The organism is Armatimonadota bacterium, assembly GCA_016869025.1.
GTDB lineage: Bacteria > Sysuimicrobiota > Sysuimicrobiia > Sysuimicrobiales > Humicultoraceae > VGFA01.
In genome coordinates this window covers 1-228,563 of sequence record VGFA01000001.1, presented here as the reverse complement: position 1 = coordinate 228,563, position 228,563 = coordinate 1, and the positions used below count along the sequence as shown (strand labels likewise).

Annotated in this window: 221 protein-coding genes, 3 tRNA genes, 1 other RNA gene and 1 pseudogene (1 of these 226 running past the window's edge); 35 read left to right on the top strand and 191 right to left on the bottom strand. The window is 67.8% G+C overall.

The features are described from left to right. The 3 genes in view from FJX73_01130 to FJX73_01120 are tightly spaced (at most 6 nt apart) and all read right to left on the bottom strand, a layout consistent with a single transcriptional unit that may run on beyond the window. Window positions 1-602, bottom strand: the 5' portion of a protein-coding gene (locus tag FJX73_01130; GenBank protein ID MBM3469387.1) for a VWA domain-containing protein. The gene continues 358 nt to the left of window position 1, outside the view; only the first 602 of its 960 coding nucleotides appear in the window; its start codon is at window positions 600-602; the stop codon falls past the left edge of the window. Beyond that, entirely contained in the window at window positions 581-1,528 is a 948-nt protein-coding gene (locus FJX73_01125) for a DUF58 domain-containing protein (protein ID MBM3469386.1), read from the bottom strand. Before FJX73_01125 ends, FJX73_01130 begins: the two co-directional genes overlap by 22 nt. Before the next feature lie 6 nt (window positions 1,529-1,534). Continuing rightward, window positions 1,535-2,539, bottom strand: a complete 1,005-nt coding sequence (locus tag FJX73_01120; GenBank protein ID MBM3469385.1) for an AAA family ATPase — start codon at window positions 2,537-2,539, stop codon at window positions 1,535-1,537. A 136-nt stretch (window positions 2,540-2,675) separates the two neighbouring features. Between FJX73_01120 and FJX73_01115 the strand changes: the two genes are divergently transcribed. Beyond that, the gene (locus FJX73_01115) at window positions 2,676-3,563 is read left to right on the top strand and encodes a DUF4352 domain-containing protein (GenBank protein MBM3469384.1); all 888 of its coding nucleotides are present in this window, start codon (window positions 2,676-2,678) and stop codon (window positions 3,561-3,563) included. A 30-nt stretch (window positions 3,564-3,593) separates the two neighbouring features. Here FJX73_01115 and FJX73_01110 read toward each other — a convergent pair. From FJX73_01110 to FJX73_01090, 5 genes are all read right to left on the bottom strand, one after another. After that, window positions 3,594-3,670 (bottom strand) — tRNA-Pro (locus tag FJX73_01110). Window positions 3,671-3,757: 87 nt separating this feature from the next. After that, a complete protein-coding gene (locus tag FJX73_01105; protein ID MBM3469383.1) occupies window positions 3,758-5,122 on the bottom strand; it encodes a M20/M25/M40 family metallo-hydrolase in 1,365 nt (454 codons plus the stop codon). Between the two features lie 46 nt (window positions 5,123-5,168). Beyond that, entirely contained in the window at window positions 5,169-5,462 is a 294-nt protein-coding gene (locus FJX73_01100) for a cupin domain-containing protein (GenBank protein MBM3469382.1), read from the bottom strand. 86 nt (window positions 5,463-5,548) lie between these two features. Continuing rightward, complete coding sequence (gene feoB, locus FJX73_01095; GenBank protein ID MBM3469381.1) at window positions 5,549-7,537, bottom strand: ferrous iron transport protein B; 1,989 nt, start codon at window positions 7,535-7,537, stop codon at window positions 5,549-5,551. Further along, the gene (locus FJX73_01090) at window positions 7,528-7,770 is read right to left on the bottom strand and encodes a ferrous iron transport protein A (GenBank protein ID MBM3469380.1); all 243 of its coding nucleotides are present in this window, start codon (window positions 7,768-7,770) and stop codon (window positions 7,528-7,530) included. The genes feoB and FJX73_01090 overlap by 10 nt, the downstream gene beginning before the upstream one ends. A 342-nt stretch (window positions 7,771-8,112) precedes the next feature. Between FJX73_01090 and FJX73_01085 the strand changes: the two genes are divergently transcribed. Continuing rightward, window positions 8,113-9,546 (top strand): DUF885 domain-containing protein, encoded by a 1,434-nt coding sequence (locus FJX73_01085; GenBank protein ID MBM3469379.1) that lies wholly within the window; start codon window positions 8,113-8,115, stop codon window positions 9,544-9,546. Here FJX73_01085 and FJX73_01080 read toward each other — a convergent pair. The 3 genes from FJX73_01080 to FJX73_01070 are packed head-to-tail and all read right to left on the bottom strand — an operon-like array spanning window position 9,543 to window position 12,847. Continuing rightward, window positions 9,543-10,187 (bottom strand): XTP/dITP diphosphatase, encoded by a 645-nt coding sequence (locus tag FJX73_01080; protein MBM3469378.1) that lies wholly within the window; start codon window positions 10,185-10,187, stop codon window positions 9,543-9,545. The two genes, FJX73_01085 and FJX73_01080, sit on opposite strands and share 4 nt — an antisense overlap. Next, window positions 10,184-10,918, bottom strand: coding sequence for a ribonuclease PH (locus FJX73_01075; GenBank protein MBM3469377.1), 735 nt, complete (start codon window positions 10,916-10,918; stop codon window positions 10,184-10,186). The genes FJX73_01080 and FJX73_01075 overlap by 4 nt, the downstream gene beginning before the upstream one ends. Before the next feature lie 24 nt (window positions 10,919-10,942). Continuing rightward, window positions 10,943-12,847 carry an AMIN domain-containing protein gene (locus FJX73_01070; protein MBM3469376.1) on the bottom strand — a complete coding sequence of 635 codons (1,905 nt, stop codon included), beginning with the start codon at window positions 12,845-12,847 and terminating at the stop codon, window positions 10,943-10,945. 77 nt (window positions 12,848-12,924) lie between these two features. Between FJX73_01070 and FJX73_01065 the strand changes: the two genes are divergently transcribed. Beyond that, on the top strand, window positions 12,925-13,944 hold the full coding sequence (locus tag FJX73_01065; GenBank protein ID MBM3469375.1) for a TIGR03617 family F420-dependent LLM class oxidoreductase: 1,020 nt from the start codon (window positions 12,925-12,927) through the stop codon (window positions 13,942-13,944). Between the two features lies 1 nt (window position 13,945). Here the strand turns inward: FJX73_01065 and FJX73_01060 are convergent, their stop codons facing one another. Both FJX73_01060 and pyk read right to left on the bottom strand, forming a co-directional pair. Continuing rightward, window positions 13,946-15,673, bottom strand: coding sequence for a M3 family oligoendopeptidase (locus FJX73_01060; GenBank protein ID MBM3469374.1), 1,728 nt, complete (start codon window positions 15,671-15,673; stop codon window positions 13,946-13,948). 44 nt (window positions 15,674-15,717) lie between these two features. Next, complete coding sequence (pyk, locus tag FJX73_01055; GenBank protein ID MBM3469373.1) at window positions 15,718-17,178, bottom strand: pyruvate kinase; 1,461 nt, start codon at window positions 17,176-17,178, stop codon at window positions 15,718-15,720. Between pyk and FJX73_01050 the strand changes: the two genes are divergently transcribed. Next, on the top strand, window positions 17,085-18,782 hold the full coding sequence (locus FJX73_01050; protein MBM3469372.1) for a spermine synthase: 1,698 nt from the start codon (window positions 17,085-17,087) through the stop codon (window positions 18,780-18,782). The genes pyk and FJX73_01050 overlap by 94 nt on opposite strands. 18 nt (window positions 18,783-18,800) lie before the next feature. Here the strand turns inward: FJX73_01050 and FJX73_01045 are convergent, their stop codons facing one another. The 8 genes from FJX73_01045 to pgsB form a co-directional block, all read right to left on the bottom strand. Then, window positions 18,801-21,077 carry an NADP-dependent malic enzyme gene (locus tag FJX73_01045; protein ID MBM3469371.1) on the bottom strand — a complete coding sequence of 759 codons (2,277 nt, stop codon included), beginning with the start codon at window positions 21,075-21,077 and terminating at the stop codon, window positions 18,801-18,803. Between the two features lie 142 nt (window positions 21,078-21,219). After that, window positions 21,220-22,323, bottom strand: a complete 1,104-nt coding sequence (locus tag FJX73_01040) for a succinylglutamate desuccinylase (protein ID MBM3469370.1) — start codon at window positions 22,321-22,323, stop codon at window positions 21,220-21,222. Window positions 22,324-22,510: 187 nt separating this feature from the next. Next, on the bottom strand, window positions 22,511-23,785 hold the full coding sequence (locus FJX73_01035; GenBank protein ID MBM3469369.1) for a TRAP transporter large permease subunit: 1,275 nt from the start codon (window positions 23,783-23,785) through the stop codon (window positions 22,511-22,513). Window positions 23,786-23,802: 17 nt separating this feature from the next. Next, window positions 23,803-25,485: a gamma-glutamyltransferase gene (gene ggt / locus FJX73_01030; protein ID MBM3469368.1), complete on the bottom strand. Its 1,683-nt coding sequence runs from the start codon at window positions 25,483-25,485 to the stop codon at window positions 23,803-23,805. Window positions 25,486-25,584: 99 nt separating this feature from the next. After that, window positions 25,585-26,199, bottom strand: coding sequence for a hypothetical protein (locus FJX73_01025; protein MBM3469367.1), 615 nt, complete (start codon window positions 26,197-26,199; stop codon window positions 25,585-25,587). 67 nt (window positions 26,200-26,266) lie between these two features. Then, window positions 26,267-27,334, bottom strand: a complete 1,068-nt coding sequence (gene pgsW, locus FJX73_01020; protein ID MBM3469366.1) for a poly-gamma-glutamate system protein — start codon at window positions 27,332-27,334, stop codon at window positions 26,267-26,269. Between the two features lie 13 nt (window positions 27,335-27,347). Then, window positions 27,348-27,779 (bottom strand): poly-gamma-glutamate biosynthesis protein PgsC, encoded by a 432-nt coding sequence (gene pgsC, locus FJX73_01015; GenBank protein ID MBM3469365.1) that lies wholly within the window; start codon window positions 27,777-27,779, stop codon window positions 27,348-27,350. A gap of 61 nt (window positions 27,780-27,840) precedes the next feature. Next, a complete protein-coding gene (gene pgsB / locus FJX73_01010; GenBank protein MBM3469364.1) occupies window positions 27,841-29,040 on the bottom strand; it encodes a poly-gamma-glutamate synthase PgsB in 1,200 nt (399 codons plus the stop codon). A gap of 108 nt (window positions 29,041-29,148) precedes the next feature. Between pgsB and FJX73_01005 the strand changes: the two genes are divergently transcribed. Continuing rightward, window positions 29,149-29,997, top strand: coding sequence for an NAD(P)-dependent oxidoreductase (locus FJX73_01005; GenBank protein ID MBM3469363.1), 849 nt, complete (start codon window positions 29,149-29,151; stop codon window positions 29,995-29,997). A gap of 7 nt (window positions 29,998-30,004) precedes the next feature. Here the strand turns inward: FJX73_01005 and FJX73_01000 are convergent, their stop codons facing one another. The 13 genes from FJX73_01000 to FJX73_00940 form a co-directional block, all read right to left on the bottom strand. Further along, window positions 30,005-30,943, bottom strand: coding sequence for an NAD(P)-dependent oxidoreductase (locus FJX73_01000; GenBank protein MBM3469362.1), 939 nt, complete (start codon window positions 30,941-30,943; stop codon window positions 30,005-30,007). Window positions 30,944-30,971: 28 nt separating this feature from the next. Further along, entirely contained in the window at window positions 30,972-32,309 is a 1,338-nt protein-coding gene (locus tag FJX73_00995; GenBank protein MBM3469361.1) for a M20/M25/M40 family metallo-hydrolase, read from the bottom strand. Window positions 32,310-32,444: 135 nt separating this feature from the next. Then, on the bottom strand, window positions 32,445-33,029 hold the full coding sequence (locus FJX73_00990) for a chromate transporter (protein ID MBM3469360.1): 585 nt from the start codon (window positions 33,027-33,029) through the stop codon (window positions 32,445-32,447). After that, on the bottom strand, window positions 33,026-33,676 hold the full coding sequence (locus FJX73_00985; GenBank protein MBM3469359.1) for a chromate transporter: 651 nt from the start codon (window positions 33,674-33,676) through the stop codon (window positions 33,026-33,028). The genes FJX73_00990 and FJX73_00985 overlap by 4 nt, the downstream gene beginning before the upstream one ends. Further along, entirely contained in the window at window positions 33,619-34,668 is a 1,050-nt protein-coding gene (gene arsB / locus FJX73_00980; protein MBM3469358.1) for an ACR3 family arsenite efflux transporter, read from the bottom strand. Before arsB ends, FJX73_00985 begins: the two co-directional genes overlap by 58 nt. After that, the gene (locus tag FJX73_00975) at window positions 34,655-34,909 is read right to left on the bottom strand and encodes a thioredoxin family protein (GenBank protein ID MBM3469357.1); all 255 of its coding nucleotides are present in this window, start codon (window positions 34,907-34,909) and stop codon (window positions 34,655-34,657) included. Before FJX73_00975 ends, arsB begins: the two co-directional genes overlap by 14 nt. Window positions 34,910-34,925: 16 nt before the next feature. After that, window positions 34,926-35,972 (bottom strand): permease, encoded by a 1,047-nt coding sequence (locus tag FJX73_00970; GenBank protein ID MBM3469356.1) that lies wholly within the window; start codon window positions 35,970-35,972, stop codon window positions 34,926-34,928. Further along, window positions 35,972-36,346, bottom strand: coding sequence for a winged helix-turn-helix transcriptional regulator (locus FJX73_00965; GenBank protein ID MBM3469355.1), 375 nt, complete (start codon window positions 36,344-36,346; stop codon window positions 35,972-35,974). The genes FJX73_00970 and FJX73_00965 overlap by 1 nt, the downstream gene beginning before the upstream one ends. Before the next feature lie 436 nt (window positions 36,347-36,782). Beyond that, window positions 36,783-38,288 carry a PrsW family intramembrane metalloprotease gene (locus FJX73_00960; GenBank protein MBM3469354.1) on the bottom strand — a complete coding sequence of 502 codons (1,506 nt, stop codon included), beginning with the start codon at window positions 38,286-38,288 and terminating at the stop codon, window positions 36,783-36,785. Continuing rightward, window positions 38,279-38,860 carry an RDD family protein gene (locus FJX73_00955; protein MBM3469353.1) on the bottom strand — a complete coding sequence of 194 codons (582 nt, stop codon included), beginning with the start codon at window positions 38,858-38,860 and terminating at the stop codon, window positions 38,279-38,281. The genes FJX73_00960 and FJX73_00955 overlap by 10 nt, the downstream gene beginning before the upstream one ends. Then, entirely contained in the window at window positions 38,851-43,482 is a 4,632-nt protein-coding gene (locus FJX73_00950; GenBank protein MBM3469352.1) for a DUF2157 domain-containing protein, read from the bottom strand. The genes FJX73_00955 and FJX73_00950 overlap by 10 nt, the downstream gene beginning before the upstream one ends. Before the next feature lie 218 nt (window positions 43,483-43,700). Further along, window positions 43,701-44,348: a hypothetical protein gene (locus tag FJX73_00945; protein MBM3469351.1), complete on the bottom strand. Its 648-nt coding sequence runs from the start codon at window positions 44,346-44,348 to the stop codon at window positions 43,701-43,703. Between the two features lie 26 nt (window positions 44,349-44,374). Next, the gene (locus tag FJX73_00940; protein MBM3469350.1) at window positions 44,375-44,725 is read right to left on the bottom strand and encodes a hypothetical protein; all 351 of its coding nucleotides are present in this window, start codon (window positions 44,723-44,725) and stop codon (window positions 44,375-44,377) included. A 222-nt stretch (window positions 44,726-44,947) separates the two neighbouring features. On the opposite strand from FJX73_00940, the gene FJX73_00935 reads away from it, so the two are divergent. The 4 genes from FJX73_00935 to FJX73_00920 all read left to right on the top strand — a co-directional run bounded on the left by FJX73_00935 (window position 44,948) and on the right by FJX73_00920 (window position 48,463). After that, on the top strand, window positions 44,948-45,370 hold the full coding sequence (locus FJX73_00935; protein MBM3469349.1) for a hypothetical protein: 423 nt from the start codon (window positions 44,948-44,950) through the stop codon (window positions 45,368-45,370). An 84-nt stretch (window positions 45,371-45,454) separates the two neighbouring features. Continuing rightward, window positions 45,455-46,534, top strand: a complete 1,080-nt coding sequence (locus FJX73_00930) for a hypothetical protein (protein MBM3469348.1) — start codon at window positions 45,455-45,457, stop codon at window positions 46,532-46,534. A gap of 79 nt (window positions 46,535-46,613) precedes the next feature. After that, window positions 46,614-47,468 carry a cupin domain-containing protein gene (locus FJX73_00925; protein MBM3469347.1) on the top strand — a complete coding sequence of 285 codons (855 nt, stop codon included), beginning with the start codon at window positions 46,614-46,616 and terminating at the stop codon, window positions 47,466-47,468. Window positions 47,469-48,283: 815 nt separating this feature from the next. Next, complete coding sequence (locus FJX73_00920; GenBank protein ID MBM3469346.1) at window positions 48,284-48,463, top strand: hypothetical protein; 180 nt, start codon at window positions 48,284-48,286, stop codon at window positions 48,461-48,463. A 457-nt stretch (window positions 48,464-48,920) separates the two neighbouring features. Here the strand turns inward: FJX73_00920 and ssrA are convergent. From ssrA to FJX73_00610, 62 genes are all read right to left on the bottom strand, one after another. After that, window positions 48,921-49,270: a transfer-messenger RNA gene (gene ssrA, locus FJX73_00915) on the bottom strand. Window positions 49,271-49,322: 52 nt separating this feature from the next. After that, the gene (locus FJX73_00910; protein MBM3469345.1) at window positions 49,323-50,414 is read right to left on the bottom strand and encodes a threonylcarbamoyl-AMP synthase; all 1,092 of its coding nucleotides are present in this window, start codon (window positions 50,412-50,414) and stop codon (window positions 49,323-49,325) included. 5 nt (window positions 50,415-50,419) lie between these two features. Further along, entirely contained in the window at window positions 50,420-51,625 is a 1,206-nt protein-coding gene (locus FJX73_00905) for a 5-(carboxyamino)imidazole ribonucleotide synthase (GenBank protein ID MBM3469344.1), read from the bottom strand. Further along, window positions 51,622-52,122, bottom strand: coding sequence for a 5-(carboxyamino)imidazole ribonucleotide mutase (purE, locus tag FJX73_00900; GenBank protein MBM3469343.1), 501 nt, complete (start codon window positions 52,120-52,122; stop codon window positions 51,622-51,624). Before purE ends, FJX73_00905 begins: the two co-directional genes overlap by 4 nt. After that, on the bottom strand, window positions 52,119-52,619 hold the full coding sequence (gene smpB / locus FJX73_00895; GenBank protein MBM3469342.1) for an SsrA-binding protein SmpB: 501 nt from the start codon (window positions 52,617-52,619) through the stop codon (window positions 52,119-52,121). Before smpB ends, purE begins: the two co-directional genes overlap by 4 nt. After that, window positions 52,612-52,878 carry a hypothetical protein gene (locus FJX73_00890; protein ID MBM3469341.1) on the bottom strand — a complete coding sequence of 89 codons (267 nt, stop codon included), beginning with the start codon at window positions 52,876-52,878 and terminating at the stop codon, window positions 52,612-52,614. Before FJX73_00890 ends, smpB begins: the two co-directional genes overlap by 8 nt. 54 nt (window positions 52,879-52,932) lie before the next feature. Beyond that, a complete protein-coding gene (locus FJX73_00885; protein MBM3469340.1) occupies window positions 52,933-55,377 on the bottom strand; it encodes a DUF4962 domain-containing protein in 2,445 nt (814 codons plus the stop codon). Between the two features lie 23 nt (window positions 55,378-55,400). After that, window positions 55,401-56,273: a GNAT family N-acetyltransferase gene (locus FJX73_00880; protein ID MBM3469339.1), complete on the bottom strand. Its 873-nt coding sequence runs from the start codon at window positions 56,271-56,273 to the stop codon at window positions 55,401-55,403. 7 nt (window positions 56,274-56,280) lie between these two features. Continuing rightward, window positions 56,281-56,595, bottom strand: a complete 315-nt coding sequence (gene rsfS / locus FJX73_00875) for a ribosome silencing factor (protein MBM3469338.1) — start codon at window positions 56,593-56,595, stop codon at window positions 56,281-56,283. A 49-nt stretch (window positions 56,596-56,644) separates the two neighbouring features. After that, window positions 56,645-57,268: a nicotinate-nucleotide adenylyltransferase gene (locus tag FJX73_00870; GenBank protein MBM3469337.1), complete on the bottom strand. Its 624-nt coding sequence runs from the start codon at window positions 57,266-57,268 to the stop codon at window positions 56,645-56,647. 14 nt (window positions 57,269-57,282) lie between these two features. After that, window positions 57,283-58,389: a GTPase ObgE gene (gene obgE / locus FJX73_00865; protein ID MBM3469336.1), complete on the bottom strand. Its 1,107-nt coding sequence runs from the start codon at window positions 58,387-58,389 to the stop codon at window positions 57,283-57,285. 95 nt (window positions 58,390-58,484) lie between these two features. Next, complete coding sequence (locus FJX73_00860; protein MBM3469335.1) at window positions 58,485-58,751, bottom strand: 50S ribosomal protein L27; 267 nt, start codon at window positions 58,749-58,751, stop codon at window positions 58,485-58,487. 21 nt (window positions 58,752-58,772) lie between these two features. Further along, window positions 58,773-59,090: a 50S ribosomal protein L21 gene (gene rplU, locus FJX73_00855; GenBank protein ID MBM3469334.1), complete on the bottom strand. Its 318-nt coding sequence runs from the start codon at window positions 59,088-59,090 to the stop codon at window positions 58,773-58,775. Window positions 59,091-59,140: 50 nt separating this feature from the next. Further along, window positions 59,141-60,820, bottom strand: coding sequence for an Rne/Rng family ribonuclease (locus FJX73_00850; protein ID MBM3469333.1), 1,680 nt, complete (start codon window positions 60,818-60,820; stop codon window positions 59,141-59,143). Window positions 60,821-60,858: 38 nt separating this feature from the next. Next, the gene (gene rodA / locus FJX73_00845) at window positions 60,859-61,953 is read right to left on the bottom strand and encodes a rod shape-determining protein RodA (protein ID MBM3469332.1); all 1,095 of its coding nucleotides are present in this window, start codon (window positions 61,951-61,953) and stop codon (window positions 60,859-60,861) included. After that, the gene (gene mrdA / locus FJX73_00840) at window positions 61,950-63,785 is read right to left on the bottom strand and encodes a penicillin-binding protein 2 (protein MBM3469331.1); all 1,836 of its coding nucleotides are present in this window, start codon (window positions 63,783-63,785) and stop codon (window positions 61,950-61,952) included. Before mrdA ends, rodA begins: the two co-directional genes overlap by 4 nt. Further along, window positions 63,719-64,249 (bottom strand): rod shape-determining protein MreD, encoded by a 531-nt coding sequence (gene mreD / locus FJX73_00835; protein ID MBM3469330.1) that lies wholly within the window; start codon window positions 64,247-64,249, stop codon window positions 63,719-63,721. The genes mrdA and mreD overlap by 67 nt, the downstream gene beginning before the upstream one ends. Continuing rightward, complete coding sequence (mreC, locus tag FJX73_00830) at window positions 64,246-65,061, bottom strand: rod shape-determining protein MreC (protein ID MBM3469329.1); 816 nt, start codon at window positions 65,059-65,061, stop codon at window positions 64,246-64,248. The genes mreD and mreC overlap by 4 nt, the downstream gene beginning before the upstream one ends. A gap of 36 nt (window positions 65,062-65,097) precedes the next feature. After that, window positions 65,098-66,135 (bottom strand): rod shape-determining protein, encoded by a 1,038-nt coding sequence (locus FJX73_00825; protein ID MBM3469328.1) that lies wholly within the window; start codon window positions 66,133-66,135, stop codon window positions 65,098-65,100. Window positions 66,136-66,157: 22 nt separating this feature from the next. Beyond that, on the bottom strand, window positions 66,158-66,856 hold the full coding sequence (locus FJX73_00820; protein ID MBM3469327.1) for a JAB domain-containing protein: 699 nt from the start codon (window positions 66,854-66,856) through the stop codon (window positions 66,158-66,160). 85 nt (window positions 66,857-66,941) lie between these two features. Beyond that, on the bottom strand, window positions 66,942-67,553 hold the full coding sequence (gene maf / locus FJX73_00815; GenBank protein ID MBM3469326.1) for a septum formation protein Maf: 612 nt from the start codon (window positions 67,551-67,553) through the stop codon (window positions 66,942-66,944). Between the two features lie 62 nt (window positions 67,554-67,615). Continuing rightward, window positions 67,616-67,876: a DUF4321 domain-containing protein gene (locus FJX73_00810; protein MBM3469325.1), complete on the bottom strand. Its 261-nt coding sequence runs from the start codon at window positions 67,874-67,876 to the stop codon at window positions 67,616-67,618. Between the two features lie 9 nt (window positions 67,877-67,885). Continuing rightward, window positions 67,886-68,620 carry a twin-arginine translocase subunit TatC gene (tatC, locus tag FJX73_00805; protein MBM3469324.1) on the bottom strand — a complete coding sequence of 245 codons (735 nt, stop codon included), beginning with the start codon at window positions 68,618-68,620 and terminating at the stop codon, window positions 67,886-67,888. 5 nt (window positions 68,621-68,625) lie between these two features. After that, window positions 68,626-68,811, bottom strand: coding sequence for a twin-arginine translocase TatA/TatE family subunit (gene tatA, locus FJX73_00800; GenBank protein MBM3469323.1), 186 nt, complete (start codon window positions 68,809-68,811; stop codon window positions 68,626-68,628). A 46-nt stretch (window positions 68,812-68,857) separates the two neighbouring features. Continuing rightward, on the bottom strand, window positions 68,858-69,097 hold the full coding sequence (locus FJX73_00795) for a hypothetical protein (GenBank protein MBM3469322.1): 240 nt from the start codon (window positions 69,095-69,097) through the stop codon (window positions 68,858-68,860). Then, window positions 69,064-69,465 carry a phage holin family protein gene (locus FJX73_00790; GenBank protein ID MBM3469321.1) on the bottom strand — a complete coding sequence of 134 codons (402 nt, stop codon included), beginning with the start codon at window positions 69,463-69,465 and terminating at the stop codon, window positions 69,064-69,066. Before FJX73_00790 ends, FJX73_00795 begins: the two co-directional genes overlap by 34 nt. A gap of 74 nt (window positions 69,466-69,539) precedes the next feature. Continuing rightward, entirely contained in the window at window positions 69,540-70,232 is a 693-nt protein-coding gene (deoC, locus tag FJX73_00785) for a deoxyribose-phosphate aldolase (protein MBM3469320.1), read from the bottom strand. Beyond that, window positions 70,229-70,915, bottom strand: a complete 687-nt coding sequence (locus FJX73_00780; protein ID MBM3469319.1) for a response regulator transcription factor — start codon at window positions 70,913-70,915, stop codon at window positions 70,229-70,231. Before FJX73_00780 ends, deoC begins: the two co-directional genes overlap by 4 nt. Continuing rightward, window positions 70,912-71,451: a 2-oxoacid:ferredoxin oxidoreductase subunit gamma gene (locus FJX73_00775; protein MBM3469318.1), complete on the bottom strand. Its 540-nt coding sequence runs from the start codon at window positions 71,449-71,451 to the stop codon at window positions 70,912-70,914. The genes FJX73_00780 and FJX73_00775 overlap by 4 nt, the downstream gene beginning before the upstream one ends. A 4-nt stretch (window positions 71,452-71,455) precedes the next feature. Beyond that, window positions 71,456-72,205 carry a 2-oxoglutarate oxidoreductase gene (locus FJX73_00770; protein MBM3469317.1) on the bottom strand — a complete coding sequence of 250 codons (750 nt, stop codon included), beginning with the start codon at window positions 72,203-72,205 and terminating at the stop codon, window positions 71,456-71,458. A gap of 8 nt (window positions 72,206-72,213) precedes the next feature. Then, the gene (gene vorB, locus FJX73_00765) at window positions 72,214-73,266 is read right to left on the bottom strand and encodes a 3-methyl-2-oxobutanoate dehydrogenase subunit VorB (GenBank protein ID MBM3469316.1); all 1,053 of its coding nucleotides are present in this window, start codon (window positions 73,264-73,266) and stop codon (window positions 72,214-72,216) included. Continuing rightward, window positions 73,263-73,490, bottom strand: coding sequence for a 4Fe-4S dicluster domain-containing protein (locus tag FJX73_00760; protein ID MBM3469315.1), 228 nt, complete (start codon window positions 73,488-73,490; stop codon window positions 73,263-73,265). The genes vorB and FJX73_00760 overlap by 4 nt, the downstream gene beginning before the upstream one ends. A 50-nt stretch (window positions 73,491-73,540) precedes the next feature. After that, on the bottom strand, window positions 73,541-74,188 hold the full coding sequence (locus FJX73_00755) for a CBS domain-containing protein (protein ID MBM3469314.1): 648 nt from the start codon (window positions 74,186-74,188) through the stop codon (window positions 73,541-73,543). 10 nt (window positions 74,189-74,198) lie between these two features. Then, a complete protein-coding gene (locus tag FJX73_00750) occupies window positions 74,199-74,819 on the bottom strand; it encodes a GNAT family N-acetyltransferase (GenBank protein ID MBM3469313.1) in 621 nt (206 codons plus the stop codon). A gap of 76 nt (window positions 74,820-74,895) precedes the next feature. After that, the gene (locus tag FJX73_00745; protein ID MBM3469312.1) at window positions 74,896-75,357 is read right to left on the bottom strand and encodes a hydrogenase maturation protease; all 462 of its coding nucleotides are present in this window, start codon (window positions 75,355-75,357) and stop codon (window positions 74,896-74,898) included. A 34-nt stretch (window positions 75,358-75,391) separates the two neighbouring features. After that, the gene (locus FJX73_00740) at window positions 75,392-76,696 is read right to left on the bottom strand and encodes a Ni/Fe hydrogenase subunit alpha (protein ID MBM3469311.1); all 1,305 of its coding nucleotides are present in this window, start codon (window positions 76,694-76,696) and stop codon (window positions 75,392-75,394) included. A 16-nt stretch (window positions 76,697-76,712) separates the two neighbouring features. Continuing rightward, the gene (locus FJX73_00735) at window positions 76,713-77,513 is read right to left on the bottom strand and encodes an oxidoreductase (protein MBM3469310.1); all 801 of its coding nucleotides are present in this window, start codon (window positions 77,511-77,513) and stop codon (window positions 76,713-76,715) included. Beyond that, on the bottom strand, window positions 77,513-78,382 hold the full coding sequence (locus FJX73_00730) for a Ni/Fe hydrogenase subunit gamma (GenBank protein ID MBM3469309.1): 870 nt from the start codon (window positions 78,380-78,382) through the stop codon (window positions 77,513-77,515). Before FJX73_00730 ends, FJX73_00735 begins: the two co-directional genes overlap by 1 nt. Beyond that, window positions 78,379-79,503: a sulfite reductase subunit A gene (locus FJX73_00725; GenBank protein MBM3469308.1), complete on the bottom strand. Its 1,125-nt coding sequence runs from the start codon at window positions 79,501-79,503 to the stop codon at window positions 78,379-78,381. Before FJX73_00725 ends, FJX73_00730 begins: the two co-directional genes overlap by 4 nt. Before the next feature lie 10 nt (window positions 79,504-79,513). Beyond that, complete coding sequence (locus FJX73_00720; GenBank protein ID MBM3469307.1) at window positions 79,514-79,990, bottom strand: Crp/Fnr family transcriptional regulator; 477 nt, start codon at window positions 79,988-79,990, stop codon at window positions 79,514-79,516. Window positions 79,991-80,004: 14 nt separating this feature from the next. Continuing rightward, complete coding sequence (gene hypB / locus FJX73_00715) at window positions 80,005-80,733, bottom strand: hydrogenase nickel incorporation protein HypB (protein MBM3469306.1); 729 nt, start codon at window positions 80,731-80,733, stop codon at window positions 80,005-80,007. 2 nt (window positions 80,734-80,735) lie between these two features. Then, on the bottom strand, window positions 80,736-81,071 hold the full coding sequence (locus tag FJX73_00710) for a hydrogenase maturation nickel metallochaperone HypA (protein ID MBM3469305.1): 336 nt from the start codon (window positions 81,069-81,071) through the stop codon (window positions 80,736-80,738). After that, window positions 80,987-81,766, bottom strand: coding sequence for a hypothetical protein (locus FJX73_00705; GenBank protein MBM3469304.1), 780 nt, complete (start codon window positions 81,764-81,766; stop codon window positions 80,987-80,989). Before FJX73_00705 ends, FJX73_00710 begins: the two co-directional genes overlap by 85 nt. Before the next feature lie 92 nt (window positions 81,767-81,858). After that, window positions 81,859-82,710, bottom strand: coding sequence for an ABC transporter permease (locus FJX73_00700; protein ID MBM3469303.1), 852 nt, complete (start codon window positions 82,708-82,710; stop codon window positions 81,859-81,861). Continuing rightward, window positions 82,707-83,666, bottom strand: a complete 960-nt coding sequence (locus FJX73_00695; protein MBM3469302.1) for an ABC transporter permease — start codon at window positions 83,664-83,666, stop codon at window positions 82,707-82,709. The genes FJX73_00700 and FJX73_00695 overlap by 4 nt, the downstream gene beginning before the upstream one ends. Before the next feature lie 18 nt (window positions 83,667-83,684). Then, a complete protein-coding gene (locus FJX73_00690) occupies window positions 83,685-85,244 on the bottom strand; it encodes an ABC transporter substrate-binding protein (protein ID MBM3469301.1) in 1,560 nt (519 codons plus the stop codon). Continuing rightward, the gene (locus FJX73_00685) at window positions 85,241-85,477 is read right to left on the bottom strand and encodes a HypC/HybG/HupF family hydrogenase formation chaperone (GenBank protein MBM3469300.1); all 237 of its coding nucleotides are present in this window, start codon (window positions 85,475-85,477) and stop codon (window positions 85,241-85,243) included. The genes FJX73_00690 and FJX73_00685 overlap by 4 nt, the downstream gene beginning before the upstream one ends. A gap of 173 nt (window positions 85,478-85,650) precedes the next feature. Further along, window positions 85,651-86,406, bottom strand: coding sequence for a CBS domain-containing protein (locus FJX73_00680; GenBank protein ID MBM3469299.1), 756 nt, complete (start codon window positions 86,404-86,406; stop codon window positions 85,651-85,653). Between the two features lie 71 nt (window positions 86,407-86,477). After that, window positions 86,478-86,939, bottom strand: coding sequence for a vitamin K epoxide reductase family protein (locus FJX73_00675; GenBank protein ID MBM3469298.1), 462 nt, complete (start codon window positions 86,937-86,939; stop codon window positions 86,478-86,480). Continuing rightward, entirely contained in the window at window positions 86,908-87,564 is a 657-nt protein-coding gene (locus FJX73_00670; protein ID MBM3469297.1) for a DsbA family protein, read from the bottom strand. Before FJX73_00670 ends, FJX73_00675 begins: the two co-directional genes overlap by 32 nt. After that, complete coding sequence (locus FJX73_00665; GenBank protein ID MBM3469296.1) at window positions 87,561-88,016, bottom strand: universal stress protein; 456 nt, start codon at window positions 88,014-88,016, stop codon at window positions 87,561-87,563. Before FJX73_00665 ends, FJX73_00670 begins: the two co-directional genes overlap by 4 nt. Window positions 88,017-88,086: 70 nt before the next feature. Further along, entirely contained in the window at window positions 88,087-89,322 is a 1,236-nt protein-coding gene (locus FJX73_00660) for a zinc-binding dehydrogenase (GenBank protein MBM3469295.1), read from the bottom strand. Then, window positions 89,312-89,941, bottom strand: coding sequence for a molybdenum cofactor guanylyltransferase (locus FJX73_00655; protein ID MBM3469294.1), 630 nt, complete (start codon window positions 89,939-89,941; stop codon window positions 89,312-89,314). Before FJX73_00655 ends, FJX73_00660 begins: the two co-directional genes overlap by 11 nt. Next, entirely contained in the window at window positions 89,938-91,698 is a 1,761-nt protein-coding gene (mobB, locus tag FJX73_00650; GenBank protein ID MBM3469293.1) for a molybdopterin-guanine dinucleotide biosynthesis protein B, read from the bottom strand. Before mobB ends, FJX73_00655 begins: the two co-directional genes overlap by 4 nt. Window positions 91,699-91,814: 116 nt before the next feature. After that, complete coding sequence (locus tag FJX73_00645) at window positions 91,815-92,264, bottom strand: rhodanese-like domain-containing protein (protein ID MBM3469292.1); 450 nt, start codon at window positions 92,262-92,264, stop codon at window positions 91,815-91,817. 114 nt (window positions 92,265-92,378) lie between these two features. Beyond that, the gene (locus FJX73_00640; GenBank protein ID MBM3469291.1) at window positions 92,379-93,335 is read right to left on the bottom strand and encodes a hypothetical protein; all 957 of its coding nucleotides are present in this window, start codon (window positions 93,333-93,335) and stop codon (window positions 92,379-92,381) included. Next, window positions 93,314-93,886 (bottom strand): 4Fe-4S dicluster domain-containing protein, encoded by a 573-nt coding sequence (locus tag FJX73_00635; GenBank protein ID MBM3469290.1) that lies wholly within the window; start codon window positions 93,884-93,886, stop codon window positions 93,314-93,316. The genes FJX73_00640 and FJX73_00635 overlap by 22 nt, the downstream gene beginning before the upstream one ends. Before the next feature lie 3 nt (window positions 93,887-93,889). Further along, window positions 93,890-96,142, bottom strand: coding sequence for a thiosulfate reductase (locus FJX73_00630; GenBank protein ID MBM3469289.1), 2,253 nt, complete (start codon window positions 96,140-96,142; stop codon window positions 93,890-93,892). 2 nt (window positions 96,143-96,144) lie between these two features. Then, the gene (locus FJX73_00625) at window positions 96,145-96,606 is read right to left on the bottom strand and encodes a hypothetical protein (protein MBM3469288.1); all 462 of its coding nucleotides are present in this window, start codon (window positions 96,604-96,606) and stop codon (window positions 96,145-96,147) included. Between the two features lie 113 nt (window positions 96,607-96,719). Further along, window positions 96,720-97,382 carry a response regulator transcription factor gene (locus FJX73_00620; GenBank protein MBM3469287.1) on the bottom strand — a complete coding sequence of 221 codons (663 nt, stop codon included), beginning with the start codon at window positions 97,380-97,382 and terminating at the stop codon, window positions 96,720-96,722. Continuing rightward, window positions 97,372-98,385, bottom strand: coding sequence for a sensor histidine kinase (locus FJX73_00615; protein ID MBM3469286.1), 1,014 nt, complete (start codon window positions 98,383-98,385; stop codon window positions 97,372-97,374). Before FJX73_00615 ends, FJX73_00620 begins: the two co-directional genes overlap by 11 nt. Window positions 98,386-98,408: 23 nt before the next feature. Further along, window positions 98,409-100,535: a CoA-binding protein gene (locus FJX73_00610; GenBank protein MBM3469285.1), complete on the bottom strand. Its 2,127-nt coding sequence runs from the start codon at window positions 100,533-100,535 to the stop codon at window positions 98,409-98,411. A 230-nt stretch (window positions 100,536-100,765) separates the two neighbouring features. Between FJX73_00610 and FJX73_00605 the strand changes: the two genes are divergently transcribed. The 14 genes from FJX73_00605 to FJX73_00540 are packed head-to-tail and all read left to right on the top strand — an operon-like array spanning window position 100,766 to window position 116,447. Continuing rightward, window positions 100,766-102,052: a (Fe-S)-binding protein gene (locus FJX73_00605; protein MBM3469284.1), complete on the top strand. Its 1,287-nt coding sequence runs from the start codon at window positions 100,766-100,768 to the stop codon at window positions 102,050-102,052. Next, entirely contained in the window at window positions 102,049-102,819 is a 771-nt protein-coding gene (locus tag FJX73_00600) for an electron transfer flavoprotein subunit beta (protein ID MBM3469283.1), read from the top strand. Before FJX73_00605 ends, FJX73_00600 begins: the two co-directional genes overlap by 4 nt. Continuing rightward, on the top strand, window positions 102,816-103,796 hold the full coding sequence (locus tag FJX73_00595; protein MBM3469282.1) for an electron transfer flavoprotein subunit alpha/FixB family protein: 981 nt from the start codon (window positions 102,816-102,818) through the stop codon (window positions 103,794-103,796). Before FJX73_00600 ends, FJX73_00595 begins: the two co-directional genes overlap by 4 nt. A gap of 9 nt (window positions 103,797-103,805) precedes the next feature. After that, window positions 103,806-105,806 (top strand): 4Fe-4S dicluster domain-containing protein, encoded by a 2,001-nt coding sequence (locus FJX73_00590; GenBank protein MBM3469281.1) that lies wholly within the window; start codon window positions 103,806-103,808, stop codon window positions 105,804-105,806. Further along, window positions 105,799-107,814 (top strand): CoB--CoM heterodisulfide reductase iron-sulfur subunit A family protein, encoded by a 2,016-nt coding sequence (locus tag FJX73_00585; protein MBM3469280.1) that lies wholly within the window; start codon window positions 105,799-105,801, stop codon window positions 107,812-107,814. Before FJX73_00590 ends, FJX73_00585 begins: the two co-directional genes overlap by 8 nt. Before the next feature lie 35 nt (window positions 107,815-107,849). After that, a complete protein-coding gene (locus FJX73_00580; protein MBM3469279.1) occupies window positions 107,850-108,368 on the top strand; it encodes a hydrogenase iron-sulfur subunit in 519 nt (172 codons plus the stop codon). Window positions 108,369-108,373: 5 nt separating this feature from the next. Then, window positions 108,374-109,372 carry an oxidoreductase gene (locus FJX73_00575; GenBank protein ID MBM3469278.1) on the top strand — a complete coding sequence of 333 codons (999 nt, stop codon included), beginning with the start codon at window positions 108,374-108,376 and terminating at the stop codon, window positions 109,370-109,372. 32 nt (window positions 109,373-109,404) lie between these two features. Then, a complete protein-coding gene (locus FJX73_00570; protein ID MBM3469277.1) occupies window positions 109,405-111,399 on the top strand; it encodes a HAMP domain-containing protein in 1,995 nt (664 codons plus the stop codon). A gap of 3 nt (window positions 111,400-111,402) precedes the next feature. After that, the gene (locus FJX73_00565; GenBank protein MBM3469276.1) at window positions 111,403-112,566 is read left to right on the top strand and encodes a hybrid sensor histidine kinase/response regulator; all 1,164 of its coding nucleotides are present in this window, start codon (window positions 111,403-111,405) and stop codon (window positions 112,564-112,566) included. Then, window positions 112,563-112,982, top strand: a complete 420-nt coding sequence (locus FJX73_00560) for a response regulator (GenBank protein MBM3469275.1) — start codon at window positions 112,563-112,565, stop codon at window positions 112,980-112,982. The genes FJX73_00565 and FJX73_00560 overlap by 4 nt, the downstream gene beginning before the upstream one ends. A gap of 26 nt (window positions 112,983-113,008) precedes the next feature. Further along, window positions 113,009-113,572 carry a hypothetical protein gene (locus FJX73_00555; GenBank protein ID MBM3469274.1) on the top strand — a complete coding sequence of 188 codons (564 nt, stop codon included), beginning with the start codon at window positions 113,009-113,011 and terminating at the stop codon, window positions 113,570-113,572. Further along, window positions 113,569-114,432, top strand: a complete 864-nt coding sequence (locus tag FJX73_00550; protein MBM3469273.1) for a disulfide reductase — start codon at window positions 113,569-113,571, stop codon at window positions 114,430-114,432. Before FJX73_00555 ends, FJX73_00550 begins: the two co-directional genes overlap by 4 nt. A gap of 30 nt (window positions 114,433-114,462) precedes the next feature. Further along, window positions 114,463-115,998: a Ni/Fe hydrogenase subunit alpha gene (locus FJX73_00545; GenBank protein MBM3469272.1), complete on the top strand. Its 1,536-nt coding sequence runs from the start codon at window positions 114,463-114,465 to the stop codon at window positions 115,996-115,998. After that, complete coding sequence (locus tag FJX73_00540) at window positions 115,995-116,447, top strand: hydrogenase maturation protease (protein MBM3469271.1); 453 nt, start codon at window positions 115,995-115,997, stop codon at window positions 116,445-116,447. Before FJX73_00545 ends, FJX73_00540 begins: the two co-directional genes overlap by 4 nt. Here the strand turns inward: FJX73_00540 and FJX73_00535 are convergent. The 36 genes and pseudogenes from FJX73_00535 to FJX73_00360 all read right to left on the bottom strand — a co-directional run bounded on the left by FJX73_00535 (window position 116,425) and on the right by FJX73_00360 (window position 158,319). Next, window positions 116,425-116,988, bottom strand: a complete 564-nt coding sequence (locus FJX73_00535) for a Fe-S-containing hydro-lyase (GenBank protein ID MBM3469270.1) — start codon at window positions 116,986-116,988, stop codon at window positions 116,425-116,427. The two genes, FJX73_00540 and FJX73_00535, sit on opposite strands and share 23 nt — an antisense overlap. Before the next feature lie 19 nt (window positions 116,989-117,007). Continuing rightward, window positions 117,008-117,850, bottom strand: coding sequence for a fumarate hydratase (locus FJX73_00530; protein MBM3469269.1), 843 nt, complete (start codon window positions 117,848-117,850; stop codon window positions 117,008-117,010). A gap of 29 nt (window positions 117,851-117,879) precedes the next feature. After that, window positions 117,880-118,545, bottom strand: a complete 666-nt coding sequence (locus FJX73_00525; protein ID MBM3469268.1) for a response regulator transcription factor — start codon at window positions 118,543-118,545, stop codon at window positions 117,880-117,882. After that, on the bottom strand, window positions 118,542-120,422 hold the full coding sequence (locus FJX73_00520; protein MBM3469267.1) for a HAMP domain-containing protein: 1,881 nt from the start codon (window positions 120,420-120,422) through the stop codon (window positions 118,542-118,544). The genes FJX73_00525 and FJX73_00520 overlap by 4 nt, the downstream gene beginning before the upstream one ends. A 9-nt stretch (window positions 120,423-120,431) precedes the next feature. Then, on the bottom strand, window positions 120,432-122,150 hold the full coding sequence (locus FJX73_00515; GenBank protein MBM3469266.1) for a formate dehydrogenase subunit alpha: 1,719 nt from the start codon (window positions 122,148-122,150) through the stop codon (window positions 120,432-120,434). A 48-nt stretch (window positions 122,151-122,198) separates the two neighbouring features. Beyond that, complete coding sequence (locus tag FJX73_00510; GenBank protein MBM3469265.1) at window positions 122,199-123,332, bottom strand: 2Fe-2S iron-sulfur cluster binding domain-containing protein; 1,134 nt, start codon at window positions 123,330-123,332, stop codon at window positions 122,199-122,201. A 4-nt stretch (window positions 123,333-123,336) separates the two neighbouring features. Then, on the bottom strand, window positions 123,337-124,938 hold the full coding sequence (locus FJX73_00505) for an NADH-quinone oxidoreductase subunit F (GenBank protein ID MBM3469264.1): 1,602 nt from the start codon (window positions 124,936-124,938) through the stop codon (window positions 123,337-123,339). After that, on the bottom strand, window positions 124,935-125,480 hold the full coding sequence (locus tag FJX73_00500; GenBank protein ID MBM3469263.1) for an NAD(P)H-dependent oxidoreductase subunit E: 546 nt from the start codon (window positions 125,478-125,480) through the stop codon (window positions 124,935-124,937). Before FJX73_00500 ends, FJX73_00505 begins: the two co-directional genes overlap by 4 nt. 2 nt (window positions 125,481-125,482) lie before the next feature. Beyond that, window positions 125,483-126,406 carry a bifunctional 5,10-methylenetetrahydrofolate dehydrogenase/5,10-methenyltetrahydrofolate cyclohydrolase gene (locus tag FJX73_00495; protein MBM3469262.1) on the bottom strand — a complete coding sequence of 308 codons (924 nt, stop codon included), beginning with the start codon at window positions 126,404-126,406 and terminating at the stop codon, window positions 125,483-125,485. A gap of 6 nt (window positions 126,407-126,412) precedes the next feature. Further along, window positions 126,413-127,039, bottom strand: coding sequence for a cyclodeaminase/cyclohydrolase family protein (locus FJX73_00490; GenBank protein MBM3469261.1), 627 nt, complete (start codon window positions 127,037-127,039; stop codon window positions 126,413-126,415). A gap of 16 nt (window positions 127,040-127,055) precedes the next feature. Further along, complete coding sequence (locus FJX73_00485; protein ID MBM3469260.1) at window positions 127,056-128,435, bottom strand: hypothetical protein; 1,380 nt, start codon at window positions 128,433-128,435, stop codon at window positions 127,056-127,058. Then, a complete protein-coding gene (locus tag FJX73_00480; protein MBM3469259.1) occupies window positions 128,432-128,848 on the bottom strand; it encodes a hydrogenase iron-sulfur subunit in 417 nt (138 codons plus the stop codon). The genes FJX73_00485 and FJX73_00480 overlap by 4 nt, the downstream gene beginning before the upstream one ends. Before the next feature lie 43 nt (window positions 128,849-128,891). Then, window positions 128,892-134,063, bottom strand: a complete 5,172-nt coding sequence (locus FJX73_00475) for an FAD-dependent oxidoreductase (protein MBM3469258.1) — start codon at window positions 134,061-134,063, stop codon at window positions 128,892-128,894. 1 nt (window position 134,064) lies between these two features. Beyond that, window positions 134,065-135,246 carry a HAMP domain-containing histidine kinase gene (locus FJX73_00470; GenBank protein ID MBM3469257.1) on the bottom strand — a complete coding sequence of 394 codons (1,182 nt, stop codon included), beginning with the start codon at window positions 135,244-135,246 and terminating at the stop codon, window positions 134,065-134,067. A 1-nt stretch (window position 135,247) separates the two neighbouring features. Beyond that, window positions 135,248-136,132: a 5,10-methylenetetrahydrofolate reductase gene (locus tag FJX73_00465; GenBank protein MBM3469256.1), complete on the bottom strand. Its 885-nt coding sequence runs from the start codon at window positions 136,130-136,132 to the stop codon at window positions 135,248-135,250. Then, the gene (locus FJX73_00460) at window positions 136,129-136,554 is read right to left on the bottom strand and encodes a response regulator (protein MBM3469255.1); all 426 of its coding nucleotides are present in this window, start codon (window positions 136,552-136,554) and stop codon (window positions 136,129-136,131) included. Before FJX73_00460 ends, FJX73_00465 begins: the two co-directional genes overlap by 4 nt. Window positions 136,555-136,558: 4 nt before the next feature. Further along, entirely contained in the window at window positions 136,559-136,975 is a 417-nt protein-coding gene (locus tag FJX73_00455) for a response regulator (GenBank protein MBM3469254.1), read from the bottom strand. A 38-nt stretch (window positions 136,976-137,013) separates the two neighbouring features. Beyond that, window positions 137,014-137,931 carry a methylenetetrahydrofolate reductase gene (locus tag FJX73_00450; GenBank protein MBM3469253.1) on the bottom strand — a complete coding sequence of 306 codons (918 nt, stop codon included), beginning with the start codon at window positions 137,929-137,931 and terminating at the stop codon, window positions 137,014-137,016. Between the two features lie 5 nt (window positions 137,932-137,936). Further along, window positions 137,937-138,614 (bottom strand): hypothetical protein, encoded by a 678-nt coding sequence (locus FJX73_00445; GenBank protein ID MBM3469252.1) that lies wholly within the window; start codon window positions 138,612-138,614, stop codon window positions 137,937-137,939. Window positions 138,615-138,630: 16 nt separating this feature from the next. Continuing rightward, window positions 138,631-139,503 (bottom strand): heterodisulfide reductase subunit B, encoded by an 873-nt coding sequence (locus FJX73_00440; protein ID MBM3469251.1) that lies wholly within the window; start codon window positions 139,501-139,503, stop codon window positions 138,631-138,633. Then, window positions 139,500-140,072 carry a heterodisulfide reductase gene (locus FJX73_00435; protein ID MBM3469250.1) on the bottom strand — a complete coding sequence of 191 codons (573 nt, stop codon included), beginning with the start codon at window positions 140,070-140,072 and terminating at the stop codon, window positions 139,500-139,502. Before FJX73_00435 ends, FJX73_00440 begins: the two co-directional genes overlap by 4 nt. After that, window positions 140,059-141,903 carry a hydrogenase iron-sulfur subunit gene (locus tag FJX73_00430; protein MBM3469249.1) on the bottom strand — a complete coding sequence of 615 codons (1,845 nt, stop codon included), beginning with the start codon at window positions 141,901-141,903 and terminating at the stop codon, window positions 140,059-140,061. The genes FJX73_00435 and FJX73_00430 overlap by 14 nt, the downstream gene beginning before the upstream one ends. Continuing rightward, the gene (locus tag FJX73_00425) at window positions 141,900-142,898 is read right to left on the bottom strand and encodes a CoB--CoM heterodisulfide reductase iron-sulfur subunit A family protein (GenBank protein ID MBM3469248.1); all 999 of its coding nucleotides are present in this window, start codon (window positions 142,896-142,898) and stop codon (window positions 141,900-141,902) included. Before FJX73_00425 ends, FJX73_00430 begins: the two co-directional genes overlap by 4 nt. A 63-nt stretch (window positions 142,899-142,961) precedes the next feature. Beyond that, a pseudogene (locus tag FJX73_00420) lies at window positions 142,962-143,213 on the bottom strand (FAD-binding protein). Beyond that, on the bottom strand, window positions 143,099-144,808 hold the full coding sequence (locus FJX73_00415) for a formate--tetrahydrofolate ligase (protein MBM3469247.1): 1,710 nt from the start codon (window positions 144,806-144,808) through the stop codon (window positions 143,099-143,101). Before FJX73_00415 ends, FJX73_00420 begins: the two are co-directional and overlap by 115 nt. Continuing rightward, window positions 144,805-145,494 (bottom strand): hypothetical protein, encoded by a 690-nt coding sequence (locus FJX73_00410; protein MBM3469246.1) that lies wholly within the window; start codon window positions 145,492-145,494, stop codon window positions 144,805-144,807. The genes FJX73_00415 and FJX73_00410 overlap by 4 nt, the downstream gene beginning before the upstream one ends. A gap of 9 nt (window positions 145,495-145,503) precedes the next feature. Then, a complete protein-coding gene (locus FJX73_00405) occupies window positions 145,504-146,838 on the bottom strand; it encodes a bifunctional folylpolyglutamate synthase/dihydrofolate synthase (GenBank protein MBM3469245.1) in 1,335 nt (444 codons plus the stop codon). A gap of 15 nt (window positions 146,839-146,853) precedes the next feature. Then, the gene (locus tag FJX73_00400) at window positions 146,854-147,639 is read right to left on the bottom strand and encodes a hypothetical protein (protein MBM3469244.1); all 786 of its coding nucleotides are present in this window, start codon (window positions 147,637-147,639) and stop codon (window positions 146,854-146,856) included. A 10-nt stretch (window positions 147,640-147,649) separates the two neighbouring features. Beyond that, window positions 147,650-148,627 carry an acetyl-CoA decarbonylase/synthase complex subunit delta gene (locus FJX73_00395; protein MBM3469243.1) on the bottom strand — a complete coding sequence of 326 codons (978 nt, stop codon included), beginning with the start codon at window positions 148,625-148,627 and terminating at the stop codon, window positions 147,650-147,652. A 4-nt stretch (window positions 148,628-148,631) separates the two neighbouring features. Then, window positions 148,632-149,249 carry a DUF3786 domain-containing protein gene (locus tag FJX73_00390; GenBank protein ID MBM3469242.1) on the bottom strand — a complete coding sequence of 206 codons (618 nt, stop codon included), beginning with the start codon at window positions 149,247-149,249 and terminating at the stop codon, window positions 148,632-148,634. After that, the gene (locus FJX73_00385; protein MBM3469241.1) at window positions 149,246-150,106 is read right to left on the bottom strand and encodes a carbon monoxide dehydrogenase; all 861 of its coding nucleotides are present in this window, start codon (window positions 150,104-150,106) and stop codon (window positions 149,246-149,248) included. Before FJX73_00385 ends, FJX73_00390 begins: the two co-directional genes overlap by 4 nt. Next, window positions 150,027-151,946 (bottom strand): DUF4445 domain-containing protein, encoded by a 1,920-nt coding sequence (locus FJX73_00380; GenBank protein ID MBM3469240.1) that lies wholly within the window; start codon window positions 151,944-151,946, stop codon window positions 150,027-150,029. The genes FJX73_00385 and FJX73_00380 overlap by 80 nt, the downstream gene beginning before the upstream one ends. A gap of 25 nt (window positions 151,947-151,971) precedes the next feature. Beyond that, window positions 151,972-153,330, bottom strand: a complete 1,359-nt coding sequence (locus FJX73_00375; protein MBM3469239.1) for an acetyl-CoA decarbonylase/synthase complex subunit gamma — start codon at window positions 153,328-153,330, stop codon at window positions 151,972-151,974. A gap of 14 nt (window positions 153,331-153,344) precedes the next feature. Next, entirely contained in the window at window positions 153,345-155,531 is a 2,187-nt protein-coding gene (cdhC, locus tag FJX73_00370; protein ID MBM3469238.1) for a CO dehydrogenase/CO-methylating acetyl-CoA synthase complex subunit beta, read from the bottom strand. 56 nt (window positions 155,532-155,587) lie between these two features. After that, window positions 155,588-157,522 carry an anaerobic carbon-monoxide dehydrogenase catalytic subunit gene (gene cooS / locus FJX73_00365; protein ID MBM3469237.1) on the bottom strand — a complete coding sequence of 645 codons (1,935 nt, stop codon included), beginning with the start codon at window positions 157,520-157,522 and terminating at the stop codon, window positions 155,588-155,590. Next, on the bottom strand, window positions 157,519-158,319 hold the full coding sequence (locus FJX73_00360; GenBank protein MBM3469236.1) for a carbon monoxide dehydrogenase: 801 nt from the start codon (window positions 158,317-158,319) through the stop codon (window positions 157,519-157,521). The genes cooS and FJX73_00360 overlap by 4 nt, the downstream gene beginning before the upstream one ends. A 247-nt stretch (window positions 158,320-158,566) precedes the next feature. On the opposite strand from FJX73_00360, the gene FJX73_00355 reads away from it, so the two are divergent. From FJX73_00355 to FJX73_00330, 6 genes are all read left to right on the top strand, one after another. Further along, on the top strand, window positions 158,567-158,887 hold the full coding sequence (locus tag FJX73_00355; GenBank protein MBM3469235.1) for a hypothetical protein: 321 nt from the start codon (window positions 158,567-158,569) through the stop codon (window positions 158,885-158,887). A 176-nt stretch (window positions 158,888-159,063) separates the two neighbouring features. Then, a complete protein-coding gene (locus tag FJX73_00350; protein MBM3469234.1) occupies window positions 159,064-160,122 on the top strand; it encodes a hypothetical protein in 1,059 nt (352 codons plus the stop codon). 72 nt (window positions 160,123-160,194) lie between these two features. Then, on the top strand, window positions 160,195-160,566 hold the full coding sequence (locus tag FJX73_00345; GenBank protein MBM3469233.1) for a hypothetical protein: 372 nt from the start codon (window positions 160,195-160,197) through the stop codon (window positions 160,564-160,566). Between the two features lie 36 nt (window positions 160,567-160,602). Beyond that, window positions 160,603-160,965, top strand: a complete 363-nt coding sequence (locus FJX73_00340; protein ID MBM3469232.1) for a hypothetical protein — start codon at window positions 160,603-160,605, stop codon at window positions 160,963-160,965. Between the two features lie 72 nt (window positions 160,966-161,037). Continuing rightward, window positions 161,038-161,274 carry a hypothetical protein gene (locus tag FJX73_00335; GenBank protein MBM3469231.1) on the top strand — a complete coding sequence of 79 codons (237 nt, stop codon included), beginning with the start codon at window positions 161,038-161,040 and terminating at the stop codon, window positions 161,272-161,274. Between the two features lie 207 nt (window positions 161,275-161,481). After that, a complete protein-coding gene (locus tag FJX73_00330) occupies window positions 161,482-162,159 on the top strand; it encodes a hypothetical protein (protein ID MBM3469230.1) in 678 nt (225 codons plus the stop codon). A gap of 109 nt (window positions 162,160-162,268) precedes the next feature. Here the strand turns inward: FJX73_00330 and FJX73_00325 are convergent, their stop codons facing one another. The 12 genes from FJX73_00325 to FJX73_00270 all read right to left on the bottom strand — a co-directional run bounded on the left by FJX73_00325 (window position 162,269) and on the right by FJX73_00270 (window position 176,693). Continuing rightward, window positions 162,269-163,654 (bottom strand): hypothetical protein, encoded by a 1,386-nt coding sequence (locus FJX73_00325; GenBank protein MBM3469229.1) that lies wholly within the window; start codon window positions 163,652-163,654, stop codon window positions 162,269-162,271. A gap of 74 nt (window positions 163,655-163,728) precedes the next feature. Next, complete coding sequence (locus FJX73_00320; protein MBM3469228.1) at window positions 163,729-165,048, bottom strand: hypothetical protein; 1,320 nt, start codon at window positions 165,046-165,048, stop codon at window positions 163,729-163,731. After that, window positions 165,029-166,081 carry a cytochrome bc complex cytochrome b subunit gene (locus FJX73_00315; protein MBM3469227.1) on the bottom strand — a complete coding sequence of 351 codons (1,053 nt, stop codon included), beginning with the start codon at window positions 166,079-166,081 and terminating at the stop codon, window positions 165,029-165,031. Before FJX73_00315 ends, FJX73_00320 begins: the two co-directional genes overlap by 20 nt. 7 nt (window positions 166,082-166,088) lie before the next feature. Beyond that, complete coding sequence (locus FJX73_00310) at window positions 166,089-166,535, bottom strand: Rieske (2Fe-2S) protein (protein MBM3469226.1); 447 nt, start codon at window positions 166,533-166,535, stop codon at window positions 166,089-166,091. Between the two features lie 113 nt (window positions 166,536-166,648). Then, window positions 166,649-169,840 (bottom strand): molybdopterin oxidoreductase, encoded by a 3,192-nt coding sequence (locus FJX73_00305; GenBank protein ID MBM3469225.1) that lies wholly within the window; start codon window positions 169,838-169,840, stop codon window positions 166,649-166,651. 10 nt (window positions 169,841-169,850) lie between these two features. Then, a complete protein-coding gene (locus FJX73_00300; GenBank protein MBM3469224.1) occupies window positions 169,851-170,609 on the bottom strand; it encodes a 4Fe-4S dicluster domain-containing protein in 759 nt (252 codons plus the stop codon). Window positions 170,610-170,971: 362 nt separating this feature from the next. Beyond that, window positions 170,972-171,745, bottom strand: coding sequence for a cytochrome C (locus tag FJX73_00295; GenBank protein ID MBM3469223.1), 774 nt, complete (start codon window positions 171,743-171,745; stop codon window positions 170,972-170,974). Next, window positions 171,724-172,611 (bottom strand): hypothetical protein, encoded by an 888-nt coding sequence (locus tag FJX73_00290; GenBank protein ID MBM3469222.1) that lies wholly within the window; start codon window positions 172,609-172,611, stop codon window positions 171,724-171,726. The genes FJX73_00295 and FJX73_00290 overlap by 22 nt, the downstream gene beginning before the upstream one ends. Before the next feature lie 79 nt (window positions 172,612-172,690). After that, window positions 172,691-172,900 (bottom strand): hypothetical protein, encoded by a 210-nt coding sequence (locus FJX73_00285; protein MBM3469221.1) that lies wholly within the window; start codon window positions 172,898-172,900, stop codon window positions 172,691-172,693. A 14-nt stretch (window positions 172,901-172,914) separates the two neighbouring features. Next, on the bottom strand, window positions 172,915-173,265 hold the full coding sequence (locus FJX73_00280; GenBank protein MBM3469220.1) for a response regulator transcription factor: 351 nt from the start codon (window positions 173,263-173,265) through the stop codon (window positions 172,915-172,917). A 210-nt stretch (window positions 173,266-173,475) separates the two neighbouring features. Next, on the bottom strand, window positions 173,476-174,123 hold the full coding sequence (locus tag FJX73_00275) for a response regulator transcription factor (protein ID MBM3469219.1): 648 nt from the start codon (window positions 174,121-174,123) through the stop codon (window positions 173,476-173,478). 32 nt (window positions 174,124-174,155) lie between these two features. Then, complete coding sequence (locus tag FJX73_00270; GenBank protein MBM3469218.1) at window positions 174,156-176,693, bottom strand: GAF domain-containing sensor histidine kinase; 2,538 nt, start codon at window positions 176,691-176,693, stop codon at window positions 174,156-174,158. A 155-nt stretch (window positions 176,694-176,848) separates the two neighbouring features. Here FJX73_00270 and FJX73_00265 point away from each other — a divergent pair, with 155 nt between their 5' ends. After that, window positions 176,849-177,706, top strand: a complete 858-nt coding sequence (locus tag FJX73_00265) for a hypothetical protein (GenBank protein MBM3469217.1) — start codon at window positions 176,849-176,851, stop codon at window positions 177,704-177,706. A 19-nt stretch (window positions 177,707-177,725) separates the two neighbouring features. On the opposite strand, the gene FJX73_00260 is transcribed toward FJX73_00265, so the two are convergent. From FJX73_00260 to FJX73_00175, 18 genes are all read right to left on the bottom strand, one after another. Next, window positions 177,726-178,802, bottom strand: coding sequence for a class II aldolase/adducin family protein (locus FJX73_00260; GenBank protein ID MBM3469216.1), 1,077 nt, complete (start codon window positions 178,800-178,802; stop codon window positions 177,726-177,728). A 27-nt stretch (window positions 178,803-178,829) separates the two neighbouring features. Continuing rightward, complete coding sequence (locus FJX73_00255) at window positions 178,830-179,564, bottom strand: response regulator transcription factor (protein MBM3469215.1); 735 nt, start codon at window positions 179,562-179,564, stop codon at window positions 178,830-178,832. Beyond that, complete coding sequence (locus tag FJX73_00250) at window positions 179,483-181,255, bottom strand: GAF domain-containing sensor histidine kinase (GenBank protein MBM3469214.1); 1,773 nt, start codon at window positions 181,253-181,255, stop codon at window positions 179,483-179,485. The genes FJX73_00255 and FJX73_00250 overlap by 82 nt, the downstream gene beginning before the upstream one ends. 21 nt (window positions 181,256-181,276) lie before the next feature. After that, window positions 181,277-182,272 (bottom strand): polyprenyl synthetase family protein, encoded by a 996-nt coding sequence (locus tag FJX73_00245; protein ID MBM3469213.1) that lies wholly within the window; start codon window positions 182,270-182,272, stop codon window positions 181,277-181,279. Next, complete coding sequence (locus FJX73_00240) at window positions 182,272-183,177, bottom strand: carboxypeptidase regulatory-like domain-containing protein (GenBank protein MBM3469212.1); 906 nt, start codon at window positions 183,175-183,177, stop codon at window positions 182,272-182,274. The genes FJX73_00245 and FJX73_00240 overlap by 1 nt, the downstream gene beginning before the upstream one ends. Beyond that, the gene (locus FJX73_00235) at window positions 183,177-183,446 is read right to left on the bottom strand and encodes a hypothetical protein (protein MBM3469211.1); all 270 of its coding nucleotides are present in this window, start codon (window positions 183,444-183,446) and stop codon (window positions 183,177-183,179) included. The genes FJX73_00240 and FJX73_00235 overlap by 1 nt, the downstream gene beginning before the upstream one ends. Then, on the bottom strand, window positions 183,443-185,398 hold the full coding sequence (locus FJX73_00230) for a heme lyase CcmF/NrfE family subunit (protein MBM3469210.1): 1,956 nt from the start codon (window positions 185,396-185,398) through the stop codon (window positions 183,443-183,445). The genes FJX73_00235 and FJX73_00230 overlap by 4 nt, the downstream gene beginning before the upstream one ends. An 8-nt stretch (window positions 185,399-185,406) precedes the next feature. Beyond that, window positions 185,407-185,799, bottom strand: coding sequence for a cytochrome c maturation protein CcmE (locus FJX73_00225; GenBank protein ID MBM3469209.1), 393 nt, complete (start codon window positions 185,797-185,799; stop codon window positions 185,407-185,409). Between the two features lie 130 nt (window positions 185,800-185,929). Then, the gene (locus FJX73_00220) at window positions 185,930-186,589 is read right to left on the bottom strand and encodes a cytochrome C assembly protein (GenBank protein ID MBM3469208.1); all 660 of its coding nucleotides are present in this window, start codon (window positions 186,587-186,589) and stop codon (window positions 185,930-185,932) included. A gap of 3 nt (window positions 186,590-186,592) precedes the next feature. Further along, window positions 186,593-187,291, bottom strand: coding sequence for a cytochrome C biogenesis protein (locus tag FJX73_00215; GenBank protein ID MBM3469207.1), 699 nt, complete (start codon window positions 187,289-187,291; stop codon window positions 186,593-186,595). Beyond that, window positions 187,237-187,950 (bottom strand): heme ABC exporter ATP-binding protein CcmA, encoded by a 714-nt coding sequence (gene ccmA / locus FJX73_00210; protein ID MBM3469206.1) that lies wholly within the window; start codon window positions 187,948-187,950, stop codon window positions 187,237-187,239. The genes FJX73_00215 and ccmA overlap by 55 nt, the downstream gene beginning before the upstream one ends. Next, window positions 187,947-189,557: a hypothetical protein gene (locus tag FJX73_00205; protein MBM3469205.1), complete on the bottom strand. Its 1,611-nt coding sequence runs from the start codon at window positions 189,555-189,557 to the stop codon at window positions 187,947-187,949. Before FJX73_00205 ends, ccmA begins: the two co-directional genes overlap by 4 nt. Continuing rightward, entirely contained in the window at window positions 189,539-190,222 is a 684-nt protein-coding gene (bshB1, locus tag FJX73_00200) for a bacillithiol biosynthesis deacetylase BshB1 (GenBank protein ID MBM3469204.1), read from the bottom strand. Before bshB1 ends, FJX73_00205 begins: the two co-directional genes overlap by 19 nt. Further along, window positions 190,201-190,914 carry a glycosyltransferase family 2 protein gene (locus FJX73_00195; GenBank protein MBM3469203.1) on the bottom strand — a complete coding sequence of 238 codons (714 nt, stop codon included), beginning with the start codon at window positions 190,912-190,914 and terminating at the stop codon, window positions 190,201-190,203. The genes bshB1 and FJX73_00195 overlap by 22 nt, the downstream gene beginning before the upstream one ends. A 6-nt stretch (window positions 190,915-190,920) precedes the next feature. Next, window positions 190,921-191,589, bottom strand: a complete 669-nt coding sequence (locus FJX73_00190) for an HD domain-containing protein (GenBank protein MBM3469202.1) — start codon at window positions 191,587-191,589, stop codon at window positions 190,921-190,923. Window positions 191,590-191,606: 17 nt separating this feature from the next. After that, window positions 191,607-191,900, bottom strand: a complete 294-nt coding sequence (yajC, locus tag FJX73_00185) for a preprotein translocase subunit YajC (GenBank protein MBM3469201.1) — start codon at window positions 191,898-191,900, stop codon at window positions 191,607-191,609. Window positions 191,901-191,967: 67 nt separating this feature from the next. Further along, complete coding sequence (gene tgt / locus FJX73_00180; GenBank protein ID MBM3469200.1) at window positions 191,968-193,080, bottom strand: tRNA guanosine(34) transglycosylase Tgt; 1,113 nt, start codon at window positions 193,078-193,080, stop codon at window positions 191,968-191,970. A 14-nt stretch (window positions 193,081-193,094) separates the two neighbouring features. Then, window positions 193,095-194,399, bottom strand: coding sequence for a Glu/Leu/Phe/Val dehydrogenase (locus tag FJX73_00175; protein ID MBM3469199.1), 1,305 nt, complete (start codon window positions 194,397-194,399; stop codon window positions 193,095-193,097). Between the two features lie 222 nt (window positions 194,400-194,621). On the opposite strand from FJX73_00175, the gene FJX73_00170 reads away from it, so the two are divergent. Further along, a complete protein-coding gene (locus tag FJX73_00170) occupies window positions 194,622-194,813 on the top strand; it encodes a hypothetical protein (protein ID MBM3469198.1) in 192 nt (63 codons plus the stop codon). Here the strand turns inward: FJX73_00170 and queA are convergent. The 10 genes from queA to FJX73_00120 form a co-directional block, all read right to left on the bottom strand. Beyond that, window positions 194,810-195,841 (bottom strand): tRNA preQ1(34) S-adenosylmethionine ribosyltransferase-isomerase QueA, encoded by a 1,032-nt coding sequence (queA, locus tag FJX73_00165; protein MBM3469197.1) that lies wholly within the window; start codon window positions 195,839-195,841, stop codon window positions 194,810-194,812. The two genes, FJX73_00170 and queA, sit on opposite strands and share 4 nt — an antisense overlap. Next, the gene (locus tag FJX73_00160; protein MBM3469196.1) at window positions 195,841-196,998 is read right to left on the bottom strand and encodes a SpoIID/LytB domain-containing protein; all 1,158 of its coding nucleotides are present in this window, start codon (window positions 196,996-196,998) and stop codon (window positions 195,841-195,843) included. The genes queA and FJX73_00160 overlap by 1 nt, the downstream gene beginning before the upstream one ends. After that, window positions 196,986-198,014 carry a Holliday junction branch migration DNA helicase RuvB gene (gene ruvB, locus FJX73_00155; protein MBM3469195.1) on the bottom strand — a complete coding sequence of 343 codons (1,029 nt, stop codon included), beginning with the start codon at window positions 198,012-198,014 and terminating at the stop codon, window positions 196,986-196,988. Before ruvB ends, FJX73_00160 begins: the two co-directional genes overlap by 13 nt. Then, on the bottom strand, window positions 198,011-198,634 hold the full coding sequence (locus FJX73_00150; GenBank protein ID MBM3469194.1) for a Holliday junction DNA helicase RuvA: 624 nt from the start codon (window positions 198,632-198,634) through the stop codon (window positions 198,011-198,013). The genes ruvB and FJX73_00150 overlap by 4 nt, the downstream gene beginning before the upstream one ends. After that, window positions 198,631-199,104 (bottom strand): crossover junction endodeoxyribonuclease RuvC, encoded by a 474-nt coding sequence (locus FJX73_00145; protein MBM3469193.1) that lies wholly within the window; start codon window positions 199,102-199,104, stop codon window positions 198,631-198,633. Before FJX73_00145 ends, FJX73_00150 begins: the two co-directional genes overlap by 4 nt. A gap of 13 nt (window positions 199,105-199,117) precedes the next feature. Continuing rightward, the gene (locus FJX73_00140) at window positions 199,118-199,861 is read right to left on the bottom strand and encodes a YebC/PmpR family DNA-binding transcriptional regulator (protein MBM3469192.1); all 744 of its coding nucleotides are present in this window, start codon (window positions 199,859-199,861) and stop codon (window positions 199,118-199,120) included. 16 nt (window positions 199,862-199,877) lie between these two features. After that, window positions 199,878-202,229, bottom strand: a complete 2,352-nt coding sequence (locus FJX73_00135; protein ID MBM3469191.1) for a penicillin-binding protein 1A — start codon at window positions 202,227-202,229, stop codon at window positions 199,878-199,880. Window positions 202,230-202,317: 88 nt separating this feature from the next. Beyond that, window positions 202,318-202,962: a cobalamin-binding protein gene (locus FJX73_00130; GenBank protein ID MBM3469190.1), complete on the bottom strand. Its 645-nt coding sequence runs from the start codon at window positions 202,960-202,962 to the stop codon at window positions 202,318-202,320. A 26-nt stretch (window positions 202,963-202,988) separates the two neighbouring features. Next, window positions 202,989-204,581: a hypothetical protein gene (locus tag FJX73_00125; protein ID MBM3469189.1), complete on the bottom strand. Its 1,593-nt coding sequence runs from the start codon at window positions 204,579-204,581 to the stop codon at window positions 202,989-202,991. Then, complete coding sequence (locus FJX73_00120; protein MBM3469188.1) at window positions 204,428-205,984, bottom strand: hypothetical protein; 1,557 nt, start codon at window positions 205,982-205,984, stop codon at window positions 204,428-204,430. Before FJX73_00120 ends, FJX73_00125 begins: the two co-directional genes overlap by 154 nt. A 218-nt stretch (window positions 205,985-206,202) precedes the next feature. On the opposite strand from FJX73_00120, the gene FJX73_00115 reads away from it, so the two are divergent. After that, window positions 206,203-207,279 (top strand): radical SAM protein, encoded by a 1,077-nt coding sequence (locus FJX73_00115; GenBank protein ID MBM3469187.1) that lies wholly within the window; start codon window positions 206,203-206,205, stop codon window positions 207,277-207,279. 104 nt (window positions 207,280-207,383) lie between these two features. Here FJX73_00115 and FJX73_00110 read toward each other — a convergent pair. Continuing rightward, window positions 207,384-207,459 (bottom strand) — tRNA-Ala (locus FJX73_00110). Window positions 207,460-207,481: 22 nt separating this feature from the next. Then, window positions 207,482-207,823 (bottom strand): hypothetical protein, encoded by a 342-nt coding sequence (locus FJX73_00105; GenBank protein MBM3469186.1) that lies wholly within the window; start codon window positions 207,821-207,823, stop codon window positions 207,482-207,484. 123 nt (window positions 207,824-207,946) lie between these two features. Here FJX73_00105 and FJX73_00100 point away from each other — a divergent pair, with 123 nt between their 5' ends. From FJX73_00100 to FJX73_00090, 3 genes are all read left to right on the top strand, one after another. Further along, the gene (locus FJX73_00100) at window positions 207,947-208,795 is read left to right on the top strand and encodes an acyl-[acyl-carrier-protein] thioesterase (protein ID MBM3469185.1); all 849 of its coding nucleotides are present in this window, start codon (window positions 207,947-207,949) and stop codon (window positions 208,793-208,795) included. Continuing rightward, window positions 208,528-210,384, top strand: coding sequence for an alkaline phosphatase family protein (locus FJX73_00095; protein MBM3469184.1), 1,857 nt, complete (start codon window positions 208,528-208,530; stop codon window positions 210,382-210,384). Before FJX73_00100 ends, FJX73_00095 begins: the two co-directional genes overlap by 268 nt. Window positions 210,385-210,499: 115 nt before the next feature. Continuing rightward, window positions 210,500-210,988, top strand: a complete 489-nt coding sequence (locus tag FJX73_00090; GenBank protein MBM3469183.1) for a hypothetical protein — start codon at window positions 210,500-210,502, stop codon at window positions 210,986-210,988. Between the two features lie 37 nt (window positions 210,989-211,025). Here FJX73_00090 and FJX73_00085 read toward each other — a convergent pair whose 3' ends face one another. From FJX73_00085 to FJX73_00005, 17 genes are all read right to left on the bottom strand, one after another. Next, a complete protein-coding gene (locus tag FJX73_00085; protein ID MBM3469182.1) occupies window positions 211,026-211,799 on the bottom strand; it encodes an arginase in 774 nt (257 codons plus the stop codon). A 45-nt stretch (window positions 211,800-211,844) separates the two neighbouring features. Continuing rightward, window positions 211,845-211,921: transfer RNA gene (locus FJX73_00080), tRNA-Ile, on the bottom strand. A gap of 34 nt (window positions 211,922-211,955) precedes the next feature. Next, a complete protein-coding gene (locus FJX73_00075) occupies window positions 211,956-213,128 on the bottom strand; it encodes a M20 family metallopeptidase (GenBank protein MBM3469181.1) in 1,173 nt (390 codons plus the stop codon). A gap of 91 nt (window positions 213,129-213,219) precedes the next feature. After that, window positions 213,220-214,437 (bottom strand): tyrosine--tRNA ligase, encoded by a 1,218-nt coding sequence (locus FJX73_00070; protein ID MBM3469180.1) that lies wholly within the window; start codon window positions 214,435-214,437, stop codon window positions 213,220-213,222. Between the two features lie 37 nt (window positions 214,438-214,474). After that, entirely contained in the window at window positions 214,475-216,844 is a 2,370-nt protein-coding gene (locus FJX73_00065; protein ID MBM3469179.1) for an endonuclease MutS2, read from the bottom strand. Further along, entirely contained in the window at window positions 216,841-217,944 is a 1,104-nt protein-coding gene (locus FJX73_00060) for a metalloenzyme (GenBank protein ID MBM3469178.1), read from the bottom strand. Before FJX73_00060 ends, FJX73_00065 begins: the two co-directional genes overlap by 4 nt. Beyond that, window positions 217,814-218,356, bottom strand: coding sequence for a DNA-3-methyladenine glycosylase (locus FJX73_00055; protein MBM3469177.1), 543 nt, complete (start codon window positions 218,354-218,356; stop codon window positions 217,814-217,816). The genes FJX73_00060 and FJX73_00055 overlap by 131 nt, the downstream gene beginning before the upstream one ends. A gap of 1 nt (window position 218,357) precedes the next feature. Next, window positions 218,358-220,112, bottom strand: coding sequence for a DNA polymerase/3'-5' exonuclease PolX (polX, locus tag FJX73_00050; GenBank protein MBM3469176.1), 1,755 nt, complete (start codon window positions 220,110-220,112; stop codon window positions 218,358-218,360). A gap of 13 nt (window positions 220,113-220,125) precedes the next feature. Then, window positions 220,126-220,635 (bottom strand): hypothetical protein, encoded by a 510-nt coding sequence (locus FJX73_00045; protein MBM3469175.1) that lies wholly within the window; start codon window positions 220,633-220,635, stop codon window positions 220,126-220,128. A gap of 62 nt (window positions 220,636-220,697) precedes the next feature. Next, on the bottom strand, window positions 220,698-222,761 hold the full coding sequence (locus tag FJX73_00040) for a phenylalanine--tRNA ligase subunit beta (protein MBM3469174.1): 2,064 nt from the start codon (window positions 222,759-222,761) through the stop codon (window positions 220,698-220,700). Then, a complete protein-coding gene (gene pheS, locus FJX73_00035) occupies window positions 222,762-223,745 on the bottom strand; it encodes a phenylalanine--tRNA ligase subunit alpha (GenBank protein MBM3469173.1) in 984 nt (327 codons plus the stop codon). A gap of 438 nt (window positions 223,746-224,183) precedes the next feature. Further along, window positions 224,184-224,948: an RNA methyltransferase gene (locus FJX73_00030; protein MBM3469172.1), complete on the bottom strand. Its 765-nt coding sequence runs from the start codon at window positions 224,946-224,948 to the stop codon at window positions 224,184-224,186. A gap of 48 nt (window positions 224,949-224,996) precedes the next feature. Beyond that, entirely contained in the window at window positions 224,997-225,647 is a 651-nt protein-coding gene (locus FJX73_00025) for a TrkA family potassium uptake protein (GenBank protein MBM3469171.1), read from the bottom strand. A gap of 51 nt (window positions 225,648-225,698) precedes the next feature. Beyond that, entirely contained in the window at window positions 225,699-227,051 is a 1,353-nt protein-coding gene (locus FJX73_00020) for a Trk family potassium uptake protein (protein MBM3469170.1), read from the bottom strand. A 72-nt stretch (window positions 227,052-227,123) separates the two neighbouring features. Continuing rightward, window positions 227,124-227,483, bottom strand: a complete 360-nt coding sequence (gene rplT / locus FJX73_00015) for a 50S ribosomal protein L20 (protein MBM3469169.1) — start codon at window positions 227,481-227,483, stop codon at window positions 227,124-227,126. Window positions 227,484-227,531: 48 nt separating this feature from the next. Further along, the gene (gene rpmI / locus FJX73_00010; GenBank protein ID MBM3469168.1) at window positions 227,532-227,729 is read right to left on the bottom strand and encodes a 50S ribosomal protein L35; all 198 of its coding nucleotides are present in this window, start codon (window positions 227,727-227,729) and stop codon (window positions 227,532-227,534) included. Between the two features lie 18 nt (window positions 227,730-227,747). Continuing rightward, complete coding sequence (locus FJX73_00005; protein MBM3469167.1) at window positions 227,748-228,347, bottom strand: translation initiation factor IF-3; 600 nt, start codon at window positions 228,345-228,347, stop codon at window positions 227,748-227,750. Between the last annotated feature and the right edge of the window lie 216 nt (window positions 228,348-228,563).

Genomic DNA, 228,563 nt, shown 5'->3' with positions numbered 1-228,563 from the left:
CCGTCCGAGAAGATCACGATGGACCCGGGGACCAAGCGACTTGGACGGTCGCCCGTCGCCCCTGCACGACCCGGCAGCACGCGCACCGCCTCCAGGATACCGCCGCCCATAGAGGTGGCCGACTGCGGCTGGAGACGGTCGAGCGCCTCGACAAGAGCGCTCCTGTCGGTACCGGGCGGCAGCAACACCGTGCCGTACTCGCTGAACGCCACGAGCCCAAGTCGTGTCGAGCGGGGCAGCATATCAGCCAGAGCCCGGGCGGCCTTCCGGGCGGCATCCAGGCGAGTGGGCTGCGCGTCGGTGGCGATCATGCTCCTGCTGGTGTCAACCGCGATCACCACCGCGGCGCGGTTGACCGGCATGGGCAGCGCGGCCACCGGTCGCGCCATTGCCACGGCCAGCAGCAGCAGGGCGATCAGGTAGCACACGTTGGGGAGGGAACGCTGCCAGCCCGGGGGGCGCACCACCAGCTGATCGAACAGCCGCGGCTCGGCGAACTGCAGGGCGGCGCGCTGCTGCCGCCGGCCCAAGAGGCGATGCCCCCACCACAGGAGCGGGGCCAGGGCCAGCGCCCAGAGCATCAGCGGCCAGACGAACTCCACAGACGCCTCCGCCGCCGCAGCACGAAATCCACAAGGGGATCCACCAGCGTCGTGGCCGTGGACAGCACAAGGTGGTCAACGCGGGCCCGCCGAAACGCCGCCTCAACACTTGCCCGGCGCGCGCCTACCAGCGCCTCGTGAGCAGAACGCACCCGCGCGTCGGACGTGTCAATCCAGCAGTGCTGTCCGGTCTCAGGGTCCCGCACCGGGATCACGCCCACGTCAGGCAAGACCTCTTCCGCCGGATCGCGGATCCAAGCCGCAATGACGTCGTGCCGGCGCCCCAGCTCGCAGAGCGGCCTCTCCCAGCCATCAGGAGCGATGAAGTCCGAGATCACGAAGACAAGGTGGCGGCGGCGCAGCATTCCGACAGCGGCATGGAGCACGCCGGCGAGATCGGTCATCCCCGGTGGATGGGTCATCTCAGGTGGATCGGTTATCCCCGCCTCGGAGGACCCATGCTGCGACAGGGAATGCAGTATGCGCAGGGCATGGCGCCGGCCTGCGCGTGGCGGGACGAGCGGCCGGCCGCGGCCAGGAAAGGCGACCGCTCCAACCTTGTCGCCGTGCCGCGCGACGATGTAGGCGGCGGTCCCGGCGAACTCCACTGCCAGCTCGCGCTTGAGGCGGCGTCGCGTGCCGAATGCCATCGAGGGCGAGAGATCCAAGAGCAGCCAGGCGGTGAGCTCGCGCTCCTCGTGATATTGCCGGACGAAGATGCGGCGCATGCGCGCGGTGACGTTCCAGTCTATGCGCCGGACCTCGTCTCCCGGCTGGTACTCCCTGACCTCCGCCAGATCCAGACTGGGCCCGTAGAAGATCCCGCGGTAGTCGCCGAACAGGAAACCGTCCAGCCGGCGCACGACGGTGAACTCCAGCCGCCTCAGCAGCTGCTCAGGGGTTTCCAGCAACTCAACTGCCGGCATGGCCGGCTATTCCCCCCTGGAGATCCCGCCCCCGGCTGCCGTGGCGCTCTGGGCCTCGTATGGATCCCCCAGCGCCAGGCGCGGCGCCGGTACGGCCGCGATCACCTGCTCCACCAGGGAGTCGGGTCCCACTCCATCGGCCAGTGCCTCGTAGGAAAGGACCAAGCGGTGGCGCAGCACCTCGGGCGCTATGTCCCGTATGTCCTCCGGCATCACGTACTCCCGCCCCCGCAGTAGCGCCAGAGCGCGCGCGCCCAACACCATGTTGAGCGAGGCCCGCGGGCTGGCTCCGTAGGCGATGTAGCGACGCAGTTGAGCCAGTCCAACCTCATCCGGCCAGCGTGTCGCGGTCGCCAACGCCACGGAGTACTCGCGGATTCGCGCGTCCACGTAGACCGCGTCGGTGATGGCCTGCAGTTGGAGCAGCTCGGCCGCGCTGATTGCCGGAACCACTTCCGGAGGAGCGCCGCTCATCCGTTCAACGATCGTGATCTCCTCATGCCGGCTGGGGTAGGTGATTACCACTTTGAACATGAACCGGTCGACCTGCGCTTCGGGCAGAGGGTACGTCCCCTCGCTCTCGATCGGGTTCTGGGTGGCCATCACGAGAAACGGGTGCGGAAGAGGGAAGGTCTGCTTGCCGATCGTCACCTGCCCCTCCTGCATTGCCTCGAGCAGCGCCGACTGCACCTTGGCCGGGGCGCGGTTGATCTCGTCGGCCAGGACGAAGTTGGCAAAGACCGGACCCAGTTCCACGTCGAAGGTGCCGGTCTGCCGATTGTAGATCCGGGTCCCCACCAGGTCTGCCGGCACCAGGTCGGGCGTGAACTGGATCCGCTTGAACTCGCAGTCTATCGCCCTGGCCGCGCTCTTGATCGCCAGGGTCTTGGCGAGGCCGGGAACGCCCTCGAGCAGTACGTGTCCCCGCGCGAGCAGCGCCACCAGCAGCCGCTCCAGCATCAGGTCCTGACCAACGATTACGCGCCTGACCTCATATAGCACCTTCCGCATCGTCGCGGAGGCCTGTTGGAACAGTTCCAGCGGCTTTGTCACCTGGCTCCTCCTTGTTGATCGCGCACGCGCTACCGCCACGGTAGCACCGCCCCAAAAGGGGGTCAAGGCGAGTTGCGGCGAATCACACAGCAGTATGCGACTGTCGCTCCGTCACGCTGCGAAGCGCACGATCACCGGAATCCGTTTGCTCGCCGGAATCCGCCTGATCGCCGGGATCTGCGTGCTCGCCGTGTTCTGCCTCATCGCCGCTGCGCCGGCGTCGACGGCCGCCGCGCCATCCGATGCGTGGCTGATAGTCCCGGGGCAGTCCATGGGCGCGCTGCGATTGGGCGTCCCGACCCGAACTCTTTATCAGGCCCCCGGATGGGGACAGCCCGACCGCACGCACGCCGCGGGCTCCGTTTCGTACCTCTACTACGACCGCCAGCGCACCGCCGCCGGGGTGCGCGACGATCAGGTCGTACTGATCCTCACCACCAACGACCGGTACCGCACCGAGCGGGGAGTCGGCGTGGGCCAGCCCGCTTCGGCCGCGGTGGCGGCCTACGGCGCGCCCTCGTCAGGAGGCGGCGACGAGCGGGTGCTTTGGTACGACGCCATAGGGCTCGTGCTGGGAACGGGAAGCGGCACGGTGATTCGGATCGGGGTGTTTGATCCGAAGGCCTTCGTGCGCGCGCTGCTGGCGGACGAGCGGCCTGCCCGCGACGTCGTCCTGACCGCGCGCCCGCCGAAGTACGGCGACGCGCAGGCGCGCTCGGCCCTGGTGAGCATCACCTTGAAGAACCTGAGCCGGGGCGCGAAGGTCCTCAACCCCAACTTCTTCACGCTCGCTGACCGCGAGGGCGAAACCTATCGCTACGATCCGTCCTCGTTCCGGCAGGCCGACGCCTGCCGCTCAACGGTCGCGGTACGACCCGGAGAAACCGGAACCTGCTCGCTGGTCTTCGTGATTCCCGCCGGCCACAGCGCCCGCACCATCGTCTTCAACGACGGCGCGAGCACCGACGAGTACTATTTCTAGCCCTGCGGGGGAGCCGCGCGAGAAAGGGACTGGTCGGGGCGGCCCGATTCGAACGGGCGACCTTCTGGTCCCAAACCAGACGCGCTGCCAAGCTGCGCCACGCCCCGACGGGGCGATCGTAGCAGAGGCGTTACGGCACCGTCAACGAGCCCGCGAGCCCGCGCCGCCGGCCCCCCGACGCCCCTCCCCCTACCTCACCGCACCTTAGCATCGGCCAGCGCCTGGAAGACCTCGGCGCTCACGTGGATGCCGTCGTAGAACCGCTCCAGATTCAGGTTCTCGTTTGGGCCGTGGTTGTTCTCGTCGGCGTTGGCGTAGGGCACGCCGATGTGGTCCACGCCGAGCACCCCAGGCCAGACCGCGTTGGGCAAACTGCCGCCGGAGCACAGGTTGACGAACGGCTCGGCTCCACGCACCGCCCGGATCGCGCGGGCCACGACCGCCACCGCCGGATGGTCAGCAGCGGTGCGGCTGGCTTCCATCGCCCCAAAGCCACGGGCCAGCACCTGAACCCTGGGATCCACGCGGGCGACGTGCGCCTTCACCTTCTCGAAGATCTCTCCGGTCTTCTGGTCCACCACCAGCCGGACGTCAATCCGGCACTCGGCCTTCGATGGGATGATGGTCTTGGACCCGGGCCCGACGTAGCCGCTCGCGAAGCCGCTGATGTTGAAGTAGGGCTCCAGCATGATCCGCTTCCAGTAGGTGGGGCCGTCCATGGGAAGCGTATCGAGCCCCATCGTGGCGGCAAACGCCCGGGGATCGTACTCCATCCCGGCCAGGAGCCGCTCCTCCACCGAGCCGATCGGCCTCACGTTGTCGTAGAACCCCTCGATGAGCACACGGCCCCCGGGATCCACCATCGTGGAGAGCAGGTGGACAAGCATCCACACAGGGTTGGGGGCAACACCGCCCTTGTTGCCCGAGTGGTTGTCGCGATCGGCGCCCTGGGCGATCAGCGTGATTCCCACGATCCCCCGGTTTCCCAGAGAGATGACCGGTGCTCCGGTGGGGTGCAGTCCACCATCGGAGATGTAGACCAGATCAGCGGCCAATCGCGACCTGTGCTTTCGCACGAACTCGGCCAGGCCGCCTGATCCCGATTCCTCCTCTCCCTCGAAGACGAACTTGAGGTTGATCGGAGGCCCGCCTGCGGCTTCCATCCAGGCCTTCGCCGCCAGCACGTGGGTGATCAACTGCCCCTTGTTGTCGCCGGTCCCTCGACCGTAGAGCCGGCCGTCGCGCACGGTGGGCTCAAACGGCGGGCTGTGCCACAGATCCAGCGGCTCAGGCGGCTGCACGTCGTAGTGCCCGTAGAGCAGCAGCGTGTAGGCACTTGGGTCGCGTCTGATCTCGCCGCAGACAACCGGCTGCGTCGGCGTCTCGATCGCCTCGGATGGAATCCCAAGGTCCCTCATGATCCCGGCCAGCAGCCGAGCACATTCCTTGACGCCCAGATCCTGCGCGCTGATGCTGGGCTGCCTGACCAGGGTCTTGAGGATCTCCAGCGACTCGTCGCGGTGCTCGTCAACGTAGCGGTGCACGCGCTCAGTAGACATGCGCAACGCCTCCTGGATGAATCAGTTGTCCTTGGGTGGTCACCTGTCAGGACTTCGGCAGCAACAAGAGCAGCATCAAGACCGGGGTGCGGGCGTAGAGACTGTGAGGCAACTGCGGCGGCATGTGAATCCATGCACCGGCCGAGGCGTCGAGTTCATCGGCGCCGAGCTTGAGCCGGGCCTCCCCCCGCAGGATGTGGACAATCGCAGCGGTCGAAGCCGTATGCTCAGAGAGCTCCTGGCCTGCGGCAAAGTCGAACAACACTGCCTTGATCTGGGCATCCTTGTAGATCGTACGGCTGAGGATGCTATCGGGCACCGCCTCCGCGAGGGCGGCCAGGTCTGGGACTAGAGTGTATCTCCGTTCCTCTTCGTTCATGATTTCGGCCTCCAGCAATCGGGACCCCGCGACCGGGCCTCCCGCGGCTAGCCGAAACCCAGAAGAGCCAGCAGCCGCGTGGCCAATCCTCCAACGGCAAGTGCCAGTGCGATTGTGAACCCGGAGATCGCGGCGGAGCGCCGCCAGCCAAGAACCTTCGCGAGCACGGCCATCGTCGCGATGCACGGGATGTATATCGTGTTCACCAGGGCATAGGTGAATACCTGGTTGGGGGTCATGAACGCCGACAGACTGGACGCGCCGCTGCCATACTGCATTACGGCCAGCGCCACAAGCAACTGCAGCGCGAGCTCCTTGCGCAGGACCGCGAAGATCAGCGTGAGCCCGGCAACCGCGGGCAGGCCGAGCCATCCCTCCACGATAGGTGCCAGCGGCCGCTCGGCGAGACGTACCAGGCCGGTCTCGTACAGCGCGCCCAGGACGAAGCTCCCGACAAGAACAACCGGCACCGCCACGGTGACGAACTCGCGGGCCCGCGCCCACGCCTTTCGCAGCACGCCGGGGGGGGTCGGCCATCGAAACGGGAAGATCTCCATGATGAGATCCGGCGCCCGGCCCGGCAGCAGGCGGTTCAATCCCCAGCCCGTGGCCAGGATGACGGCTGCAACCGTGAGGTAGAGGAGCACTGCCGCGCGCCATCCGCCCAGGTAGGCAACCGCGCCCACGATGACCGCGGTGCGGGCGCTGCACGGCACGAGGGCTACGAGGGTCCCACCGATGAGCCGTTCGCGCTCGGTGCGCAGCACCCGCAGCCCCAGGATCGCGGGCACGCTGCATCCGGCACCGGCCACCAGCGGGATCGCCGCCCTGCCGTTGAGCCCGAGCCGGCCCATCAGACGGTCGGTCAGCACCGCGGCCACGTTGAGATAGCCGCTGTCCTCCAGAATCGAGAGCAGCAGATAGAACGTGAGCACGTAGGGGATGCCCACGGTGAGTACCGCGAGCAGGCCGGCGTCGAGTCCCCACTTCAGGATCCGCGTAATGACTCCGTCACCGAATGCCCACACCGACACCGCGGCGATGGCTGGCGAGGCGGTTCTCGCCCACAGGGTCTCGACCAGGCCGGCTAGCAGGCTGCCACCCCAGAACAGGCCGGCGAACGTCGCGGCCAGCACTGCGAGGAGCATGGGCACACCGGTGGAAGGCCGAGTTGCCAGGCGCCAGAGGTGCAGATGCTGCGGCGTCCCGGGGCGCAGGGTCACCTCGCGCGCGATGCGGTCCGCCTCCAGGTGTCGCTCCCGAGCGATGGCAAGCGGCAGCGGCTCAGCACCCCGTTCTGAGGCCTCCCGGGCGATCGCAGCGGCCTCGGCCGCTGCTTCCTCGTTGGCCATACCCGAAGGCAGACGGTCAAGGGTCCCCTCCTCCAGCAGCAGCAGCGCGCGGCCTCTCGCGGGCACCTCGTGGTCGTCCAGGAGGGCCTCGACCCGCGCGGCCATCCCCTCGACCTCAGCGCTGTACCTGCACATGCTCCCCATCGGGCGTCTGACCACGCCCATCGCCTCGGTCAGCAGCTCGGCCGTCCCACGGCGTCGCGTGGCAATGGTGGGCACCACGGGCACGCCCAGCAGAGCACCGAGATGTCCCGCGTCAATGTGAATCCCTCGCCGCGCGGCCTCGTCCGTGAGATTCAGCGCGACCACCACCCGGAATCCAAGGTCCAGCAGTTGCAGAACCAAGTAGAGGTTGCGCGCCAGGTTGGTGGCGTCCAGGATCGCCGCGACGGCATCGGGACGCTCCTCGAGAAGGGCGCGCCGTGCGGCCTGCTGGTCCTCGGTATGGCCGGAGAGCGCATACGTGCCCGGCAGGTCCAGGATTGTGACTCGACTGCCGTTCACCCGCGCCGTGGCCACGGACACCTCGACGGTGGTGCCCGGGTAGTTCGCCGTGGAAGAACCCAAGCCGGTCAGTGAGTTGAAGACCGTGGACTTCCCGACATTGGGATTGCCGGCAAGGGCAACCTGCAGATCCCCGGAAATCGGGATGCGCGGCTGGGCGTCGTGGCAGCCTACGGGCACGGCACCAGACTCTCGACAGCCAGGTGAGCGGCGAGGCTACGACCCAGGGCAAAGACGCCTCCGGCTCCCTGGACCAGGAGGGGTCCATCGCCCCCGACCTCTGCCAGGACCGTCACCACCTCGCCCGGCAGCAGCCGCATGGCGGCAAGTTCCCGGGCCAGGCCGATGTCTACAGCCGGGATCTGGCCCAGGCGGGCGGTCTCACCAGGCCGTAGCGTTGATAGAGATCGCATCGTCACCACCTGGCACGTGCAGGTGTCCTGCTGCGTGTAGGTTGCGGTCCAAGGGTGCCTGTGTCCATCAGGTCCCCGCTGGATTCTTAGGGTACCTGAAATGCCGCCTTTAGGCAAGCCAAAAGGTGCTTGGAGGGATTGTCCTCCTTTCGGAAGAAGAGGGCGTCAGCCCCTCGCGAGCCGATACCAAGGAGCTTCCATGACACTGGATGTGGCGTTTGAGCGCGTTGCGCAGGGATTCCTGACCGCCTACTTCGAGTTCTACCCCACAACCGCAGCCGGCCTGGGATTGCACACCTACGACGGGAGGGCAGGCGACTACTCTGGGCCTGCGCTTGATGACTGGCTGCCCACGATGCGACCCTGATCACCCAGGCGATCGCCCAGGAGCGGCTGCGGTTCCAGATTCTACGCGATCACCAGAGGAATCCCGTCCTGTGGAGCTTTCCCCTGGACATCACCACGTACCTGAAGCGCAACTACGCACCGCTGCAAGAACGGCTGCGGTCGCTCACCAGCCACCTCGAGGAGATACCCCGCTTTCTGGACGAAGCACGAGGACACCTGCGCGAGCCTCTGGCCTTGCCCATTGTTGAGACCGCGCTTGAGATCTACGGCGGGTATCGGTCGTTCTATGGCAGCGACCTGGCGCGGGCAGCCGCGGGAGCAGCCGGCACACCGCTACACGACCGGTTCGAGATCGCCCGTACTGCGGCGACGGCCGCCGTCGGGAGCTTCGAGGCATTTCTCGCCGGGGAGAAACACCGCGCCACCGGTGAGTTCGCAATCGGCGAAGCGGGCTTCGCGGCGTTGCTGCGATGCGGTGAGATGGTGGACCTGCCTCTCGACCGCCTGGTTGCCCTGGGTGAGGCCGAGCTGGACCGGCTGACAGAAAGCGTGCGAGAGGTGGCTGGCCGCGTCGCTCCTGGCGCGCACCCGCGCGAGGTCATGGCGATGATCGCCGGAGAGCATCCTGCAGAGGAGGCGCTGATCCCGGAGACGCGGGCAATGCTGGAGGATCTCCGGCGTTTCCTGATCGAGGAAGAGATCGTGACGGTGCCTGGCGACGTGCGGCCTCTGGTCGAGGAAACACCACCGTTTGCACGCTGGGCCTTTGCCATGATGGACTCCGCCGGGCCATTCGAGGAAACGGCCAACGAATCATACTACTACGTCACCCCCCCGGAACCGGGCTGGTCCAAAGAGAAGCGTGAGGAGTGGCTGACGAAGTTCGACTACGCAACGCTGAAAGACGTCAGCATCCACGAGGCCTACCCCGGCCACTTCGTGCACTTCCTCCACGTCAGACGCGCGCCCTCGATGGCCGCCAAGGTGCTGACCTCATACTCGTTCGTAGAGGGATGGGCCCACTACTGCGAGGAGATGATGCTCGACGCCGGTGTGGACCGGAGTCCCAGGTTCCACCTGGCCCAGCTCGCCGAAGCCCTGGTGCGGCAGGTCAGGTATCTGGCCGCGATCAGGATGCACGCCGGGGAGATGACCGTGGATCAGGCGACCGGGCTGTTCGTGGACCGCGCCTACATGGAGCCGCTCACCGCCGGCCGGGAGGCCGTGCGCGGAACATTCGATCCGGGATACCTCAACTACACGCTGGGCAAGTTCCTCATCCGGAAGTTGCGGGACGACTACAGGGCCGAGCGCGGGGCGGCCTTTTCGCTGCGGGAGTTCCACGACCGGCTGATCGGGCTTGGGGCGCCGCCGGTGCCCCTGGCGCGTCGGGCGCTGCTGGCGCGGGACTCCGGGACGATACTCTAGGAGCCGATTCCCAGGGACCACTTCCCTAGGGAGCCCCCTCCGGCCCCAACCAGGGACGCTATGTGGTCGCGCGCGGCCCAGAACGCCCGCGCACGGTGGCTGATCGCGTTCTTGGACTCCACCGGGAGCTCTGCCATGGTGCAGCCGTACTCCCGAACGAAGAAGATCGGGTCGTATCCGAATCCACCGGCGCCTCTGGGAGCGTCGGCTATCAGGCCCTCGCATGTCCCCTCGAATGTCCGGACCGCGCCGTCAGGAGCGGCCACGGCCACCACCGCCCGGAATCGCGCGGCGCGGGCGTCCTCTGCGACGCCCCTGAGACGCTCCAGCACCCAGGCGTTCCGGTCTGCCGCGGTGGCGTGCGGCCCCAGAAAGGTCGCGGAGTGAACCCCGGGCGCGCCGCCCAGCGCGTCCACCTCAAGGCCCGAGTCGTCGGCCAGGGCGATCCGGCCGGTCAGCCGGGCAACGAGAGTCGCCTTCGAGGTCGCGTTGGCCTCGAAGGTCTCGCCGGTTTCCGGCAGCGGCGGGATCTCAGGGTAGTCGTCGAGGGTTAGCACGCGCACCGGAAGGCCAGAGAGCAAAGCCCGCAGTTCGCGGATCTTCCCGCGGTTGCGCGTGGCCAGCACGATCTCGGCTGTCAGCGCGGCCGCCCCGCAAGAACTTCGCCGAGCGCGGCCTTCTGCGCCGCGATCAGCGTGCGTATCCCCTTCTCTCCCAGCGCCAGCATCGCCAGGAGCTCGCCCCGGCTGTAGGGCAGACCCTCAGCCGTCCCCTGCACCTCAACCATGTTGCCCGAGTCGGTCATTACCAGGTTGAGGTCCACGCGGGCCCGAGAGTCCTCGGCGTAGGCCAGGTCCAGCCGGACCTCGTTCTCCACGATGCCCACGCTCGTGGCTGCCACGAGTTCGCGCAACGGCCACCAGCCCAGCGCGCCGCTGCGCCGCAGCACGGCCAGCGCGTCCACCAGCGCCACCATGGCGCCGGTGATAGCGGCGGTCCGCGTGCCGCCGTCGGCCTGGATCACGTCGCAGTCCACCGTGATAGTCCGATCCCCCAGCTTCTGCAGCTCCACGGCCGAACGCAGCGACCTCCCGATCAGTCTCTGGATCTCCTGCGCCCTTCCGCCCTGGCGTCCAGGATCGCGCGGGGTCCGCTCGTGCGTCGAGCGGGGCAACATGCCGTACTCCGCGGTGATCCAACCCTGGCCTGCACCGCGCAGCCACGGCGGCAGGCGTTCCTCGACGGTGGCGGTGCACACGACGCGCGTCTGGCCAAGCGTGATGAGCACCGATCCCTCGGCGTGAGGGATGAAGTTCCGCGCTATCTCAATCGGCCGCAACTCGTCGGCGGCGCGGCCATCAGGTCGCGGCATGGGTCGCTCCTTGGGGTGTCCTGATCAGCTTGCCGGCACCGGGTATATCACGAGGAATCGGTGCACGGCACGCGCGACCGCCTCGGCCAGGCGCTGCCTGAAGGCAGCGGCGCGCAGCCTGGCTTCCTCGTCAACGTTGGACAGGTACGCGACCTCAACCAGAACCGCGGGCACGTCGTTCTCGCGCAGCACCTGGAAGTTCGCCGTGCGCACACCGCGGTTGGCCAGTCCCGGTATCTTCCCCAGCTCTTCCTGCATCATCTGCGCCAGCACCAGACTCTGAGGGGTCAGATAGTATGTCTCTGACCCGCTGGCCGACGGCCGGGTCGAGGCGTTGGCGTGAATGCTCACGAACGCGGTCGCGCCCTGGGCCTTGGCAAGGCGCGACCGATCGGCCAGCTCGACGAAGGTATCGGTCTCCCGTGTCATTATGACGCGCACGCCGCTGCGCACCAGCAGCTCGCGGACGCGCAGCGCCACGTCGAGCACCACTTCCTTCTCGTACAGGCCGGTGGGGCCGATCGCCCCTGGATCACGGCCGCCATGCCCGGCGTCAATGGCCACGACATGCGCGCGCAACGCCGGCTCGAGGATCTCCACGACGAGCACGCTGCCGTCTGCGGAGGCGGAGGTAACGGTGTATGCCGTCTTGCGCCGGAGCTCCACGACCACCCGGGTGACATTCGGATCCACCTGAAACTGCGCGGCCCGCACCTCTGCCACGACGGGTCCGGCCACGGGGATCTCCTGCTTGACCGGCACGAAGACCGCGCCGGCCACGTCAACCACCAGGCGGTCTGGCTCCAGGAGCTCCCGCACGGCGTACTCCAGAGGCATGGTTCCCTCGATGAACACGCGAAACCGCCCGGACATCTGCTCAACACGCACCTGAAGCACCCGCGGGATGCCGTCATCGGGCAACGGCTCAGGAGGTAGCAGGACCGGGTTCTCTGGCTGCTCGGGCAGCGCCTCAGGCGCAGGGACAGGCGAGGGAGCGGCGGCTGGAGGTGGGACCGGAGCAGGGACAGGCGAGGGAGCAGCGGCCGGCGGAGGAACTGGAACGGTTACGGGCGGCGGGCTGGCGGCCGGCTGGGGAACCGGGGCCTGCACCGTCGGGGCCTGTCCGCGCGGCCGTACCTCTATCGCGAACTCAAACGAGTCCGCGGCGGCAACCGTCCGCGCCTCCACTGGCTCGCGCAGATCGAAGACGACGCGCGTGATGTACGGTTTGATCTGGAACTGCGCGGCGCGGACGCGCACTACACCCGCCTCTCCCACCGGAAGGTCCTGATCCGGCGGCCTGAACGCACCGCCGTGCAGGTCCACCACCAGGCGGTCCGGCTCCAGGAGCGTGCGCATCTGGGCCTGCAGCGGGCCGGTGGCATCCAGAACAACCCTGATCGCGCCGCCGCCACGTTTGACGGCGATCGCCATGATCTGGGAGGCGACGTGGAGCGTGCGATCGGCCTCGTCAAATCGGACCCATGCGCCGAGAGCCGCGAAGGTGAACTGCGCCGGTACGAAAGGGTGCCCTCCGATGAGCACGGGGGCCACGGGCAGGGGCCTGGCCTGGCCGTCCACGAGCGCCACCGGATCACCGACCCGCATCTGAACGATGCGGCCCGTGCGGTTGGTTACCAGAACCGTCTTTTCCGCGGGCTGCCAGACCGCCGCGGCTCCGAAGGCCTCAAATGCGCGCGTCGCCGGGATCATCACCTGACCGGCCTGCATCATCGCAGGCGCGGTCAGCGAGACCGGCGACCCGTTGACAACAACCCGTATTGCGGGCTGCCCTGCGGCGGGCGATGCCGCTGCCAGAACAGCCACCAGGATCCACAGCGCGCTCACGCGCATGCAGCACCGTGTTGAGTGCGCCGACCACCCTCCCCTATGCGTTCCTGCCCTCCGGCCTCTCCCGTAAGACCTCATGTTTCGTCGTCGGCAGGGGAACTCCTGCCCGGGCGGTGAATGCTGCTGGGTCGGGATTCACGCATCAGGAGGCTCCCATGCTGGTTGACACGCGCCTGGTCTACAAGTCACTGACCGAGATCCCAGCCATCACCCAGGAGGCGGAGCGTCTGGGGTTCGATGGACTGTGGACGGCCGAGACCGACCACGATCCATTCGTCGGGCTGGGCGTAGCGGCCGCATCGTCATCCAGGATCACGTTGGGCACAGCCATAGCGCTTGCCTTCACCCGCAGCCCTACCACCCTGGCGTACACCTCGTGGGATCTGGCCCAGTTTTCCGGCGGCCGGTTCGTGCTGGGCCTGGGCACTCAGGTCAAGGCGCACATCACGCGGCGGTTTGGGATGCCCTGGGATCCGCCCGCGCCCAAGCTGCGAGAGGTGGTTGCAGCCATTCGCGAAGTGTGGGCGGCCTGGAGCGAACGGCGGCCGTTGAACTACCGCGGCAGGTACTTCGCTCTCTCGCTCATGACGCCGTTCTTTACGCCCCCGGGTCCTGCGCCATCCGGGCTGCGGATCGAAGTCGCGGGCGTCGGTCCTCGGATGTGCCGCCTGGCCGGCGAGGTGGCCGACGGTTTCCATGTGCACCCATTCCACACACGCCGCTATCTCAGCGAGGTGGTCGTGCCCGCGATCGAGGCAGGCCTGTCGCGCCGCGGCCGCCCGCGCCAGGAGTTCAGCATCGCCAGCAGCGTCCTCGTCGCCACCGGTACTGCGGCCGAGGTATCCACCGGCCTCGCGGAGATCCGCCAGCACCTCTCCTTCTATGCCTCCACGCCCGCCTACCGGCCCGTGCTCGACCTGCACGGCTGGGGTGAGGCCGGAGAGCAGTTGAGCCGGCTCGCGGCGCAGGGCAGATGGCAGGAGATGCCCGGGCAGATTCCGGACGAGATGCTCGAGGCGTGTGCGCTCTGGGGCCCTCCGGACGAGGTGGCAGCCCGGTTGAGACAGGAGTACGGCGGGCTCATAGACCGGATCGCCTCCTACGAGCCGCTGATCCCGGGAAGGCGCGCCGATGCCTGGCGCGCCCTCCTGAATGGGCTCAAGCAGGACGAATAGCTCAACCGGCCTGGCGGCTTTCGTCGAGCGCTTCGGCAAGTGCCGCCATCAGCGGCGCCATCACGCGGGCGGAGAAGCCGAACTCGGCGCCGGCCGCCTGAAAGAGCGCGGGCAGGGGCTGGCTGCCGCCCAAGGCCAGCGCTTCGCGGTACCTGCGAATCGCACCGACCCGGTCGGCCCGCGCCCGCAGCCACACCTGCAGGGCACCCATCTGCGCGATCCCGTACTCGATGTAGTAGAACGGGACCTGGAACAGGTGCAACTGCCTGTGCCACAGGTAGTCCGCCACCTCCTGGTACCCGCCGAAGTCCACCTCGGGAGCGAATCGCACAAGGAGGCGCGTCCACTCCGCTCGCCGCTCCTCGCGCGAGTGCTGCGGGTGCGTGTAGATCCAGTGCTGGAAGGCGTCAATCGTGGCCACCCAGGGAAAGATGAGCACGGTGCGCTCCAGCTGCTCGCGGAAAGCGCGCCGCGCCTCTTCCGGTGCCGTGTAGAACACACCCAGGTACGGGCTGGCCAGCATCTCCATCCCCATCGAGGCGACCTCGGCGAACTCCAGGGGAGCGTCCCTGTAGTCCATGATCGGATCGGTACGGGCGGCCAGCATGTGAAACGCGTGTCCGCCCTCGTGGAGCAGGGTGCGCAGGTCGCCGTCCATCCCCACGGCGTTCATGAAGATGAACGGCACGCGCCGTTCGTGCAGCGTGCTCTGGTACCCTCCGGGTGCCTTGCCCTTCCGGCTGTCCAGGTCCAGCAGGGACGCGTTCCGCAGAAAGCGGAACTGCTCCCCCAGCTCGGGGGCCACGGCCGCGAAGATCTGCTCCACACCAGAGGTCAGTTGCTCGGATGTCTCAAACGGCCGAAGCGGCGGCCGGCCCAGCGGATCCACCTCGAGATCCCACGGCCTCAGCGCGGCGAGCCCCAGCGTCTGCCTCCGCTCGGAGCGCAATCGCCGGACGAGTGGTAGCACGGTCTCCTCGACGGCCTCGTGGAATCGCAAACAGTCCGCCGGGGTGTAGTCGAAACGCTCACGCTGCCGGAACGCAAACTCCCGGTAGTCGGCGCACCCGGCGTTCTGTGCGATCTGGACGCGCAGCGCCAGGAGCTGGTCGAAGAGGTCCTCCAGCCGGTCGCGGTCCTCCAGGCGGCGCCGGGCTACGAGCTCCCAGGCCTCCTGGCGCACCGACCTGTCGGTCTCCTCCAGGTAGCGCGCCATCTGCTGCAGGGTGTGTTCCTTTCCCTGGAAGACGACCGTCATTGCACCCATGACCTTCTGGTATTGCTGCTTGTGCTTCGCCTCCTCGGTCTCAAGCGGCACGTTCTCGGTTCGGAACAGCGACACGCGGTTGGTAATCAGGCGATCCAGCAGCGCGTACCGGGCCGGCAGCGCCGCACGGTGTGGCGATTGCAGATAGGCCTCGTCTAGGGCGTGTGAAAGCGGCTTCACCCGTGGCACGATCTGCTCGATGAAGAAGAGATATGCCTGCTCGCGGACCGGATCGTCGGTCTGGCAGGTCATCGCCACGTACCGGCGGGTCCCCTCCTCGTGGATGACGGAACCGAGCTCACTGGCATCCTCCAACCATCGCTCGAGCGACCCGGGTGAGTCGGGACTTGCATCAAGCAGGCGCCGGAACAAGGGTTCGATCTGCGCCCAGTCCCCGATGTCCGCGCCTGCCGGCACGGAGCGCCGGGGGAAGGTTTGCTCCAGGTCCACCACAAATGCCATCGTGCTACCTCCTGTTGGCCTTCAACCTGCTAGCCCTCAACCTGTTAGCCCTCAACTTTCACGACCTTGAGGAAGTTGGTCGTCCCTGGCTGGCCTATCGGAACCCCGGCCGTCACCACCACCTGATCGCCGGGCCGCGCGATGCCGAGCTCGACCGCCGCCCTTACGCCGCGCGCGATCAGCGTGTCAATGTCGCCGATCTGCTCAACCAGCACCGGCCAAACACCCCAAGTGAGCGAGAGCTGCCGCAGCGTCTCAGCGGTGTGCGTTACCGCGACGATCGGACGTCGCGGACGCAACCGCGATACCCGACGCGCGGTGCTGCCGGAGCCGGTCGCAGCGACGATGGCGGCGGCACCGATCGCCTCCGCGGCCTGGCAGGCGGCCAGCGCGATGGCCTCGCCCGACTCGCCCACCCGTTCGCGCGTGTGCCTGAACAAGAGATGCTCGTATGGCAGCGCTTCCTCGGCCCGGGCCGCGATGGTGGCCATCGTCGCGACGGACCCGACCGGATGCCGTCCGATGGCCGTCTCACCCGAGAGCATCAGCGCGTCGGTGCCGTCGAACACCGCGTTGGCGACATCCGCGGCCTCGGCCCGCGTTGGCCGCGGGCGGACCACCATGCTCTCCAGCATCTGCGTGGCGGTGATGACCGGCTTCCCGTGCCTGTTGCATAGACCGATGATCGCCTTCTGGACCACCGGGACCTCCTCAATCGAGGTCTCCACAGCCAGGTCGCCCCGGGCGATCATTATCCCGTCGGAGGCGAGGACGATCTCCTCGAGCTTGTCCAAGGCGCGGCGCCGCTCGATCTTGGCCACGAGCCGAATGGCCCCACCACGATCCTCGATCCACCGCCGGACCTGCTCGACGTCGTCCGCGCTTTCGATGAACGACAGGCCGGCGAAGTCCACGCCGTGGGCCATTCCCCAGCCAAGGGCAATCAGGTCGTCCTCGGTGACGACCGGCATGCTGAGCCGGGCGCCGGGCAGGTTCACGCCAGCGTGCTCGCGCAGCCGCCCCCCGAACTCGACGGTGCAGTGCACCCGGCCCGCGACCACGCGGCCAACCACCAGGTCCAGCTCCCCATCCTGCATGAAGATGTGCTGGCCGGGGCGCACGTCGTCTGCCAGGTGCGCGTAGTCCACGGGAATCGTACCCTCGTCCGCCGTGGTGCCCGCGCACAGAACGACCTCGTCGCCCGCGGCCAGGTCAACCGCTCCACCGGGCAGGTCCCCGACGCGGATCTTGGCTCCTGGCAGGTCCACCAGCACGCCAAGCGGCGCTCCTATCTCGCCGGCGGCACGGCGTGCCGACTTGAGGCGGTGCGCGTGCTCGTCGGGCGTGTCGTGGGAGAAGTTCAGGCGCACCACGTTCACACCGGCCGCAAGCATGCCTCGGAGGACCTCGGGTGACTGCGATGCAGGCCCGAGTGTGGCCACGATCTTCGTTCGGCGGGGTAGACTCATCGGTTGGAATCCTCCCGAAGTATAGCAACCCTGCATCCGCGGCAGAAGGCCCGCTCGCAGATCAGCGCGAAGAAAAGGACCATCTCCACAAGACAGGAGGCGTCTCGGTGGTACTCCGCATCGTCGTGTTCGGCAGCGGCGCAGTGCTGATGGGTCTCGAGATCGTGGGCAGCCGGCTGATCGCACCTTTCTTTGGCAGCTCCGTGTTCGTATGGGGCGGATTGATAAGCATCTTCCTGGGCGCGTTGAGTCTGGGCTACTACCTTGGCGGCACGATGGCCGACAGGTGGCCCAGGCCGGCTGTGCTAGCCGGCCTGCTCATGCTTGCGGGCCTGACCATACTGGCGCTTACGGTGGCGGCACGCCCAATTCTGCTGGCGTTCGACGCGTGGGACCTGGGGCCGCGGCTGAACCCCATGCTTGCCTCGATCGTGCTCTTCGCGATGCCCAGCGTACTGATGGGGATGACGTCACCGTTTGCGATCAAACTGGTCGCGAGAGACCTCAGCACCGTCGGCTCCAAAGCGGGAGTGCTCTACGCGCTCTCGACCGCCGGCAGCATCGCCGGGACCGTAGGCACCGCCTTCTTCCTGATCCCAGCCATGGGAGTACGGGCAATCCTCTACCTGTTGGGAGGCACGCTGCTGGCACTGGCGGGCATGCTGGTCGCAGCGCACGAGCGGCTGATCCGCCCTGCCCTGGGGGTCGCGGTGTTGATCCTGGCCCTCTCTGCCACATCCCCGCTACAGGGAGCGCCGATCAAGCTCCCGGTCTCGCGCGTGCTCTACGAGAAGGACAGCGTCTACCATCAGATCAGCGTCACGGAGGACGGCCTCAACCGCTACCTCCGGTTCAACCGATCGTTCCAGGGTGGGATGGTCCTGCGCGACCCATTCGAGAGCCCGTTTCTGTACACGTCGTACGCGCACCTGGCCCACGCCTTCCACCCGGCAATGAGGCGTGTGCTGATCATCGGGCTGGGCGCCGGCTCTATTCCAAAGCGGTTCACACGCGACTACGCCGACGTCAGCGTGGACAGCATCGAGCTCGACCCAGCGGTGGCTGAGGTGGCCAAACGGTTCTTTGAGGTCAAGGAGGACGGGCGCCACCGCATCGTCATCCAGGACGGCCGCGTGTTCCTCCGCCGCAGCGAGGCGAAGTACGACCTGATCATCCTGGACGCCTACTTTGCCGAGGGCATCCCTTTTCACCTGGCCACCCGGGAGTTCCTAGAGATGGTCCGCACCCGGCTCGCGCCAGGCGGCATAGTCGTCTCCAACATCATCGGCGCGCTGGATGGCCCCCAGAGCCGGCTATTTCGCGCGCTATACAAGACCTACGGCAGGGTCTTCCCAGGGCTGTACCCGTTCCCCACCGCGTTCGGCCTGGACCGCAACCCTACCGAGATCCGTACGATCATCCTGGTGGCGAGCGCGCGGGCAGGGATGACCAGCGGAGAGATCACGGCGATCGCGCGGCGCCTGCGCGCGGAGGGGCGGGTGCGCCTTCCCCTCGACCGTTACGCGAGAGACCTCTATGAAAACAAGGTGTCCACCGACGATGTCCCGGTTCTCACCGATGACTACGCGCCGGTAGACATCCTTCCCGTTTACGGCTGGGAGCCGGAGCGCACCAGGTAGCGGCGCGCGGCCGGCGGCTCAGCTCGCCGCGTGGCGCGAGTTCCTCCGCTCGATTGCCTGGGCGTCCACCACGGCCACCGCGGCCATGTCAATGATGCTGCTGACCTCCGCACCCCGCGGCAGCACGTGGACCGACTTGGCCATCCCCATGAGGATGGGGCCGATGACGGTGGCGCCGCCCAGGTGCTGCATCAGCTTGTACGCAATGTTGGCCGCCTCCAGGCTGGGGAAGACCAGTATGTTGGCTTCCCCGCGCAGCGTCGAGAACGGGTAGTCGGCCTCGCGCAGGGCGGGAACCAGCGCGGTGTCCACCATCATCTCGCCGTCAACCGCGAGGTCCGGACGCCGCGCGCGCACGAACTCCACCGCCTGGCGGACCTTCTCCGAGAGCGGGTGGCGCGTGGAGCCGAAGCTGGAGAACGAGAGCATGGCCACGCGCGGGGTGATGCCCAGGTCAACCGCGCGCTCCGCGGCCATGATGGCGATGTCGGCCAGATCCTCGGACGTGCTCACGATGTTCACCGTCGGATCGGCAAACAAGTATACCTTCCCTTCCTTGAGGACAATGTAGAGCCCTGAGGCCCTGGACACACCCGGCGCCACCCCGATGATCTGGAGCGCGGGCCGGATCACGTCCGGGTAGTTGTAGGTGACGCCCGCCACGAACGCGTCCGCGTCGCCATTGCGGACCATCATAGTGCCGAAGATGTTGGGACGGACGATCTCCTCGAAGGCCTCGCGGCAGGTAACGCCCTTGCGCTGGCGCAGACGGAACAGCGCGTCGGCATACGACTCGCGCAGCGGCGACCGCTCGGGGTCCACGATCTCCAGGGGAACGGTCACGCGTATCTCCTCCATGCGCGCACGGATCACATCCTCGCGCCCCAGGAGGATCGGGTGCCCGATTCCGTCCTTCTTGACCACGGCCGCGGCCCGGACGATGCGCGGGTCTTCGCCTTCGGAAAAGACGATCCGGCGCGGGGAGACCTGCGCCTGCCGCACAACCGATCCCATAACCTCATAGCCCGGCACGAGCCGGCAGGCCAGCTCATCGCGATACTTCGCCAGGTCCACCGTGACACGGGCCACCCCGGTCCTCATGGCCGCCTCGGCCACCGCCGGGGCCACCCAGAGCGCAACGCGCGGATCGTTGGGCTTCGGTATGACGTACTCCTGCCCGAACTGGAGGGTGGTGAGCCCGTAGGAGCGTAGCACGCTGTCGGGCACCTCCTCCTTGGCCAGGGCAGCCAGCGCCCGCGCCGCGGCCAGCTTCATCTCCTCGTTGATCTTGCTGGCCCGCACGTCCAGCGCGCCGCGGAAGATGAACGGGAAGCCCAGCACGTTGTTGACCTGATTGGGGAAGTCGGACCGGCCGGTGCCCACAATGGCGTCGGGCCGCTCCGCGCGCGCCTCGTCGTAGGGGATCTCTGGGTCGGGGTTGGCCATGGGGAAGATGATGGGGTTGGGAGCCATGCTCTTGACCATCTCGCGCGTGACGAGCCCCTTCGCCGAAAGGCCGAAGAACATGTCGGCGCCCACCATGGCATCGGCCAGGGTACGGGCCTTGGTCTTGACGGCGAACCGTTCCTTGTAGGGGTTCATCCCCTCGGTCCGGCCCTTGTAGACAACCCCCTTGGTGTCCACCAAGGTGATGTGCTCCCGCCTCATTCCCAGAAGCACGAAAAACTCACCGGAGGCGATCGCCGAAGCGCCGGCTCCACTGATCACGCACCGGATCTCCTCGATCCGCTTGCCTGTGATCTCCAGGCTGTTGAGCACCGCCGCCCCGGTGATGATGGCGGTGCCGTGCTGGTCGTCGTGGAAGACCGGGATATCCAACTCCTCAATGAGCCGCCGTTCGACCTCAAAGCACTCGGGGGCCTTGATGTCCTCCAGGTTGATGCCCCCCAGCGTCGGGGCCAGCGCGCGCGAGACGGCAATGATCTCCTCCGCGCTCGTGGCATCGATCTCGATGTCGAAGGCGTCCACGTCCGCGAACCGCTTGAACAGCAGCGCCTTCCCTTCCATGACCGGCTTGCTGGCCAAAGGACCCAGGTTGCCCAGACCCAGAATCGCGGTGCCGTTGCTGATGACGGCGACCAGGTTGCCCCTGTTGGTGTACTTGAACGCGTCGAGCGGCTCGGCGTGGATCGCGCGTACCGGCTCGGCCACGCCCGGGGTGTAGGCGAGCGTCAGGTCACGCTGCGTGGCGCAAGGCTTGGTGAGGGTGATCGCTATCTTGCCTGGACGGCCTTGGGAGTGGTACTCAAGTGCTTCCTCTCGGGTGAACTTCACGGATCCCACAGAGATCGCCTCCTTGGGTCATAGGTGCCTGCGGGTCTAGACGGGGCACTCATCCAGCTTGACGGTACCAGCCGGCCGCACCGGCTGCATCGGTTCCGGACCCTAGAAGCCCTAGGGCGTCGCGGCTCGCCGGCTACCTGGGCGGCTGCAGATATGCTCCCAGGCCGTCGCGCCGGAGCGACGCGACCTCTGGAACGCCCTCGACGACCACACCGCGGCCCGGCCTGGCATCACCCAGCAGGCGGGCAAAGAGCACGACTCCCACCGCGTGCCGGCCGACGCGCGCCTCAATCGGCCACCCGGTCGCGTCGAAGGGCACGAAGAGCCGCCTGGCGCGGGCGGCGCGCTCGTAGACGGCATCACGTCCCCCCACGACCAGTGCAGAGCTCGTCCGGCCCCTGATGCGGCCCTGGGCAGGATTAGGGGTCTCCAGCAGGACCGCCAGCGTCGGCGTATGGTCGCCCAGCTCGCGGGTGCTGAGGCCGCGCAGGGTGGCAGGCGATGCCTCCAGCGAGATCTGGATTCCCGCCATCTGCATCTCGAGCAACACCCCTGCGGCCAGCGGCATCGCCCGCTCGTGCGCAACAATGGCATTGATAACCGGGTATTCCGGTGAAGCCTCGTGGAGATCAATGACCAGATCCACCTGCTCCTGCCGGACGAGCGTGGCAATGGCCAGTGCTATCCGCTCGGTGAAGGTGCCGTCCGCCCGCCCTGGGAAGGCCCGGTTGAGGTTGCGCACCTCGGTGCCCGAGAGGCGCTGTCCGGATGAGGCATGGACGTACACGTCGGGATCAGGCCACTGGTCCACGGGGTTGGTGTTGCGGGAGCCGAACCGGAAGGAGCGTGGGCCGCCCCGCGTTGCGATCTCGAACGTCTGAGGAGCGCCCTCCTGGGGATCGTTGTGCGTGAACCCGCTGCCGTTGGCGCGCGGAACCACGATCAGCCGGCCTGACGCTGCGCGCGCCCGCTCCACCAGAAGCACTGCCGTCAGGAGACCTGCGGGCTCGTTGGGATGCGTCCCGCCAAGCACCAGCACGACGCCGCCGGGCTGGCCGCCGTCCATGAAGAAGACCTCGGTGTCGGCAGAGGTCTGCTCCAGCGAATGCTCGTAGGCGGCCAGCGTGCTCTGCCTGGTCACACCGGACCCGGGGATGATCGGCTCTGTTCGGCGCATGCGCTCGAATGCGGACGCGGCGGTCCCGGCCACGACAAGGCCGGCGAGCGCCAGCCCCATAGCCCACAGGCGCGTCCGGGTATCTGTCAGACCACTTCTTGGGTTCATTTCAGCATCAGCAGCCGCAGCACCAGCGGCACTAGCACGATGACGGCTACCAGTTGCTTGCGGCGGTCGCGCTCACCGAAGAGGTCGAGTGCCACCAGGACCAGCACCAGGAGGACGATCCCGCGATAGACCCAGGTGATCACAACCCCAGCACCTTGGCCAGCGGGTTGGCCCACACCAGGGCCGCGATCCCCACCCCTGCCACTATGACCGCCGGCACCAGGCACCGGCGCAGGACACCGAAATAGCCGGGCAGCCCCACGACCTGCGCGGCGAAGATCCCGGCCAGCGCGGTAGGCGGCATCAGATCGCCGAGACCGGCGATGAGCGAGAGCGCGGAGCCAACCACAATCCCGTTGCGCCCAAGCAGGGCCAGGAAGAACGGCACGCCTAGCACCGACGCCGACCCAAACGCCGAGACGGCGCCGAAAGCGGGCATTGCCACGGCGACGGCAGCGAACAGCAGCACCGATGGCAGCGCCAGGGCCGCGATTACAACGGCTCCCCTTGCGCCGGTAAGCGCCATGATCTGGATGAACATGCCGACGCCCATGAGGATGCCCATCACAGGCAGCGCCTCGTGCACCGCCTCCCGCGCGACCTGCACCGGGCGTATCGGCAGCCCTGTGACCGCGCCGGTTACCGCGCCCAGCAGGAACACGAGCGGAAGCCCCAGATCGGGGACCACCCGCGTGGCCTTTGGTCCGATCATGAAGACCCCCACCACCAGCAGCGGCAGGTAGAGACGCGGGCCGAGCCGCGCGTAGTGCGAACCCGGTAGGCGGTCGGCGGGAACCTGATCCGAGGCCGCAACGTAGCGCCGGCCCAGCAGCAACACGAACAGCACCGCCAGCGGCACGGTCAGCACCAACAGCGGAAGCGTGAAGCCGACGTACGGCATGTCAACCCCACCGCCGATGATCATCGCGGGGATGTTCACCGGAGGGGCCACCATTCCCAGCAGCGCGCCCATGGCGATGATGGCCGCGGTCCGCTCGGATGGGATGCCCATCGCGAGGAGTACCGGAGCAGCGATCGCTCCGGTGGTGAACACGCAGGCGCTCGACGACCCGGTCATCATGCCTGGGAACATGATGAACAGCATCAGCGCGACCAGCAGCAGCGAGGGGCGCCCGCGGAAGGCATCCAGGATCTGCCGGCCCAGGGTCTCCAGCAGCCCGTTGCGCTGGAGGACCTTCATGAAGATCATCGCCGAGGCGATCATTATGGTCACGTCCAGGAAGCCGAAGCTGCCCTCGACAAGGTGCCTTACGGGCACGCCTTCGCCCCCCAGGAGTGTCCCGGCTACCGCCCCCAGGGCCAGCGAAAGACCCACCGGCCACCTGAGGACGAGGGCCGCCACGGCGAACACCCCCGCCATGGCGGCCAGGATCACTGCTGGATGGACGGCCATCCCGAGGCCTGATGCGCCTAGAACCAGAACCCCTTGGCGAAGCCGTCGCGGCGCGGGTCCGCGCCGCCAAACAGGACGCCGTTGGGCGCCATCACGATCCCCTGCGCGCCGCCAAAGTAGAGGTCCATGGGGCCGCGGAGTACAATCGGGTGGCCCATGGCAGCAAGCGCCGCGCGCACGTCTGGAGGGATGCGCCCTTCCACGAACACGTCACGCGTCATGGCGTGAATGCGTGGCGCTTCGATCGCGCTCTGGATGTCCATCTTGTAGTCCACGATGTTCATTATGATCAGCGCCAGGGCGGAGATGATGCGGGTGGCGCCGGGCGAGCCCACCGTCATGAACGGCCGCCCCTCCCTCAGCACCAGGGTGGGCGCCATGCTGGAGAGCGGCCGTTTCCCCGGCTGCACCGAGTTGGCAGAGCCGGGGACGGGCACGAAGTCGTCCATCTCGTTGTTCAGGAGAATCCCGGTACCGGGCACCAACACGCCCGAGCCGAAGAAGTAGTTGATGGTCTGCGTGAGCGCAACCATGTTGCCCTCGCGGTCCACCACCGAGATGTGCGAGGTGTTGGCCGACTTCCCGTAGGGTTCTGGGTTGCCGGGCGCGACGCTGGGCGAGGCCCGATTCAGGTCTATGGTCCTGCGCAGCGCTGCCGCATAGTCCTTCGAGAGCAGACCGGCGACGGGGACCGGGACGAAGTCCGGGTCGGCCATGTAGCGCCCGCGATCGGCGAACGAGCGCTTCAGCGCTTCGATCGTGACGTGCAGGGCCGCCGGGGTCTGAAAACCGAGCCCGGCCATGTCGTAGCCCTCGAGTATGTTGAGCGCCTGGATAACGTGCGTGCCGCCCGAACTGGGTGGCGGGCTTGAGATGATCTCGTATCCGCGGTAGGTCGAGCGCACCGGGACGCGCACCTTCGGGCGGTAGCCGGCCAGGTCGGCCTTCGTGATGATGCCTCCACCGCGCTTCACCTCGGCCACGATGGCGTCTGCGATCTCACCCTCGTAGAACACGGTCGGTCCCGCAGAGGCGATCAGCCGGTAGGTGGCGGCCAGGTCGCTCAGCACGAGGCGGCTGCCCGGGTCGTAGGGCAGGCCTCTCTTCGTGTAGATCGCTGCGGCAGCGGGGAACCGATTGAGCTTGTCCAGGTTGTCCTGCATCATCCCGCTCAGCGTCTTCGTGACGGTGTAGCCGCGTTCCGCGAGGGATATGGACGGCGCCATCACCTGCTTCAGCGACATCGTGCCGTAGCGCGTGAGCGCCATGTGCAGGCCTGCCAGCGTGCCGGGTACGGCCACGGCCAAGTGGCCGACCGTGGTGGAGCCGGGCCTTACGCGCCCATCCGGGTCAAGGTACATGTCCGGCCTGGCGGCACCGGGCGCCACCTCACGGTAGTCTATGTAGACGGTCTCACCTGTGCGGGCAAAACGGATGAGGATAAACCCTCCGCCACCCAGCCCCGAGGCATTCGGCTCGGCCACCCCTAGCGCGAACGCGGCGGCGACCGCTGCGTCTACCGCGTTGCCGCCCTGCTGGAGGATCTCAAGGCCGATCTCGGTGGCCAGCGGGGTGGCCGTGGCCACCATCCCGGCACGGCCGGTCGCAATCGGGTTGACCGGCTGCGCGACCAGCGGGGCTGGCGCGGCGAGCACGCCTGCAACAACCAGAATCACCGCCACGGCGAGGACGCCGCGCAGGCACCGCAGATGCGTCTTCATCAAGCGTTCACCTCCTGTTGGAATCCCACAAGCCCTGCCGTCCTCCTGACGATGTCCACCTGACCACGCCTACCTGGCCTACCTGACGCGGAAGATCCGGCGGAGCACCGCCTCCAGGTCAGAGAGGCGCTCGACGGTCTCCAGTGTGACGCGATGCTGGGAGGTCAGCCGCGTGAACAGCCCATCGGCGTTGCCGTCGGTTGCAACGACCACGTGCCCGCTCCGGGGCACCACCGCGGCTATGAAGCGGTCGGACAGCTCGCCCCGGCGGGCAGTGCCGCCGACGTGCAGCGTGAGGATCTTCACGCCGGCCTCCTGCGCCCGGGTCAGCAGCGCCCCCACCCGCGCTAGTTCCTGGTCGGCGTCAATCCCGGCGGCCCCCAGGCCCTTCGTGCTTCCGCCGACCGCAATCACAAGGGTCTTGACATCGCGCATGTCCTCGACCCGGGCCAGATGCTTTGTGGTGGTGTTCGGCAGCCCCAGCCGCTCAAGCAGGATCTTCACTATTTGCAGATCTGCGCTCTGCCCGCCTGAGGTCAGCAGGACCGGAGGATCAGAGGTGAACGCCGGCCCACCGATCACCGCCGCTGTCACGGTCAGCATCACCACGACGGTCAGGGTCACTACCGGGGCCAACATCGCCGCCACAACCGGCAGCCTGGCCATAACAGGCAGCACCCTGCGACAGACCATCTCCATCACCTCCTAGGTCGGTTCCAGTGTAGCGGGCCGCGGTCCTGCCTGCTATCAGGCACCTGCCCTATGAGCGCCCCCCGGCACGGGCTTGCCGGACGAGTGCCAGCAGGCCTGCCAGGAACACCAGGAGCAGGACTCCGGACGCCCCGCGTGACGGCCGCTCAAACGGCGCTCCGTGCCCGGGCTCAGGCAGCGGCACTGGGTCAACAGGCAGTCCAAATGCCGCCGCGATGCCCTCCACGTGCAGCAGGTGCAAGACCGGAACCCCCTGCGCGCTCATCCGCCACATCACTCCTGGTTCGCCCCTGCAGGGTGGCAGGACACGGTAGACGCCAGGGCGCTGGCCCAGCATGCCAAGGCACGTGCCGGTGTTGGCCGCGGCCCCTCCGATGTTTACGAAGGCGGCGATCTGGCCGCCGGTCGCCGCGTCGTAGGCGGCCATGCGGGCGGCCACCCGCCCGGCCAGCGTCGCGCCGGGAAGAAGTGGCACCCCCGAGCGCGCGATGGCTGCGAGTAGTTGGCGGCGCGCGCCCTGCCCCAGGCCGGCGCCGTCATCATCCTCACCTCCCACCGATGCACCTACCGAACGCGTGGCCAGGCCCGCGCGCTCCAGCTCCGCCTCCATATCCAGCCAGGTGAACTCGGGCTCGTTGGCTCCCCAACTAGAGGCTCCCACCGAAGTGATGCTGATCGCACGACCGCCCAGAGCGTGCACCGCGGTCAGGGTCCCGAGCGCAAGCCCGGGGAACGAGCCCGAGGCGCCGATCGCGACCGCGCTCCCTTCGCGCACGCCTGCCTCGTGCAGCCAGCGTGCCAGGCCGGCAGCCAGGTTGGGGTTGGTGCTGGTGCGCTTGGAGGCCAGCGATCCGAGCGTAGTGGTCACGGAAGACCACTCAAGCCCGATCAGACCTGTCCGGTTGGGATCGGCCCTCGTGTTGATGGCCAGGCCTTGCTCGAGCCTCGCCTGACGCACCGCGACGGTCCCCTGCGCCATCAGGATGGCGGCCCGCTGCATCGCCTCGGAGGAGGCGCGCGGTGCGGAGGTGATCCGGCCGGCGGAGCCCGCGGCCAGCGCCAGGCCGAGCACGAGCGCCAGCACAGCCGGAGGGTAACGGCGCCGTCGCACGTTCACGTCCCGTCCGCGCCTACAGCCCCAGCGCGCGGATCGCCAGCGCCGCGGCCACGGTGGCCGCGGCCAGCATGGCCACGGTCGCCAGGATTCCCTGCCGCTCGAAGTCGTTGGCGATCAACCCGGGCAGGACGTGGCCGATGGTGCCTACCGGCACGGCCAGGGCCACCGCCGCCGCAGGAGCGGCAGCCTGGATGACCCAGTTCGCGGCGACGCCAAGCAGCACCATGGCCACGAACCTCCTCCGGCCATAAAGGATCAGGTGACCGGACAGGCCCTTGTAGGCGCCGAACGCTACGACTGCGGCGGCGAGCGTTCCAACCAGGCGCCACGGCTGATCCAGCAGGAGGGCAAGGTATGCGGGCGTTATCAGCCCACCGGCCGAGAGCCCCACGAACTCGGACAGGAGCAACGACACAACCAGACCGGTGCCCAACGCCTCAGCCATCTGTCATCCCCTCACATTCATGCCCCCACGCTCTGCGATGCCCTCAGTCACCCGTGACCCCTCAGTCACCTGTAACGCTCTCGCCTATCTCGGCCCAGTGGGCGAGCAGCGCCGCTCCAGCACCGGCGACATTGCCCATGCCCACTACCAGAAGAGCGTCGGTTGTGCACTCTGCCGCTGCCCGTGTGACATCTGCGGGGGAGGCGTCGGCGCACGCACTCACGCGCCCGCGGTTCCATCCGCGTTGCGCAAGCAGCCGCGCGGCCGCCCTGGCGTGCGGACCCGTGATGACCAAGCGGTCAACGTGGAACTCATCCGAGAGCAGCGCCCGGCACCACTGCAGCGTCCGCTCGCCCCGGTCGGCCCTGGTGTTCAGGATGCCTGCCGTGGGCGCGCCGGCCAGGTCGAACAGCCGGCGCACGCGGGCGACCAGCTGTCCGGTCGAGTCCGGATCGTTGGCGCCGAATGCACCGACCAGCCAGAGGTCTGAATTGCGGCGGCCGTCCGTATCGTCGGGGGGGCGCAGGTGCCAGATGCGCAGCGCCCCAGGGTCGGGCCTCACCTGGACCATGCCTGCCAGGGCAGTTGCGCGGTCAACGCCCACCTCCTGGCAGACCTCGAGGGCGATTGCAAGGTTCTCGGGCCACTCGAGATAGCCGCACGGCAGCGCAAGGTCGGATTCCAGCTGCGCCGGCAGCACGCGGGTTCCGCGCTGCTCCGCCTGATCTGCCCATGCCTGGGGCACTGGAGAGCCCGGGACGACCAGCGCTCCACCGGCAGGAATCGTGTACGCAAGCGCCTCCATGATCTCGCCCAGCGAGTCGCCCATCACGCCGAGGTGGTCAAGCCCGGCGCCGGTGAGCACGCCTATCGTCGAGCGCATCAACCGGCGCTCGGCAACCCGCTGCAGTTCAGGGCGCACCGCCATGCACTCCACAACCAGCGCGTCGGCGCCGGCGCTTGCCGCAAGCGCGGCCACGCGATGGTACTCGCGCAGCGAAGGACGCCGGCCTCCGCGGAGGTCAACCTCGCCACCGTCGGGCAGCAGGACGCGGGCCGCTGAACCCGTGGTCTTGCCGACGACGCAGAGCCCGCCGGCCCGCAGGCCCGCAACGACAAGGCGCACGACGCTTGACTTGCCGCGCGTGCCGTTGACGTGAATGCGGTGGGGAATGCTCTCGAGATGCCGCCGGTGGCGCCGGGCTTCGATGAGGGCGGCGCCGAACGCCACGAGCGCGGGCACCGCGCCTAGGAGTTCCATGCGTCATGGATTCCGGTGCGATGAGTTCTCTTCCTCCGCCCGGCACTGTGGCGCTGCGGCGCCTGAGGCGCTACAGTGGTCGAGGATCGCACAAGGAGTTGATGCGCCATGCTTCCCACCATCTCGATCCTGGGCCTGGGCCTAATGGGCCGGCCGATGGCCCGGCGGCTGATCGCGAAGGGGTTCGATGTGCGCGGCTGGAATCGGTCGCGCCTTCCCGAGGACCTGGTCGCTGGCATACCTCTCTGCCAGGAGCTTCGAGACGCGGCAGCCGCGGACATCTCGCTCTTCATGCTGGAGGACTCGAGCGCGACCAACGCCGTGCTCGAACGGCTCGAGCCCCACCTGCGCCCTCCACATCTCGTCCTCGACATGGGCTCTTCCGACCCGGCACCGTCCAGGGTCCACGCCGCGCGGCTGGCAGCGCGAGGCGTCGGCTGGGTGGATGCTCCGGTATCAGGCGGTCCGGAGGGTGCCGCCGACGGCTCACTGGCCATCATGGCCGGAGGATCGGTGGAGGATGTGGCCCGCGCCCGGCCCGTGCTCGAGGCGCTCGGCGGCAACATCGTGCACGTGGGCCCGCCCGGCGCCGGTCACACGACCAAGGTCATCAACCAGATCATCGTCGGACTGGCCATCGAGGCCGTGGCAGAAGCACTGACGCTGGCCGAGAAGTGCGGCCTCGATCCCTGCGCCGTGCAGCAGGCGCTGCGCGGTGGGTTCGCGGACTCAAGGGTGTTGCAGGTTCACGGCACGCGGATGGTCAACCGGGCCTACACGCCAGGCGGCAAGGCCCGGACGCATCTCAAGGACCTGCGGCTGGCCCTGGACCTGGCCGCGTCCGTGGGCGCGCGGCTGCCCCACCTGGAGTGCGCGGCCGCGCGCTTCCAGACCCTGGTTGATGAGGGCGGTGGCGACCTGGACCACTCCGCGTTGCACAGGCTGCTCTGGAGCTAACCTGCCTCTAGGCCGCCCCGACGGGCTTGGCCACAGCGATCGCCGCGACGTCAAGATCCCCCATCCCCGCGTCGCAGGCGCGATCGTAGGCGGCGCGGGCCGCGGTCGCAACTTCCAGACGCACGCCTAAGGCCTCGGCCAATGCCTCGGCCAGGCGCAGGTCCTTGCGGGCCAGCGCCAGCTTGAAGCCTGGACTGAAGCGCTCCTCCCGAAGCCGAGCAGCCACGCCCCGGAGAGTGATGCTGTTGGCGGATCCATGCTCGAGGACCTCGAGAACCACCGACCGCGCGACGCCCGAGCGCTCGGCGAGCGTCAGCGCCTCGGCAATCAACGCGGTCGTTGAGATCGATATCATGTTGTTCAACAGCTTGACCACATGGCCGGAGCCGGCCTCGCCGACGTACGCCACGACGCCTCCCATGGCCGCCAGCGCGGGCCGAATCCGTTCAACAACCGCGAACGGCCCGCCGGCCATGATGGTCAGGGTTCCGGCCTCCGCGCCCCCCACCCCGCCGGTGACCGGCGCGTCAATGAACGCTATGTCACGGGTGGCAAGCGCCGCGGCGATGCGGCGCGTGGATGCCGGGTCGCTCGTCCCCATGTCCACGACCACCTGGCCCGGACGCAGGATGTCTGCCAGCCCGCCGTCGCCGAGGATCACTTCCTCCACCTCGCGCGAGGTCGGCAGCATCAGGATCACAATCTGGGCGTGATCGCGCAGTTCGGCGGGCGAGGCCACGATCCCGGCGCCCAGCGCGGCGAGCGTCGCCGGTGCAGCTGGATCGCGGTGGCGCACCACGGTAACAGGGAACCCTTTTCGCAGGAGGTTGCGAGCCATGGGCATCCCCATGAGGCCTAGCCCGATGAAGCCGATCGTCGGCAGGGCGATCATTCCCCCACCTCCGTTTCCACCGAGTGACTCAGCCGCCTCGCCTCCATCAAGCATCCCTCCCTGCGAACCGCGGCCTTGTGAACTACAGATCGCCAAACCCCTCCAGTATCCGTGCGATGTGCTGGGATGCGTTCAGGAAGTCGCCCAGGCGCACGTGCTCGTCGGGCGCGTGCGTGCGATTGCGCCCGTAACCCACGCCAGCGGTGACCACAGGGATGCCCAGAGGACGGGCAAAGGCGTAGAAGGGGCTGCTCCCTCCACCCAGGGGCAGGAGCAGGCTGGGCTTCCCGTAGACCTCTTCGCCGGTGCGCGCGGTGAGCCCGACGAGCGGATCGTCCACCGAGACCCGGGACGGCCACATCGCGCCGATCCATGTCACCTCTACATCGCCGAATCCCTCGTGCGAGAGGTGCTTCTTCAGGAGCGTGAACACCTCGTCCGGATCCTGGTCGGGCAACAGCCTGAAATCGAGCTTCGCAGCAGCGCGCGCGGGTATGACCGTCTTGGCGCCCGCGCCCTGGTACCCCGCGGTCAGGCCCTGGATGTTGCAGGTCGGCTCGAACACCGCGCGGTTCAGGTCCCGGCCCCGCCGTCCCAGTACGAACTCGCTGACGCCGTAGGTGGCGCGCAGGTGTGGCTCGTAATCGGGCAGGGCGTCGAGCATCTCGATGTCTTTCGCAGACGGCGGCAGGACCGCATCGTAGAAACCGGGTATGCGGATGCGCTCATCAGGCCCCTTGAGGCTCGCGAGCGCGCGCAGGAGCCGCCAGGCCGCATTGGGCAGCATATCAGCCGCCCCGGAGTGAGCATCCACCCGCATGGTCTCCACCCCGAGCTCGACCTCCAGGACCCCGCGCCGGCCCAGCGACACCTGCGGCCGCCCGTCGGCGTCGGTCCCGCCTTCCTCCCAGACCGCGCCATGGCACGAGAGCAGATCCTTGTGGTCCTGAACGAACCGCGCGATGTGCGGGCTCCCTATCTCCTCTTGTCCCTCCACCACGAACAGCACGCCGCAGGGCGGGGTCCCGCCGTGCGCCGCGCGCACCGCGTCCACCGCGGCCAGGCGCGCCACGAACTCGCCCTTGTCGTCCTTGGCGCCCCGGGCGTAGAGCGCGCCATCGCGCAGTGCGGGTTCAAACGGCGGCGTGGTCCACAACTCGAGCGGCTCCGGGGGCTGCACGTCGTAGTGGTTGTAGAAGAGCAGCGTGCGAGCCGAGCGTCCTTCGAGCCGGCCCACCACCACAGGGGCGCCCTCGGTGGGAATGCGCCGAACCTCGAATCCCTTGCGCTTGAGCAGATCCGCCACGAGGCCCGCGCACTCGGGGAGACCTATCGCCTGCGCCGAGATGCTGGGCGCCGCGCAGAGCCGTGCCGTCTCGGCTATGTACTCATCCAGGCGCTCCGACAGGAACGCATCTATCTTGCGCGCTGATTCCGTCACGGTACACCTACCTCATGCGCAAATCTGCCCGGCTGGTCACCGGCCAGCTTGTGTGATGGCTTCGACCCGCTTCGTTGCATTCCTACAAGACCGGCCCGACGCCACGGCGCCGCCTCAGAGCGCGAGCAGCGACACCACCGCGGTCAGCCCGACGAGCGTAAGGAGGCCCACGCCCCCGCGCAGGCCGGCGAACACAACGATCGCCACCGCCCAGGTCCTCCAGTCCGTCAACGCCGCCTGCCCGAACTGATGCAGGATGAAGAGCAGAAGCCCTATGAAGGCGGCCAGCACGCCCCGGATCATCGTCTGCACCGCCTGGAGGCGTCTCAGTTCGTCGAAGTGCGGGACGACTCCCACGAGCACCAGGAACGACGGCAGGAAGACCGCGATCGTGGAGGTCGCGGCCCCGGCCAGCCCGCCGATCTTGTAGCCTATGAACGTAGCGGTGATCAGGATGGGTCCTGGCGTCACCTGCCCCAGGGCGACGCCGTCAATGAACTCGCGCGTGGTCAGCCATCCCAAGCGGCTGACCACTTCCTGCTGGATCAGCGGTATCAGGGTGAACCCTCCGCCGAAGGCCATTATCCCCAGCTTCATGAGCACCAGATTCAGATGCCCCAGCACGGGGTTCCAGATCCGGGGGCCCAGTACAAGAGCCATCCCCAGCATGAAGGCGATCGCCCACCCTCGGGGCCTCATGAGGGACCGGGAGGCCTCCTTCCGGGCACGGCCTGGGTCCGGTACAGCCCCAAAGCCAGCACTGCAGCGCCGGCGGCGACGACCGGGAATCCCACTCCTAGGACGAGCGCCACCAGGGCCAGGCAGGCCAGTACCACCCCCTGCCAATCGCACAGCGCGGACCGGCCGAGATTGATCGCGGCATTGAGAACGACGACCACGACCAGGGCACCCAGCCCGCGGAAGACGGCGCGGACCGCCGGCAGTGCGCCGGAGTGCGCGTACAGCGCCGAGAGGACAAGCATCACCACGAAGGCAGGCAGCACGAACCCAATCGCTGCGGCTGCGGCCCCAGGAATCCTTGCGACACGGTATCCGGCGTAGGTTGAGAGCATCACCATGGTGGCGCCTGGGATGATCTGGCAGAGCGCCAGGCCGTCTGCGAAGTCCGCTTCGGTCAACCAGCGCCGCCTGCCTACCAGCTCGGCCTTCAGGTGCGCCACGATCGCCGGACCGCCGAAGGCGGTCGCACCCAGGCGGACGAAGGCTGTGAACACGCGCCACGCCGGGACTTGCTGCACGGCATTCCTCGCTGGATCCAAGCCTTCTCCTAACCGGCCCCCTCGGCCGCGGGGAACCAGTGTCGGGTGCGGTTGCAGACCGAGCACACCGAGAGCATCACCGGCACCTCGATCAGAACCCCCACCACGGTAGCCAGCGCGGCGCCGGACCCGGGACCGAACAGGGCGATGGCGGTGGCGACCGCGAGCTCGAAGAAGTTGCTGGCCCCTATCAGCGCGCCTGGGGCGGCGACTGCGTGCCTGACCCGGAACAGCCGCATCAGCAGGTAGGCGAGCGACGAGTTGAAGTAGACCTGGATGAGTATCGGCACCGCGATCAGGAGCACGTGCAGGCTCCTGCCGGTGATGTTGTCAGCCTGGAAGGCAAAGATGAGCACGAGCGTAGCCAGCAGCGCTCCCATGCTTACCGGCGCGAAGCGCGGAAGCAGGGCGCCGACGAACCACGCGAGACCCCTGCGCCTGACGAACCAGCCCCTCAAGACGACCCCAATGGTCAGGGGCACCACGATGAAGACGGCGACCGAGTAGAGCAGCACGCGAAAAGGGATCTCGAGCGAGGCGGCGCCGCTGACGAGGAAGCGCACGATTGGGGCAAACAGGAAGAGCATGATCAGGTCGTTCACCGACACCTGCATGAGGGTGTAGGCCGGATCGCCGTCGGTGAGGTAGCTCCACACGAAGACCATAGCGGTGCAAGGGGCCGCGGCCAGGATGATCGCGCCGGCGATGTACTGGTCGGCCTCGCCCGGCGCGATCCACGCCGCGAAGGCATGGCGGAAGAAGAACCAGGCGATCAGGGCCATCGAGAACGGCTTGACCAGCCAGTTGACGAACAGCGTCACGAACAGCCCGCGGGGGCGCTTCCCCACATTCCGAATGGAGGCAAGGTCGACCTTCATCATCATGGGGGTTATCATCAGCCAGATGAGCACGGCGATGGGCACGTTGATCTGGCTGCCCTGCCCGAACTCCAGGCGCCGCATCAGGTCGGTCAGACCCGGCAGCGCCTTCCCGATCAGCACGCCGACCGCCATGCAGGCGGCCACCCACAGGCTCAGGTAGCGCTCAAACAGGCCCATCAGCAGCAGCCGTTGTGAGCCAGGTTGTGATCTCGGCCACCTCGGGCACGCGCCCGGCGCACTTCAGCTCGCCGTTTATCCGTACCGCCGGCGTGAACATCACGCGCTGAGCAGCCATCTCCTTTGGGTCACGCACATGCGTTATCGCAGCCTGCAGTCCCAGCATCTGCACCGCCTTGTGCACCGCGGCCTCGGTGGCCCTGCACTTCTGGCACCCCGGGCCGAAGATCTCGATGGTGATCACGCTATCGCCCCCTTCACTTGAATACGAACGTCCCGGCGAACCAGCCTCCGATGGTGCCCAGAACGATGATCGTGCCTACATAGACGGCGGCCTTCCGCGCGCCGAAGACGCGGCCGATCGCCAGCCAGTTGGGCAGGCTGAGCCCGGGCCCGGTCAGCAGCAGGGCCAGGGCAGGCCCCTTGCCCATGCCCAGCCCGAGCAGCGTGTGCACGAACGGCGCCTCGGTCATCGTGGCGAAGTAACTGACGCTCCCGAGCAGCGTGGCCAGAAACGACGCCAGGAGCCCAGACCCTCCAAGGTACGACTCGATCCACGCCCGAGGGATCGACGCACCAACCATGCCAACAATGAAGACGCCCAGCAACAGCAAGGGGAAGATCATGCGGGCGAACCACCACGTCTCGCCTAACCAGCGCCGGATCTCCTCGCCGGTCTTTCGCCGCCTGGCATAGGCGGCCACCAGCGCGGTCGCCGCCGCCCATACCAGCAACTTCTGGACGTAGGGGCCGCCCCGAACCAGATAGTTGGGAGCCAGCAGCGAGGCGACGAGCAGCCCCAGAAGCGTGAGGTCGTCTTGGCCCAGGATCCGGGTCCCGGAGCCACCGGATGCAGTGCTCATCCGCCCTGCCTCCTCCCGCCGGAAGGCCAGCGTCATCACCCACCCGACGATGAAGGCCATTGCCAGCGCCGCCAGGACGCGCACCCAGACCATCTGGGCGCCCAGGATGCTCCCGGTGTAGACCAGGGAGAGCAGGTTCGATGCCGGGGCCACCCACAGCAGGATGAAGGCCGCGCCGATCCCGGCGCCGCCGTAGTAGAGCCCGCTGGAGACCGGAATGACGGTGCACGAGCAGGCGGCGAGTAAGAAGCTGGCGCCGGCGGCGGTCGTGAAGCTGGCCGTCTTGGAGACGGCGCTCCCCAGGCGCGCCATTACCGCCTCTTTCGAGACGAAGGCCACGATCGCGCCGGCCAGCAGAAACGCCGGAATCAGGCAGGTCAGCACGTGCAGGGCGATGTACTCCCAGAGCGCGCGGAGGCCCGCGATCAACAGATCGCCGATCATCCGCGGGATCCCACCGTGGTCACGGCGTCCTTGCGGCAGCGGGGGCACTCGCATCCCTCGACCCGCCCGCCCGGGGGCAAGGCGCCGACAACCGCGCGCCCGAGGAGCCCGCCGACAAGATCCACGAGCGCCAGCACGCCGCGGTCGCGCAGTCCGTAGTAGACGTACGCCCCCTCCCTCTGCCCTTCGATCAGCCCGCTGCCGCGCAGGACCGCGAGCTGCTGCGAGACGTACGCCTGGGGCCGGCCCAAGGCCCTGGTGAGGTGGCAGACGCAGGCCGGCCTGCGACGCAGGTGCGCCAGGATCGCCAGCCGCACAGGATGGGCTAGCGCTCGCAGCACACCTGCCTCCCTTATGAAGCGCGGCAGCATCCGTCCGGCCCGACCCCGAGGATATTCCAATTCCTGCATCTCGATCCAAACGTACGCGTTGTCCAGGCCGCGAGTCCATCAGGTGACAACCCTATCGAGGCTCGGACGCCTGGATGCGGCACCTGGGAGCGAGTTGCGAAAGGAACCTGACATAACGAACGGGCATGGGGTCATCGACTCCGTGGAACCGGTGGAAGTCGTCGACGTCCTTCTGGGTCGCGCCGGGCAACGATGTGGGAAAATCCGGCTCCAGACTATGCGCGTAATGGGCGCGTACCGGATCACGACCATCCCGCTGTCGCTGAAGGAACCCTGCGTTCCCGCATCGCCGCACCCCGGCACCTGCCGACGCACGGACGCCACTGGCCGCGGCAAGGAACCCCCACAGCGCATCACCGCTGCCGGGGTCGTTCCAGAGACCCTTGCGACCACGAGCCTACGGTGACGGGCCGGACTCCAGGTAGCGCACGACCGCGCGGCTGGCGGCTGCGGCGATGGGCAGCAGCACGCCCATGCAGGCGACGGCCCAGAGACCTAACAGGCGGGCCGGCGGGAGGGCCGGCTGAGGGACCGCATCGGCTGCGAGCGCCTGCGCGATGCGCCGCACCGCCCAGAACATGAACGCGCCCTCAACCAGGAAGAGGGCGAGCAGGCCGATGTCAATGACCCACCCCTGCAGGTCGACCGGTCCGAGGACGTCTCTATGCGCCGACTCCAGGAGATAGAAGATCCCGCAGGCGCCGTTCCAGATCGCGTGAAGACCGACAGCCGCCAAGTAGTTGCGGGCAAGATTGCGCCACCTCCCGGGTTGGCGCTGAAAGACCCCAAACCACCCGAGCGAGACGAGTCCCGCGCCAATGGGGTGCAGCGCCCCGCCGATCGCGCGAACAAATGTGATGCCCGCCCAGATGGAGATCCCTCCGCCCTCGTACATGATGTTTTCGACGATGGCGAACCCTGCCCCACACCCCATGCCGATCAGTAGCGCGTCGCGGGCGCACTGGATGCGGCGCCCCAGGACCATCACGCCGATCGGCTTCACCGCCTCTTCCGCGATGGGTGCGACGACGGCGAGCTGGACCAACGCGAAGATGGCGGCCGGCGACCTGAAGAGGTCGCTGAACCTCCCCTGGTCGATGAGCGCGATGACCTCCCGTATCATGTCGGCCACGGGTTTCACGAAGAGGGCGATAATCCCGGGCAGGAGCATCTCCAACATGACCGCGGCGATCACCGATGCGGTGCCTCCGGCCACCATGGCGACTAGCACACGGCGCGCCGATGCCGGCTGGCCAACACCTTCCGCCGCGACGCTCAGCGCGGCCAGCGGCGGCAGCGCCGCGCCGAGGAACAGCAGCGGCGCGAAACTGAACCCCACGCGCTGGCGCAGGTACAGGGTGACCGTGCCGGCTGCGACCACGAGGACGAACCCGAGGCCCAGCATCAACACGGACGGCAGACGGAATCGCCGTGCCGGTCTCCCGGCGAGCGAGTGACGCACCTGCACGACCGTGATGATCCCGCCGACCAGACAGCCGACGGCCAGCGCAAACGCCAACTCGGAGTGTGTGAGTGCGAGAAGCACGTCGATTCCCGCGAACGCCAGGCCACCGACCACCGCCATCACCGCGCTGATGCCCAGCAGCAGTGCCTTGACCGGCGCCGAGAAGGTCCGGTGCTCGACAACAGTCTCCACGGGAACCAGGGCCGTGCTTGGAGGACGCTGCCGTCCCGCAAGGAGGACCGACAGCAACAGCGCACCAACGCTCAACGCCGCGACCAGCTGCGCGGGACCGCGCAGGTCCGCCCAGGGATGACGGATCCACCCCGCGCCGGATTCTCGCCCGTCCCGCAGTCCCAGCTCGACCCCCAGCACCAAGGCCAGGGAAAGCAGAGCCAGAACGGCGAGACACCAGCGGATGCCCGCGCGCGTCAGAACCATTCGACCTCACCCGTCGGCGTGAGCACTCCCTCCGACAGCGTCACGCCCCGCGCGTGCTTGACGGCGAACCCTCGGAGCGCCGCTTCGCGACTCTCGGGCAAGACCCTGACCAGCCACTCGGCGCGGGCCTCGCCGCGATCGGCGAGCAGGCCGGCGATCTCGCTCTCCCAGGCGGCCGCCCACAGCGTCGTGCTCACGCGCACCGCCCTGGTGTCGGCGATCACGTCGTGCCACCCGCGCTTCTGCGGATCGAACGCGATCCACAGCAGACCGAGCCCGAACGCCACCGCGCCGATCAGCTTTCCGATGACCTCGCGCAGGAACGCGCGGCCAAGACCCACCTTGCCCTCTGGCCCGACCAGTTCGATGCCAAGGACGATCTTGCCGGGCGTTCGCCCCAGGATGCCGGTCAGCAGCCAGAAGTACGCCACCGTGACCAGTCCGGGAGGCAACGCATCGGCCAGTTGGGATTCGAGGAGACCCGCAGCGATGGCATCGAGGCAGAACGCGAGCAGCCGGGGCCAGAAACCGGCGGGGACTTCGACCCGGATCACGCCCTCGGTCACTCCCATGCCTCCAGCCGCGAGCGCCACTCGCGCGTGGTCCGAATGATCGCCTCCCGCTTGCGTTCCGCGGCCACCGCGATGAGCACCAGCAGCACGCCAAGCGATAGGAACAAGATCGTCTTGTCGAGCGCACGCAGGGGATCGATGACCTGGGCGACGACGTTCACCAGCAGCATCCCGATGCCGCTGAAGAAGTAGTGACGCAGGCGCCACGCCGCGCCGGCCCAGGCCACCGCGACCGCCTCGACCGCCAGCAGAACCGCGTACCAGAACCCTCCGCCGGTCACGGACTGCCAGAACGCAGAGCCCAGCAGCAGAATGAGGCCCGCGACCTCGATGAACCGCGCGAGCGTCGGCCGGCGCATCCGTCGCTCCACCACCCCTATGCCGAGGAGATATAGCGATGAGGGAATCGCGTACGCCTGGATCTCGGTCACCTGAAGTCTGCGCAGCAAGAAGAGACCCCAGGCGAGTTCCAGCATGGCGACGGCGAGGTAGCCGAGCCACTCCTGCCGGTCCTTGATGGCGAGCAGCAGGTAGAGCAGGCCCACGATGGCCAGCGTGTAGACCAGACCTTCTCCGGCCTTCGCGTGCACCGCCGCGACGACGCCCAAGAATGCCCACACGAGCGCGCCGGCGGCCAGCACGTGGGCCAGCCCGCGCGCGCCCGTCTGCCACAAGGCTCCCCTGCGCAGGACACCCAGGATCACCGACAGGACGCCGAAGGCCAGCGCAGTGAGCGATGCGGCCGCGAGCCAGGCGGGATACGTCACCTGCAGCCAGCGGAGACCGCCGCCGATGCCCAGCACCACAAGCACCTGCGCCGCAGTCGCGGCGCTCCACTCCCGCCACCGGAACGCGTACGCACACAGGAGCGCCGCGAAGCCCAACGACGTGAGCAGTTGGGCGCGGGCCTCGATCATCCCCACGAGTTCCCACAGCGCCACAGTGGCGAGGGCCGCCACATGCCACGGCTGGGCCCACGTCATTGTGAACAGGGCCTGACGGCTGTGCACCGCCTCCGTGCGCCAGCCAATGAAGGCCAGCGCCCAGGCGACCGGTACGAAGGCGACGGGGATGTATCGAGGCGCAATGGGTGCCTGCAGCAACGCGAACAACGCCGAGGCGAGGGCGGCCAGCAGTGCCGCGTACACCAGCACAGGCCGGCGGAATCGCACGGCCGATAGTCCGTAGAGCACAGCGGCGAGCCCCAGCGATGCAGGGAACAGCCAGCGGTGCGTTGAGGCAAAGACGACTGCCACGAGCATGCCGATCTGCGCCGCCGCGTCCATCGGGGTACTCCACGCGCCCTTCTGGGAGGGCGGCCCTGCGGCAGCGGCGCGTCGATCGAGCGCCCACGCAACGGCGAAGAACACCGCCACCCCGGGTAACAGCGCCACGCCATGGTGCGCAGTGGACGCACCTGTGCCCTTCAGCAGGGTGGTCTGGACGGCGACGTAGGTCGCCGCGGCCAGACCCGCCGCCGGGTATCCCAGCAGCGGCTCACGCAGCCGCCACCCGCACCAGAGGAAGAGCAGCGCGCTGACCGCGTACGCGGCCCAGGCATTCTCGGGTACCCGCAGGGCGGTGAGCAGGATGCCGATCACCACGACCAGGAACGCCACCGCCAGGAGGGCGGCCGATACCGGTGGGACGTCGCGCGTCGCGGTCCGGCGCCAGTTGACCTCGGCAAGACCGACGTACCCAATCCCGAGCAGGATCATCACCCATCCCGCGGGAGCCGAGTGGAAATGCAGGTGGTTGAGCGCCAACCCCAGCCAGCCCGCGCCTCCCAGGGCCGCGGTGTACACCCACACCGTCTGGCCCGACAGGGCGTACAGCGCCACCTGCAGCCCTGCGCCGAGCGCGACCGCCCCAAGGAGCAGCGGGCGGTGCTCGACGGCCAGCAGACCGCCGGCGATGACCAGCGCCTGCGCGGCGATCCTGAACGGTGGCACGTACGCGGGATTCGCCCGCCGTATCCACTGTCCGACCATTAGATAGGCCCACGCCAGCGCTGCGGCAGTGACGCCAAGAAACGCCCGCGTTTCGCGAACCGCAGGGACGCGTGACGCGGCGAGTTCAAACCAGAACGGGAACAGCCAGGCCGACACATAGACGAATATGGCCCGCAGCGGTGGCGCGGCACCCGGGGCCGTCTGCGTGAGACGGTCAATCAGGCTCATCACCGTCGGGTGCCGGCCCTCGTGCACCAGCCGTGCGGACGCGACATAGAACGCGACGGCGATGGCCAGCGTCTGCAGGCCGAGCGGCGGCTCCTGCAGCACCCACACGAGCGAGAACGGGATCAAGAGGTGGCTGACGAGGTGCACGGGTGCTCCGAATCGGGGTTCAGAGCGATCCAGGATCACACCGGCAAGCAGATAGACCGCGCCCAGTGAGGCGATGAGCCAGGTGTAGGCCGCCCTGGACGGGATGAGACCATGTGCCACGGCATCGGGCAGCGCAAGCCCAAACGGCACGAGTAGGAGCCCGGCGGCGACATACGCGAGCCATGGAGACCGAAGCAGCCAGGCCCACAGTGCCGAAGTCACCGTCGCCAGCAGCAGCGTGTAGATGAGCGGTGCGCGAACTTCCACGACCAGGGCGAGCACCGTCGCCAGCGTGCTGAGCACCAGAGCCGAAGCCGCCCACGGACGGAGATAGCGCGGGTCGATGTGCCTCAAGCGCCGGCCGATCAGGACGAATCCCGTGCCGAGCGTCAGCCATGCGGCGGCCAAGCCATGGGGCACCGGACGCCACCACAGCCACGCGACCGCCACCTCAGCGGCGGCCAAAGCGGCGGCCACCCACTGGAAGAGCAGGCCGCCGCCCGCCGGCAGCCGCGCCGCGAGCGCGCTCAGCGCCGGATCGCTGCCCCGGTGCACCAGAACTGCTGAGTAGACCGCGATGGCGAGCGCACCGCCGAGCAAGGTGGTGAGCACCAGCGCAGGTGCCTTCACATCGACGGTGGCGACGATGCCGAGTACCGGGAAGACGTACGCACCGACATACAGGACTCTGGCGAAACCGGGCGCCGCGCGCGCCGCGACGGTGCCCGCGAGACTGACCGCGGCGACCGCGAGACCGGCGAGAGGCCAGTACCCCACGGCGACGCGGGCGACGGCCAGCGCGTACAGCAGTCCCACGAGCGCGGCGATCTGCGCGGCGATGAGCACCACCGGCCGCCGAAACTCGAACGCCCACCAGGCGTAGAGCGCCGACGCCGCGAGTACGACGACCGCGGCGGTGACACGATCCATCAAAGACCAGGCGACGGCGACCAGCGACGCTCCGATGGCCGTCCCGCGCATGGCCGGGGCCAGCGACCCCAGGACGCGGTCCTCGAGGGCGACATACACCGCGGCGAGAATCAGGATGCCGAGGCTCACCCACGGCCGCGTCATCATCGGCAGGAGGGTCATCACCACGGCGACCGCCGGTGTCAGCGCCGCCAGCGTCGCGGCGTCGCCGGAGGGCAGACGCCGGTGGAATGCAAACAGAAACACCGCGCCCATCCACACCGCCGCCGCCACCGGCAGGATCCAGGCGCCCGCGGGGCTTGTGCCGTCAAACAGGGTGCCCCACTTCTCGGCCTGGAGAAGCGCCGGTACCGCCACGCCCAGCACCGCCGCGACGATCGAGACGCCTGTGGCCGCCTGCTCGGACCCCGGCCCGGCCAGGGAGAACCGGGGCCTCAGAACCATCCACACCGTGGCGAGCGCCGCCGCGACCGCTCCCCACCATGCCGGTGGGACGCCCAGCAGGAAGAGCACCGCGAGCGCCAGGCTGTGGGCGGCCAGCAGGAGCAGCACGCAGAAGAACCAGTGGCGCAGCCACCAGGTGGTTGCCGCATAGACAACCCCGCAGCAGATTGACGCCGTGCACCACAGGGCCGCGTAGGCGGACGGTGGGACATCGCGGAAGCGGGCCCACGCGTAGAAGTCCACCGGAACGATGAAAGCTCCGATGCCCACCAGCGCCGGCGCGGACTGCGTCAACCTCCAGCGCGTGCGGAGCAGCCAGCCGCCGACGAAGAACGACGCCGTGCCTACGATCAGGGAGAGCAGTTGCAGCGCCGGGGGGAACCGTCCCCAGTTGAAGTACACGAACGTTCCCGCCGCGGCGATGATCAGCACCGCGCCGGCGAACAGGAGCACCTCGAGCGACCGTTCAGAGAGAAGCCCTCGCCAGACATCCTCCCAGGAGATCCGAGGGATCAGGGGACGCGGGGGGGACGGAGCCACCTCCGGAGGGCCGCCTTCCGGGAGAGCCCCCTCCGGCGGGACGGACGATGCGGGTGCCGCGGGGATCAGCCCATGGGCGACGGTCGGCGCCGGCGGGACAGGCGCAACCGGGACGGGCACCACAAGCGCCTCAGGAACCGGCGGCGCGGCGCGCACGCCGAGCTCTTGCTCGACCCGTTCCAGTTCCCTCAGACAGGGTTCCGCGATTTCAGCACGGGCCGACTCGGAGATCCGCCCGGCGCGCTCCCAATCCGAGACCACGCCGAGCAGGAAGGTCAGACGATCGTATCGTTCGAGGAGTTCGCGCGGGAAGGTTGCAGAGCAGTTGCTGCACCGCAGGTGCGGCGACGTCCGCTCATGACCGCAGGAAGGACACCGCATTGCCGACCCCCGGGGCCACCGCGTGCGGTTCGTGCCCTTCGCTATGCGTGGTCGCGGCGTTCTGGAGCGACGGCCCTGGACATCCGCCGGCCGCTACGTTCAGCAGCAGCCGTGCGGGAACACCTCCCGTGAATCTGCTGCACTGGATTCCGGAGACATATTCGACATGGGCCCCGAAATCCCTGTGTCCAGGGCATTACAGCCATCGCCGGTGGTTCCTAGTCCTCCCAGAGCACCTTCGGACGCACGTCCACCACCCGCAGGCCCACCAGTTCGGCCCCGGCGAGCCCGTGCCGGATCCGGCCTTCGCCGTCCGCGGGTACATCCAGGACCAGTCGCCGGAGGTGGGGCGCGTGATGGCCAGGAACGAGTAGCACGGCCTCAACGGTGACCTGTGCAACAGGCCACCCGCCCGCGTCGCTGCGCACGCTGAGGAGATCGCCATTGACGGCTCCCCGAAGCCGCACGACGGACATGAGCAGCGGCCGGTAGAGCGAGCCGTCGGCACTGCGCCGGACGCTCGCCAGAGGGCGGTTGGGAGCGCTGGCGAGCGCCACCCGCACCACATACTCGCGCACGAGCTGTCCGGTGAGAAACAGGTTGATGGAGAACGCTTCGTCCCTCCCCGGCGCCACACCCCAGGGGATCCCATCGCTCCCGCCGTAGGCGGCGCTTCCGGACGGCGTGAGTCCGGTGGCGTCGATGACAAGGCGTCCCAAGGAAGCGGCCGACCGATTCTCCACCATCCCGTGGATGACCAGCGTCTGGCCTTCGAGCGAGTGGTAGACGTTTGTCAGCGCGATGGGCGCACTGGGCTGGGTGGCCGCACCCACAAGAACGAACAGCATGGCTCCGAGCAAGCGCATGACTGCTCACCTCCCACCCATTCGGATCAGCCGAGCTTGTACAGGAAACGGAGGACAAGGGCCACCACCAATCCGATGGCTCCCCCAACGGCTCCTCCCACGAAATCCCACCAGGGCCGGCCCAGCCAGGCCTGCTGCATCCGACCCAGCATTCCGCCGACCATGCCTCCCAGAGCGACAAGAAACGCGGGCGTGCCGAACAACACAGCATCGGGCATGCCACGCCCTATCAGAGCGGCGCCGACGAGGACGGCCAGCGCCGCAGTGCGCAGGGAGCCGACAAGGATGCTCCCCGCCAATCCAAGAGCCATCCACCCGACGACAGCCGTCAGGCCGGTGCCCACCATCGCCCGGGCGCGGGTCACGATGCGCTGCATCTCCTCAGCAGATGCGGCTGGCGAAGGGGCATCGGGAGCGCGGCTGCTGACTGTGCTGCCGGCGAGCGCCCACACGCCGCCTCGCGCGCCCGGGGCATCGTACCTCCGCAGTGCGTCGAGAATTCGGTCCTACCGAGGCCGCAGCCTTATGATCTCGCCGCCGCAAAGCAGGCGATTGAGAACAGAGGCATCAAGCCCAGTGACGTGCCGGTGAGCTTGTGGGTGAACGAAGGTCTCGCCGGTGCGGACGATTTCGTGAGTGAGCTTCGCGAGCTCGGCTTTCGCGTTACGGTGCGGACCGGTGGTGACGCCAGCGTCGTGCGCTCCTCCGCGATCCACCTCTTCTACGTGGCCTTGTTCACCAACGCCTGTACGGAGGACACAGGGCTGAACATCCTCGTCGTGGGGGTGCGCAGCCTGCTTGAACTTCTCGCCCACTCGAAAGGCTCACTGAACATCTTCGGTTACGCGAATCCCGACGTGGACGCCCTCATCGGTCGGGCTCGAGCGCTGATCGACCGGCCACGATCGGTCGGAGACGTCTACGACGGCATTCGTCTCTTCAGGGACGTAGAGCAGAAGGTGCTCGATGACACGGTCCTCATCCCGATCTGGTGGCGCTGTGAACGTCCCAACTGTCGATAGCGCTCTGTGGGAAAGGGCATGAAGGCGGCATGACGGCTCCGGGGACCTGAACCGGCAAGACGATCGGAGTTGGGAGGTACGGAGATGGCCAGTAACGGTGGCTGCTTAGGTCTTGGAGGGAAGCTGCCAGGGAACCCGCTGAAGGAACGTGGCTGTCGCTCCGGGGGATGGCGCCTGTTTGCGATCAATTTGCTTCTTGCAGCGGTCATCGCCGTCACCCTGTTGGCGCATCCGCTCGCTGGTCAGAGCCCCTTGCCAGAACCAGGGGACGCGACTCTCGTTCTCCAGCGCGATGTGGGCAGTGGATCGCCGGGATCCAGGTACGGATCGGTGAGCTGGTCTCCGGACGGCCAGACCATCACGTTCAGTCGCATTGGTGAAGTTAGCAGGCTCCCTGACCGTCCGGGGCTCAAGTTCCACCCCTCGGACATCTGGGTCGTGGGTATCCAGGGACAATCTCCCAGGCGCCTCACCAGGCAGGCCGCCGGGGAACACAATGACAACCCGTCGTGGTCTCCGGACGGTCGTCGAATCATCTTCAATCGTTCGGTCGGGCTCGACGTCTTGGTCACGGGACCCACCCCGAGGTGGACCCAAGAGATCTGGACGATCAACCCGGACGGAAGCGGTGCCAGGGCACTGACGAACCTGGGTCGCGCGAGGGATCCGTCGTGGTCCCCCGACGGGACGAAGATCGTATTTTCCGGGGCCGGTGCCAGCGGCAACAGTCGTGTCTATGTCATGAACGCGGATGGGTCCGGTGCGTCGTCGGTCTGGGAGGGACCCGGCAACGTTGAGTCCCCACGCTTCGTCGGAGATAGCGGCAAGTTCATTCTTGTCGCCAATGCTCGGGAGGTGATCGATTCGTCATCTACCAACGATCTGCAGGTGTTGGATCCGCGCACGCGTGAACTGCGCACGGTGGCCACCGGCCAAGGCCACATGGCACCTGTGGTGTCCCCCGACGGCAAGTTCATTGTTTACGGCCGCGGCGACGTTCTTTGGATCATGACGAGCGCGGATGCCATCGCTGGCGTCGTGCCGGAGCCGCAGACACGATCCTTGACCGCCGGCCGTGGAGCAGCGTTTTCGCCAGATGGGGCGAGGATTGCCTTTGCGAAGGATCCGTGGCAGATCTGGGTGCTGACTCTGAAGCAACCATGATTGCGATGCGGCCACGCCGGTACCGGCCCCGTACCGAGCGATTCGCCCCACGCAGCGGGCCGGGGCGTCTTGCTGTCTAATGACCGAAACCGAGGAGGCGAGCGCGATGAAGACCACTGCGTATGTCCTGCTTCTGTTCGTTGCCCTCGCCCTGTCGGTGCCCGGCTTTGCGCAGGCTCCTGACGACAACCTCATCGTGCCGGGCCAGCGCATTGAAGAATGGACGCTGGGCGTGACCACTGACGGCTACGTACAAATGACCGGGGCACAGAACGTCCCTGGTGCACTGGCCCCGAGCGATGCTTTGGCTCAACTCATCATCGTCGGCCCTGAAACCAAACTCCTGGGTCAGCAAGAGGCGATTCTGCCGGCCGCCCCCACAAACATCAAGGTCAGTGAACTCGTGGTTGAGCCGGGCGCCTCCGTCCGAACCCACAGCCACGCGATGGGTTGGGAGTACACGGTGGAGGGGCTCAATCTGCTGACGATAGCGGGGCGAACGAGCGACCATGTCAGCGGCGAGGCCGCGTGGATACCGGACGGGGCCGAGCACACGCATGACTGGCATTCGACATTGAGGACCAGACTTTGCCTCATTACGTTGGGTGCTGACGTTGCTTCCGCGCTCCCGTCGGAATATCGGACCTTTGCAGTTGCAGCAGTGGGACTGAGTAGTGGAGCCCACACGGTCTGGCTTTACCGCATTTCCATCGGTCGCTACCCACCAAACTGGGATGTGGGGACATTCATCTCCAGTGACCAGCCCATGGTCATCATTGGGATCTCTGGAAGTGTGCGTGTCGGACTCTCTGGGCATCGCGAACAGACGTTGAGAGGTGGCGAGGTGCGTGTGTTTTCTGACGCGTGGCAGGTGACGAACGCGCCGGATCAGGCTGGCCGTGTTCTACTTCTGCGCTTCGCCCCGAAACGCTAGATGCGTGCTCTCAGCGCCGAAGCTGCTGCGGCGTGTGGCAGGGCTGTCCGGCAAGGGCTGCCACGCCGCGTAGGCTTGCCTTGTCGGGCGGCGCTTCTGTGCTGTGGTACTGTCCTTGGGAGCCTCGCCATGGTCAGCCAACACGCGCACCTCACAAAGGCGGAGGTGTTCGTCAAGTTCCGAAGAGCGAGCACGCTCGACAACCTGTCGGCCGGGCGCCGAGGGGCGTCAACCATGCCGGGAGGGACAGACACGATTGGAGGAGGCGGCAGCCCCTTCTGACGAACGGTCGCCGTAGATAGCCGGTAGCCCGGCCCCCATACCAGACGCCTCGCCGTTCCCGAGGGGCCGGGGCGTCTTATTGTCTGATAACCGAAGAGGCGAGTGCTATGAAGGCGTGGGCGCTCGGGTTCGGCTTGATGGGTGCAGCCTATGCGGCGGTGACAGGAGACTGCCGCTCCTACGACCCGATCTGCGCCTTTGCCGTCCCATTGCATCTGCTGCCTCCAACGATCACAAACCTCCTCGCCGTAGTGCTGGGGTCGTTGGCCATCCGGCATGGGCGAAAAGGCCGGACCCGCGCCAGGGCAGTGTCGCTTTGGGCCTGATTGCGAGTGCCGGCCTGTTCTTGTGCGCAGGTCTGCAGCAACGCTAGGTGTTGGGGCGTCTTGTGACCACACCCGAGGAGGCAAGCGCGCATGAGTGCCGAGATGTGGAGACTGGTCGGTTTCGTCTCAGTGGCGTCTGACGCTACTGGTCTGGTAGCCTCCGTGCGCTGTGTCCGTACCGACCCGTACGCTCTAGGATGCGATCTGATGGGATCCGTGTGGCTCTTCGGAGCGCTCTTCGGCGCCCTTGCGGGGATCGCCGCAATCATCGGCGCGGCTAGAGTGAAGGACTGGACAACGTCTAGGCTTGGGTTTGCCGGTCTCGTGCTTGCGATCCTGGGGTTCGCTCACTGGCTTCTCATCATATGGGCGCGGCTCGTCGCGTAATCTCATGAAGGGTAGCTACCGTCGCGGTGCCTGGCCAGTTGGGGGCGAAGTATACGCCGACGGCTCTCTGGGAAGCGTATCGGCGTATCACCTGATACGCCACTTGATACGCGCCTGAGATCATGGCTCCGGCCGGTACGACGCTAGGCCCCAGGAGTCGTCCCAGAACCTGATGACCTGACCGCATCCGCTGGCGGGGCACTGCCTAGAGTGTCACCGGCTTCTCTTCCGGGATGTCCACCGAGTCGTTGAGTGGAGGCGTCTCACCGAGAACAGGGTCGAGACTCGATCATGGCCGACGATCCTGTGCCGCCCTCGTACCCGAGGAGCCGATTCCCGTGCTGTCAGTCCGTCCACGGGCATTTGCTGCGACCCCGCCACACGTCAAAGTCTGCCACCCAGTTGCCACCAAAACCAATGACGCGGGCGGAAACCCGCGTCCTGGCTAAAGGACGATTGGTGGAGGCGGCGGGAATCGAACCCGCGTCCTGAGTGGATGAGGGCGGAGCGTCTACGAGCGTAGTCTGCGCTTTGGATCTCGCTGCCGGAGCCTCCCGCAGACCGGATGCTCCAGCTGCCAGCCCGTTGGGATTCCCATCGCGCGTCCCGGGCCAGGACGCCCGACGGTAGCCGGCTTGTGGCGCTCAGCCCGGGCCGCCGGCCCTACCAGGTGAGCGTCGACGCTATTTAAGCGGCGAGTGCGTACTGTGTGTTGGCGTTTGTGCGCCTGCCAGTTGATTAACGAGGACCTGACCACCTCGGCTCGCAGCTCTGCTGCTTCCCACCCAGTCGAAACCGATCGCCCCCACATTCTGGCTGCGGCTACGACCAAGCACGCTTATTATACCATGGCAGGGGCTCACCCGGCCTGGCCTGCCGCCCTGCGCAGCCGGTCCATCACCGCCCTGCCCAGTCCCTGCTCAGGAATCCCCTCCACCACGATCGCATCGAGACCTGCGTCGTCGAGCTCGCGCAGGAGGGCGAACAGCCTGGCGGCCACGGCCGCAGGATCGGCGCGCGGTCCCATCACCCGCACGACCGCACCCTCGGGAACTCTGGAAGCGGCCTCGACTGTCACCATGACGCCGACGCGCAGACCCTCGTCCCACAGCCGGCGCACGGCCGCGGACAGCTCGGCGGCGGGCTGCGCGGCACCGGCCTCCTCCGGCGGTACCTCCGGCAGGGCCTCCACCAGCACCACCCTTGCCCGCGGCGCGTAGTGGCGGTACCGCGTGCCAGGCGAGCGCGCCAGCGCGGCCTGCACCTCCGGCGCAGCGGTGCCTGCCGCGGCGGCACCCAGCACGGGAACGGTCACCTGACCGACGATCGCCACAAGTTGTTCCAGCGATACCCCGCCCGGTCGCAGGAGCGCCGGCGGATCGCATGTGAGGTCGAGCACTGTGGACTCTACTCCCACCGGCGTTGGACCGCCGTCGAGCACGAGTTCAACCGACCCACCCACGTCGGCAAGCACGTGCTGCGCCGTGGTCGGGCTGGGTCGGCCCGACCGGTTCGCGCTGGGCGCGGCCACAGGGCACCCGGCTGCGCGGATCAGGGCCAGCGCCACCTGGTGCGCGGGTATGCGCACGGCCACCGTCGGCAGTCCGCCTCGCGTCACGGAAGGCACCACCGGCGCGGCCGGCAGCACAAGGGTAAGCGGACCCGGCCAGCAGCGCGCTATCAGGATCTGCGCGGCCGGGGGCACGTCGCCAACCAGTCCGCCCAGGGCGCCGGGATCGGCGATGTGCACGATGATCGGGTTGTCAACCGGGCGGCCCTTCGCGGCGTAGATGCGCTCCACCGCGCGCGGGTTCAGGGCGTCGGCGCCCAGGCCGTAGACCGTCTCGGTGGGAAAGGCGACCAGGCCGCCCGCAGAGAGAACCGCGGCCGCCTCGCCGATAGCCGCGGCACCGGGCGCCTGGGGGTCGACCGTAAGGATGCGGGCGGGCATGCCCCTCACACGCCGGAGAGGTGCAACCCCCGGGGCGGCTGCGATAACGCGACCGGCTCCCATCGGAGCATCGCCGCCGCGCGCCGCGCGCGGTCCAGCGCCTCCTCGGCGGTCTCCCCTAGCGCGGTGATGTGCCCCATCTTACGCCGGGGCCACGCCTCGCCCTTCCCGTAGAGGTGCAGAGAGACCCCGGCCACGGCCAGGGCCTCCTCGACCCCGGCGAGCCGGACCGGGCCCTGCCGGTCACCCAGCAGGTTCACCATCGCCGCCGAAGCCAGGAGGCCAGCGCCACCCAGCGGCAACCCACAAATCGCGCGTACGTGCTGCTCGAACTGCGACGTGGGGCAGGCGTTGATCGTGTAGTGGCCTGAGTTGTGGGGACGCGGCGCCATTTCGTTCACGAGCACCTCGCCGCGATCCATCACGAACATCTCGACCGCAAGGACGCCGACGAGGTCGAGCGCCGTGGCTATGGACTCGGCGATGCCGGCTGCCCGATCGGCAACCGTGGCAGGAACCTGCGCCGGCACCACCACCTCCACCAGGATTCCGTCGTCGTGTACCGTGCGCACGACCGGGTAGACGCGCCGCCCGCCGTCCATCCCGCGCGCGACAACGACCGCGACCTCGCTCGCGAAAGGAATGTACCGCTCCACGACCAGAGGCCCGCGTTCGAACCCCAGCGTAGCGGCCGCCGGAAGATCGTTTCGCGACGCGACGCGCACCTGCCCGCGCCCATCGTAGCCAAAGAAGGGGATCTTCACCACGCAGGGCAGACCGAGGCCGGCGACCGCCTCTTCGATCTCCTCGGCAGAGCCGGCCTGGCGCCAGGGGGCAGTCGGAAACCCGTGCTCACGCAGGAACTGCTTCTCCCGTATGCGGTGCTGGCAGGCCGCCAGGACCTGGCTCGAAGGCCGAACCGGCCGCCGCGCTGCCGCGGCCAGCGCGCAGTCGAGCGGCACGTGCTCGAGCTCAAACGTCACCACGTCCGAGCGTGCCGCCAGATCGGCGACCGCACCGACGTCGTCAAACTGAGCCTGGACGTGCGCATCGGCCAGCGCCGCAGCCGGGGCCGCCGGGGATGGATCAAGAACTGCCACGCCGTAGCCCATCCGCCGGGCGTCCAACGCCAGCATGCGGCCGAGCTGCCCGCCGCCGACGATGCCGATCGTTGCGCCGGGCAGCAGGGGCACCGCTGCGCCGACTCTCATCCGCCGCCTGCCTCCAGCACGGCGGCTGCCTGCTCCTCCTGGCGGCGCCGCAGCCGCTCGCGGATCGCCTCATCGCAAAGACCCAGGATGCGCGCTGCCAGCAACGCGGCGTTCGCCGCGCCTGCGCGGCCGATCGCCATCGTGCCCACCGGCACGCCGGCGGGCATCTGCACGATCGAGAGCAGCGAGTCCAGCCCGCGCAGGTGCTCGCTGGGCACCGGCACGCCGATCACCGGCAGTACGGTCTTGGCCGCGGTCATACCCGGCAGGTGCGCGGCGCCGCCGGCGCCGGCGATGATCACCTTGATGCCGCGACGTTCAGCGGCGGCCGCGTACTCGAACATCCAGTCGGGCGTCCGGTGCGCGGAGACTACCCTGACCTCGTGCGGTATCTCCATCTCGGTTAGGATCTCGACCGCTGCCTCAAGGACCGGCCGGTCAGAGGTACTGCCCATGATGATGCCAACGAGTGGTCCCTGGCCCCAAGCCTGTGTCATCCGCCCTCTCCCTTTCTCCTGCGAGCGCGCGGCTCGACCGGCTGCTTCACTGCGCGCTGCGCCTGGCGCTGTGCTTCCCTCTGCCCGATCGCCTCGCGCTTGTCGTAGAGCTTCTTCCCGCGTCCCAGCGCCAGCTCGACCCTGGCCCTGCCCCTGCGGAAGTACAGGCGCAGCGGCACGAGTGTGTACCCCTTCCGCGCGGCCGCCTCCGCCAGGCGCCGGATCTCGCGCTGGTGGAGCAGCAGCTTGCGCGGCCGCAGCGGGTCGTGGTTGAAGATGTTACCGGCGTCGTAGGGCGGGATGTGCAGGTGGAGCAGCCACGCCTCGCCGCGCTCCACGCGCGCAAACGCCTCGCCCAGCGTGACGCGACCGCCCCGCAGCGATTTGACCTCGGTGCCGGTGAGCACCAGGCCGGCCTCGACCGTTTCCTCGATGTGGTACTCGTGCCGGGCCTGGCGGTTTGTGGCTATCAGCTTCTCGTCACTGCGCTCAGGCACGGCCGAGGGCCCTCAGCATGGAACGGACCAGGATGCACAGCGCCCCGACGGGCGCCGTGCTGACCCCCAGGATCCACAGATCCGGGCGGAACGCCGTCGCCCCAAAGGCAAGGGTGAGGATAAGCCAGCCGGCGGTCTCCAGGTGGGCGAAGAACCCTCCCTGCCGACGGCCGCCCAGATAGGCCGCGTGCTGGCGCACTGTGGTCGCAAGGGTCACCAGGGAAACAATCAGAACCGCGAGGCGTAGCGCGTCGCTCATGGTTACCACTGGCTTCGCCCACGCGGGAAGCCGCCCCTGCCCGAGCAGCCGGCGTCAAGGCCAGGTGGCCGTGCGGTCCGGGCCCCCCGGCGCCAGATCCCTTTCACCCAGGGTCAGGCGGCGCCCCTGCCCGATAAGCCAGCGCCGCAGGACACCTCCGGGGGCCGTGCCCACCGCGAAGGCCGCGGCATCGGCCTCGATCGCCTCGAGCCTGACGGCCTCGGTACGACCCGGTCTGCGAAAGCCCACCAGATCTCGGCGGCCGTCAGGCCACGCCAGGGCGACGCCCAGCGCGCCCTCCCCCTCAACCCTGGATACGCGCGGGAGCCCGACCGTATCACCGGCCCGGTGCGGCATGAGCACCGCCAGGAAGACCGTGCTGGACTGCGCCGACCGCGTCGAGGCGGTCAGGTGCCACTGGTTGGGCCGCCCGTCCTCGGGCGGCACGGCGAAGCGATCGGTCTGCGCGAACGCAAGGCCGACCGGATCCAGGAAACGCACGACCATCCCTGCCTTCGCCTCGCGTACCCGAATCTCGGCAGAGCCCTCGTCCACCTCCACACGCGAGAGTGTGTGCAGCCACCACTCCCAGGTGACCGGCCCGGGCGCGGCGACCTCGTCATAGATTACGAACACGCCCGGGCGCACGTGCACGATCCGGCGCACCGCGCGCAGCAGCCGGCCCTCGTAGGCAGGAGTGGCGTCGCCGGAGGCGTGGTCGTAGCCGCCGCCGGTGGCGAACGCCTCGATCCTCCCGCGCGCCCGGATGCTGCGTTTCCCCTGCCCCTGACCGCCGTTGATCGTAATCGCGTTCGAGGCCCGGGTCTCGCGCGTCCACATGTCGTGGTGCGGCGACGCGTACCATGGATAGTACCCGGAAGCAATGGCCAGTGCTTCGCCGTAGGCCTCTATGGCAAACGCGTTCTGGTTGGAGTGTCCGTGGCTGTGCGATCCGTAAGGGCTGCTGCGAAAGAGCAGGTAGATGTCGTTGTCCGGGTCGCCCAGCGCGCTGTGCATGGCGACCAGGCCCACCGATGGAAAGACACGGCTCTGGGGTAGCGCGGTCGGAGGCCGACCTGCCAGCGTCGCGTCCGCCAAAACGACCCCCAGAATGTCCTGGCTCGGCCCGCGCTGGCGCGCCTCTGCATACCAGCGCGCCACCGGATCGCGCAGCACCGACGAGAACCAATACATGAGACTGCCCAGCTCGATACGGCTGTGCTGGCCGTCCCCGAACGGTGCCAGCCGGTGGTAGGGCGGGGCCGTGTACACGGCGTACAACGGCGTGGTGGCGAAGAACGGCTTGCCCATTATGTCTGCGCCCGCGCCGGTCCGCAGCGCCACCGCGAAGTGCAGCATGAAGTTCATGTACGAACCCCAGTACGCCGGGCCCTCGGCCCAACCGCCATCGTCACCGCCCCATGCCGGATAGGAGGTCCAATAGGCGGTGGCCACGTAATCCAGCCAGTCGCGCGCCTCGGGCCACTCGTGGACGAACGCGAGCGCAGCCTCGCCCAGGAACCCGATGATACGGCCGGCGTGACTCTCGTAGGGGTTACTCTCGAAAGGCCGGCGTCGCAACACCTGGTGCATCTGCTCGGCGCGGACCCGCATGACGCGCTCGATCGCCTCACGTTCCTCGGGCAGGATCCTGTCGTGTATCCAATCGTAGGCCCTCACCCCGCGCATCATCATCCACATCGCCGGCTCGTCGTTGTGCGCCAGCTCCGTCGGTCCCAGCGGGTCCCAGGAGAAAAAGTGCCGCAGCCGGCGCCGCGCCTCATCGGCGAAGCGCGCATCGCCGGTTAGCAGGTAGGCCAGCGCAGCCCGCTCCATGGCGTCCATCGGCGGCCGCGTGGTGCGGATGATCTCGGCAAAGATGCGGCCCCGGTCTGGCTGGGTGCGCGGCAGGAAATCCGGCTCCGGAGGCAGCGACCCGCCCAGGTCGCGCTCGGCCAAGCGCACGATCCCGGCCGCCAGAGTCCGGAGGTCGCCGTCCCGCGCGCGACCCCGGTAGGCGGCCACCTCCTCGGCGCGCACGAACAGACGCGGCCGGCCCCGTGGTACCCGGCCGGCCATGGCGTCCACGCCTGGATAGGGCCAGGGGCGCGCGTCCGGGCCCACGGTGAAAGCCCGGGCGCGACTCCAGGCGACGGTGCCATCGGAGGACTCGACGCCGTAACGCCAGGCCCAGCGGCCCGGGGCGAGGACCTCGCGCGGGGCGTGCGACGCCATCGTGATCCCGCGGACCGTTCGGCCCCCAGGCCCGGCCGGATCCAGGGCCGGCCCCACCTGCAGGGCATACCGCGCGCCCCGCGCAACCGGAATCCAAACGAAGCCCGGCGGCGTGATAGAGACCACCGCGCCGTCGGCGGGAGAGTACGGCAGCTCGAACTCACCCGGGGGGCGGTCGAGGACAGCAGGAGCAGGAGCCCCGCCCGCGGGAAGCGCCAGGATCAGCAGCAGGGCGGCCAGGGATGCGGTCCTGGCAATCCTCATCGCGCTACGCGGATCGCGCGGCGCTACAGCGGCTTCTCCACATAGAGATACGTTCGCTCTACGACGAATCCTAGAGCGCGCAGGAACGGCCCGGCGATGGGGTCGAGAGCCCAGACGGTCGCGTACGGCGGCGTCCCGCGCGCAGCCATCGCGCCGATGGCCGCGTGCGCCAGCGCGCGCCCCAGCCCGCGGCGTCGGTGCGTCTCGCGCACGCCGACGAACCAGTCAGGCCTGCCCGGCCGCAGCTCGACCGTGGCAACGCCGACGGCCAGGCCGTCCCTGCACGCCACGTAGCCCTTAGCGTCCTTGGCGCGCACCGCCCGCTCGACCTCGTCTATGCGGCCGCGGTCAGCCGTCACCTCGCGCACCAGCCGTCCGACCTCGCGCGCGTCGGCCGGCATCCACCGGCGGACCTCATAGCCCGTAGGAGAGCCGGCACCAGGGCGCTTGGGGCCCCGATACCGGTGGACCAGCAGGGCGTTGGTGAAGGCCGCGTGCAGGCTTCGAACCAGGAGGAGACCGAACGGGTTCGTGTCGGCCACGCGCAGGAGCATCGCGTCCTGACCCGCGCGCTGGAACAGGGCCGTCAGGTGTGCGCTGATCCGGCCCAGAAGCGCCTCCTGCGTCCTGGCCGGGTACCTGGAGAATCCGTCCAGCAGGATCTCCTCCACGAGCCACTGGCCGGCGCTGCGGCCGACCACCAGCATGCCGGAGGGATCTCGGTTGACCTCGATCACACTGATGTCCTTCTCAGACCGGGCCCACCACAGATCGTTGGGCTGAAGAGGACCGTCGCGATCGAACGTGGCCGAGTAGCCGCCGGCATATGCGGCGTCCAGCACGCGGACGAGCGTGGTGCCGTCCTCGATCGTCGCCGGCCGGACGGCCAGGTGCATCGTCCGCCTACCGGTCCACGACCGGCGCGTCGGCCCAAAGCCTTTCGAGCCGGTAGAAGGCCCGGGCCTCAGGGCCGAATACGTGGACCACGACGTCGCCGTAGTCGAGCAGGACCCACTGCCCGGCTTCGGCACCCTCGCGCACACCACGGACCTGGCTGTCCTTGAGGGCGTCGGTAATCGCGTCCGCCACGGCACGGATCTGCACCCGGCTGGCCGCGGTGCACAACACGAAGTAGTCGGTAACGAGGGTCTGCTCACGCAGATCGAGGATGACCACGTCCTCGGCGCGCTTCGCCTCTGCGACCTCAGCAGCCAGCATGGCCTTGGGCAGTGACTCCGGCGCGGCCGCCTTGCGGCGCGGACGGGGCCTAGCCACCCGATGGCTCCCGGAGCGCCGAATCCTCCATGTAGAGGCCATGCTTGACGATGTACGCCTCGACCGCCTCGGGCACCAGGTACTTGATAGGCCGACGAGTGCGCACGCGGGCGCGGATATCCGTGGACGAGATCGCCAGCGCTGGAATAGCCATAACGTGGACGTTCACCAGGGACCTCCCCGTGCAGTTGTGACGCCTGAGCACATCGAGATCCAGGTCGAACCCGGGCCGGGTGGCGGCAATGAACTCGCATAGCCCGAGCAGATCAGGCGACCGCTCCCACTCCCCGCGCATGATCTGCATGATGGCGTCGGCGCCGGTGACATAGAATAGCTCCGCGCCGGCGAACTCTTTCGCCAGCAGACGGATCGTGTCAATCGTGTACGATGGGCCGGCCCGGTCTATCTCCAACCTCGACACGCCGAGGTGCGGGTTGGAGACCGTGGCCAGAAAAGTCATCAGGTACCGGTGTTCGGACGGAGTAACGTCGGCAGGATCCTTGTGGGGCGGCTGCCCGCTGGGGATGAAGATCACGCGGTCGAGATCGAACTGAACCCGGGCCTCCTCGGCGGTAACCAGGTGCCCGTGGTGAATCGGGTCAAAGGTCCCGCCCATGACGCCGACCCTGGTCACGCCGTCGCCTCGCGCCCGCCTCGGCTGCGGTCCGTCGCCCGCACGGAGGTTGACTTCTTGCCTCCCGTGAATGTCTCCTCCCGGTCGAGGCCTCTGCCAGTGGATCGGCCCGGACCCCGAGCCAGCGCGCCGAGGGCCGCGAGGACCAACGCCTCCAGCCCCTCTCCGGTGGCACCGGAAACCGGGAGGGCCCGGATCCCCAGCGCGGAGAATCGCGCCAGCAGGTCCGCCAGGCGTGCCCTGGCCTCGGGCAGGTCCATCTTGTTGAGGGCCACGATCACGGGACGCTCGAGCAGGCGTGGATCGTACAGCCCGAGTTCCCTGCGGATCGCGGCAAAACCCTCGACCGGGTCTTCGGCACTGCTTGCGTCCACCAGGTGAATCAGCACGCGCGTCCTGCCGGTATGCCGCAGGAACGCGTGCCCCAACCCGGCGCCCAGGTGGGCGCCTTCGATCAGCCCGGGCAGATCGGCCACCACGAAGCTCCCGCCACCCTCGACCTCCACCACACCCAAGGTCGGCTCGGTGGTCGTGAAGGGATAGTCGCCCACCTTGGGCCGCGCGGCCGAGATGCGGCGGAGCAGCGTGGACTTGCCCGCGTTGGGCAGGCCTACCAGGCCGACGTCGGCCAGGAGCCGCAGCTCCATCTCGATCTGCAGTTCCTCTCCGGGATGCCCCGGCTCGGTGCGGCGGGGGGCGCGGTGCGTGGAAGTGGCGAAACGAGCATTACCCCGTCCGCCCCGACCGCCAGTAGCTATCACGGCGCGCTGGCCCTCCTCGGCCAGATCGGCTATCACCTTGCGGGTCACGGCGTCGCGCACGATCGTTCCCACGGGCACTGAGACGACCAGATCCGCGCCCCGGCGGCCCGAGCGATTTGCGCCCTCGCCGTGGGCGCCGCGACGGGCGCGCAAGTGCCGGCGATAACGGAAGTCTACCAGCGTAAGAAGCCCTGGATCGGTCACGAAGACCACGCTGCCGCCGTCCCCGCCGTCGCCACCGTCCGGCCCGCCCTTGGGTATGAACTTCTCACGGCGGAAGCTGAGGCAGCCGTTGCCACCGTCACCGGCCTTGACTTGGACCTTCGCCTGGTCAATGAACATGGGAAACCTCGCCCCGCCAGCCTCCGAAATAGCCCGGGGAGAAGTGAACGGCCCGGGTCATGCAACCCGGGCCCCAGAAGCGCGCACCTGTTGGGCTAGACCGCAACTGCAACCGGGTAGACGCTAACCTGCCGGCTGTCCCGGCCCCGGCGCTCAAAGGCCACGACGCCGTCTATGAGCGAGAACAGCGTGTCGTCACGGCCCCGGCCGACGTTGTTGCCGGCGAATACCTTCGTGCCGCGCTGCCGGATCAGAATGCTGCCCGCGCTCACAGCCTGACCCGAGAAACGCTTGACGCCCAGGCGCTTGCTGTTGGAGTCACGGCCGTTCCGGCTGCTGCCAACGCCTTTCTTGGATGCCATCTCCCTACCCCCTGGTTCTGCCTAGCCCGCCGGCGCGGCGATGCGCTCAATGCGCAGCTCGGTGAAGTCCTGCCTGTGGCCGGTCTTCCGGCGGTAGTGCGCCTTGGCCTTGTACTTCATCACGATGATCTTGCGCGCCCGGGCCTGTCGCACGACGCGTGCCTGCACCGAAGCGCCCTCTACCGTCGGCGTACCCATCCGCGTCTCGCCGTCACCGATGAGCAGCACCCGGTCGAGGATTACCTGGTCACCAGGCGAACCGGCGATGCGCTCAACGCGCACGAGATCGCCCTCGCGGACCGTGAACTGCTTGCCTCCAGAGTCAACAACCGCGTACACATCCCACCTCCACCAAACCCGACGCATTCTACCACGCGGCCCGGAATGGGTCAATTCGCCCGCTCGCGCCTGCCCCGCAGCACCCCCAGCACCCGCGCGACGACTCCCTTCCTCCCGGCCCCCTGCCGCGGCTCCCCGGCCAGCGCCAGGGCCATCTCGTAGTCCGGGTCCGGTTCCGCAAGCGAGAGAACCTCGTCGGAACCCCGGTCCGTCCAGAACTGGACGCGCTTGCCGCCCTCGGGAGTCGCCGCCTCCAGCTCCTTCAGGCTCTCGCCCTCGGCAACGTTCAGGCGCTCCAGGTGCAGCCCTTCCCTGCCGCGTATTCGCACGCGCCTGCCCGAGGCCTCCTCCAGCGATCGCACCCAGCCGGCACCGTCCCGGAGCAGCGCGCCGGCCACCTGGGGGTGTACCTCGATGAGCACCGCTGGTGCCTTAGTGCCCCGGACCAGCCTGCTTGCCTCGCGCCGCACCCGAACCGCCATCGTCTCCGGAGAGAGCACCCGGCCGCGGCCCTCGCAGTACGGGCACGGGGTGCGCATAATCTCATCCAGGTCCTGGTAGACGCGCTTGCGGGTGATCTCAACCAGGCCCAGGCCGGTCAGGTCAATCACATGGGCCTTGGACCGGTCACGTTTCACGGCCTCCTCCAGCGCGTCCAGGACCCGCTTGCGGTGATCCACCTTCTCCATGTCAATGAAGTCCACCAGGATGATGCCGCCGATATCCCGCAGCGAGATCTGGCGCACGACCTCACCGACGGCCTCCAGGTTCGTGCGCAGTATCGTGGTGGTCAGGTCGGTCTTGCCCACGTACTTGCCGGTGTTCACGTCAATGACGGTCAACGCCTCGGTCCGGTCTATCACAACGTACCCGCCCGACTTCAGCCAGACCCGGCGGCGCAGAGCGCGGTCTATCTCGCGCTCGATCCCCCGGCGCTCGAAGATCGGCTCATCGTCGCGGTGGAGCACAAGCCGGGACCGAAGCTGCGGGGCAAACGAGGAAAGCAGGTCCGCGATCCTGCCGTACTCCTCCGGCGAGTCCACCACGAACCGATCCACGTCCTCGGTGAATAGGTCGCGCACGACGCGCCGGATCAGGCGCAGGTCCTGGTACACGGGCGCCGGCGCCTTGCCGGCACGCGCGCGTTCGAGCACCCGGTTCCACATCTGACGCAGGAACGCAACGTCGTCGGCGAGGACCTTCTCCTCAACTCCCTCGGCCGCGGTGCGCACAATGATGCCCATCTTCTCGGGCCGCACCCGTTCGGCGATCTGGCGCAGACGCTTGCGCTCGGCCTCACCGGTGATGCGCCGGCTCACACCCACGTAGTTGACGGTCGGCATGAGCACCAGGTAGTGGGCCGGCAGGGCCACGTATGTCGTGACCCGCGCGCCCTTCGACCCCATCGGCTCCTTGGTGACCTGAACCAGGATCTCCTGGCCCGGGCGCAGCCGCTCGGCGATCGCGCCGCGGCCGATTGACTCCTCGATCTCCTCGCCGTCGAGCCGCTGAGACCGGATGTCGGCCACGTGGAGGAAGGCGTTGCGCTCGAGGCCGATGTCCACGAACGCCGCGTCCATCCCAGGCAGGACGTTGGTAACCCGGCCCTTGTAGATATTGCCGGCCACGGGCTCTGACCGTTCAACGAACAGGTTGACGAGCGTACCGTCCTCCAGGACGGCCACGCGCGTCTCGCCTGCTTCGATGCTGGCGATTATCTCTCTTTCCATGATTCCAGCTCCTTGTTCTCCCGGGCCCGCCTCCCCTGTCAGCTTCCCGGGCGCCGGCGCAGGTGGATGCTGAGCAGCATCCCTGTTCCGGCAAGAGTTGTGATTATCGCCGTGCCTCCATGACTCACCAGCGGTAGTGGAATGCCGGTCACGGGCATCAGCCCCACCGTCATTCCCACGTTGACCACAACGTGAAACGCGACCATCGCGGCGATGCCGGTGGCCACGAGGGCTCCAAGGCGGTCGCGCGCGCCTTCCGCGATGCGGAGCGCGCGCCACAACCACACGAGGTAAAGCCCGAGCAGCAGGGTGGCACCGGCCAGGCCTAGTTCCTCCCCAACCACCGTGAACACGAAATCGGTGTGCTGCTCTGGTATGAACCGCAGCACGCTCTGGGTGCCGGCAAAGAGCCCCTTGCCGAAGATCTGTCCAGACCCGACGGCGATCTTGGACTGTATCAGCGCGTACCCTGCACCCAGTGGGTCCGCACCCGGATCCAGGAACGCCGACAGCCTCCGGCGCTGGTAGTCGTGGAGCAGCCTCCACAAGAACGGGGCGGCTATGGCACCGGCGGCAGCGACCCCTGCCAGATCCTGCGCCCGCGCGCCGGCAACGTACAGCACGGCCGCCAGCACGGCGAGCAGCACGAGCGCTGTGCCCAGGTCGGGCTGTCGAACGATGAGCGCAGCCGGAACGGCGATGTGCAGTGCAAACGGGAAGAGCGAACGCAGGCGGGGCAGGGACTTCACACCCTCCAGGTGCCGGGCAATCGTGATCACGAGGGCGAGCTTGGCGATCTCCGACGGCTGAAAGCCACCGAACGCCCCGAGCGCGATCCACCGTTGCGCCCCCATTCGCGTGTCTCCGAGGACCAGCACCGAGGCAAGCAGAAGCAAAGTGCCCGCGTAGATCACCTGCCACGGGCCGGCGAGCTGGCGGTAGTCCGTCGCCGCCAGGGCAACCATCACCAGGGCTCCAAGCGCCAGGTGCAGCGCGCGGGCGCGCAGGAAGGACGATGCCGCCTCGGCGGAGCCCCCACGCGCGGAAATCAGCGCCACGACCCCGAAGGCCGCGAGCAGGACCGTGGAGGAGATCAGCACCCAGTCCACCTCGCGGAGCCAGCGTGCCCTCACGGACGCACCAGGCCTTCCGGATGCGGCACCAGGAGCGGCCGTGCCGCCTCGAAAAGCGCGCGTGCGATCGGCGCGGCCACCTCACCGCCCCGGCGGCCGTGCTCTACGAAGACGACCACGACCAGCGCCGGGTCTTCCACCGGCGCGTAACCCGCGAACCACGCATGCGGGATGCCCCTGGGATTCTCGGCGCTACCGGTCTTACCGGCGATCGTCATGCCCGGCACCGCAGCCGCGGCACCGGTGCCGCCCTCAACCACAGCGCGCATCCCCTCGCGCATCGCGTGCACTGCCGCCGGTGTCAGGGTCAGCGGCGCGTCCTCGATCTCCCGGCCAAACGCCATCACCTCGGTGCCGTCCGGCGACAGCACCCGGCGCGCCAGGTGCGGTCGAGCCAGCTTCCCTCCGGTCGCCACCGCGCCCACCATGCGGGCAATCTGCACGGGCGTGGTCAGGACAAACCCCTGGCCGATGCTCATGTTGAGCGTGTCGCCAGGGTACCAGGGTTCCTTCCAGACACGCTGCTTCCACGCGGCCGACGGAACAAGACCTGTGGCCTCGCCCGGAAGGTCAATGCCCGTGACCCGGCCAAGTCCCAGGGCCCTGGCATAGTGCTCCAACCTGGCCTCTCCCAGCGCACGGCCCAACTGCCAGAACATCACGTTGCACGATACCGCGGTGCCCTTGATGAAGTTGACCGTGCCGTGCGCCACCAGGTCCCGAAAGACCCAGCGGCCGAGCTGGAGCGATCCCGTGCACTCAAACCGGCTGTCGCGCCGCGCCACACCTTCGCCGAGCGCGGCGAGCCCGGTGACCATCTTGAAGACCGACCCGGGCTCGTAGGTGGACTCGACCGACCGGTTCATCAACGGGAGTCGCCGGTCCGAGGTCAATCGCCGCCAGTCGGCCGGACTGATCCCTCCGGAGAACAGGCCGGGGTCGAACGTGGGAGCGCTGGCCAGCGCCAGCACCTCGCCGTTCCGGGGATCCATCACCACAACGGCACCTGTACGCCCGCGCAGGCCCTTTTCGGCGATCTCCTGGAGGTTCGCGTCAATGTTCAGCACGAGGGAGTGGCCGGGACGGGACGACTTGCGGCTCAGCACTCGCACCGGCCGCCCGGCGGCATCCACCTCTACGCGCAACCGGCCGTTCTCGCCCCGCAGATGCGTGTCGTAGGTGCGCTCTACTCCGGACTTGCCGATCAGGTCGCCGGCCCTGTATTGCGGCCTGGATCGGAGCTCCTCCTCGGTGATCTCGCCCAGGTAGCCGAGGGCATGCGTTCCCAGCCCCCCCAGAAGGTACTCACGGACCGGCTCTGCCTGCACGATCACGCCAGGGAGGTCGAGCCGGCGTTCCTCGACCGTCATCACAGCGCTCTTCGGCACGTCTCGGCGCAGGGCCACGGGCTCAAACGGGCGGACGCGGCCGGCTTCCAGCCGGGCCAGCATCTCGTCGCGCTCGACCCCCAGCATGGGAGCGAGCAAAGTGGCCAGTCCCTGCGGGTTGGACACCTCCATCGGCAGCACGCCCACTGTGAACGCCGGCCGGTTGGTCACCATCGGGTGACCGCGCCGATCGTAGATGACGCCGCGCGGCGCCGGAACCTTGTAGTCGCGCAGCCGGTTCTGCTCGGACAGCTCGAGGTAGCGGCCTCCGTCAATGGCCTGCATAGACCAGAGGCGCCCTTCGATCAGCGCGAACACCAGCAGGATTATCAGGCCCAGCCGGGCGACGCGCGGGCTCCAGGGCGCGCCCTCCATGTTCACCGCAACGCCCTTCGAGCCACGATCTTCGTCGAATCGCGCCTGCGGGAAGAACTCTCGGCCCACGCCACAGCCGCGGCAACGGGCCGGGCAAAGAGCGCGTTGACCGCTGCAGCAGCGGCCGCCTCCCGCAGAAGCAGGGGCCAATCAACTGTCATGAGGCCGGTAACGGTCACCGCCAGGCCACTCACAAGCGAGAGCCCCACCGTGGCGAGCGCCGCAGCAGCGGCATACAGGTACCTCTGCCCCAGATCCACCAGGGCTGCCAGCGCTCCGGCCGCAGTGCCGACCGCCAGGTAGGAGAGGGCGAAAACCCCAAGCGGGCCGCCGCCGGTCACATCCCGGAGGTACCCGGCCACGGCGCCGGCCAGCGCTCCGGCCTCCACCCCCCGCCGCAGGCCGAAGGCCACGGCGACCAGGAGCAGCAGGTCGGGTGAGGCCCACCCGGGCAGCCGGGACAGCCAGGCGCCGTCAACAACCGCACCTGCTGCAAGCAGGCCAGCGAAGAGCACGATCCTCAGCAGCGTCACGGCCCGGGAGGGCTCCCGACTAGAATCAGTACCTCTTCGATGTGGACCAGGCCTGCGGCGGGACGGACGATTGCCTCCTGATACAGGGCACCCTGCTCGCGCACGAACGATGAGATCGTTCCCACCGGCAGGCCGCGGGGAAACACGCCGGCATGGCCCGATGTCAGCACGGCCTCACCTATCGCTATCTCGCGCGCCCGCGACAGGTACTTCACGCGCAGCAGCGGCCCACCCTGACCTTCCACGACGCCCGACTCGCGCGACTGCTGGAGCACGACTCCCACGGAGCTGCGCGAGTCGGTTATCAGCAGCACCTGCGCCGTCGAGTGGGCAACGTCCAGGATGCGGCCTACCAGACCACCGGCACCCACCACGGTGTCGTTGCGCCGCACGCCGTCCCTGGCGCCGCGATCCACCAGGATCACCGCAAACCATTGCGCGCCGCCCCGTCCAATCACCCGCGCGCCGATCGCACGGCCTGGAACCTGGCGCCTGAATTCAAGGAGCCGCTCCAGGCGTTGCGTCGCCTGGGCCTGTTCCCGCAACCGGACCGTCTCGTCGGAGAGGCGTTCGATCTCTTCGCGCAGGCGCGTGTTCTCGACGCGCAATCGCCCGATCTCGGAGTAGAGGCGCCAGAACCGCGTCCCGGCATCGCCCACGCGCGAGAGCACGCCCTGGGCAGGCCCCAGCCACGCCAGCAGGAAGGAGCCGACCGGCCCCAGCGCTCGGCGTTCGGGCAGGCGCACCTGAAACGTCAGCAGCGCAAGCGCTGCGGCCGCCAACACCGCCACAACCACGATCCGCCGTCTCACCTAGGCGACACTCGGTCCCATGGTGCGCCAGCGCTGCTATCCGCGCTTGGACGCGACCAGCACCTTCTGCAAGATCTCAATCTCTTCGAGGACTTTCCCGGCCCCCATGACCACGGCCGCCAGCGGGTCTTCCGTGAGCGAAACCGGCATGCCGGTCTCTTCCGCCAGCAAGCGGTCCATCCCGCGCAGCAGGGCGCCGCCGCCAACCAAGATGATTCCGCGGTCCACGATGTCGGCCGCCAGCTCCGGAGGCGTGCGCTCCAGCGTCTGCTTCACCGCGTCAACGATCGCCTGTACCGGCTCGGCTATCGCCTCGCGGACCTCCCCACTGGTCATGCGCACCGTACGCGGCAGGCCCGAGACCAGGTCGCGGCCACGCACGTCCACGGCATTCTCATCGCGGCCGGGAAACGCTGACCCCACCGCGATCTTGATCCCCTCCGCCGATCGCTCGCCTATGAGCAGGTTGTACGAGCGGCGGGCGTACTGGATGATCGCCTCGTCCAGTTCGTCGCCTGCGATGCGGATGGACCTGCTGGCCACGATTCCGCCCAACGCGATGACCGCCACCTCGGTCGTGCCTCCGCCGATGTCCACCACCATGCTGCCGATCGGATCCGAAACCGGCAGCCCGGCGCCGATCGCAGCTGCCATGGGTTCCTCGATGAGGTATGCGTTTCGGGCGCCCGACTGCAGCGTTGCGTCAACAACCGCCCTCTTCTCGACCTCGGTGCAGCCCGATGGGATGCCCACCACGACGCGCGGCCGGATCCACATCCGGCCGTTCGAAGCGCGGCGGAGAAAATAGGAAAGCATCGCAGCGGTCGTGTCGAAGTCGGCAATCACGCCGTCACGCAGCGGCCGCGTGGCGACTATGTCCCCGGGCGTGCGGCCGATCATCCGCTTGGCTTCCTCGCCCACCGCCAGGATCTGGCCGTCGTCGAGGCGCTTTGCGACCACCGAAGGCTCGCGCAGGACTATGCCTGCCCCTCGTGCATAGACCAGTGTGTTGGCCGTGCCCAGATCCACCCCCATGTCGCGCCCAAACTGCGCCAGCAACCTGTCCAATATCATCTCAGCCTCCAGGGCGCGGGCGTCAGCCCGCCAGCGCGCCGCGTTCCCTCAAACTCACAAAGCGTCCATCACCGATGATGACATGGTCGAGCACTTCAATGCCCACCACGCGCCCGGCCTCCTGCAGACGGGCGGTTATACGCAGGTCATCTCCGCTGGGCTCCGGCGTGCCCGAAGGGTGGTTGTGCACAAGGATGACCGCGGCAGCGCTCCGCCTGATCGCCTCCTTGAAGACCTCCCGCGGGTGGATGGGCGCGCTGTCCAGCCCTCCAACGGCCACGTTGGTAACGTCCAGCACCTCGTGCCGGGTGTTGAGCATCACTGCCCGGAAGTGCTCGCGGTCCAGGTGCCGCATCTGCCCGGCCAGCAGCGCCGCAACGTCACCCGGCGCCCTGATCAACGGCCGGCGCGCCGCCGGCGCAACCTGAACCCGCCGCCCCAACTCGAACGCCGCGAGCACTGCCCCGGCCTTGGCCGGACCTATCCCGCACCGCCGAAGCAGTTCGTCCGGCCCTGCCTGGCTTAGGGCCTGGAGTGAGCCGTAGGACACAAGCAGCTCGGCCGCGACCTCGGCCGCCCCAAGGGTACGGGTGCCGGTCCGCAGCAGCACCGTCAACAGGTCCACGGAGGATAGCCCTGCGGCGCCATCGCGCAGGAGGCGTTCCCTGGGTCTGTCTTCTAGGGGAAGCAGTTTGACGGACAGCCCGCCAGCCACCACCATCAACGCTCCGGTTCCAGCGCCACTTGGGGATACCCGTTCGCCCCCGCGCAGGAGGCGTCGGGCTGGGCCAGAGCGGCTGGCCGAGCTAGGCCGGTCGCACGCCGATCGTCTCGAGCATGCGTGCCAGCCGTGCCAGCGGGAGACCCACCACCCCGAAGTAGTCCCCCTCCAGCTTCTCCACGAATAGCGCCGCACGGCCCTGAATGCCGTACGCCCCCGCCTTATCCATCGGCTCGCCGGACGCGACATACCGGAGGACCTCCTCCGGCGGCAACACCCGGAACTGCACTGCCGTGGTGGAATCATCGGCCAGCGTCACGCCACGGCGGCCGTGGGCGACGACGACCCCGGTGACCACGTGGTGCGTGCGGCCCGCGAGGCGATGTAGCATCTCCACGGCTTCGCCCGCAGTCGTGGGCTTTCCCAGCACGATCCCATCCACCGTCACCACCGTATCGGCAGCGATGACCACCGCGTCCGGCCGTGCTTCGCTGACAGGCCTGGCCTTATCCAGCGCGGCCCTTCGAGCGCGCGCCCGCACCTGGTCAAGCGTCCACCCCTGGTGGTCAGCGCCGGAGGGAATCACCCCCAGCGTCTCCTCCTCAGGGGTCGCTGCGGCGATCTCGAAAGACCACCCGACCTGACGAAGGAGCTCAGCGCGCCGGGAAGAGGCGGAAGCCAGCACCAGCGGCGGCACCCCGTCCCCCAAAGGGGCCGAAATATGCACGTCAGGGCAAGTATATCAGCCGGAATGAGGGGCTACAACAACCGGTAGATCCAGACCGCGATCACCACGCCCAGCAGCATGGCCAGGTTGAGCCGGACGATCCCGCCCGCGGTCAGGCTTATTATTCGCAGGTCGAGGGTGACCGGAGGGTCAACGCCGGCGCGGACCTCGCGGGCCAGGAAGCCGAGCACCGGATAGCCGACCACCGCCTCGGCGATGACGCTACCCAGCAGGCCGCCAAACAGGATGATTACGAACAGGACCCACCAGGGATTCCGGGTGCGACGGGCCATCGCTCACCTCTACTCGACGTAAGCCTGAACGCTCGAGGCCGGCCGAGGAGCGACCAATCGTGCCAGCCAGATGCTGATTTCGTAGAGCGCGTACGTTGGCACCGCCATGAGCATCTGGGAGACCACGTCGGTCCCAGGCGTCAGTACCGCGGAAAGCACGACGATGCCGACTATGGCGTACCGGCGGCCCGCCGCCAGCGTGGCGGGCGATACTATGCCCATCCGGGCCAGGAAGACCACGACTATCGGCAGCTGGAAGATGAACCCGAACGCCAGCACGAAAGCCATAAGGAACGAGAGGGCCGGCCCAACCGCCAGCATCGGCTGCAGCCTCTCGGTCTGGTACCCGAGCAGGACCCGGACGCCCACGGGCATGATCACGAACAGCCCAAACGCAGCGCCCAGCCCGAATAGCACCAGCGAAGGCGGCAGCAGTCCCATCACCGCGCGCCGCTCGGTCCTGGTGAGCCCCACGGCGATGAACGCCCAGAGCTGGTACAGTATCACCGGCAGGCCGACGAAGACACCCAGCAGCAGGGCGATCTTGATGCGGATGAACAGCGCCTCCGCCGGGGCAAAGAAGACGACATGCGATACCTGCAACTGGCGGATGAGCAGGTCGAGCACTCGGTCCACAAAGGCGAATCCAATCACCGCACCCACACCCAGCGCGGCAAACGCGATGAGGAGCCGCCGCCGCAGCTCCTCCAAGTGCTCCACGATCGTCATCGGTCGGTCGTGCATGTGATCTAGGCATCCGGCTTCGAGGGTTTCGTTTCGTTCACGTCGTCCTCCACGTCCCGGATCGCCTTGCGGAACTCCTTTATCGTCTTCCCAGCCGCCGCCCCCAGGCCTGCGAGCCGGCTGGCTCCAAAGAGCAGCAGCAATATCAAGAGGATAACGAGCATCTCCAGGGGACCCACGTTGCCGATCACGGCCGGTGGTACGAATCCAGTCATCTTCAGTTACCTCCAGAACTCATTATAGGCCCCGGGCCGGGCGTCCGCCACCGCACCGCGCCCGCAGGAGCCGCCCTGCCAGCAGTCCTGCGGCCGCGCCCAGCGCGGTGATCCAGGTAACACCCGCCCGATCAGAGACGACCGGACCAAGGCGGAGGGTAACGCCGCCCTTGCGCAACCGAGAGCGCAGTTCGGCCACGTCCCGACCGATGCGCTGGTGGAGCGCGGCTAGCTCCGGCGTGTGAAAAGGGTCTGCAGCCAACGGATCTCCTCGGCCATGCGCACCGCCCAGGCCGCCCTCCGCCGCTGCAGCCGGACCTTGCCGAGCGACAGCAGGATGCCCATCGCGGTTATCATGATGCCCAGGACCACCAGGGCGGCCAGCCAGCCAGGCAGCCAGATCGCGGCCACCATCACGATCGCGGCGACGGCCAGGCCTATGGCCATAACGCCCAGCGCCACAGCGGCGCCTACCATCAACGCGGCAAACGCGAAGTCCCTTGCCAGGGCGAGCAGGTGTTCTCGTGTGGCGCGTCCGTACACTCCGCCCAGGGCTGCCGCGTCGGCGAGCAGCCGGCGCAGCAGGTCGCCTGAGGGCTCGCCTTGTGTGGCGCGTTCCTCATCCGCCATCGCGCCCTCATATTTCAGGGCGGGACTTGCTTTCTCCTCTGCGGGATAACCGAGGGTCGCCGCGCCGCGCGAGGTCAGGCGGCGGAGCCGGCCTCGTCCAGGATCGCTTCGGTCTGGCTCGTTCCGATGAGGTCGGCTCCCGCGGCGATCATTGCCGCCGCATCCGCCAGCGTGCGGATTCCCCCTGACGCCTTCACTCCGACGCCAGACCCCACATTGCCCCGCAACAGCGCCACGTCGGCCACCGTTGCCCCTGCCCTGCCAAATCCCGTGGAAGTCTTCACATAGGCCGCGCCCGAGGCATCCGCGAGCCCGCACGCACGAACCTTGACGGCATCGGTCAGCAGCGCGGTCTCCAGGATCACCTTCACCGGACTGCCGCCTGACGCGGCCACGACCGCCCGAAGTTCCTCCGCCACCGGCTCCCATCGGCCCTCGCACAGGGCGCCGACGTTCACCACGACGTCCACCTCATCGGCACCGTCCCGGATCGCGGCGGAGACCTCCAGGGCCTTCACCTCCGGCGTCGAGTTACCGTGGGGGAACCCGATCACGCTCACCACGCGGATCCCGGTCCCTTCCAGCAGCCGGCGGGCCAAGGCGACGTGCACCGGCTTGACCACCACGGATCGAACTCCCCGGGCACGGGCCACGGTGCAACCGGATTCCACGTCGGCCTGTCCGGCTTCGGGCGCCAGGACCGAGTGCTCGATGCGGGCGGCCAGGGCCCGGGCCGAGTACGGCCATCCCTGATCCTTCGGGATCATGCGGTGACCAGCCCCTTCCGGACAGCGTAGCGCACCAGGTGTGCGCGATCGTGCAGATCGAGCTTCTCCATGATGTGCGTGCGATGGGTTTCGACGGTCTTGACGCTGATGTGGAGCCGTTCCGCGATCTCCTTGTTGGTCAGGCCATCGGCGATCAGGCGTACGACCTCGCGTTCCCGTTCGGTCAGGCCGTCGAACCGCCGGCGTTCTTCGTCGCGGCTGCTGGATGTCTCGTGATCCGAGACCAGCCGCCGCGCAATCATTGGATGCAGGAATGTGTGGCCCCCGGCCACGGCGTGCACGGCATCCACCAGGTCGCGGGCGCTGGCCCGCTTCAAGACGTAGCCCGAAGCGCCTGCCTTCACCAACTCGAACACGTAGTCCTCGTCCTCGTGCATTGTCAGGACGACCACCCCGACGTCCGGCAGGGAGGCCCTGATGCGCCGGGTCGCCTCCACCCCATTCATCCTGGGCATGCTGACATCCAGACACACAACGTCGGGCTTGAGATCCTGGGCCATCTCCACGGCCGCGACACCGTCACCCGCCTCACCCACGACCTCGATGTCCGGCTCGGCCTGGAGCAGGCGCTTGATGCCCTCGCGCACGATGGCATGGTCGTCGGCGACAATGAGCCGGATGGTCCTGGGGCCTCCCGGCGAAGCGTCTCGGGCCTGCTTCATGGGCGGGAGCCCTCGCGCGCGCCGCGCTCGAACGCCGCAAGGTTACGCGCCATGACCTGAGGGTCTGCCACCATCCCGTCCAGGGCCGCGCGCACGCTCTCTATCGTAAGGATCGGTCTCGCCGCCATTGTGGCGCCCAGCAGCACGACATTCGCCGCCCGCGCCGCGCCCAGCTCGGCGGCGATGGCCGTCGCCGGCACCGCAATGGCCTGGACGTCGGCGCGCTCAGGTACCCTCCCCGTCAGCGTGCTATCGCATACGATCAGGCCCCCGGGCCGAACCGCGGGCTCAAACCGGTCCAGCGACGGCCGGTTCATCGCGATCACCACGGTTGGGTCTGAGGCCACAGGCGAGCCGATGGGTTCGCTGCTGATCACGACCGTACAGTACGCGGTGCCGCCGCGCTGCTCCGGTCCGTAAGCGGGCAGCCAGGTTACCTCGCGCCCCTCGCTGAGGGCCGCCTGCGCGAGGACTTCACCCAGAAACAGCACGCCCTGTCCCCCGAAGCCGGCTATCACGATCTCGTGGACGGCCATGCTGCTACCCCCCGCTCCCGGTGGTGTCCTTCAGGACGCCCAGCGGGAACGCGGGGATCATGTTGGCCTCGCACCACGCGACCGCCTCGACCGGCGGGAGCTTCCAGTTCACCGGACAGGTCGAGAGCAGCTCGACTATGCCCAAACCCCTGTCCTCGATCTGCGCCCTGAACGCGGCCTCTACGGCGCGGCGGGCCCGGTGGATACGGGCAGGGCTCGTGACCGCTTCGCGCGCGGCGTATGCCACGCCGTCCATGCCGGCCAGGAGTTCGACCACGCGCAGCGCCCCCCCCGCCTGGCGGATCTCCCTGCCGAAGGGGGTGGTCGTGGTCTTCATTCCGGACAGCGTGGTCGGCGCCATCTGACCGCCGGTCATGCCGTAGATCGCGTTGTTCACGAAGATGACCGTGATGCGCTCGCCCCGCGCGGCGGCGTGGAGGATCTCAGCGGCGCCTATCGAGGCCAGATCGCCGTCCCCCTGGTAGGTGAACACGACGCGGTCGGGCAGTACGCGCTTGATGCCCGTGGCAACCGCCGGCGCCCTGCCGTGCGGGGCCTGTTGGAAGTCCACGTCGAGGTAGTTGTAGATGAAGACCGAGCACCCAACCGACGCTACGCCGATAGTCCGCTCCCGGATGCCCAGACTGTCAATGGCCTCGGCCACCAGACGGTGGATTATGCCGTGCGTGCAACCCGGGCAGTAGTGCAGGGGCACGTCCACCAGCGAGCGGGGCCTGGCCGTAACCTCAACCATGTCCTTGATCATGCCCAGGCCACCTCCTCGGCCACGGCCGCCCGAATCGCCTCCGACACCTCCGCCGGAGAAGGCACTACCCCACCGACGCGGCCGTACAATCCGACCGGCGCCCTGCCCGATACGGCGAGGCGAACGTCCTCCACCATCTGTCCCGCGCTGAGTTCCACAACCAGCCACCGGCGCGGCGACATCTCGAACGCGGAAGTCGGGAACGGCCAGAGGGTGATCGGCCTGATCAATCCGGCTGCGACTCCCTGCGCGCGCACGCGATCCACGGCCGATCGCACAACGCGGGCCGCGGTCCCGTAGGCCACAACGAGCACCTCCGCGTCGTCGGCGCGGTAGGCCTCCCATCGCTGCTCGCGCTCGCGGATTTCCTGGTAGGTCCTCATCAGGGAAAGGACGTGCTGTTCGAGCTCTTCCGGCGCCAGATAGATGGACGAGATCACGCGGGGGCTTCCCACCGCGCCGGTCGTGGCCCACTCAGGAGGAGGCGGAGGCGCGATGGGTTCAGGCAGCGCCACCGGTTCCATCATCTGCCCGAGTATGCCGTCTGCGGCGATCACCGTTGGCAGCCGGTAGCGCTCGGCCAGCTCGAACGCGACGGGCATGAGGTCAACGATCTCCTGGACCGTGGACGGCGCTAGCACGATGCCGTGGGTGTCACCGTGTCCCAGCCCGCGGGTAACCTGGAAGTAATCTCCCTGCGCCGGTGCAATGTTGCCGAGCCCAGGACCTCCGCGCATCACGTTGACCACGACGCACGGCAGCCGGGAGCCGATCATGTAGGAAAGGCCTTCTGTCATCAGACTAAATCCGGGGCTGCTGGTGGTGGCCATAGCGCGGACGCCGGCGCCCGCAGCGCCGTGGACCATGTTGATGGCCGCGATCTCGCTCTCTGCCTGCACGAAGACGCCACCCGCCCCTGGCATGTGGCGGGCCATGTACTCCGGCACCTCGTTCTGGGGCGTGATCGGATAGCCGAAATAGGCCCTGCAACCGGCGCGAATGGCCGCCTCGGCCAGCGCCTCGTTTCCCTTCATCAAGGTGCGCTTCACTTGGCGCCCTCCCGCGTCTGGCGGGCCCGCTGGGGGCGCATCACAGTGATGGCCACCTCCGGGCAGACCAGCGCGCACGCCGTGCAGGAAGTGCACCGGGCCTGATCGGTCACGCGCACAACAGCATACCCCAGGCGGTTGAGCGACCCCAACTCCATGATCTCAGGCGGGCAGACGGCCACGCAAAGCCCGCAGCCCTTGCACCGCTCGGCGGCGATGAGCACCCGCTGCGGCGGGATCACCCCGACGGAAGCATTGCCTTCTCTGCTCGCGGTCACGCGCGGTCCCCCCTCTCCTGCGCTTCCACGACGTCTGTTTCGAGGGCAAGACGGTGCAATACCTCCCGGGCGCGCCCCACGTCGTTCTCGTGAACCACGAGTTCTACGACCTCCGCACCCGAGGTGCGCAGCGTGTGCACGGCAACTATGGGGATTCCGGCCTTCGTCAGCCTAGACACGATTCTTGGAAGTTCAACGGAAATGCTGCCAACTGCCAGGTGGAGCTTGACCTCATGCGGGCCGGCCCCAAGCATCTCCGCGAAGGCCTCGAACAGGTCGCTCTCGGTGATGACGCCGACCAGCCGGCCGTCCTCGACCACAGGCAGCCCCCCGATCTTGTGTCGGCGCATGAGCGCGGCCGCCTGCTCAATCGTGGCGTCCGGATCAACCGTCACGGGCGCGCTGGCCATCAGGTGCCTGACGAGCACTCCCACCGACAGGGTTGGAGTGCGCCTGGGGCCCTCAACCGCCGGAGCATGCACGCGGACCACATCGGTCCAGGTAATGATCCCGACCAGGACCTCGCCGTCCACAACCGGCAGGCGCCGGATGCGGTGCCTCCGCATGAGCCCCAGGGCCTCCCAGGCCGGGGCCTCCGGCCCAACCACGAGCGCCGGCGACGTCATCAGGGTGCGCACGCGCATAGCCGCTCCCTCAGGCCACCTGTTCGCCCCGCTGTGCCAGGCGAAAGCGGCTGACGAGCGCCGCGGGCACGTCCTGCCCGATCCGCACCGCCAGGAAGTTCAGCGGCTCGAGGGCCACGTTGGGTTCGTTGGTCCACTCGCGCCGGAACCCAAACCGCCCGAAGAGCGCCAGCAGGCGGTCGGCGTAGATCCCGGCCTCGATGACGGTGTCCTCGATGTCCCAGCACCACACGTACCCGGTGGCCACGTATATCCGCGACTCCACCACCGGTCGGGCGAAGGCACGGCGGAACAACGATTGAGCGATTCCCTGCCCTCTGTGCCCGCGCGCCACCTCTATGCCGACCTCAAGCACCCTGGGATCCCCCAGCCGGCCCCAGGGCTGGTCAATGCCGGCCGGCACCAGGAGCAGGTAGCCGATGATTGTGTCGCCAAGGACTGCGGCGAAGGCCTCCCCACCCGGAGCCCGCAGCCCCCTGCCCAGCGTCTCGCGGACGACCTGCGCGCGCCGGCGTCCGTAAGAGGAGAACGCGCCCAGGCCTGGAGCGATCTCGTACTCCGCGAGTGCTGCGCCGCCTTCGAGCGCGAGGATCTCGGGGAATGCCCGTGCCTGCTCAGCGGCCGGGGCCATGGCTGTTCTCACCTATGACAGAATAGCCCGCCCGGGTCCGGCAGGCCATCGGACGGAAACAGTATTTCCGGCGGCGCTACCTTACGTCGGCCAGCACGCGCTCGACCACCGCCCGTACCGCGGCCTCGACCGCCTCCGAGGGCACCTCGCCTGCCGAGAACGACAGGCCCTCGATTCCGTAGACGATGAGCCGCTGCGGCAGCCGGTCCAGCGCCCTGGCCAGCTCGATCGCCTCTGCCACTCCGAACGCGTGAGTCGAGCAAGCGCGGAACCCGGCCGGGAGCGGCTGGCCGAGGGCATCGAAGCGGTGTATGCTGCCGGGAGCCGCGCCGGAGAGGGCGGCATCTATCAGGATCACGGTCTCCGCGCCCTTCCAGGCCGCGACAAGGGCGGTGCCCTCGCCATCCTGTTCGAGCACCGCAACGCGCCCCGGATCCGGGGGATCCGGGAGGGAAAGAAGCGCATCCCTGATCAGGCGGGCGGCGATCAGCCCTGCCGCATCGTCGCCCCGCGACGCGTTACCAATGCCTATGATCAGCGCGGATGGGGCCTTGGCCCCGGCAGTTCTCTCCCTATTCCCGCTCAAGGTCGAGCTTCAAGAAGTGCGTGGCGCACGAGATGCACGGATCGTAACTGCGCACGAGCTGCTCGCAGCGCAGCGTGGCCTCCTCGAGCGGTAGAGCCAGCACCCCGGGCACGTACTGCCACAGGTCGTCCTCCATGCGCCTCAGGTTCTGCGCGGTCGGCGGTACGATCCTGGCACCGGCGATCAGGCCCGCTGCGTCTACCGTGTACCGGTGGTACAGCAGACCGCGCGGTGCCTCGGTGGCATGGGCTCCCTCCCCGGCCCTCGGAGGCGTGGGGATGGGCGACCTTGAGGGAACGGGTTCCACGTAGGAGGCGATCAACTGGAGCGCCTCCTCATAGGCATGAACCAGCTCCAGCCCGCGCGCGAGCAGGCTCATGAACGGGTTGCGCACGGGCAGGGTCAGCGCGATGTCACGCGCCGCCGACTGGGCCCTGGGCGAGAGCCGGTCGAAGTTCAGGTTCACCCGCGCCAGCGGCCCCACCATGTAGCTCGTCTTGCTGCCCGCGCGGCGCGAGTGAAGCGCGTTGGAGTGCTCGACGTGCTCCTCTAGGAAGTGCCGCTCGTACTCTTCTATCGGGATGTCCAGCCCTCTGGACGACACCACGCGCCCCTCGTTGTAGGGGTACTCATCAGGATGTGACAGGGAGACGAACTCGTAGTCGGCGGTGAAGTCAGGATAGTCCAGCGTGGCCGCCCACCGCACGGCCTCCACCGCCCTCTCGAGGCCCCACTCGAGATCCGGAACCAGGGCCACGAGTTCCGACTTGCGCGGCGCCCGGTAGAAGCCGCCCACGCATGCCGAGACCGGGTGGATCTCGCGCCCACCGATGACCGTCACCAGGTGGTTGCCGATCTTCTTCATTCGCAGCGCCTGCTCGACCAGCGGACGCAGGGCCGGATCGGTGGCCATGCTGATGGCCGACTCGTGTCCGATGAAATCCGGCGCATGCAGCATGAAGATGTGCAACACGTGGCTCTCGATGTACTCGCCGCAGTAGAGCAGCCGGCGCAGGGCGCGTACGCCGGGCGGAGGGGTCACGCCCAGGGCCTTCTCCAACGCGTGGGCGGCGCTCATCTGGTAGGCCACCGGGCAGATGCCGCAGATTCGGGCCGTGATGTCCACGGTCTCCTGGGGCGTGCGGCCTCGCAGAAACGCCTCGAAGAAGCGTGGCGGCTCGAATATGTTGAGCTGGACGTCGGTAACGCGATCGTCCTTGATCACGACCCGCAGCGCGCCCTCACCCTCGACGCGGGCCAGGTAGTCCACGTTGATGCGTCTCTCGGCCATTGCCTCTCTCCCCTGACTAACTTGGGATGGCGTCCTTTTCAAACTGCTCGCTGGCCGCCCGGAAGACCGCCGAGTAGCCGTTGAAGCCGCGGAAGGCGCGGCTGACGTCACGAGCGGTCTGTCCCATCGCGATGAAGCGGGCGCCGAGCGCGGCCGGATTGGACAGATCCATTGGGCCGAAGCACCCGTAGCACCCCCTGTTGTAGGCCGGGCAGATCGCGCCGCACCCGGCCTGCGTGGCCGGACCCAGGCACGGGACCCCCTCCGCGACCATCACGCAGACCGTCCCCTGCCGCTTGCACTCGTTGCACACCGCGTGTTCCGGTACCGACGGCTTGCGCCCGATCAGCAGCGAGGTGACAAGGTCCACGAGCTGCTGCTTGCTGATGGGGCAACCGCGCAGCTCGAAGTCCACGGGCACGAAATCGCTGATCGGACGCGAGCGATCCAGCGTGTGGATGTACTCGGGGCTGGCGTAAACGGTCCGCGTGAACTCGCCCACGTCCGCCCAGTTGCGCAGTGCCTGGATGCCGCCGGAGGTGGCGCACGCGCCGATGGTCACCAGCAGCCCGGATTGGCGCCGTACTTCCTTGATGCGCTCGACTTCCTCTTCGGTGGTTACCGAGCCCTCGACCAGGGTCACGTCATAGGGGCCGGCAAGTGCCTGCCGGCGGGCCTCGACGAAATAGGCAATCTCCACCGCGTCGGCCACGGCGAGCACGGCATCCTCACAATCCAGCAGCGAAAGCTGGCAGCCGTCGCATGACGCGAACTTGAACACCGCCAGGCTGGGCTTGCGCTTCTTGGGAGTAGCCATCAGAACTCCTCCACGGTGAAGAACGGCTCAATGCGGTCGTAACTCAGGACCGGCCCATCCTTGCACAGGAAGGTCGGGCCGTACTGGCAGCGACCGCAGAATGCAACAGCGCATTTCATGTTGCGCTCCAGCGACAGGTAGATGCGTTCCTTGGGGACTCGACGCGCCAGCGCCTCGTAGACCACGAAGTGCATCATGATTTCCGGCCCGCAAGTGAAGACGGTCGTGCGCTTGGGGTCGGGCCTCACCGCGTAGAACAGCATGGGTACCACGCCCACGCGGCCTTTCCACGCCTCGTCGGCGCGGTCCACGGTCACGACGACCTCGACGTCTCGGCTACGCCACAGGTCGTACTCCTGCGGGTAGAGCAGGTCGGTCGGGAGACGCGCACCGTTCAGGATGGTAACCTTGCCGTAGTCGGCCCTGTGCCTGAGAACGTGGTAGATTACCGGGCGCAGAGGGGCCAGGCCGATGCCTCCGGCCACGATTATCAGGTCGTTGCCCACTGCCCGGTCCACGGGCCAGGGGTTTCCGTAGGGGCCGCGCACGCCTATCACGCCGCCGGCATCCATCCTGGAGATGGCCTGGGTGACGTTGCCGGCGAAGCGGATCGTATGACGCAGGAGGGCGGGCTCAGCCGGATCCGAGCTGATGGATATGGCCGACTCCCCGATGCCCGGCAGGTAGAGCATGTTGAACTGGCCAGGGCAAAAGCGGTATGCCTCGCGCACGGCCGGGTCATTGAACTCCAGCGTGTACGTCGTAACGCCCTGCGCCTCGGGTTGCACGTGGGTGATCACCGCCGGCTGGGGTACCAGGGGGTGGCCGGTAGATGGTGGGCGTTGGCTCTTGGCCTGGGTTGGGTTCATAGCGGGCTCTCCCCTCTGATGGCCGCAAGTTCCGCGGTCAGGTCAATGCCCACCGGGCACCACGTTATGCACCGACCGCACCCCACGCACCCCGAGACGCCGTACTGGTCCTTCCACGATGCCAGCTTGTGCGTGAGCCACTGGCGGTATCGGGCGCGTGTGTTTGGCCGAAGGTGCCCGCCGAACACGTAGGAGAACTCGCGATTGAAGCAGGAGTCCCAGACGCGCACACGCGCGGCGGTCTCGCCGGTGAGATCGCTTGCCTCCAGCACGTCAGAGCAGAAGCAGGTGGGGCACACCATGGTGCAGTTGGCGCACGAGAGGCAGCGCTTCGCCACGTCCTCCCAGTGGGGGTGTTCCAGGTTGTCGTACAGCAGATCAGGCAGGTTGTGGGTGTTGAGCCCCCTGCCCATGCGCGTCAAGGCATCGGCCATTGCCTGCCGGGCGCGGCTCAGGTCGAAGGCGCCGGCCAGCCGCCACTCAACCCCGGACAGCATCTGCGCTCCCAGTGCCGAGCCGACTTCCAGCAGGAAGACGTCGTCCATCTCGGTCAGGGCCAGGTCGAAACCAGACGAACACCTGGGGCCGGTCCTCACGGATGCGCAGAAGCAGGAGCCGCCTGGCTCGGTGCAGTTCACGGCCAGGACGAAAGCGCGCTCGCGGCGGGTCTTGTAGTGCGGCTCCTGCACCGGACCCTCGAGAAACACCCGATCCTGCACGGCGATGGCCGCCAGCTCGCACCCTCTCACGCCAATGAACGCGTACAAGGGCGGAGAATCGGTGTTCGCCTCGACGCTGAACCCGTCCCCGTCCCGGCGCGTCGAGAAGAGTCTCAGCGACGGCGGGTATAGATACCTCTTCCACGAGTGCGGACCGACGACGAACCCGAAGTGCGCCTGATCGTCGCGGCGATGGAGCCGGTAGGTGCCCGGCCCCTGCTCATCGGCCCACCCGATGGGAAGATCGTCCAGGAGGGCGATCTCGTCGTACACAATGGCATCCCCGCGCACGGTCGGGCCAATCAGGCAGTAGCCGACCGTGCGCAGCGCATCGAAGATCTGCTGCAGGGCTGGCTTGGAGATTACCACCTGCCCGCCAAGCGGTGGTGTCTGCTCAACCATCAACCGTCCCTCACTCTCCCTTGCCAACCGCGTACACGTCCAGCAGTTGCAGGCGCGTCGCGGTCAGGCGGCTGGCAATAACATCTGCCAGGGTGCGATAGACGTAGAAGCCGAGGTCGTGATCCTGCTCGCAGGCCGCGCACAGCGCGCCCGCATCTATGGCAATGGCCCGCGTCCTCTGCAGGGCGCGCGCGCCGGCGGTCTTCTTCCCGACAACCGGTACGGCCGCCGACCACCCGAATATCTCGTGCGGGCCGGCGGTCAGGATCGTGGCGCGGCCGCGATTGGGGATGTACATCTCCAGCGCCACCAGTCCCTCAACCACCAGGTACAACCTGTCATCGGCCTCGCCTTCCCGGAATATCACCTGGCCCTCGGCCCAGGTGACCTCCGAGGCAATCGCGGCCAGCTTCTCCAGATGCTGGGGCTCCAGCGCCCCAAACAGGTGCGAGGAGCGCAGCAACTCGGTCGGAGAGTATCCCTCCATGTCGTCCCCCTTGACTAGCCCGCCCCTGTGCCGTCTGACACCGCCGGATCCTGACCGGCGGCCGTTGCGGGGTGGGCCGCATCGCGCGCGTGACAGGTCTGCCGTGCCTCTATCCAGGTGATCCAGTCCGCCACGCCTTCTCCGGTGCGTGCCGAGACCGGGAAGAGCGGCGCCGCCGTTACCTCGCGCAGCCCGGCTGTGAAGACCTCGAGCGAGAACTCGGTGGCCGCAACGAGGTCTATCTTGTTCAGGACCACCGCGTCTGCCCTGGAGAATGTGGACGGATACTTGTACACCTTGTCGTCGCCCTCGGGAACGCTTGCCACCACGACGCGCAGGTGCTCGCCGACGTCGTACGCCGCGGGACAGACCAGGTTTCCGACGTTCTCGATGAACAGGACCTGCACGTCCGCCAGCGGCAGGCGACCGAGCGCGGTCTGTACCATGCTCGCGTCCAGGTGGCACGCGTTGCCTACCAGGCGGGTCTCGATCTGCACTGCGGGGATACCGCAGCGGGCAACGCGCTCCGCATCGCGGGTCGTGGCGATGTCTCCCTCTATGACACCGAGGCGAAGGCGTGGGTGGAGCAGGGCCGCAGTCCGTTCCAGGAGAGAGGTCTTACCGCTGCCCGGGGAACCAATCAGGTTGACGGCCGTGATGCCAGCCCGGTCGAGCAGTCCGCGGACCTCGGCGGCCAGCGCATCGTTGGCACGCAGGATGCGCTCCACTACCTCCACGCGCACGGTCATTCTCCCTCCAGCCACTCCATGCGGAGGTCGGTGCCCTCGGTGGTCCTCAGATCGAGCACCGCGCAACCCGCGCAGCCCCCGCGTAGGATCTCGAACGCCTGCATCAAGGGCTCTGCCGCGACGCCGCTGTTCTGTCCCACGCAGATGCCCACCGCTGAAACGCTCTTCAGGCCGTGCCGCGAAGCCGCGGCTTCTACCTCGGTCAGCAGGGCCTGTGCGATTGCCACCTCGTGCATCCGGCTCTGCCTCAGAAAGTCTGGTTTGCCAGGGCCAGCATGCCCTGGGTGTACCGTTCGAGGTTGGCCACCTGCGCCGGGGTGAGCTTGAGGCATGCCCACCGCCAGTGGAAGGCGATCACGTCTCCCACCGACGCTTCATCCAGGAACTGATCCGTGCCCATCGCCCGAAGCACACGCTCCGTCTGGGGCTCGCCAAAGCAAAGCCGTCCCTGTCGCAGGACGATCGGCCGGTACGTCACCGTGAAGGCAACGGGTTCCACTGCGTTGACCGTCCCCCAGCCGATGCGGCAGAGATCCAGCGCTGCATCGCCCTGGGGCAGTCCGGTACGGAATGATACGTCGAACACGTGGAAGGCGTGGTGGGCACGCGCACCGGCGCGCGGCTTGCCCACCAGCAGCTCCATGGTGGCCGGGCGCACGCGGCCGCTGAACCGCTCGTGGAGACGCCTGGCGTGAAACGCCCAGTCCACGGTCTCCAGAAGGCCGTTGCCGATCCAGTATGCCTCCACAACCCGCGCGTCAAACGGATCGGCTATGCCGTTGGACTCCGCGATCACACGAAGATAGGGCAGGGCTCCGGAGAACGCGTTGAGGTGGCGGCGCAGCCCCTGATCGGATACGCTTTCCCGCATGTAGGCGAGGAGCGTGGCGTTGGAGTCGTCGCCGCAGTAGCCCAGGTGATTGGGCATGAAGGCGAACCGGGCAAACAGCAGCGTGCCGTCCAGGACGCCTCCTGCTCCCGCGGCGGCAGGAACAGGGGGGCCGACCTGAAGCGACCCAGTCAGCATTCGGGGCATCCCTCCGTGGACATCATAGGATATGGGCCGCGAGGCGCCCATAGGTGCCGCGCACGACCGGTCGTTTGCGACGTCCCTAGGGTTCACGCCGGAGGACGCATGGCCGGGTTGAGCCACAAGTCAACGTCCTGCCCCACGGCCATCAAGGCCAGGGTCACGACCACGATCCCGATAGCCGGGGGAACAGCCCACCAGAGCCAGGCGCCATTCAGGAAGAGCAGCGGGTACCCAAAGGCCTGGTGGAGCACGAGCCCCCAGCTCACGCGACCGGGATCGGCGAGTCCCAGCAGCCCCAGCGTGGCCTCCATTAGGACCGCCCACCGCACCGTCAGCAGGAACTTCGTGAACAGGATCGGGGCCACCTCCATCAGGACGATTGCCCGCAGCACGCGTCCTTCCGAAGCCCCCAGCGCGCGCGCCGCCTCAACGTACTCCTTCCGTAGGGTAACCGAAACCTGTGCGCGCACGATGCGCGCGAACGCGGCCCATCCGATCAGGGCCAGGGTTCCCACGAGCGGCCAGAAGCCCGGGCCCCAGAAGACCACCATCAGCACGATGAGCGGCACCTGGGGCAAGGCCAGGAAGAGGTCCACCAGCGCCATGAGCATGCCCTGGCCCCGCCGCCACATCCCCGCGGAGATGCCGACCGCGGCGGAGAGGCCCGTGGACAGGCAGGCGGCAAGAAACCCCACCAGGAGAGAGGTCCGCGCGCCGTAGAGCAGGTGGCTGAACAGGTCCTGCCCCATCGCGTTGGTGCCCAGCCAGAACCGCGGGCCAGGAGGTGCGGCCGGATCTCCGGCTATGCGGTCGGGCTCCTCAGGGGACAGCAGGGGCGCGGCCATCGCCAGGAGGATAAGGGCGACCAGCACCGCGGCTCCGGTCGCGGCCGTGCCTCGCCCGTTCGGCCGGCGCCGCGGGCGGCCGTGCGCGTTCACGCCTGGCCCTCGAGTCGAGGATCGAGCCTGGCGGCAACGAGGTCCAGAAGCAGGTTCACCGTCAGCACCGCCAGGCTGGCTACCAGAAACACGCCCTGCATCAAGGGGTAGTCGCGCGTGCTTATCGCCTCGTACAGAAGCATGCCCATCCCAGGGTAGGCAAAGATGCGCTCGACCACGGCCGCTCCGGCGACTGCCGTACCCAGCCGGAGTCCCAGGAGCGTGGCCACGGGTGGCAACGCGTTGCGAAGCGCGTGCCAGGCGACACGCCTGGAGGTGAGCCCCTTGGCCCGTGCCGTCACCAGGTACCGTTCACTCAGCAGCGGCACGAGCGCATTGCGCATCAGCAGGGCAAAGGCCGGCGTGAGGCCAAGGACGAGCGTGAACCCCGGGAGCGCCGCGTGCCAGGCCACATCGAGCACGGCCTGCATCAGTCCATGATGGCCGGCAAACGGGGTGGTGGCACCACCGGATGGGAAGATCTGCAGGCGAGAAGAGAACACAACTATCAGCGCCATGCCGATCAGGAACTCGGGCAGGGCGCCCACTCCCACGGTGGCCGCGGTCAGAACGCGGACGGCCCGGCGGCGACCGTACCAGGCGGCCGCCCACCCCAGGACACCGCCGAACGCGGCGGCCAGCACCACGGCGCTGCCAACAAGAAGGAGCGTCCAGGGCAGCCGCTCCATCAGAATGCGGGCAACCGGACGGTGCGATGTCAACGACCACCCCAGGTCTCCCCTGGGCAACCCGGCAATGTATCTGGCGAGCTGGGCCGGCAGCGGGAGGTCGAGGTGATAGGTGGCAACCAGGGATCGGTAGGCGGCAGACGGCAGAACCGCCGCCTCGTCGCCGCCCCCGCCTGCTGCCGGACTCCCGGGAAGCAGCCGCGGCACGAGGAAGTTCAGCAGTACTACAATGCACACCAGCCCGGCGTAGCGTACCAGGCGCCGCACGGTCTCCTCTGCCCCCGGCTACCGCCCCAGGAACGCGAGCTTGTTCTCTATCAGCGGGATCCCGTTCATCAGGCCCCCGGCCGTGGCTGTGGGGATGAACTTGCGGCTGTCGTAGACCCAGTAGAACCGCCTGTAGTAGAGCGCAAGGGTAGGAAGTTCGTCAGCCAGGATTTCTTGCATCCGGTGGACGCTCGCGCGGCGGGCGGCCTGATCCAGGGTCCGGGCCTGCCCTGCGGCCAGGCGCCGGAACTCGGGGTGGGTAAACCCCGCGGACTGCCCAAAGAGGTTCGCCTCTCCGCCGCCGAGCCACCGCCGCAGGTAGTCGGGGTCCCCACCGGCCCCTATGTGAAACGTCAACGCCGCCTGGTACTTGCCCTCCGCAACCAGGGCGGCCCTGGTCCGGGCGTCCACGGTGCGCACCGACACCTCGATCCCGGCGCGCCGCAGCATCTCCTGCACTACCGGCACCACCGGCGAAGGGCTGGCCAGGAGCTCAAACGCCAGGGACGTCAGGCCTGCCTGCGCGACCAGACTCCGCGCCTTGCTTGGATCGTAGGGATAGGCCCGGATGCGCGGGTTATGCCAGCGGTCCGTGGGCGGGACGATGCCCGGGCTTCCAGGAACCCCTGGCCCGCGCGTGACCAGCGTCGCCAGTTGCGTGCGGTTGATCCCGTAGGCCACGGACTGGCGAGCCGCCCTCTGGTCGAATGGCGGCCGCTCCGTGTTGAACAGCAGGCGCGCAACCGACAGGGGCTCGCTCTGCCAGGTCCGTAAGTATGGGTGACCGGAGAACGCGCGCACCACGTCGTAGGTATCGGCCATTGCCACATCCGACTGGCCGCTCTGAATGGCCAGCAACTGCCGTTCCGCGGGGATGACCGTGTACTGGATCTCCTCGAACCTGGGCCGACCCCGGAAGTACCGGTGGTTTGCCTCGAGCCGGTACTCACCGGTTCCCGGCCGGTACTCTGCCAGCCGATACGGCCCTGAGCCGGTCGCCATACCCACACCCTGCGCCTTACGCGGCTCTGCCACCCCTTCCCAGACGTGCGCCGGAACGACGGGGATGATTCCGGCGATGTCCTCGAGGAAGGGCGCGAAGGGTTCGCGGAGCACGAAGGTCACGGTGCGCGGGCCGTCCGTGGTGACCTCAGCAACAACGGATGTGTCAACCCATACAAAGGGGTGGGGGCGGTAGTACTCAAAGGTGAACTGCACGTCGCGGGCCGTCAGGGGGCGGCCGTCGTGCCAGACCACGTCAGGGCGCAGGGTGAACGTCCACCGCCTGCCGTCGCCGGAGATCCGCCACGACTCTGCCAGCCAGGGAATCACACCGGTGTGATCCTTCCAGACAAGGGTGTCGTAGAGGAGCGAGAGGCGCACCACTCCGCCCGGTCCCAGGGTGGAGACGGCAAACGGCGTCGGAAACCCCACATCAGTCCACCACACCAGCCGCAACGGCCCGGCAGGCAACGCCCCGGCGCCACCAGAGCAAGCGAGCAGGAGGATCAGCGCCACGACCAACGCTGCCAGGGGACGGCGCGCACCCGCGGGGCGCAAGGGCTGTGAGCGGATCATTGCGTTAGGGGCGGATCCTGCGCGGTGAGCTCGGCCACGAGCCCGAGGATCTCGGCCGCCTCGTCCGGGGCGACTTCGCGGATAGCGGCCCCATAGACCACAATGACATACGCTCCTGGGGCAAGTTCACCGACAAGGTCAGTCGAAATCGTGCGCTCCCCGTCGGGGCCCTCTGCTAGGGCCCTCCGAGAATCGAGAATCCGAGTGATGCGGTGCGGCAATGCCAGACACATGGCTCCGGAGGTAGAGTATTGCACATTGGGTCAGACCGGGGAATACTCTCCCGGCTCTATGGACGCTTCAGGGTCGTCGCGGAACTCCTGGCGGGGTGGCGGCGCAGTCTCCGCATCGGTTGTCCGACGGGGGGTGAGGAGTGTCCGCACCACCACCGTCGCCAGGATTGCTCCTACCGCGCCGTGGACTCCCAGGCGCGAGAGTAGGTCGAGTACCGCCGCTTCCCCTTCATCGAGTCCAATTCCGACGGGGCGGCGGCAAGGTGCAGCACCGGGAATCCCCCTTCGCTCAACGCTTCAACAAGGTGCAGGGGGTACGGCGCGGCCACGCGCACTACGGCCAGCCTTCGATCACACTGCCTGTAGGTGGCCAGAGAGTCAAGGGGAACACCGGCACCGTCGGCGATGGCCGCGAGTCCGGCGATGGCATTTGCGCGGCCAGAAAGATCCACCACCAGACGTGCGCCGTCCTGGCGCAGGCCGGTGAGGTCAATGAACGCCTCGAAGATGTCGCTCTCGGTGACCACGCCCAGAAGCGACCGCTTCTCGACGACCGGGAGTCCGCCGATCTTCTCGCGCCGCATGATTACCGCTGCGGCCTCGATCGGCGCGTCGGGCCCTATCGTGATGGGGCCCGGGCTCATGATCTCGCGTACCGCGGTCCGCTCCAGGAAGGCAGCGGCCGCCTCGGCATCCACCCCCGCGACAAGGGAGGGCTGCGCGCGCATGAGGTCGGTCCAGGTGACGATCCCCACGAGCCGGCTTCGCTGCAGCACCGGGAGCCGGCGGATCCCGAGCCGGCGCATCAGGCCCAGGGCCTCTGCCAGTGAGGTCCTGGTCTCCGCGGTGATCGCTGGAGCACTCATCCGATCGCGAACAAGCATGGCACACAACCCCGCCGATTCCGCCGCGCTTGCGGCTGGCTCCATCGTAGGGAAGCCACATGGGGGCACAATAGGGTTCCGGACGGATATTGGCCGGGCTTCAGTCTGAGGGCGGCTCAGGGACCCCGGCGCGCGATCACCACCGACAGCACAAGCATCACAACCCACAGTACCGCGCTCAGCGCGCACCAGGCGCAGACCGCCTGCAGCACGGCCACCTGCAGCCAGGTGAGGTAGACAGAAAAGGTCGCCCCGAACACCCCTAGGCCGAACATTACGGGAGACGCCCAGGACCTGACCGGCACGCGGGACAAGGCCGCGATCGCTACGGCGGCGACGGCCACGTAGAGCATCAACCCCAGGGCCGCGTTCGGGATCCCGAGGAACCGGGCATAGGAACTGGTGGCGACCTCGGCGCACGGGCCTGCCAGGCACACGGGAGCGATGTTCCGGGCATAGCTGAAGAGCAGGTATCCGGAGACCGCGATGCCGGCCACCGCGACCGCCGCCGCTGCCAGCCAGGCGCTGCCCGAGGTGCCGACCGTGCTAGCGCGGGCGCGCGGCTTCGATGGCGGCACGAAACACCTCTATGGGTTGAGCGCCTACGATCGCCCGACCGCCCACGAAACTGGTCGGGGTACCCTGCACGCCGCGCCGCAGCCCCTCATTCATGTCGGCGGCTACCCGGGCGCGCATCTGCCCACTGCGCAGGCAGCGGGTGAACGCCGCCTGGTCGAGACCGATCTCGCGCGCGGCGGAATCAAGGTCCCCGGCCCCGCGCAGCTCACCCCGGGGCAGGCGGGCGAACAGCGCGCCGTGGTACGCCCAGAACTTGCCCTGGTCGGCTGCGCACAGGCTGGCCTCGGCGGCCTGCTCGGAAAGCGGGCCTCCCACCGGGAACTGCCTGTACACCATTCGGACGATCCCTTTGTTGACGTACTCGGACACTATGAGCGGCTCGACCGACTCGGCCAGGATGCCGCAGTACTTGCACCGGAAGTCCGAGAAGATCTCGAGGGTCACCGGCGCGCCAAGGCGCCCGCGGGCCGTGCCGGAAGATCCTTCCGGCGCAGGTGGCGGCGGCGCGGCCGCCGGGGGCGCCGCGGTCCTCCAATGGAGGACTGCCGCGCCGATTGCGCCAGCGACGGCCACGACCCCGACGATTGCCCACAGCCCCTTCCGGGAACGGCGCTTGGATCTCATGACTCCTTTGACCCCCTAACGGTGAAGACGGGTACTTCGGCGTGCCGGACCACGTGCTCCGCCACGCTCCCAAACAGCAGGTGCGCAAGCCCCGTGCGTCCGTGCGTGCCCATGACGATCAGGTCTGCCTTGACCTCGGCGGCAACCTCGAGGATCTCGTGCCGCGGCGTGCCTTCCCTGATCACGGGCGTCGCGCCCGGCACGCGGGCGGCCACTGCCGCCATCTCCGTGCGCGCCTCTTCACGCATCTGGTCCAGGAGCGATTCCGGGGGCGGCGGAACCATGACGCCGCCAGGGCCGCCCATGATAGCACTCACCGATACGTCAATCACGCTGAGCAGGACGATCTTCGCGCCGAAAGCGCCGGCAAGGGCCTGAGCCCACTCGACCGCAGCCGCGGACCCCGTGGAGAAATCAACCGGTACCAAGATCGTGCTGATGCGAGGTGGCATGTCTACACCTCCGTGGAGCGCGCGCGTGCCCGTATTCTATCAGACGAAGGGGAGGGGTGCATCCGTACCCCTATGAGGGCGCCAGGAGGATCTTGACGGCGCGGTGCCGCCGCTTGTCGAGAGCCACCTCGATCGCGCGATGGAACTCCGCCAGGGGAAACCGGTGCGTGATCAGCGGCCGCAGGTCCACGCCGCCTGTCGCCAGCAGTTCCATGGCCAGGTCCATTGACCGGGACACGCGGCCGTCCACCCGTTCGAGCGAGTAGGCGAATCCACCGTGAACCGCGATCTCACGCAGCCAGATCGGGGTCCAGTCCACGCCCCGCGGAACCGCCGCCAGCCCCAGCAGCACCACCCTGCCGCCGGCCCTTGTCAGGCGGAACGCGTCGGCGATGCTGCGCTCGGTTCCCACACACTCCAGGGTGGCGTCGGCGCCCCCTGTCAGTACCGGCGGCCCCAGCATGGGCTTCAGGAGTTTGGAGTCAGTCAGGGAAGCGATCTCCCGGTAGTGGGCGTCCCCCGAAGCGGCAATCACCGCCGAGGCCCCAAAACGGCGCGCGAGGTCGGCCTGGTGAGGGTACCGCGCCAGTGCTACTGCTCGCGCGCCCGGACGGAGCGCACGCAGCGCCGCCACAGCAGCAAGCCCTATCGCTCCTGCGCCGGCTACGAGCACCGTTGCCGCGTCCGCGGGCACGAACCTGAGGATGGCGTGCACCGCCACAGCCAGCGGCTCCACGAGTATTGCCTGCTCGTCGGAGACATGGGCAGGGACCGAGACGAGTTGCGAGCGATGGGCGACCATGACCTCGCCCCACGCCCCTCCGGTATCGCGGCAGGCGCCCTGCCCAAGCCCTGGCGAGAGGTATCCCTCGGCGAACCGGGCGCACAGGTTGTAGTCACCTCGAGCGCAGGCCGCGCAAGGGTCGGCGAAACCCCGTGCCGCGCACGCGAGCACGGGCTCCACCACAACCCGGGTGCCCAGGTCCACGCCGGCATCAGGACCAACCTCCACCACGGTGCCCACGTTCTCGTGCCCGATGACGAAGGGCATCGAGGCATAGACCGTAGCATACGGGCTAGTCTCCAGGAGCACCACGTGCAGGTCGCTCCCGCAGACACCGCCCAGGTGCACGCGCACCTTGACCCAGTCGGGTCCGGGCAGGCGGGGTTCAGGGATGTCGGCCAACCGGATCGGGCTCAACCGGCTCCAGAATACCGGCCGCCAGATGCGACCGAGAGAGCGCGCAGCCAGGTATCTGGGGATCGTGATGTTGGAGACGACGGCCTTCACGTGGTTACTCTTCAATACGCTCGTGGCGCGACCCTCCTGGCCTGCGGCGCTCCGTGACCGCGCGGTGCTCCTGGACCGTGTTGACGTTGATCAGCGTGCACAGTCCCGGGTCAACGGTCTCCAGCTCTGCCGCGGTCACCTGCCGCACGCGCAGCGCCTCGAGGGCGGCCCACATGCGCGTCTCTGCCTTCGCCAGATGCTCCTCGAACAAGGGCAGCGTCGAGGTGGCATAGACGGCGTGCAGGGGATGCCAGCGACCCTGCACCCTGGGAACGGCCGCATCAAAGCCCTCTGCCAGCCCGGCCAGAAGCCGCACCGCGTCTGGTGAGAGGTAAGGCATGTCGCACGCGGCCACGAACGCCCACGGCGTCGCTGCCGCCCCCAGCCCGCCGCAGACGCCCACAAGCGGCGCCTGGATGGCAGATCTGTCCGGGATCACCCGTAGCCGCAGGTGCTCGTAGGCCGCCGGCTCCTTGGCAACTATCAACACTTCGGAACAGCACGCGCGCAGGACGCGGACCACCCGCTCGATCATCGGCACGCCTTCGACCTCGACGAAGGCCTTATCGGCACCCATGCGGCTGCCCTCTCCGCCGGCGAGGACCACCCCGGTGAGCCCGGCCAACGCGCTCACGGCGGCGCCATCCTGCGCACGACCAGGTCGGCCACGGCTTCCAGATCCTGCCAGGTGAACACCGGTGCTCCACCGCCTGCGGCACCGGGGGCAGGCTCGTCACTCACCACCGCGATGAGCGGACCCGCGGGTTCCGGCCGGTCCTGCGTCACGCCTTCCCTCATCACGAGGATCTTGGGCCAGTGTGACATGCTGTATCCTTCCACCAGGACCAGGTTCGCGTGGCGCAACCCTGCCAGCACCTGGGCAACCGGAGGATCGCCCGCGTGGGGCCGCCGGAAGACCGCGCCGCCCGGGCCTGCCAGCACGGTCTCGATCGCGCCTGCCTGTTCTGCGCGCCAAGTGTCCGTTCCCTCATCGTCAACTGACCGCATGTGCGCGTGGTGCTTCACGACGGCGACCGCCAGACCGCGACGGCGCAGCAAAGGGATAAGCCGCTCGATCAGGGCGGTCTTGCCGCTCCCGGGTGCGCCGACCACGCTCAGGACCGCCGGCTGCGCTGCAATGCCGCCTTGCAGTCCGGAGGGCACCAGGAGTCGGACGGCAACCCGGGCACCCGCGGGCAGTTCGGTGTCCCCTGGCTCGATCACGATGAGGGCGTTGGCCTCGCTCGCCGAACGAAGGGTCGCGGTCCCCTGCCGGGACAGCGGGGTAATCTCGAGACCCGAGGCGCCCAGGACCGCACGACCCCATAGATACCGCTGGCGCCCGGGGCTCACCCTAAGATCCTCCTTGAGCGTGGCCGTCGCCGCCTGACGATGGATCTCGCCGTGCCCCATCATGGCGCACAGCGCCGGGCGGACCAGCACCTCAAATGCAATGCGCGCGGCGCCGGGTGTGCCGGGAAGCGCAAAGACCGGGCGTAGGCCAGCCAGTCCAAATGCCACCGGCGAGCCTGGCTTCATCCTGACGCCGGCGAACTTCATCTCGACGCCGAGACGGCGAAGGGCTGCCCGCACGAGGTCGCGTTCGCCCACCGATGCCCCACCGCAGATCACCAGTGCATCGGCCCGCAAACCCTCGCGCATCCTGCCCTCGAGTGCTTCGAGGTCATCCGGCGCAATCCCCAGCCGGAGCGGTTCCGCGCCCAGCGCCGACACCTCGGCGGCCAGGGCGTAGGTGTTGCTCTCGCGCACCTGCCCGGGTCCCAGGGGCGACCCGGCCGACACGAGCTCGTCCCCAGTGGCCAGAATGCCCACTTCGGCGCGGCGCACCACCGGCACGGTGCCCAGGCCGATCGCGGCAATCAGGGCCAGATCTCCACCCCGCAGCACGCACCCGACCCTGAGCACCGGCTCGCCGGCGCGGGCCTCTTCACCTGCCGACATGACGTGCCGCCCAACGTCCACGGGACGGCTGACAATCACGCGGCCGCGGCTTCGCGTTATCATCTCTTCGGGCACGACCGCGTCGGCACCGGGCGGCACCGGCGCACCGGTGGCGATTCTGACGGCGGTGCCCGGCTCCAGGGGCAGGGGCCAGGACTGCCCCGGGAAGACGGCGCCGACGACCTCGAGTGATACCGGCGTGGCGTCGCACGCCCCGACCAGATCGCTGGCGCGTACCGCCACCCCATCCATCGCAGCGCGCGGGAAGGGCCAGAGGTCCTCGGATGCCGAGACCGTCTCCGCCAGCACCCGGCCCGCAGCCTCTTGAAGCGGCACCTCCTCTGCGGGCTGCCTGTGGATGGACCGCAGGATGAGAGCAAGAGCCTCCTCTACGCTCGAAGCGGGCGGGCGCGGTTCTCGCAAGGTCAACTCATGCCTCCCTCGACACGCCAGTAGCGGCCGGTGCTCCTACTAGACTATTGGAAGACGGGGGATCTGAACATAGGGCGCCGGCTCCCGGCAAGAAGGCCGCGCGCGCTCCGCTTCTACTTGGTCACCGGAAGCCCAGCCGCCTTCCAGGCGTCCATTCCTCCGCGCATCGCGCGCACGTTAGTGTATCCCCACATGCGCAGGAGCGTCATCGCGATCCCGGCACGGTACCCGATCTTGCATACGGTGACGATGGGGGCGCCCTTGGAATCAGGGAGCTGTTCGACGAACTTGGCCAGGTCGCGGATCGGCACGTGAGTGGCGCCGGCGATGCGCTCGGCGTCCCATTCTGCCTTCTCGCGGACGTCCAGGACCAGCGGCTTGGCGGTCTCCATCAGGCGCTGTACCGCTGTTGGATCCATCTGGTAGAAGTCGGCGGGCATCGTGGCCAGCATCTGCTCTGCCGCGGTGACAAAGGGCTTCTGGATCCACTCGCGGGCCACTACCGGCGTTGCGAAGGCCAGCGCCGCTACAAGTACCAAGGCGATCAGGTGCGTTCTCTTCACGGGCTTCACTCCTTCGTTAGTCTGTGGTAAGTAGCATTCACTTCGTTGACCAGCGCGCGTTACTGAGAGCTAGAACCGCTCGGTTTGCGCTCGACTGCATCCCTCCCTCTTGGTTCAGAGTCCACGCTGTCCGGCGTACACGAGCACGACTCGAAGCGCCAGGCCGCCGGCAAGCACCAGAACGTATGAGGAAACGGCCACGGCACGGGTGACACGGCGCGTGTTGAGTTCGGCGAGGGCGACACCCAGCGGCATGAGCGCTCCCGCCGCGACGACCAGCGTCCAGAATGCCCACGCCCACGCACCGCGGACAAGCATCGAGGCCGAAGCCTGAGCATAGGCGGTGGACGTGGCCAGCCCGAGCAGGTAGAAGCCCAGGAGTACGAGTTTGAGCGAATGCGCGGCGACCTCGGCGCGGGTCAGCAGTCGTCCCCACGGACCGCCCGGCACCAGGAGTAGCAGGAGCGCCGCGGCGGTCGAGAGCCCGGACACCAGGAACAGCGGGCCGAGCAGAGGGCTGTTCAGCGCCGGACGCGCCACCATCGTGCCGAGCAGTACGCCAGTGTACAGGCCCAGGACGAGTCCTCCGACCAGGTTCGCCCAGGCTAAGGCGCGCAGGTTAGGGCCCGCCCAGCGGGACAGCCGGCCTACGCTCCGACGCCACCTGGCTGCCTCTCTCCAGCGACCAGCCTCGATCTCTGCATGAGCCGCGGGCGCGGCAGCCAGGGCAGAGGTGACGAACACCGCAAGAAGGATCCACGCGCCCCAGGACATCGGGCTCAGCGGCCGCAGCGTCAGGTAGAGCCAGAACGGACTCCACTTGCTGCCCAGGTCCAGCCACAGCAGGAACAACCCGGCAACGATGATCGGCGGGATGAGCAGCACCGCCGCGCGCACCGCGGGCAGGAACTCGCGGCGCCGGCCGGTCAGGTGCGCCCATGAGGCGAACACCAGCAGCCCTGCCGCCAGGCCGCCCAGGAACAGGTAGGCCGCAACCTCCCACCCCCAGAGGTGCAGCTCGGTGTTCAGCACCGCATCGCGGATCTCGATCACCGGCGCACCTCCGCGCACCCGACGGCGCCGTTGAGGATGTAGAACTTGGGCCGCGCGCCCGTCTCGGGCCGGTCCTGCTCGACGCGGCGGGCCTCAAGAACCGCCCGGCTGATTGGGCTCCTTGAGTCGTCGAGGTCGCCGAACGTGAGGGCCTGCGTGGGACAGGTCTCGACGCACGCGGGCTGGCGCCCGGAGTACACGCGGTGGTCGCACAGGCTGCACTTGTCCACGAACCCGCGCGGGTGGGGATAGCGCATGCCGTACGGACAGGCCGCCACGCAAGCACGACAACCGATACAGATGTTGTAGTCCACAAGGCAGAGCCCGTCGCGGTTGACGTACGTGGCGCCAGTCGGACACGCGGGGATGCACGGCGGGTTCTCGCAGTGATAGCACTGCATGTGGAGGAACTGCAGCCGCAGATCGACCAGCGAATCTCCGGCGACAGCCTCGCCCACCCGCCGGCGCACGAAGCCATCCGGCGCCTCGTTCTCCGTTGCGCACGCGACCGCGCAGGCCTGACACCCGACGCATCGCTCAAGATCGACCGCCATGGCCAAGCGGGCCATCGCCTACGCCTCCGGCTCCAGCCTGACGAAGTTGACCCTCAATCCGGCCCCGCCGCTTATCGGGTCGAGCGCATAGCGCGTCTGCAGAGCCGTATCGCTGGCGCCCCGGCCGTGGGCCCGGCGCAGCCCGGGCGCGTTGTGGCCGAACCCGTGTACCAGGTACACGCAATCCTTGCGGATCCGCGCGGTCACGCGAACCCGCACCGGCCCGCTCTTCGCGCCGTCCTGATTGACGAGCATGACCCGCTGTCCGTCGGTCATCCGCATCGCCGCTGCCACGGCCCGGTTGAGCCAGACCTCGTTCTCGCGCATCAGCCTGGTCAGGACAGGGTTGTTCTGCGTACGGCCGAAGGTGTGCATCGGCGCCCGGCCGTAGAGGAGGCGGAAGAACCCCTCCGGCGGTTCGGGTGTCGGCTCATAGCGCGGCAGCGGATCGATGCCGGCCTCTGCCAGTTCCTTGCAGTAGATCTGGATCTTCTTGCTCTCGGTCCGAAACGGCGAGCCCTTGCCTTCCCAGTCCTCCAAATAGGGCCGGCCCTTCTGGACGCTCACTCCCTGCTTCTTCATCTCTTCCAGGGTCAACCCCACGGAGTTGAGCCGCTGCTCCAGGTACTCCTCGATCGTCTTCCAGGGGTAGTACTGCTCGAGGCCAAGCCGGATACCCAGTTCCCGCGCGATCCACCAGCCGGGCCTGGAGTCGTGCATCGGCTCCACAACGGGTTGCCGCAGCGCGATGAAGGGCGTCTTGTGCGGCACGGTGATCAGATCGTCGTAGCGCTCCAGGTACGTGCACTCCGGCAGCACGACATCTGCCCACCGCGTGTGCTCCTGGGGTAGGATGTCGACGGCCACGTGGAAGTCGAGCGCTCGCAGCGCCTCGGCGGTCCGCTCGCGGACCGGCAGCGTGTGGAAGAGGTTGACCGCGTAGGAGACCAGGCCCTTGATCGGGTACGGTCTTCCGGTGATCATCGGTTCGACCAGTTCCTGTATTGCAACGCCTCCGCGCAGGAACGTCCGGCCGGCGCCGTCGGCCCTCGGCTTTCGGTCTGAGGAGGCCTCCGGACCGGAGGCCGCAGGACCAGCACAGCCACCTGCCTCGGACCCGATTGGGAACGGCTGCAGAGGGTACTCTTCAACGTAGGGCGACTCGGCGATGTACCAGCCACCCCGGCGGCCGTAGTTCCCTAGCAGGATGTTGACCAGATAGAGTGCGCGCATCCGTTGCGTGTCGTTCCCGTACCAAACGACATGGCGCCCGGGGACCAGCACGGCCTGCGGTCGGTAGCGGCACAGGTCCTTGGCCACATCCGCGATGATCTCTGCCGGCAGATCGGTGATGCGCGCGGCCCACTCAGGCGTGAACGGCCGCACATGCTCGACGAGCTGTTCGAAGCCTTCGGTGTACCGTGCGACGTACTCGGCGTCGTAGTGCTGATTGACGATGATGTAGTGCATCCAGGCCAGCAGCAGAGCGGTGTCGGTGCCCGGCTTGATCGGCAGGTAGCGATCGGCCTTGGAGGCCACGGTCGAGAAGCGCGGGTCGACCACCACGACCTTGGCCCCCCGCGCCCGCGCGGCGGCGAACTGCTGCATCATGGTGTTGTGCGCGTTCTCGCCGATGTGGGTGCCCAGCAGGATGATGTAGCGCGTGTGGTCCCAATCCACCGGTTCGTGCCCGCCAACCGGCCGACCGAACGTGAGGTTGCTCGCCACCTCGCGGGGGGTTGTGCACAAGGCCACCGCGGGCTTGGCGGCGTTTGGCGACCCAAAGGCCGGCGCCAGGTAGTCCACGAACCACTTGTCCCCGGCGTAGTGACCGAAGAACGCGACGGCCTCGGGACCATGATCCTCCTTGATCTTGAGGAGGGCTTTGGCCGTCACGTCGAGGGCCTCATCCCAGTTGGTCTCGCGGAACTGCCCCTCTCCCCTTCGGCCGGTTCGTATCAACGGCTTCTTCAGACGATCGGGATCGTACAGCTCGCCCACGCCGCCGAGGCCGCGCGCACACAGCCGGCCGTTGGACTTCGGGTTCTCAGGGTGGCCGTCGAGCTTCCAGAGGCGGCCTTCGGCCACCTGGGCGACCGCACCGCAGCGCCACAGGCACATCTCGCAGACTGTGGGTACCGCCGTCGTCGCCTTCTGGAACCAGAAACGCCTTCGGGGCGGCAGGAGCCGCCGCACCGGGCCCGGAGCAGATACCGTCGCCAACGCCCCGGCGACGCCGCCGCCAAAGACGAGGAACTCCCGCCGGGACAGCTTCACCCGAGCACCTCGGCCAGGGACGGACACGCCTCTATCACGCGGTTGCGTAGCGCTGTCTCCCGAAGCTTCGCGCGCTGCATTATGCACAGCGCGGTTGCCAGGCACTCGGCATCGAGTCGGTCGCGCGGGATGCCCGCACACGCCCCGGCTGCCCAGACCGCTCTCCGGTACTCCCCGGCCGTCTCGGGCAGCATGACCATTATGCGTATGCCGGGAAGCTGCACCTGAAGCTCGCCCAGAAAGGGCACCGTCTGCTCGGCGGCGATGTTCCAATCGAGGAGCAGCGCGTCAGGGCGCCATTCCCTCAGCACGGCGCTGGTATCGTGCGCAGAAACGACCTCGCGAACCTCGAGGTCGATCGGAAGGGCTCCGCGCACCGCACCGGTTAGTTCCTCCAGCGTTTGGAGGAACTCTGCATTGCGCTCAGCCACGAGGAGGCGAAAGGCCATCAGGGTCATCACCCGCTCCACATTGTGGGGAGCGCCGAGGCGCCGAGGAATCGGGAAAAGACATATCTTATGGAAGGGGGTTTTCCTGACAGATCAGCGATGCGGGAAGCGGTCCGAGGCGACTACACGTCCTCGGTGAGCAGTCCCCGGCGCAGCGCGTAGCGCACCAGGTCTGCCCTGGTGCGCAGTTCCAACTTCTCGATGATGCGGGCGCGGTAGGTCTCCACGCTCTTGGGGCTGATGTACAGCAGGCCTGCGATCTCGCGCGCGGTGTGGCCCGCGGCCACCAGTTTGAGCACCTCCCGCTCACGATCGCTCAATCTGTCGTAGCTGTCCCGCTCCTGGCCTGCCTGAGCCCCTGTCATGAAGTCCTCGAGCAACTGGCGCGTCGCCGCCGGGTGCAGGAACGCGCCGCCTCCGGCGACCGTGCGGATGGCCGCTACCAACTCGACGTCCGCCGCGGTCTTGTTCACGTAGCCGGCTGCGCCGGCCTTGAGCACCGGAAACAGGTAGCGCTCCTGCGCGTGCACGGTCAGGATGAGGACCTGCACGGGCAGGTCCAGGCCGCGGATCTGGCGCGTGGCCTCCAGCCCGTCCAGCCCGGGCATGCTGATGTCCATGATGACCACGTCGGGGCGCAGCCGCTGCGCCAGGGCCACGGCCTCCTGCCCGTTGGAGGCCTCGCCCACGACGCGCATGTCCGGCTCCTGCTCGAGAAGCGTCCGCAACCCTGTGCGGAGCACCGGGTGATCATCGGCCAGCAGCACCCGGATCTCAGCCGCCATGCTGATTCTCCCTGCCGGTTAGATCCGCCCGTGCCACGATGGTCGTGCCGCGGCCCGGCGATGAGCGTACGGTGACCTCGCCGCCGATCAGGGCCATGCGCTCGCGCATGCCTGCAAGGCCCAGGCCGGTGCCGGCGGGCGGGGATCTTCGCGGGTCGAAACCCCCACCCTCGTCCTCGACCTCCAGCACGATCTCTGACCCACTCCGGCGCAGGCGCACCTGTGCCCGGGGGGCGTGCGCGTGGCGCCGCACGTTCGTCAGGGCCTCCTGCGCCACGCGGTAGAACACAAGCTCCACGTCGGGGGGCAACCGGCCGTCCAGGCTGTCGGCCGCGAGCGTCACCCGGGTGCCGCCGGCAGCGTTCAGGGCGTCCACGTGCGCATGCAGCGCGTCCACCAGCCCCAGGTCGTCGAGGACGGACGGCCGCAACTCCAACGCGATGCGGCGCACGTCCTCCAGGGCGCGCATCGTTAGATCGCGCAGTTCGCGCACGCGCTCCCGTGCCGCCTCGGGCGTCTGGGACTGCTCCACCAGGCGCAGGCGGACCAAAAGCGAGGTTATTGACTGCGCGGCCTCGTCGTGCAGTTCGCGGGCGATCCTGCGGCGCTCCTCTTCCTGTACGCGCAGGATCTGCCCGGGCAGCAGGCGCAGCCGCTCGGCGTGTTCCTCCAGGGTCGCGAGCATTCGATCGAAGGTATCCGCCAGGTGCTCGAACCGCTCGTCCGATATGCCCTCGCGTGCCACCCGCACGCCTATCTCGCCCGCGCGCACGGCGTCCACCGCGCGCTGCAGGTGATCCAGCGGTCGGAGCAGCACCCGCAGGACCGCGTAGTTCACGGCCAGACTGATCGCGACCCCGGCCAGCGCGAAAGACGCCATCAGATCGCGGTGCGGTTCACCAGGATGCAGGGCGCCGTGCCGGAGAGAGATGGCCGTGCCGACCACCGCGCCCAGGAGGACAATGACCGCGTTGGCCGCCAGGATTTTGTAGAGTAGCGGCATACGCCGAAGGCGCTTCAGTAAGATCACCCCGGGGGAGGCGCGATCCGCACCCGTGCGTCTGCCACGGCGGCGCCCTGCCCCTCCGCGTAGACAAAGAGGGGGTTGATGTCGAGCTCCGCTACCTCTGGGCAGTCAACGGCCAGCTGGGACAGGCGCAGGAGGCACTCGACTATGGCCTCCAGGTCCGACGGGGGCTCGCCGCGGACGCCCTGCAGGATGGCCGCGGTGCGGGTCTCCTCAACCATGCGCCGGGCTCCCAGCTCCCTGACCGGCGCCAGGCGGAAGGTGACGTCCTTCAGGACCTCCACGTATATCCCGCCCAGTCCAAACATCAACACCGGACCGAACTGCGCGTCGTGGCTGAGCCCCAGGATCACCTCGTGCCCCTTGCGCGCCATCGCCTGCACCAGCACCCCGTGCAGCGTCGCGTCGGGGTGGTGCTTGCGTATCGAGACCATCATGGCCTCGTAGGCCGCCCGGACCTCGGCCGCGGTCCTGAGGTTGAGGCGCACCCCGCCCACGTCCACTTTGTGAATGATCTGCGGAGAGAGGATCTTTAGGGCCACAGGAAGCCCGATCTCCAGCGCACGGGCCGCCGCCTCGTCGGCGCTGGTGGCCACTGCCCACGGCAGCAGCGGGAGCCGATAGGCCTCCAGCAGCTCCAGGGCCGCCGACTCCGACAGGAACCCCGGCTCCGCGCCGGCGATGATCCGCCGCGCGCGGTCTCGGTCCACGTCTTCGAAGGTCAGGTAGCTGGTGCGGGGCCGCCCGATCCACGAGACGTACCGCGCCATCGCGGCCAGCGTCCGCGCAATTGCCTCAGGAAAGGGGTAGTGCGGAATCCCGGCCTCCTCCAGGCGGGCAACGCCCGACTCCACGGCCAGGGCGCCGACGAACGAGGCCAGCACCGGCTTGCCGGAGGCGCGCGCCCGCCGGATGACCGCGTCGGCCGCGGCCTCAACGTCAATGGTCGCCTGTCGGGTCACCAGCACCACGGCCGCGTCCACCGACGGGTCGGCCAACACAGCATCGAGGGCCGCGTCGTATCGGCGGTCGTCCGCGTCGCCGATTATATCAAGGGGATTGCCCACATGGGCTTCGCCAGGCACGACGAGCCGCAGCGCCCCAATCGTCGCCTCCGAGAGCCTGCTCAGCTCCAGGCCCTCTCGTATGCAGGCGTCCGTGGCCAGGATGCCAGGGCCGCCGGCATTGGTGACAATCGCGACGCGCCTCCCCTTGGGCAGCGGCTGGCGCGAGAACGCGCCCGCGTAGTCGAACAGCTCCTCGATGCTCTCGACCCGCAGCACGCCGGCCTGCGCAAAAATGGCCTCGTAGACCTGGTCGGAGCCGGCCAGCGACCCGGTGTGGCTCGAGACCGCCCTGGCACCGGCCGCGGTGCGACCCGCCTTGAGCACGAGGACGGGTTTGGGAGGCGACTGCTCGCTGATCTCGCGGGCGGTCTCGATGAAGCGCCGCCCCTCGCTCAGTTCCTCCACGTAGAGCAGGATGACGTGCGTATCCGGGTCGCCGGCCAGTACCTCCAGCAACTCCAGCTCGGTCACGTCCGCCTTGTTGCCGAGATTGAATACCTTCGAGAACCCGATGCGCTTGGTGCGCGCATAGTCGAGCGCCGCCGCGGTGAGCGCGCCTGACTGCGACAGGAAGCCGATGTTGCCGGCATCCGGGATCTGCGCGGCGAAGGTCGCGTTCAACCGAACGTCCGGCGCGGTGTTGATCACGCCCAGGCAGTTGGGTCCGATCAGGGCAAAACCCCAACGCGCAACCCGCTCGCGAACCAGGTCCTCGCGCCTGCGGCCCTCCTCCCCCACTTCGCGGAATCCGCCTGAGATCACCACCACGCCGCGGACCCCGGCGCGGCCGCACTCGTCCAGGACTCCCGGCACGAGGGGAGCCGGGGTGATCACCACTGCCAGGTCCACGGGATCCGGAACCTCCAGAACCGACCGATAGGCACGTACCCCGCTGATCGCGCGGGCAGTCGGATTCACCGGATGCACCGCACCCTGGAACCCCCCGGTAAGAATGTTGTGGAAGATCGCATACCCCACCTTGGCCGGATCGCGGGAAGCGCCGATGACGGCTATGGTCGAGGGTCGAATGACAGGTGTCAGGTCTCGTCTACTGGGCATCGGTGGCATCACCCCCACACATATTCGCCGCCCAAAGGCGAGCCCCTGGAAATGCGCGGCAGTGATTGGTGCGCTGGCCTAGGGCGGCGACCCTAGGGTTCGTGGATGACCGATAAGGGAAATCGGCAACCAGGCACGGGCCTCTCTGGCAGGCCGGAATAGGGTAGTCGCCGTATTCTATCTCTAGGCCGGCTGAAGTGGAATTGTATCTAAGAGAATGGGGGCTGTCCATGCCCGGCAGGATCCGCCCGGGTGGAGAGGGCCTCCACAGGGAGGACACGGAGTTGAGCGGAGACATGCAGTCTGCCGTGCCAGCAGGAAGCGCGCCGTCCTCTGCATCATCCGACCCACGAACCGCCTGGAAGGCTGAGTTCAACCCCTGTATCCAGTGCGGGATGTGCGGCGGGGCCTGCCCCCTGGCCTCCGCCATGGAGTACACTCCTCGCCATTCTATCTACCTCCTCAAGGAAGGCCTGCTGGACCAGGTGCTCAAGAGCAATACCCTGTGGTTGTGTGTCTCGTGCTACAACTGCACGGCCAGGTGCCCGAGCGGACTGAAGATCACGGACGTTCTGTTCCCGGCCCTGCGCGACGCTGCCATAAGCGCCGGCCATACGCTCCCGGCCGAGTTCAAGAAGGCGCTCGACAACACGTACAGGTACGGGAACTCTCTCGGGGAGGGCCCCAGGAAGCGGATCGAGTGGACGAAGGGCGCCGGGGTACCTGTGCCGATCATCGGGCAGCTCCAGCGGCCGGTCGAGGCGCTGTGGCTCGTTGAATGCTATCCATCCTATCACCCGCGGAACCAGCGGCAGGCTCAGGCCATGGCCCGGGTGCTGCACGCTACTGGCGTGGACTTCGCGATCCTTGGGCCTGAGGAGCACTGCGTGGGGGACTGCGAGCGCCTCTCGGGCGAGGCAGGCCTGTTCGAGAGTCTGGTGGAGTACAACACATCGCTCTTCGACAAGTACGAGTACAACGAAATCGTGACCGGCGATCCGCATGCCTTCAACTCGCTCACCCGCATCTACCCCCTGGCAACCGGGCGGCGCTACCCGGTCAGGCACTACGTGGAGTTCCTGGCAGCGAGGATGGACGCCCTGCGGCCATTGCTGAAGAACCGCATCGAGGCGAAGGTGACCTACCACGACAACTGCTGCCTGGGGCGCATGTGCGGCATGTACGAATCCCCCCGGGAACTGCTGCGGGCAATCCCAGGCATCTCGCTCGTAGAGATGCCGTTCGCCAGGGAAAACGCCCTGTGCTGCGGCGGCGGAGGCGGCGGTATGTGGCTGGACACCGTGATCTGGCAGGCCGCCCACGAGCGGCTCTCTGACCGGCGGATCGCCCACGCCCTCTCGACCGGGGCAGAAGTCCTGGCGGTATCCTGCCCGTTCGAGGCCTCGCGCTTCGAGGACGCTCTCAAGTCCACCGGGAACGAGGGCAAGATGATCGTGAAGGACATCATCGAGTTGCTGGACGAGTCCATCAGTGCACCGGGGGTGAAGCCGGCGTGAGAATAGCCGTCCTGCTGAACATGGTCCCGGATCTGGTCGAGGAGCTGGAGATCGACTCCACGGGAAAGGCACTCGATACCCAGTGGATGCGCTACGTCATCAGCGAGAGCGACGATCATGCGCTCGAGCAGGCGCTGCTCCTGAAGGACAGGCACGGGGCGAGCGTCTCGGTCCTGGCCATGGACTACGGCGATGCCGACCAGGTGCTCTACGCTGCCCTGGCCCGCGGCGCCGACGAGGCCGTCAATCTCACGGGGATACCGGAGACGGGGCTGGGCAAGCGCGCGGCCGCGGCCACGTTCAAGGAGGCGCTGGGAGGGATACGGCCGGACCTGATCCTCGCCGGCGTTCAGGCCATAGACGACCTGGACGCCCACGTCGCAGGCATGCTGGGCGGGATGATGGCCCTTCCCTACGTCGGCGTCACGCGGTCGGTGGAGCCCTCAGGCGAAGGCAAGGTCCTCGTCCAGAAGGAGTACCCTGGAGGGGCCGCCGCCGAGATAGAGGTCACGCTGCCGGCCGTAGTCGGTGTGCTGTCGGCCCCGCAGCCCCCACGCTACGTTCCGGTGGCGCGAATCCGGGAGGTCATGAAGACAAGGACGCTGGACAAGAGGGAGGCCGTGGCGGTGGCGGTCCCGGCCGAGCCCGCGGTGATCCGCCTGTTCAAGCCCGAACCCGCAGAGCACGCGCAGATGCTGGACGGATCTCCAGAGGAGCTGGCAGGGCAGATAATCAAGATCCTCGAGGATCGGGGGCTAGCGCCATGAGTCCAGCCGGCCAGGACGTTTGGGTCCACATTGAACACCTGAGGGGAAAGGTCGCGGGGCACACCTACGAGCTCCTTGGCAAGGGGCGCGAGATCGCGGACGCGCTTGGCGGCCAGCTGATCGCAGTGCTCGTAGGCAACGAGGTTCAGCCGCTGGCTGAGACCCTGGCGGCGGACGGCGTGTTGTACGTCGAGGATGCCGGGCTGGCCGAGTACACGCCCGGCTCGCACGCCGCCGTTATCCGGGCCCTGGTCGAGAAGGAAGCACCGCGCGTCGTCCTCTTCGGCGCGACGTCAATGGGCATGGACCTCGCCGCGGTGCTCGCCGCGGTGCTCGAGCGGCCCCTGATCGTCAACTGCGTCAACCTCCAGGTGAGGGATGGGCGCACGGTCGCCACCAGCCAGATGTGCGGGGGCAAACTGCTCTGCGAGGCGGAGGCGAGCGGGCCTGTCGTTGTAACCGTGATGCCTGGCTCGTTCCCCTCGGAGGCGGGCCTCGCCAAGAGCCCGCCCCCGGTCGAGGTGGTGCCAATGCCGGCACCGCTCGAAGCCGTTGGGATGAGGGCGATCAGGATCCTCGAACCGGAGCCGGGCGACGTGGACATAACGAAGTCGGCCGTGCTCGTGGCCGTCGGCCGCGGGATCCAGAGGCAGGACAACATCCCTCTGGCGGAAGAGCTGGCCGGAGCGCTGGGCGGAACGGTGTGCGCCTCGCGCCCGGTGGTGGATCAGGGATGGCTTCCCATGAGCCGGCAGGTTGGGAAGTCGGGAATGATCGTCAAGCCGAAGCTCTACCTGGCCCTGGGAATCAGCGGCGCTCCTGAGCACGCCGAGGGGATGAAGGACTCCGACCTGATTATCGCCGTCAACTCCGATGCCAAGGCGCCCATCTTCGACATCGCGGACTACGGGATCGTCATTGACATGTACGATCTCCTGCCCGCCCTCACGCAGGCGCTCCGGGGACGCAGGGCGTGAGGCAGGGCCATGCCGATGCGTGAACTGAACTGGAACATCGCCGAGCACAAGCTGATCTACGCGGTATTCCTGCCGTTCCTGATCGTCTTCCTGTGGGGAGCGTTCGCAGCCGTGCGGCGCTGGCTGCACGGCCGGCCCGAACCCCGGTGGGATCGGCTCTGGGAGCGCCTGATCGGGGTTGTGGCCCAGGCAGGGGTGCAGTTCAGAATACTACGGGAGGCCTACGCCGGAGTACTCCACGCGACCCTGTCTTGGGGGTTCATCGTGCTGCTGGTGGCGACGTGCATGGTGCTCCTTCAGGAGTACGTAGGCCTGCCGACGCTGCAGGGTCCGTTCTACCTGTACTTCATGTCCCTCGTGGTGGATCTGTTCGGCATCCTGGCGCTCGTGGGCACCGGCATGGCACTTCTCAGAAGGTGGGGGCTGAGGCCCAAGCGTCTGGTGGAGCCCCGGGGGAGCGACGGCTATTCAGTCCTGCTGGTCCTGATCTTCGTGATCCTGGCGAGCGGCTTCGTGGTGGAGGGTCTGCGGATCGTTGCAACACGCGACCCGTGGGGAGCGTGGTCTCCAGGGGGCTGGTTGTTCGCCCAGGCGTTCCTGGGCATGCCGCAGGAAGGGATCTTGCGGCTCCACCGCATCTCCTGGTGGGGGCACGCGGTGGCCGCCTTCGCGTTCATCGCCTACCTGCCGTTCTCGCGCGCGATGCACATCCTGACGGCACCGCTCAGCATCTTCTTCCGGTCTCTCGAGCCGCTTGGAAGGCTGCCGTCGGGAGGTAGCCCCGGTGCCGAGGGTCCGGGGGCTTCCTCTCTCCGGCAGTTCACCTGGAAGCACCTGCTCGACCTCGACGCGTGCACGGAGTGCGGACGCTGCCAGGCGGCCTGTCCGGCCTGGCTGTCCGGCGCACCGCTGAGCCCGAAGGGGCTGGTCCTCGACCTCCGGGACCATCTGCGGGCGCGGCTCGGTGACGGCAACGGCGGCCGGGCTATGGTGGGTGACGTGATCACCAGGGAGGCAATCTGGTCCTGCTTCACCTGCGGCGCCTGCCACGAGATGTGCCCGGTCTACATAGAGCCAATCCCAAAGATCGTTGAGATGCGCCGTTTCCTGACGGGCCAGGGAGACGTGGACGCGACCCTGCAGGACACGCTCACGGCGGCATCTCGCTACGGCAACTCCTTCGGCCAGTCTCCCAGGGCGCGCGCCAGGTGGACGCAAGGACTGGATGTCACCATCAAGGACATCCGAAAGGAGCGCGCACGGTACCTGTGGTTCGTCGGGGATTACGCGTCCTATGATCCGGCCGCGCGCGACGCCACCCGCGCGGCGGCGCGCGTCCTGAATCGGGCAGGGGTCGACTTCGGCATCCTCTACGACGGGGAGTCCGGCAGCGGGAACGACGCGCGGCGGGTCGGCGAGGAAGGTCTCTACGAAATGCTCGTAGAGAAGAACCTGGCCACCATGCGGGGGTGTGAGTTCGACGAGGTCATAACCACCGATCCCCACACATACAACACCCTCAAGAACGAATACCCGAAGTTTGGCGCTACCTGGCCGGTGGTGCACTATACCGAGGTCCTGGATCGCCTGGTCCAGCCCGGCGGCGTGTGGCCGGTCGGGAAGCTGAGCCGCCGCGTCACCTATCACGATCCCTGCTACCTCGGGCGGTACAACGGCGTCTTCGACGCGCCGCGCCGTGTGCTGCGGGCGTTGGGTACGGACCTGGTCGAGATGCCGAGAAACCGCAGGAGCTCGTACTGCTGCGGCGCCGGCGGCGGCAGGATCTGGATGAAGGATGCGGCGGGCATCAAGGAGCGGCCGGCGGAGAGCCGCGTTCGGGAGGCGGCCGCATTGGACGCGGTGGATACGCTGGTCGTATCCTGCCCCAAGGAGATGGCCATGTTCCGTGATGCGGTGAAGACGGCCGGGTTGGAAGGCAGGCTCGTGGTCAAGGACCTCGCCGAACTGGTCGAGGAAGCAACAACCCCGGAGGTGTCAGGTCATGCGTGAGGCCCTTTCTGCAAACGGTGGGCCGCGAGTCGGCGTCTACATCTGCCACTGCGGCAAGAACATCGCCGGGATGGTTGACGTCCAGCGCCTGACCGAGTACGCGGCCACCCTGCTCGGGGTCGCCGTGGCGCGCGACTACAAGTACATGTGCTCCGATCCTGGCCAGGTGCTCATCCAAAAGGACATAGCGGAGCACAAGCTGGATCGGATCGTCGTCGCGGCCTGCTCGCCGCTGCTCCACGAGCGCACGTTCCGTAGCGCAACAGAGGCAGGCGGGCTGAACCCGTTCTACTTCCAGATGGTGAGCATCCGCGAGCACGATTCCTGGGTGCACACCGACATGGAGGAGGCAACGCGAAAGGCCCAGGACCTGGTCCGCGCGGCGGTCCATCGGGTCATCTACCACGAGCCGCTGGAACGGCGGCGTGTCCCCATAAACCCGGCTGTGCTCGTGGTAGGAGGCGGGATCGCAGGCATCCACGCAGCGCTCACGCTCGCCAACGGTGGCAAGCACGTCTACCTGGTGGAGCGCGAGCCCACAATCGGCGGGCACATGGCCAAGTTCGACAAGACCTTTCCCACGCTCGACTGCGCGGCGTGTATCCTGACCCCTAAGATGACCGCTGTCCGGGCCCACCCCAACATCACGCTGTGGACCTACTCCGAGGTCTCGCAGGTCGAGGGGTACGTGGGTAACTACAAGGTCAAGGTCAAGCGCCGGCCCCGTTACATCAACGAGGAGTTGTGCATCGGCTGCCAGGAGTGCATCCCGGCCTGCATCTACAAGGAAGCCAAGCATCCAGATGAGTTCAATCTGGGGTTGAGCAAGCGCCGCCCGATCTACATCCCCTTCCCCCAGGCGGTCCCGCAGGTCGTCGTCATTGACCCCGAGACCTGCATCGAGTTCAAGTCGGGCAAGTGCAAGAAGACCTGCGTGGAGGCCTGCGGCGAACGCAATGCCATAGACTTCCGCCAGACCGAGCACACCGAGGAGATCGAGGTCGGCGCCATCGTCCTGGCAACCGGGTTCAAGACGTTCGATGCCGGCCGGGTCCCCTACTACGGCTACGGCGTGTATCCGAACGTCTACTCGGCCCTGGAGATCGAGCGTCTGGTGAACGCCTCCGGCCCGACCGGCGGCGAGGTTGTGCTGCGCGACGGCCGGGTGCCCGAGCGGGTGGGGATCATCCACTGCGTCGGCTCCCGCGACGAGAACTACAACGTCTACTGCTCCAGGGTCTGCTGCATGTACTCCATCAAGCTGGCCCACCTGATCAAGGAGCGGACCGAGGCCGAGGTCTACAACTTCTACATTGACGTCCGCACGCCAGGGAAGGGCTTCGAGGAGTTCTACACCAGGACGCTGGCCGAGGGCGTGCACTTCGTCCGGGGCAAGGTGGGCCAGGTGTCCGACTGGGCAACCACGCCTGAGGAGCAGGGCAAGCTCGTAATCCAGGTAGAGGACACGCTGGCCGGCATGATCCGGCGGATCCCCGTGGACATGGTTGTGCTCAGCCCGGGTCTGGATCCGCAGCCGGACGCGCAGGAGGTGCGCAGGATGTTCAACATCTCCTGCTCGAACGAGGGCTGGTTCCTGGAGAGGCACCCGAAGCTGGCGCCGGTGAACACGTTCACCGACGGCATCTTCCTGGCCGGCGCATGCCAGGGTCCAAAGGACATCCCGGACTCCGTGGCCCAGGCCGGTGCAGCAGCGGCCGAGGCGTTGTCGCTCATCGATGCCGGCTACTTCGAACTTGAGCCCACGACCGCATACGTGCTCGCAGAGGAGTGCTCCGGCTGCAAGACGTGCGTCCCCCTGTGCCCCTACACGGCCATCGCCTTCGATGCGGCGACCGCCAAGGCGCTGATCAACGAGGCGCTGTGCAAGGGTTGTGGGGTCTGCGTGGCGGCGTGCCCATCGGGGTCCATCCAGCAGCACCTTTTCGACGACAGGCAGATATACGCCGAGATCCAGGGCGTGCTCGCTGGGGCCACGGCGGCTTCCTAGGAACTATCTGATCCGCCAGTGAGGTGGAGAGTCTGATGGAAGAGCAGAGAATCGGGACGGCAAATGGGCAGGAGCCAACGATCGTGGCTTTCTTCTGCACGTGGTGCACCTACACCGCGGCGGATCTGGCCGGCACCTCTCGGATGAAGTACCCTCCCAATGTCCGCATCATCCGCGTGATGTGCTCGGGGCGTGTGGATCCGCAGTTCGTGGTCGAGGCGTTCGCGCAGGGCGCCGATGGGGTACTCATCGGCGGCTGTCATCCTGGGGACTGCCACTACGTGGAGGGAAACTACAAGACGCTCCGCCGGATAGCGCTGTTGAAGCGAGTTCTCCGCGAGATGGGAGTCGAGGACGAGCGTCTCCGGCTGGAATGGATCTCTGCTTCGGAAGGCGACAAGGTGGCCCGCGTCATCAACGAAATGGTTGGGGCCGTCCGCCGCCTGGGCAGGCTTGATCTCCCCGCGAAGCGCAGGGGCTGGGACGCAGAGGTCTTGCCCCATCACGGGCCCACCGAGGCCCCCGCGGCCGCCGCCGCATCCACCGGGAGGTGAACGAGATGTCTAACCCGACAAAGCCGCAGGTCGCCTTCTACTGGTGCGCCTCTTGCGGAGGATGCGAGGAGGCGGTCGTTGATCTGGCCGATGGCGTCCTGGCCGTCGTGGATGCCGTGGACATCATCTTCTGGCCTGTTGCCCTGGACTTCAAGCGGAGCGACGTGGAAGCGAGGCCGGATGGGTCCATCGCGGTCGCGTTCGTCAACGGCGCGGTCCGCACCTCGGAGCAGGAGGAGATGGCACACCTGCTGCGGCGCAAGGCGCAGTTCCTGATCGCCTTTGGCGCGTGCTCCCACCTGGGAGGAATCCCAGGGCTCGCGAACCTCTGGGACCGCGAGTCGGTCCTGCGCGGTAGCTACGGCGAGGCACCCTCGGTGGTCAACCCGGAAGGCACGCGGCCCCAGGAGGCCTGGCAGGAGAATGGCCGCCTGACCACGCTCCCGGCCTTCCGCGACACCGTACGCACCCTGGATCAGGTCGTGGAAGTGGACTACTACCTTCCGGGCTGCCCTCCCACTCCAAAGCTGCTCATGGACGCGGTCCAGGCGATCCTCTCCGGCGCCCTCCCACCGCGGGGCAGCGTGCTGGCGCCCGACGTCGCGCTGTGCGACCAGTGCCGCCTGAAGGCCACCAAGCCGGACCGCCTGCTCCTGACCAGCTTCAAGCGCCCGCACCAGGTGTTGATTGACCCCGAAACCTGCCTGCTGTCGCAGGGGTTGCTGTGCCTGGGACCGGCCACGCGCGCCGGATGCGAAGCCCTGTGTCCTAGCGGCAACATGCCCTGCACCGGGTGTTTTGGGCCGACGTCGCGCGTCCACGATGTGGGCGCCAAGCTTGTCTCTGCCGTGGGTTCCGCCTTCGACGCCAACAGCCCGGAGGCCGTCGAGGCCGTTCTCTCCTCGATCCCAGACCCGGTGGGCACGTTCTACCGCTATTCGCTCCCGGCCTCACGCCTGCGGCGCAAGGTGTCACAGGTCTCCCCGGCCGAGGCGGCGCAGTAGGAGGTTGAGGAGGGCCCGGCACGGAAGACGCGATGTCCAGTACCCTGAAGGGGATCATCGGAAGGTACCTGCCCGGGTTCATATCCGTGCGCAGGAACGGTGGAACGGTACCCGTAGCCACCAAGCTTGTCGTCAGCTACCTGCTGATCATCGGGATCACGATAGCGGTCTTCGCCGTCGTGGGGACCCACCTCATCGGCAGGATCGTCATGTCTGAGGCCCAGGCGAGCGTGCGCAACAACCTCAACGCGGCGCGCGAGATCCTGCACGGGAAGTTGGGTCATGTCAACGATGTTGTGCGACTCTCGGCGGGAAGGTTCTTCCTGAGAGACGCGATGCTGTCAGGAGGGACGGACCAGATCGCCGGGGAGCTGGCGAGAATCCGGGAAGACGAGCGGCTAGACGTGCTCACGGTCACCGACCGGTCCGGCAACGTGCTCCTGCGCACCAGCAATCCCAAACTTACCGGCGACAACGTGAGCCATGACGAACTGGTAGCGGCCGTCATGCAAAGCAGGAAGCCCGCCGCAGGGGTTTCGCTGGTTCCGGCGGCAGATCTGCGCAAGGAGTCGCCCGCCCTGGCCGAACAGGCCTACTTCAAGATCATCGAGACGCCCATGGCCGCGCCTCGGGAGGCCACCGAGGAGACCGCGGGCATGATGCTGAAGGCGGCGGCCCCCATCCTGGACTCCCACGGCAACCTGCTCGGAATCCTGTACGGCGGGATCCTGCTCAACCGGAACTTCGAGATCGTGGACAAGATCAAGCAGACCGTGTTCCAGGACGTGGAGTACAAAGGACACGACATAGGGACCTCAACGATCTTCCTGAACGACGTAAGGATCTCAACGAACGTTAGGGCCGCAGACGGCACAAGGGCAGTAGGAACGCGGATCGCGGAGGACGTCTACAACCAGGTCATCGTGTCGGGCAATCCCTGGATAGGACGTGCCTACGTGGTCAACAACTGGTACATCACCGCATACGAGCCAATAGAAAGCTTCAGCCACAAGATCATAGGGATACTGTACGTGGGCGTCCTGGAGCGCAAGTACGTGGACCTCAGGAAAGAGGCCGTGTCCGTGCTCCTGGCCCTGACGCTCACGGGCGCGCTGCTGTCCATGAGCGTGTCCTACTTCATCTCGCGAAAGGTATCCGCGTCCGTACGGCAACTGGTCTCCGCCTCGAGGGAGGTGGCCCGCGGCAACCTGGACGCAACCGTTGAGATCCGAACCAATGACGAGCTTCAGGACTTGGCAGACAGCTTCAACAACATGGCGTCCGCCCTGAAGCAGCGGGACGCGCAGTTGAAGGAATACGCGCGAAAGAGAATCATGGAGTCTGAGAGGCTGGCGATCACCGGGCAGCTCGCCGCGGGCGTGGCCCACGAGCTGAACAACCCCCTCCAGGGAATCGTCGCCTACACACACCTGCTCCTGGAGAAGGCCCCCCCGGAAGAACAGCTGCGCGAAACCCTCGGCAAGGTCGTGGACCAGGCAGGCCGCTGCCGGGATATCGTCCGGGGACTGCTGGACTATGCCCGGCCCGTGAAGCCCCACAAGCGCCCCTCGGACGTCAACTCCATCCTTCAGCAGTGTATCTCGCTCGTCGAGAATCAGGCGCAGTTCCACAACATCCAGGTCATCAAGGAGTTCCAGGAGGGGCTGCCGCTGGCCGTCGTGGACCCTGCCCAGATTCAGCAGGTGGTAATGAACATGATAATCAACGCCGCCGAGGCGATGGGCGGCGTGGGGCGCCTGACCCTGTCCACACGGGCCGATCCCGACGGCGGGCACCTCGAGTTCAAGATCAGCGATACCGGGCACGGCATCCGCCCGGAGGACATGGAGAGGGTATTCGACCCCTTCTTCACCACCAAGAACCGGGGGCACGGTACCGGGCTGGGGCTGTCGATCAGCTTCGGCATCGTCAAGGAGCACGGCGGCACGATCCTGGTGGAGAGCGAGGTAGGAGAAGGGACTTCCTTCATCGTGAGGCTGCCTGTCAAGGCCGTTGGTGAAGCGTAGCAGATGGAGATCAAGCCCAGGATACTCATAATAGACGACGAGGAGATCGTGCTGGATTCGTGCAGCCGGATTCTCGAGGGCAGCGGGTACGCCACGAGGACGGCGGCGGACGGCTCGGTGGGCCTCAGGCAGGTGGCGGAGTTCCAGCCGGACCTCGTGTTCGTGGACCTCAAGATGCCCGGCATCTCGGGGTTCGAGGTGTTGGAGAGGATCCGCGCCCTCGACCCCTCAATCGTGGCGATCGTGATCACCGGGTATGCCACGCTGGCCTCTGCCGTGGAAGCCATGCAGAAGGGGGCCTACGACTTCCTCCCCAAGCCCTTCACACCCGACGAGTTCCGCCTGATCACGAAGAGGGGCATCGAGAAGCGCGAGCTGGTGCTGGAGACGATCGCGCTGCGGCGCGAGAAGGAGCTGCTGCAGGAGAACTTCGCGGCCATCATCTCTCACGAGCTCAAGTCCCCCCTCAGCGCCGTCCAGCAGAACTTGATCCGGCTGATGCAGGAACTGTCGGACCGGGTCAATGAAGCCCAGATGGCCCGCCTGGAGAGGATGAAATCCAGGATCAACGACCTCCTCGAGATGATCCACACCTGGCTCAGGGCGATCTCCAGCGACATCGGAAGCATCAAGGAGAACTTCGGCCCAACTTCCGTGGCCGACGTGATCTCCAAGGCGGTCGAGAACGTCCTTCCGTACGCGGTGCGGAAGGACATAGAGGTAGACACGCTCGTGGGGGAACCGCTCGATCTCGTGCACGGGGACGAAGGCACGCTGGTCGAAGCGGTAGTAAACCTGCTTGGCAACGCGATAAGGTACTCGCGATCAGGGAGCAGGGTCCGCGTGAGCGCCGAGCAGCAGGCGGATCGCATACTGGTAGCGGTCCAGGACTCGGGCATCGGCATAGACGAAGCCGAGCTGCCGTACATCTTCGGGAGCTTCTACAGGGGCCGGGCCGGAGCAGGAGACGAGGCCGGAGCAGGACTGGGTCTCGCCATCACCAGGCGAATCGTCGAGGCCCATGGCGGGACAATCACGGTAACCAGCAGGCTGGGTGAAGGCAGCACCTTTGTGATCGCCTTGCCGGCGCAGGGTTCTGATACGGGAACGCATCATACTCCGGAAGCCGGCGGACCGGAGAATCCGCAAGGGGGACGTGTGACATGAGCCAAGAGACACGACTGCTGATAGTAGACGATGATCCCGACTTCGTGGAGGGGATCAAGTCCATTCTGGAATCCGCGGGCTACTTGGTTGACGCCGCCTACAATCCTCGGACCGGACTGGAGGCGCTCAAGACCAAACCCTACGACCTGTTGCTGCTGGACATCATGATGGGGCGAGGCGCAGAGGGGATCATGGTGGCACGCAAGTTGAGGAAGGACCCCGTCCTGAGCCAGATCCCGGTACTGATAATCACGGGGCTGCGCGAACAGATCGCCTTCCTGTTCCCGGGCCAGCCCCTCCATCCTCACCTCCTTCCGGTGGACGAGTTGGTGGAGAAACCGGTGGAGCCCAAGCTTCTCCTGGACAAGGTGAGCGCCTTACTCGAACTGGCGGCAAAGCGCAAGGCACCGAAGTAGTATAGTAGACACAGGGAGATCATACGATGCCAGTGAAACCCTCGTTTTCAAGTGAGATCGTCAACCTGCTGTACAGCGCGGAGACGAATCCGGTGCAGAGCTGCATCCAGTGCGGCACCTGCTCCTCGACTTGTCCGGTGGCCGATTTCATGGACCACTCGCCGCGCAACATCATCGCGTTGATCCGGGCGGATCTCAGGAAGCCCGTGCTGTCGAGCAACGCCTTCTGGTACTGCGCCTCCTGCTACCAGTGCACCGTGAGGTGCCCGGCGGGCATAGACATCGCGGGCATGATGTACGGCCTCAAGCGCTACTCCATGTGGAGGAACCACATCAGGAGAGGCACGATCGGCGCGGACTTCTCCCGGCGGTTCGCGAGGATGATCTTGAAGAACGGGAAGTCCTTCGAGCCCGCGCTGGCTACGCCCTACCTCTTCCACTACGGCCTGAGGACCTTCCTGTACGACGCCCGCAACGCCCTGGCCCTCTTCATGAAGGGGCGCCTGCCCCTCTTCCCCAAGCGGCTCAAGAGGTCGGCCAGGTTCAGGGGGGTCCTCAACCGGATCATCCCGATGGGGAGGGTGGCATGAAGGCCTACAGCTACTACCCGGGTTGTTCCCTGGAAAAGATGGCGGCATCCTACCACGTCTCCACCATGGAGGTTGCGCAACGGCTGGGCGTGGAGCTCAAGGAGCTGGAGGACTGGAACTGCTGCGGCGCCACCGCGTACTTCCACGTTGACGAACTCCTTGCGCACACGCTGTCCGCGCGCAACCTGGCCATTGCCGAGAAGACCGGCCTGGACCTTGTGGCGCCCTGCAGCGGCTGCTACAAGAATATGTACTTCACCAACGCGCACCTGAAGGAAGACCCTGATCTGGCGGAGCACATCAACTACGCCCTGCAGGAAGACGACCTGCAGTTCTCAGGGAGCATCCAGGTGCGGCACCTGATAGAGGTCTTCGTGAGAGACGTGGGGATCGACGAGATCAAGAAGCGGGTCTCTAGCCCCCTGAAAGGCCTTCGCGTTGCGCCCTACTACGGCTGCCAGGTGGTCAGGCCGCAGAAGGACCGGGAGGACGTGGAGCATCCCCGGTTCTTCGAGGATCTGCTCTCCGCCGTAGGGGCGACCCCTACCGACTACCCGCTCAAGCTCCGGTGTTGCGGCGGTTCACTGATCGTGACCAACCGCAGGGCGGCGCTGACCATGGTACGCGACCTGCTCCAGAACGCCGTGGATCGCGGCGCTCAGGTGATCGCAACCGTCTGCCCGCTGTGCCAGCTCAACCTGGAATGCTACCAGCGGCACGTGAATCGCGAGTTCGGCACGAATCTATCCTTGCCGATCCTTTACTTCACGCAGTTGCTCGGGCTCGCGATGGGAATACCCGCGAAGCGGCTGGGCATAGGCACGGAGTTGGTAGCACCTGCATTTGCGCTTGCGCGATAGATGCCGCGAGAAAGGACCCGGTGAGGGACAATGACAAAGAAGATCTCTCAGGCCGCACAGCAGGCATGGGAAGCGGGCAAGGAGCGTGCGGACCAGGCCTACAGCCAGCGACGGCGGGTGGTGATTGACCCAATAACGCGCCTGGAAGGGCACGGCAAGATAGATATCTTCCTGGACGAGGCGGGAGAGGTTGAGCGCGCCTATTTCCAGGTGCCTGAGCTGCGCGGGTTTGAGACCTTCAGCCGGGGGCGTCCTGCCGAGGACATGCCCCAGATCACCTCCCGCATCTGCGGGGTCTGCCCGCTCGCACATCACATGGCGTCAACCAAGGCGCTGGACGACCTGTACAAGGTGGAACCACCGCCCGCGGCCAGGAAGATCCGCGAACTGGACTACTCGCTCTTCATGGTCGAGGACCACGCGCTGCACTTCTACTTCCTGGGCGGCCCGGACTTCGTGGTGGGACCCACCGCCCCCAAGGAGCAGCGCAACGTCCTGGGGGTCATTGCCGCCGTCGGGATCGAGATCGGCAAGCAGGTCATCGCGATGCGCCGTGAGCTCCGCGACCTGGAGACCTACCTGGGCGGCAAGACGATCCACCCTGTCCTGGGGTTGCCCGGTGGGGTAGCCAAGGGCATCGCCCCGGGAGATCTTCCACGCTTCCGGGAGGTGGCGGCCCGCTCGGTGGAGTTCGCCAAGTTCACGCTCGATGTCTTCCGCAAGGTGGTGCTGGCGAACCCCGACTACGTCCGCCTCATTACCTCGGATGCCTATACCCACCGGACCTACTACATGGGCATGGTGGACGCCAACAACAAGGTCAACTTCTACGACGGCATGATCCGCGTGGTGGACCCTTCTGGAAGGGAGTACGCCAAGTTCAAGCCCGGGGACTACCTGAACTACGTCGCGGAGCACGTTGAACCGTGGAGCTACGTCAAGTTCTGCTACCTGAAGCCGGTCGGATGGAAGGGCTTCGTTGAGGGCCCAGAAAGCGGCGTCTACGCCGTGGCTCCCCTGGCGCGCCTCAACGCCTCGGATGGGATGGCAACGCCCCTGGCACAGCAGGCCTACGAGGAGTTCTACGCCGCGCTGGGCGGCAAGCCGGTCCATCACACCCTGGCCAACCACTGGGCCCGGGTGATCGAGTTGCTGTACGCCGCCGAGCGTCTGGTGGAGCTGACCGATGATCCTGAGATCACGAGCACAGAGCTGCGCGTGCTGCCCACCAAGCAGCCCTCGGTCGGCGTGGGCATCGTTGAAGCACCCAGGGGCACGTTGATACACCACTACGAGACCGATGACCGGGGGCTCATCGCCCGGGCCAATCTCATCGTGGCCACACAGAACAACGCGGCGCGGATCGCCATGTCGGTGGACAGTGCCGCCAAGGGCGTCATCCACAAGGGCGTGGTGGACGACGGGCTCCTCAACATGGTCGAGATGGCCTTCCGGGCCTACGATCCCTGCCACGGGTGCGCCACGCACTCGCTGCCAGGGGAGATGCCGCTGGTTGCCTCGGTCTACGACAGCGCGGGGGAACTCGTGCGCCAGATCAGGCGATGAGCGGCAAGGACATTCTCGTCCTGGGCGTCGGGAACGACCTGCTGGGTGACGACGCGGCGGGCCTGCTGGTTGCCGAAACCCTGCGGGGCGACGGCTTGTCGGTCCGGACCAGCGTGCGTTCCGGCCTGGCCCTCCTGGACGAGGTGGTGGGCGCCCGCCGCGTGCTGCTCGTGGACAGCCAGGCCACCGGCGGGCGGCCGGGGACGATATCCGAGTTCTCGCTGGAGCCGTCGGTGGTCCGCAGCCCATCGGCGCACTACGTGGGGTACGGCGAGGCCCTTGCCATAGGCGCCGCAGTGGGGCTGGAGCTGCCCGAGGAGATCCACGTTGTGGCGGTGGAGCGCACACCCGAAGTCTATCTCGGCGCGGACCTCTCCGAACCGGTGCGCGCTGCCCTGCCCGCCCTCGTAGAGCGGGCCAGGAACGTCATCCAGGGGTGGCTCTGCTAAAGGCCTTCTTCCCCTCAGCGTACAGGTCTCCCCCGAAGGCGTCGTTGACGACGATAACGGGGAAGTCGGCCACCTCGAACCGAAAGAGGGCTTCTGGGCCCAGGTCCTCGTAGGCTACAACCTCGGCGCGGGTGAAGCACCGCGCCAGAAGCGCTCCAGCTCCGCCGGTCGCCGCCATGTAGACGGCTCGATGACGCCGCATGGCTTCCAGCACGGGCTGGGAACGGTAGCCCTTGCCGATCATTCCCTTCAGCCCCTGGGCCAGGAGCGTGGGAGCATATGTGTCCATACGCGTACTGGTCGTCGGCCCGGCCGAGCCGATCACCTGGCCGGGCCTGGCCGGTGTCGGACCAACATAGTAGACAAGCTGGCCGCGCAGATCGGCGGGCAGCGTTTCGCCACGCTCAAGTGCCTCTACCAGGCGCTTGTGCGCAGCGTCCCTCGCCCCGTAGATCACGCCGCTTACTAGGACGAGATCCCCTGCGCGCAGTCCTTCCACGGTCGCATCGGACCAGGGCGTCGTCAGGCTTTTCGGGTCCATGGGCACCATCTCCGGTATCTCAGAGTTCGGCGCGGGCCACGCGCGCCGCGTGACACTGCAGGTTGACCGCCACCGGCAGACTTACGATGTGGCATGGGTAGACCTCAATGCGCACGTCGAGCGCTGTGGTCTCGCCCCCGTACCCCATCGGACCCACGCCGAGCGCGTTGATGGCCGCCAGGAGATCCTCCTCCATGCGGGCGTAGAAGGGATCCGGGTGGCGCTCTCCCGCCTCCCGGATCAGCGCCCGCTTGGCCAGGAAACCGACGGTATCGAAGGTCCCGCCGATCCCGACACCTACAACGACGGGCGGGCAGGCGTTGGGGCCGGCCCTCTCCACGGTCTCGATCACGAAGGCCCGCACGCCCCCCTCGCCGTCGGCAGGGGTCAGCATGGTCATCCGGCTCATGTTCTCCGCACCGCCGCCCTTGGGCAGAAGGATCATGCGCACGCGGTCGCCGGGTACGAGCTCGACGTGCACGACGGCAGGCGAGTTGTCACCGGTGTTCCGGCGCCGGAGCGGGTCCGACACCATGGACTTTCGCAGATACCCCTCGGTGTATCCCCGGCGCACGCCCTCGTCCACGGCGTCGCGCAGCCCTCCGCCGTTGATGCGGACTTCGTCGCCCAGCTCCACGAACACGAAGGCCGTCCCGGTGTCCTGGCATATGGGCACGGTCTCTGCTGCGGCTATCCGGTTGTTCTCCAGGATCTCTTCGAGCACGCGCCGGCCGAGCGTCGAGGGTTCCCTCTCTCGGGCGGAGCGAAGCAGCCCGAGCACGTCCTCTCCCAGGTGGACGTTGGCATCAATGCACAGTCGCCTCGCGGCATCTGCGACGTCCTGATAAGCGATTGTCCGCATGTCCTCCTCCATCTTGACCACGTGGCTGTCTAGCCGTCCGTCTCGACCAACCCCTTGCGGATCGCGTACATGATGAGCGCAGCCGGGCGGTGCAGGTCGAGCTTCTCCATGATGTGCCCGCGGTGCGCCTGCACTGTCTTGACGCTAATGTGCAGTAGTTTGGCTATCTCGGGGTTGGTGTATCCCTCGGCGATGAGCTTGAGCACCTCGCGCTCACGGTCGGTGAGGTCGCGGTAGACAATCTGCTCCTCACCGGTGCGGACGCGCCGCAGGTAATCCGACACCAGGCCCTTCGCCATCGCCGGCGTCAGATAGGTCTCCTGACGCATGGCCGCCTCGATCGCCGTGAGCATCTCCGATGGATGCGCCTTCTTGAGCACGTAGCCGGCCGCGCCCGCCCGCAGCATCTGAAAGAGGTACTCCTCGTTGTCGTGAATCGTCAACGCCACGACCTGCACCTCAGACATCTCTTCCCGAATGTGCCTGGTGGCCTCCACCCCGGTCATCCGCGGCATGGCGATGTCCATCAGCACGACGTCCGGCCGAAGCCGGCGCGCCTCCTCGATCGCCGCGAACCCGTCCCCGGCTTCACCTATCACCTCGATCTCCGGGACATCCTGCAGCAACGACTTGATGCCCTCACGCACCAGCGCGTGGTCGTCAACGATCAGCACCCGCACCCGCTCAGCCGTCATGCCTCGCCCTCCCGTATCCGCGCGGTGAGCTCCACGCGGGTCCCGTGCTCCCGCTTGGAGTCAATGTGCAATTCGCCTCCGATCAGTGCGGCCCGCTCCTGCATGCCTAGGATACCCATCCTGCGGTCCGGCGGGCGGCCCACGGCTCCGGCCAGGTCAAAACCCACGCCGTCATCTTCGACAATCAGCGTGAGCATCCCGCCCTTCAGCGCCAATCGCACCGCAACCGAACGCGCCCGTGCGTGGCGGGCGACGTTGGTGATCGCCTCTTGGGCCACGCGGAACACGGTGGTCTCTACCGCGGCGCTCAGGCGGCGGTGGCCAAACCCGGAGGCGTCGAACGACAGGGCCACGCCCGCGGTCTCCAGAAGATCGCGGGCATGGGCGCGGACCGCCGAGACCAGGCCCAGGTCGTCGAGGGCGGTCGGGCGCAGATCGTAGATGAGCTTCCGAACCTCCTCAAGGGTGGCCTCTGTGGAGGCGTAGAGCGCGTCCATGCGCTGCCGCACGGCGGCAGGATCCCGGAGACTCTCGGCCGCCGTGATGCCCATCAACAGGCCGGTCAGCGACTGGCTCACCTCGTCGTGGAGCTCGCGGGCTATCCTGCGGCGCTCGTCCTCGTGGGCCGTTATCAACTTGCTCAGCAGTTCTCCCCTGTGCGCTTCCTTGGCGCGCACCTCTTCGAAGAGCCGCACGTTCTCCATGGTGATCGCGAGCTGGTTGGACAGGGTGGCCATCAGGCTCACATCCGCCTCGACGAACGGCCACGTGGGCTGGCGCGCGACCAAGAGGACACCGAGCAGGCTGTCCTTGATGAGCAGCGGGGCGGCGAGGGTGGCGCCGTGCTCGGTACCGGGCAGCTGCACCAACCGGCGCAGCGCCGCGGCGCCTCCTACCGCACCCTCTCCGAACAGCACCCGGTCCGGCAGGTGGCCTTCGCCGGACCGGCAGGTCAGTCGGAGGAGGCGGTCGTCGTGCAGGTACACCGCGGCCAGGTCGGCCCGCAGCACGTCCCGCAGGCCCCGCGTCATGTCGCCCATGGCCGCCGAGAGGTCCGAAGCACCGGTCAGGGCGCGTCCGCAGATCCCCAGACTTGCCAGCCGCTCGGTTAGGTCGCCGATCTGCGTGTTCAGGGCCGCGGTGTAATGGTCTATGCGCTCCGCCATCTCGTTCACCGATCCGGCAAGCACACCGAGCTCATCCCGCCCCCGCACCGCAACGCGGGCGCTGTACTGTCCGCCCGCTACCTGCCGCACCGCGGTGACCATGGCCGCCAGTGGGTCCAGCACGAGCCTGCCCAAAAGCAGGCTCAGGGTACCCAGTGCCAGCAGAAAGGTGAAGGCCACAAATCCGGCCAGCAGTTGAGCGCTGCTTCGTAGTTGGCCGGCGATGGGCTCCGTCCAGAGGGAGACGCTAATCACACCCAGGACCGGTGGATCGGCGGCATGGCAGGCGTGGCACGCCGGCTTGTTGAACACCGGCGTCAGTACCGCTATCTCGCCCGCGCCCTGGTCCTCCACGGTAAGGTGTGTCTGGCCGCCGGCCGCCCTCTGGAGCGCGTCTGCCTCCCGCGCAGGCACCTCGGTCCGAACTCCCGACGAGGCCCACACGCGGCCTTCTCGCGAGTAGATGGTCACATCACGGATCATGTCCTCGCGCTTAATCAGGCGGATGATCTCGCGCATCTCTTCCTGGTTGTTGCGCACCATCGTGATCTCTAGACTGTTGAGGATGGTCGTCTTGAGCGTGTGCGCCATGATCTCGAACTGCTGGATCGAGGCGCGGCGCTGGAAGGCGTAGAGGGCATAGACCGAGATCCCGCCCACCACCACGAGAATGGCAACGGTCCATAGGGAGATCTTAAGGTGAAGCCGCATGCGTTTGGCCTACTCCGGCGGCGGATGCGACCCCCCGGCAGCGCCCGAACGCTCGGCCCGCAGCCGTTCGAGGCGCACCGCCGCGAACTTGAACTCAGGTGTCTTGGCACCGGCGTCCAGCCCGTCGGCATGGGTGAGCAGGTTGGCCGCGGCCTCGCGGAAATGGAACGGCACGTAGATCATCCCCACAGGGACAACATCTCCCACCCGGGCCTGGACGCGGATGCTGCCGCGCCTGCTGCTTATCAAACACGCCTGGCCGTCGCGCACGCCGGCGCGCGCGGCATCCTCGGTGTGGATCTGTGCGTAGGCCCTCGGCTCGCGCCAGTCCAGGGGCCCGGCCCGCCGCGTCATGGGTCCGCCGTTGTAATGGTACAGGATTCGGCCGGTGGAAAGCACCAGCGGGTAGGCGTCATCGGTGGGTTCGAACGGGCGTGCCGGGGACGTCACGTGGAACCGCCCCCTGCCCCGCGAGAACTGCCCCGCGTGCAGGAAGAGCGTCCCAGGGTGCTCAGGGGTCGGGCACGGCCACTGCAGCCCCGCGGCCTCCAGCCGCTCGTGGGTGATGCCACCGAAGATCGGGCACAACGCGGCGACCTCGCGCATGACCTCGGCCGCCGAACCGTAGTCCCAGCGCAGGGGGCGGCGGAGCCGCCGGCCCAGACGGCGGCCCACCTCGCAGAGGATTGCCCAGTCGGGCCGTGCCTCACCAGGCGGAGGGGCAAAGGGGCGGGCGAGTTGCACGCGCCGTTCGGTGTTCGTGAAGGTACCGCTCTTCTCCGCAAACGAGGCCGCTGGCAGCACGACGTGCGCCAGCTGGGCGGTCTCGGTCAGGAAGATCTCCTGGACCACCAGGAACTCGAGCGAGCGCATCGCCCGCTCCATCAGGGTCGCGTCGGGGTTGGTCATCATGAGGTTCTCGCCCATGATGTACATCGCCCGGATCCGCCCATCGGCCGCGGCCCGGACCATCTCGATGAAGGTTAGTCCGGGCGCCTCGGGCATGGTCAGATCCCGGCCGGCCTTGGACTGCCGCAGCGCCCAGGCCCGCGCGAACTTGGCGCGCACCGCAGGGTCGGCGGCCTGCTGGTATCCAGGATAGACGTTGGGCAGCGAGCCCATGTCGCACCCGCCCTGCACGTTCACCTGCCCCCGCAGCGGGTTGACCCCGGTGGAGGGACGGCCGATCTGCCCGGTCACCATGGCCAGGTTCGCCAGCGTCTTGACAAGTTCGGTGCCGTTGGAGCGCTCGGTTATTCCCATCCCGTAGAGAATGGTAGACGCCCCGCGCGGCGGCGCGTTCTGGCCGCCCTCCGCCGCGGTCCGGCGCAACCCCAACGCGTAGAGCCGGGCTGCCTCGACGATCTGCCCGGCGGGCACGCCGCACGCCGCGGCCGCGACCTCCGGGGTCCAGGCCTCGAGGTGGGCGGCCAGCGCCCCGAATCCCTCGGTGCGCGCGGCAACAAACTCCTGGTCGAGCCATCCGCGGGTCACGATGGCGTTCAGCATGCCCAGGTAGAGCGCATGGTCGGTACCCTGCGCCGGCCGCAGGTGGAGCGCAGCGTGGCGGGTCAGGCTGATCTTCCTGGGATCAATCACGATCAGCGTCGCCCCGCGCCTCGTCGCCCTGACCACCTCGTAGGAGATGACCGGGTGCGCCTCGCCGGTGTTCGATCCTATGACCAGGATGCAATTGGCGTCACGGATCTCCTTGATGCTGTTGGTCATTGCTCCACTTCCGAAGGCGGCGGCCAGACCGGCCACCGAGGGAGCGTGTCAGAGCCTGGCGCAGAGATCCACGTTGTTGGTGCCTATGACCCCGCGCACCAGCTTCTGGAAGACGTAGTTGTCCTCGTTGGTGCAGAGGGCCGAGCCGATTCCGGCAAAGGAGTCAGGGCCTGATTCCTTCACGATCGCGGCCAGGCGATCGGCGACCAGGTCCAGGGCGACCTCCCAGTCCACCTCGACGTGCGTCTCGCCCGCCGCGGGCGCGCGGCCCAGCGGGGAGCGGCCGAGCGCCACGGGCGGGGGCGTGTCGACGAGTCCCATGGAGTAGGCCAGATCGCGCCGGACCAGTGGCCGCCGCAGCCGGTCCGGGTGCCCCACGAACCCGAGGCCAAACCGGCCCTTGGTGCAGAGGAACTCGCCGTTGGCCGGCGCGCCGTAGCCTGAGACGGACACAACCTCGCCGCCGCGAGTGGCCACCTCGATCCCACAGCCCGTGCCGCAGTACGGGCAGATCGTGCGTGTGCGGGTCAGGTCCCACTCGCGGCCCTTGCCGATGCGATCCACCGGCACCAGCGCGGCGGTCGGGCAGAGCTGGACGCAGTTGCCACAGAAGGTGCAGGGCGTGTCCACGAGCGGCGCGTCGAACGGTGTGGCCACCAACGCCCCGAATCCACGCTGCGCCACCTCGATCGCGCTGGCACCCACGACCTCGTCGCAGACGCGCACGCAGCGCGTGCACAGGATGCAGTACTGATGATCCCGCACGAGAAATGCGTTCTCGTCCTGGTAGAGCTTGCGCGCGATCTCCTTCTCGTGGCTGCTCTCGGAGATGCCAAACTCGTAGGCATAGCGCTGCAGATCGCAGGCGCCCGCCTTTTCGCAGACGACGCAGTTCAGGGGGTGGTCTGACAGCAGCAGATCGAGCACCTCGCGCCGCTGCGCCGTGAGTTGCTCGCTGTTGGTGGTGACCACCAGGCCGTCGGCGGCAGCCAGGCCACAACTCGGAACCGACCCCTGCTGCCCCTCCACCTCCACCAGGCAGAGCCGGCACCCGCCCCAGGGTGTCAGCTCAGGGTGATGGCACAGGCGGGGGATTTCGATCCCGGCGGCCAGCGCGGCGTCGAGCACCGTAGAGCCCGCTCCCGCCTCGACCTTCCTCCCGTCAATGGTCAACGTCACCATGTCGTCACCTCAATGCAGTGCACGTCCCCGCCGGGCAGTGCCGGTCGTGGATGTGCGCCGCGTACTCGTCCCGGAAGTACCGCAGGGTGGTCAGCACCGGGTTGGGCGCTGTCTGGCCCAACCCACAGAGCGAGGTGGTGTGGATGGTGTGCGCCACCTGCTGCAGGCGGTCAAGATCGGCAGCGTCGCCCTCGCCCCTGGTGATCTTGGTGAGGATACCGAGCATCTTGCGGGTTCCAATCCGGCAGGGAATGCACTTGCCACAAGACTCGTCCTGCGTGAAGCTCAGGAAGTATCGGGCAAGGTCCACCATGCAGGTGGTATCGTCCACCACGACCATTCCGCCGGAGCCCATGATGGCGCCTGTGGCCCGCAGCGGACCGTAGTCCACGGGTGTATCCAGCAGGTGCTCCGGAAGACACCCGCCCGAGGGCCCGCCGATCTGCACCGCTTTGAAGCTGCGCCCGTCTCGGATGCCGCCCCCGACGTCGAAGATCACCTGCCTCAGGGTCACACCGATGGGTACCTCCACCAGACCGGTGCGCTGGATCGCGCCGGCAAGGGCAAAGGTCTTGGTTCCTCCGCTCTCGGACGTTCCCAAGCCCGAGAACCATTCGGCGCCGCCCGTCATGATGCTCGGTACGCTGGCATAGGACTCGACGTTGTTGATGTTCGTCGGATGCCCCCACAGCCCTGACGCGGCGGGATACGGCGGGCGCATGCGGGGCGTTCCCCGCCGGCCTTCGATCGAGTGCATCAGCGCCGTCTCTTCCCCACACACGAACGCGCCGGCCCCTTCCTTGACGATCACATCGAAATCTACCCCGGAGCCCAGGATATCGGTCCCGAGGTAGCCCGCGTCGCGGGCGTGCGCGATCGCCGCTTCCAGGTGCTTGACCGCGAGGGGATACTCGGCCCGAACGTACGCATATCCCCACCGCGCCCCGATCGCGTATGCCGCGATGATCATGCCCTCCAGGACACGGTGCGGATCGCTCTCGACGAGGGTCCGGTCCATGAACGCGCCGGGGTCTCCCTCGTCGGCATTGCAGACCAGGTACTTCAGCGGATCTGGCTGGCTGCGGCAGATCTTCCACTTGAGACCCGTGGGGTAGCCCGCTCCTCCCCGTCCCCGCAGGCGGCTTTCAGTGACGGCTGCGACGACGGCCTCGGGTGACATCGCCAGCGCCCGGCGCAGTCCTTCGTAGCCTCCGGCCGCGAGGTAGTCTTCCAGTGAGAGCGGATCTATGACCCCGCAGTTGGCCGTGGTCACCTTCACCTGCGGGGCAAAGAAGGCGTAGTCGCGACGATCGGGGGTGCGGCTGACAACCCAGTCCTCCGGTGGCAGAGGTGCTCCATGTAGAGCGAAGTGCCCTTCCAGCAGGGGCCGCGCCCGGTCGGCGGTGACAGGGCCGTAGAGCGCGTGCGCGCCGCCCACAACGATCTCCACCAGAGGTTCGCGGTGGCACGCGCCAAGGCAGCCCGTACGCTGGGTCGAGACCGCCAGCCCGGCCTCTGACACCACCTCTTGCAGGGCACGGAAGGTGGCCTCGGCTCCTGTGGCCAGGCCACATGTGGAAGTCCCGACCTTGACCGTGGACCTCACGGACGGCCCTCCTCTGCCGCACCCAGATCGCGCACCAGGCTCTCTGCTCCTCCCGGCGTCATGCGGCCGTGTGCCGCGCCGCTGGCGATGACGACCGGGGCCAGGCTGCAGCAACCGACGCAGAAGACGGTCTGGAGCGTGAACATGCCGTCCGGGGTCGTCTGGTTCTCCGCGATCTGCAATTGCGACTTCAGCCTCTCCACGATTGCCGGAGCGCCCCCGACGTGGCAGGCCGTGCCGCAGCACACCTGCAACTGGATGCGGCCCGGTGGCGTGAAGCGGAACTGGTTGTAGAACGTCGCCACACCGTACAGGCGCGCCAGGGGAATGCTCAGCTCCCTGGAGGCGTGCCGCATGGAACGCTCTGGGAGGTAGCCGTACTGCGCCTGGATCTGTTGCAGTACGGTCACCAGCACATCGCCGCGGCCCCGGTGACGCTCCAGGATGGCCAGCAGCTCGGGCGGCGGAGGTTCGGCCAGCGGATCGCCTAGGTATACGGCCTTGCGCGGCCGGGCCGTGGCGCCCGAAGCGGCAGAGGGCATAATCAGGCCCTCCCCGCGGCCCGAACCACGTTGCGCATGAGCAGCATGTTGGTGACCGACCCGACCCCGCCCGGGACCGGAGTGATGGCACCGGCGACCTCCCGGACCTCGTCGAAGGCAACGTCGCCCACCGTCTTGCGCTTGGGGCGGCCGCGGTCGTCCAGCACCGGCTGGCCTGCGCCGTCCAGAACCGGCTTCATGTTGATGCCCACGTCCACGACGATGGCGCCCGGCTTGACCATCTCTGCGGTGATGAACTCGGCCTTGCCCATGGCGACGATGAGGATGTCGGCCCTGCGCGTGTGCGCGGGCAGCGTGCCGGCCCGAGAGGTAAAAGAGTGCACGGTGGTGGTCGTCGCGTTTCGCTCCAGCGCCAGGAAGTAGGCGGGCTTGCCCACGATGTTGCTGCGCCCCACGATGACCAGGTCCTTGCCCTCGAACGCCGTCTTCGGGTCCAAACCCTTGTGGGCGTAGAACCTCTCCAGCAGGACATAACAGGCCCACGGGGTAGCCGGGTAGACCAGGGGCTGCCCCAGTGACAGCCGGCCGGCGTTGATCGCATGCAAGCAATCAATGTCCTTGGCCGGATCCAGGGCTTCGAGCACGGGCGCCTCAGGCATACCCTTGGGGAACGGCCGCAGCGGCAGGATGCCGTGCACCATCGGGTCCAGGTTGAGCGCGCGCATCGCACTGACGACGTCCTCCAGGGTGGCCTCTGCCGGGAGCGAGACGTCCCTGTAGGCAAGCCCTATCTCTGCCGCGGTGCGCTCTACCTGCCGCCGGTACATCTTCGCGCCGTAGTCATCTCCGACCAGAAGCGTGGCCACGCCCGGATTGCGCCCGGACGCCTGCATCCGCGCGATCTCGGCCTTGAGCTCGGACTTGATCTCCTCGGCGATAGTGTTGCCGTCAATGATCTCTGCCATCGGCGCTCACCCGAGCCTCTCGTAGGTGATCTTGAGGACCTCGTCGCGCACCGCACATATGCCCTCGAGCGTGGCCCGGATCTCTGCCCACAGCGAATCGGTGAACGCGGGATCGCCGATGGGGCCCAGGTTGATCTTGACGTTGAGCGCGGCGCTCTGGGCCCCTGAGTCGGCCAGCAGCGCCGCGATGGCGGCGTCGGTGATCAGCTGCACGTTGCCCTTCTCGGTCACGACCTTGCTCAGGCGTGCCACCTCCTCGCACAGGTGGATCACGCCGGCCGGGATCTCGGAGGCCTCGCGCAGGGCCTGCTGTATCGCGGCCTTGCGAATGGCCTTCTGCTCCTCGGTCTCTCGGGGCAGCTTGTAGGTATCCATCACCCGCCGGAAAGACTCGGCGTCCTTGTCAATGGCCTCCAGGAACTCTCCTCGCAGCGCGTCGGCCCTATCCCTGGCCTGCTCCATCTCCGCCTGGACCGCCGCGTACTTCTCTCTCCCCACTGTCAGGTTGGCCACCATGCTGACCAGAGCAGCACCGGTGGCCGCGGTCAACGCGGCCGCGGCTCCGCCGCCCGGCTCCGGGGCGGCAGATGCGAGCTTCGATAGGAACTCATTGATTGGCGTCTCCGGGTACATGTCTACCTCCCTGTGATCAGATCTCGGCGCCGCTGTCTGTCAGCCCCCGCATCTGGAGTAGCGGGCGCGGATCGGTCATCAGACCCTTCAGGCCCGCGGCGTGCTCCTTGAGGCCGAACGCCAGTGCCATCAGTTGCGTGAAGTAGAAGGCCGGCATGGGGGGCAGCCCGGCGGCGTGTGCCGCCTCGTCCTGCCTGGCGTCCAGGTTGTTGTGACACAGAGGGCAGGCCACCGCCAGCGCCTCGGCGCCGGCGCCCTGAGCGTCCCGCAAGATTCGTCCGGTTAGTTCGATCACGAGTTGCGGGCGCACGATGGCGTGCCCTGCGCCGCAGCACTCGGTCTTGTACGACCAGGGGACCGGCACCCCGCCCAGCGCTGATATCAACCGATCCATCTCCATCGGATACTCCGGCCGTTCGGCTCCGGTGATCGCCGGCGGCCGCGTGAGCAGGCAGCCGTAGTAGCAGGCCACCCGCATGCCTCGTAGCGGCCGCTTGACCCTGGCACGGACCGATTCCAGCCCGCCTTCCAGGAAGGTGTGCAGCAGGTGCTGCACGCGCAGCGCCTGCGGCGCCCGGTCTGCTCCTTCCACCTGGGCATGGCGCAGCCGGGAGAAGCAGGCGACGCAGGGCGCGGTTACGGCTGCGTGCCCTGCCCGGGCCGCGAGGCTCAGGTTGGCCAGCGGCAGTTCCAGGGCAAGATCGGCGGAGGTCTGGTGCGCCGCGCTGGCCCCGCAGCAGCGCCACCCGCTGATCTCGCGCAGCCGCACACCGAGGGCCGCGGCAACCCCGCGTGTGGAGGTATCGTACTCCCTTGCGCTGGCGTGCAGCGCGCACCCGGGGTAGTATGCGATCTCGCCCGCGTCCGCCTGTCTACCCGAAGGGCGACCTGGCAGGTCGGGCACCAGTCGAAGCTTGCCCGCCTTCATCAATCGAAGCGCGAACTTCCCCTGGCGGAGCGGCTGGCGCATCCGGAGATTGACCTCTGCTCCCACACCCGCCTCGAACAGGCGCCCAAACAGGCGGATGCTACGAACCGCGGCCTGCGTGAAGATCAGCGCCTCGGGGGGGCGCGCTGGAACCCTCCGCCGCGCGGCGACGATCCGGAGCGCATCCATGACGCGGGCCACGTCAATCCCCTGGGGGCAGCGCGCCGTGCACGCCTGACAGGAGGCGCACAACCAGAAGGTGTTGCCCCTCAGCAACCGCTCGTCAACCCCAAGCTGCAGCGCGCGCATCGCGGCGTGAGGCGCCAGGTCCATCTCCGCGGCCAGCGGGCATCCGCTGGTACAGACCTTGCACTGGAAGCAGAGCGGAAGATCCTGGCCGCTCTCCTGCCGGACCTCGTGGGCAAGCGTGGAACGGGTCACTGAACGGGCTATTGTTGACCTCGTCACGGGTCCGCTCCGATCCGGGCCCGCCTGATCGGCGTCGGGCCCAGCGCGGTAATGCGCTCGGTCATCTCTCGGGCTATCTCGGCAAACCGCGGGCCCTGGGCCGAGGAGAGATTGAACATCTCCAGGCGCTGCCCACCGATGCCTACCTCGTCGAGGCGCTCCTTGAGGTATCGGACACGCGCCTTGGCGTGGTAGTTGCCCACCTGGTAGTGGCACTGCCCTTCCAGGCACCCTGCCACGAACACCCCGTCGGCCCCGGCCTCGAAGGCGCGCAGGATGTAGATCGAGTCAATTCCGCCGGTGCACGGCAGCAGTATCACCTTCACGTTGGGCGGATAGGCCAGGCGCATCACGCCCGCCAGGTCGGCCGCGGCGTAGGCGCAGTAGAAGCAGCAGAAGGCCACGATCTCCACCGCGGCCGGAGCGGCCTCGATCTCCGCCGGGACCGGGGCAACGTCAGTTGACACGAACTACCTCCATCTCGCCCAGCAGCGCGGCGATCTTGGCCAGCATCTGGTCTCGCGAGTAGTGTCCCAGACTGAGCGCGCTGCCCGGACATGCCGCCACGCACAGGCCGCAGCCCTGGCAGCGGGTGGGCTCGATGACGGCGATGCCGTCGGCATCAAACGACATGGCGTCATAGGCGCACACTCGGAGGCAGGTCAGGCAGGTTGTGCAGCGGTCGCGATCCACCGCGGCGACGACGCCGCCGACCTCCAGGCTGTCGCGCCACAACAGGGTGCTGGCCCGGGCCGCCGATGCCAGGGACTGGGCGATCGCCTCGTCAAGCGGCTTGGGGTAATGGGCGCCGCCGCAGAGGAACAGCCCCTCGCTGGCGAACTCCGCCGGCCGCAACTTCACATGGGCCTCCAGGAAGAAGCCATCCGCGGACGCCGGCACCTTGAAGATCGTGGTAAGGTCGGACGCGCCGTCCGAGGGCACCTGAGCCGGCGCCACCACGAGCAAGCCAGCGTCCAGGGTGATCTCCTCGCCGAGCGCCTGGTCCCGCACGGTGACGCTGAGGGCCTCGGGAGAGCGCGTGATCTGCGGGGGCTCTTCGGCCGAGTGGCGGAACACCACGACCCCGGCCTCCCGCGCCTGGGTGTACAGCTCCTCGGTGAACCCGTAGGTTCGGATCTCGCGGGCGATGACCGTAACCGGAACCTCGGGGTTCGCGCGCTTGAACGCCAGCGCGGCCGCAAGGGACTGGGCGCAGCAGGTACGGCTGCAGTAGAAGGGCATGCGGTCCCAGGGGCCGGCGCACAACAGCATGACCACCGATTCCGGTGTTTCCGCGGGCGGCCCGCCGCCTGTCATGAGGCGCGCCTCAAACTCCGAGAGCGTCGCCACGCGTGCGTCCTCACCGGCCCCGTAGGCAGTGGGCTTCCACTCCTGAAGGCCGGTGGCGATGACGGTCACCCCGTGCCCGAATCTGTGCTCGCCATCCGGGCCTGCCACGGTGGTTTCGAAGTTGCCGACCGTGCCGTGGGATGAAACGATCCTGCATCCGGTCATCACCCTCACGCGCGGATGGCCGGTCACCCGCTCGACCAACTCCCGCAGCGAATCCGCGGCCGGAGCGCCGCCCCATGTCAGGAGGGGTGAGCGCAGGCGGCCACCCAACGCCGGTGACCTCTCCACCAGCACCACCGGGAATCCCTGCTCGGCCAGGTTGAGGCCGGCGGTCAGGCCTGCCACGCCTCCGCCTATCACCAGCGCCTCGTTTCGCATCGGCACCAGCACCTTGTGCAGCGGGGCCAGGCGGCCGGCCCGGGCGACCGCACCTGCGATCAGCGCATGCGCCTTCTCCGTGGCGCCAGAGGGATCATCCCGGTGCACCCAGCTGCACTGGTCGCGGATGTTGGCCATCTCAAACAGGTAGGGGTTGAGCCCTGCCTCGCGCAGCGTCTCCCGGAAGATGGGTTCGTGCGTACGCGGTGTGCAGCTCGCCACCACCACCCGGTTGAGGTGCTCCTCGATTATTGCCTCCTTTATGCGAATCAGGGTATCGGCCGAGCAGGTATAGAGCGACGTCTCGGCCAGTACCACGCCCGGCAGCGTCCTGGCGTGGTCGGCCAGGCCGACCACGTCCACCACGCCGGCGATGTTCGACCCGCAGTGGCATACAAACACGCCGACCCGCGGTTCCGGATCCAGCAGCATCTCAGGAGGATAGACCTTGGGAACGATCTGGGTTCCCCGGGCCGACCCGATGACGGCCATCGCTGCGGCGGCCGCGCCGCTGCCGTCCACCACAGAGTCAGGGATGTCCTTGGGCCCGCGGAACCCGCCGGCCACGAACACGCCGGGCCGGCTGGTCTCCATGGGCGCGGAGGGTACCGTGGCGGCGAATCCGTGCTCGTTGAGCGCTATTCCCGCGGCACGCGCCAGCGCGTCCGCGTCCCTGGGCGGGGTCAAACCCACCGCCAGGACGACCAGGTCGGCCTCTTCCTCGCGCACAACCCCGTTCTCCTCCACCCTGAAGACGAGCGACCGGGTGTGCGGGTCCTCACGAAGAGACGCCACGCGGGTGCGCATGTAGCGCACACCGTTGCTCCTGGCCCGTTCGAGGTAGGCATCGAAGCCCTTGCCGAAGGCGCGCAGATCCGCGTAGTAGATCGTGCACTCGGCCTCGGGAAGGTGCTCTCTGGCCAGGATGGCCTCCTTGGTTGCGTACATGCAGCACACCGAGGAGCAGTAGCGGTTCTGCTGGTCGCGCGAGCCCACGCACTGCAGGAAGGCGATCCTGCGGGGTTCCGCGCCGTCGGAGGGTCGGGTGACGTGGCCCTGCGTCGGTCCTGACGCGGAGAGGAGCCGCTCGAACTGCGGCCCGGTCAGGACGTTCGGGAAGCGGCCCACGCCGTAGGCCTCCGCGTGCGCCGCATCGAACGGCTCGATGCCAGGCGCCAGTACCACTGCGCCGACGCGGAGCGTATTTACGCGTTCGGTCTCGGCATGGTTGATCGCCTCGCGGCGGCACGCCTGCACGCACGCCAGACACTCGGCGCATACGCCGCAGGCCAGGCAGCGCGCGGCTTCCTGACGCGCCTCCTCCTCGGTCAACCCCTCGTCCACCTCGACGAACGAGGCGCGCCGCACTCCCGGAGGGAGCTCGTGGACGCCGAAGCGCGCCTGCAACCGTATCTGCCCGCGCAGCAACCGATCCTCGACCTCGTCCAGGGTGAGCTTGGCCACCGGGGCCAGGGGGTCCGGTTCCAGGACCGCCCCGCGCAGATAGGCATGGATGCCGCGCGCTGCCCGCGCTCCGGCTGCGATCGCGTCCACCACGAACGCCGTACCGGTAACCAGGTCACCGCCGGCGAACAGACCAGGGTAGCCCGCGGACTGAGAGTCCGCTTCCACCTGCAACGTTCCCCACGCTGTGGTGGCGACGCCAGGCAGGCCGGAGGTGATCTCGGTCTGCGGCGCCAGGCCGATCGCGAAGATGACCGTGTCCGCCTCCAGCACGTGCTCGCTGCCCTCGACGAGGTCGAGGTGCAGGCGCCGCGCCTCGTCGAAGCGCATGGAACGTACCTTCCGGCACTCCAGGCCCGCGGCGCGGCCGTTCCGTTCCAGCACCCGGACGAAAGACGTAGCGGGATGGACCTTGACGCCCTCTTCCTCGGCCGCGGCGATCTCCCAGGCGTGGGCCGGCATCGCCTCGCGCGCCTCTGGGCAGGCCACGTGCACCTCGGCACCCAGCCGCGCGCATGTCCTGGCCACGTCGAAACCGACGTTGCCTCCTCCCAGGACGAGCACCCGCCGGCCTATCGACACGGGCTGGCCCAGCCGGGCGTTCTGCAGCACGTCGGTACTGACCAGCACGCCCGGTAGGTCTGCCCCGGGAATGGGAAGCTTCCGGGCCCTGTGGGCGCCCGTGGCCAGGAAGATGGCGTTGAACCCTTCGGAAAACAGGTCGCGCACGTGCGACACCCGGCTGTTGCATCGGATCTCAACGCCCAGGTCGGTTATGTCGGCGATCTCCCTCTCGATGATCGGCGTGGGCAGGCGGTGCTCCGGGATTCCCACCCGCATCATGCCGCCGGCTACGGGAAGGGCCTCGAACATGGTCACCCGGTACCCCTTGACCGCAAGATCGCGGGCGGCGGCAAGACCGGCAGGGCCTGAACCCACGACGGCCACGCGCTCGGTGTGCACCGGATCGATCCGCGCCTCGGGCTCCCGCGGCCGGGCATACGCCCAATCCGCGACGAACCGCTTCAGCGCCGCGAGGTTAACAGGGCCGTCCACTAGGCCGCGGGAGCAGGCGTCCTCGCACCGGTGGTTGCAGACGCGGCCGCAGATCCCGGGGAAGGGGTTCTCCATCCGGATTACGCGGAACGCCTCTTCATAGCGCCCCTGAGCCACCAGCGCCGCGTACCCCTGCGCCCGCTGGTGAATGGGGCAGGCGTCGCGGCAGGGCGCGGTACCTCGCTTGTCAATGGCGTAGGCGCCTGGGACTGCCTGGGCATAGGAGCGGTAGATCGCGGTACGTGGTGCCAGCGCGGCGTTGAACTCGCTGGGCACGCCTATCGGACACGCCGTGGCGCAGTCCCCGCACGCGGTGCATCGAAGCAGGTCCACGAAGCGCGGGCGGTGCCGGATGGTCGCACGGAGATCGCCTGCGCTTCCCTCCAGGCCCTCTAACCCGGCCAATGTGTGTATCTCTATGTTGGGATGAAGCCTGACGCCGGAGAGTTTGGGTGACAGGATGCACATCGCGCAGTCGTTCGTGGGGAAAGTCTTGTCGAGCGTTGCCATGCGGCCGCCGATGGCCGGGCCGCGCTCCACCAGGTGCACCTTGATACCGGCATCGGCCAGATCCAGCGCGGCCTGTATCCCGGCGATCCCTCCGCCAACCACCATCGCGGCGCCAACGGGAGTGCCGGAGGACTCATCGGTCGCCCCGGTCGCCTCCGCTTTCCCAACCGGGCCGGCGGCCGGGGCCGTCGGCGCTGGCGGCACTCCCGCGCCGCGCTCCTCAGCCACGGGCGGGGAGACGCGCACCAGGCGGTCCAGCAACTCGATCTGGTCCGCCAACCGCTGGCGGCAGCGCTCCAGGATGTGCCGCTGATCCTCGGTCAGGTCGCCGGCAGTTCCGGCCAGCATGGCCTCCAGGTAGGTTGTCACCCTGGCAGCGGGAGAGCGCAGATCATGGGTGGCCACGGCCTGCATCTGCGTCAGTCGGGTCCGGATGTTCGCCATCCGGTACTCAACCAGATCCACCAGCCCGGCCATGATGGGGTAGCCAATCTCCCAGTCCAGAGACATCAGCCGACGCAGAACAGGACCGCTGATGGCGACGAGAACCGCGGGCTCCACGCACACCGCGGACATCGTCAGCACGAAGGGCGGCACCAGGGCGGACCAGCCAAGACTCTCGCCTGCGCCCAGCACGGACACGACCACCGACCTGGGCAGTTCCTCTCCCTGCTCAGGGGCCCGCATTTCCAGGGCCACCCGACCCTCATGGATCACGTAGAAGTCGCGCGCCTCCTCACCCTCGGAGAAGATGCGCTCACCGGCCTCAAAAGAGACCACGGTCCCAAGCGAGGCCACCAGGTCGCGGGCCGACGGGCCGAGCCCTCCGAACAGGGCGCACCGGTCCAGCGCGTCACGCTGAATCACCTCAGGCCGCCTCCCCCTGACCGGCAGGAGGCCTCTCACCAGGCGAGGCCTGCACGGTCAGGGCCTTGGGTAGCGCAAACGTGAAGACCGTGCCGCGCGTCTCTCCTGGGGGCGGGCTCTCCACCCAGATCTGGCCCCGGTGGGCCTCGACGATCTTCTTCACGAGCGACAGGCCCAGCCCCAGTCCCTTCGATTGAGCCATCTGCCCGCGGTAGAACTCATCGAAGATCCTTGGCAGTTCTTGCGCGGCCACACCGATTCCGGTATCCCGCACCTGCACACAGATGTCGGCCTCCCGCTCCTGGACGGTCACGATGACTTCTCCGTCTGCAGGTGTGAACTTCACAGCGTTGTCCAGTAGGTTCGTAAGCGCCTCCTGGATTCGAAGCGGCGCCATCAAGAGCGGCGGCAGGCCCGCGGGCACATGCACTCGAAGAAACACACCCTTGTCCCGGGCAGCGGTAGCCACATTGTCCACGGCCTTCTCGAGGATGTCGTGGAGGGACTCGACACCGAGCTCCGCGGAGAGGTCACCGGTCTCGATCCGGGAGACCCTGAGCAGGCTGTTGATTAGTTCAATCAGCTCCTGCACCCGGATGCTGCACCGGTCAAGCATCTCCCGCTGTCTGTCCGGAACATCACCCGCGTAGCCGCCCAGCATCACTTGAAGATAGCTCTCGACGGCGGCCAGGGGCGCCTTCAGCTCGTGGGACACCAGCGCGATCACGAAACACAGTTTTGCCCTGGCCTCCATCAGACGATTCCCCACGAGCTGGGCCAGCCCGCGCATCATCAGGACCCCGGCCCGAGGGTCATCGGCGATCAGGCGCTCCAGCGCCTCCCGCTCCAGAGCCACCACGGTCGTGTCTTGAATAGCCACGGCCGACATGGTGCGGGTGTGGGGAGGCACAAGCGCGGACCAGCCAAAGCAATCAAGAGGACCCAGCACAGCGGCAAAAGTGCGCCGTTCGCCGGCTTCTGCCCTACCGATCTGAAGGTCCATCTCGAGGGCGACGCGCCCCTCCTTGATGATGCAAAGGTGCGTGGAGCCCTCGCCTTCCTGGAAGATCCGCTGTCCCGCCGAGTAGGACCGCTCCTCGCTCAGGGCGGCCAGGCGGCGCAGCAGCGCCGCGGGCAGATCCCCGAACAGGGATGTGCGCTCGAGCGTCTCCTGGCTGGCCACGCTACATCACTCCCTGAGCTGCCAGACCGCTGGCCTCCAACACCCGCGGCAGCAGGTGTTCCCATCCCATTGCCATCAGGTGGATGCCCTGACAAAGCGGCCGGAGCTGCCGAATCAGCTCCGCGGCCACGCCCACGCTGGCCTCCTGGCGGTCCTTGGCGGCTTCCATGACCTCGATCAGGCGGTCGGGCACGTGCACGCCCGGAACGTTCCGGTTCATGAACCGGGCCATGCCGGCGGACTTGAGCATGATGATCCCGGCAAAGACAGGCTTGCCAAGGGGCCGTGCCGCTTCCATGAAGCGGGCGAATGCGTCCGGGTCGAAGATGGCCTGTGTCTGGAAGAACTGGGCACCGGCCTGCGCCTTCTTCTCCATCTTGAGCAGCTGGGGTTCCACCGGATCGGCACCCGGGCTGACGACCGCGCCCAGGAAGAAGTCGGGCGCGCCGTCCAGCTTCTTGCCCGCCATGTCCTGACCACGCATCAGGCCGGCTGCTGCCTGCAGCAGGGAGACCGAATCCAGGTCAAAGACCGGCTTAGCCTGCGGGTGATCGCCCAGCTTCACGTGGTCACCGGTCAGGCAGAGAACGTTTTCGATGCCCAGCGCCGCCGCGCTCAAGAGGTCTGACTGCAGGGCGATCCGGTTCCGGTCGCGGCAGGTCACCTGGAAGATGGGCTCGAGGCCCCGCTCTTTCAGCAGGTAGCAGAGCGCCAGGGACCCGAGGCGCATCACCGAACTCTGCTGGTCGGTCACATTGAACGCCTGCACACGCCCCCGCAGGTGCTCGGCCTCCGCGATTGCACCTGCCACATTGGTTCCCTTGGGCGGAGACGCCTCGGCCGTCACCACGAACTGGCCTTGAGCCAGGGCCTCTCGCAGGGTCATGGCTCCCCCGGCCCTCCTTCCGCACGGCCATAGCGCGAGAGCAGCCGCTCCACGCGCGAGAGGAGAACGCCTGGAGGAGCCGGCTTGTCGAGGTAGTCCTCTGCCTCCAGACCAAACCCGGCACTGACCGGGAGGCCTGAATCGCCATGCCGCTCGGCGAAGGAGGTGAGCATCAGGACCGGGACCTCAGCCAGCACCGGGTCCCGCTTCAGCTCCTCGCAGACCGTGAAACCGTCCTTGAACGGCATGATCACGTCCAGGATGATCAGATCGGGCCTGGCCTGACGCGCCAGGCGCAGCCCTTCCACTCCGTCGAGGGCCACGGCCACCCGGTAGTCGCGGCTCTCGAGCACGATCCGGGTGGCCTCGACGAAGTCGGCATCGTCGTCAATCAACAGGATGCTCTTCGGGTCTGTGGCCAATGTCCTACACCTCTCCCGGGTTGCCGGCCCGCTTGCCGCGTCGCTCCAGCACCTTGCCGACGCGGTGCAGCAGTTCTACCGGCCTTACCGGCTTCTCGACGTAGTCGTCCACGTCCATGGCCAGCCCGGTCTCCAGCTCGTACCTTCGCCGGCTGGCCTCTTCACCGACCGCCGTGAAGATCACGATCGGAATCGCCGCCCAGCGGGGCTTCTCCTTCAGCGCCCGCACCACGCCGTACCCATCCAGCCTGGGCATTAGCATGTCCAATATGATCAGGTCGGGCACTTCCCGGCGGACCCTCTCGAGCCCCTCCTCGCCGTCGGGCGCGGTCTCCACCTGATAGCCCGCGGCCTCCAGCACGGTCTTGACGGCCACGGTGATGTCCGGGTCGTCATCCACCACCAGGATCCGAGGTTGCATTCAGCCCAGCCCCCCTTCCCGCGCCTCCCGGGATTTCGTCATATCAGCGGCCGCGGCAGGAGCCCGGCCCGCTCTGCCAGGATCGGGACGACGTCCTCCCACCCCACCGCCATGATGTGCACGCCCCGGACGCCCGGTATCTCGCGCACGGCATCAATGAGTTCGGCGGCGATGGCCATCCCTTCGGCCTTGGGATCCGCGGCGTCCTCCATCCGGGCGATAATCGCATCGGGCACGGTTATGCCCGAAACGTAGTCCCGCATGTAGCGGGTCATACCGACCGATTTCAGGGGCACGATTCCCGCCATGATGGCAACCTGCTCGTGGAGCCCCCGTGCCCTCACCTGGGCCATCCAGCGTCCGAAGATCTCCAGGTCGAAGACGGCCTGCGTCTGGATGAAATTGGCGCCTGCGCGCACCTTCTTGGCCAGGCGGACTACCCGATACGGCAGCGGGTCGGCGAACGGATTGGCCGCGGCCCCGATGAACATTGGGATGTCTCCGGTGAACTCGTCGCCGCCCTGGAACCTGCGCGTATCCCGCATGCCTGCCAGCACCTGGATGAGCTGGATCGAGTCGAGATCGAAGACGTTCTTGGCGCCTGGGTGGTTGCCGAACTGCTGGTGGTCTCCGCTCAGGCACAGGAAGTTGCGCACGCCCGCGCCCGCGGCGCCCAGGACGTCCGACTGCAGGGCCAGACGGTTGCGGTCGCGGCACGTCATCTGCATCACCGGGTCCAGACCCATCCGGCGCAGGTGGATCGCGCAGGCCAGGCTGGACATGCGCACGATGGCGGTCTGATTGTCGGTCAGGTTCACGGCGTCGCAGCAGTGCCTGAGGATCTCCGCCTTGCGCTCCACCACGCTCAGGTTGGTGCCTTTGGGCGGACCCAGCTCGGCGGTCACGGCGAACCGCCCTGCGGACAGCACCGCTTCCAGATTGCTGCCGGCGGGCATGGCCCCTACACCTCCTCCTCGACCATCGCGCGCAGGTCGGGCCGCACGATCCGGCGCGGTCCGCCGGAGTGGCTCGCCTTCCAATCCCGGACCGGAATGATCTCCTCCAGTTGCTCCAGGCGGCCCTGCTGCATCAGCCGGTCGTAGATCAACACCCAGGCGCAGGGGTTCTCAGGGGAGATCTCGCAGTGCCCGTCCTGGACACCTCCACAGGGACCGTTCAGGAGACTCTTGGCGCAACGGGCCACCGGACAGATCCCGCCGGTCCGGTGCAGGAGGCAGTCGCCGCACGCCATGCAGCGTTCGCCCCAGATCCCCGGGGCCTCGGTGAGCCCCATGAAGGAGGTGTTGAGCCCTGGCAGCACCACAACGCCGGGGTAGCGCTCCCCGATTCCCTGCACGCCTACGCCGCACCCCAGCGACAGCACCGCCTCAGCCCGGCCAACCGCCTCGCCGACCTGGTCCAGGAACTCCCACTCGCACTGCCGTTGAACCACGGCTTCCTCGACTTCGATCTGCTGGCCCAGCACCGACCGCAGCGAGGTTGCGAGGAGCCCGACTTCCTTCTCTCCGCCCGCGAAGCATACGGTGGTGCACGTCCCGCAGCCGAGCACCAACAGGCGGCGGAACCCGCCCGCCATCTGGCGGATCTCTTCCAAGGGCTTCTGCTGCGCAACTATCACGGCGAGACCACCTTCCTCATCCGGCCAGCGCTGCCATCATCGGCCGGACCGCCACCAGGTGTTTCCCAAATCCCAGGCGACGCGGGCTGGCTCCCAGCGCCAGCGCCGTAAGTTGAGTGAAGAATAGCACCGGGAGCAGGCGCTCGAGACCCGCCCGCTCTACCGCGGCACCCTGGAGCAGATCCAGGTTGAGCTGGCACAGCGGGCACGCGGTGGCGATGCAGTCGGCGCCTGCGCGGTGAGCCTGCACCAGTATCCGTTGAACGAGGTCCCCGGCCAGCTCTGGCACGGTCGCAGCCAGGCTGGCACCACAGCACCAGGTCTTGCCCTGCCAGTCGGCCACATCGGCGCCGCAGGCCCGGAGCACACGCTCCATGATGCCCGGGTTCTCGGCGTCGTCTATACCGCCGGACCTGGGTATGCGCACGAGCAGGCATCCGTAGTAGCATGCCACCCTGAGCCCAGCCAGGGGACAGCGGATCCGCCCGGAGAGGTCGATCTCATCCAGGACCGAGAGCAGGTGACGCACCCTGACCCCGCCGTGGTAAGCCACGCCCTGCTCAGCGGCGGCTCGCGCCACGGCTTCCGAAGTGCTGATCTCGTGCTCTGCCTGCGCCAGCCGGTGGTGGCAGGCGGCGCACGCGGTCAGCACATCTGTCCCCAGGGCCTCGGCGATCGCGAGGTTGCGGGCAGGCAGCAGGACTGCCAGTTCCGGGTCAACGAAGTGGGCCGAGCTGGCGCCGCAGCAGCTCCAGTCGGGCAGTTCCTTCACCTGGAGCCCCAGGGCACGCAGCGTCTCGTGCACGGAAGCCAGGTATGCGGCTCCGGTGCTCTGCAGCGAGCACCCTGGGTACAGCGCGAGCGGCTTCTCCTCGGCCACTTGTGTCATCGCCCGTCCTTCTGCCCGATGGCTCGGAACAAGCGGCGCACTTCACGGCGCCGCCGGATTGAATGGGGCCAAAGCGCCAACCGACCGTACCGCATGAGGGCCCATCCGGTGGGCAGATCCTGCCGCAGCCGTCCCTGCTGCAGGCTGTAGCCGGCCGAGAGCAGCCCCTCGTGGGCGCGTCCGAACAACCTCACTGTACGCAGGAACCACTGGTGAAACCGTTGGATGTCCACCCTGGGAACCGGACCACCCCTGGCAATGCCTGCCTGGCGCACCGCGTCCATCACCCGGGCGATGTCTATCCCGTTCGGGCACCTGACGGCACAGGTCTCGCAGCCGACGCAGAGGTACGGCGCGGTGGCCCCAAGGACCCGCTCCCGAAGCCCGAGCTGGACCGCCTTCATTAGGCGGCTCGGCAGCATGTCCATCGCCGGAGCCAGGGGGCAACTTCCGGTGCAGATGCCACAGCCGAAGCAGAGCCCCACGCGCTCCCGACTGGCAGCCGCGATGACCGTCGCCCAGGCAGGGTCCATTCTGGCGGGAAGCGCCTGCGCCTCACGCGGTAGCATGCGCCGTCACCTCGGATGCTTCCCCGCTCTCCTGGCGCCTGTTGTCGCAACTGGCGAGCAGAATCTGGCCGAGTTTGTGCCAGTCAACTGGAGCCAGGGACGCCACATGGATTGCCTCGGGATCCAGACCCAGCGTGCCTGCCAGCGCGGAGGCGCGCTCCACCATCCTGCGGGCCGTGGCAGGCCCGACCAGGTGCTCGCAACTCCGGTCGTAGCAGCCGCAGAGGAGGACCCTGCATGCGCCCGCAGCCAGCGGCCGCACGCAGTGAACCGGCTCCAGGCGGCCCAGGCAGGGCACAGGCACCACCAGGACCTGAGCCGGGTATGACATTCGCAGCCTGCCCAGCGCCTGTAGGGCTGGGGAGGCAGAGTTTGCGCAGGCATAGACGACAACCGGGCGGCCGCCCAGCGGAGGCCCGGCCATGAGCGCGTCTATCTCCGCCAGGAGCCGGCGGTTGGGGCTCTCCGTGATCTGGATCGCGCCGGCAGGGCAGGCCGCCGCGCACACGCCGCACCCCTGGCAGGCAGCGGGAAGCACCCGCACGGTCTGACCCAGGCCGGTGGTCACCGCCTGGTGGGGACAGACGCGCAGACAGGTCAGGCAGAAGGCGCACCGCTCGGTGTCCACCGATGCCCGAGCAGAGACCGTCATCACACCCGGCGCGGCCACCGAGAGCGCGGCCATTGCCGCGGCCTCTCCTTGGCGAACTGCCTGGTCGGTGGTGTACGGGCCCCGGGCCGGTCCGATGAGGAAAACGCCGTTGCGTTCGGTCGCAACGGGCTCCAGAAGAGCGCGCTCCCTGGGCGCCCAGCCCCCCTTGCGGGGAGCCACGCCCAGAACTTCGGCCAGACCCCGCGTGCCCTGCTGCGCGGCGGTGGCGCCGCTGACGAGCACGTCAACGGTCTCGGTGACAGATCCCAGTCCGGGCACCTCCAGCGTGAGTACGCACCCACCACCTTCTTCAACCATCCCAGGAGGTCCGGATTCCGTCCGGATGAACGTGACTCCACAGCCGCGCGCCTCCCGGTAGAGCTCCTCCAACCCGGGCCCGGCAACTCCCATGTCGCGGAAGAACACCAGCACGCGGCACCCGCAGTCCCGTGCCAGGTGCAGGGCCGCCGAGAGCGTGGACTCGGCAACCGAAGGCCAGGGATCGCCCTCCAGCAGGAAGGCCACCCTCTGGCCTGCCTGGGCCGCGGGCGCACACTCGCGGGCATCGCCTGCTGCGATCACTGCGCCGACCGCGTGACACTCGACGCCCTGATCGGTTCGTATCCTGACCCTGAACTCACCGGCCTGCCCCTCGAGCCGCTCCACCGTTCCACCGGCGAGCATCGCCTCGCAGCCCAGGTCCTCAAGGCGGGCGGCTGCGGCCACCGCGCCCGGGCCGGTTCCTACGACGAGCACCCGCCCGGAGGGCCTCACCTCGGCATCGGGTACCGGAGGCATGCTCTCGGTGATGCCGGCCGCAGCCGAAGCCACCATCCTGAGGGCCTTGGCAGTGGCCTGATCAGGCCAGGGATGGACCCAGGCACACCCTTCCCGCAGATCCACCAGGCCTGTACGGTGCCCTGCGACCCCAGCGGCCTCGGACACCTCGGCGACCGCCTGTACTGCCGCAGGGATACCGCACGCCGCCACCACAAGGCCGCTGGATGCGGTCTCGCGAAGCCAGCCCGAGGCCCGCGCGCGGCCCGCGGGCAGGCAGAGATCGAGGCTGACCAGCGACGACACGAAGCCAGGCGCCGCGGCGATGCGCTCGGTGTCGAGGCGGTCGCACAGAGTTCCGCCGCAGGTACAGACTACCAGGGCCGTTCCCGAATCGTTCACGACAGGCCCTCCAGGACACGCAGGGCTGCGCCAGCGGCCCTCAGGCCCTCGCCCACGGCCTCGGGGATGCTGACCGGACCCCCAGCGGCGCCCGCAGCCACGATCCCTGGCGGAAGGTCAGAAACGAAGCCACTCGCTGACGACCGCACTCCCGCGGCAGATGCGGGAGCATCCATGCCCACGGCCAGCACCACCAGGTCGAACAGTTCCTGGCTTCTGGCAGCAGCGGCGACGTCCTCGAACGTCAGAAGCAGCCCCCCGGGCTCCGAGATCACCTCGCCCGGGATGCCACGTACTAGGCGGATCTCCGGCGGCAGGTCACTGAACAGGCGCGCGATCCCCGGGGCGCACCGCTGCAGGTCCATGAAGAAGAGGGTGACCTCCAGACCCGGGAGTTCGCGTACCATGCGGCCGGCCAAGCGCAGCGCGGTAGGGCAGCAGACCTGCGAGCACCAGCCCCTGCCGGCGGCCAGGTCCCTGGAGCCGACGCAGTGCACGAACGCCACCCGCCGACTGCCGGGCATTAGATGCGATAGATAGTCCGGTCCGTGCTGCCACAGACCCCTCTCGAGATCCATGGTGGTGATGACACCAGGAAGGCGACCGTAGCCGAACTGGCCCTTGCGCTCCGCCGGAAACGGCGCAAACCCGGTGGCTAGGACCACCACGTCCGCCTTGACCGCCTCCTCGCCCGGCGCGTCATCCAACCTGACCGCACCGAAGGGACATGCGTCCCTGCAGGCCACGCAGTCCTCACCCCTTGTGCGCAGGCACGCCCCTCTGTCCAGGACATAGGCCAGCGGCAGTGCCTGGGGGTGGGGCTGGGCAATCGCGGCTGCCGGGCACACATCGGCACAGCGGCCGCACCCGGTGCAGCGTGATATGTCCACGCCCCGGGGCCCGCGGGCCAGGCGAACGTTGAAGCCGCCTGGCCCGCCCTCGATCCCCAGAACCTGCGTGTCCACCCGCAGCGTTACGCCGGCGCCGGGTTGCATCGTCCGGCTGGCCCGGGCTGCCAGGCAGACCCCGCACAGGCTGCAGTCGGTTGCGGCCTTGCAGGCATAGCAGGCCGCCCATCCGCCGATCACCGGCCCTTGCTCGGCCACAAGCACAGGAATCCCCCTGGCGGCCAGGGCCTGCGCTGCCGTCAGGCCGGCGGGTCCGGCCCCCACCACCAACGCGGTGCGGGCATGGGTCAGAACAGCCCCACCACCTTCCCTGTCTCCAGGTCTATGTCCACCTTGTTGGCCGCCGGGGCCTTGGGCAGGCCCGGCATGGTGCGCATCTGCCCGCACAACGGATAGAGGAATCCGGCGCCCACCGAGGCGCGGATGTCGCGCACCGTCACGCGGAAGCCCCGGGGCCGGTTCTTGAGCGCAGGGTTGTCCGAGAGCGAGAGGTGCGACTTGGCCATGCAGATGGGCAGTTTGTCGTAGCCCAGCTTGGTGTAGAGCTTGATCTTGGCCTCCGCGGCCGGCTCGAAGTCCACGCCGTCGGCACCGTAGATCTTGGTGGCGATGGTCTCGATCTTCTCGCGGATCGGCATCTCCAGCGGGTACAGGAACTGCATGTGGCTGGACTCCCCGACGGCCTTGACCACGGCCTTGGCCAGTTCCAGCGCGCCTGCACCGCCCCGGGCGTGGTGTTCGCTGGTGACGGCATCCGCTGCGCCGGCGGCCAGAGAGGCCTTGCGGACCGCTGCGATCTCGCGCTCGGTGTCGGTGGGGAACAGGTTGATGGCCACGACCACCGGCAGGCCATGTAGCCGCATGTTTTCGATGTGCTTCTGGAGATTCTCGCAGCCACGCGCGACCGCCTCGACGTTCTCGCTGACCAGCTCGGGAGGAAGCGGCCGGCCGGGAACAACCCGGCCCACCCCTCCGTGCATCTTCAGGGCCCTTATCGTCGCCACCACGACCGCGGCGTTGAGCTTCAGCCCGCTGTACCGGCACTTCACGTTGAGCATCTTCTCGGCGCCTATGTCCGCCCCGAACCCGCTCTCGGTCACGACGTAGTCAGCCAACTTGACCGCGATCTTGTCTGCCACGATGGAGTTGTTGCCGTGGGCGATGTTGGCGAACGGCCCGGCGTGCACGATGACCGGGGTGTTCTCCAGGGTCTGGATCAGCGTCGGCATCAGCGCGTCCTTGAGCAGGACCGCCATGGCGCCCGCGGCCTTGAGGTCCTCGGCCGTCACAGGGTAGCCGTCCTCGTTGGTTCCTATGACGATCCGGCCCAGGCGGGCCCGCAGGTCGCGCAGGTCGCTGGCCAGCGCCAGGATCGCCATTACCTCTGAGGCCACCGTGATGTCGAACCCGGTCGCGCGGGGCCGGCCGTCATCCTTGGTGCCCAGGCCGATTACGATGTTGCGCAGCGCCCGGTCGCTGATGTCCATCACCCGCGGCCAGGTGATCGAGTAAGGGTCAATGCGCAGTTCGTTGCCCTGCATGATGTGGTTGTCAATCATTGCCGCCAGCAGGTTGTGTGCGACGCCGACCGCGTGGATGTCGCCGGTGAAGTGGAGGTTGAAGTCCTCCATGGGGATCGCCTGCGAGTAGCCGCCGCCGGCGGCGCCGCCCTTGATGCCGAAGGTGGGGCCCATCGAGGGCTGCCTGAGGGTGTTGATGGTCTTGTGGCCCAGCTTGTTCAGGGCCATGCCCAGGCCGACCGCGGTCGTGGTCTTGCCCTCGCCCAGCGGAGTCGGGGTGATGGCGGTAACCATGACGTACTTGCCGCTGGGCCGGTCGGCCAGGCGTTCCATCACGTCCAGGTGTATCTTGGCCTTGTACTTCCCGTACATGTCGAGGTCGTCCTCGGCAAGTCCGAGGCGCCCGGCGATCTCCATCACTGGAAGGAGCTTGGCCTCCTGGGCAATGTCGAGGTCGCTCTTGATCTTGCTGCTCATGCGGTTACCTCCTCGATGGGTGCTTTGACGTCTTCTCGCACGACCTGCCGCGGCCGGCCGACCGCGGCTCCTGACCAGTCCTTGGGTTCCATGATGGCTCGGAGGGACTCCAGCTCCCCCAGTGCCTGAAGCCGGTTGAAGATGAGCAGCCACGCGCAGTCCACTGCGATATCCACCTCGCACTTGCCGTCGCGGTATCCGCCGCAGGGTCCATTGAGCAAACCCTTCGAGCAGCGCGCGATCGGACAGATGCCGCCGGTCCGGTCGAGAATACACTCGCCGCACCCGCGGCACCGCTCGGCCCACACCCCGGGCTGGAGGGTGATCCCCATGAACTTGGTGTCCAGAAGCGGGAACACGCGGCGATCGGGGAAGGTCTCCGCCATCAACTGCACGCCGCACCCGCACCCCAGCGAGAAGACCGCCTCGACCGCCTCTACGTGGGAAGCCAGCGGCAGGAGGAACTCCTTGTCGCACTGACGGTGCACGGTTGCCTCGGCTATCTCGATGGACTCGTCACGCGCACCGCGTGCCAGCCGGGCCAGCGAGCTGAGGACGGCCACCTCCCGCTCCCCGCCGGCGAGGCAGACCGACACGCAACTTGCGCAACCGACCACCAGCACCCGATGGTAAGGCGCCATCATCCTGAGAACGGCCTCCAGGGGCTTCTGCTCGGCTACGATCATGGCGCCCTCCTATCTCGCCTGGAGCGCAGGGGCGGCGGCCAGGTGGGCGAGCACCGGACCGGCCACATGGAACGAGCCTGTCACGCAGACAACATCCTCAGGGGACGCGGCATCGAGCGCGCACTCGAGAGCATCCACCGGGTCCTCGACGATCCGGATGTCGGCAACCCCCGGACAGAACGCGATCGCCACGTCGGCTGGCGGCAGCGCACGGTCGTCATCGGCCCTGGTCGCAATCACAACCGAGGCCCGGGGGGCGATGATGCGGGCGATGCCTGCCAGGTCCTTGTTGCCCAGCACCCCGATCACCAAAGTGACGCGGCGCCCTGGGAATACCTCGTCCAGCACGTTGCGCAGCGCCTGGAACGAGACGGCGTTGTGGGCCACATCCACGATCAGGGTGGGACAGCAGTCACGGACAACCTCTATTCGAGCAGGCCAGCGCAGACCGGAAAGGCCTGCCCGCACCGCCTCCTCAGGCACCGCGAACCCCGCGGCTTCCAGGGCCTCAACCGCCCCGATGGCGGTGGCGGCGTTGAGGGCCTGATGCCGTCCCATCAGGGGCACTGTCAGGTCCCGGTAGGAACGCCGCTGCCCGCACACGGTGACGCGGATCCCTCCCAGATTGGACCGCAGCGTCCGGTAACGGATCTCACGGCCTACCCTGATCAGCGTGGCCCCATTGGATGCCGCTGCCGCCTCAATCACCTCGGATGCCGCTGCGGGCTGGGGCACGGTTACCGCCAGGCCGCCCGGCCTGATGATGCCGGTGTCTTCCTCGGCGATGCGACGAAGACTGTTGCCTAGCAGGTCGGTGTGGTCGTACCCAACGGTGGCGATGACCGAGACGATTGGGTTCACCACGTTGGTGGCGTCCAGACGCCCGCCGATGCCGACCTCTACGACGGCGAGATCCACCGCCCCTCGTGCGAAGTACATGAACGCGACCGCGGCCGAAACCTCGAAGTAAGTCGGGGGCCAACCCGGCCCGCCCTTTCCCTGGACGATCGCATCGCGCGCCTCGCCCACAAGGAGGGACAGTTCTTTCGGCGAGATCAACTCCCCGTTGATCCGCATCCGCTCTCGGAAATCCACGAGGTGCGGCTTGGTGTAGAGACCCACCCGGTGGCCGGCGGCCTGCGCCATCGAGGCGATCATCGCCGCGGTGGATCCCTTGCCCTTGGTCCCGGCGACGAGCACCGCCGGGAATCCCTGCTCGGGATTGCCGAGAAGGCCGCAGAGATGCCGCATGCGGTCCATCTTGATGGGCAGATACGGCGCCGGCGGGGCCGGCCTTCCGGCGATCAGCCCGTTTAGGTAGGCGAGTGACTCCTCGATGTTCATTCCCACACCCGACCGCTATGCCGTCCTCACTTGAAGGTAGTTGTCGCAGTAGATCTCCCTGTTGAGAAGCACGCTGGCCGTCCGCAACGCGTCCATCAGTTCCTGGTCCAGCGGATCCAGGATGGCTCCGTCCAGACCCATGGCCATGGCCATCGTGAGGAACGTGCGGTTGATGAGACTGCGATTGGGCGCACCCTGTGAGACGTTGCTTAGCCCCACCATGATGTGCGGGGAGGGCTCGCACAGGGCCCGGAACGACGGGATTGCCCCCAGTGCCTCGGGGCCCTGCGCCTGCGCGGCGCTGACCGGCAGCACTATGGGATCAAGGTACAGCCGGTCGGTCGGCAGGCCGGCCTCCATGGCGCGGGCCACGATCGTCAGCGCGATCTCGGCCCGTGCCTGGGCGTTGCGCGGGATGCCGCGCTCGTCTATGGTCAGCCCGATCAGCCCGGCGTTGAACTCCACCGCCAGCGGGAGCAGTGCGTCGAGCTTCTCCGCGGCGCCCGTCGTGGAGTTGATGACGGCGTAGCCCCGGCAGGCCCGCAGCCCCGCTGCTATCACGGCCGGCTTGGGGCTATCCAGGGACAGCGGCACGTCCACCGCATCCTGGACGGTCTGCACCAGCCAGGTCATGACCTCGGCCGGGTCGTCCCCTGTCGGACCGGTGTTGAGGTCCAGGGCGCTGGCCCCGGCGCTCACCTGCTTCCTGGCCAGATCCACTATCGCGTCCTTGTCACGATCCCGTATCGCACGGGCCACCGACCGGAACATGCCGTTGATCCGCTCACCTATGATGAACATCTGCTTCCTCCTATGCGGTCGCCGCGGCCGCGCTCAGGTCGGCGATCGCCCGCCTGGCGGCAGCCGCCGCCTCAGGGTGCATCATGACCAGGATATCGGCCCCGGCATGCAGGAAAGAGGTTGCGGTAATCGCCTCCCAGGCCGGCCCGCGCCATGACTCCGAACCCCATACCGGCTGCGCGGCTTCAGGCAGCTTGGCCTCCTTGGCCTTCCAGGATTCCTCGGCCGAGAGGGTGAGCATCGGCTGCGCCAGCATCTTGTCGCCCTGCAGACCGGCTATGCGGATCCGCTCCATGATCGAGTACTCGTACTCCAGGCCGTAGCCCAGCGACGCGTTCCCCGGGTGAAGCACGATACGGCCGGGGGAGATCCCCATCTCGGTGATGAGGATGTTTAGCTGCTTCTGGATGTTGACGTCAATCGGGGATTCGGCCAAGACCGAGTGGCCGTCTGCCAGACAGGAGACCACCAGCGTCTTGTAGTTCTCGGGCGTGGCCACACCGATCAGGCAACGCTCTCCCTTCGTTGCCTCCGTGACGCGCGGCCAGACCTCATTGTCCTTGTCGGCATGGCCGCATCCCAGGATGATCAGGGGCACGGGTACGGCTTCCAGAACCGACCGCACCGTGGCCACCGCCGCGTCCGGCGAGGCGTCCGTCCAGTCGGGATGAGGGCTGTTGAGGCGCAGGCAGATCAGCTCCGCCCCGTAGGCCTCGACGCACTTGCGCGCCCAATCCGCGGGCGAGCCCGAGACGTCACCCAGTTGCTTCCGGAGAGCGTCGGGCCAGTCCTGGGGCACCGCGTCCAGAACCTCCATCGCCACCACCGGGGGGTTGGGGCTGGGAGCATCCCCCGGAAGGAACGGCAGCGCTGCGTGCCCGCCCACGGTCACCGTACGGGCGCGCGTTCCGCCCTCCGAAGCCGTGGCGCCGATTGTAACGGCAAATACCTTGCCAGGCCAGGTTTCTCTCACCAGCTCAACGGTCACCTGATCACCCCTCCTTGCGTATACGGTTGGCGGCAGCCACCAGCCGCCGGGTCGTCAGCTCTGCCAGCGCGGTCACCACCTCGGCATCCAGGTATCCCTGGACCGAAGCGTCGAACACCACCGAAACGCTGGGCGCAAACTCCTCATCGCCTTTCCACATCAGGTAGGCCACCGGTACCCGCGGGAGCGCCGGTATGCACAGCGATACGTCGCCCTGGTCGAGCGGCTCGCCGTCCAGTTTCCTGCCTGCCTCCAGCAGGAGCGCAGGGTCTGGACCAAAGGCCTTGAGGATCGGTGCCACGACCCGGCCGCGAAACGAGGCCAGATACCCTGCTCCGCCGGGAAGCTGCTCGAACGAGATCCACCGGCCCTCGCGAGGGCTGCCGGTGGACTCCAGTAGGTAGAGCAGCAGTAGGATGGCCACGCTTACCTCGGCCGGTTGGCCCTCGGCGTCCAGCACAACACCCTCCGGATACGCAACCGTGTAGTCGCGCCCGACGCAGCGCAGCCCGATCCGGTCCGGACCGAGCAGCGTCGCACCGCTGCGGGTGACGAGCGGGTTGAGGGGCTGCGCGCCGATCTTGGCGCGCAGGCCGTCGTAGGTCCCCTGATAGATGCTCATGCTCGCACCGGTGCCAGCGGCCCTACCGCCGCCAGCATCTCCGTCACGGCACGCGCTGCCGGGGAGTCGTCGGGAAGTTCCAGCATCGGCCGTCCTTCCAGTTCGTAGGCGGCCACCAGCGGGTCCTCGGGCACCACACCGGCAACGCGGATACCGCCCTCGCCGAAGACGCGCTCTACCGCGGATGGGATCTCACTGGCCCGGTTGATCACCAACGCGATCTCCCCGACCGAGAGGCCGAGTCCCCGCACGAGGTCCTGAATGCGCCGCGCCGCTTTGATTCCGGCCATGCTGGGGTCGCTCACGATCAGCAGCAGCCCGACGTCGCGCGTGGTCCGCCGGCTGATGTGCTCCATCCCTGCTTCGTTGTCCATCACCACGAAGGGGTAACTGCCCATAAGGCGGTCCAGGTGTTCGCGCAGCAGGTGGTTGGCCGCGCAGTAGCAGCCGGCTCCTTCCGGTCTACCCATTACGATCAGGTCAACGCCCTGGCCCTCAGCCAGGCAGTCTTCGAGATGGTACTCGAGATACATCGCACGCGGGACCGTGACCGGAACATCCCGCATGCCCCGCGTCTCTTGCAGGACGTCCGAGATCGCACGGTCCGGCCGCAGCCCCAACGCCGCGTCCAGGTTCGTGTTGGGATCCGCATCCACTGCCAGGATCGGGGTCTTGCCCAAACGGCGCAGGGAACGGACGATGAGCCCGGCCATGGTGGTCTTGCCTGTTCCCCCCTTGCCGGCCACCGCCACCACGAACGGCACCTTCACTCCCTCCTCAGTCCTGCCTGCCCAGTTGCGCGCACGCGCGCGGGAACCGGGCGCAGTCGGTGTGTGGGAGGAACGTGGCCGAGACATACTCCTCCATGAAGCCGGTGTCGGTGCTGAGCTCCCGATAGGTCATCTTCTGCGCCACCTCGGCGGCCCGGCGCCAGGCTTCATGCGAGAGCAGGGCCATCTTGGCGCCTGTCACCGATCCGTTGCCGATGAAGGTGATCCGCTCCACCGGCACGTCGGGGAGGAGGCCGATCAATATGGCCTTGGGGATGTCCAGGTAAGTCCCGAAGCCGCCGGCGACGTAGATGCGTTGGATGTCGCGGATGTCAATGCCTAGCCGCCGTGTAAGAAGGGCGCCGCCAGCGTAGACGGCCGCCTTTGCCCTCAGGAGGTTCTCAATGTCCGCCGAGGTCAAGACGATGTCGCGGCCTGCCGCGCTTTCCCCGGAGGGCACGACCACCGCCTCGAGACCGTCCGGACCTTCCCTGACGACAGGCGCGTCGGGCCGCAGCCGGCCCGCGCGGTCCAGGTATCCGGCCAGCAGCAGTTCCGCCAGCAGGTCAACCAGTCCGGAACCGCAGATGCCCCGGGGCCTTCCGCCTCCGATGGTTACCCAGGTGAGCCCTCCGTCAGGGCCGACCTTGACACGCTGCACCGCTCCCAGGGCCGCACGCATCCCCCAGGTGATGCCGCCTCCCTCGAACGCCGGGCCTGCGGAGCACGCGCAGCACACCAGGAAGTCGCGGTTTCCGATCACCGTCTCGCCGTTGGTACCCACGTCAATGAGCATGGAGAGCTCTTCGGTGCCATCCATGCCCGCGGCCAGCACGTCGGCGGTGATGTCCCCGCCGACATAGCTGCTGACCCCGGGCATCCAGGCCACCATTGCGTGGTGGTTCACGCGCAGCCCCACCTCTCCGGCCCGGTAGGCCGGAGGCATGGAGATCACCGGGATGTAGGGCTCCCGGCGTATCTCGGCCGGAGGAAGCCCCAGGAAGAGGTGTAGCATGGTGGTGTTGCCCGCCAGCACCGCGCCGACGATGTCGTCCCGGGCCACGCCGTGCGCCTGCGCGAGCCCGCCGATCAGGACGTTGGTAACGCCCAGGGCAGCGTCCCGCAGCCTGTCGAGTCCGCCGGGTTCACCGGCGTGAATGATGCGCGAGATCACGTCATCCCCGTAGGTGGCCTGCCGGTTGAGCGCGGCGGCCGCGCCCAGGGTGGCACCGCTCGCCAGGTCCACCAGGTGCACAACGATGGTCGTCGTGCCCACGTCCACGGCCGCGCCGTACAACCCGGACGTGGTCGCACCTGGCCGGAGCGCGACGAGCTCGTGCGCGCCGTTTGTGCGCGCGAGCACCGCGGTGACCTCCCAGTTGGCGTCGCGCAGTACCTGCGGCGCCGTGCGGAGAACGTCCAGGGGAACCATGAGGTCTTGGATGCCGCCCTCCCGGCGTAGTTCACGGGTCAGGCGGTTGAGGTCACTCAGGCAGTCGTGAATCGTCGGCTGCGGAAGCTGCAGGGCAAGGGCAAACACTAGCGGATCCCCGGCGGGCTGGACCGCGGCGACCGGGCGCTCGCCCACGGCCTCCTCGGGAATCGGCATGAACGGACCATTTCGCTCCGCCCCGGTGAGGATCTGCTCGCCTTCCAGCCGTGAGAGTTCGGAGACGTCCACGGTGACGTCGCCGGTCACGTGGCTCAGGCAGGCCAGGATCTCCCCCCCGCCCGGGACCCTGCCACCCTCGTCCACCTCCGCCTCGCCGGCGACGATCCGAACCCGGCACCTCCCGCAGATGCCGCGCCCGCCGCAGACGCTGTTCAGCGGGATCCCAGCCGCGAAGGCCGCGTCCAGGAGGGTCTGCCCTGCCTCGGCCGCGACGGTCCGCGCATCCGGTTGGAACCTGACGGTCGGTCCCGCCACTACCCCACCACTTCCTCACGGCTCCTCAACTGCTGGCCGCGGCGCTCGCCTGCTTCCACTGCGTGCGCATGAAGGCCGGAATACCCGCGGACTCGCGCGGCCCCACCAGGACCTGCCAGCCGCAGAGCTCCTCCAGTTTCCCGCTGAGGGCGGCTATGCCGCCGGGAATGACCATGCGGCGGTGGCCGACGCGCTCGGCGATTTGCGACTCCCCGACTGTCTTGGCGATGGTCTCCGCGTTGAACTTGTCCGCGGCCCAGGCGGTCATCACGGACATGCCTTCGGTGTTGACCACGACCACCCAGGCCGGGGTCCGGCTGGCCTCAGTATCGGCTTCCACGGTGAAGTACGTAAGCGAGAAGTTGGTCGTCACCAGCACCGGCGAGGTTTCATCGGGCGCCCCGACGGTGTGGATCCCGGACTCCACCTGGATCGGCTTCTGAGGATCGGTGTAGATGTTCTGGCGGGCGGTTACCAGCGCCAGCGCCTGCCATGGCTCCAGCTCATCGGTCACGACCAGAGCAGCGTACTTGGCGATGTACGCGGCCGCCTGCACCGTCTGGTCCAGCGGATTGCCCGCAGTCGCGAACGCCATCGCCGGATACCCAAACGGCCGGAAGGTCTTGCGCAGCGCCAGGCGCCGGATCTGCGTCAGGTCCTGCAGCGTCGCGGCGGCCGTCCTGGCACCGCTGTCAACTACGAGGTCGGTGACGCCTGCGGCGGCGATACGCGCCGTCAGGTCGGCCAGCTCGTCGAGGCCCTTCCCTCGCACCGCCAGCGGGCACCCGCAGCTCTTGGCCAGCCGCGCCATCGCCTCCCAGTTCTCCGCTGTCGCGGCGTAGAGCAACGGGCGGTGCTGCTTGACGGCCGACGCGGCCGCGCTCAAGGCGTCGGTCGAGGAACTCACCAGGACCAGCGTGAGGCCCATCTCGGCCGCCAGCGCCGCCGCGGACGCGAACCGCCCGGGGTCCCCGGCGGCGTCCTCGAGCGCCACCAGCTCGACGCGTACCTCCTGACCGACGCGGTCGAACTGGAGCGCCTTGACCCGCTCGAAGGCCGCGCGCAGCTCCTCCGGAGAGCGGTCGGTCCGCACCCGCACGGCGATGGCCGTTGGGTGGTAGAAGGTCTCCTCGTGCCGGAACAGCACGGTCTCCTTCCCCATGACGATGCACTGCTCCGCGGGCCCAACGCTGACCAGCCGGATGGGCGGCGCCGCCGCGCCTGCCAGCGTGGCCTTGGCGTCGTCGCTGGCGTACGGGCACGCGTCAATGGCCACCTTCTTGGTGGCAAGCTGCATGGCGAACGCCAGGCAGGTAGGAAACGCGCACTCCCCGCAGTTCGTCTTGGGCAAGATCTTGTAGATGTCAAGCGCTGTGAGCGGCATGATCTCTCATCCCCTTAGAGCAACGCCGGCATCCGGAGTGCCGGGTGGCCCACTCGCTCCAGATGTGCCACGAGTTCCTCGGCCGTCGTTGCCACGGTCTCATCGGCGATCTTGTCCACGAACCCTTCGTCACCGATATCTTTGGCCCGAATCTCGAGTTTCTCGCGAAGCGCGTCCTTCATCTCCTTGGGCATCCACACCAGGCGTTGCAGCCCGCCGTCGGCCGGGATGAACTTGCGGCTGGCCATGTACAGGCGCCCCACGCCCAGGAAACCGGGGGTCTGAATGCCTCCGCCGACCATCCCTGCCAGGGTGCTGAAGGTCATGCCCAGCGGGGTCATCCCGCTGAACTCGCGGTTGACGATCATGACCCCGTTCGCCTCGGGCACCAGGCCCATGATGCACTCAAAACACCCGCACGATGTCATCGGCGAGTGGATCATCGAGTAGAGACTCACCTGCTCGACGGTCTTGTTGGACTTGTTGTGAACGAAGGCGTTGATGCCCTCGAACACCCCGAGGTTGGCATCCAGGCACGCGCCCTTCTCGATCGGCTGGTTGGGACCTGCGGAGTTGATCTCGTAGCTGGCCTTCCCGTCGAGCCAGTTGTAGGCCCCGCACAGCCCCAGCCGCTCGGGCGAGATGACGCAGACGTGATTGGGCGCGTAGGACTGGCACAGGGTGCAGGAGTAGAAGACGTCCACGGTCTCGTCGGTCATGCCGGCAACGCGCGCGTCGCGCTCGTCCCAGACCTTGCGGGCCTCCTCGATGATGTGCGTGATCTGCTCGGCCTCCGAGTAGACGGTGACCGCGACCTTGTCCACGAGCGCCGGGAACTCCTCCAGGTACTTGGCGTGGAGGATCTCGCCGAAGTGGCGGAGCCGGAACCCGGCGGCCACCGCATCCTTGCTTACCCGTATCCACGGCATGTCGCGCTGGCCTATGTGCATCACACCCATCGCGCCGTTTATGAGCCGGTGAATCTGCCGCTCCAGGATCGGCTCGAAGTCCTTCTGGAGTTTGCGGCCTGCGACGTCAATCAATATGCCCAGAGGCAGGATCCCACCGGGCTCGACCGTGTCCAGGTCGGGTCCGATTACCTCGATCCGCCCGTCCTCGACCTCGTGCAGTTCTCGCCCGCGCAGGAACTCGAACGCAGGCGAGAGCTGGCGGCCGAACTCCACGTGGAGCTGCTCCTTGCGCACACGCTCGCCCTCGAACGCGGCGCTGTAGGAAACCGGGATCGGGATCTTGGTGATCTTCAGCTTCAGCCCCCGCACCTCCACCGCCTTGGCCACCATGCGGTCGTGCGGGATGTTGCTCACCACGTGCTCATAGGTGCAGATGCCGGTGGGTAGTATCTGTGGGATGTCGGTGTCGGCGATGACGGGAAAGCCGAAGTTGATGGCGCCCGCGGCGGTAGCGTACTTCTCTTCGTCAACCTCGCCCAGCGCGAGCACGAAGGCAAACACACGGTCCTTGTTGTAGAGCAGGATCTGGCGGCCCCGGATGTAGTCGCCGGGGGTCAGGCCCCCGAACGTCATCGCCGCTCGGGCCGCGAAGTTCAGCGCGTAGACCGCGGTGCTGGTCTCCCGGCCGTAGGGCACCAGGTAGGTATCCCAAGACATCTCAACGCCTTCCTCGGCGAGCTGCTCCGCCATGCTGCGGCCGTTCGTGCTGCTGGCCAGGAAGACCAGGATGTTCCGCTCCTGCAACTCGCGCGCGAGCTTCACGGCCGCCTCGTTGGTGGGCAGTGCCCCGACGCACGCGGCGAACCCGGGCATTCGGCCGTCCACCAGCTTGATGCCCTGGGTGCGGAGGATCGCGTCGTCGGTGAACCCCAGGAACACCCCGTTGGGCTGCGTGCCGTTCGCGTATCGGAGGGCCTCGATTATCTCCTGGGACATCAGCGTCGCAACCCCCGCGTCGAGCGCGCCTCCCAGGTAGGGCAGCCACATGTTGTCGGTGGGAACCGGCGGCAGCATGTTCCGGGCGATGCGCAGCGGCTCCCACGCGTCCTCGAACGTCTTCACCTTGATCCCGGTCAGCGCCAGGATCAACGGCAGGTGGAAGGCGGTGTTGGGAAACTCCAGGCGATGGCCGGCGCCCTTGGCCTCGATGGCCTCCACGAGTTTGGACTCGGCCTCGCCCACATACTTGTGCGCCCCTTTGATCGCAGCGGTGGCGATGATGCGCGACATGGTTTCTTCCCTCCTACCTGTGTATGGACCGGCGGTCCAGTCTCACCGGAACAGGGCTACGCCCCGACCGCAACGACCTCGTACATCATCGGGCGCAGTTTCAGGGCCTCTCGCTTCTTGTCCAGGTGGGCCACGATGAGCTGCGCTCCCTTGACCGGATCGGACTCGAACGCGAACCGGCCACCTGTTACTCCCTCGATCTCCTGGGTCACGAAGCGCGTGACCGCGTCGCTCCCCAGAATGTTCAGCGACGACCCCAGCACGGTGAGGATGCCGGAGGCGACCGCGTAGAACCCGATCGTTATCGCCTTCTCCGACCACCAGCCGGGCGCGGCGGCGGCCACGGGCAACTCGGAGAAATCGCGGCCGATGCCGCCCTCCTTGACCATCTCGATGCAGGCGGTGAGGATCCGGCTGTTGTCCACGCACGACCCGGCGTGCAGGACAGGTGGGATGCCCACGGTCTCGCAGATCTCCTGCAGGCCCTTGCCGGCGTACTTGAAGGCGGCCTCCGGCTGCAGGAACCCGGCCTTACCGCAGGCGATGGCAGAGCAACCGGTCTGGACCACCAGGACGTCGTGCCGCAGCAGCTCGTGAACCAGATCGAGATGGCACTGGTCCTGGATCTGCTTCGGGCTGTCGCAGCCCACCACGCCCACGACCCCCCGAATGCGGCCGGCGATGATCGCGTCGTTTAGGGGACGCCAGCCGCCCCGGAAGGTACCTCCCAGCATGTGGGTTATGGATTCCGTGGTGAACCCGGCAACCACATCCATCTTGTGGTCGGGGATGACCACCCTGGACCGATCCCTGCGTGCGAAGTTCTCCACCGCGCGTCCGACTATCTCGCGCGCGGACGCGGCGGCCCGGTCCTCGTGAAACGGCACGTGTCTCGTGCCCGGAATGCGGGCCTTCTCCGAGGTTGCGATGATCTCCGTGTGGAAGCAGGAGGCCGCCTCGGTCAGCCCGGGCATGATGCACTGGACATCCACCAGAAACGCATCCACAGATCCGGTCATCATCGCCAGTTCCTGCTGCAGGAAGTTGCCGGCTATCGGAACGCCGCGGCGCATCAGAACCTCGTTGGCCGTGCAGCATATCCCGGCCACGTTGATACCCGAGGCGCCCAACTCCTTGGCCCGCGCGAGCAGTGCCGGATCAGCGGCGGCATCCACGATGGCCTCTGCCAGCATCGGCTCGTGGCCGTGCACCAAGACGTTGACCTGGTCGGCCCGCAGCACGCCCAGGTTCACCTGGGCCCGCACCGGCTTTGGGGTCCCGAAGAGGACATCTTGGAGGTCGGTGGCAACCATCGAGCCTCCCCACCCGTCTGCCAGCGCGCTGCGGATCCCGCCCATGATGAGACTCTGGTAGTCGGTGTCCACTCCCATGTTGGTGCGGTGCATGACGTCCACGATCTCGCGGTCCACGCCCCGCGGTGCAACGCCGAGCTTGCGCCAGATCTCCTGCTGCTTGGCAGGCGCTCGCCCGAGGAAAGCCAACTCACCGTCCTGCTGACCGAACTGCGAGAGGCAGACCCGGGCCACGTCCTCGGCGATCGCGGCCGCACTACGGCCGTCCAGGGCAACCCCGAGTTCAACGGCCAGCGCGCGCAGTTTGACCTCGTCCTTGATGCTGTACCCCGGCGCCTGCCCTCGGGCCGTCATCCGCAGCAACTGGGCCACCGACCGTCCGTGGTCGGAGTGCGCGGCCGATCCAGCGGCCATGTCCCTGGCCAGCCGCCGGGCCGCCACGGTGTCAATGTTGGCGCCGCAGACGCCTATCTGGGGTCGCTTGCTGCCGGGAAGTCCCAGGTTGCAGGGACCGAGATGGCAGATGGTGCAGCAGATCCCCAGTTCGCCCACGCGACATTGGGAGCCCAGAGCCGCGTAGCGATCCCAGATCGTGGCGATGTTCTCGGTCTTGGCGCGCGCCCGCATCTCCACGCTGGCAGGATCCGTTCGGTCCCGCTGCTGGACAGTGTCACTCATTCCCTGACCCTCCCCTGAAATCTGGTTTCAAGTGCGTCTACGAGCCGTGCCACCGCTCCGGCCGCGGCTCCATCTACGGCCGATGCCTGTTCTCCCGCGCGTTCGGATTCCATCAGAGATTCGCTGTAGGGAATCATTCCGATCAGTTCGAGACCGTCCAGGTGGGCGGCCAGGTAGGCCTCGTCGGTAGAGCCCCGGACCTTGTTGGCCACGCCCAGGACCTGCGCGACCCCGATGTCCGCGGCCAGGCGCCTGATGCGGGACGCGGTCTCCAGGCTGGCCCGGCTGGGGTCCACCACGACGAGCAGGGCGTCGGCCGCATGCGCGCTGCGTCGGCCCAGGTGCTCCAGGCCGGCCTCAAGGTCAACGAGGAGGGCCTGGTCGCGCTCGAGGGCCAGGAATTCGATGACCCGGCGCAGCAGCACGCTCTGGGGGCAGGCGCACCCGGCGCCGCCGCGGGTGATGGCCCCTGCCACGACAAGTCGGATGCCACGGTGTACCACGGCGACCCGATCCACGAGATCATCCACGCGCGGGTTCAACCGCACGAAACCGTCGGTGCCGCCGACCCGCTGCTCGATCTCCTCGCGCAACTCCAGAAGGGGCGTAATCGGTTGGGAAGGAAGCCCCAGGGCCGATGCCAGGGTGGGATTCGGGTCGGCGTCAATGACGGTCACTCGGTAGCCGCGGTCAGCCATGGAGACGGCCAGCAGGGCAGTCAGGGTCGTCTTGCCGACCCCGCCCTTTCCCGAGATAGCAAGCTTCATGGGTGCAGTAGGCGCCATCTTCTCCTGCATTATCCCTACCCCCCCACGGGCGAGGCATCGGGTGTGGAGTGGATTCTTGCGCCGGCGTCCCGGTGCCAGGCATCAGGCCGGGCCGGAGCGGCACGCTTCCTGGTTTCGCACATCGGGGGAAGACTGTATTGCACCCGGGCTTCCGGCCTCATATCCTCTAGGACAAACCTGCTTGTCATATCAGGCGCCTTATGGGGGGGTTCTAGTGCGAGCGCGAAGAGGAGTAGTCTGGATCGGCGTTGCAGCAATGCTGGTCGTCGGAGTGGCGGTCTGGGCAAGCGCCAAGGCACCCGACACGGTTCTGTTCAAGCAGACCTACGCTCCCAAGGATGGCACCGACCTGGCCAAGGCCCTGCCGTGCCTGGTCTGCCACTCCAAGATGCCGCCCACCAAGACCGATCTCAATCCCTATGGGGCAGACCTGGCCAAAGCCGCGGCCGGCAAGGCCGTGGACGCCAAGATCCTGCTCGCCGTAGAGAAGCTGGACTCGGACAAGGACGGCGCCAGCAACATCGTCGAGATCAAGGCAGGCACGCATCCGGGGGACCCGAAGTCCAAGCCCAAGTAGCCGCCCGAAGTGATTGCGCCGGGGCTGCCGGCAAAGCAGGTATCAGCCGGCCGGTGGAGTAGTACCAAGAAGTCGAGTCGTTCACTCCATGCCCGCAGGGGGTCGGTCATGAAGCTCCTCCACTCTACGTATCTACGTACGGTCGCGCATCCATACTGGTCTCCCTGGTTGCCGGGGTGCTCTTCCTGGGCCTGCTGCTCGTGGCCAAACCCCAGTCCCCCGCGGAGGCGCAGCGCATCCCGGGCTATTTCGGCGCGGGCTATGTCGGCTCAGAGACCTGCGCCGGGTGTCACCAGGAGATCTACGATACGTTCCGTACCACGGGCCACCCGGCCAAGCTGCGGCCGGCGGCCGAGGCGCGCGCCGCGGGCATACCCAAGCCCGGCTACGTCTCGTGGGACCAGATCCGCTACGTGATCGGCGGCTTCCGCTGGAAGGCCCGCTACGTGGACCAGGAGGGCTACATCATCACGGGCAGCCCGGACGGCAAGATCAGCGGCCGCAACCAGTTCAACCTCGAGACCCAGGCCTGGGCGAACTACAACGCCGGCCAGAAGATGCGCTACGACTGTGGCGAGTGCCACACGACAGGATACAGCCCGGTCGGGAACCAGCACCGCAAGCCCGGCTTCGTAGGCACCTGGGCGCTGGACGGGATCCAGTGCGAGGCCTGCCATGGGCGAGGCCAGGTCCACGCGAAGGCCCCCAGCAAGGCCAACATCCAGACCGACCGCAGCGCGGCCCTGTGCGGGACCTGCCACCGCCGCGGGACAGACATGGGCGTGATCCCGGCCGCCGGGGGCTTTGTGGAGCACCGCGAGCAGTACCAGGAGTTCCTGGCCAGCCCCCACAAGGCGCTGAGTTGCGTTACATGCCACGACCCGCACCGGCGCGCCCGTGAGGTCAAAGCCAAGGGCACCTGTGAGGCGTGTCACACCGCGGCCGCCGCGGCGTTTCGGGGTAGCCGCCACCAGCGCGCGGCGCTAACATGCACGGGCTGCCACATGCCTAATACCGGCCGGAACGCCGTCGTCCGCAGCAAGTACGAGGCCGATGACCCCTCCCACCTCTTCAAGATCAACCTGGATCCAGCGGCCCGGATGTTCACAGACGACGGCCGCTTCGTCAGGGCGGGCTCGAACACGCTGGAGTTCGCCTGCCTGCGCTGCCACGCCGATCGCACCCAGGCCTGGGCGGCAGGAGTCGCCAGGGGCATCCACAGGCTGGGCAAGTAGGCCGTCGCAGCTGAGTTCCCCTGCGCTTGGAGAATACCGGCCGCTAACGACGCCACGCGCAGGAGGGTGTTCATGCGGATCCGTCTACCGGTGCTGTTCGTCATGGCCCTGGCCTTTGCGCTGGTTCCCCCACCCCCGGAATCCGCCGCGGCCCCGGCAGGACCCTCAGGTTGCGGGGCCTGCCACGCGCCTGGCAAGGCCCGCACGCTGGACGCCTCGCTCAAGACCATCAAGAACCATCCGCAGCTGCCCGCGCCCGCGGTGGCCGTGTGCCTTGCCTGCCATAAACCCCAGGGGCGCTCCGATCCCCTGGGGCCTGTTCTGCACAGGCGGCACCTGGCCGCGGCCGCCTTCATCACGAAGTTCAAGGGCACCTGCACTTCGTGCCACGCCGCGGACCCAAAGACCGGACTCGTCACCGTGATCGGCCTGCCGCCGAAGTAGCCCGTGACTTGAACTTGCACAGGAGGAGAAGCGTACATGCGAACCCCGCGATGGACGATCCTGATTATCTTGACTGTACTCTGCGTCGCCGCCGTCGTAACCTGGGCAGCGGCCAAGCCGGCGGACCTGGCGTTGCTCAAGCAGTTCTATGCCCCAAAGGAGGGCACCGACCTGGCCAAGGCCAACTGCCTGACCTGCCACAGCAAGATGCCGCCGACCAAGGCCGACCTCAACCCATACGGCAAAGACTTGCAACAGACGGCGGCCGGCAAGCCGGTTGACGAGAAGGCCTTCCGCGCCATCGAGAAACTCGACTCAGACAAGGACGGGTTCAGCAACCTCGACGAGCTGAAGGCCGGGACACTTCCCGGGGATCCAAAATCCAAGCCAAGGAGGTAGAACCCAACCCACGGCGAATCCGCCACGGAAAGCAGGGCCAAGATGGGGGTGAATTGTCCCATGCCGTACACAGTGAGGCTTAGTTCGTTCTGGGCCGTCGCGCTGGCAATTGCGCTCCTGTTCGGGACCGGCGCGGCGACGGTGCGTGCCCAGGCAGACCAGAGGGCGCAGTGGGCGAAGTCGAAGCACGCCAACCGCCTGCGCCCAACGCTCGAGGCCACGGCCGACGGCCGGCGCGGGCTAACCGCGGCGCACTGCGGCCGGTGCCACGCCGAGCAGGGATTCCTGGCGTGGCTTCCCCAGATGTAGAAGGGAAATCCTGGGCTGATCGCGCGACCCGACGGATCGCCTGCGGACATTCAGTACCTGGTCGGCATCGGCCTGAGCCGGTTCTCCGTCAGGCCGCAGACCTGCACGACGTGCCACCAGGCGGACTACAGCCTGCGCCAGGCCGGGACGACACCGCTTCTGCCGGCCGGATTCCGGGCGATCGGGGTGGGCTCGGGCGCGCAGTGCATGCTGTGCCACAACTCGCGCAACGGCGCCATCGTCTGGAACCAGGAGGACCCACGTCGGTACACGGCGCCCCACACGGCGTCGCAGGCCGACGTCATCATGGGCAAGAACGCCTTCTTCGTGGACTACGGCAACAACTTCGTCTCGCCGCACGCGACCTTCACCGGTGACTCCTGTGTCACGTGCCACGTCAAGATGAGCAAAGCCCCGCACACTTTCAAGGCCGACGTGACGGTGTGCTCCCGCTGCCACGGCCCCGACATGAATGCTGCCAGGGTACAGAACCCGACGAAGACGCTCATCCACGAACTCGAGGCTGCGATTGAAGCCAAGATCATGGCCAGCAAGGATCGCATCCGGAGCTTCCGGGCATGGGATGCGAAGGTCTACGCCTTCACCGATACCGTGACCCTGGATCCGGCTGCCATCACGTCGCTGGCCCTGGTCGAGGTCGCCGGTCAGCAGGGCCTCGAGTTTACGCTCAGCGGTGGGCGCAAGATCCAAACGCAGCTCGGGGAACTGCGGGATGCCGCGGGCCGGCCGACTTTCGCCACCAGCGATCCCATTGTCCGTGCCGGCTGGAACTTCTGGCTGGTCGAGGGCGCCGGCAGTTGGGGCGTGCACAACCCGCGGTTCGTGCGGCAGGTGGTGCTGAATTCACTGGACGCGTTGAGATAAGCTCTCGCCCCGGCGCCAATTGCGCCGGGAGAACCGGGAGACATGTAAGAGGCCGGGGCGCTTGCCCCGGCCTCTCCGTCATGAGCACGCAGAGGGCGGCGGAAACCTGCTACCGCCCGATCCGAACCGCGCGGACGGTCGCGGTGGTCTTCTCGCCCAACCCGAGTGTCTGCACGAACGAGACGAGGTGGTATCGGTTCCCCGAGTGGTCATCAAACAGCGCGAGGCTGAATCGAACAACCCTGCCGGCCCCGAACGGCTTGTCCTCGGGGTTGCCGGTGGCGAGCTTGCGGCGAAGATCGACCACCCACTTGCCCTGCTCCCAGGATCCGTTGGCCATGATGTCTGCACTGCTGCCATCTGGCACGCGCAGGACGTTCCTCGGGAGGAGATCGCCGGCCGTGAACCGGATCGCGGGGTCAAGCGGCACCGCGTTGCGGTCCGTCACCAGCGGCAGTTGCGGCAATAGATCGGTGAATCGGGCTTCCGGGATCGCCCTGAATCCGGTCTTGGCCTGGTCGTACATGAACGAGGGACGCGCCGGGGTCGTGAATGAGCTGCGGCCGCCGTCGGCAAGACGGTACTCCAGCACGTAGTCGTCGCCCGCGTATCCGACCGGGCTCGACCGGTAGGCCCGCCACTGCCACAGGTCGAGGAACGAGCCCTCGGCCCTCAGCCGTTCGAGTTCAGTTGGCGTTTTGACCTTGTCCCACCCTCCGGTCTCGTCGGCCACGGTCCGGGAGAGAAGGAGGTAGTGGCGCATGTCCGAGGCTCGAAGCACGCCGCCGAAGTACGGGTGGGTTCGCACCCGATCCCCCGCGACATTGGCAGGCATATTCTCCATGCTGTTGTGACAGGCGATGAAACACCCGGCCTGGTTGAACCCTGTCTGCGCACCATCAGCCGCGGGCACGTTGCGCTCGGTGATCATCAGCGCGAGCCGATCCTCGTAGCTGGGTGGGATGTTCGCCTTGGTAGCCTCGGGTTTCTCACCTCCCCACTCCACCCACCGTGTCCCGTCGAAGCGCCACAGCAGGTGGCTGGCCCCAGGCCGCGGCGCCCGCCACTCGAACCGCATGTAAAGGTACTGGTCGTCGAAGGCGGCGCGGACCGACACGTCAACGGAGCCGCGCTTGCCAATGACCGGGTCGGGTTCCAGGCGCCCGGGCTTGACCAGTTTCTCTCCGAGAGCCTTCTCCTGACCCTGGTGGCACGTCTGGCAGGTGGTCCCGGCGAGCACATCCTTGCTGCCTTTGTGCGACGCACTCGTGAGGAACTGCCACGAGACCTGACCTGGATAGAACACGGCAATGGTCGCCGCAGGGATCTTCGACCAGTCGCCTGGAAACGCGAAGAGCGCGGCGCCCTTGATCGCGGGCGATGCCTGGGCATCAGCCGATCTGAGCACCCCTCCCGGCGGCGAAGCGGCCAAGGCGAGCGTCACCACCACCCCGATCGACACGAAGACCTCAGTCCATCTGCGGAACCGCTGCATGGTTGGCCTCCAGTCTGTGCACGGCAGCCGTGCACGATAGAATAGTCGTCTGAGCAGCGCGCCTGCGTGCTCCGTCACGGTCCTGGTGTGGCTCTGGTTTTGAGGTAGAGCCCCGCCAGCAGCACCGCGATCACCGCCAGGGCCAGGACCAGCCCGCGCCGTCGGAATGCGATCTCGGCCAGGCCGGCCCGGCCAAGATCGGTCGCCTTCCGGCTGAGGCCGGCGCCTTCGGTTGCCGCAGAACGCACCTCCCGCAAAGAGAGGCTGTGCACCAGATTGCGCGCGAGGATGAGTTGCGTCTGGGCATCGCTCAGGGGCAGCTTGGCATCGGCCATGTCCATGCCCGCGTCCTCGGCACGGGCGACGATCTCGGCAGCAGCGGCCATGCTGGCCTTGAGATCATCGAGCGCCGTCCGGATGGCCTTGGCGGCGATTCCCCCCTTGCTTCCTTCAGCGTGGCACCGGGCGCAGACGGCCGGCGCGCTGGCCCCCACCATTTCATCTGAGGGCCGGAGGATCCGGTGGTTCCCATGACAGACGGTGCACTGCGGGAGACCCGCGGCCTCGAACACCGCCCGGTGGGGACTGCGCACAAACAGATCGCGCGGGGACGTGTGGCACTGCGCGCACACGTTGGCCACCGAGTCTACACCGGGCGGCACGGCGCCGTGGTTGCCGTGGCAATCGTTGCAGGCCGGCGCCTGCTTGCTGCCGCGTTTGAGCAGGGCCTCGCCGTGCACGCTGGCCTGATAGTCCGCGAGCTGGGTCGCTGGAATGCCGTAGGGCTTCATCGCGGTCGCGTCGGCGTGGCAGCGCGCGCAGGTGGTCGGCACATTGGCGGGGAACACCGGTGACCTGCTGTCGGAAGCCGCCAGGATCGGATGCACTCCGTGGCAGCTGGTGCAGGTTGCCACACGCAGGTCGCCCTGCATCAGCCTCCGACCGTGCACGCTGGTGAAGAAGCGCGCGACCTCGTCGGTCGGAATCGCAGGGTTGAACCGGCGCATCACCTCTGGTCTGCTGTGGCAGCGCCCGCACAGCGATGGGAGTTGCGCGGGCTTCAACTTCCCCACGAATCCACGCTTCGGGTCCATGGCCTCCAGCCCTGGGGCCCGAGGATCACCGCCGTGGCACGCCGAACAGGAGAAGCCCCGCTTCACGTGGATGTCGTCGGCGATCTTGAAGGTGGGCTCGGCCAGGCGGCCGCCCAGGACGCGGTGGCACTCAACGCAGGTATCCGGCGGCGCCACCGCCTGCGGGGGCAGCGCCGGCCCCGCCGCGACGCCTGCCGCCTGCGACAGCCACAACAGCCCGGCGGCGGCCGCGGCCAGCGCCCATGCCGCCGGTCCGGGCGGTGAGGTCCTACGGGAGGTCCTACGGAGCGAGGTATCCAACGATGGTCATCCCCACGATATACAATGCCGCCAGCACGCCCAGCGCCCGGGCGATCCGGGCGGCCCGCGTCGGCTGCTCCCCGCGCTCCAGGAAGGGCACGGCCAGGAGCACCACCGCGGCGAGCATGAACGCCACGATGCCCACCCGCTCCCCCTCCAGCCCGAGCACGTGGGCCGGGATCAGCTTCAGCGTGTGGAACATGAACACGAAGTACCACTCCGGCTTGATGCCGGCGGGCGCCGGGGCCAACAGGTCGGCTTTCTCCCCTACCGGCCAGGGGAACAGCACGGCGAGCGCGGCCAAGGCGCCCAGGACTAGCAGCCACGCCATCGACTCCCGGAGTACGAACCCGGGCACAAACGGCAGGGCGCGCGCCGGGCCACGCCCCTGCGGCTGGCTCATGCCGTGCAGCTGGATCAGGAACAGGTGCAGGCCAAGCACCAGGGTGGTGATCGCCGGCAGGATGGCCACGTGGATACCGAAGAAGCGGCTCAGCGTGGCTTCCGTGACGTCCTCGCCTCCCCGCAACAGCACCAACAGCGGTTCCCCCACCAGCGGGACGCTGCCCACGATCTCGGTCCCTACTTTGGTGGCGAAGAAGGCAAGGGTGTTCCACGGCAGCAGGTAGCCGGTGAAGCCGAAGGCCAGAGTAAGGAAGAGGAGCAGCGCTCCCGAAACCCACGTGAGTTCCCGCGGCCGCCGGTAGGCCCGCAGGAAGAAAGCCCCGAACATGTGGGCGAATACCCAGAAGACCATCAGGTTGGCCGCCCAGCTGTGCACCGAGCGGACCAGCCATCCAAACTGCACCCTCGCCATAATGAATCTGACGCTATCGTGCGCCGCGTCGGCCGTAGGCCTGTAGTACATGAGCAGCAGCAGCCCGGTGACTACCTGGATGAGGAACAGGAAGAGTGTGACCCCGCCGAAGTAGTAGACGTACCCGTGCCGGACCACGGGAACCGTCTTGTGGCGCAGGAACTGGTCGGCGGCCCGCCACCGGAGCCGTTCTTCGAGCCACGGGCCGAGACTCATCGCTGGCCTACGCCGGCCGGGTCACGACGATGTCGTCTTCCTTGACCGTGACGCCAAAGGCGGCGAGCGGCCGGGGCGGGGGCCCGGCGAGTACGTGCCCGTTGAGGTCGAAGTGCCCGTCGTGGCAGGCACACCAGATGTGCCCTATCTCTGCGCGGTACTGCACGGTGCAGGACAGGTGCGTGCAGACGGCGGAGAATGCCCGGTATGCGCCCTCGGGCGTGCGCACGAGGATGGCCGGCTTGCCGCCAAACAGGAAGACTTTGCCGGAGTTGGGCTGCATCTCACCCACCTTGGCAGCGACGACGCTCCCTGCGGTGACCTCCTTGACGGGCGGGGGAATCAAGTAGCGCAGAACTGGGTAGAAGACAGTCCCGGCCAGGGCCGCCAGGCCCGCGCCAAGCAGGTAGTCGGCCAGCGATCGCCGGGTAATCTGCAATGGGCTCCTGGCCATGCACCATCACCCCGAGGGCCTAGCATGTCGCGACTACTCGTTTGCCGTGCGCGATGCTTCCGGCGGGCCGGGGCATGCGCCCCGGCCCCGCCGTCGTTCCCCCCGTCGCTTGCTCAGGCAGGCACTACCTTCACCTTTGTGTCATAGAACACCGCGCTCGCCCCAACGATGTCCTGCAGGCACGTGTTGGGCATGTGCGGGTCGGTGCGCATCGCGGCGTTGGCGTGGATGCCGGTCGCCCTTCGCGGATCGCCCTCGATCCTGCGGCCGTTGATCGTTATGTCGGATGCGCCGGTCGCCCAGTGGCCGTAGCCGAGCGAGAAGCTAACAACCCCGGGCCGGATTCCCTCCCCGACCTGCAGCTTCCCGACCATGGGCTTGTGCCTGTCGTTCTTGAGGTGCCAGGTGCCCTCGGGGTTGGTGGCGGAGACGATCTTCACGGGTTGGCCGTCCTTCAGTCCCCTCTGCGCTGCGTCCTTCGGGTTCATCACCACGAAGTTCTCGGGCTCGAGCGCGGTCAGCCAGTAGTTGGTGATGGTGCGGCTCTTCGTCTGCCTGATCGTCCGGTTGGTGATCAGATGCAGGTCAAAGACCTGGGCGTCATCACGGATCGGCCGGCCGAGGCTGTCGGCGATCGGAAGGTACGTGGCTATACCCGGCAGCGACCTGCCGGTCATGGGGTTCTTCGTGGTTGCGACCTTCTCGGAGTAGAGACTCACCAGGGTCCCGTAGTGACCGCGCAGCTTGTCGCCGTCGAAGGAATCCTCGTAGTTGGCGAACCGGCCTCCCCGGTTGAGCACGTAGACCACTTTGCGCCACCAGCGCGTGCCCAATACTACCTTCCAGCGCTCGGGGTCGAAGACAGACCTGGGCAGGTGCGCCCGGCTCGCCAGGAACAGGCGCTCCTCCTCCGGGGACGCATCGGGCACCTCGTCACCGGCTCTCGTCCCAAAAGCCACGTTGGCCACCAACCGCACGTAGAAGTCGTCCGGCCGCAGGAAGTCCTGCCCTGGTCCGAAGCCGTCCTTGCCGAAGCCGGGCAGGCCCAGTTTCTCGGCGATGCCCAACAAGACGGCCTCGTGGGACAGTGGAGTCTCCTCTCCGAAAACCCTCACTGTCCGCGTCAGCGGCGCAATCACCGGGCTGAAGATCGGCTGCACGCGAGGCAGCACGTTCGGGTGGTTCCCTTGGAACTCCCATCGTTCGAGGTAGCTGGTGTCGGGGAAGATGTAGTCGGAGTACATCGTGGTGGTACCCACCACGATGTCCGTCGCGATGAACAGCGGCACCTTGGTTACGTCGGCAAGAATCTCGATGTTGGTGTGTCCGGAAGGCAGCGCGTAGATCGGCGAGCCCATGTGCAGATAGAGTATCTTGATCGGATAGGGGTAGGCATCTCCCGCCGAGGGAACGACCTCCTGGTAGATGTCGCTGGCCAGCGGGAACCACGGCCGTTTGGCCGGATATCCACTGAACAACGTCGACTCCTCGTAGTTGATGTCGTGGCGGATGATGCTGGTACCAAAGGGCGTGGTGCTCCCGGGATGGAGCGCCGCCACGCGGAACGGAGCGCCGGTGGCGCCGGTCTGGCTGTAGGTCTGCCCCCAGGCCGAGCCGCCCCGCCAGTCGTAGTTCCCCACCAGCATGTTCAGGGAGAACCACGCCATGCTGTTGTAGAAGCCGTTGGTGTGCTGACTGACGCCACGGTGGATGTCCGCCACGGCGCGCTTGCCGTGACTTGTGAACTCCCGTGCCAGCGCGACCACGTCCTCGGCCTTCGCTCCTGCCAGAGCGGCCCAGGCCGATATGGTCCGCTTGCGGGACTCGTCGTAGAGCAACTGGAACGAGGTCTTGACGTGGAACGATCCCACCATGGTGTCCGCGAGCAGGTCTCCCTCCACAGGAGTCCGCGTATCGTACGGGTCCACCGCGACTGGCCGTCCGTCCCGCAGGACCACAAACAGGTCGCGGTCCGACAGCCCGATCTCCGAGGCCCGCAGGAAGGTAGTGGGCTGCCCCCTATCGATCTTGACCAGCCAGGGTGCGTTGCTCCAGGTGGGTTCGCCGTCGGCAGATGCTGCGGCCCTGTTAGCGTTTGTGAGATAGCGCGCGTCGTAGCGCTTCTCCTCGATGATCCAGCGCGTCATTGCCATGGCCACGGCCGTGTCGGTGCCTGGGATGGTGGGCAGCCACTTCCATGCCTTGGCTGCCAGCGGCGAGAAGCGCGGGTCGAGGACTGCGATCTTCATTCGCCCTGATGCGATGGCACCGGTCACCTTGGCGGCGCGCAACGGCGGGCCATACCCTCCCTCCAGCGCGTTGGAGCCCACGAAGATGACGAATTCGGCGCTCTCCAGGTCGGCCTGCCAGTAGAACTTGCGGCCGCCGGTCCACCGACCGCCCTGGTACTGCTCGCTCATCGCCTTGCCGGCGAAATAAAGCGACCCCTGACAAACCGTGGTGTGGCCGTGGCGGTTGATGGACCCGAATGCCCCGTCCACGAAGCGGGCGACCAGATCGCCGCGGCCTCCCTTCTCACGGCCCCGCAGGTAGACGAACTGGTTGTTCTTGGGCCCGAGGTCAGGGTGGTCCGGGTTGATGAGAACGTGCAGGTGATGCGCGTGCTTGCGCTTGAACTCGGCCACGGTCATTCGCTTGGCCCGAATGGCCGCTACGTCTGCCGCCATGGTGCGCGCCAGCGCCGGGTCGCGCAGGGCCCAGACATCCTTGAACCCCTCGACGTGCCGGTTCTCCTCACCGGGAACGTGCGAGAAGAGGCGGCCGCCGTTCACGATCTCGCTGATCGCCTGCTCAAACGGAACCGTGATCCACTTTCCCGACCCACGCGGGCCTGCGCGCTTGAGCACGCTCCGGAGCCGGTAGGGATCGTAGGCGGTCTGGATGCCGGACTGGCCCTTGGGACATATCGAACCATCCACCGACGCAAGATCCGCGATAGGCGTCCGGTACGGCAGGTGCGGGTTCATCGTCCAGGGGCTCAGCGGGTTGCCGTCAATCTTGACCGCAACGTCCTTGACCATTCGGACCTTGATCCCGCACCCCGTGTTGCATTGGAGGCAGACAGTGTACAGCGTGTTCTCAGGTCGGCCCAGGCTGTACGGAACGCCCTCGCCGGCCTCGGCCGCCAGCGGGTTCATGAGGGTCTTCTGTATCCGGCTGAATATCGCGGTTCCTCCCAGCAACGCGGCGGATGTGAGCACACCCCGGCGGCTCAGCACCGCATCGTGCTTCACCTTTCGCGGCTTCGTCTCGGTCGGCTTGGATTGATGCGGCTTCTTGGCCATCGTTTCCTCCCTATTTCCCGTGGCAGGCGTTGCAGGATTCGGTGCTGGGAACCGAGATCGTCGCCCGTCCAGCGGCACCGATGTAGTAGACCCGTGGCCGAGTGCCCATGCCTTCGTTGATGCGCTTCGGCTTGTCGCGCCCGACTAACTCGGCGGCCAGGCCATCCTTGTCGCTCGCATCGCCGAAATAGGCCGCCCCGCCGACGCAAGACGAGACGCACGCCGGCAGCAGCCCGGCCTCGATCCGCTGCAGGCAGAAGTGGCACTTCCGCCCGGCGCCAATCGGCAGGGCCCCTTCCAGGCGGGTCCAGGAGCGGCCGTACTCGACGTGAGGTCGCGTCTCGTAGGCCTGGAGCGCCGGGGTGCCGTCGGTCCAGTACCTGCCCTCATCGAACGAGAGCGCCTTGTAAGGGCAGACCTTCTGGGCGGCCTCGAATGCCCTGCGGCCGAACTTGGCGTAGTCCACGGTCACAATCCCATCGGGCCGCTTGGCAATGGCACCGGGGCTGACCGCGTTGGCGGCCTTCACACAGGGAGGATTGTCGCATTGCTGGCAGTTGGTGGGCTTGTAGACTCCCTCCACCTGGGGAAAGGTACCGGTCTCCATCTTGAGGACGGTCCTGTACGCCACCCCAGGCGGCAGGCCGTTCTCAGCCATGCACGCCACCGTGCACGCATCGCAGCCGATGCACCGGCGGGTGTCCACAACCATGACCCAGTTGCGCCGCTCCACGGGCTTGCCCAGCGCCCGAAGCAGTTCCCGCTGCATCCGGACGAGCTGGTGCTCACCCGGCTTGGGATCACGGATCGCCGACGGCAGAGACGGCTGGGCCTGAACGGTCCTGCCGGTCAGAGTACCCGCGAGGACTCCCCCGGTCCCGACCGCCACCGCGGCCGCGGTCCCCTTCCGGAGAAAGGCGCGCCGCCCCATCACCGGAGGCGCCTGGACTTGTTCCTCAGGTACCTTCGCCACGCTGTGACCTCCTTGTTGTGCACCGGCTCTCCGCGGTGCACGGCATGTGATTGTTGCCGTTCGGATTACATGCTAGCGGACAGATACCCTACGGGGTTATACGGGCAATACCCTATTTCCTCCTAGGGCCAAACCGGGATTTGGGGCTATCGGGCGGGTCAGGCGGGGCCGGGGCCAGCGGGCGCCGGCGGGCTGTCCGCGGGTTCAGGCAAGCGGCCTTCCGGCAGCGCCCCAATCTCCTGGAGCTCGTCGAACTCCTCGGGGTGCTCGTGCCGGAGCCGCTCAAGCGTGATCTTGCCCGAAAACATCGCCGGGTCCATGGGGAAGACGTCCGGCCGGAAGTGCGCATTGTAGAAGTGCCACAGGACGACGGACAGCATCGCCAACAGGGCCTCTCCGCCGTGTGCGACCCGGGCGGCAGGCACAACCACACCGGGCAGCCACTGCGTTACGGTTGAGGGGAACCACATGATCAGACCGGTGGCGGCCATGATCACCGTCCCCCAGAGCACGGCCCAGTATTCGAACTTCTGCCTGTAGTCGAACCGGCCGAACCGCGGGCGCTCCTCGCTGCGGCCCGACAGGAGCCGAACGTCGGCGAGCATATCCCGAATATCCCGTATGCTCAGATTCATGTCGTGCCTGCGCACAGGCCGCTTGCGCGTGGCCACGACCACAACCAGGTGGTAGAACCCCAGCGCAATCAATATGACCGCGAATGTCCGATGGATGAACCGGGTCTGGTCAATACCCCCGAAGAGCACGATCAGCCGCTCGCCCCACCCCACGCTGGAGTACTTCTGCGGCAGCCCGGTTATCACCAGGGCATTGAAGGAGATGAGCAGCAGGAAGTGCTCGACGCGCTGCGCCAGGGAGAAGCGTTCGAGCGCGGAATCCCCGCGGCCGTCTTTCATACCTCCCGGCCTCCCCATCGGGTCACGGCCCAAAACCAGAGATCCAGTGCCGTCAGCAGCGCCAGCAGGCCCACCACGCCCGGGATGAGGATCTTGTAGAAGACCTGGACCATGTACACCAGAGGGGAGTGACGCATGCTCGGCGGCTGGTGCTCGTTCCAGGCCGTGGCAAAGAACCGCCCAGCATTCTTGTGACAGGTCCGGCAGGTCGCCAGGACGTTCGCCGTCGCCACCGGAGATGCCGGGTCCGTGGGCCGCCTGACCGCATGCGCGGTGTGGCAGTCGTAGCAGACCGCGGACGGCGACGGAGCCAGTGGCGTGGCCAACCGATAGAGACGCGTGGTGACTCCGTGGAACTCCTCAACGTACGCCTGGTAGACCGGCCGCAGGCCGTACCTGCCCATCACGGCCGCGTCCGCGTGGCAGTTCCCGCACGTTTCTGGGATGTTGTTACGGAATGCCGCGGACTTCGGGCGCACGACCGCGTGGGCGGTGTGACACGAAGTGCAGGTCGGCACGTCGGCCAGCCCCATCCGCAGGCCCTGCCCGTGGATGCTCGCCTCAAAGACCTTCGCCTGGTCGGCGTGACACGTGGCGCATATCTGTTGGGCCAGGACATGGTAGGACCGCGCCGTCCTGGCGGCAACCGGGCGGTGGGGGTAGTCTCCCTGATCCGTGTGGCAGGTGACGCAGGTCAGCGGCGCGTGGACCGATGCCGCGAACTTCTTGGGGTCCACGGTTACGTCTATCTCGCCGCCGCCAGGGAAGCGAACCTTGGAACCTTCTACCTGGTGACACGCCAGGCAGGTCTCATTGGTTTGGGCGAGCCCTGCCTGGGGAAACGCCAGCATCCAGAGGGCCGCCGACAGGATCAGCCAGTACACTCAGTTCCCCCGCCAGGCGACGTTACGCCCAAGGATACCGGATAGGTATCGCTGCCTGCAATAGGCAGCGCGCGGCGACCTACCGCGCGTACAGGACGACGAACGTCGCGTAGATGCCGGCGCTCATCATCGTTGCGCCGAGCAGCGCGGTTGTCCCGTTGACGATGGCCCAGAAGGCGTTGCGGGTACCGCCCTTCAGCCTGCGGCCCCCGTGCAACACCAGAAAGGCCCCTACCGCGGCCAACGACCAGAAGACCAGGAATGCCAGTGCCAGTCCGACCGGATGCATTGTGCTCCCCCCTTCTACGCTACCTGCTGTGCCAGATCACCCTGAATAGCCCGAACAAGATCGCGCACCGTAGCCGCCGTTGTGCGCCGGCACTCGAGCACGCGCACGGCCTCATCTACCAGGTGCATCACGACGACCTTGGTGTGCGTTCCTGCGTCCATCAGCCGCAGCACCATATCCGGATGTCGCTCTTCTGTCTCCTGATCCACCAGCACCACGTCAGGATCCGCTGCCCGCACGCACGCCAGTGCCGCATCGCCGGTCCTAGCGATCCCGATCACTTCCAGATCCTCGCGGTGCGCCAGACTCCGGATCGCCCGGACGAAGGCACTGCGTTCAGACCAGATCAGGACCCGGCAGCGCATGATCGCGTCCTCCTGCTCACATCGTAGGCGGAGCTGGGCCGCGATCCCATCGGTGCATAGAGCCATATGGCGGGGGAAGATCGAAGCATGTCGTTCCCGTTCGGGCGGATAGCCAGCACCAGCAGCAGAGAGTCCTGATTGACTAGGCGTGGGTAGTCCCTACGGGCCAGGCCACTCCACGAGAGACAGAAGGGGGGTCGGGCTGATTGTCTAGGAGTCAGGCGGGGTTATCAGCCCCTCGCGAAGAGCGTACATGACCGCCTGCACGCGGTTCTGAAGGTGCAGCTTCTCCAGGATGTTACGCAGGTGGTTCTTCACGGTGTTCTCGGAGATCTGAAGGTGGCGCGCTATCTCCTTGTTGGCATCGCCCTTAGCTACCAGCTCGAGCACCTGCCGCTCGCGCGGGGTCAGCGCCGGCCCCGGCCTGGGTGAGGGCGCGGCGAACTCGCGCAGGATCTTGGCGGCCATCGGCGGTGCGAGCGGTGCCTCCCCTCGCTGTACCTGGTGCAGACAGGCGATCAGGTCATCGGGGTCCAGGTTCTTCAGCAGGTAGCCTTGCGCGCCGTTCTTGAGCGCTCCAAACAGGTCGTCCTCGCTCTCGGACACCGTCAGCATCACGATCCTCACGTATGGCATCTCTTCCTTGAGGCGCCGGGTCGCCTCCAGTCCTCCGACGCCCGGCATGCGAACGTCCATCAGCACCACGTCCGGCATGAGCTCCCTGGCGCGCTCGATCGCCTCATTGCCATCTCCGGCCTCGCCAACGACCTCGATGTCCGGCTGGCTCGCCAGCAGGCTCGCCAGCCCACGGCGGAACAAGGCGTGATCGTCGGCGAGAAGCACGCGGATCTTGTCCATCATCCCACCCTCATCTCACCCTCATCATCGCTCTATGCCAGCGGGACCAGGAGGGCCACCGTGGTCCCCTGCCCAGGTGCGGAGGTGATCTCCAGCGTACCGCCAATGCTCTCGGCCCGCTCGCGCATCGTCTCCAGTCCGAATCGGGCACCCGCGGCTCTCTGCACGGCCCCCACATCGAAACCGCAGCCGTCATCGCTGACGCGCACTACCAGGCGGCCTTCTTCGGCTGCCAGATCCACCCGCACCGCGCCTGCCCGCGCGTGCTTGCGGACGTTGGTCAGCGCCTCCTGTACGATGCGCGTCACCTGGACTGCGGCAAGCGCTGGTACGGCCGGAATGGAGCCCCGGACCTCGAAGTCCACCGGGATCCCGCACTGCTCCCGGAGCCGCCCGATCTGGCCCCGCAGCGTGGCTTCGAGGTCTTGCTGCACGCCGGCGGTCCTCAGACCCAGTATCGCGTGGCGGACCTCATCGTAGGTCTCATAAATCGTCAGCCGGATCTGAGCCAGCTCCTCCTGCGCTTCTGATGTCCTGCCCGCCAGGACCAGGTCCTCGGCCAGCTTGGACTTGAGATTGAGGTATCCCAGGCTCTGTCCCAGGCTATCGTGCATCTCGCGCGCCAGACGGTCGCGCTCTTCCAGAATTGCAAGGCTCTGAACCTGTTGGTAGAGGCGCGCGTTCTCGATGGCAATGGCTGCCTGGTTGGCCATCCGTGTGAGCAGGTGGATCTCGTCGTCCGCCACCGGCCGCACCCGCCGGTAGGCCACAGCCAGGCACCCGACGGCCTGCCCGCGCGCGACAACAGGTACAGCAAGGTGCGTGTGCAGTCCTTCCTGGCGCACGATACCGTCCAGCTCGTGGCTGATGCGCGCGTCCACCAGATAGTCGCTCACGACCATCGGCTGGCCGCTGCGGATGACGTACCCTGCGATCCCCTGGCCGGGTGCCAGCTCCACGCCCTCCAGCGCCTCGCCGCGAAGGCCCGCGACCGCGCGCACAACCACGCGGGGGTTGTCCTCATTCATGAGACTGAGAACCCCCACGTCCGCAGCCAGAAGTTCTCGTGCGCCGGCGACCACGTGCTCCAGGACCTGGCTGAGATCCGAGAGCGCCGTTATCTCGGTCCCCAGCCGGTATAGGGTTTCGGCCTCCCTGCGCCTGGTGGCGGTCTCCTGGAACAAGGTCGCGTTCTCCACTGCCACACCGACCTGCTGGGCCACGGTGGAGAGCAGGCTGACGTCCGCCTCCGTGTAACGACCGCCCACCTGGCCCAGGACGGTCAGTTCTCCCAGCAGCCGATCCTTGGCGCGGAGCGGCACCCTGACAAACGGCCGGACAGCGCCCCCTGGGGCGAATGCCACATCGCCCACGGCGGTCGCGCCGGGATCGAACCCCTTCATCCGCGAGATGTCCGCTCCGGAGGGACCCCTCAGGACGCTCGTCCCGGATTCACCCGGCGTCGAGGGAAAGACCGTAATCCCTCCCCCATCGCCGCGCACCAGGATCAGCACGTGATCCACCGTTGCCTCGAGGATCGTATTGAGATCGAGCGAACTCGTGACGGTGGATACCACGGCGTTCAGTGCTGCGAGTTCGTGCGTCCGGCGCTCGAGTTCCGCGGTCCTGGAAGCCACGCGGTCTTCCAGCGTGCGGGTCCACGTTTCGGCGGCCCTCCGTGCCGCCTCCCCCGTTTCCAGGGCCTCCTTCTGGGCATCCAGGCGTGCCTCGGTGGCAGAGGCCAGACGGCGCGTGGCGTCCATCTCAAAGACGCGCAGTACGCGCAGCGTCAGGGCCGCGATGATCACCGCGATGGCGGATCGAAACAACTGAGGGGGGATCCCGACGGCCGACAGGAAGGTATCGTAGTTCACCACGGTTGCCGGAAAGAGCGGCGCAGGAGGCACGACGACTCCGGCCATCACCGCGTTGGCGACAAAGGCCAGCGCGGTCCACCGGCACGCGCGTGCAATGGTGCCATAGGTGATGCCCGCCAGCCGCCGGCCTTCCATCCAGAACCCGGCCGCGGCCAGCAACGACGCCGGGAGAAACAGCACATACCTCAGCCAAACGTCGGCCTGGGCAGAGGCCGGCGCCAGGATCCTGGGAACCCACTCCGGACCAAAAGGAGGAACCGCGGCGTGGCACCGCAGGCACGAAGGGGAACGTGTGACCTCCTCGACTGCGGCCGGCGCCAGATGCGGCACGATCGTCCAGTTCAGCGCCCAGAACACCGCCAGCACCAGTGGCACGGCCCGGACGGCAGAGGCCCGGGGCGCAACCGACGCGATCAGGTCGGCGCCGAACTGGGCCAGCGCGAGCACGGACGCCGCGAACAGCGCCAGGCGCACGATGCGCACGGTGGGTGCGATTACCTCAGCCATCATCGGGGAGGCCAGCCACATGTCAATCCACCCGACGCAACCGTGCAGCATGCCGAAGGCGGCCAGATAGCGCAGGGGGCGGATCAGCATCAGATCGCTGGGGCGGCGGGCCTCAAGCGCGATGGCCAGGCCCATCGAGAAGAAGGCCAGGCCGTAGACAAAGAAGACGGAGACCAACGGCGTCATCGGCGTTCCCTACCTGTTCTCGCCCGGAGGGGCGCCCGCCTGCCTTCCAGGGTGATCTTCCCCGTGGGAGCAGGGATTACCCATGGGGGAATTGAACCTTTGGGAATCGCCCGCTCCAGAAGGGCATAGAACCCATCTTCCGTGGAGTGCGAGGTATGTACCTGACCCGCCTGCTGGCATGGCTGCGTTCTGTGGATGCGCGCGTCCGCGCGCTCCCCCGGTTCCTCGCCGCCGCCGTGATGGCTTCCGGAATCGTGCTGGCTGCATCCGGGGTCCTTGGGGCCGTACGCAGCTACGACTACACCATGAACAACCCTGAGTTCTGCCGTTCGTGCCACACCATGGAAGCAGCATGGACGGCGTGGCAGAAGAGCGAGCACCGGAAGGTTGGATGCCACAGCTGCCATGCTGCCAACATAGTCGAGAGCGCCCGGCAGGTCATAACCTTCGTCGTCCGCCAGCCCCGCGCGGTGGGCAAGCACGCGGTGGTGCTCAAAACCGTCTGCGCCCGCTGCCACGAGAGCGACGATCCCAGGTGGCGGCAGGTCGCGGCAACGCCAGGCCACCGGCTCCACGAACAGGAGCGTGGGATCGAGTGCGTCGCATGCCACTCGCCGGGCGTTCACCGCTTCAAACCTCCTGCTGATGCCTGCGGTAACTGTCACGTCGCCCAGGCCCGGGGAGAGCGAGTCGTTCAGATCCGGGCCATGGCAGACCAGCACTGCGTCACATGTCACGAGTTCCTCCGTCCCGAGGTCCCGCTGCAACCGGTCCGCGAGACGTGCCTCAACTGCCACCGGTTGGTTCCGAAGGAGGTCGGCTCCTGGCCCGCCGGCGCGCCGATGGAGTTCGCCTGCGCTCAGTGCCACAGGCCGCACGAGAGGAGCCAGCCGGTCGTGGCATGCGCGGTCTGCCACGCCGAGCCCAAGGCCAAGATGCACCCCGCGTCGGTGCTGAAGAGTACCCCGTGCACCGCCTGCCACATCCCCCACCGTTGGAGCGTAGGCCGCTAGCACGGAAGACCAGGGATCTCTATAGCATCGGCACCCGCACGAGCAGCCGCCCTTCGATGCGGCCGAGGATGTCGGCCAGGCTCGGGCCCGTTATTGTCAGGCCGTGATTGCGCAGGCCGATCACCGCGCGGTGGGGATCTGGACTGTCCCGCACGAGCTCGGCCACGGCCTGGGCGAGTTGCAGGGTGCCGCACGGGTACTGCACCTGCGTCGAGGTGACACCCTCCATCCACGAGTGGACATGGATGATGGCGCTCACCCCGGGGTGGGCCGTGTAGATCATCCAATGCTCGATGGCGTCCACTGAGACGCGGCGGGGCTCGATCCCAGGCGGCACGCTGAGCAGGATCAGATTGCGCTCCGGGTCGTACCCCTTGACCATGAGCATGTCGCGGCCCACGACGCGCATCGCACCCTTGTTGACACCGCTGGCGCTCATCCAGTAGCGGTGGGCGTCCTTGCGCACGCTGAGGTTCCCATAGGACAGCCCACCTATGCCGAACAGCCGCCGGACGTGCGCGAGGTCGCGCGGAGGCAGCAACTCCTCGATGGGAAAGGCCGCGGGAAGCAGGTTCAGCGCGTCCAGGCGCCGTCCGGCCTCTGCCAGCGCGGCCGTGAGTTCGTCCCCTTCCCAGAGCGCCTCCTCCAGGTCCGCGTGGAACTCGTTGCTGATCACGAGCTGTGCCGATGCCAGGGGGTACATCCGGTCGAAGATGCGGTCGAAGAACGCCTGATCGTCGGTCCAGTCCACGGCAAAGAAGCCCTGCTCCAGCGTCACCACGTAGGCGCGCGCCCCGCTCCCCTCCGGCAGCAGGTACAGCACCATGTTGCTCAGGGTGCGCACCAGTAGGGGGTATAGCGCCGGCAGGATCTCCCCGGTGGGAAGCGGGCCCTCAATGACCGAGACGACGAACGTTGCCTGCGCCCTGCGGCGGAATGGACGGAGGGCCCCCAGGTCCACGAAATGGAGCACGACCCTGGGTGCCTGGTCTGGGGAGGTTTCATCGAATCCGTGCGCCAGGAGCACTCGCCGCAGACCGTCGGCGAACCATCTCTGCCCGGAGGTTCGTGGATGACCGGCAGTGGCGAAGTTCATGGGCTCCTCCCTCTCGCAGGTCCTGCTCTACGGCTCGATGAGTCCCTTCCGGATCGCGTAGCGTACCAGCTCGGTTCGGTCGTGCAGCCCGAGCTTCTCGAAGATGTGGGCACGGTGCGTCTGCACTGTCTTGATGCTGATGTAGAGGCGGCTCGCGATGCCCTGGTTCGTAAGCCCTTCTGCGATGAGAGCGAGCACCTCGCGTTCTCGCGTGGTCAGCCCGTCGAACCGCCGGCGCTCGGCCTCCCCGCTGTCCAGGCGCCTGAGGTAATCCTGGACCACGGTCCGGGCGACCGAAGGGTAGAGAAACGCCTCTCCTCGGCTCGCTGCGCGGACCGCGTCCACCAGGTCGGTGGCCGCGCCGCGCTTCAACACGTACCCGGACGCTCCGGCGCGCAGCAACTGAAACACGTAGTGCTCGTCCTCGTGCATCGTGAGCGCCAGAACGCGGACGTCGGGCATCCGCTCGCGGATCTGGCGGGTGGCCTCGATGCCGTTCATGCCAGGCATGCTGAGATCCATCACAACCACGTCGGGATGCACCGACTCGACCAGCGCGATGGCCTGCACTCCGGTGTCTGCCTCTGCGACGACCTGGATGTCGGCGTGCGCCGCCAGGATCATGCGCACCCCTTCGCGGACGATGGCATGATCGTCCACGATGACCACGCGGACTCTCTTCACTGCTCCGCCCCGGCCTCGCGCAGCGGCAGCGTCGCCGTGATGATCGTGCCTGCCCCGGGTCTTGAGTGAGCCTCCCATCGGCCCCCTACCAGTTCGACGCGCTCGCGCATCCCAATGAGACCGAAACCGCCGTCGCGGCCCGCCGTACGGATCCTCTGGGCGTCAAAACCCTGGCCGTTGTCTTCAATGCGGACGCGCAACTCCCTCCCGACCAGAGCCAGACTGACGTTGACGGCCGTGGCCCGGGAGTGGCGCTGCACGTTCACCAACGCCTCCTGCACCAACCGGAACGCCACGGTTTCCATCGCCGGCGGAAGGCGGCTGGCGATGCCGCTCACGGTAAGCGACCAGGTGATGCCACGGGGATCGAGCAGGGACTTGGCGTACCAGCGCAGAGCAGCGACGAGCCCCAGGTCGTCCAGGATGGACGGCCGCAGGTCGTAGATCAGCCGGCGGATCTCGGCCAGCGTCCTCTCGGCCAGGTCCCGCAACTGGATGAGGTGGGTCCGGACCCGGTCCGGTGATTCCTCCTGGGCGGCGAGCTCGAGGTTCACGATCAGGGCCGTCAGGGCCTGCCCGGCTTCATCGTGGAGTTCGCGGGCTATGCGCCTCCGCTCGTCTTCGTGGGCCGTGATCAGTTTGTCGAGCAGTTCCCCGCGGGTGCGCTCCTTCGCGGCCACCTCGTCGAACAACTGCCCGCGCTCCACGGCAAGGCCGATCTGATGGCCCACCGTCGAGAGCATCTGCAGCTCGCGTTCGCTGAAGTTGCGCCCGCCCGGCAGCACCAGGTTCATCAACCCCAGTGTGCGCGTGCTCGCGCGCAGCGGAACGCTGGCGTGTCGGGTGTGGGCGACTCCCACCTGCGCCAGCCGCTGGCAATCCACGGCGTTCACGGCAAGTGGTAGCCGGTCCTCGGCCAGCAGGCGCAGGCAGTGGCAGTCCCCGCCCATCCTCAAGTTCGCCTCCGCGGCAAGCGGCGCGGGCAGCCCGAACCAGGCGGCAAGGCTCAGATGGTCGCCATCCCGCAGAAAGACCCACCCGGCCTCAATGCCCAGCAGCCGCGCCACCAGCCGAAGCGCCTCATGGGCCGACTCCCCGACGTTGGTCAGCCGGTTCAACGCGCCGGCGATCGCGTTCAGCAGTTCGAGTTCGCGGGTGTCGCGCCAGAACCGTACGATCCACCCCACGCCGATCATCAGGGTGGATAGCCCCGAGAGCAGCGCCACGGCAAGACTGCCCCACTCCTGCGGCCGCACGAAGGGAAAGCCCAGCGCCAGCAACCCTGTCAGCGCGAGCCCCCAGGTAACCAGTCGGGTGGCGGGGTCGCGCCGGGGTTCCTCGACGCTGTCGTATAGCCGCGCGGCCGCGATGAACAGCACGCCCGCGACGACGGACGGCGCAAGCGCCCCCCACGGCCACGGGTGCACCAGCAGCGCCAGCACCCAGGCCGCGGGGAGAGCGAGGACGGCCGCCGCCGAGGCTGATAGCAGGAGGCGCCCGTGGACCGGGAACGAACCCAACAGCAGCAGCGCGGCGGCCAGCTTCGGCAGGTGCCGGCCTGCCATCCACGTCGGGGAGGCGGCCGCGTCCAGGATCACCTCCGCCACCTGGTGCGCCGTCAGGAATCCGTACGCCGCCGCCCACCAGAGCAAGGGCCGGCCGCGCGTGTCGAGGTAGCGCAACAGAAGGAGAAATGTGACGGCCAGGTGCGCGCCCACGCCGAAGGCAACCGCGGCAGGCACCCAGTACAACGAGGTCAGACTCGGCACGGCGAACGCCTTCCCCTGCCCTCAGCGGGTCCTGGCCACGACGAAGTCCGCCAGGCGCAGCAGACTTGCCTTCGCCGGGCCGTCGGGCAGCGCATCCAGGGCCGCGGCGGCGGCATCCGCTGACCTCTGCGCCGCATCCATTGCGTATCGGAGCCCGCCGTGCCGAACCAGGAGGCCACGCATCTCATCGCGCGACCCGGGGTCCGACGGCCGTTTCAGCATACTGAGCAGCCGGTCACGGTCGGGCCCGGGCGCGTTGCGCAGCGCGGCGATCACCGGCAGCGTGATCTTGCCCGTGCTCGCGTCGCTCCCGGTGGGCTTCCCGAGCAACCCCGGATCTCCGACCAGGTCGAGGGCGTCGTCGGTAATCTGAAACGCCACCCCCCAACGCAGGCCGAACTCGGCCATCGCGTCGGCCGCATCCGGCGGCGCACCGGCGAGCAGTGCGCCACACCGGCACGCGGCGGAGAACAGGGCCGCGGTCTTGCCCTCGATGATCGCGTAGTAGCGGGCCTCGTCCTCGTGCGGGCGGTCGCCGGGAGAGGCCGCCATGATCTCGGAGCGGCTCATCAACACCGAGGCCTCTGCGAGCGCCGGCGCGACCCGCGCATGCCGGATGCGGCTCGCCAGACGAAAGGCGGTGGCAAACATGTAATCGCCGACCAGGACCGCGATCTGGTTACCCCAGCGCTCGTTTACGGTGGGAACCCCCCTGCGGAGGTCGGCGGCGTCAATGATGTCGTCGTGGATCAGCGAGGCGACGTGCACCAGTTCCACGGTCGCGGCCAGATGGAGCCGCTGATCGTCTGCCCCGCCGCAGGCGCTCGCGCTGAGCAGCGCCAGCGCCGGGCGGATCAGCTTCCCCTGAGCCGACAGCACGTGATCCACCAGGCCGGATATGAAGGGATCGCTGGATGCAAGCTCTCTCCGCAGAAGCCGGGCAAGGTGCCCGAGGTCCTCGGCCACAGGCGCGTAGATCTGATCGAGGCCGCTTCCCGTGGAGGAGGGGCCAGACATCAGCGACTCCCCTCGCGCAGCGCGGCCCACGCCAGCCCCAGAGCCAGCAGCCCGGCGAGCACCGCTGCCGCGGCCGGGGCCGGCCACAGCCTGACTCGGGGCACGCCGACTACGACCAGGGTCATGTCACCCGCGGGCACAGCGCGTGCCGTGGCGCGCGCATAGTCCTGGCCCTCGGAGGGCACCGGCGTGGCCTGCTGGAGCCGCGGGGAACGCGCCTGCGCGGGATCGGTCGTGAACAGCTCCAGACGCTCGACCGGCAGAGGCAGCCTGCGGCCGAGGTCAACCTCGCCGGAGGCAGCCACGCTGTAGCCGTATGCGACCTGGTGCGTGCCGGGCCGGACGATCAATCTGTCCACGATCGCTCCTGCCTCCACCCGGGGTTGATGCAATCCCTGATGGAAGGTCACGTACTTGGCTCCCAGGGGCAGGGGAAAGACAACGGCGCCCAGGAAGGTCTGGGAACCGGCGTTCTGAAGGTGCACGGCTTCCGAGACGCGCACGTACCCGGTACGGGCCTCGACCGCGATGCCGAGCAGGGAGATCCGCAGCGGCACTCGGTCCGAGGCATCGTGCACCTGAAGCACGACCTCGACCGGGCCCCTGCCGCCGATGACCGCGTGTACGGCGTAGGTCACCCCGTTGCGGACGGACTGCACCAGGTAGCGGCCGTCGGGCAGGCCGCTGAACGCGAACCGGCCGCGCGCGTCGCTGCGCGCCCGGCCGACCTGCACCGCGCCCTCCGGGCCGATGAAGACGAGCGCCACCTCGGCATCGGGCACCGGCTGCCCGGTGGTAGCGTTGCGCACCAGACCGGTGGCGGTTCCGCCTGCCGGAGCACCGCCCGCGTAACTGGCGGATAGGCCAACCGCCAGCAGCGCTGCCACGACCCGGAGGAATCTCATCACTGCCCTGCTCCTGGCCTGACCAGTTGCCGGAGGACCTCCGAGGCCTCGGCTTCCAGGATGGCCCGCGTGGCCCGGTAGTCGCGCTCTGAGAGCTTGCCGGTCTGCCAGTCCAGATCCAAATCGTGCAGGGCGCGCAGCGCGGCGTCACGGGCGGCCTCCAGCGCGTCGCGCGAATCCGCATCCGGGAGCACCTGGTGCCGGAACGCCGGCGCGAGCAGGTACGCCGCGATCAGCACGGCCACGGTGAAGAAGAGCGCCTCGATCACGGCGTCCTCCGTCGCCGCTCGGGCAAGACGGCGAACGCCGCCCCCAGGGCCGCCACGATGCCGCCGGCCCAGAGCCAGGACACCAGCGGATGCACGAGCACGCGGATCGTTCCCCTACCTTCCGGCGTCCACTCGGAGAGGATGAGATAGAGGTCCTCGCGCAAAGATGAGCGTATGGCGACGTGGTGCATCGGCTGCTCCTGCGCGCGGTAGAAGTACCGCTGCGGGGAGTAGGAACCCAGGAACCTGGCGCCGGCCCAAACCCGTACCGATGCCTCCGTCACGTCAATGCCAGGAAGCTCGCTGTGGCGAAGGCCGCCGTACTCGAGGGTATACCGCCCAACGCTAAAACGCTCACCAGGATGCAGCGTGGCCCCATCCTGAGTATCGAACGCGCTGCTTGCCGCGATCCCGACCAGCATCAGGAGAACGCCGAAGTGAACCGCGTAGCCCCCGTAGCGGCGGCGGTTGCGCGAGAAGAGCCGAGCCAGCGCCAGGGGCGCGCTTTCGCCGCGGTTGATACGCACCCGGGTGCCCCGGACCATCTCCAGTGTGATGGTGCCCAACACGAACAGCGCGGCGGCAAACACCAGGAGGGCGCTGGTGTGGCGCACGCCGAGCAGGCCCAGTACCAGCGCCCCGAGCACCGCCGCCGCCGAAGGGAGCGTGAAGTTCCTGGCGAGCTGCTCCGGCGTGGCCTGCCGCCACGGCATCAGCGGTCCGATCCCCATGAGCAGGAGCATGCCGATGGAGATGGGCACCATCACCGTGTTGAAGTAGGGCGGTCCCACGTTGATCTTGACGCCACGGAACGCCTCGGTCAGGACCGGAAACATCGTGCCCAGCAGGACCACAACGGCCGCGGCTATGAAGAGCAGGTTGTTGGCAAGGAAAGCCGTCTCCCGGCTTATCACCGACTCAACGGCGCCGCGGCTCCGCAGCGCCTCCCATCGCCAGGCGAGCAGGCCAAAGGAAGCAAGCAGCAGCGCCGAAAGGAAGCCCAGGAAGAGATACCCTATCAAGGGGGCCTCGGCGAAGGCGTGGACCGAAGACAGCACCCCGCTTCGCACCAGGAAAGTTCCAAAGACCGTCAGCCCGAAAGTGAGTAGGATCAGCGCGACGTTCCACGCTGCCAGCATTCCTCGCCTCTCCTGGATCTGGATCGAGTGGAGGAACGCCGTGGCGGTCAGCCAGGGCATGAGCGCCGCGTTCTCCACCGGGTCCCACGCCCAGTATCCTCCCCACCCGAGCACCACGTACGACCACTTCGCCCCGAGCAGCAGGCCCAGCGTGAGGAAGATCCACGGCACAACGATCCATCTACGGGAGAGCACCACCCAGGTATTGTCCAGGCGGCCGGTGATCAGCGCCGCCACCGCCAGCGCAAACGGCACGCTCATTCCCACGAAACCCAGGTAGAGCATGGGCGGATGGACCGACATCCATGGGTTGCGCAGCAACGGGTTTAGTCCCTGGCCATCTGGAGGGGGCGGAACCAGAGGGACGAACGGGTTGCTGGCGCCTGCCAGCAGGACAGAGAAGAATACCGCGACCACCAGCAGCGTCGCGGTCGCAGGACCCTGCAGGTCCGGATGCGACCGGAGGCTCCACACCGCCATCACCGTGTAGCCCGCCAGGATGAGGGCCCACAGCAACAGCGCGCCGTCGTGCCCGCCCCAGAACGCCATGATCGTTTGTAGCAGGGGTTGGGTGGACTCGCTGGCCATCGCGACGAAGCGGACCGAGAAGTCCCTGGAGAGGAACGCCGTCCAGAGCGCCGCGGATGCCAGCGCCATCAGCAGTGCCCAGACCGCAACGGCCCGCCGCCCGCTGGCGAGATACCCGCCGTGCCGTCGGGTTAGGCCCAACGTCGTTGCCGCGATCCCGTACAGCGCGACGACCAGGCCGGCCAGCAGGGCGAACCGGCCGACCTCACCCACGAGGCTCACCATTCACGCCCTCACCGCTCCGGGTGCTTCTCCTTGTACTCGACAGGGTGGGTGGAGATAACCTGCGATGCCCGCAGGATCCCGTCGCCGTCCAGCCGGCCTTCCACGAGCACGTCCTTGCCCTCGGCGAACAGGTCGGGCAGCGGTCCGCGGAAGCGCACGTTGAAACGCGTGGTCCCGTCCGTGATCGCAAACCGGGATTCGCCATCGGCCTTGGCCACCGATCCCTCGACGACCCGACCTGCGATCCTGACCCTTGCCGCGCGCAGCTCCGGCCGGAGGGCGAACTCGGTGGTGGTCAGGTAGTACACCATGGAGGATCGGGCACCGTGGTAGGCGGCGAACGCCAGCCCCGCTACGATGATCACCGCCCCCACAAGCAGTTTGCGCCGGGCCGGTATCATGAGCGCCCCTGGCGTGTATCTGCCGCGTCGGAGAGATCGGAGATCAGGCGTTGCCGCGCTACCAGGGTCAGGGCGTACCCGGCGAAGAGCGCGGCGACCACGATGTAGGCCGCGACCACGTATCCCACTGCTACGCGCTCCCCTCGAGGGCCTCAGCCAGAGCGTCCAGGGCCCGCTCCTGGCGCACGCGCACGGCGAGGAGTGCCGCGAACACCACCAGGAACGCCACCATGTTGATCACAAGGGGGATCAGCATGCTGGGAGGCAGCGCCGGCCCTTCCGGTCGAAAGACCGTCGGCTGTGGGTGAAGCGTGCGCAGGAGGATGGCCGACCAATGGATGATGGGGATGTCCAGCACCCCCACGATCCCGATGATGGCCGCGGCCCGTGCGCCCCGAGCGCCGGGCGCCCACGCGCGCACCATCAGATAGCCGATGTAGATGAACCAGAGAATCAGCGTGGTGGTCAGGCGCGCGTCCCAGGTCCACCAGGCGCCCCAGACCGCCTTGCCCCAGATGGCTCCCGAGAGCAGGGTCATGGTGATGAACAGCACCCCCAGCTCGGCCGCGGAGCGGCCCAGGCGGTCCCACCGGGGGTCGCGCCGCCACAGGAACAGCACGCTGCCGACGAACACCGCCAGCAGCGCGACATAGGCGGTCACCACGCCGGGCACGTGCAGGTACATAATGCGCTGCGGCGCACCCTGAAACAGCTCTGTGGGCGCCGCCAGCAGCGCCCAGGCGACGCCCACAAGCATCAGTGCAATTCCCAGTAACAGCAGCACCCTCACCCGTCATTCCTCGACAACGAACTCAAACAACAGGAAACTGGCCGTAACAAAAATAATATCAAAAACGAGCAGTAGCTGCAATTGCGCGCCAATCGCCGAAAGCGGCAGCCCGTCAAGGATTCCGGTCGTGGCGCCCGCCGCGGCGATCATGAGCGGAAGCACCACCGGGAGCATCAGTATCGGCAGGAGCGCCTCCCGCAGTCGCGCCTGCACGATCAGCCCTCCAAACAGGGTGCCCACCGCGGCCAGCCCAATCCCGCCGAGCAGCATGGGAAGGGCCAGCGCGGGCAGCCGGGCCCAGATCGTTTCCGTGAACAGCGCGCCGAAGAGCGGCAGGGAGATCGCCTGCACGACGACCAGCCCCAACCAGTTCGTGAGCGCCTTGGCCGCGAAGATCAGCCCGCGATCAAGAGGGGCCAGCAGGAGCGCCGTAAGGTGGTCGCGCTCCAGCGTGAACGCGCGCGTGAACCCCAGCGTTGCGCCAAACGCGTAGGTCACCCACATGGCGGAGGGAGCGGCCTCGGGGCCTGACCGTGTGGCGCCGAGCACGATGGCAAGCAACAGCGCCAGCAGGCCCATGGCCGAGACGATCTCCCGGCCGCGCCACTCCAGGCGCAGATCCTTGCCCACCAGCAGGCGGATGACCCTCACAGCCGTCCCTCGCGGAACCAGGCAGCCAGCAGGGCCGCGTCCAGCCCGGATGCAGGCATGATCTCGGTGAGCCTTCCGCTCAGCATCACGGCGACATCCGCGTCCAGCGCCCCGGCCCCTTCGGGGTCATGCGTTGTCAGGATGACCGTGCAGCCGCGCGCGGCGCTGGCGCGCAGCGTGGCTGTCAGGCGCTCGGCCGCGCCAACGTCGAGGCCGGTGTAGGGCTCGTCCAAAATCAACAGGTCGGGCTCATGCAGCAGCGCTCGCGCCAGGTTCACCTGCTGGCGCTGTCCGCGCGAGAGCACGCGCACACGCCGGAGGGCAAGCGGACGCAGCGCGTACTCGTCGAGGGCGCATTCGACCCTCTCGGGCGGCAGATCGTACAGCCCCCCAAAGAACCTCAGGTTCTCCGCCACGGTCAGCGTGTCGTAGAGGAGCGACTCGTGGGGAACCAGGCCGATTCGCCGCCTGATCTCCACTAGTGACGCCGACGGCTCGCCGAACCATGCTACGCTCCCGCGGGTCGGCGACGACAGGGTGGCGATTATGCGAAGCAGCGTGGTCTTGCCCGAGCCGTTGGCGCCCAGTATCGCCAGCGTCTCGCCGGAGCCGACGCGCAGGTCCACGCCCCGCAGCACAGGCCGGTGGTCGAAGGCCTTGACGAGCCCTCGAACATCCACCGCCCACGGCTGCGGAACCCCGCCACTCACGCCCGCACCTCGCGTCCCCGGGCACTGCCCCTCAGCTGGTCCACAAGTCCCTCTACCGCTTCCACCGGGAAGAGAAGGAACGGATAGCCGCGGTAGCCCGTCACCTCGACCTCCTGCTCGCGCCGGTTGTGCCGGCGGAGTGCTTCCTGTGCCTCGCCCAGGCGGTCGGCGACCGCGCCCGTCAGGATTAGGTTCAGTTCACGGATACGCTGGGTGGCCGCCCGGCGCTCCCGCCGCGTCAGGTTGGCGGCGGCATCGAGGCGACGGATCAGGGCCCACTTCTCGGCCACCAGCGCGCTGTACGGCCCGTCACCAGCGGGCAGGAAGCGGTCCGGGTTGTGCTGGAGGTCCAGCAGCAGCCGCTGCAGCCTGTGGCGCTCGTCCTGCAAGGGCGCGCCCGCTGGAAACGGCAGGTGAAGTGTCGCCGTGACCGTGGCGTAGGCCGGCGGGGACACGCCGTAGAAGGCCTTCACGACAGCGTCGGTCGCACGATCGTACCGCCCGCCGCCGATCCCGTGTATGAACAGGTCAGAGACAACGAGTCGGGCAAACGCGGTCAGCGCGAGCGCGCGTGGCCGGACCTCCATGGCGGCGAATGCCGGATCATCCGGGTCGCGGGCAACCGGGCCAACGTCGCGGCCGCCGGCATAGAACCTGGTGGTGTCGGCGCCGATGAACAGCGCCTGCCTCTGCCCGCCTGCCACCAGCCAGAAGGGTATCTCGATCCGCCCCGGCTCCACCGCCAGGTCGGGAAACGGCTGGGCGCCGGTACGAATGCCGTAGTGCGCGCGGTAGGTGGCCAGCGTCGCGTTGTGCACGGCCGCGAACCGGCCGGCTTGGTGCGCGACGGAAAGCACGAAGCGGCGAAACGCCCCTGTGCGCGCCAGCCGCGACACGGGCAGGCTGAGATAGGGACGCGGCCCCTCCAGCGCACGGCGGGCCGCGGTTACTGCCCCGGCGATGCCCTGGCCAGAGGGTGGTACAGGCAGGAGGCGCGAGCGATCCCATCCCGGGGCAAGTGCAGGGCCGCCGGCCGTCTGCAGACAGGATTCAATGGCCTCCAGGAACGCCCGCCACTGCTCGGGATCGGGCGCCGGAAGCGTCTCCGCCGGGACATCAGGGCCGGCGCGGGACATCACGATCCGCTCGCGGCGAAGCAGGCCATTGGCTCGGGGCACCTCAGCGGCAATCTCCTCGACCGCGTCCGTGTCCACTATCAGATCGAGCCCAACCCCCCCGGGCGGAACCATGCGCGCCATGGCCAAGTACTTGATCCAGATGCCCGGATGCGCCAGGACGGGCTGGTGGCCGGTACACAGCACCTGATCTGTGCCGCCTTCGGGCACCTTCAACCCCAGACCGCAGGTGTAGGACGCGGCCAGAGCCAGTGCTTCCGGCCGGGCCGCGCGCCGGAGCTCGCCCAGGGGGAGCCCGCCCACATCAACGGTCGCGGCGTCGAGTGCCAGCCGGTTGGCCCTGGCCAAGGCCGGCCACTCGCAGCAGGCAGGGAAGCCCACGGCTACTGGCGAGGCGGGCGGGATCTCCAGCTCGAGATCGGGCCAGCGGAACGGCCCTGCGGCCTCGGCCATCAGATCAAGCCGTCCCAACGTGCGATCCCGATCTCCTCGCGGCTGACGAACGCCTCTCCATACCGCCGGTGGATCAGGCGGCCCCAGTAGGCACTGGTCTCCCTTATCGCGGCGAGGAGCCCGGCGTTCCCCCGCTCGTCGCCGAACTGCGACGCGTAGGCCGCCACCGCCGCCATCTTGGTCTCGATGTGGTCGGAGATGTCCACGATGAACGACGGCTTCACGTGCAAGCGGTAGTGCGTGCTGAAGAAATGGAAGACCCGATCAGGGTAGTGCGGCTCGCCCTGCATCTGGGTCCGGGTGAGCTTGGCGGTGAACCGGGCGGCCTCGGCCAGCGCGCAGGCCGCGACGTGATCTGGGTGCGCGTCCACCCAGTACGGGACAAACAAAACGTCGGGGCGCACCCTGCGGATCACCTCGGCCACCTGAATCCTCGCCTCGATCGTGTCTTGCAGGAACCGGTTGGGAAGGCCAAGGGTCAGACGGCGCCGGACGCCCAGCAGCCGAGAGGCCTCGTCTGTTTCCGCGGCCCGCCGCTCGGGCGATCCGATCGGGGTTGGCTCGCCATCGGTGAGGTCGCACACGACAACCTCGTGTCCCTGCGCGTGCAGCAGACAGACAGTGCCGCCCATCGCGATCTCGATGTCGTCCGGGTGGGGACCTATGGCAAGGACAACGGCCAACGCTGCACCTCTCCTCGGAGCACCTCTTCGTAGTATCGCCGCCTGGCGGCCACATCGTCCAGTCCGCCCCAAAAACGCCGCTTGGGGTTCTTGTAGATGCGCGGGACCGGGAGCTCGATGATCTGCAGCCGGTGGTGCGCCGCCTGAATCCACACCTGCAGCGGCAGGCCGTACGACGGCTCGGTGAGCGTCATCCGGCGGAGCGCGTCGGCGCGATAGGCCTTGAAGCCGCAGAACGCGTCGGTGATGGCGTACCCGGTGAGCACGCGCAGCCGGGCGGTGATCTCCTCGTTCAGCGCACGCCGCTCGGCCGGGGCGTCGTCGCCGCCGACTCCGGGGTCCAGGTAGCGGCTTCCGGAGACGATGTCGGCGTCCTCCAGCGCGGTCACGAATTGCGGTATCTGCCGGGGCTCGTGCTGCTCGTCGCAGTCGAGCGTCACCACGGCGTCGTACCCGTGAGCCAGGGAGAACGAGAACCCATCAATCAGTGACTGGCCGTACCCTTCGTTACGCGCGTGGGTTATGACGGTGACATCGGGGTAGCCGCGCAGCACCTCGGGGGACCGATCGGTCGAGCCGTCGTCCACGACGAGCACGGCCAGACCCTGAGCCCACCGCCGCACCTCGTCGAGCACACGGGCGAGCGTCGGCTCCTCGTTGAAAAGCGGTAGAACCACAATTGCTCGGCGCATACACGGCTACAGCAGCTTGACCCCGTTTATCTGTAACTTGAAGCCGCACCCCAGAAATTCCGCGGCGCGCCGGCACATCAGCATCCGGTCCAGGAAGATCTCAAAGTATTCCATTACCTGCGACATCGTGGTGTCAATCGTCAGCTCCAGGGTAATGGTCTTGCTCTTCTCGTCCACCCTCAGGAAGGAGTGCTCCGCGGCGTAGTTGACCCTGTCGTGGATGTCAAAGGCCTTGGGATTCGGGTTACGCACGCGCGAGCGGTGGACGTCGGACTTGTCGGCCAGAATGACCGCGGCGCCAACCGCGCTGACCACGTCCCCGTGCCGTTCCTCGTGGTTGCCTATGGCGCCCATGACGACGGCCCGCTCCTCGGGCGGCATCTGCAGGCGTGTTAGAATTCGATCGGCCAGCATGGCAGAGGCCTGCTCGTGGTTCGTGCGGCTCACCAGGTTGCCGATGTCGTGGAGATAGGCCGCGATCGCCGCCAGCTCGACGGTTCTTGCCTCATGCCCCAGCCTGCGCAGGATGTTGGTCGCGATGTTCGCACTCAGGCTGGCGTGCCGCACACCGTGCTCGGTATACCCGATGACGCCGGTGTACTCGTTGGCCTTCGTGACGAAGGCCTCGACTTCGGGATCGCGCCTTACGTCCTCCTGGGTCGGTGGCGTGCCGATGGGGCGCTGCTCCGCGGTCACTCCTCTGCCTTCGGCTCAGCCTTGGAGCGTATGTAGCTCACGGCCCCCCGGTCGGCCTTGACACGGATGTTGGGTGCCAGGTCCAGGTTCAGGACGTCTTCCTTGATCTCGGCGATGGTGGCGTGGATTCCGCCGATGGTGACCACCCGATCGCCGCGCCGAAGGCCGTCGAGCATCTCCTTACGCTTGCGCGCCTGGGCCCTCTGGGGACGGATCATCAACAGGTAGAAGACGACGAAGATCAGGACCCAGAGAACGATTACCGCAACCTGCGACTGCTGTTGGGGCATCAGCAAACCCTCCTACTTTGTTGGAGCCGCGTAGCAGTTCCAACGATCAGGGCACGTCTCCTCTAACTTACCACTGCGAAGCATACCTCGCCAGTACTCCACGCATCCAGGGCTCGTACCGGTCCTCGCGCAGCGCCAAGCGTGCCTCCCGGAGCAGATTGCCCATGAAGGCCAGGTTGTGAAAGGTCGCCAGGCGGGGCCCCAGCATCTCGTCCGCGGCGAAGAGGTGTCGGAGGTAGGCGCGCGTGGTCCGGGCGCAAACACGGCAGGCGCACCCCGGATCCGGCGGCGAGAGGTCGTCCCGAAATCGGGCGTTCCTGATGTTGATCCTGCCGGACCGCGTCAGGAGGACGCCGGTCCGGGCCACCCGCGTCGGGAGGGCGCAGTCGAAGAGGTCTATCCCGCGGGCGACGGCCTCGAGCAGGCCTGGCGTGCCTCCCAGGCCCATCACATACCGCGGCCGCGCGGGCGGCAGCTCGGCGACGGCGGCCTCGATCGCCTCATGCATCACCTTACCGGGCTCGCCCACAGAGAGCCCTCCCAGCGCGTAGCCCGAGAACTCCAACACAGCGGTGCGGCGTGCGGACTCGGCACGGAGCGCGGGATCGAACCCGCCCTGCACTATGCCAAAGAGCACACCGGTGCCTCGCCTAGCGTGATGCTCGCGGGAGCGTTCGGCCCAGCGCAGCGTCTGCTCCATAGCCGCACGGTCCTCGCCGGGATCGTGCGGGTAGCCCAGGCAGACATCGAGCGGCATGACGATGTCGGAACCCAACTGCCGCTGGATATCCACGACGCCCTCGGGTGTGAACCGGTGGGGGCTGCCGTCTATCGGCGACCTGAAGGCAACGCCCTCGTCATCCACCGTTCGCATCTTCGCAAGGCTGTAGACCTGGTACCCGCCGCTGTCGGTGAGAATCGGCCCTGCCCACCCCATGAACGCGTGCAGCCCCCCTGCGCGCGCTATGATCTGGGGGCCGGGGCGCAGGTAGAGGTGGAACGCGTTGGCCAGGATCATCTGCGCGCCGGTCTCCGCAACCTCGTCCGGGGTCAGCGCCTTGACGGTCGCGTTGGTGCCCACCGGCATGAACGCCGGGGTCTCGACCTCGCCACGCGAAGTACGAAGGAGGCCGGCACGGGCGGCACTGCGCGGTGCCTGGCGCACCACCTCGAAGTCCATTGGGGCAGGGGCGGCTACGGGTATATCCCGCGTATCATCAGCGCCTCCGCGACCCGCTCGACCGCGCGCTGCAGCGCGGCCAGCCTGTAGGAGACGCCTTGCGTCCGGGCCAGCTCGATCACCTCGCGGACGCTGCGCACCATGATCCGCTCGAGACGCTGGTTGATGTCCTCCTCGCTCCAGAAGAACAACTGGAGGTCCTGCACCCACTCGAAGTAGGAAACCACCACTCCGCCCGCGTTGGCCAGGATATCGGGCAGCACGGTGGTCCCCTTGGCCTCCAGGATCGCGTCCGCGTCAGGCGTGGTGGGGCCGTTGGCGCCTTCCACGATTACCCGGGCCCTGATCCGGCCGGCATTGGTATCGGTGATCTGGCCTTCCAGGGCGGCGGGCACAAGGTAGGTGCACGGCAGTTCCAGCAACTCCTGATTCGTCACGGCCTGCGCGCCGGGGAACCCCACGACGCTCCTGGTCTCCGCCACGTGCCGCAGCAACGCGGGCATGTCCAGCCCATGGGGATCGTAGATGCCGCCGAACACGTCGCTGACGCCAACGATCTTGCAGCCCTCCGCGGCCATCAAAGCCGCCGCAGCAGACCCAACGTTCCCGAACCCCTGGACGACCACCGTCGAGCCACTCCAGGGAATGCCCAGGATGCGGGCCGCCTCGCGCGCGGCGATCATGCAGCCGCGGCCGGTCGCTTCCCTACGGCCTACCGAACCGCCGATCGAGACCGGCTTGCCCGTTACGACGGCCGGCACCGAGTGGCCGGCGTGCATGCTGTACGTGTCCATGATCCAGGCCATGACCTGCTCGTTCGTGCCGACGTCCGGCGCAGGGATGTCACCCAGGGGGTGCATCATCACGCTGATCTCGGAGGCGTAACGCCGGGTCAGACGTTCCAGCTCGCCGGCGGAGAGCGTCGTGGGATCCACTATCACACCGCCCTTGGCGCCACCGTAGGGCAGGTGCACCAGGGCGCACTTCCAGCTCATCCACATGGCCAGGGCGCGGACCTCGTTGAGGGTGACATCCTGGTGGTAGCGGATCCCTCCCTTGCTCGGCCCGAGCACGGTGCTGTGGTGCACGCGGTATCCGGTGAAGATCCGAATGGACCCGTCGTCCATCTTGACCGGGAAGTTGACGGTCAACTCGCGGTGCGGCGTAACCAGGTACTCCTGTATCCCTCGCTTGAGCGCCAGGCGTTCTGCCACCTGCCAGAACTGGTGCAGCGCCATCTCCCACGGATCGTCCTTGATAGTCAAGACCTGCGAAGCAGTCGCTCCTGTAGCCACGATCCAACCTCCCCTTTCCCCCATCTCATCCTTCCTGTTGGGGGGCGCGTTCTCCTCCAGAACAGGCGGGCCGGCGGCGTGTTGCCACACCTGATGCACGCCTGTAGAATGTCGGCGTACGCACGCGCCTTTCGGAGGCCCAGATGCCCGAAGATGCCGGCACGTCAAACCCTGCCACAACCGAGGTCCCGGTCTCCTCTCTGAATCCTGGCGGGCGCCCTGCATCCGCGCCACAGGTCCCTGCCGTTGACGTCCGCGAGACGACGAACAGCGGCGTCGAGTTCCGCGCAGGAGGACGAGAACCTCAAGAAGCTGCTGGGCGGGCTGGGGGCCTATCAGAACCCCCTGCGCCCCGGCGTCTGGCAGGTTGATCACCGGTACCGCGCCGAGGCGGTGCGCCGGCTGGAGGCCGCCGGGTACGCGATCGCCGAGTCCTAGAGAATCAGCATCGCGTCCCCGAAGCTGTAGAACCGGTACCGCTCCCGTACCGCCTCTGCGTAGGCCTGCAGGATCGCCTCGCGCCCTGCGAACGCGCAGACAAGCATGAGCAGCGTCGTCCTGGGCAGGTGGAAGTTCGTCACCAATCCCTGCACGGCACGAAAGGCGTAGCCCGGCGTAATGAACAGATCGGTCCACCCGCTGTAGGCCTGAAGGCGGCCGTCAGGTGTGGAGGCGGTCTCCAGGGCCCGCACCGCAGAGGTGCCCACTGCTACCAGCCGGCCGCGACGGGCGTTCACCTCGGCCGCTGCCTCGGGCGTGATCGTCGAGTGCTCGGCTTCCATCCGGTGCTCACGTACATCCTCCGCGCGCACGCTCTGGAAGGTCCCGATGCCGATGTGCAGGGTAAGAGCGACCAGCCCCACGCCCTGATCGCGAAGCCGGCTCAGCAGCTCGGGCGTAAAATGCAGTCCGGCAGTAGGCGCGGCCACTGCTCCTTCCTCCCTAGCGTAGACGGTCTGGTAGTCGTCGGGGCCTGATACGGCACCCCGGATGTACGGTGGAAGCGGCACCTCGCCGCAGGAGCGCAGCAGGTCAAGCATTGTCCCGCCCGAGAGGAGACGCACCACGCGCCGGCCGCCCGGCAGGCGGCCGACCACCTCCAGCGGCGCGCTGTGCGGCCCCACCTCGACGATCGTGCCCGTCGGAAGCCGTCGTCCGGGGCGCGCCAGCGCTTCCCAGTCGCCCTCGGCTCCCAGGCGGCCGCCGGACGGACGGAGCAGCAGCAGCTCTACCGCTCCCCCTCCGGTGCGCCGGCGCCCGCGCAGCCGCGCCGGGATCACGCGTGTGTCGTTGACAACCAGGGTGTCGCCTCTGCGCAGATACTCGCCGATGTCGCGGAAGTTGCGGTGTGTCGTGCGCCTGGTGGAGCGATCCAGCACCAGCAGCCGAGAGGCGTCACGGGGCGAGGCCGGTCTCTGTGCGACGAGTTCGGGCGGGAGCGCGTACTCGAAATCCGACAGGCGCATCAGGGACGGGCGGCGATCGCGACACCCGTGTAGAAGTACTTGAGGATGGCGGTGTAGTCATGGCCTGCGAGCGCCATGCCGCGGGCGCCCCACTGGCTCATTCCCACGCCGTGGCCGAAACCCCGCCCTGCGAGCTCGACCGCGCCTTCGGCCGGGTAGGAACGCACGGCGAACAGCGTGCTGCGCAGCACGCTCGTGCCCACCGCCACGCGGAAATCGGTGCCCCGCATCTCGCCTCCTCCGGAGGCGGCAACCAGCCGGAGGACCATCACCCGTCCGGACGGGCTGGTGGACGCAACCTCGAGGCGAGAGAGGCCCGACAGGGGACGGCCCGCGCGCTGCAGCCGCGCTTCGATCACGGCCATATCGAGCCGGAGGGTCCACTCGTGACCAGGCGCGTCCCTGGAAAACGGATCAGGCACGCCGCGCAGGTGGGGCGTCACGCTGCCCCAGACGAACTCGCTGCTCTCCGTGGCTCCGCCCGAGTCCGCGTGGAAGACGCCGAGCGCGGGCCTGCCGTTGTAGAGGAGGACGAGCCCGCGCGTGGCGTCCACAGCGGCGGATGTGCGGGCATCCTCGGCCGCCACCCCGCCGTAGACCTGCGAATCGGTCGTGGCGCGCACGTCGTAGCCCTCGGCCGCGAACCTGCCGGTGCTGTGCACGGCCAGCGAGCGCGCGGCTATTGCCTGTGCCCGCAGCGCCTCGGGCGGCCATCGCGGATCCATCTCGCTGCGCACCACGCCGTAGAGGTACTCCTCCAGGTCAAGCTCGTTGATAGCGGTCACGCGGCCAGCCAGCGTGCGGCGAATCTCGATCAGGCCTCTGTACGGCCGGCCGCCGATCTGAAGGTAGGCGGATCGCGGCATCAGGCGGACCAGCGTACCGTAGGCAACCCCGTCCAGTTCGAGCCCTGCTGCCGCGGCGCGCGCAGTCAGCCGTCCTGCTTCGAGCGTCTCGCGACGGCCCGACTCGACATCGAGCAGCTCGAACGGGCCGGAGCAGGCCACGGTCAGGGATTCCTGACCCAGCACCAGCCCCACGCGGACCAGGTCCGGGCCTGGCGCCGTTCCCTGCCAGCCGCGGGCAGGCGCGCCAAATGCAAGCAGCGCTACAGCCACGAGCACCATCAGCCCGCCGGAGGGCCTCACTTTGCCCACAGGCTCCCCTGGCCGCGCCCCTCGGGAGCAGCCAGACCCAGGTGGGCGTACGCTGCCGAGGTGGCGCGCCGGCCGCCCGGCGTGCGGGCAATGAGACCGGCCTTGAGGAGATAGGGCTCCACCACCTCCTCTAGCGTGTCAATGTCCTCGTGCAGCGACGCGGCCAGGGCCTCGATGCCGGCAGGGCCGCCGCCGTATACCTGGATCAGGGTGCGCAGCAGATCGCGATCGAGCCCGTCCAGGCCGAGGTGGTCCACGCCCTCGAACTCCAGCGCCTCTCGGGCGACCGCCTGGGTTACCACGCCCCCGGCCCGCACCTGAGCGTAGTCACGGACCCGGCGCAGCAGGCGGTTGGCTATCCTGGGGGTACCGCGTGACCGGCACGCGATCTCCTCGGCCCCACCCGGCTCCACCGGCACCTGCAGGATCCCGGCCGACCGGAGAACGACCCGTGTCAGGTCCTCAGTCGTGAAGAAGTCCAGATGGTGGAAGATGCCGAACCGCTCCCGCAGCGGCGATGACAGCAACCCGGCCCGCGTCGTCGCTCCGACCAGGGTAAAGGGCCGGAGCTGGTAGCGCAGGGTGCGCGCATGCTGTCCCTTGTCCAGGACGAAGTTCACGCAGAAATCCTCCATCGCGGGGTAGAGCAACTCCTCGATCCCCCGCGAGAGGCGGTGGATCTCGTCAATGAAGAGGATGTCCCCGGCGTTGAGGTTCGTGAGGATCCCCATCAGGTCGCCGCCCCGTTCCAGCGCCGGCCCGCTCGTGCCCACGAGTTGAGCGCCCATCTCCCGGGCCACGACAGAGGCCAGCGTGGTCTTGCCCAGCCCGGGCGGGCCGTGGAGCAGAACGTGGTCCAGCGATTCGCTCCGACCGCAGGCGGCGTCAATGCTGATGCGCAGCCCCTCGATGACCCGCGTCTGTCCGATGCACTCGTCGAGCCGCTGCGGCCGGAGCGTGCGGAGGACCCGCTCCTCCTCGGCGGCAACCTCGGGGTCCAGCCGCTGCCGGCTCATTCGACCGCACCCCTCTCCAGGCGGTAGACCTCCTGAAAGAGCGCCTCAACCGAGTCCAGGTGCGGGGCACGGCGGAGCGCCTCCTCCACCATCCGGCGGGCCTCGGCCGCACGGTGTCCGAGCTGGCGTGTGAGCACCTCGACGACCTCCTCGCGGAAGTCGGCCTCAGGGGCCTTGGGGGGCTCGGCGGCCTCTCGCAGCAGCGCGTACTTGCCCATCTTGCCGTGCAGCGTCGCGATCACCTTCTCCGCGCTGCGGCCGCCGATGCCCGGCAGCCGTTGAAGAAACGCGGCATCCCGCCGCTCGATCGCGTCGGCGATCTCGTGGACCGACCGCACCATGGCGCGCACGGCCTTGGTCGGGCCCAGGCCGTCCACGGTGATGAACCGCTCGAAGAACTCCTGCTCGACCTCGCGCAGGAACCCTATCAGCATCGGCCGGGGCTGGTTGGTCGTAGCGTGGTAGAAGACGAACAGCTCCAGCGGCGCGTCCTCCTCGCCCGAGGGCAGGGCCCCCTCGACCACGGGCGGCAGCAGCACCTCGTAGCCCACCCCGCCGACCTCGAGCACGATCGCCCCCTCGATGCGGCGCAGCACCCGCCCGCGCAGAAACCGGATCACCGGCTCACCGTCCGCAGTCGCGCCAGCCCTGCGTACGCGAGCGCCAGGGCATCGGCGGCATGTGGCTCGGGCAGACGGCGCAAGCCCAGGAGCGCGCGCACGGCTTGCTGGACCTGCGCCTTCGTGGCCCGGCCCGATCCGGTCACCGCGCGCTTCACCACGCTCGGCGCCAGCGTCACCATCCGGGTACCGGATGCGGCCACGGCCAGGCAGATCACGCCGCGCGCGTGCCCCAGCACGATCGCGGTCCTGGGGAACCGCGGGTGCGCGAACAGATCCTCGAGGATCACCAAGGAGGGGCGCACGTCGCGCAGAAGCATCTCCACGTCCTGGTGCAGGTGCTGCAGGCGGCCGCCCAACTCGCCGCGCCAGTCCGTCGCCAACACCCCCATCTCCATGACCCTGGGACGGGTACCTCCACCCTGAAGGACGCCGTATCCGGTGTGCTCCAGACCGGGATCAATTCCCATGACAAGAGGCGCGCTACCCAACTTGCTGCAGTATCTCGTCAGGAATGTCGAAGTTGGCGTGCACGTTCGCCACGTCGTCCAGGTCCTCGAGCGCGTCCAGCAGCCGGAGCACCTGCTGCGCTTCCTTGCCCTCGACCCGTACCGTGGTCCTGGGCTGCATCCGGATCTCCGCGCCGGACACGGTTACGCCCCGCGCCTCCAGGGCCTGCTTGACCTTGAACGTCGCTTCCGGGGCGGTGAGGACCTCGAACGCCTCGTCGGTGGTGCGCACGTCCTCGCCCCCTGCCTCCAGCGCGGCCAGGAGGAAATCATCCTCGGAGAGCCCGCCCCTTGCCGCGGTCACCGTTCCCTGGCGCTCGAACATCCACGCGACCGAACCTCCGCCCAAGTTGCCTCCGTGCCGGGTGAACACCGCGCGCACCTCGCTCGCGGTGCGGTTGCGATTGTCGGTCAGCGCCTCCACCATGACCGCCACGCCGCCCGGCGCGTACCCCTCGTACACGATCGTCTCGTAGTTTGCGCCTGCCAGTTCCCCAGACCCGCGCTGTACGGCCCGGTGGATGTTGTCGCTCGGCATTCCGGCTTCCCTGGCCCGCTCGATAGCGGCGCGCAGGCGCATGTTGGCGTCCGGGTTGCCGCCGCCCTCCTTGGCAGCCACCATGATCTCGCGCGAGACCTTGCTGAACAGCTTGCCCCGTACGAGGTCCACTTTCTGCTTCTTGATCTTGATGTTGTGCCACTTGGAATGCCCGGACATGGCGCATGCACCTCGCTCAGCGTCCCTGCAGGTCGGCCGCCGGATCGGTCACGGTCACGGTCCGTGAGGCCCGCGAACCGTTCAGTCCGACGGCCGTTATGGATATTACGTACTGCGTGCCAGGCGCCCGGTAGGATGGCCGGAACTCGTAGGCGAATCGGCCCGCAGCACCGGACTGCATCGAGACCTCGGCTGCCCTGGCGCCTCCACCCGCCCCCTCGGCGGTAACGACGATCGTCACCATGGCTCCGGGCGCAGTGGAACCCTCGATGGTGAAGGGCGGCGTCAGCATCGCGCCGTCGGCAGGAGCGCTTACGGCCAGCGGCGTGGGCTCCGGACTCCCTTCGGACGGCTGGCCAGGGGTGAGGTCGTACCGCGTGGGCGCCGAGGACCGGGTGAACACCTCGCGACGCGGATGAGGACAGCCAGGCGTCGCCAGTTGCCAGGTTCCTGCGCAGACCGTGGTCACGACGACGCCCTCGGGAGGAGCCCAGTCGCCGGGTGGTTGCTGAGAGGTGGCCTCCCGCATGAACGCTGCCCAGATCTCTGCCGGAACCATGCCTCCCACCACCCTGCGCATGGGCGTGTTGTCATCGTTGCCCACCCACACGGTGGTGGCAAGGTAAGGTGTGTAGCCCACAAACCAGGCGTTGCGGTAGTCGTCGGTTGTTCCGGTCTTGCCCGCGGCCGGACGACCGATTCCGGCCGCGACGCCGGTCCCGCGCTCGATCACGCCCTTGAGCAGGTCGGTCATCACGTAGGCGACCTCCGGTGACAGCCCTACCTGTCGCCGGGGTCGGTGCTCTTCCAGCACCTTGCCTCGGGAATCGGCAACCTTCAGGATCGCCAGCGGCTGCGCGCGCAGGCCGCCGCTGGCCAGCGTGGCGGCCGCGGTCGTCATCTCCAACGGGGTCACGTCGCCCGATCCCAGCGCCAGGGACAGGTGGGGCTGCAGCGGGCTCTCGATTCCCATCGCCCGGGCGGTCTCGATGACCCGTTCAGGGCCCAGTTCAACCAGCATGCGCGCCGCGGGCACGTTTATCGAGCGCTCTAGCGCGCGCCGCAGCGTCACCGGCCCTGAGTACTTGCCGTCGTAGTTCTTAGGCGTCCAGTCCGGTGCGCCGCGAATCTTGTAGGTGATCGGCTCGTCTTCGAGGATGCGCGTGGGCGGCACGCCCTGAGCGATTGCCGTGGAGTAGACGAAGACCTTGAACGCCGACCCCGGCTGGCGGCGGGCCTGCCAGGCGCGGTTGAACTGGCTGGCTGCGAAGTCCACCCCGCCGATCATGGCGCGGATCGCGCCCGTCTGAGTATCCATGGACACCAGCGCTGCCTGGCCGACGTTCAGCTTGCGGCGCGCGGCGCTGGCTATGCCGGCGCGCACCGCCTTCTCGGCCGCGGCCTGCATCTTGGGATCCAGGGTGGTGTGCACCTGGAGCCCCCCGCCGTAGACCAGGTCCTCGCCGTAGGTCTCGAGCAGACGCGCCAGGATCATCGAGACGAAGTAGGGCGCGCGCATGCCGACCAGGCCGGCGTTGGACGGCGGCGCCAGCACGACCCTGGCGTTGCGCGCCGCTGCGGCCTCCTGCGTGCTGATGTAGCCCAGAGCCGCCATGCGCGCCAGCACGAGCGCCTGCTTCTCCCGGGCCAGCGCGAGGTTGCGGAAGGGCGAGTAGGCCGACGGCGCGCGTATCACTCCGGCCAGCATCGCGGCCTCGGGCAATGTCACATCCCTCACCGGCTTGCCGAAGTAGACGCGTGCGGCCATCTCGACGCCGTAGGCGCCGTGCCCGAAGTAGTACTGGTTCAGGTAGCGCTCGAGGATCTCTTCCTTTGTAAGCCGACGCTCGATCTCCAGGGCCAGCAGGATCTCGGCCACCTTGCGGCTGAGCGCTTTCTCCTGCGAGAGGAAGAGCATGCGCGCAAGCTGCTGGGTGATCGTGCTGCCGCCCTCTATCAGTTCGCCTTCACGGAGGTTGCGCCATAGCGCGCGCCCTATCCCACGCGGGTCCACACCCCGGTGGCTGAAGAACCGTTCGTCCTCGATGGCCAGCACGGCCTGCCGGAGCACCGGCGGGATCTCTGTCAACGGTACGATCTGCCGGTTCTCGCGATAGAGCGAGGCGATCAGTTCGCCGTCCTGGCCGTAGATCCTGGTGGCCTGGCTGGGAGGGGTGTAGAGCCGCGACACGTCGTGGATCTGCCGCCCCACGGCGACCGCCACCCCAAGTGCCACGCCGCCGCCCACCAGCAGCACGAGGCCCAGCAGCACCAGCAGCAGGATGATGGCAGTCCAGGAAGACCTGCGGGGCCGGGAGCGCCGCGCGCGGGTGCGAATGGGATCAGGTAGCGGACGCCTGGGTGCCATGGTGGATTAGACCGGCGGCGAGGCCGGATCCGTATCATTGTAGCATACCCTTCAGTGCGCCCGGCCCGTACGCTCTGCCTTGATCGGCTCACCGCTCAACGAAGCGACGGGCCTTCCGAACCCCGCTCACCGCATCCGTGGCGAAGTCGTCGGCCCCAATCCGCTGAGCCCAGCTCGCGGTCGCGGGTGCTCCGCCGACGATGACCCGGAACCGGTCGCGGAGGCCCTGCTCCTTCAGGATCTCGATCACCTTCTGCTGGTGGGTCATGGTCGTGGTCATCAGCGCGGAGATGCCGATGATGTCCGCGGAGTGCTCGACCGCACGATCCACGAAAGCCTGCGGCTTCACGTCAACCCCCAGGTCAACGACCCGGAAGCCCGAGGCCTCCAGCATGGCGGCCACGATCTCCTTGCCTATGCTGTGAATGTCGCCCTGGATGGTGCCTATCACGAATGTGCCTCCGCTGACCAGGGCAGCGCCTTCTGTGGCCAGCCTGCCCTGGATCACGGCCATCGCAGACGACATGGCCTTGGCCGCCATCATCAGGTTGGGCAGGAAGTGCTCCCCGCGCTCGAAGCGCGCGCCTGCTTCCTCGAGGCCCTTCGCCAGCGCGAGGTTCAGTATCTCTAAGGCCGTGTGGCCCGCATCTAGGGCCTCCTGAACCAGGCCCTCGATTCCCCTGAAGCTACCATTGCAGACCGCGTCGTGAAGTCCGGAAAGCGCCTGGCTCAAGGTCTCTCTCCTCTCTATCCAGCGGATCAGGCCGCCTCTACGATCGCGTTCAGCGCCGCCTCTTTGTGATCGTCCTGGTACCGAACCGGATCAGAAGCCAGGCGGTCTCTCGCAAACTGCCGGGCCCGGTCGTGGGCCATCTTGCGCCCATCCACGGCCCACTCATCCCACGACCCAGGTGCACTGATCCTGCCCGGCGTCCATACGTCACCAGCGTTCAGGGCTTCCAGCGTGGCCTCCTGGATCATGAAGCTCTCGCCCTCGCCCACGACCCGTCTGAACCCTGCCAGATCGAGTGTCCCGGGCTCCACCGTCAGCGCCTGAAGGTGATGGCTCAGGAATGAGAAGATGTCGTCGTCAACGACCGCTTGAACGAAGGATGCCACCAGCCCCCCGCCGAGCTGCCCCAGCCCGGAGATCTGGTCTGCCCCGGCCAGCATCGGGCGCAGCGTGTTGGCGGCCTTCTCTAGGCCTGCCTGAGCGTCGGACACCAGGGCCCCGGTGTCCATGCCGTACACGTTGCTCGGCAGGCCGTAGTGCCTGGCCATCTGTGCCATACAGGCCCCGGCAACACCCACGTCCGGATCGGCGCCGGCCTTCGAACCGGTGCGCATGTCCGGGGTCCCGATCCTGGACGCGTGCATCAGCTTCACTTCCGGGTTGAGAAGACGGGCCATGACGCCGAAAGCCAGGTTCTCCGCGTTCTGCCCCAACAGGGCTCCGGCCAGGAACAGCGGGGCTCCCATGGAGCGGATGGGACACGGCAGCCCTAGAAGAGGAAGCCCGCTGACGGCCGCCACCTGGATTGCTTCGCAGATGTCCGTCGGAAAGGTCATGGGGCTGATGGGTGAGATCGAGATCCGGCCTATCGGTCTCCCAGGGCTGCTGACCACCCTGGACATCTCCACGCACAGTTCGGTCTCCCGGGCGTCCGAGACCGCGCCGAGGGACACTGGCTTACCGGTGTAGAGGAGCGTCGCAACCGCGGCCGCGAGCTTGGCCCTCCGCGGATCCATGTCCACTGGTAGGACGAGGGGCCCCGCGTGATGGCAGTTTGGCAACGCGTCGAGCAGGCGCGCCATGTCCACCGCGTCCCTGTACGTGGCGTCGCGCAGGTCACCGCTGTCCAGATCCACGACCACCGAGACCGATCCGAAGTTCTGCAGGTAGCAGGCGGAACCGTCCAGGGTCAGGCTGCGCCCGGGATCCGTTCCCTGCAGGACCATCGGGGCCTGGGGCCGTAGCATCGTCTCCGCGACGAGTTCGCGCGGTATTCCCAGGCGTTCCGAGCCCAGATCACGGCACCCGTTTCGCAGCAGGATCTGGCGGGCCCGGCTCTCGCCCACCTTCACCCCTGTGCTGGCCAACAACCCGAGCGTGGCTTCGTGGATCCGGAGCACGCCCTCCTCGGTCAGGATTCTCAACACTGCCACCAGATCACCCCTCCATGCCACTCGTGCTGGCGCTACCGGCCAGGCTCCAGCCAGGTGTTCCAGAAGTACATCGTCGGAATCCTGAGGAATCCCTTCAGTTCGGGGCGGTTTATGTGCATCACAAACCCGTCCCCGACCTTGACGGTGGGAACGTCCTTCCAGAAGAGGGCCTGCGCCCGCTGCCACATCTCCGCCCTCACCTTGGGATCTATGTGCCGGCGCATGAGGGAGATGATCGCCTGCATGTCGCGGCTCTCATACCAGCCCGCGTAGGCAGGGCTTAGGGCGAGCAGGAATGTGGGATCGGGCACCGAGCTGAAAGTGGTGACGAACACTTCCCACAGCTCGGGCCGTCCCCGGCGCGACACCACGGTGGGCCAATCCATGAACTGCAAATCTATCACGAACCCGGCTCGCTCGAGCATCGGCTTGGCGGCCGTCGCCGGATTGTCGGACCAGAATGCCCCTGCCGTCACGAGCCAGCGGATCGGCTCCCCGCGGTAACCCGCCTCAGCCAGGAGCTGGCGGGCCCTCTCGGCGTTCTTCTGGTTGTAGACCTCCTTCCCGGAATCGGTCCACAGGTAGTGCTCCCTGGGCATGAGCCCGGGGTTCAGGAGGAAGAACTGCGGGTGCCCATAGGTGACCTTCAGGATCGCCTCCATGTCGAGTGCCGCGAGAAGGGCCTGTCTGACCTTGGGATTCGTCAGGGGGCCTGTGCGCTTGTTCAGCACAAACGCCAGCCAGCTCGGCAGCGCGTCGCGCGTCGGCACAACGCCCTCGGTGCGCGCCAGCCGCTCGTACTGGTCGGCCGGAATCGCCTCTGCGAACTGGTACTCGTTCCGCTGGAGAGCCGCCACCCTGACCGCGGCGTCGGGAACCGGGGCAAAGACCAGCGCATCCAGATTGGCGGTGCGCCGCCCGCTCATGCCGTCCGCGGGCTCGGCGCGCGCCGCGTACCGGTCGAACCGCTCCAGGCGCAGGTGACGGTCGGGCACGTACTCGACAAACCGGTAGGGGCCGGTGCCTATGAATCGCTTCGCCGGGCTCAGGCCGGCCTCGTCCGCGATCTCCTTGGGGTAGATCACGGCGGGCTGCGTCCACCAGGCGAGGTCGGTGACGAGCAGGCCGTAGGGGTCCTTGAGCTTGAAGACGACGGTGTGGGCATCCCCGGCGGTCAAGGATTCGACGTTCGCGAACATCGCGCGCGCGCGTACACCCAGGCGGCCCCATCGGGAAAGGGAGGCGACCACATCGTCGGCCGTCAGGTCCCGGCCGTGGTGGAACGGGACGCCCTTGCGGAGGTGGATCGTGTAGGTGCGCCGGTCAGGCGAGACCGTGTACCGCTCGGCCAGCATCGGCACGGGTTCCAGCTTTGTGTTGAGCGTGAATAGGGGCTCGAGCACATGGTGCATGATGAAGGCGGCCGCCGTGGTGGTGGTTGCGTGCGGATCGTACGTGGGCGGCTCGAGCTCGAGGGCGTAGCGGAGCACTCCCCCTCTGCGTGGCTGCTGCGCCTGTGTAACCGCGGCCGGAGCCAGGAGGATCGAAAGGATGATCGCAACCGCAACCACCCGGGAGATGATTGACATACTTCGCCCCCCTTCAAGGTGTCCTGAGCACAGTTGAAGCTCAGGCAGCAACAAGGGCGTTCATTACGCGGCCATCCGCCCCATTCCTGCATCCCTGGGATTCGCGGGGCATTGCGTCCTTCAGGGGCCCAAGAGCCGAAGGGGCACGAGGAAGTCGGCGGCCTTGCATGAAGATGATCCTCCAGGGAGGGGCCGCGGTGGCGGACGTCCTGCCGGTGATGCCCACATCCGCGCGTTGCCGCTTGTGCGGCGTCGAGTCCGCACTCGTCGCGCGGCAGATGCGCGTCTGTGCGGCGTGCATCCACGCCAACCCTGACCGGGCCCTGCCGCTGGCGCGGGCCGCCCATCACAGCGCGCGCCGCCTGTTCCGTCTCCCCAAGGAGCCACCGCGTTCGGCCGCCGGGATTCCCTGCACGCTGTGCGCGCGGGAATGCCGCATGGCTTCCGGAGAGCGCGGGTACTGCAACCTCCGCGAGAACTGCGGCGGCCGCATGACCGTCCTGGCCGGAGGCCCGCAAGCAGGGATCCTGCAGTGGTACTACGATCCGCTGCCGACCAACTGCGTGGCCATGGAGGTCTGCGGCGAGCGCGCCACCAGGGGCATGCACAACCTGGCGGTGTTCTACGGATCGTGCACGTTCAACTGCCTGTTCTGTCAGAACTGGCACCACATGCAGCAGGCCGCCCGGTTGGAGCCGAAGGTGAGCGCGGCGGCGCTGGCTGATGCCGCGACCAGCCGCGTGGCCTGCATCTGCTACTTCGGTGGAGACCCCACGCCGCAGCTCCCCCACGCCCTGGCGGCCTCGCGGCTCGCCAGGGAGCGCCGGCGCATGCGCATCTGCTGGGAAACCAACGGCGCGATGCACCCGACGTTCCTGCGGCGGGTCCTGGACCTGTCACTCGAGAGTGGGGGCACGATCAAGTTCGATCTGAAAGCCGCCAGCGAGCCGATGCACATCGCCCTGACCGGCTTCTCCAACCGGCGCACCCTCGAGAACTTCGCCGCGGCCGCGCGGTGCGCGCGGGCTCGCCCCAACCCGCCGCTGGTGGCGGCCAGCACGCTGCTGGTGCCCGGCTATGTGGACGAGGAGGAGGTGGCGGCCCTGGCCGCGATGATCGCGGCACTCGATCCTGAGATCCCGTACCGGCTGCTGGCGTTCTGCCCGGGCTTCCTCATGGAGAACCTGCCCACCACCTCGCGGGCCCAGGCGGAGCGCTGCCTGGCCGCGGCCCGTGGCGCCGGCCTGCGGCGCGTGGGGTTGGGGAACGTGGGGCTGATCGGCGGCTCCTGCTGAGATGCCGCTACGACCTCCATCTACGGGGTCGCCGGTCACACCAGACACAGGGGCGCGGGCTGAAGCCCGCGCCCCTGGTGTGCGGCATCTGGGCGTGCCGCGCCTGGTGGAGACGAGCGGATTCGAACCGCCGACCCCCTCGTTGCGAACGAGGTGCTCTCCCAGCTGAGCTACGTCCCCGGACAGCAGCGATTATACGCGCCTACCGCCTGGCGCGCAATCGCCGCAGGGCCCACGCCGTGACCGCGCCTGCACCGCCCGCGGCCCACATGGCCGGCAGCGGCTGAGCCAGGATCAGCAGCCCCCAAGCCCCTGCCCGGTCGAGCAGGGTCACGGCCCGCACCCAGGTCTCGGGGACGATCAGCAGGGGCAGCGGCGCCAGCACCGCTCCGCGCAACCCTCCGAGGATGAAGCCGAGGAGCGCGCCCTCTGCCAGCACCGGTAGGAAGCTGGCGCTCCACCCGACCCGCCGCGGGTCCCAGTTGCCGAGCACCGCCCCGACAGCGTACCCGGCCAGGTACGCAGCCAGGACAGCTGCCGGCACGCGGCGCCAGAACTCCCTCACAGCCGGATCGAGGCCGGCACCACTGGGTCTTCCAGCAAGACCTGGGGGTGCCGCGCAAGGTAGAGCACGAGATCTGCCGCGACCTGTCCATCAAGGTCCATCATGAGCGTCTGTCCTCCCAGCGATGCGTTCACCGGCCATGTATTCCCTGCGGCGCAGTTGCACGCCTGCCCGATCGTCGGTACTGTGGGGAAGCAGCCCATGTCGAACACCGCTCCGGATTCGCTCTCGCTCACCTTCCGCATCCGCTACGACGAGTGCGGCGCGGGCGGGGTTGCCCGCGCGTCCGTGTACGTCCGGCTCCTGCAGGAGATGGCATTCGAGCACTCTACGGCCTGCGGATATCCGCTGGAGTGGAACATCGCCCGCCGCATGTTCTGGCTCGCGCGCCGGGTCCGGCTCGCGGTGGAGGCGCCGGCTCGGCACGGCGACGCGCTGGTCTGCACCACCCGTCTGCTCGGTGCCCGCCGCATCCTGGCGCGCCGGCTCGGGACGGTGCAACGCGAGGACAACGGCGCGCCGGTGGCCACAGCGATCGTGGACTGGATTCTAACCCAGAACGGCACGACCCCGATCCGCATCCCCGACGAGGTGGCCGCCACCTTCCCGGGCATGCAGCGCGCGGTCGCCCCGCTTCCCCTGGAGGAACCGGTTCCGCCACCGGAGGCACGCGAGGCGTCCATATGGGTGCGGGCCAGCGACGCCGACGCGTTGGCCCACGCCAACCATGCCGTCTACCTCGACCTTCTGGACGACGCGGTGTTCCGGGCCGGGGGAGGCCTGGCGATCGCGGCCCTTCCGCGCACATACGACCTTCAATATCACGCCGCAGCATCGGTCGGCGCGGCGCTGCGCGACCTGGCCTGGGAAGAGAGCAGCACGTGGCACTACCGGCTGTCAACGCCCGCCGGCCTGCTGATCCTACACGGCCGCCTGACGACCCCGGCCTAAACGCGCGCGCCCCCTGGCGGGTCTACTCCCAGAGAACACCTCTCGTCGGACAGGAGCGTGCCATGATTCGTGCCTTCGCGCTCGTCCTGGGTCTCGCGCTGGCGGCCGCCCTTGCCATTCCCGGGCGCTCGTCGGCGTCTCTGTTTCAGCACGTCGTCGTGATCGTGATAGACGGCGCCAGGCCCGATTACCTCGATCTTACGCCGATGCCGAATTTGCGAATGTTGATGCGCGAGGGCACGGTGTACACGCGCGCCTGGATCGGGCAGATGATCGCCAACACACCACCAGCGCACGCCACCCTCTCCACCGGGACGCTTCCGCGCACCAACGGGGTGATCGGTTTCGGGTGGAAGGACCCCGCCACCGGGCGGATGACCTGGCCGACAACCATGGAAGCGGTGATGCGTGGCGAGCAGCAGCGGGTGCTAGCCGCATCCGGGGTGCCGACGATAGCAGGCGTCCTGCGGGCGAGGCGGCCCGGGCTCGTCGCGGCAACGGTCAGTTCAAGCAAGTACTTCGCGGCGGACGCGATGGGGCCGGAAGCGAACTTCGTGGTCTTCCGCACCCGGCCGTCGCGCGGAACCTCTCAGCCCTCTGCCGTACCTGGGCGCGAGCCACCTCCCGGGGTGCTAGATGTTCCCTCGCTGCGCGACCCGCGCAATCCCTCGGACGCGTGGGCTACCGACGCTGCGCTCGCGCTCTTCCGGGCGGTGCGGCCCCAGGTACTCCTGCTGAACCTGCCGGCCACCGACGAGCAGGGGCACGCTACGGGCGGCATCGTCGCGCCTGGAATCATGAGCCGGATCGTGCAGATCGCCGATGTGCAGATCGGCCGCCTGCTGCGCGCGTACGAGGATGCCGGCATCCTGTCGCAGACGCTCTGGGTCGTGACGTCGGACCACGGCATGGTGCCCGGCGAGCGGCTGGTAGATGTTGCGCGGCTCCGCAAGGCCGCGTCGGATGCCGGCGCGCGGCTGATGGGAGGAGGCGGTTCCAGCGCGGAGTACTGGGTTGACGACACCACGAAGATCGAGGCGGCTGCCCGTGCGATCGCAGGCGTCGGCCTTCCTGGGGTCTCCGCTGTCTACCGCAAGGTGCGCGAGGGCACCGGCTTCGCCTATGTCCCGGTCGAGGCCGGATCCCCCCTGCCTGCGGATCTCGACGCGGCCTACAGGTATCTCTTCTCGACGTTTGCCGGCGCCCACGGTCCCGAGATCGCGGTCCCATTTCGCGAGAACACCATTGCCGCCGGTGACCGGCCCACCGACCCGACCCTGCCGTTTCGCTATCGAGGGGCGCACGGTGGCGCATCCTGGCTCATACAGCACATCCCCCTGGTCATCAGCGGCCCGGGGGTACGGCGCGGCGTGGTCACTGACCACCCGGCCCGGCTGGTGGACATAGCGCCCACGATCCTCGCCCTGATGGGCGCGGTCCCAACTGGCATGGACGGCAATGTGCTGGGCGACGCGTTTGACGTCCCGCCGGCCGGCTCGCTGGAACTCCAGGAGTCCCAGGCACGCCGGTTCCGCCCGCTGCAGGACGCCCTGATAGCGGCGTCCCGGCGGGACCGGATGGCGCGCTAGCCCGGGCCCAACCGGGCCTGGCCCAGGCCCGGGACAGGCCTAGACTCCCCCTGACGTGGGAATAACCAGGGTGGTGCGGGCCAGGCACTCGGCCCGCCCTCAGGGGGAGTCCGCAATGGAAAACCTCGAGATGGAGCGCCTGAAGGCGCGAATCGAGCAACTTGAGCGCAGGCAGCGCGCCGGCGTGCTGAGATGGTGTCTGAGTCTGGTGGCAGTAGGTGTGCTGGCGTTCGGGGTGCAGCAGGCAGCATCACAGAACGACATCCTCAGGGTGCGCGGCCTGGAGGTCATTGACGCCCAGGGCACCGTCCGCATAGGGCTCAGCGTTCAGCCGGATGGAACCGCGGAGGTCCTGCTGTCCGAGGCCGCGGGGCGCGGTCGCATGTGGCTCAATGTGCGGTCCGACGGGACGCCCGGCGTCGTCATCGCCGACGCCAGCGGCCGGGGTCGCATCTGGTTCGTGGCCTCACCGGACCGGCCTTCGGGCCTGGTGATGTCCGATGGGTTGGGGCGGGGCCGCGTCTGGTTGAACGCGTTCCCGGACGGAACCACGGGTCTGGTGCTGGTGGACAACTCGGGGAAGGTCAGGTTCCAGGCGCCCTAGCAGCGCGGCAACGTCAAGGCCGGTCCTGGTAGCGGTCTCATTCGAGGCCGCCGCGCAGGACGTCGAGCAGTTCCACACAGGCCTTCTCCGCGCGGCCATCCCGGTCCATGTTGGGATTCCAGCTCGACACCGAAACGGCTACTACCCTGCCGGTGCGTGCCAGGCGGGCAAAGACCCCGGCCAGTTCAGATGCCGATGGGCCGCCCTGCGCCAGGTAGTTCTGGGCAGGGGCATCCGACGGGCTCACGACATCGGTATCGAAGTGAACGTACAGGGGCCCCTCCGGAAGATCCTCTTCGAGCAACGCCCTCGCGTCGCCCACGTGGCGCACGGATGAACCTTCGAGGGCCTCTCGCTCTCCGGGGTCCAGGTCGCGCGCGTCGGTCAGGACTACCTGCCGCTCCGGCAGGTTGACCAGGCCTGCGGCTTCCACGAGACGCTGCTCCCCACGCCCCACGATCATCGCGAGGGGCATCCCCCCGAGGAATCCGCTTGGGGTCGTCTCCCAGGTGTTGAAGTCCCCGTGCGCGTCAAACCAGATCAGCGTGGGGCTTGTGCCGGCGCGCTGGAGGCCAGCCAGCACGCCTATGGCCGAGCAGCAGTCGCCCGAGATGCTGACGGGTCTCTCGCCGCGACGCATCGCATCCCAAACGAGATCCGAAAGGCCCCGCATCAAAGGGGAAATCGCCGCGATCTGGTCGCCGGTGGCAAGGGCCTGCCGGTTGACCACTTGAGGACTGAGCCCCAGCGCTTCGAGCCGGGGCCACTCCTCGTTCAGGAAGTAGGGTGTGACAATGAACCTGTCGGACATCTGCGGGCGGCTTTCCGAGGTGTTTGTATTGACGGCCTTCTCGCATGGTGGGCCCTGGTGGACTCGAACCACCGACCTCACCCTTATCAGGGGTGCGCTCTCACCACCTGAGCTAAGGGCCCACGGGCAGCATCGAGTATACCCGCCGTCACCAGTTCAGGCAACTGCAGGCGGCCCGCCGGCAAACTCCCTGCGCACCTCCGCGAGCAACTCCGGTCGCGCAATCAGGTCGTACGCCGTCAGCGCCATTGCCTTGGCCGCTGCCAGCATCGCCTCCAGGCCGCGATCGCAAAGCGAGGCCTCGCGGAACTCCAGGGTGTGCCCGACCATGTCCTTCGGGCCGATCGCCACGTACGGGTGGATGGACGGGATCGCCTGGCTCAGATCGCCCATGTCGGTGGAGCCCATGCGCGGACGATCGGGAGGTGCGTCCTCGGGCCAGCCCAGGGACTCCAGGTGCCTGCTGAACGCCCTGGCCAGGGTGCGGTTGGGCTTGATCGCATCGTAGCCCTTGCGAGACGTGTGCTCCAGGGTCGTCCCCGTGGCCAGGGCCGCCCCGCGGGCGATGTTGATCACGCGGTCGAGCAACTCGCGGACATATGCGTCGTCCGTCGCCCGCACCGTGAGCACCGCCTCGGCGCGGTCGGGTATGATGTTAGGCGCTGCGCCACCGTACGTGATGATGCCGTGGATCCTGGCGTCGTCGCGCACCTGCTGGCGCAGCAGTCCTATCCCCACGAACGTCTGGATGAGACCGTCCAGCGCGTTCACTCCTTCGTCAGGGGCGGCAGCGGCATGCGCGGGTCTTCCGGCAAATGTGATCGCCAGACGGTAGGAAGTCAGTGAGGGCCGGCCCGAGAGGGTGTAGCTCGCGGGATGGAACATCATGGCCGCGTCCACGCCCTGGAAGGCGCCGCGCTCCAGCATGATCACCTTCCCACCTCCGCCCTCCTCGGCCGGGGTTCCTATCACCGCCACGCGACCCGGCAGGTGCCGCCGGACCGCGGCCAGCCCTATTCCGGCTCCCAGCGCCGCGGTGGCGATGAGGTTGTGGCCGCACGCGTGCCCTATCTCCGGGAGCGCGTCGTACTCCGCCAGGATCGCCACGGCAGGCCCGTGATCCGATCCCGCGATCTGTGCCCGGAATGCGGTCTCCAGATCCGCCACGCCGCGCTCTACGCGGAAACCGTACCGTTCAAGCGCCTCGGTCAGCCAGGCGGCCGCCTGGCGCTCCTGAAAGGCGATCTCCGGCGTGGCGTGTATGCGACGGGCAAGTTCGATCAGTTCGCCTGACGCGGCGTCAATTGCCGACAAGATCTGTGCGTGCATGAGCTGGGTCGCCTCCATGCGGGATTGGATGATGCGTTCGGCGCATGCTCGCGGCTGTCCTGCCGCAGCACAGCCCACACCAAAGCGCCCTCTACGCGGTCGTGATGCGCGCGAACCGTCGCCGGCCGACCTGAACTACCAGCCCCTGGCGCACGGGCACGACCGCCTCCACGTCGTGGATCCGGCCGCCGTCCACGCTGACACCGCCCTGGCTGATGAGCCGCCGCGCCTCGCTGTTGCTCTCGGCCAGCCCGGTCACAACCAGCAGCCGGATCAGGCGGATCCGCCCCTCGCGCGCCTCGTCCGCGGGGACGTACGCTTCTGGGATCTCGTCGGGCAGTTCCTTTCCCACAAAGAGCCGCTCGAACGTGGCCGCGGCGGAGCGGGCGGCTTCCTCGCCGTGCCAGAGCGCGACGATCGCCCCGGCCAGGCGCCGCTTCGCGTCCCGCGGGTGCACGCCTCCGGACCGCAGCCCTTCGCGAATCGCCGAGACCTCATCCATGGGCACGTCCGTGGCATACTCGAAGTAGTCCGGCATCAGCGCGTCGGGAATGGACATCGCCTTGCCGAACATCTCCGCGGGCGGCTCGGTTATCCCAATGGCGTTGCCCAGGGACTTGCTCATCTTCTCGACCCCATCCAGGCCGGGCAGCAGCGGCGTCAGCACCACGACCTGCGGCGGCTGCCCCACCTCGCGCTGGAGATCGCGTCCCATCAGGTTGTTGAACTTCTGGTCGGTGCCTCCCAGCTCCACGTCGGCCTCCAGCGCCACCGAGTCGTAGGCCTGGCAAATGGGATAGAGCAACTCGTGCATGTGGATCGGCACCCCGTCGCGCAGCCGGGTGGTGAAGTCGTCGCGCTCCAGGATGCGCGCAACGGTAGCGCGCGATGTCAGCCGGATCACATCCGCAAACGATAGGGCTCCCAACCACTGGCTGTTGAACGTCACCCTTGTTCGCTCGGGGTCAAGGATCAGGCCGTACTGCTCGCGGTAGGTCTGGGCGTTGGAAGCGACCTCATCGGGCGAGAGCATCGGACGCGACTGCTTCTTGCCGGTTGGGTCGCCGATCATCGCGGTGAAGTCGCCGATCACAATGATCGCCTCGTGGCCCAGGTCCTGGAACTGCCGCATCTTGCGCAGCACTATCGCAGTGCCCAGGTGCAGGTCGGGGGCAGAGGGATCGAGACCGAGCTTGACCCGCAGCGGGCGGCCAAGGCGCAGCTTGGCCAGGAGATCCTCCTCGGAGATGATCTCGGCGCAGCCGCGCCGCAGCCGCAGTAGTTGCTCCTCGGGCGAAAGAAACGCCATGCTCCAACCTCCGCAAACCGTCCTGCGATACCTCAGCTTACAACATCAGCGCAACAACCGTCGCGCCGTCGCCGCCCTCTCCACGGTCGCCCAGGCGGAACTGCCGCACGTGCGGGTGCCCGCGCAGGAACTCGTGCAAAGCCCGCCGCAGCGCACCCGTGCCCTTGCCGTGAATCACGGTCACCTGAGGCAACCGCGCGCGCACCGCGTCGTCCAGGTAGCGATCCACAACCAGCAGGGCCTCGTCCACGGTCTGTCCGCGCACGCTGAGCGACGTCGTCACGGCAGGCCGCGCGGGTGCCTCGGCGCGCCCGGCGGACCGCGCAGGGATGGGGGGCGCGCCGTGAACTGCCGGGGCCTCGTACAGCGCATCCAGGGGGACGCGCGTGCGCAGGGTGCCGGCCTCCACCTCCACCTGGCCGTGGGCATCGGGGCCGGACACGACGGTGCCGGTCCTGCCCAGTGGTGTCACGTAGACCGCCTTGCCTGCGTGCACGCGCTCAACCTGCGGGCCCGGAGGCGATGCGGGCTCCGTGGCGGGTAACGCCTCCACGGCCTCCCTCAGGTGCGACCGCGCCCGTCGCACCGCGTCCTCGGTACGCGCGGCGCGCACCTCTGCCATCACCGCGTCCAGCCGCCTGCGCGTCTCCGTGATAATCGCATCGCTGGTCTGCCTGGCCTCTGCCAGAAGGCGCCGGCGCTCGCGCCGAACACGCTCGGCCTCCTCGACCATCTGGTGCTCGGCCTCCTGTGCAGCCGCCCTGGCCAGCGCGGCCTCGGCCCTGTCCCTCTCTGCGGCCTGCCTGTCGCGCGTCAGGTCGTCCAGCACCTGCTCGATGGCCACGTGCTCTGGCGCCAGGTGGGATCTGGCCTCCGCCACGACCTCCGGGTCAAGACCCAGCCGTTCCGCGATGACCAGCGCGTTGCTGCGGCCCGGAAGCCCAATCCGAAGCCGAAACGTTGGCTGCAGCGTTTCAACGTCAAACTCCACGGACGCGTTCTCGATGCCGGCTTCCACAGAGGCCAGCATCTTCAGCTCGTTGTAGTGGGTGGTTACCACTGTGTGCAGCCCGCGGCGGTGTAGTTCCTGGATGATGGCCCGGGCAAGAACCACGCCCTCGGTGGGATCGGTTCCGGCGCCGATCTCGTCGAGCAGGACAAGCCCGGGCGGCCTCGCGTTTCTCAGGATCTGAACTATGGCGCTCATGTGCGATGAGAAGGTGGACAGGCTCTGCTCGATGGACTGCTCGTCGCCGATGTCCGCGTGCACCTGGTCGAAACGGGCGACGGTGCTGCCGTCCGCGGCCGGGATGAACAGCCCTGCCTGCGCCATCAGGGCCAGCAGGCCGATGGTCTTCAGGGCTACCGTCTTGCCCCCGGTGTTGGGACCGGTCACGACCAATGTGGTGAACTCGCCTCCGAGCACGATGTCCACCGGAACGACCCCGGCATCCCCCCGGGCCAGGGCCAGCAGCGGGTGGCGCGCGCCGTGCACCCGCATGGTGCCGTCCTCGCACACCTGCGGCGCGGTGGCCCGCAGGCGCGCTGCCAGCGCGGCCTTGGCTGAGGCCAGATCCAGATCGCCCAGGATCTCCCCGTTGGTGCACAACGCTCCGGAGTGTTCACCAACCATACCCGACAGCCTGCGCAGGATCTGAAGAATCTCCTCGCGCTCCGCGGCATCCAGCTCACGCCGCCTGTTGCCCAACGGGACCAGTGCCAGCGGCTCCATGAAGAGCGTGGCCCCGCTTGCGCTCGCGTCGTGCACAATACCCGGGAACTGTGCGCGATGCTCGGCCCGCACGGGTAGAACGAACCGATCACCCCGTACGGTTACAAGCGACTCCTGCAGGTAGCGCGCGACCGCCGAATCGTGAAGCATCCTCTCCAGCGACTCGCGCAGACGTCGCTCCACTGCCTGGTGCTCGTCGCGGATCCGGCGCAGATCAGGCGAGGCCGTGCTCAGAACGCGACCCTGGCCGTCCAGGGCCCGGCCGATCTCCGTCTCCAACTCCGGCAGCGCGGTCAGACGGTCGGCCAGCGCTGCCAGACGCGGGGCCAGGGCGCGACGGGAGCGCAGGTGGGATTGGACGCGCCGGGTGACCTCCAGGGTCTGCGCCACGTCGAGCAGTTCCAGGGGATCGAGCATTCCGCCCGATGCCGCCCTGGTGGCCAGCGGCCGGATGTCGCGCGCCCCCCGCACCTGGATCTCGGACTCCGCGGCTACGGCCACCGCCTCCGCGGTAACCTCCAGCGCCGCGCGTACCGCCTCGCAGTCGCACTCCGGCAGCAGGCGCAGCGCCAGCTCGCGCCCCATGGGCGTCACGGTGCCCTCGGCCAGCGCCGCGAGGATCTTGGGGAACTCGAGCACTCGAAGGGTGCGCCCGTCGGCGGGCAAGCCCCTCACCTGGACACCATGCCGGGCCGTGCCCCGCCGGACCGTGCCCCGCCGGACCGCGCTGCCTTCACGGGTTCGTTGCCACCCAGCGCGGAGAGAATCGCGGGCGCGACATCGGTGATCGTGCGGACATCCCGGAAGGCGCCGCTCTGGGAGCCGATGGCCAGGACAGGCACGGGGTACCTGGTGTGCGCGCTCGTGCGGCAGTCTTCGATGTTGCCGTGATCGCTGGTTACGAGAAGGGTCGTCCGGGCGTCGAGTCGCTCGATGATGCCGGCCAGCAGTTCGTCCATCATGCCGATCACGGCATCCGGGGAAAGGGCTGTGCGTCCGTGTGCCGCAAGGTCCGTCAGAAAGAACTCGAAGAAGGTCAGGTCCGCGTCCGCGGCGATCTCGCTCAGACGGTGACCGGCCAGCCGCGGGGTCAGCGCCTGGACGTCGTGCCCCCACCTGCGCAGTCGGAGGTTGACAAGGTCGTGGAAGACCGCGCGCCCGGAGCGCAGATCGTCAATCGAGCGCAGCCGGACTCCCGCGGCCTGCGCAGCGTACGTGACCGCCGCCACCCTGAGTCGCCGGAGCGCCACCGCGGAGAAATACTCCGGGCTGTATGTGTTCGCCAGTACCACGCGCAGGCCGCGCCGTCGCGCCCGGGCAAAGATGCTATGCTCCGAGAGCAGATCCCGCAACTCCGCGGTAGGGTACGTGCTCACGTGCCGGCCGGCGATCGCCGGCGCGTTGCATCCGGTGAGCAGCGCGGTCTGTCCGGTCGCGCTCTGCGGCAGTCCAGCGACGCCCAGGGTTGCGTCCGCGGACAGCAGCAGCACCCCCGGGCGGCTGACCGTCTCCTGGGCAACCATCGGGCCGCCGAGCAGCCGGCGCAGCGTTGGTGTCGCCGTCTTCGCGAACGGGTTGATCGCGGGATCGGGCTCGCCGAGGCCGACGCCGTCCAGAAACAGGACCAGGATTGACACCTCTTCATTATAGACGAGAGGGAAACCGCCGCGAGAGCGCGGGGTGGCCGTCCAGTCCGAACCGCCACGCGCGGTCCGTGGCCGCGCTGACCCCGATACGCGGACCGACGGCAACGGCGACGCGGCGGCGACCGCCATGGGCCAGGTAGAGCGGCGGTGCGGTGAGATCGGCCCCGTTGTGCTCCAAGCCGACCGCCATCGCAACGGTCAGGCGGCCGGGGCCTGGAGCAGCGGGCTCGACAGCCCGCAGGAGCACTGCCCCTGGCCGTCCCTCGGGCTCGGTGACAACGTTCAGGCAGGCGTGCAGCCCAAACGCGCGGTAGACGTAGGCGATCCCGGGCCGGCCAAACATGATCGCGCTGCGCGGGGTTTGCCTGAAGGCATGGCTGGCAGGATCGTCCGCCCCCCGGTAGGCCTCGGTCTCCACGATGCGGCCCACGAGCACTCCGGACGGCGTCTCGTGGACAAGCAGATGGCCCAGCAGGGCGCGGGCGACGGCCACCGTGTGCCGTGCGAAGAAACTGCGCGGAAGTGGTCGGAACTGCCTCATCTCACGGGCTGCGCCGCTGGCGGACCCCCCGGCGCCCGAGCACATCGCGCAGCGACGCAAGCGGCAACGTGTTGATGACATCCTTTGCCTCGACCCAGCCGCGCCGGGCGGTTCCCACCCCAAGCGGCATGTAGCGCAACTGTGCGCACGAGTGCGCATCGGTGCCGATCGCCAGGCGCGCCCCCCGCTCCCTGGCCAGGCGGACGTCGGTGTCCTTGAGGTCCAGGCGCTCGGGCGCGGCGTTGATCTCGAGAGCAGTACCGGTTCGGGCCGCGGCATCCACCACCGCCTCGATATCCACCTCGTAGGGGTCACGCGCGCCGAGCAGCCGGCCGGTGGGGTGGCCCAGGATGTCCACGTGCTCGCTCTCCATCGCCCGCACTATGCGCAACGTCATGGCATCACGGCTCATTCGGAAGCGGGTGTGCACCGATGCGATCACCAGGTCGAGGTCGGCCAGCAGGTCGTCGGGGTAGTCCAGGGTGCCATCGGCGGTGATGTCGCACTCGGTGCCGATGAGCACGGCGATCCCCATACCGTCGGAGAGAGAACGGACCTGCCGGATGTGGTCACGCAGGTCCACGGCCGCCACTCCTCGCGCGACCTTGAGCGACTGCGAGTGATCGGTGATGCAGACGTACTCGTATCCCATCGCCACTGCGGCGGCGGCGATCTGCTCGACGGTATCGGCGCCGTCGCTCCACGACGTGTGCGCGTGAACCTCGCCGCGGATGTCCTCAACCTCGATCAACCGGGGTAGCCGGCCTGCCTCCGCCGCCTCGATCTCGCCCTTGTCCTCCCGGAGTTCGGGTGGTATCCAGACCAGGCCCAGGGCACGGTAGATGCCGGCTTCTGTGCGACCGGCCACGCGGCGGTCGTGACCGCCGCGACCGCCCCCGGACCGCCACAGGCCGTACTCGTTGAGCTTCAACCCGGCGCGGGCAGCCCTCTCGCGCAGGGCGATGTTGTGCTCCTTGCTCCCGGTGAAGTACTGCAGTGCCGCACCATACGCGACGGGCTCCACAACGCGCAGGTCGGCCTGCAGCCCGGCGTCCAGCACCACCGACGACCGCGTGGAGCCCCGGGATAGGACCTCGCTCACTTCGGGCGACGTGGTGAAGGCCTCCATCACCCGCGCGGGCGCCCGGCTGGTCACCAGGATGTCCAGGTCGCCCACGGTCTCTCTCATGCGGCGGATGCTGCCAGCGGCGCTGATCTGTCTTACCCCCGCGACCGCCCGCAGCCGCTCGACCAGCGCCTCTGCCACGGGCAGGGCAAAGCCCAGGGGCCGGCGCCCGGCCTGGCGGCGCACCATCGCGATGCCGCGCAGTATGGCCTCCTCGGTCCGCTGACCCATGCGCGGCAGCTCGCGGATGCGGCCAGCGGCGGCCGCGGCCTCCAGTTCGTCCAGCGTCGAGATGCCCAGATGCTCGTGCAGCAGCAGCGCGGTCTTGGGCCCGACCTCGGGCACGGTCATCAGGGTGGCAAGCCCAGGCGGGAGCGATGCGGCCAGTTCTTCGTAGGCGTGCATCGCGCCGGTTGCCAGGAACTCGACGATCTTCTCCGCCAGGGCCTTGCCTATGCCGGGGATCTCGGTAAGGCCTCCGCGGGCGGCGACCGTGGCGACATCCTCTGAGAGCCCTTCCATGGCTCGGGCTGCCCGGCGGTAGGCGTTGATGCGGAAGACCGATTCGCCCCCTATCTCGAGCAGATCGGCTATCAGCGCAAACCGTTGTGCGACCGCCCGGTTCTGCAACACGTGGGGCTCGTCAGAACTTGTGGTCCGGGCCGACCGGCGGGAAAGGGATCGGGCTGATCCGTTGAAGGTGGGTGATGGCGCCTCGCTGAGCCACCGCCACGTACCGCACGATAGGCGACCGCTCGACGTCCTGAGCGATCGTGTCGGACAGAGGTGAAGCCAGCAGGATTCCCACCCCGGCCATGGCCGCGACCAGGGCCTTGAGAGCGCCGGTGAGAATCCCCAGGACTTGGGCGGGCAGGCCGGGTCGCTTTCCGCCCGGGAGGATGCTGATCAGCACGGCCAGCAGCGTGTACGCGACCAGGAAGGCCAGGACGAACCCAACGGTCCGCCCCCATTCCAGGGGCAGGGGGCTCCCTCTCGTGATGCGCTCGCCCAGGGCCGGGAAGGTGATCGCCGCGGCCGCGTAGGCAACCACCAGCGCCACCCCGCCCAGCAGGGATGCGACGCCGCCCTTGAACACTCCCTGCACGACGAACCCGATCAGCATCACCACCGCGATCCAGTCAAGCCACGTCACACCGACCACCTCCAGGACGCCCGCTCATCAGAGACAATGCCCCACATGCCGTCCCGGCATACCTATGCGCGGACCGCAACCGGCAGGCGCGCGGCCACGGCCGTGCATATCTCCAGCATCAGGCCCTCGATCTCCTCGCCGGTGAGGGTGCGGTCCGGAGCGCGAAACGTCAGTGTGTAGGCCAGGTTGCGCGTCCCCTGAGCGAGCGGCGGGCCTGCGTAGGCGTCGAACAACTCCGCCGACTCCAGCAGTGCGCCGCCGGCCTCGACCAGCGCTCCTTGCACCGCCGCGTGGGGCAGATCCAGCGGTGCCACCAGGGCAACGTCGCGCACCACGGCCGGATACCGCGGCATGTCCGCGAATCTGGGCTGAAGTACGGCGTGGCCGAGCAGTGCATCCAGATCCATCTCGCTCACGCAGGTGCGGCCTGGAATATCAAGACGGGCGGCAACCTGTGGATGCAGCTCTCCCATCACCCCAACCTCTGCGCCGCCGACGCTGACGCGTCCACACCGCGCCGGGTGCATCCACGCAGGACCGCCGGCCTCCACCACGAGCGGTCCTGCTCGCAGCTCGGCCGAGAGGGTCTCCAGCACGCCCTTCAGGTGCAGCAGCGTGGCATCGCGCAGGTCTCGGGCGTCTTCCCAGAACCCGGCCAGCCACGCCCCATGCAACGCTATCGCAAGTGCGCGCCGCTCCCTCACCGCGCCGCCTTCAGCCCGGAATGTCCGGCCGATCTCAAACAGGTGGATCGCTCCCCGCCGCCGCGCGACATTGATCCGCACCGCCTCCAGCAGCCCTGGAAGAAGGGCGGACCGCAGATGGGTGTGGTCGGCAGTGAGCGGATTGGAGATGGGCACGGCCAGGCGCCACGGATCGTCCTCCCCGACCCCCAGACGGTCCAGCACGCGCGGATGGATGAGCGACAGCGTCATCGCCTCGGTCAGGCCGGCACGCACGAGCGCGTCGCGCGCCGCGCCCTCGGCCTCCAGCGTGACAGGGCGGCGTCCCTGCTGCATGACCTCGCGCGGCATCGCCTCTGGAATCCGGTCGTAGCCGTGGTGGCGGGCCACTTCCTCGACGAGGTCTTCCTCGCGCTCCAGATCCCTTCGGCCTACCGGGGGCACGGCGATTACCGAATCCCCCTCCCGGCGCGCATCCAGCCCGAGCCGGGCAAGAACGGCCACGACCTCACCAGGCGGTATCTCCACGCCCAGTACGCGCTCCAGGCGCGGAAGCCGCAGCCTGATCACCGGCCTGGGCACCGGCGCCGGATAGGCATCCACCCCAGAGCGCAGGACCCGTCCCCCTGAGAGGTCGGCAATGATCCCGGCGGCCCGGCGCGCTGCGCGGGCAACCCCTTCAGGATCCACCCCGCGCTCAAACCGTGCGCTGGCCTCGGTGCGTAGGCCAATGCGACGGCTCGTGCGGCGCACGCTGGAGGGCGCAAACGACGCTGCTTCCAGCAGCACGGTGCGGGTCGCAGGCCCGATCTCAGTCTCGGCGCCGCCCATGATGCCGGCCAGGGCCACGGGGCGGCTGGCGTCCGCGATCACGAGCATCGCGGGATCGAGGGTGCGTCCCACTCCGTCCAGCGTGACGAGATACTCGCCGGCAGCGGCCGGTCGCACGATGATGCGGCGTCCGCGCAGGGCGTCGAGGTCAAACGCGTGCAGGGGTTGTCCCCACTCCAGCATCACGTAGTTCGTGGCGTCCACCACCGCGTTCACGGGCCGGATCCCGGCCGCCTCCAGCCTGGCAGCGATGGCAGGCGGCGAGGCACCAATCGTGACACCCGTGATCACGTGGGCCACATAGCGCGGGCACAGCGACGCGTCCGCGATCTCCACCGCCGCCACGGAGGAGGCGGGCGGGTCAACCTCGTTGAGATCGTCTGCCGGCAGACGGACATCGCAGCCGCGCCACGCCGCCAGCTCGCGGGCAATGCCGATCATGCTCAGCAGGTCCGGCCGGTTGGAGGCAATCTCGAGATCCAGCACCTGGTCTACGCCGGTGCGCTCGACTCCCTCTACGCCGATGCCCAGCATGGGCAGGACCTCGGCCAGTGCCTCGGCGGGCTCGGGCAACTCAACGTACTCTCTCAGCCACGACAGCGGGGCGCGCATCTAGAACTGCTCCAGCAATCTGAGATCGTTCTCCCACAGCAGGCGGATGTCGGGGATCCCGTAGCGCACCATGGCCGGCCGATCAACCCCTAGGCCGAATGCAAAGGCCGTGTACCTCTCTGGATCAATCCCGGCCATCTCCAGCACCCTGGGGTGGAACATGCCAAACCCACCCAGCTCCAGCCACCGTCCCTCGAACGACACCGCCAGTTCGGCGCTGGGTTCGGTGAAGGGGAAGTAGCTCGGCTGGAAGCGCGTCCTGGTCTGGGGCCCGAACATCTCGCGCGCAAACGTGGCCAGTACGCCCTTCACGTTCGCAAACGTGATGTTCTCACCGACCATGAACCCGTCCACCTGATGGAACACCGGCATGTGGGTAGCGTCCACCGGGTCCCGGCGATAGCACCTTCCGCTGGTGACGATGCGCAGCGGCGGGGTCCGTCCTGCCATCACCCTCGCGTCCACGACCGTGGCGTGCGTGCGCAGCAACAGCTCGTCGCCGAGATAGAAGGTATCCTGGGTGTCGCGGGCCGGGTGGTCGCGCGGCATGTTGAGCCGCCCGAAGTTGAACTCATCGGTTTCTACTTCTGTTCCCTCGACCACCTCGAACCCGAGCCCGACGAAGATCCGCTCGACCTCATCGAGCGTGCGCCGCAGCACGTGCCGGCGGCCAAGCGGCCCGCGCCGGCCGGGCAGCGATACGTCAATCCGCTCTGCTGCCAAGCGTTCTGTCTCCCGTGTGGTGGCGAGCTCGGCCGCGCGAGCATCGAACGCCAACAGCAACGTCTCCCGCGCGCTGTTGAGGCGCGCGCCGCGTGACGCGCGCTCGGGTCCGCTCAGGGCAGGGAGGCCCTTCAGGAGCGCGGCGATCTCGCCCCGGCGTCCCAACACGCGGTGGCGCATGGCCTCCAGCGCGTCGGGGTCGGTCACCCCTCCGAGCGCCTTGATCGTCCGGGTCACGAGCCGGTCAACATCATCAGGCATGCGGCCCCTCCTGTGGAATGCCAAGGCGCCTCCGCCTCCAGGGGCGAAAGCGCCTCGCTTCCGCGATACCACCCTCATCGGCCGGGCGCGCGTGGCGGCCCGGTCCCTCTTGCCCGGATAACGGCGGGTCTCCGGCCGGGTCTAGTGACGCCGTTGCGCTTTCAACCCGGCGGCTCAGGAGCGAACTTCCCGACGGCACGTGCTCGAAGGGGCTTGCAGTCCAGGGCCCCCCTCCCTATCCCCGTGCGACTCTGGGCCGCACGGGTGATCGAGCCGACCCTGCGGTACTCCTCTCCTTCATCGCCTGCGGCCTGCCTGGCGATAGGCCCGGAGAAACGATCCTGAAACCCGCGCCAGATCAGGGTTCCAGCCACTGCCGCGCGATTGCCGTGAGTATAGCACAGGCGAAAAGCGACTGACAAGCACGCGAGAGTCCGATCACGGACTCGCCGACGAGACCCCGCGCCTGCGCACGACCTCGTACAGGAGCACGCCGGCCGCCACCGCGGCGTTGAGCGACTCGACCTGCCCCAGCAGCGGGATGCGGACGCGCGTCCCAACATCGAACCACGCGGCATCAGGCCCGGCGGACTCGTTCCCAACGACGATCGCCAGGGGTGGATCAACGGGCGCAGTCGCGTAGTCCAGGTCTCCTCGAGCGTCGGCCACGATCACGCGGACACCGTGTGCGACGAGCGCTGCCCGCAGCGCGGGACCGTCGAGTCCAAGCACGGGTATCCTGAAAGCCGCTCCCATGGTGGCGCGTATCACCTTGGGCTGGAACGGATCAGCGGTGCCCTCGGTCACCGCGACCGCGGAAGCGCCGGAGGCGGCCGCGGTTCGTACCATGGTGCCGAGGTTTCCGGGATCCTGGATACCGTCGGCCACGAGCAGCAGGAGCCCGGACGAGTCCAGAATCGAGGCGTCCGGCGGGGATGGACGCCGGGCCAGTGCCACGACCCCCTGGGATGTCGCCACGCGGCTGGCGGCCTGCACGACGCGCAGGGTGGCCTGGCAGACGCGAGCGCCGGCGTCCCTGAGGCGCGCGCTCAGCGGCGAGCCGGCGGGGTCTGCCTCATCGCCGGCGATCAGGACCGCCTCAATGAAGATGCCGGCATCGAGGGCTTCCTGGACCAGGCGCGGCCCATCCAGCACGATCCGCTGCTCTGGGTCGCGGCGCGGATGCTCACCCGCCCTCCGCATCGCCTGTACCAGGGGGTGGCGCGTGGAGGTTATCACGTCGCCAGCTGGCTAGAGCGAGGTCTCCAGCCTGTTGAGCTGCCGGTTCTCCCCTACCACGACCAGCACGTCCCCGGTCTGAAGAACGGTCTCCGGGTCGGGGGAGATCAGCAGCTGGCTGTCCCGGCGTATCAACAGCACGCTTACGCCGAAACGGGCCTTGAGATCCATCCGCCCAAGCGTCTGGCCGACCAAACGGTCGGGTACGCTGAGCTCCTCGATTGAGAACGTGGGAGAGATCTCAAGGTAGTCCAGTACCCCCGGTGCCGAGAGAGTGTGGGCGATGCGCACTCCCATGTCGCGCTCAGGGTGGACGACCACGTCCGCGCCTATGCGCTCGAGCACTTTGCCCTGCAGGTCGTTGGAGGCCTTTGCCACGATCTTCTTGCAACCGAGTTCCTTCAGGATCAGCGTGGTCAGGATGCTCTCCTGCATGGCTGCGCCGATGGCCACGACCACCGCGTCCATGTTTGCAATCCCAACGCCCCGGAGCGCCTCGGCGTCCGTTGAATCCAACTGCACCGCATGCGTCACGTCATCGGCCACGTGCCGGAGCGAGTCCTCGCTCTGGTCTATCGCGAGCACCCTGTGTCCGAGCTGGTGCAGCGTCGCCGCTACGCTCCGGCCGAACCGCCCGATCCCAATCACCGCGAATTCGCTCATCGTAGTCTCCACCCGCCCGGATGATCCGCCCGTGGCGCCGGGCTCGCGCCGCTATCCAATGTACAGCCTCTCCTCGGGATGGCGCACCCTGGCCGGCCGGTGCCGCCGGGTCAGCCCAAACGCGACTGTCAGCAACCCGACGCGGCCGCTGAACACGGTCAGCATCACGATAACCCTACCCCACGGCGAGAGGTGCGGCGTCAACCCGGTGCTCAGCCCCACGGTTCCGAAACCCGATGTGATCTCGAACAGCGCCGGAAGAAACTCCACCCGCTCAACTGCGGCAAGCATGACCGACATTGCGAACACGAAGGCCAGCGACACAAAGGCTATGGTCAGGGCCTTGTTGACATTCTGGACCATTATCCGGCGTCCGAACAGCACCGGCTCCCCGGTTCCCCGGATGCTGCTCAGGATCACCGCCAGAGGCGCCATAAACGTTGTCGTCTTGATGCCCCCGCCCGTACCGCCGGGGGAGGCGCCGATGAACATGAGCGAGGCAACGAACACTAGCGTCGGCTCGGCCAGAGATCTAACCTCAATGGTGGAAAAGCCCCCGGTCCTGGGCGTCACCGCGTGGAAGAGGGCCGCGAGCAGCCGCTCGGGAACCGGCAGGGCTCCCAGCGTCTTGGGGTTCGCAAACTCAAACAGCGCGATCAACGCCGTCCCGATGCCTATCAGCATTCCAGTGGCCAACAGCACGGTCTTCGAGTGAAGCGTCAGGCGCCGCGAGCGCAGGTCGAACAGCACCGAGAACCCGAGGCCGCCGAGGATGATGAGCCCGGCGATGATCAGCGAAACCACCGGGTCGCCGGCGTATGCGGTCAGGCTCCTGAAGCCACCCATCAGGTCAAACCCGGCGTTGTTGAACGCCGAAATGCTGTGGAACACGCCCAGATACAGCGCGCGTCCAAACGGCTCCTCCCCCATCCAGCGCAAGGTCAGGATCGCGGCTCCGGATGCTTCGACGATCAGGGCCATCAGAATGAGGCGCCGCGTGAACCGCACCACGCCCCCGAGGTCATACAGGTTGTGGGCCTCGGTGAGGATGATCCGCTCCCGAAGCCCGATTCGCCACCCAAGGACAAGGGCAAGAAGCGCCCACGAGGTCATGTACCCGAATCCCCCGAGCTGTATCAGCACCAGGATCACCAGCTCGCCAAAGAACGAATAGTGATCCGCGGTGTCCACGACCGTCAGGCCGGTGACGCACGTCGCCGACGTGGCCGTGAACAGCGCGGTGAGAAAGGGCGTGGGCCGACCCGACTCGGAGGCGGCCGGCAGGCTGAGCAGCATCGCTCCGGCCAGAATGATCGTTATGAAGCCGACGATGATGGTCTGGGATGGGCTCAGGGTCAGCCGTCCTGACCAGGACTGCCGAACCAGCGCTAACTGGCGAACCATTTGCGGAGTCGGCGTCCTCGCCACGCCCATCCCTGGCACTGCGCAGAGCCGCCGGCGACCTGCAACCGGCGGCTAGGACTCCAGGTGAACCTTGGCGCGCGCGACCAGCGCGTCAAAGGCCGCTCGATCTTTCACGGCCAGGTCGGCCAGGACCTTGCGGTTCACGCTCACGCCCGCCTTGCGCAGGCCGCTGATCAACCGGCTGTACGGAACGCCGCTCCCGCGCGCGGCGGCGTTGATGCGCGTGACCCACAACCGCCGGAACTGCCGCTTGCGGAGGCGCCGGGCCGTGAATGCCTGCGCCAGGGCGCGGGTTACATACTGTTTGGCCAGGCGGTACCATCGGCTCTGACCGCCCCGGTACCCCCGAGCCAGTCGTAGGATCTTCTTGTGGCGGCGACGTGCCGTGACGCCGCGCTTGATGCGTGCCATGACCAACCCACCTTCCGCTAGAGAACTGCCCGGCGTGCCCCCAACGCGTTATTGGCCGGGGAGCAACCGCCGCAACCGCTTTTCATCGCTGGCGTGTACCGAAACCTCCGCGCGCAGAGAGCGCCTGCGCTTGGGGCTCTTCTTGACCTTGAGATGGCCGCCGTGCTGGCGTCCCCGCGTCAGACGACCTGAACCAGTCGTTCCAATGCGCTTCGTGGCGCCCTGGTGTCGCTTTGTCTTTGCCACCGCTCCCTCTCCCGTCTCCTACCCCTTTCGGGGGGCGAGGAGCATTATCATGTTCCTGCCTTCCAGCTTGGGCATGCTCTCGACCACCCCGACCTCAGCCACCGCCAGGGCCAAACGTTGCAGCAACGCTTCCCCCACCTTGGGGTGGGCCATCTCGCGCCCGCGGAACCACATCGCGACCCGGACCTTGTCGCCGTCCTTGAGGAACTCGGTCACCCGGCGGATCTTGACCTGGAAATCGTGCTCGCCTATCTTCGGGCTCATCCGCATGCCCTTGAGATCGCCGCCGCGCGACTTCCGGTGGGCGTCCCGGTCACGCTTGCTCTGCTCGTACTTGTACCGCCCGTAGTCCATTATCTTGCACACGGGCGGGGACGCCGTGGGGGCGACCTCCACGAGGTCCAGAGTGTGCTCCTGAGCGCGCATGAGCGCCTCGCGTGTGGAAACGATCCCCAGCTGCTCGCCGCCAGGGCCGATCAATCGCACCTCTCGGACTCTTATCCGGTCGTTGATCCGCGTCTCGCGTTCGATGCTCTCTCGCCCTCCTTGACCCTCCGTGCTTGATATCGGCCTGCGGCCCGCAAAACACAAAGGGGACGGCAGGTGCCATCCCCACATTCGCGCCGCTGCCACAGCGACCCGGGTCGCATCACGGTGTCTCTCGAGCGCCCGGGTGAGAAGCGGATGGCTTCTACTTTCGGCTGTCAGATCGTGCGGAGTATAGCACGGGGGTATCAGGCCGTCAATCGCACGAAATCGAGTCGAGACTGTCAAGCCCAGGGTAGCACTTCCCTTGGCCTATGATGTTGGTGTTCGACTTGCTAGCCTCCCTTG

What these genes read in the sequence shown, in the direction of transcription:
- FJX73_01125 (MBM3469386.1), bottom strand. Translation starts at nt 1,528, where the DNA reads ATGCCGGCAGTTGAGTTGCTGGAAACCCCTGAGCAGCTGCTGAGGCGG.
- FJX73_01120 (MBM3469385.1), bottom strand. Translation starts at nt 2,539, where the DNA reads ATGCGGAAGGTGCTATATGAGGTCAGGCGCGTAATCGTTGGTCAGGAC.
- FJX73_01115 (MBM3469384.1), top strand. Translation starts at nt 2,676, where the DNA reads ATGCGACTGTCGCTCCGTCACGCTGCGAAGCGCACGATCACCGGAATC.
- FJX73_01105 (MBM3469383.1), bottom strand. Translation starts at nt 5,122, where the DNA reads ATGTCTACTGAGCGCGTGCACCGCTACGTTGACGAGCACCGCGACGAG.
- FJX73_01090 (MBM3469380.1), bottom strand. Translation starts at nt 7,770, where the DNA reads ATGCGATCTCTATCAACGCTACGGCCTGGTGAGACCGCCCGCCTGGGC.
- FJX73_01075 (MBM3469377.1), bottom strand. Translation starts at nt 10,918, where the DNA reads ATGCCGCGACCTGATGGCCGCGCCGCCGACGAGTTGCGGCCGATTGAG.
- FJX73_01070 (MBM3469376.1), bottom strand. Translation starts at nt 12,847, where the DNA reads ATGAGGTCTTACGGGAGAGGCCGGAGGGCAGGAACGCATAGGGGAGGG.
- FJX73_01065 (MBM3469375.1), top strand. Translation starts at nt 12,925, where the DNA reads ATGCTGGTTGACACGCGCCTGGTCTACAAGTCACTGACCGAGATCCCA.
- FJX73_01060 (MBM3469374.1), bottom strand. Translation starts at nt 15,673, where the DNA reads ATGGCATTTGTGGTGGACCTGGAGCAAACCTTCCCCCGGCGCTCCGTG.
- pyk (MBM3469373.1), bottom strand. Translation starts at nt 17,178, where the DNA reads ATGCAGGGTTGCTATACTTCGGGAGGATTCCAACCGATGAGTCTACCC.
- FJX73_01040 (MBM3469370.1), bottom strand. Translation starts at nt 22,323, where the DNA reads ATGGGGCTGGCGCTCGCCGGCCTTGTCGTGGCCGGGACCGCCGCGTCC.
- FJX73_01035 (MBM3469369.1), bottom strand. Translation starts at nt 23,785, where the DNA reads ATGGCCGTCCATCCAGCAGTGATCCTGGCCGCCATGGCGGGGGTGTTC.
- FJX73_01025 (MBM3469367.1), bottom strand. Translation starts at nt 26,199, where the DNA reads ATGGTCTGTCGCAGGGTGCTGCCTGTTATGGCCAGGCTGCCGGTTGTG.
- pgsC (MBM3469365.1), bottom strand. Translation starts at nt 27,779, where the DNA reads ATGGCTGAGGCGTTGGGCACCGGTCTGGTTGTGTCGTTGCTCCTGTCC.
- pgsB (MBM3469364.1), bottom strand. Translation starts at nt 29,040, where the DNA reads ATGGAACTCCTAGGCGCGGTGCCCGCGCTCGTGGCGTTCGGCGCCGCC.
- FJX73_01005 (MBM3469363.1), top strand. Translation starts at nt 29,149, where the DNA reads ATGCTTCCCACCATCTCGATCCTGGGCCTGGGCCTAATGGGCCGGCCG.
- FJX73_01000 (MBM3469362.1), bottom strand. Translation starts at nt 30,943, where the DNA reads ATGCTTGATGGAGGCGAGGCGGCTGAGTCACTCGGTGGAAACGGAGGT.
- FJX73_00990 (MBM3469360.1), bottom strand. Translation starts at nt 33,029, where the DNA reads ATGAGGCCCCGAGGGTGGGCGATCGCCTTCATGCTGGGGATGGCTCTT.
- arsB (MBM3469358.1), bottom strand. Translation starts at nt 34,668, where the DNA reads ATGGGCCTGTTTGAGCGCTACCTGAGCCTGTGGGTGGCCGCCTGCATG.
- FJX73_00965 (MBM3469355.1), bottom strand. Translation starts at nt 36,346, where the DNA reads ATGCTGCCGCGCTTCATAAGGGAGGCAGGTGTGCTGCGAGCGCTAGCC.
- FJX73_00960 (MBM3469354.1), bottom strand. Translation starts at nt 38,288, where the DNA reads ATGGTTCTGACGCGCGCGGGCATCCGCTGGTGTCTCGCCGTTCTGGCT.
- FJX73_00955 (MBM3469353.1), bottom strand. Translation starts at nt 38,860, where the DNA reads ATGGGAGTGACCGAGGGCGTGATCCGGGTCGAAGTCCCCGCCGGTTTC.
- FJX73_00950 (MBM3469352.1), bottom strand. Translation starts at nt 43,482, where the DNA reads ATGCGGTGTCCTTCCTGCGGTCATGAGCGGACGTCGCCGCACCTGCGG.
- FJX73_00945 (MBM3469351.1), bottom strand. Translation starts at nt 44,348, where the DNA reads ATGCGCTTGCTCGGAGCCATGCTGTTCGTTCTTGTGGGTGCGGCCACC.
- FJX73_00940 (MBM3469350.1), bottom strand. Translation starts at nt 44,725, where the DNA reads ATGCAGCGCATCGTGACCCGCGCCCGGGCGATGGTGGGCACCGGCCTG.
- FJX73_00930 (MBM3469348.1), top strand. Translation starts at nt 45,455, where the DNA reads ATGGCCAGTAACGGTGGCTGCTTAGGTCTTGGAGGGAAGCTGCCAGGG.
- FJX73_00925 (MBM3469347.1), top strand. Translation starts at nt 46,614, where the DNA reads ATGACCGAAACCGAGGAGGCGAGCGCGATGAAGACCACTGCGTATGTC.
- FJX73_00920 (MBM3469346.1), top strand. Translation starts at nt 48,284, where the DNA reads ATGGGATCCGTGTGGCTCTTCGGAGCGCTCTTCGGCGCCCTTGCGGGG.
- FJX73_00910 (MBM3469345.1), bottom strand. Translation starts at nt 50,414, where the DNA reads ATGCCCGCCCGCATCCTTACGGTCGACCCCCAGGCGCCCGGTGCCGCG.
- FJX73_00905 (MBM3469344.1), bottom strand. Translation starts at nt 51,625, where the DNA reads ATGAGAGTCGGCGCAGCGGTGCCCCTGCTGCCCGGCGCAACGATCGGC.
- purE (MBM3469343.1), bottom strand. Translation starts at nt 52,122, where the DNA reads ATGACACAGGCTTGGGGCCAGGGACCACTCGTTGGCATCATCATGGGC.
- FJX73_00890 (MBM3469341.1), bottom strand. Translation starts at nt 52,878, where the DNA reads ATGAGCGACGCGCTACGCCTCGCGGTTCTGATTGTTTCCCTGGTGACC.
- FJX73_00885 (MBM3469340.1), bottom strand. Translation starts at nt 55,377, where the DNA reads ATGAGGATTGCCAGGACCGCATCCCTGGCCGCCCTGCTGCTGATCCTG.
- FJX73_00880 (MBM3469339.1), bottom strand. Translation starts at nt 56,273, where the DNA reads ATGCACCTGGCCGTCCGGCCGGCGACGATCGAGGACGGCACCACGCTC.
- rsfS (MBM3469338.1), bottom strand. Translation starts at nt 56,595, where the DNA reads ATGCTGGCTGCTGAGGTCGCAGAGGCGAAGCGCGCCGAGGACGTGGTC.
- FJX73_00870 (MBM3469337.1), bottom strand. Translation starts at nt 57,268, where the DNA reads ATGGGCGGGACCTTTGACCCGATTCACCACGGGCACCTGGTTACCGCC.
- obgE (MBM3469336.1), bottom strand. Translation starts at nt 58,389, where the DNA reads ATGTTCATTGACCAGGCGAAGGTCCAAGTCAAGGCCGGTGACGGTGGC.
- FJX73_00860 (MBM3469335.1), bottom strand. Translation starts at nt 58,751, where the DNA reads ATGGCATCCAAGAAAGGCGTTGGCAGCAGCCGGAACGGCCGTGACTCC.
- FJX73_00850 (MBM3469333.1), bottom strand. Translation starts at nt 60,820, where the DNA reads ATGGAAAGAGAGATAATCGCCAGCATCGAAGCAGGCGAGACGCGCGTG.
- FJX73_00825 (MBM3469328.1), bottom strand. Translation starts at nt 66,135, where the DNA reads ATGATATTGGACAGGTTGCTGGCGCAGTTTGGGCGCGACATGGGGGTG.
- FJX73_00820 (MBM3469327.1), bottom strand. Translation starts at nt 66,856, where the DNA reads ATGGTGGTGGCTGGCGGGCTGTCCGTCAAACTGCTTCCCCTAGAAGAC.
- FJX73_00810 (MBM3469325.1), bottom strand. Translation starts at nt 67,876, where the DNA reads ATGGCCCGTCGCACCCGGAATCCCTGGTGGGTCCTGTTCGTAATCATC.
- tatC (MBM3469324.1), bottom strand. Translation starts at nt 68,620, where the DNA reads ATGCACGACCGACCGATGACGATCGTGGAGCACTTGGAGGAGCTGCGG.
- FJX73_00790 (MBM3469321.1), bottom strand. Translation starts at nt 69,465, where the DNA reads ATGGCGGATGAGGAACGCGCCACACAAGGCGAGCCCTCAGGCGACCTG.
- deoC (MBM3469320.1), bottom strand. Translation starts at nt 70,232, where the DNA reads ATGATCCCGAAGGATCAGGGATGGCCGTACTCGGCCCGGGCCCTGGCC.
- FJX73_00780 (MBM3469319.1), bottom strand. Translation starts at nt 70,915, where the DNA reads ATGAAGCAGGCCCGAGACGCTTCGCCGGGAGGCCCCAGGACCATCCGG.
- FJX73_00775 (MBM3469318.1), bottom strand. Translation starts at nt 71,451, where the DNA reads ATGGCCGTCCACGAGATCGTGATAGCCGGCTTCGGGGGACAGGGCGTG.
- FJX73_00770 (MBM3469317.1), bottom strand. Translation starts at nt 72,205, where the DNA reads ATGGTTGAGGTTACGGCCAGGCCCCGCTCGCTGGTGGACGTGCCCCTG.
- FJX73_00755 (MBM3469314.1), bottom strand. Translation starts at nt 74,188, where the DNA reads ATGCGCGTGCGCACCCTGATGACGTCGCCGGCGCTCGTGGTTGGGCCG.
- FJX73_00750 (MBM3469313.1), bottom strand. Translation starts at nt 74,819, where the DNA reads ATGGCCCCGGCCGCTGAGCAGGCACGGGCATTCCCCGAGATCCTCGCG.
- FJX73_00740 (MBM3469311.1), bottom strand. Translation starts at nt 76,696, where the DNA reads ATGGCCGAGAGACGCATCAACGTGGACTACCTGGCCCGCGTCGAGGGT.
- FJX73_00735 (MBM3469310.1), bottom strand. Translation starts at nt 77,513, where the DNA reads ATGGCTACTCCCAAGAAGCGCAAGCCCAGCCTGGCGGTGTTCAAGTTC.
- FJX73_00730 (MBM3469309.1), bottom strand. Translation starts at nt 78,382, where the DNA reads ATGAACCCAACCCAGGCCAAGAGCCAACGCCCACCATCTACCGGCCAC.
- FJX73_00725 (MBM3469308.1), bottom strand. Translation starts at nt 79,503, where the DNA reads ATGGTTGAGCAGACACCACCGCTTGGCGGGCAGGTGGTAATCTCCAAG.
- FJX73_00720 (MBM3469307.1), bottom strand. Translation starts at nt 79,990, where the DNA reads ATGGAGGGATACTCTCCGACCGAGTTGCTGCGCTCCTCGCACCTGTTT.
- FJX73_00710 (MBM3469305.1), bottom strand. Translation starts at nt 81,071, where the DNA reads ATGCCTCAAGCTCACCCCGGCGCAGGTGGCCAACCTCGAACGGTACAC.
- FJX73_00705 (MBM3469304.1), bottom strand. Translation starts at nt 81,766, where the DNA reads ATGCTGACTGGGTCGCTTCAGGTCGGCCCCCCTGTTCCTGCCGCCGCG.
- FJX73_00690 (MBM3469301.1), bottom strand. Translation starts at nt 85,244, where the DNA reads ATGATCCGCTCACAGCCCTTGCGCCCCGCGGGTGCGCGCCGTCCCCTG.
- FJX73_00685 (MBM3469300.1), bottom strand. Translation starts at nt 85,477, where the DNA reads ATGTGTCTGGCATTGCCGCACCGCATCACTCGGATTCTCGATTCTCGG.
- FJX73_00680 (MBM3469299.1), bottom strand. Translation starts at nt 86,406, where the DNA reads ATGGAGCCAGCCGCAAGCGCGGCGGAATCGGCGGGGTTGTGTGCCATG.
- FJX73_00670 (MBM3469297.1), bottom strand. Translation starts at nt 87,564, where the DNA reads ATGAGATCCAAGCGCCGTTCCCGGAAGGGGCTGTGGGCAATCGTCGGG.
- FJX73_00665 (MBM3469296.1), bottom strand. Translation starts at nt 88,016, where the DNA reads ATGCCACCTCGCATCAGCACGATCTTGGTACCGGTTGATTTCTCCACG.
- FJX73_00635 (MBM3469290.1), bottom strand. Translation starts at nt 93,886, where the DNA reads ATGGCCCGCTTGGCCATGGCGGTCGATCTTGAGCGATGCGTCGGGTGT.
- FJX73_00625 (MBM3469288.1), bottom strand. Translation starts at nt 96,606, where the DNA reads ATGACCCTGATGGCCTTTCGCCTCCTCGTGGCTGAGCGCAATGCAGAG.
- FJX73_00620 (MBM3469287.1), bottom strand. Translation starts at nt 97,382, where the DNA reads ATGGCGGCTGAGATCCGGGTGCTGCTGGCCGATGATCACCCGGTGCTC.
- FJX73_00615 (MBM3469286.1), bottom strand. Translation starts at nt 98,385, where the DNA reads ATGCCGCTACTCTACAAAATCCTGGCGGCCAACGCGGTCATTGTCCTC.
- FJX73_00610 (MBM3469285.1), bottom strand. Translation starts at nt 100,535, where the DNA reads ATGCCCAGTAGACGAGACCTGACACCTGTCATTCGACCCTCGACCATA.
- FJX73_00605 (MBM3469284.1), top strand. Translation starts at nt 100,766, where the DNA reads ATGCCCGGCAGGATCCGCCCGGGTGGAGAGGGCCTCCACAGGGAGGAC.
- FJX73_00595 (MBM3469282.1), top strand. Translation starts at nt 102,816, where the DNA reads ATGAGTCCAGCCGGCCAGGACGTTTGGGTCCACATTGAACACCTGAGG.
- FJX73_00590 (MBM3469281.1), top strand. Translation starts at nt 103,806, where the DNA reads ATGCCGATGCGTGAACTGAACTGGAACATCGCCGAGCACAAGCTGATC.
- FJX73_00585 (MBM3469280.1), top strand. Translation starts at nt 105,799, where the DNA reads ATGCGTGAGGCCCTTTCTGCAAACGGTGGGCCGCGAGTCGGCGTCTAC.
- FJX73_00580 (MBM3469279.1), top strand. Translation starts at nt 107,850, where the DNA reads ATGGAAGAGCAGAGAATCGGGACGGCAAATGGGCAGGAGCCAACGATC.
- FJX73_00575 (MBM3469278.1), top strand. Translation starts at nt 108,374, where the DNA reads ATGTCTAACCCGACAAAGCCGCAGGTCGCCTTCTACTGGTGCGCCTCT.
- FJX73_00570 (MBM3469277.1), top strand. Translation starts at nt 109,405, where the DNA reads ATGTCCAGTACCCTGAAGGGGATCATCGGAAGGTACCTGCCCGGGTTC.
- FJX73_00565 (MBM3469276.1), top strand. Translation starts at nt 111,403, where the DNA reads ATGGAGATCAAGCCCAGGATACTCATAATAGACGACGAGGAGATCGTG.
- FJX73_00560 (MBM3469275.1), top strand. Translation starts at nt 112,563, where the DNA reads ATGAGCCAAGAGACACGACTGCTGATAGTAGACGATGATCCCGACTTC.
- FJX73_00555 (MBM3469274.1), top strand. Translation starts at nt 113,009, where the DNA reads ATGCCAGTGAAACCCTCGTTTTCAAGTGAGATCGTCAACCTGCTGTAC.
- FJX73_00550 (MBM3469273.1), top strand. Translation starts at nt 113,569, where the DNA reads ATGAAGGCCTACAGCTACTACCCGGGTTGTTCCCTGGAAAAGATGGCG.
- FJX73_00545 (MBM3469272.1), top strand. Translation starts at nt 114,463, where the DNA reads ATGACAAAGAAGATCTCTCAGGCCGCACAGCAGGCATGGGAAGCGGGC.
- FJX73_00540 (MBM3469271.1), top strand. Translation starts at nt 115,995, where the DNA reads ATGAGCGGCAAGGACATTCTCGTCCTGGGCGTCGGGAACGACCTGCTG.
- FJX73_00535 (MBM3469270.1), bottom strand. Translation starts at nt 116,988, where the DNA reads ATGGACCCGAAAAGCCTGACGACGCCCTGGTCCGATGCGACCGTGGAA.
- FJX73_00530 (MBM3469269.1), bottom strand. Translation starts at nt 117,850, where the DNA reads ATGCGGACAATCGCTTATCAGGACGTCGCAGATGCCGCGAGGCGACTG.
- FJX73_00525 (MBM3469268.1), bottom strand. Translation starts at nt 118,545, where the DNA reads ATGACGGCTGAGCGGGTGCGGGTGCTGATCGTTGACGACCACGCGCTG.
- FJX73_00520 (MBM3469267.1), bottom strand. Translation starts at nt 120,422, where the DNA reads ATGCGGCTTCACCTTAAGATCTCCCTATGGACCGTTGCCATTCTCGTG.
- FJX73_00515 (MBM3469266.1), bottom strand. Translation starts at nt 122,150, where the DNA reads ATGACCAACAGCATCAAGGAGATCCGTGACGCCAATTGCATCCTGGTC.
- FJX73_00510 (MBM3469265.1), bottom strand. Translation starts at nt 123,332, where the DNA reads ATGGTGACGTTGACCATTGACGGGAGGAAGGTCGAGGCGGGAGCGGGC.
- FJX73_00500 (MBM3469263.1), bottom strand. Translation starts at nt 125,480, where the DNA reads ATGCCCTCTGCCGCTTCGGGCGCCACGGCCCGGCCGCGCAAGGCCGTA.
- FJX73_00495 (MBM3469262.1), bottom strand. Translation starts at nt 126,406, where the DNA reads ATGGCAGAGATCATTGACGGCAACACTATCGCCGAGGAGATCAAGTCC.
- FJX73_00490 (MBM3469261.1), bottom strand. Translation starts at nt 127,039, where the DNA reads ATGTACCCGGAGACGCCAATCAATGAGTTCCTATCGAAGCTCGCATCT.
- FJX73_00465 (MBM3469256.1), bottom strand. Translation starts at nt 136,132, where the DNA reads ATGACCCTGCGAGAGGCCCTGGCTCAAGGCCAGTTCGTGGTGACGGCC.
- FJX73_00455 (MBM3469254.1), bottom strand. Translation starts at nt 136,975, where the DNA reads ATGCAACCTCGGATCCTGGTGGTGGATGACGACCCGGACATCACCGTG.
- FJX73_00450 (MBM3469253.1), bottom strand. Translation starts at nt 137,931, where the DNA reads ATGCCCGCCGGCAGCAATCTGGAAGCGGTGCTGTCCGCAGGGCGGTTC.
- FJX73_00440 (MBM3469251.1), bottom strand. Translation starts at nt 139,503, where the DNA reads ATGACACAAGTGGCCGAGGAGAAGCCGCTCGCGCTGTACCCAGGGTGC.
- FJX73_00435 (MBM3469250.1), bottom strand. Translation starts at nt 140,072, where the DNA reads ATGCTACCGCGTGAGGCGCAGGCGCTTCCCGCCAGAATGGACCCTGCC.
- FJX73_00425 (MBM3469248.1), bottom strand. Translation starts at nt 142,898, where the DNA reads ATGCAACCCGGCGCCGGCGTAACGCTGCGGGTGGACACGCAGGTTCTG.
- FJX73_00415 (MBM3469247.1), bottom strand. Translation starts at nt 144,808, where the DNA reads ATGAGCAGCAAGATCAAGAGCGACCTCGACATTGCCCAGGAGGCCAAG.
- FJX73_00410 (MBM3469246.1), bottom strand. Translation starts at nt 145,494, where the DNA reads ATGATCGTAGCCGAGCAGAAGCCCCTGGAGGCCGTTCTCAGGATGATG.
- FJX73_00405 (MBM3469245.1), bottom strand. Translation starts at nt 146,838, where the DNA reads ATGAACATCGAGGAGTCACTCGCCTACCTAAACGGGCTGATCGCCGGA.
- FJX73_00400 (MBM3469244.1), bottom strand. Translation starts at nt 147,639, where the DNA reads ATGTTCATCATAGGTGAGCGGATCAACGGCATGTTCCGGTCGGTGGCC.
- FJX73_00390 (MBM3469242.1), bottom strand. Translation starts at nt 149,249, where the DNA reads ATGAGCATCTATCAGGGGACCTACGACGGCCTGCGCGCCAAGATCGGC.
- FJX73_00385 (MBM3469241.1), bottom strand. Translation starts at nt 150,106, where the DNA reads ATGTCTCGGCCACGTTCCTCCCACACACCGACTGCGCCCGGTTCCCGC.
- FJX73_00375 (MBM3469239.1), bottom strand. Translation starts at nt 153,330, where the DNA reads ATGCCGCTCACAGCGCTTGACATCTACAAGATCTTGCCCAAGACGAAC.
- cdhC (MBM3469238.1), bottom strand. Translation starts at nt 155,531, where the DNA reads ATGTCGCGCATCATCGCCACCGCTGCGATCAAAGGGGCGCACAAGTAT.
- cooS (MBM3469237.1), bottom strand. Translation starts at nt 157,522, where the DNA reads ATGAGTGACACTGTCCAGCAGCGGGACCGAACGGATCCTGCCAGCGTG.
- FJX73_00360 (MBM3469236.1), bottom strand. Translation starts at nt 158,319, where the DNA reads ATGCAGGAGAAGATGGCGCCTACTGCACCCATGAAGCTTGCTATCTCG.
- FJX73_00355 (MBM3469235.1), top strand. Translation starts at nt 158,567, where the DNA reads ATGCTGGTCGTCGGAGTGGCGGTCTGGGCAAGCGCCAAGGCACCCGAC.
- FJX73_00345 (MBM3469233.1), top strand. Translation starts at nt 160,195, where the DNA reads ATGCGGATCCGTCTACCGGTGCTGTTCGTCATGGCCCTGGCCTTTGCG.
- FJX73_00340 (MBM3469232.1), top strand. Translation starts at nt 160,603, where the DNA reads ATGCGAACCCCGCGATGGACGATCCTGATTATCTTGACTGTACTCTGC.
- FJX73_00330 (MBM3469230.1), top strand. Translation starts at nt 161,482, where the DNA reads ATGCTGTGCCACAACTCGCGCAACGGCGCCATCGTCTGGAACCAGGAG.
- FJX73_00325 (MBM3469229.1), bottom strand. Translation starts at nt 163,654, where the DNA reads ATGCAGCGGTTCCGCAGATGGACTGAGGTCTTCGTGTCGATCGGGGTG.
- FJX73_00315 (MBM3469227.1), bottom strand. Translation starts at nt 166,081, where the DNA reads ATGAGTCTCGGCCCGTGGCTCGAAGAACGGCTCCGGTGGCGGGCCGCC.
- FJX73_00310 (MBM3469226.1), bottom strand. Translation starts at nt 166,535, where the DNA reads ATGGCCAGGAGCCCATTGCAGATTACCCGGCGATCGCTGGCCGACTAC.
- FJX73_00305 (MBM3469225.1), bottom strand. Translation starts at nt 169,840, where the DNA reads ATGGCCAAGAAGCCGCATCAATCCAAGCCGACCGAGACGAAGCCGCGA.
- FJX73_00300 (MBM3469224.1), bottom strand. Translation starts at nt 170,609, where the DNA reads ATGCAGCGGGAACTGCTTCGGGCGCTGGGCAAGCCCGTGGAGCGGCGC.
- FJX73_00295 (MBM3469223.1), bottom strand. Translation starts at nt 171,745, where the DNA reads ATGGGGAGGCCGGGAGGTATGAAAGACGGCCGCGGGGATTCCGCGCTC.
- FJX73_00285 (MBM3469221.1), bottom strand. Translation starts at nt 172,900, where the DNA reads ATGCATCCGGTCGGACTGGCACTGGCATTCCTGGTCTTCTGGTCGTTG.
- FJX73_00280 (MBM3469220.1), bottom strand. Translation starts at nt 173,265, where the DNA reads ATGCGCTGCCGGGTCCTGATCTGGTCTGAACGCAGTGCCTTCGTCCGG.
- FJX73_00275 (MBM3469219.1), bottom strand. Translation starts at nt 174,123, where the DNA reads ATGGACAAGATCCGCGTGCTTCTCGCCGACGATCACGCCTTGTTCCGC.
- FJX73_00270 (MBM3469218.1), bottom strand. Translation starts at nt 176,693, where the DNA reads ATGACGCCGTTGGTCTCCGTCTTCTTTGTCTACGGCCTGGCCTTCTTC.
- FJX73_00265 (MBM3469217.1), top strand. Translation starts at nt 176,849, where the DNA reads ATGTACCTGACCCGCCTGCTGGCATGGCTGCGTTCTGTGGATGCGCGC.
- FJX73_00260 (MBM3469216.1), bottom strand. Translation starts at nt 178,802, where the DNA reads ATGAACTTCGCCACTGCCGGTCATCCACGAACCTCCGGGCAGAGATGG.
- FJX73_00255 (MBM3469215.1), bottom strand. Translation starts at nt 179,564, where the DNA reads ATGGGAGGCTCACTCAAGACCCGGGGCAGGCACGATCATCACGGCGAC.
- FJX73_00245 (MBM3469213.1), bottom strand. Translation starts at nt 182,272, where the DNA reads ATGTCTGGCCCCTCCTCCACGGGAAGCGGCCTCGATCAGATCTACGCG.
- FJX73_00240 (MBM3469212.1), bottom strand. Translation starts at nt 183,177, where the DNA reads ATGAGATTCCTCCGGGTCGTGGCAGCGCTGCTGGCGGTTGGCCTATCC.
- FJX73_00230 (MBM3469210.1), bottom strand. Translation starts at nt 185,398, where the DNA reads ATGGTGAGCCTCGTGGGTGAGGTCGGCCGGTTCGCCCTGCTGGCCGGC.
- FJX73_00225 (MBM3469209.1), bottom strand. Translation starts at nt 185,799, where the DNA reads ATGATACCGGCCCGGCGCAAACTGCTTGTGGGGGCGGTGATCATCGTA.
- FJX73_00195 (MBM3469203.1), bottom strand. Translation starts at nt 190,914, where the DNA reads ATGCGCCGAGCAATTGTGGTTCTACCGCTTTTCAACGAGGAGCCGACG.
- yajC (MBM3469201.1), bottom strand. Translation starts at nt 191,900, where the DNA reads ATGCCCCAACAGCAGTCGCAGGTTGCGGTAATCGTTCTCTGGGTCCTG.
- tgt (MBM3469200.1), bottom strand. Translation starts at nt 193,080, where the DNA reads ATGGACTTCGAGGTGGTGCGCCAGGCACCGCGCAGTGCCGCCCGTGCC.
- FJX73_00175 (MBM3469199.1), bottom strand. Translation starts at nt 194,399, where the DNA reads ATGGGGGAAAGGGGAGGTTGGATCGTGGCTACAGGAGCGACTGCTTCG.
- queA (MBM3469197.1), bottom strand. Translation starts at nt 195,841, where the DNA reads ATGCGCCTGTCGGATTTCGAGTACGCGCTCCCGCCCGAACTCGTCGCA.
- ruvB (MBM3469195.1), bottom strand. Translation starts at nt 198,014, where the DNA reads ATGAGCCGGCAGCGGCTGGACCCCGAGGTTGCCGCCGAGGAGGAGCGG.
- FJX73_00145 (MBM3469193.1), bottom strand. Translation starts at nt 199,104, where the DNA reads ATGGGAATTGATCCCGGTCTGGAGCACACCGGATACGGCGTCCTTCAG.
- FJX73_00140 (MBM3469192.1), bottom strand. Translation starts at nt 199,861, where the DNA reads ATGTCCGGGCATTCCAAGTGGCACAACATCAAGATCAAGAAGCAGAAA.
- FJX73_00135 (MBM3469191.1), bottom strand. Translation starts at nt 202,229, where the DNA reads ATGGCACCCAGGCGTCCGCTACCTGATCCCATTCGCACCCGCGCGCGG.
- FJX73_00120 (MBM3469188.1), bottom strand. Translation starts at nt 205,984, where the DNA reads ATGTCAATCATCTCCCGGGTGGTTGCGGTTGCGATCATCCTTTCGATC.
- FJX73_00115 (MBM3469187.1), top strand. Translation starts at nt 206,203, where the DNA reads ATGCCCACATCCGCGCGTTGCCGCTTGTGCGGCGTCGAGTCCGCACTC.
- FJX73_00100 (MBM3469185.1), top strand. Translation starts at nt 207,947, where the DNA reads ATGAGCGTCTGTCCTCCCAGCGATGCGTTCACCGGCCATGTATTCCCT.
- FJX73_00095 (MBM3469184.1), top strand. Translation starts at nt 208,528, where the DNA reads ATGGGTGCGGGCCAGCGACGCCGACGCGTTGGCCCACGCCAACCATGC.
- FJX73_00090 (MBM3469183.1), top strand. Translation starts at nt 210,500, where the DNA reads ATGGAAAACCTCGAGATGGAGCGCCTGAAGGCGCGAATCGAGCAACTT.
- FJX73_00085 (MBM3469182.1), bottom strand. Translation starts at nt 211,799, where the DNA reads ATGTCCGACAGGTTCATTGTCACACCCTACTTCCTGAACGAGGAGTGG.
- FJX73_00075 (MBM3469181.1), bottom strand. Translation starts at nt 213,128, where the DNA reads ATGCACGCACAGATCTTGTCGGCAATTGACGCCGCGTCAGGCGAACTG.
- FJX73_00070 (MBM3469180.1), bottom strand. Translation starts at nt 214,437, where the DNA reads ATGGCGTTTCTTTCGCCCGAGGAGCAACTACTGCGGCTGCGGCGCGGC.
- FJX73_00060 (MBM3469178.1), bottom strand. Translation starts at nt 217,944, where the DNA reads ATGGCGGTCGCCGCCGCGTCGCCGTTGCCGTCGGTCCGCGTATCGGGG.
- FJX73_00055 (MBM3469177.1), bottom strand. Translation starts at nt 218,356, where the DNA reads ATGAGGCAGTTCCGACCACTTCCGCGCAGTTTCTTCGCACGGCACACG.
- FJX73_00040 (MBM3469174.1), bottom strand. Translation starts at nt 222,761, where the DNA reads ATGCGCGCCCCGCTGTCGTGGCTGAGAGAGTACGTTGAGTTGCCCGAG.
- pheS (MBM3469173.1), bottom strand. Translation starts at nt 223,745, where the DNA reads ATGCCTGATGATGTTGACCGGCTCGTGACCCGGACGATCAAGGCGCTC.
- FJX73_00030 (MBM3469172.1), bottom strand. Translation starts at nt 224,948, where the DNA reads ATGCGGAGGGCGGGTGAGCATCCGCGCCGCGACCCAGAGCAGCGGATC.
- FJX73_00025 (MBM3469171.1), bottom strand. Translation starts at nt 225,647, where the DNA reads ATGAGCGAATTCGCGGTGATTGGGATCGGGCGGTTCGGCCGGAGCGTA.
- FJX73_00020 (MBM3469170.1), bottom strand. Translation starts at nt 227,051, where the DNA reads ATGGTTCGCCAGTTAGCGCTGGTTCGGCAGTCCTGGTCAGGACGGCTG.
- rplT (MBM3469169.1), bottom strand. Translation starts at nt 227,483, where the DNA reads ATGGCACGCATCAAGCGCGGCGTCACGGCACGTCGCCGCCACAAGAAG.
- FJX73_00005 (MBM3469167.1), bottom strand. Translation starts at nt 228,347, where the DNA reads ATGTGGGGATGGCACCTGCCGTCCCCTTTGTGTTTTGCGGGCCGCAGG.